Below are 207,766 nucleotides of genomic sequence, written 5' to 3'. Positions count from 1 at the left end.
CCTCAAACCTCAAACCTCAAACCTCAAACCTCAAACCTCAAACCTCAAACCTCAAACCTCAAACCTCAAACCTCAAAGAACAAAGAACAAAGAACAAAGAACAAAGAACAAAGAAGATAGAGCTGAGTATCAGGTATCAGGTATCAGGTTTTTAATATTGAGGTACTAAGTATCGAAAACCAAGTATTGAGCATCGAGCGTAAGGATTCAGGCGCAGATTTGATTATAAGTTCTTGCATGTAAAAACATAAAAATTAACTGCCTGCCTGCCTGCCTGAGTAAGTGAGCGAGTGAGCGAGTGAGTGAGCGAGTGAGTGAGCGTACAGCTCCAGTAAACGAGTAAATCGCATTACGCCATGGCTTATCTTATGCAGCTCAGAACTCTTCCCGCATTGATAAATGTACACCCTTGCAAGCTCCGAAGGATGGAAATATTAACGTTAAAAAAGCACTAGCGTGCATAGTAAATTGAACGGGTTGGGCGAACATACTGAGGAGCTGAGGAGCTGAGGAGCTGAGGAGCTGAGGAGCTGAGGAGCTGGAGGGATAAGTTTGCGATTGCAGGAGGTATTATGCCGAAGAAAGAAGATAAAAAAGAGAACCGGAAGTAGGTTAAACCAACCGGAACTGCCTCCTGCCTGAGAGGTTGTCGTGGCTAAGCAGGGGGCAATATCCGGCTGGCTTTTAAGGGTTGAGAGCGCACAGTTCGTTCCAGTAGCTAAAGCGAATATGGCGCTTCAGTTCCCGGCTGAGGTTAAACAGATTCACGAATCCTCCTCTGTTGACTAGCGTTTAGCACTATCGCGACGCGGTCTGACAACCACGTCTGCAATCTGAGTATCTTCGGAAGCGTCAACCACCAGACGAACCGCCGCTGCAACGGATTCCGGCGTGCTGTAAGCCAGGGGGTCGATAGCGGCAAAATCACCGGCACGCTCGCGGCTTTTGCGGTTCATTGGGGTATCGGTCGGGCCCGGTGACACTGTCGCAACGCGCACGCCGTTTTCGCTTTCTTCGGTACGCAGGGCATGGGCCAGGGCATTCAATGCAAATTTACTGGCCGAATAGACCGCGTGCCCGGCGAGTGCCAGCGTGCCGGAACCTGAATTGATAAACACCACCTGGCCCTGCTCTTTTCGCAGCAAAGGCAATGCCAGTCGGGTCAGTTCTGCAGGGGCAAAAAGGTTGATAGAAAACTGTTTCTGCCACTGCTCGGGAGTGGCCTGCTCCACGCTCAGCCTTTCCGAAATCGCCGCTGAATGAACCAGTACGGCAACAGATGACAGGCGATCGGTAAAGTTTTTCAGAGCCTGATTATCGAGAAGGTCCAGCTCTACGGCTTCGATATGCTGGATTTGCTGTAGCTCAGCCAGCGCTTCAGCCGAGCGCCCGATGGCGTAAACCTGATGGTCGGTTGCCAGATCGCGCGCGATGGCCAGGCCGATACCACTGGTAGCTCCGGTGACAATCGCCACCGGACGGGAAGATGCAGTCGTCATATTCACTCCTTGTCATAAATGACAGTGACGCTACCATTCACACCGGCTCAGAGCGAGAGACTTATTCTGCTTTGGATACCCGCCAGGCGGGAATGATATTGCCCGCTCAGCACGGGCTAAAACCGGCGACCAGCGTATCGATCGCCAGCCGTAGACGCTGTGGCATTGCGGCGGTTTTTAACCATACCGCAGAGATGGGTAGCCCTTGAGCCTGGCTCTGCGGAAGCAGCTCAATCAGTTCACCATCACGGATATGTTCACCGACCAGCCACTGCGGCAGCTGCGCAATCCCGTATCCGTCCAGTACCGCACGGTAAACTGCGCTCAGCGTGCTAAACCGCAGGCCCTCTTCGGGCTGCCACCAGAACGGTTTTCCGTCGCTGTCTTTTAGGATCCACGACTGGGTACGTCCCTGCTCCGGCAGCGTAATATGCCGATGTTTTGCCAGTTCGCTGAGCGAGGCCGGTATGCCAGAGGCCTGAAGATAGTCCGGTGAGGCACACAGCTGCATCTGCTGTACCCCAAGCTGGCGGGAAGTGAGATCGCTGTGATGACCGGGGCTGCCGATGCGCACAGCCAGATCGATTCCCGATTCTGCAAGGTCCACTCGCCGGGTGGAAAAGTGCATATCAAGCGTGAGTCCGGGCCAGCGACGCGTCAGCGGCAGCAGCAGCGGCATCACCTGCTTCTCGCCAAACAGCGGCGGAGCGGCGACCCGCAGGCAGCCGGTGGGGACGGAGGCGTGCGCGGTGAGTCGGTTTTCTGCGGCATCAAGATCGGCAAGGATACGCAGACAGTCCTGATAAAATCGCTGACCCTCGCTGGTTAACGACAGCGTGCGCGTGGTGCGTAAAAAGAGCTTAACCTGCAATCGCGCTTCGAGCCGGGCTATTGCCTTGCCTACCGTGGACCGCGACTGACCAAGCTGCTCTGCCGCCAGGCTGAATCCGCCCGCCTGTGCCGCCTGTACAAACGCCCTGATACCACTGAGTCTGTCTCCGGGGATCATGGTCACCTCTGGGTTATGGACGACATCAATTCGCCAGTATGACGAATTATCAGCGCAGATGGCGAAAAAAATACACGTTAACCTTGTGCTGACCGATTTCGCTTCACAGGAACGCACAATGACCGATCGAATAAACCATACGCCCCGACAACAGATTGGATTAATCACCGGGATCTGCATCGCCAGCTTCGCCGGCTGTCTTGACTTCACTATTGTTAATACCGCTCTGCCCGCCATCCAGCAGCATTTCCCTGCCGGGCTTGACGGTGTGCAGTGGGTGATGACGCTGTTCGTGATTGCGCTCTGCTGCTGTATGGTACTGGCCACCAGACTGGCCGATCGCTATGGGAAACGCGAAGTGCTGTACGGCGGCATGCTGTTGTTCACCCTGGCTTCACTGAGTGCCGGGCTGGCAGTCAGTCTGCCGATGCTGGTCGTCAGCCGGTTGATTCAGGGAGCCGGTTGCGCGGTGCTGTATACCGCAACGGCGGCGATACTGGTTGAGTCGATAGCAGAATCACAGCGCGGGCGGGCGCTGGGTCTGCTGTTTGCCGCCAACGGATTGGGTCTGACGCTAGGGCCGGTTGCGGGCGGCGGGCTGGTTGAGCTGCTGGGCTGGCGGGCGGTGTTTCTGATCAATGTTCCACTGATGGCGTTCAGTTATTTTTGCTGTTTAGGAAAGATAGCCGTGAAGCCGGGTTCGAAAACCCAGTCTGTCGATTATCCGGGCTGGATAATGCTGATCGGCGTACTGCTCCCGCTCCTGTTGCTGACGGTCTATATCAGTCACTGGGGGCTGTTCAGCCCTGCTTCGTTGCTGCTGCTGGCGATCTCACTTATATCGCTGTTGCTGTTTAACCGCTATGAGCGCCGGGCTACCAGTCCTCTCATTCAGCTGGGTGTTCTCAGGAATCGACTGTTCCGCCGCGCCTGCGGGCTTTCCATTCTGCTGGCAGTGTTCTACTGCTCTGCCTTCCTGCTGATGCCGTTTAAGCTGCTGGAACTGTATTCACTGAGCGCGGCGCAGCTGGGCGTGATGCTGCTGCCGGTGACGCTGGTGATGGCACTGGTCTCACCGCTGACGGGAAAGTTAAGCGACCGCTTCGGCCCGTGGCCGGTGCTGGCGGCGGGATTTGTTATGCTGGCATTGTCGGGGATTTTGCAAAGTCGATTATCCGCACCGCCGTCGCTCTCGATGACCGTTGTGGCCTTTGTGCTGATGGGCGCGGGCTGGGGCGCAATCCTCGGGCCATCCGTTGCTGCCGCACTGGCTGCGCTGCCTGAGGCGTTGCACGGTCAGGGAATAGGGATTTCATGGACGCTGCACAATCTTGGCGGGGCGCTGGGTTTAACGATCGCCACGCAGATCTATCAACGACTGGGAACGGAAACCGGTTACAGCTGGGTCATGGTTATTTTGGCGCTGTTGTCACTACTGGGGGCGGGGCTGGCATTTGTTTCATGGCGCAGCACCCGCCGGAAACTGGCTGATGCTGCTACCGGTGCTGAGTAGGAACTCAACCGGAGATAGTTTTCGCCGCAAAGCGCTTACGTAATTTTTGCAGCTTAGGCGGGATCACGGCCAGGCAGTAGCGGTTTTCCTGGCCTTCACCGGCCCAGTAGTCCTGATGATAATCCTCTGCCGGATACCATGGCGCGTCATCTTCAATCGTGGTGACGATGGGATCGCTGTGATCGGCCTGCGCACGGACAATTGCGGCGCGGGCTTCTTCTTCCTGAGCCGGGTTCGTCGGGAAGATAGCAGAACGATACTGCGTGCCGATATCGTTACCCTGGCGGTTCAGCTGGGTTGGATCGTGTGTGGCAAAGCTGATATCCAGCAAATCGCCATAGCTGATCTGCTGCGGGTCAAAGCCAATACGGATGGCTTCGGCATGGCCGGTGTCGCCATTGCACACCTGGCGATAGGTCGGATCGACCGTATGGCCGCCAATATAGCCGCTCTCGATGGACTTTACGCCAGCGATCTGTTTAAACACGGCTTCGGTACACCAGAAACAGCCGCCTGCGATAGTTGCGTATTCAGTTGCCATTATTTTACTCCTTCAGGGAAATCCCCGTTTATCAGCCTTTCTATATAAGAGCAGCCAGCGTCATTTACAAGTCAGCGGCCACGCTTTTTTCACTCAGCCTGGCCGACTGGGGAAAAATCTCCAGCTGCAGATGTAATGCATTGCAGGCTCGCAGCAGGGTATCAATATGACACACCCCGGTTTTTTCCAGGCGGGAAATAGCCGACTGCGTGGTGCCACAGATCTCGGCCAGATGCTGCTGGTTGATGCCCTGTGCACTGCGAACACTGCGGATAACGATGCCAAAGTCGGCGGGCGTTCTGATTTTCATTCGCGCTCATCCTGCTGTGGGTGAGTACACATTATAGCAGTGATGCGATAAAGCGAATTTATAGCAGTACCGCTATATAGAGTGAATAATCGTAAAAAGATAGCCATTACGGGCTTTCTGCTTAGTTCATTTAGGAATGGGTTATAACGGTTGGTTATTGGCTGTGGTGCGGTGAAGCAAAGAAAATGGAGCTAATTTATAACATATTGATTTATGTCAATACAGTGTTAAAAAAGGTGTATTTTGAATAACTCACTGACCGCACTGCTGGCCGAAACGCTTCTCTCCCACCATCCCGGAGACGCGGAGCGGCAAAACGCCCGTGAAGGCGCGAAGGATTATTTTGCCTGCCTGTTCCCGGTCCTTTACGGCAGCGTGGTCGACAGCGGACTGGAGCCGGTTATCCGGGTTTTCCCCGCGCTGCATTCAAAGGAAAACCTGGCGCTGCAGCTGGGCTACATCAGCCACGCGCTGGATTTCGACGACTATCATCCTGCCTTTCGCGGCCATCCGACCACGGTCGTGCTGTCAACGCTGCTGGCGCTGAGCAAGGCCTCCCCGACGGTGAGCATTGATGCCTTCCTCGATGCCTATGTGGTGGGCGTCGAGCTGGCGGGCAGACTGGGTAAAGCCATCGGCACCCGGCACTACAGCGCCGGTTTCCACAGCACCGGTACCCTCGGCACCATTGCCGCCGCCGGTGCGGCCTGTCGCCTGCTGAACCTGAGCGTCCGCACCACGCAGATTGCCCTCGGCCTGGCGGTTACTCAGGCTTCCGGTTTACGCAGCCAGTTTGGCTCTGCGGCAAAGCCGCTGCACGCCGGACTGTCGGCGCGCAGCGCGGTGAACAGCGTGCAGCTGGCTCAGGCTGGTTTTGGCGGTCAGCCGGATGGCGTGCTGGAAAGCTTCCTGCAGATCCTGGGTTTCGATGCCGCACAGCCGGAACAGCTGCTGGCGGAGTGGGGCAATCCGTGGCGCATTATCGCGCCGGGCCTGGAATTTAAACGCTATCCCACCTGCGGCGGCACGCACAGTGCGGCTGAAGCGGCGTTCGTTTTGCGTCAGCAGCTGGAGGAAAGAGGGCAGGGCGCTGTCGCTCAGATCATTGACCACATTGAGGTCAGCTTCCCTCCGGGGGCCGATACCGCGCCGAATATCATCGTACCGAAAAACGGCGTGGAAGCGCGCTTCAGCCTGGAGTATGTCATTGCCGATGCACTGATCAACGGATCGGTGGCGCTGGAAAACTACACCGAAGCGCCGGTAAAGGCCGATATCGCCGAACTGGCGGCGCGCGTCAGTCGCCACCCGGACCCGACGGCACCTGCCGATGAGCTGGACCCCGATCGCCGTTTCCATCGTGTGACGCTGTTTCTTAACGATGGCAGCCAGCTCAGCCACTGCGTCACCCGGCAGGAAACCGCTGCCGCCTATACCGACGTGGAGGCAAAACTCCGCAACAGTCTCAGCGCGCTGCCTGCGCTTCTGGCGCAGGGCGTGTTTAACGATGCACAGCTTGGCAGCGACGCCGCACTGCATCGTCTCATTTCATTGCTCAGCAAATAACGAATAAGGGTTTCTCATGTCCGTAGAAAAAACCGCATCACGCCAGCTGCGCCTCGGCCTGTTTGTCCAGGCGCTGGGCCACCATGTAGGTGGCTGGCGCGCAGAAGGCGCTAAAGGCTCGCCGACCGACGTGGACTGGTTCACCTGGATCGCCAAAAAAGGCGAAGAGGGCCGTTTTGATATGTTCTTCGTCGGCGATGCGCTGGCCACCAGCGTTCACCGCCTGCCGTCGACTATGTCGCGCCTGGAGCCGCTGACGCTGCTCTCCGCGCTGGCGGTGCAGACGAAACACATCGGCCTGGCGGCGACCGCCTCCACCACCTTCGATGAGCCGTTCCACCTTGCGCGCGCGCTGTCCTCCGTCGACCATATCAGCCGTGGACGCGGTGCGTGGAACGTGGTGACCTCGTTCTCTACCGATGCGGCACGCAACTTCAGCCGCACCGATCTGCCTTCACACGCAGAGCGTTACGACATTGCCCGCGAATTCCTCGATGTCACCTTCAAGCTGTGGAACGGCTGGGAAGAGGGCGCTATCGTGCGCGAGAAGGATACAGGCCGTTACTCTGACGAAGCCAAAATTCATGCCGCGAACCACAAAGGCAGATACTTCCAGGTGCAGGGCCCGCTGAACATCGCCCGTTCACCGCAGGGACGCCCGGTGATCATCGAAGCCGGTTCATCCCCTGCCGGGCAGAAACTGGCGGCAGAAACCGCCGAAGTGGTGTTTACCGCCGCGGCATCGCTGGAAGAGGGCCAGGCCTTCTACCGTAGCCAGAAACAGTTCGTGCGTGAAGCCGGTCGTCACCCGGACCATCTGCTGATCCTGCCGGGCGTGATGCCGATCGTCGGCCGCACCCGCGAAGAAGCGCAGGAAACCTGGAACCAGCTGAACGAACTGGTGGATATCGATAATGGCATCGAACAGCTGTCGGCGCGTTTCGGCGTGGATATGACCGCTTATCCGCTGGATGGCCCGGTGCCGGAGATTGGCGGAACCGAAGGCGGCCAGAGCCGCGTTAAGCTGCTGACCGAACTCGCTGCGCGTGAAAATCTGACCCTGCGCCAGCTGGCCGCCGTAGCGGCCGGTTCGCGCGGTCACCGCGTGATTGTCGGCACCGCGTCTGATATCGCTGACGACTTCCAGCAGTGGCTGGAGCAGGAAGGGGCGGACGGCTTCAACATCATGCCTGCCGTGCTGCCAAACCAGCTGGAGCTGTTTGTGGAGCTGGTGGTGCCTGAACTTCAGCGCCGTGGCCTGTTCCGTACCGAATACCAGTTCACTACCCTGCGTGAAAACCTCGGCCTGCCGTCGCCGGAAGAAAATTTTGCTGCCGTGCCCGCACTGGCGACTGAGAAGGAATAAACCATGAAAAAAACATTACTGACCGCCGCCGTTCTGAGCCTGTTCCCGCTGACCTCTGCGCTGGCCGCCGACCAGGACGTGGCCTTTAGCAGCAGCGTCAAGCCAAAGGCGGATGCTGCCCTGCACGCCACGCTGCCCGCCGATATCCTGAAGAAAGGCTTTATCGTCGCGGGTACCAACCCGAACACGCCGCCGACCACCTTCTATCAGGCGGATAACAAAACCCTCGCCGGGCGCGAAATCGACATCGTCAGCGCGGTGGCCGATCGTCTGGGGATCGCGGTTCACTGGCGCGATACCGGCGGCTTTGACAACATTATTCCCGGCCTGAAGTCAGGGCGTTACGATCTGGCTGCGTCTAATATCGACGCCAATAAAAAGCGTTTGCAGCAGGTGGATTTCGTCGGCTATTACAACGCCTCCAAGCTGGCGCTGATCTCGCGTAAGGATGCTGAACTGGGGCCGTTTAACACCTTCCAGGAACTGTGCGGTAAAACCGTCGGTGCCGGTGCGGGCACCTCGCAGGTGACGCGCCTGCAGCAGGCGAGCGACGCCTGTAAAGCAGATGGTAAACCGGAAATCACCATCCCGATCTTCCCGGATCGCCCGGCGGGCGTGCAGGCGGTGATCAGCGGCCGCGTGCCGATGTTCTTCGGCCCGTATGAAGGCCTGCGCTATCAGGCCAGCCACGTGAAAGCACTGGCGCTGGCGGGCGAGATCACCATCGAAGACACCATCGTATCGATTGCCCTGCCGAAAGAATCGCCGCTGGAAAAACCGGTTCAGGCAGCACTGAACTCGCTGATCGCGGACGGTACTTATCAGCAGATCCTTGATAAGTGGGAAATCGGTTTTGGCGCGGTGAAAAGCGCCGGTCTGAATGAAGAGATCGCCAAATGAGTCTGCGGCCTGACGAAGACAGCGCAGGCCTGCGGATAGTCGGGCATCGTCACTACGGGCGCTGGTTCAGCGCCCTGATCGTACTGCTGCTGGTGGCGCTGATGGGATCGTCAGTGGTCAGCAATCCCCGTTTCGAATGGGACGTGGTGGCGGAAAATCTGACGGAAGCGTCGATTATCAGCGGCGTGCTGATGACCATCAAGCTGACGGTGATCTCGGTGCTGTTTGGTTTCGCGGGCGGAACGATTCTGGCGCTGATGCGCCTCTCTGCCAACCCGGTGCTGGCGTGGGTCAGCTGGGTCTATACCTGGTTTTTCCGCGCGGTGCCGATGCTGGTTCAGCTGTTCCTGTGGTACAACATCGCCGCGCTCTATCCGAAGCTGTCGCTCTCGCTGCCGTTTGTCGGCGAAGTGTGGACCGCCACCACTAATGAAATCATCAGCCCGTTCAGCGCGGCAGTGATTGCGCTGGTGATGCATCAGTCGGCCTATGCGGCGGAGATCATCCGCGCCGGTATCCAGAGCGTGAATCCGGGCCAGCTGGAAGCGGCGAAGGCACTGGGCTATCGTCCGGGGCAGATTTTCCGTCAGACGGTACTGCCGCAGGCGATGCGTACCATTCTGCCGCCTGCCGGTAATGAAGTGATCGGTCAGCTGAAAACCACCGCCGTGGTGTCGGTGATTGCCCTGCAGGACGTGCTCTACTCGGCGCAGATTATCTATCAGCGCACCTACGAGGTGATCCCGCTTCTGCTGGTGGCTACCGGCTGGTATTTACTGATGACTTCGGTGCTGTCCGTCGGCCAGTACTATGTTGAAGCCTGGTTCAGTCGCGGCAACGCGCCGGTGAAACGCAGCTGGTTCCGCCGCACGGCAAACGTAGAGGAGCACCAGTCATGAGTGAACCCATCCGACTGCGCGGCATCCGCAAACAGTTTTCCGGCAAAACGGTGCTGCACGATATCAATCTGGATATCGCCGCAGGATCGGTAACGGTGATCCTCGGGCCGTCCGGCTCGGGGAAATCGACGCTGCTGCGCTGCATTAACCATCTGGAAAAACTCGATGCCGGCACTATCCACGTCGGCGAAGCGCTGGTTGGCTATCGCCGCAAAGGCCAGCATCTGGTTGAGCTGGCGGAGCATCAGGTAGCCCTGCAACGGCAGAGCATCGGCATGGTGTTTCAGCAGTTCAACCTGTTCCCGCACCGTACCGTGCTGCAAAACGTGATGGACGCGCCGCTGCGTATCCGCAAGGAGAAACGCACGGTAGTGGAAGCGCGTGCGCTGAAGCTGCTCGATCAGGTCGGGCTGGCACATCGCGTCAGCGCCTGGCCGCGTGAGCTTTCCGGCGGTCAGCAGCAGCGTGTGGCGATTGCCCGTGCGCTGGCCATGGAACCGGGTGTGATGCTGTTTGATGAGCCGACCTCGGCGCTGGACCCGGAACTGGTGGGCGAAGTGCTACAGGTGATGAAACAGCTGGCGCACTCGGGCATCACCATGGTGGTGGTCACCCATGAGATCGGTTTTGCCCGCGAAGTGGCGGATAACATCGTGTTTATGGATAACGGTGCGATTGTCGAAAGCGGCGATGCGCGCACGCTGCTGGACAGTCCACAGCATCCGCGCCTGCGCGAGTTCCTCGCCAGCGTGCTGTAGTTTTTTTCCCGACAGGGCAGGGGAGGGGCGTAACCGTCGCAGCAAGCGTATGACGGTTACGCCGTTCGCAGATTTTACAGCAGTTCGTAATCGTTAAACTCCAGCGGCGTTTCACCGCCGTTGGTGAGTTCCACCTGGCCCGCCCCGGTGAGGAACGCATCACCACGATGAACCCAGATCTCCTTCACGCGATTCGGTTTACCCGGCTCCGCCAGCAGTAAACGCCCTTCGGTAAAGAACACTCTCACTCCCGGCCCGTGCTGCTCATACTGCGGTGCCACTTCACCCGGCTGTAGCCGAACCTTCCAGCCCTTCACCGTTTTTTCATCCAGCACCGGGTGGAACAGCGGGCTGTCCGGGCGCGTGGCGCCGCCAAAGTTCTGTGGGCCATTTTGTTTAATCTCAAACGACACCTGATGATTGAGGGTGTTGTCGGTATTGCTGACCTTGTCCTCATCCGATTTTCCCTGATGCTGGCCGAACTTCACGTCGCCGGTCTTCATCCAGTGATCTTTGGCCGGATGATCCGGGTACGAGATGTGCACCATGCTGCCGCTGACGTGGGTGTTCACGTAATCCAGGTGCTGCTCGTGAAACTCGGTGGATTGTCCCGGACGGATCATTACCCGCATCACGGTGACGTACTGGTTTTCCATAATCACGTGGTGCAGCGGTTCCAGATCGGTGGCGATGGCTTTTTCCGCCGCAGAGGCGGCCGGAATGGCACTCAGAACCAGCCCGCCAACAAACAGCGCCTCAATCAGCGTTTTCATTTTAAACGTCATCATAACTCCTTACAGGGGTAAATAAGACCGATGGCATCACTCAACCAGGGTGACCCAGTTAGCGCCTTTGCCGGTGGGATAGCGGCCAAGCAGCGTCAGTGCGCCGGTGGATGAATTGATGGCATACAGCGACAGCTGCTCCGATTTCTGCCCGGACTCAATCAGGAAGCGGCCGCTGTTATCGATGGCAAAGCCGCGCGGCTGTGCTTCGGTTTTAATGCTTTGCAGCCGGGTCAGATGACCATCACCGGCATCGACCGAGAACGACGTCAGCGTGCTGCTGGTGCGCTCGGTGGAGTAGAGAAAGCGACCGTCCGGCGTCAGATGAATATCCGCCTGCCAGATGCGCGGTTTGTGCGACGGCGGCAGGTCGTCATCGCCGGTCAGCGGGCGCGCTTCGCCGCGCTGCATATCCTCATCCGGCGAGATGGACGACACGTCTTCGTGCGCCGTCGCGCGGCCTGCATCGTCCAGGGTGACGCGGGTGATATTGCCCGCCATCTCGTTCAGGATGTACATATTGCGCTGTCCCTGCTTATCGCGCAGTGGGGCGATAACAAAGTGACGCGGCCCGGTTGCGGCCTCGTGCTGGATATTGATAAACGGCGGATCGAGCGGCGTGACTTTCCCGGTTGCGCCGTCAAAGCGGTACTGCAACAGCTGGTCAGTTCCAAGCTGGGTGACGTACAGATGGCGGTTTTCCGCATCCACCTGTACCGCATGGGCGCGCTTGCCGGTGTGGACCACCTGTACCGGCTTCTCCACCACGTTGCCTGCGCTGTCGATCGCGTTGATGCTGAACAGATCGCCGCCGAACGAGGCGCTGAGCAGGTAGTGCCCCTGTCTGTCGGTAGACAGATAAGCCATGCTCTCCGGCAGTGGGGTTTCGCTGGCTTTCAGCAGTGTGCCGTCGGGCTGAATACGATAAGCCACGACGCGATACGGTTTGCTGCGTACCGAGACGTAGAGCATTTTCTTATCCGGCGACACGACGGACGACATCGCTTTTTCCCCGGCGGGGAAGGTGCCCGTTGATTCGAGCGCCGGTTTGGTTTTATCCAGCTTATAGCCGGTTACCGTGCCGCTCGCGGCGTTAGACACATACACCAGGCTCTGCGCCTGGGCGCTGGCTGCGGCGCAGGAGAAGGCCAACAGCATGGCTGCATACAAAGGTTTGTTCATTGGGGGTTCCTTGCCTGTTTTTGTAGGGTACAGCTCAGGAGTTACCAGCGGGTGCTGAACACCTCACACAGCTCCGCGACCGCCGCCTGGCTCAGCGGTTCCGGTTTATCGGCAGAAAGCAGCCACAGGCGGGCAGTTTCTTCCAGCTCCTCCAGCGCGGCGGTGGCGGTGGCCACGCTTTTGCCCCAGATAACCGGTCCGAGGCGCTCCAGCATCACGCCACGCACTTCCAGCGCCAGGCGAGCCACCTGCTCGGCGACGTCCGCTGCGCCGGGGCGCTGGTAGCGGATCAACGGGATGCGGCCCACTTTCATCACCTGATACGGCGTGATGGGGGGCAAAATGCTTTCCTGCTGCCAGACGCTCGCCAGCGTCAGGCCCACCAGATGGGTAGAGTGGGTATGAACCACCGCTCCCGCCTCCGCGTTACGATCATAAACCTGGCGATGCAGCTGCAGGGTTTTCGACGGTTTATCCCCGGACACCCACTCACCGCTGGTGCTGACCTTGGCAATCTTTGCCGGGTCAAGGCGGCCCAGGCAGGCATCCGTTGGTGTAATCAGCCAGCCGTCTTCCAGGCGGGCGCTGATGTTGCCGGCGGTGCCGACGGTGTAGCCGCGCTGAAACAGGTTGGCACCGGCCCAGCAGATCTCTTCGCGAAGTTGGTTTTCATTACTCATAATCATTCCCTGCAAAATGGATTAACGGTCGGTCGTCAGCGGTTTACCCAGCTGGCCGTCGGTTTTCAGATCCAGCGGTTCCACTTTCCCCATGATGAACAGGAAGTTGAATGCGCCGAACAGACAGATACCCCCGGCAACCAGCAGCGGTATCACAAAGGAGCCGTGGCTCAGCGTCAGCATCAGACCGGTGAACGATGCGGTGACGATGCCTGCCAGGTTTCCGGCGAAGTTCTGGATGCCGCCCAGCGTGCCCACGTAGCCGGAAGACGGTGCCACATCGGCCGGTAACGTCCAGATATTGGCAGCGGTAAAGGCCAGACCGGCATAGGTCAGCGAGAACAGCACCAGAATCACCGTAATGCTGTTGGTGAAGGCGGCGAAGGCGATAACCGAGGAGAGCAGCATCCCGGCAATCAGACAGGTTTTACGTGCGGTGGTCAGCGAGAAGCCCTTGCGGTACAGCCAGTCAGAACAGACGCCGCCGAGCAGACTACCCGGGATACCCATCAGTGCCGGGATCGCGCCCAGCGTACCCAGCTCTTTCAGCGAAAAGCCGTGCGCGATGGTCAGATAAGTCGGGAACCAGGTGACGAAGAAGTAGGTGGCAAAGTTCATGCAGAAGAAGCCAATCATCATGCCCCACACGGTGCGGTAGCGGAACAGCGCTTTGATGCTGACTTTCTCGCTCTTGTCCACCACGTGTACGCTGCGATCTTCCAGCAGGTTCTGGCGCTCCTGCTCGTTCAGCCCCTTCATATCTTCCGGTTCGCGGTAAAAGGCCAGCCAGATAACCATCCAGATCAGGCCAATCGCGCCGGTGACGATAAACGACGTTTCCCAGTTCCAGGTGCTGATCAGCCAGGCGACCAGCGGCAGAGCGATGGCGCTACCGGCACGCGGGCCCGCATCGAAGATACCGCTGGCGGTGGCGCGTTCTTTCTTGGCAAACCAGGAATACACCACTTTGGCACAGCCCGGATAGCCGCCGGATTCCCCGATGCCCAGCAGCAGACGTGCGCCAAACAGCGAGGCAAAACCGCGACCGAAGGCGGTAAAGACGGTAAACATCGACCACCAGCCGACGGCGATAGCCAGACCGGCACGAGCCCCCAGGCGGTCAATCAGACGACCGGCCGGGATCTGCATCAGGGCATAGGTCCAGAAGAAAGCGCCGAGGATCAGGCCCATACTGGTATCATCCAGTCCGAGGTCGGCTTTGATGTGCGGCGCGGCGATGGCCAGGTTAATGCGGTCTATGTAGTTGATGGCGATAGCAAAAAAGCAAAATGTTATCATCAGCCAACGGATCTTTGGGTATCTACGCATGGTGAATTCCTTTATTATCTTGATGTTATTTGACCTGGCGTGCGCACGCGGGTAAGTCGTTTGTTACAGATTAATTGTTATCGCCTGGTGATAAAATACCGGTATCTGATAACATGTCGTTAAAAGTAAGCGATTACAAAATACAGTCAAGCCAAAAGTAAGCGCTTTCAAAATGAATCGTCAGTTGTCTGCAAATTTTGTGGACGAGGTCACTAATTTCAGTCTGGAGTTCTAACATGTCCGATAAGTCCCTTCTGCCTGGCCGCGTGTCGCTGGAAGATGTCGCAAAGCGATCCGGCGTATCGACCGCAACCGTCTCCCGCGTGCTGAACGGCAGCACCACGGTCAAAGCGGCACGGCGCGAGGCGGTAGAACGCGCCTGTGAGGAACTGGGATATGTGATCAATCGGGCGGCGCGCACTCTGGCCTCGCGCCGCAGCATGACCATCGGTGCCGTGGTGCCGACGCTGGCGACGGAAACCTTCTCGCGCCCGCTGGCTACCTTTCAGCAGAAAATTCACCAGTCCGGCTACACGCTGCTGCTGGCCAACTCTGATTTTGACCCGGATACCGAGCTGAAAGAGGTGAACAAGCTGGTGGAGTACGGTATCGATGCGCTGATGCTGGTGGGTAACTCACACCATCCCCGCCTGTGGGAGCGCATTGAGCAGCAGAATATCCCCTGTATCCAGACTTTTTCGGTGGACCAGCGCTATCCCAGCGTCGGCTATGACAACGAACAGGCGGCGGAAGAGCTGACCACGCACCTGCTGGGGCTGGGGCATCAGCGTTTTGCGGTGATTGTTGGTACGCCACCGTCGAACGATCGCGTTTCCGATCGTATCAGCGGCACCCGGCAGGCGCTGGCTAAGGCCGGGCTGGCGCTGGCGGAGGAGAATCTGGTGAACAGCGCGTTCACCATGAACGATGCGCGGCAGGCGATGTTCCGTCTGCTGGACGGCCCGACGCCGCCGACGGCGGTGATCTGCGGGAATGACCTGCTGGCGTTTGGCGCGATGCGCGGGGCGGCGGAGCGCTATCTGCGCATCCCGAACGATATTTCCATCACCGGCTTTAACGACTATGAGTATTCAGAGCATCTGGAGCACCCGCTGACCACCATGCGGGTGGAGCTGGACCGCATCGGCGAGCATGCGGCCGACTATCTGCTGGCCGCGCTGAATGGCGAAGAGGCCCCGCGCCAGACGCTGCTGAAGCCGGAGCTGATCGTGCGCAGCAGCACTGGATCGGCCCCGCGCCAGCCGCGCTGAGCGGCTTTCGTTACAGGGCCGCAGAGCACCCGGAACAGGTGTGTCCGTGAGTTACTTTCCGCGCTGAGCTACTCCCGCCAGCTTAACCCCGAGGCCTCGAAGATACGGCGGGCCTCGGCGGAGCGCAGAAATGCCAGCAGCAGCGCGGCATCTTCAGGCTGCTCAGCCTCCCTGAATACCCCGGCGGAGAACGATAGAGTTTTCTCTGCCCCCGGCGGCAGCGGGCCGATAATCTCAATCCCCTCCACGGTCAGCAGCTCGCTGATCTGCTGCACGGCGATATCCGCCTGACCCTCCACCAGCAACCGGGCGGTAAAGCCCTCGGGGATGGTGGTGGCCCGCCGGTTAACCTCGTCGGCGATGCCCAGATTTTCCAGCAGCTGCCGGAAGTAGATGCCGCTGGCCCCGGCCAGTGAATAGCCGACGGAGCGCGCGTTCAGCAGCGCCTCTTTTAGCGCCGCCACGCTGCTGATATCCGGATGCGGCGTGCCGGGCAGGGTAGCGAGGCCAATCTGCGAATCCACCAGCTCAATCCGGCTTGCCGCACGCACCTCGCCTGCGGCTATCAGCCGGTCCAGCGCATCGACGGTGACAATTACCGCATCGGCACGCTGCCCGGCGGCGATGTTTTTTTCAATCACCACCGTTGGCCCCCACGCGATATCCAGCGTAATGTCGGGATACTGCTGCTGCCACAGCGGCAGCAGCCGGTCAACAGCGGCGCGGATGGCCAGCACGCTAAATACGCGCAGCGTTGTTTTCTCGGTCATGGTCTGACTCCTGGTTTTCACAGTTTGCGCAGATAGCTGTCATCCAGCTCGCCCGGTGTGCGAACGCCCAGCAGCGCCAGATCGCGGTCGATTTCATCACGCAGAATGCCCATGGCGTGCTCCACACCTGCCTGCCCGGCAACCACCGTCGCGTAAAGGAAAGGGCGACCGAGGAATACGAAGTCTGCCCCCAGCGCCATTGCCTTCATCACGTCGGTGCCGCGCCGGATGCCGCTGTCGATAATCACCTTCATATCGCCTTTTGCCGCCGCAATTTCCGCCAGCGTATACAGGGGCGGGATGGTGTGGTCGAGCTGACGCCCGCCGTGATTCGATAGGATGACCGCATCCGCGCCGAGATCGCGGGCGATAAACGCATCCTGCGGCGACATCAGTCCCTTAATCACCAGGTTACCGCGCCATTTTTTGCGAATGGCCTCGACGTTTTTCCAGCACAGCTTGTCGCGGGCGTTGGTGTTGCGCACCTTACTGGACATCATCGGCGGGCCGCGTTCGGCATCGGTGTTTTCAAAATGCGGCGCGCCGTGGCGCAGGAAGGTTTGCGCCACCGTACCCAGCAGCCAGCGCGGGTTCATCGCGCTTTCAAACGCCACCTTTGGGGTGATTTTGATCGGCATACTGAAGCCGCTACGGGTGTTGTGCTCGCGGTTGCCGAGCATCGGCGTATCGCCGGTCACCACCAGCGTCTGATACCCGGCAGCCTCCACGCGGTCCACCAGCCGGTCGATGCGCGGCTGATCCCCGGCCAGATAGGCCTGGAACCAGGCGTCCGGGTTGGCGGCGTGCACGTCTTCCAGCTTCACCAGCGACGAGGCGCTGAGGATCATCGGCACGTTCATGCTGCGGGCGGCGCGGGCGAGGGCGATATCGGCCTGATATGCCACGAAGGACGCACCGCCCAGCGGGGCCACGCCGAACGGGTGCTGATAGCGGTGGCCAAACAGATTCACCGACTGGTCGCGGCCGGAAACGTCGCGGAACATGCGCGGGATAAATTTAAAACGCTGATAGGCATCAAAATTTCCGGCAATGCCCTGGCCGGTTTCCACCCCGCCCGCCACGTACTGATAAATCATATTCGGCAGGCGGCGGCGCGCGTGGCGCTCAAAGTCATCCAGCGCCAGCAGATCGCGAAACTGGCGCGGCAGCTTTTTTGCCACGGACGGGCTGACCGCCGCGCTGTGCGGAACGGCAGCGGTCGGGAGAGATGATGAGTTTGCAGGCGTTGTCATAGGGCGTTCTCACTGTCCATTTTTAGCGTTGTTGCCGGGCCAGGTGGCAGAGCAACCTGTTGCGTGGGGTATTAATTTTTGTAAGCGCTTTCAATTTTGCTGCCTTGCACATAAAATTTCAACACCGTACGAGCGATGCCAACCTGTTTTTATGTGATCGGTATCACTTTACAGAAACAATTGTAAGCCCTTACATTAAGACTGTACCCCGACAGACTGGAGTTGAAATGACATCGCGAATTGTTTTACTGCATGCCACCCCGGTGGCCATGGAGCCGATCCACACCGCCTTCGCCGAAATCTGGCCGCAGGCGGAAACCATCAATCTGCTGGATGACGGCCTGTCGATTGACCGCGCCCGCAGCCAGGAGCTCACCGAAGCGATGATCGATCGTTTTGTGCGCCTGGGTGAATACGCAGCGGATATGCAGGCCGACGGCATTCTGATCACCTGCTCGGCGTTTGGCCCGGCGATTGACCGGCTGGCGGAAAAACTGACCATTCCGGTACTGCGTCCGAACGAGGCGATGTTCCGCCAGGCCATCGCGCAGGGCAGCGATATCGGCATGCTGGCCACCTTTGGCCCGGCGGTGGAAACCATGACCGCAGAATTTGACGAGTACGTGGCGCGCACCGGTTCGACCGCGCGGCTGACCACCGTGCTGGTGCCGGAGGCCATCGATCTGCTGAAAAAAGGCGATGCGCAGAGCCATAACCGGCTGGTGGCCGCACGTGCCGCTGAGCTGGCGCACTGCGACGTGATTATGCTGGCGCACTTTTCCACCTCGCGTGCCGCCGCCGCCGTCCGCGAGCAGGTCAGCATTCCGGTGCTGACCGCGCCGCACGCCGCTGCCAGCCTGATGAAGGCCAGCGTAACCGACACCGGGGAGGAGTAAATCATGCTGATTGGAGTGATTGCCGACGATTTTACCGGTGCCAGCGATATTGCCGTGACGCTGTCCAAGGGTCTGGAAGGGGAAGGCGGGCTGCGCACCACGCAGTATCTTGGCGTGCCGTCGGTGCAAGCCGATGCCTCGGTCGAGGCGGGCGTTATCGCGCTGAAAAGCCGCTCGCTGCCGGTGGAAGAGGCGGTGGCGCAGTCGCTGGCCGCCTGCCGCTGGCTGCAGGAACAGGGCTGCGAGCAGATAATCTTTAAATACTGCTCCACCTTCGATTCCACCGACGAGGGGAATATCGGGCCGGTGACCGACGCGCTGGCGGCGCACCTGGAAGCGCAGAGTGTGGTGATGTGCCCGGCGTTTCCGGCGATGGGCCGTACGCTGTATCAGGGGCATCTGTTTGTGCACGACAAGCCGCTGAACGAATCCGGCATGCAACACCATCCGCTGACGCCGATGACCGATGCCGATCTGCGCCGGGTGCTGGCGCGGCAGTCGCAAAACCGCGTCGGGCATATTGGCTGGCAAACGGTCAGCGCGGGCAGCGAGGCAGTACAGGCCGCGCTGGTCGCTCAGGCAGAAGAGGGCAGGGTACTGGTCATTGTCGATGCCATCAGCAATGACGATCTCACCATTATCGGCAGCGCCTGCCGGGGAGCCGTGCTGGTGACCGGCGGGTCGGGGATTGCCCGGGCGCTGCCGCATAACTTTATTGCTGACGGGCGGGCGAAGGGGCAGCGCGCGGGCGTGCCGCAGGTGAGCGGCGCGGAAGCGATCCTCGTCGGCAGCTGTTCCGGTGCCACGCGCGGGCAGATCGCCGAGCATGAAAAGCAGCATCCTGTGCTGATGATTGACGTGAAAGAGGTGTTGAGCGGCGCAACGGGTCCGCAGCAGCTGGTGGACTTTATTCAGGCGCATCAGGGCCAGGCTCCGCTGGTCTATTCTTCCGGCGATCCGGAAACGGTACGCCAGCTACAGCAGGAATACGGCCGCGAAAAGATTGCCGAAGCGCTGGATACGCTGTTTGGCCTGACGGCACGGCAGCTGGTAGCCGAAGGCGTACGGCGGCTGGTGGTGGGCGGTGGCGAAACCTCAGGGGCGGTGGTCAGCGCGCTGGATCTTGATGCCTTGACCATTGGTCAGGAGATCGATACCGGCGTTCCGGCGATGGTGTCCGGCGGCGAGCGGCCGATTGCCCTGGCGCTGAAATCAGGCAACTTCGGCGGCAGAGACTTTTTCGCCCGGGCGCTGAAAACGCTGTAACGCCACAGAAACGGAGTAGTCAGCTCTCTGCTCCGTTTCTGCTATATGTATTTTTGTTATTAAATATTAATTTTAATTATTTTTAGGAATTAAAACTGCCTGATAGCGTAAATTTTCTACTAATAACATAATGAAAAGTGGGAAAATTTATGGCGTTCAAAATCAGTCGCGTGGCTGCTGTATTACTTGCCCTGGGAACTCTCACCAATGTGGCAGCAGCAGAGCAGGCGCTCTCTCTGCAAGGCAAAACCATCGGTATCGCCGTGGTCGGCACCCAGCACTTCTGGGATCGTGAGGCCTATAAAGGCGCCACGGAAGAGGTGGAAAAACTGGGTGGTAAGGTAGTGGGTGTTGACGGCGGCCGCGATAACCAGGTGCATGCGGATAACCACGACATCCTGCGCGCGCGTAAGGTGGATGCGGTGATCAGCATCCTCGGCGACAGCTCGGTTGAGCCAAAATTCAAAGCGCTGCGTGATGCCAACATCCCGGTATTTACCGTCGATCACGTCTCGCCGTATTCGGTAAACAACACCACTTCAGATAACTACAGCCTCGGTAGTACCATTGGCCGCTATACGGCGGATGCGCTGGGTGGCAAAGGCACCGTGGCGGTATTCAACGCCTTCTCGAACTCGCTGCGCATCTGCGGCATCCGCTACGATCAGTGGAAATATGTGCTGCAGGACTATCCGGGTATTAAGATCCTCCAGCCGGAGCTGGCCGAGCAGTTCGCCAATTCCCCGGAAGATGCACGTAAGAAAACCCTCGAACTGCTGAGCCAGCATCCGAAAGGCTCGCTGGATGCCATCCACGTTGCCTGCTGGGATCAGCCGGCCATCGGTATCGTGCAGGCGCTGGAAGAAACCGGCCGCGACAAAGACGTGAAAGTCACCGCGATTGATGCCGGTCCGGACACGCTGGAAATCATGGCCGAGAAAGACAGCCCGTTCGTGGCCAACGTCGCACAGCAGCCACGCCTGATCGGCACCACCTCCGCCGATAATGTCGCCCGCTACTTCGGCGGCGCGAAGCTGCTGCCGCAGACATTCGTACCGGTGCTGCCGGTACAGGGACCGGAAGAGGCAAAGGCGGTCTACAAACAGCTGGGCTACGGCGATCTGAAGGAGTAATCGCGGCGTGACTCAGTCTCTGCACAAGGCCGCCCCGGGCGGCCTGTTTATGCAGCACATCCGCAAAACCTTTGCCGGTGTGACTGCCCTCGACGGGGTTGAACTTCACGTTCACCCCGGTGAAATTCATGGCCTGATCGGTGAGAACGGCGCGGGGAAATCCACGCTGATTAAGATCCTGGCGGGGGTGTATGCCCCGGACAGCGGCGATATCAGCGTCGGGGGCCGACGGCTGGCCAGCGTGACCCCGGCGGCGGTGCAGCAGGAAGGCATCCGCTTTATCCACCAGGAGCTGCATCTGATCCCCCACTTCACTGTGGCGGAGTCGGTGTTTATCGGTCAGGAGCGCTGTCATCGCCTGGGGCGGCTCGATCGCCGGGCGATGCGTGCGGACAGCGAAAAATTCTTTCGTGAGGTGCTGAATATCCGGCTGGACGGCAACCGCCTGATCCGCGACCTGTCGCAGGCCGAGCTGAAGCTGGTGCAGATTGCCCGCGCGCTGATCGACGGTGAAGCCCGGCTGGTGGTGTTCGACGAACCTACCGCGCCGCTGGAAGCGAGGGAAGCGGCACTGCTGTTTGCGGCTATCAGGGCGCTGAAAGCGCGCGGTATTGCAATTATCTACGTCTCCCACTACCTGAATGAGATCACCCAGATTTGTGACCGCGTGACGGTGCTGCGCAATGGTAAACAGGTTGCCACGCTGGACGAGGTCAACGCCGATGACATCGATCGCCTGATTGAGCTGATGGTGGGCCGCGAACTGACCACGCTGTTTGCGCCACCGGCGGAAAAACCGCCGTCAACCACGCCGTGGCTGTCGCTGGAAAACCTCGGCAGCGATGCGTTTCGCCACATCAATTTCCAGCTGGCACCGGGCGAAATTGTCGGCATTGCCGGGCTATCCGGCTCAGGGCGCGAGCAGCTGATCGATGCGCTGTACGGCCTGTATCCGCTGCGCCAGGGCACGCTGCGTATTGCCGGTAAGGCCGTGCGGTTGCGCTCCCCGGTGCAGGCGATTGCCGAGGGGATTGCGCTGGTGCCTCGCGATCGCCGCCATCACGGGCTGATCCAGCCGCTGTCGGTGGCCGACAACATCAATATTGCCTCGCCGGGCAGCCTGTCGCGTTTCGGCTGGGAGCTGAAAGAAAAGGCGCGGCAGAACGCACTGGCGCTGGCGGAAAAGCTGGATATTCGCCCGCGCAACGTGCGCCAGGCGGTACGCTTCCTCAGCGGCGGCAACCAGCAGAAGGTGATTCTGGCCCGCTGGCTGAACAGCCACAGCCAGCTGTTTATCCTTGATGAGCCGACGCTGGGCGTTGACGTTGGTGCGCGCGCCGAAATCTACCATCTGACCCGGCAGCTGGCCGATAAAGGGCGCTGCGTGCTGGTCTCCTCCAGCGATGCCAGCGAGCTGATTGGCCTTTGCGATCGCCTGCTGGTGATGCGCCGTGGCGAAATCGTGGCCGAAGTGCCTACCCATAATCTGACCCAGGACGGGCTGCTGGCGCTGACCAGCGGCGGCAGTGAACAGGAAACCCCGTAATGAGCGATCTCTCTCAGCCAGGCCTGCGGCGCAGGCTGGCCTTTCCCATCGATAAAATTCCGTTGCTGCTGTTTGCCGCGCTGCTGGTGTTCTTCTGCTTCCAGGCACCGTGGTTCCTCAGCTGGCAGAACGCCAGCGTGATCCTGAAACAGACCGCGCCGCTGGCCATTCTCTGCTTTGGCCTGGCCTGCGTGATTATCGGCGGCGGTGATGATGTGGTTTCCGGCGGCATCGATCTGTCGCTGCCGGCCATTTCGGTGCTGGCGGTGGCGATAATCAGTATCGGCGTACAGATCGAAGCGAATATCTTTCTGCTGGCGCTGCTTGCGGTCGCCGCCGCGCTGCTGGCCGGGCTGGTGAATGCACTGATGGTGGTAAGGGTGGGCCTGCCGCCGCTGCTGGCAACGCTGGCCAGTTCGGTGGCGATCGTCGGCCTGACCAACTATCTGACCCGCCAGCGCCGTATCAGCATTGACGCGCCGTGGCTGGTGGCCTTCCGCGACGGAACGCTGCTGGGTCTGCCGTGGGCGGTGTGGTTTATGCTGGCGGTGTTTGTACTGTACCAGTTTGTGGTGCATCACAGCCGCTGGGGGCAGCATCTGCAGGCCAGCGGCGGCAGCCGGGAAGCCGCCGAGCTGGCCGGGCTGCCGGTGAACGCATTAATACTGCGTTCCTATCTGCTGGCGGCGGCTGCCGCCGCGCTGGCCGCGCTGACGCTGCTGGCACGGGGTTCCGGCAGTTCGCCCGGTGCCGAAGAGCCGCTGCTGCTGGAAATGGTGCTGGCGACCTTTATCGGCACCGCGTTTTCCCGCCGCCGGGTGGTTACCGTGTGGGGCGCGCTGCTGGGGGCGCTGCTGGTCAATGCGCTCTCCAACGGGCTGGCGCTGATGCGGGTGGATATTTTCTGGGTGGGGACGGTGAAGGGCGTGCTGATCCTGATGGTCCTGGCCGCCGCGGCCGTGCAGCGTCGGGGGCAGCCATGAGCAAATCAACACAGGTATTAACCGCGCGCACCGCCTCTCAGGGCGGCAGCCTGCTTTCACTGCTGGCCCGCTACGGATTCCAGCTGATCCTGCTGCTGTTTATCCTGTTTTTCGCCCTCAACAGCCCGGTATTTTTAACCGCGGATAACCTGGCCAACATCCTGCAGGGGAACGCCATTCTGCTGATCGTCGCGCTGGCGATGACGCTGGTGGTGATTTCGGGCGGCATCGATCTGTCGGTGGGCGTGGCGCTGGACTTCGGTGCGGCGTTTGCGCTGGTGGCGCTGAAAACCTGGGGCTGGCCGTGGCAGGGGGCGGTGCTGGCCGCACTGGCCGGAGGGGCGCTGGTCGGTCTGGTGAATGCCATTCTGATCCTCGGTTTCCGGGTGAAGCCGTTTCTGGCTACGCTGGGCACCTGGTTTATCGGCAGCAGCCTTGAGCGGGTGCTGACCGACGGCGGCGGGCCGATTGCCTATCGCCGCATGGCCGCCGAATACCATGAGATCGCGGTCGGTTCGCTGTGGGGCATCGCCATTCCGGTAGTGATTGCCGTGGCGCTGATGCTGATCTGCTATCTGCTGCTGGAGCGCACGCTGTTCGGCAAGCACATCCACGCCGTGGGCCTCAACCCGGTCGCCTCACTGAATGCCGGGGTGAACGTTAAGCGCAACCTGCTGTGGGTGCTGATCGCCAGTTCTGTGCTGTGCGCCATCGGCGGGATTATTCTGTCCGCGAACCTGCGGCAGTTCAGCCCGCTGGCCGGGCAGTCCTATCTGCTGGACGCCATCGCGGCGGTGTTTATCGGCACCGCATTCCATGCGCAGGGCAGGCCGAACGTGCCCGGAACGCTGGTGGGCGTGCTGTTCCTCGGCCTGGTGGCCAACGGTCTGAACCTGATGGGGCTGGATTTTATTCTGAAAGACGCACTGAACGGTCTGGTGCTGCTGGTGGCGCTGGTGCTCTCCTTCTGGCAGGGCAGGCTGCGACAGTCGCAACAGTGGCGAAAAAAGGAGGCGGCATGAGCCAGTTTGACGCGGTATTTGTCGGGTTAACCACGCTGGATATCGCCGGACGGCCCATTCGCGGCATTCCGTCCGGCGGCGGTGTGGAGTTTATTGAACAGATCCGCCTGAGCCCGGCGGGCACCGCCTGCGGGGCGGTAATGAACGCTGCCAAGCTGGGCATTCACACCGCCGTTGCGGCCTGCCTCGGCGACGATGAGAAAGGGGATTTTATCGCCGGGGTCTGGCGGCGGCTGGGCATTGACGGCTCGCTTATCCAGCGCACCCAGGCCAGCGAAACCTCGGCGACGATTCTGGCGATCCGCCCCAACGGCGAACGCCCGGCGCTGCACTGTCGCGGCGCGTCGGACCATCTGTTTATCGACGAGGCGGATTTCCCCCGGGTGTGCAATGCGCGTTTTCTGCACCTCGGCGGCAGCGGCCTGCTGGCGGCGATGGATAACGGCCAGAGCGCGAAACTGCTGGCCTGGGCGCATCAGCACGGCGTGACGACCAGCTTCGATCTGATTGCGCCAAATGAACAGACGCTGGATCTGCTGACGCCGATGCTGCCGTATATTGACTACTTTATGCCGTCGATGGAGGAGGCCGCGCAGATTTCCGGGCAGCAGGAGCCTGAGGACATCGCCCGCTTCTTCCTCGATCGCGGCGTAGGTACCTGTATCTTTAAGGACGGCGCGCGGGGATCGTGGGTGTTTGGCCGTGGCGGCCAGCTGCGCATTCCGGCCTGGCAGGTCAGGGTGGTGGATACCACCGGCTGCGGCGACAGCTACTGCGGCGGCTTTATTGCCGGGCTGGCGAAGGGGCTGGATGTTGAACAGGCCTGTCGGGTCGGCAGCGCGGTGGCCTCGCTGGTCGCCAGCGGCCTGGGTTCGGATGCGGGCGTGGTGGACTGGGAAACCACCCGGGCCTTTATGGCCACCACGCCCACCCTGCCATTATCAGGCTGACGGCCAGCGATAGTGCAGGGGTTCGCCGCTGAGGAAGCGTTGTAAATCAGCGGCGATCATCGCGGTGTGCTTCACCAGCGTTTCCCCGGTCGCTCCGGCGATATGCGGGGTGATCACCACGTTATCAAACTCGGTAATAAACGGATGATCGCGCCAGATCGGTTCGCTGGCGAACACGTCCAGCGCCGCTCCGGCAATGCGTTTTTCACGCAGTGCGACAATCAGATCCTCTTCGACGACCACCGCCGCGCGTGAGGTGTTAATCAGCCGCGCTTCCGGCTTCATCAGCCCCAGCAGGCGCTGGTCAATCAGTCCGGTGGTCTGCGGCGTTACCGTCAGATGCAGGCTGACGTAGTCGGACCCGGCAAACAGCTCCTCCAGCGTGGCTTTGCGCACACCCGGTTCGTCAATATCCTCTGCCGCCACGCGCGGATCGGCCACCAGCAGCGACATGCCGAACGCCCGCGCCAGGCGACCGACACGCTGGCCGATGCTGCCGTAGCCCACCAGACCCAGCGTTTTATTGCGCAGTTCGCCGCCCTTGAACACCTCGTACGGGCTGGATTTATCCACGTCCCACACCACGTCCTGGCGCAGCCCCTGCTGAGTGGCGTTGCTGCCCTGGATGGCGCGGGTAAATTCGCCGCGCTTCAGCGCGCCGTGCGCCTGCGGGATATGCCGCGCCAGGCTGAGCATCAGTCCCAGCGTCAGCTCGGCTGCGGCATCGGCATTGCGCCCCGGGGTGTAAAGTACCGGAATATTGCGTGCCGCCGCCGCCTTCAGATCGACGTTAACCGGATTGGCGCGGGTGCAGGCAATCAGCTTCAGCTGCGGGCAGGCGTCAATCACCCGGGCGGTAATGTCGTCGTAGCTGACAATCAGCACATCGGCGTCCTGGCCGCGGGCAATCAGGGCGTCTTCGCTCAGTTTGCTGTCGCCCGACGCCCAGCCGGTCACCACCAGATCGCCGTACTGGCGGAAGGCATCAAGGGAACCGGCATACTCGGCGGTAAAGAGAATTTTCATAAATCGGCTGAATCCTGTGCAAGTTGAGTTAAGGCGTCATCCCGCGCCTGCCAGACCGGCAGCAGCTGTTCGCGCAGCTGGCGGAAGACCGGGAACAGGCGCTGATACTGAATATGCGATCGCGCATCCGGGTGCCAGATCTGGCGATCCCCCGGCTGTAGCGACTCGGCGCTGACCGGCTGACCGAGCGCCATGGCCGCCAGGATCGCCGCACCGCGCGCGCCGGGTTCACTCTGCGGGCTGACGATCACCCGGCGGCCGGTGCAGTCGGCGATAATCTGTAGCCAGAACGGCGACGCCGTACCGCCTCCGGCCAGATAAAGATCGCCGCCCGGCGGGTAGTCGCTGAGCACGTCGGTAATCGCCCACGCCAGCCCCTCAAAGACCGCACGCAGCAGGTGCGCGTTGGTGGTGTCCTGGCTGATGCCGAAGAAACCGGCGCGGGCAACCGGGCTGTAAAACGGTGCGCGCTCGCCGTTGAGGTACGGCTGATAAAACACGCCGCCGCTGCCGGGGGAGAGGGCGCTGATTTCTGCGCCCAGCTCGCTGAAGCTGCGGTTGGCGGCCAGATGGCTGATGGCCCAGTCGAGGTTCGGCGTGCCCGACTGCATGGCGAACAGATTCAGGAACTGACCCTGCCAGGCGTGGCTGACAAAGCGGGTTTTGCGGCTGACCTGAGTCAGATCGTGACAGACGATGCCGGTACAGCAGGTGGTGCCCAGCAGGGTGAAGACGTCGCCGTCGTGCACCGCACCAATGCCGAGCGCGCAGGCGGAAACGTCCAGCGCCCCTGCAGCGACCGGCGTACCGGCGGGCAGCCCGGTGGCGGCTGCGGCGGCGGTACTCAGCTCCCCGGCCAGATCGTGCGGGGCCAGCAGCGGCGGGAACAGCGGGCGCAGGTTTTCAATGCCCAGCTCGCTCAGGACCGCATCGGAATGCGTACCCTGATGCAGATCCAGCAACGAGGTGCCGGCATCGGTCCGTTCCAGGTTGGCGCGGCCGGTCAGGCGAAAACGGATCCAGTCCTTGGCGAAGAAAAACCACTGTGCGTCATTAAGCCGCTCCGGCTGATGCTGCTGCAGCCAGCGCAGCTGCAGGCTGCTGTTGCAGGGCAGCAGGCGACTGCCGCACAGCTCAAACAGCTTGTCTTCCAGCCCGTCACGCGCGGAGAGTTCGCGAATGGAGGACGCGGCGCGAGTATCGCTCCAGAGCAGCGCATCGCGCAGCGGCTGGCCCTGTTTATCAATCAGCCATGCCCCTTCGCCCTGGCCGGACAGCCCGATAGCGCGCAGCGTCCCTTTTGTCAGCAGCGGCGATGCGGAGAGCGTTTTCAGCGTGCTGACCACGTTCTGCCACAGCGCCTCCATCTGCTGCTCCTGGTGACCGGGGGCGGGGGTCAGCGTACGGTTGCTGACGGAGGCGACTTCCAGCTGGTTAAAGCGGGCATCAAACAGCACCGACTTGGTTTTAGAGGTGCCAACATCAATGCCGATAAAGTAATCCATAATGCAGCCTTTTTACGGTAAGCCATTCAGCCTGCGGGCAAAAAGCAGTGCCGATCGCGACGCTTCGCAGAAATTTTCTCCATTATTGCCACAGGTTTTCAGAACTCGAAAGACGCAATCAGGCTCCAAATATTCCCTTTGGTTATAAGCCATATCTTTTCAGTCGTTTCCAATAGTTTCCCTGCTGCTTAATATCACCAGGCAATTAGTGCTATCGATAATTCACAAATAAGAATCAGTTTAATTAATCAGCATATTTCGCTGATACGACGGCAGAAAACAGGCAACAGATGATCGTTTTACGCAACGTTTCTAAAATATTTAACGCCCGATCGGGTCCGGTGACCGCCGTTGACAACGTCAATCTGCAGGTAGAGCAGGGCCAGATTTACGGCATTATTGGCTACAGCGGCGCGGGAAAAAGTACGCTGATCCGCCTGCTGAACGGCCTGGAAAAACCGACCTCCGGCAGCGTCGTTGTTGCCGGGCAGGATATCGCCCAGGCCAGCGGTGAAGCGCTGCGCCAGGCGCGGCTGAAAATCAGCATGGTGTTTCAGCATTTCAATCTGCTGTGGTCGCGCACCGTCAGCGAGAATATTGCTTTCTCGCTGCAAATTGCCGGAGCGCCGAAAGCGGCGATCCAGCGCCGGGTGCAGGAACTGATTGAGCTGGTCGGGCTGAACGGTAAAGAGCAGGCCTATCCCTCGCAGCTGAGCGGCGGGCAAAAGCAGCGCGTGGGGATTGCCCGCGCGCTGGCCAACAGCCCGGACGTGCTGCTGTGCGACGAAGCCACCTCGGCACTCGACCCGCAAACCACCGACGCGATCCTCGATCTGCTGCTGGATATTAACCGCCAGCTGAAGCTGACCATCGTGCTGATCACCCATGAGATGCACGTGGTGCGTAAGATCTGCCACCGCGTGGCGGTAATGGAGGCCGGGCGCATCGTGGAAGAGGGCGAAGTGCTGTCGGTGTTTACCCACCCGCAGCAGCCGATTACCCGCCAGTTTGTGAAGCAGACCACCGAATACAGCAGCGCCGATACGCCGTTTAACGCCGATCTGGTGGATGCGGCGGCGGGTGCGGTACTGAAGCTGACCTTTGTCGGCCAGAGCACCCGCCAGCCGATTGTCGGTGAACTGACGCTGAAATACGCGCTGCCGTTCAATATTCTGCACGGAAAAATGACCCAGACCGCCAACGGCACCTTTGGTGAGCTGTGGCTACAGGTTCCGGCCAGCGGCAGCCAGCTGGAGAATATTCTGGCCGACCTGCACGCCCACGCAATTTCAACCGAGGTGGTGAAAAATGTTTGAGTCCCTGTTTCCGCACCTGAAGGTTGACCAGCTGTGGGCCGCCACCGGCGAAACCCTGTATATGACCGCGCTGTCCGGCCTGGCGACCTTTGTGCTGGGTATTGTACTTGGCCTGGCGCTGTTCCTGACCGCGCGCGGCGGGCTGTTCCAGAACCGTGCGGTGTACGGCGCGATTTCCATTCTGGTGAATGTGTTCCGCTCCATTCCGTTCATTATTTTGATTGTGCTGCTGATCCCGTTCACTAAAACGCTGATCGGCACCATCCTTGGTGCTAACGCCGCGCTGCCCGCGCTGATCGTTGGTGCCGCCCCGTTCTACGCCCGCCTGGTGGAGATCGGCCTGCGTGAAGTGGACAAAGGGGTGATTGAGGCTTCCCGCTCGATGGGCGCGAAGCTGAGTACGCTGATTTTCCGCGTGCTGCTGCCGGAGTCCTCACCGGCGCTGGTGTCCGGTATTACCGTGACGCTGATTGCGCTGGTCAGCTACAGCGCGATGGCCGGGGTGATCGGTGCCGGTGGCCTCGGTAACCTGGCGTATCTGGAAGGTTTTCAACGTAACCACGGCGATGTGACGCTGGTGGCGACGGTAATGATTCTGGTGATTGTTTTTATCATCCAGTTTTTAGGTGATGTGCTCACGACACGGCTCGACAAACGTTAACTTTTAGGAAAATCCAAAATGAAAAAAACACTGACGCTGCTGGCTGCAGCAACCCTGGGTGCCCTGAGCCTGAGCGCATGGGCAGACACGCTGACCGTTGGGGCGTCTAACGTGCCGCACGCGGAAATTCTGGAGCAGGCGAAGCCGATTCTGGCGAAGCAGGGTATCGATCTGGAAATCAAACCGTTCCAGGACTACATCCTGCCGAACACCGCGCTGGCCAGCCGCGATATCGATGCCAACTATTTCCAGCACATTCCGTATCTGAACAGCGTGCTGAAAGATCACGCCGGTGATAAGACCTATGATTTCGTCAGCGCCGGTGCGATCCACATCGAGCCTATCGGAATCTACTCGAAGAAGTTCAAATCGCTGAAAGAGCTGCCGGAGAACGGCAAAGTGATCATGCGTGATGCGGTGGCGGAAGAGGGCCGTATCCTGTCCATCTTCGAGAAAGAGGGCGTGATTAAGCTGAAGCCGGGCGTGAACAAGGTGAATGCGCGCATCAGCGACATCGTGGAAAACCCGAAACACCTGAAGTTCCTGCCGAACGTTGAAGGCGCGCTGCTGCCGCAGATGTACAACAACGACGAAGGCGACGCGGTGGTGATCAACGCTAACTACGCGATTGACGCCGGTCTGGACCCGGTGAAAGACCCGATTGCGGTGGAAAGCGGCCAGAACAACCCGTATGCCAACATCATTACCGTGCATCGCGGTGACGAGAACAAGCCGGATATCAAAGCGCTGGTCACCGTGCTGCACTCTAAACAGATCCAGGACTGGATCCGTACCAAATACAAAGGCGCGGTGATCCCGGTTAATAACTGATTTATCACAGCGTAAAGGCCCGGAACAGGGGGGATAATGCTCCTTTGTTTCGGGCTTTTTTATGGGGAAACCACTGTGGCGAGAATCACCGAACAATGTCATCGAATAGGTATGAACATGAGAGGTAGTACTTCGCGTAAGGATTATGAGGAAGCACTAATGCTGGTTGAGTATTTGCTTGAAACGCAACCCGACAACCCGCTGGTTGAGATGCTGACGGCGAAAATAACCGCTTATGAGGACCACGCGCCCGAATTCGCCGCGTTTAACGCCCGCATCTCAGCCGGAAAAAATGGCGTGTCGCTTCTGCGGGTTCTCATGGATCAGCATTGTCTTGTTCAGTCTGATTTTGAAAACGAGATTGGAAAAAAATCGTTGGTGAGTCGGATTTTGAGCGGTGAACGTTCGCTGACACTGGATCATATGAGAGCGCTGGCTAATCGATTTGGCATCCCCGTATCAGTGTTTGTTGATTGATCGGAATGAGAACATTAGATGAAGTCATTGCGGCTCGATCGCCGGAAAGTCAGAAACGCATTACCGAACTGGCTGATGAACTGATACTGGAAACTGGTCTGCAAACGATCCGTGAAGAATGCCAGTCATCACAAAAAAATGTCGATAAGACCATCGGCGATCGTTAAGTTCGGCCGCTGAGTTTCTATCTGCTGAACGTGTTTCAGAAAATGAATACGTGTGCGCCTTGTATCGTTAAACACTAAAGGCACAATCTTTTTGTGTATATAGTCTACCCTTAATCGCTGGACTCCATAACAAAGTCGGAGAGACAGTGATGAGCAATGATAAACGCAAACCTACCACCAACGATGCCGGTAATCCGGTTGCCAGCGATGAACACTCCCTCTCAGTCGGCCCCGACGGCCCGCTGCTGCTGCACGACCATTATCTGATTGAGCAGATGGCCAACTTTAACCGGGAGCGCATCCCCGAGCGCCAGCCGCATGCCAAAGGAAGCGGAGCGTTTGGACGTTTTGAAGTGACGGAGGATATCAGCCGCTATACCAAAGCCGCGCTGTTTCAGCCTGGGGTGAAAACCGAGGTGGTGATGCGCTTTTCCACGGTAGCCGGGGAGCGGGGCAGCCCGGATACCTGGCGCGATCCGCGCGGCTTCGCCATCAAGTTCTACACCAGTGAAGGCAACTACGACATGGTGGGGAACAATACCCCGGTGTTCTTTATCCGCGACCCGCTGAAGTTCCAGCATTTTATCCGCTCGCAGAAGCGACGCGCCGATAACAATTTGCGCGATCACGATATGCAGTGGGATTTCTGGACACTGTCGCCTGAATCGGCGCACCAGGTCACCTGGCTGATGGGCGATCGCGGTATCCCGAAAAGCTGGCGGCATATGGACGGCTTTTCCAGCCACACTTATATGTGGGTGAACGCGCAGGGCGAGAAGTTTTGGGTGAAATACCACTTCAAAACCGACCAGGGCGTGGAGTGTCTGCACCAGCAGGAGGCCGATCTGCTGGCCGGGCAGGACGGTGATTATCATACCCGCGATCTGTATGACGCGATCAAACGCAGGGAGTATCCGAGCTGGACGCTGTATATGCAGATTATGCCGTTCGCCGAGGCGGATAATTATCGCTTTAACCCCTTCGATCTGACCAAAGTGTGGCCGCATGCGGATTACCCGCTGATTAAGGTCGGCACGCTCACGCTCGACAGAAATCCGACCGATAACCACGCGCAGATTGAACAGGCGGCCTTCGAGCCGAACAATCTGGTGCCGGGCATCGGCATCAGCCCGGACAAGATGCTGATTGGCCGCATGTTTGCCTATGCGGATGCGCACCGTGCGCGGCTGGGGGTGAACTACAAGCAGATCCCGGTTAACGCGCCGCATTCGCCGGTGAACAGCTACAGCAAAGACGGGGCGATGCGCATGAATCCGGTGTCCGACCCGGTTTATGCACCGAACTCCAAAGGCGGCCCGGCGGCCGACGGCAAGCGTTACCCGACGGATTCCACCTGGCATGCGAGCGGCGATATGGTCCATGCACCATACAGCCTGCATCGTGACGATGACGATTACGGCCAGGCTAACACGCTGATTAATCAGGTGATGGACGATGCCGCCCGCCAGCGGCTGGTGGATAACGTCAGCGGCCATCTTCTCAACGGCGTGGAGGAGCCGGTGCTGTCCCGCGCCTTTGAATACTGGCGCAATATCGACCGTACCATTGGCGATCGCATTGCGCAGCAGGTCACCGCCGAACGCGCTAAACGCCGTTAATCCTCACGGCCTCCTTCGGGAGGCCATTTTTCTGCTGTTTTCTTCAGCGAATAATAACTAACCTTATAATTTTTAAGCATTCGTCTGCAATTTTTTGCAACGTTACACTGCCCCAAAGTGATTTTTTAGCGGGGCGGTCATGATTAAAGTCAGCGGGTTAAATAAGAAGTTTAAGAATTATCAGGCGCTTAACGATATCAGTTTCAGCGTCCGACGTGGCGAAGTGGTGTCGATTATCGGGCCGTCCGGCTCGGGAAAATCCACGCTGCTGCGCAGCCTGAATCTGCTGGTGAAACCCGATAGCGGCCAGCTCACCATCGGTGATGAAACGGTCGATGCCGCTTCCCTGACCCACCGCAATACTACTCGTTTTCGTCGCCAGAGCGCGATGGTCTTTCAGCACTACAACCTGTTTAAGAACAAAACCGCGCTGGAAAATATCTCCGAAGTGCTGATCTACGGCCGTGGCTATCGCCGGGATGAGGCCCGCGATCGGGGGATGGAACTGCTGACCAGCGTCGGGCTGGCGCATAAAGCCTCGGCTTATCCCATTACGCTGTCCGGCGGTCAGCAGCAGCGCGTCGGCATCGCCCGTGCGCTGAGCCTGGAGCCGGAAGCGCTGCTGCTGGATGAACCCACTTCATCGCTCGACCCGGAGCTGCGGCGCGACATTCTCAACCTGATCGCCAGTCTGGCCGAGCGCTCGCTGACCATGCTGATCGTCACCCATGAAATGAAGTTCGCCCGTGATATTTCGCAGCGGATATTTTTTATGGAGCAGGGGCGCATCCTTGAGCAGGGCGCGCCGGATGTGCTGTTTGACCCCGTTACGGAAAACCGCGCACACCGTTTCCTCCACGAATTTGCCTGATACCACGATAAGGACATCCCGCCATGAATTTTGACGTTGGCTATATGCTGGGGATTATTCCCCAGATCCTGACTTACCTGCCGATCACCCTGTTTATTTCGCTGGCTTCCATTGTGCTGGCTACCGTACTGGGAGCCGGACTGGCCGTGCTGCTGCGCGGCATCCGTCCGCTGGCGCTGTTCGCCCGTCTGTATATCTCCTTTTTCCGCGGTACGCCGGTGCTGGTACAGCTGCTGATTATCTACTTCGGCCTGCCGCAGCTGTTCCCGGTGCTTAACAGCCTGAGCGCCACGCACGCGGTGATCATCGGTCTGAGCCTGAACAGTGCCGCCTATCTGGCCGAAGTGTTTCGCGCGGCCATCGACTCGGTGGATCGCGGGCAGTGGGAGGCGTCGCTGGCGTCAGGCCTCAGCCACGTCAACGCGGCGAGGCGCATTCTGCTGCCGCAGGCGTGCCGCAACGCCATTCCCGCTGCCGGAAATATCTGGATTGGCCTGATTAAGAACTCGTCGCTGGCCTTTACCCTCGGGGTGAGTGAACTGCTGGCGGGCGGCAAGCTGATCGCCACCGAATCACTGAAATTCTTTGAAGCCTATTTTGCCGTCGGGCTGGTGTACTGGGCGCTGACCATTGTGCTCAGCGCGCTACAGCGGCAGCTGGAACGCTATATCGGCAAGCCATACGTCCTCTGACTAACCGGGAAATAACATCATGAAAGGGTATAAATTTGTACTGATTGCCGGTGCGCTGGCACTGCTGAGCGGCTGTGATAATGCCGCCGATAAATCTGCGGAACAGCCGGTGCTGAGGGTAGGTGCCACGCCGGAGGGCTATCCGCACTATTTTAAACAGGGTAACGAAATTAAAGGCTTCAGCGCTGAGATCCTGCAGGCGGTGGCGGAGAAAATTCACTACAAAATCGAGTGGGTGACCTCCGACTGGGTCGGGGTGCTGGGCTCGCTGGAAACCGGCAAGGTGGATACGGTGGGCAATTTCGCCGACACCCCGGAGCGCCGCAAGAAATATGATTACAGCGTGCCGTATTACTACTCTGCGGCGGCGCTGGCGGTCAGTGTGAATAACAACAGCATCCACGGGCTGAGCGACATGGCCGGGAAAACCGTGGCCGCCGAACTGGGGTCGAACTATGCCAAAGTGCTGAAAGAGTTTGACCCGGAAAACAAAATCAAGCTGGTGACTTTCGAAGGGTCCGATGTGGTGTTTAACAGCGTGGCGCAGGGCAAGGTGGATGCTTTTGTCTCCGGTCAGGTGATCCTGCTGGGGCAGATCAAACATAAGAATCTGCCGCTGAAAGTGGTCGGTGAAACCTTTGGCGAGAAGCAGGTGGCGCTGCCGTTCCGCAAGGACGCCAGGGGAGAAGAACTGAAGGCGAAGGTGGATAAAGCGCTGACCGAACTGCGCGCCGACGGCACGCTGAAGAAGATCTCCGAGAAATGGTTTGATACCGATCTCACCGTCAGCACCCAACCGGCTAAGGGGTAAATTATGTCACTGCATCTGGCGCTGTTTCTGGAAACCACCGGCTGTCACTATGCGGGCTGGCGGATGCCCGGCGCGGCAAAACCGAATCCCACCGACTGGCCGCTGATTAAATCTCTGGCGCAAAAGGCCGAGGCGGCTAAGTTCGATCTGATTTTTATGGCCGACAAGCTGTCAATTGATGATGTGTATGGCGACAGCGTGACCGAAGCGGTGCGCCATCGCGTGACCGAGCGGCCGGAACCGTTCACCGTGCTCTCCGCGCTGGGCGCGGTCACCGATAAAATCGGCCTGGCGGGGACCATCTCCAGCTCGGTGATCCAGCCCTTTGCCGCTGCGCGCACCCTGGCGACGCTGGACCATCTGACCGGCGGGCGCGCCGGTTGGAACGTGGTGACCTCGACCAGCGATGCCGAAGCGGCCAATTTTGGTCAGACGCTGCTGAGCCACGAGCAGCGATACGAAAAGGCAGAAGCATTTATCAAAGCGGTCCGCACGCTGTGGGACAGCTGGGCGGATGATGCGATTATCGGCGATCGTGAAAACGGCATTTATGCCGACGGCAGCCGCATTCGCTATGCCGGTATTGATAACGACTGGTTCAGCAGCCGCGGACCGCTGAATATTTCACGCCCGCCGCAGGGCCATCCGGTGACGTTTCAGGCCGGTGGTTCAGGGCCGTTTATGGAGCTGGCGGCACGCACGGCGGATGCGGTGTTTGCTGCCGAAAAACCCGATCTGGCCTCGGCACAGGCCTGGTACGCGGCGGTCAAAGCGCGGGTGGTGGCCCACGGTCGAACGCCAGACAGCCTGAAGATCCTGCCTGGCCTACAGCCGGTGATTGGCCGTACTCAGAAGGAGGCTGACGATCTGCTGAATGAGCTTAAGCAGCTGCATCATCCGCTGGCCACGCTGACCCATCTTTCAAACACTATGAACTACGACTGGGCGCAGCACGATCTTGACGGTCCGGTGCCGGATATTGTCGGCCAGCTGGCGAGAAAAGAGCGCTTTGCGCCGATGCTGAACCATGCGAGAGAGCAGGGGATGACCGTGCGGCAGTTTACCAAATGGGTCGCCGGGTCCGGATTTATCGTGGCGGGAACCGCGCAGTCGCTGGCGGCACGTATCGCTGAGTGGTATCAGCAGCGTGCGGTGGATGGTTTTGTGGTGATGCCGCCGTGGGTGCCGGAAGCCTCGGATGCCTTTTTCAACGACGTGGTGCCGCTGCTGCAGGAAAGGGGCGTGTTCCGCACAGAGTATCAGGCCGATACGCTGCGCGGTCATTTAGGACTGGAACGCCCGGCGCGTTAATCCACGCCCAGCCTGCTGAGTACTGGCCACTGCAGCATCAGTGTATCCACCAGCGCATTCAGTTCCGCTTCCGTCGCGCCTTCGCGGGCGCGTACGGACATCCCCTGCAGCAGGCAGCCCAGCCAGGCGGAAATGCCTTTCAGGTCCGCCCGCGGGTCCAGCTCACCGGCCGTCTGACGGTCCTGCAGAAACTCCAGCAGATTCTGTTCCTGGTTGTCGTGCCGCCTGCGCAGCATTTTCGCCACGTCTTCAGAGCTGGCGGAAAGACCGGTTGAGGTGCAGATAAAGAAACAGCCGCCCGGCTTTTCGCTGTCGGTAAAACAGGCCGCCGTTGAGCGGAAGTAGTTTTCCACGCCGCTGGCCACGCAGCTGTCCGGGCAGGAGAGCGCTGCGGCACTTTTACTGGCGAACTTCTCGGTATAGCGATCCACCGCCGCGCGGAACATTCCCTCTTTATTGGTAAATTCAGCATACAGCGTTGGCGCTTTTGCGCCCGTCGCCGCCACCAGATCGGCCAGCGACGTAGCTTCATAGCCATGACGCCAGAACAGCTCCAGCGCGATATCCAGCGCCGCTTCCCGATCGAAGGTTTTCGGCCGTCCCCGGCCTTTACGTGTTGCTGCGTCCTGCTCAGTCGTTGTCATCATTCCTCGCTTAGCATTACCGCACAAATGATTAAATTATCAATCAGTATAAAAACATTGTTAGCCGCTGTCGAGCGGTACGTAATGGCTGATTTCGCCTGGCGTTATGCAAAAAAGTGCTCACTATAAAAATAGTAAATTCAATGAATTAGTTATTAAATTATCGATCGTTAATAAAATGGTGTTGACGATACGCACGACGGAGGATAACATTTAATTATCGATCGTTAATTAATAACGACGCCAACTAACCGAACAGCACAAAATCGAGAGTAAATATTATGAAAACCATTAAAATGACCATCGCTGCAATCGCTCTGGCTTCCGTTTCTTTCACCGGCTTCGCGGCCGATCTGGTTAACAGTGCACCTCAGCAGCAGCAACAGATTGGGGTTATTTCTGCAGGCGGCGCGTCAAATCTTTCTTCACTGGAAGCGAAACTGGCAGTGAAAGCTGAACAGGCAGGCGCGAAATCTTTCCGAATCACCTCGACTTCTGGCGATAACAAACTGCACGGTACAGCGGTTATCTATCAGTAATTCATCTATCGCAGGAAAAGGCATCAAGGGGACATCATGAACATTCGTAAAACGGCCCTTGTTGCAGTCATCCTGAGCACGGTTTCCGGTGCCAGCCTGGCAGCACAAACAGAGGGTTATCTGACCACGGTGCAACAGCCTTCAACCACCAGTTTTGTCACCGGCAGCACTACGCTGGTTGCACTGACGACCCAGCTGTCGGGCAAGGCCACCGCCGTGCCTGCCAGAGCGATTCGCACCGCAGCGTATACGGAACCGAATAGCCTGGTGGGTACCACCATCAGCTATCATTGATATGCACTTCTTATCGGGCGCCGCTTCTTAACAGCGGCGCCTTTCTGTTTTAGCAATTTACGTACTATCCTCGACCCCACTCTATAAGGAATCGATAATGCGTATATTTGGCTATATCAGCGAAAAAGAAAGTCGATATTCAGACAGCAAAACGCCGTTTTTACCGGGGTATAATTTCCACGAGCGTCATCAGTCCGGGCCTATTCGTGCCAGTGCAGAGGCTATCCTTGATGCCGTTGCCGCGTACGATATGCGTGGCGATCCTCTTTCAAATGCTTTTATGATTTTGCGTGAGTTGCCCGGTAAGCTTTTCTCCAGGAATAAACCGCGTAAGCCACAGGCTGCCTTTGGTCTGCATACCTTCACCCCGCTGGATCGGCAGCCGGACAGTCTGACTTACGGCCTGACCGGGCGGTTCTGGCGACCTGATATGGGCATTATTCCGCTGCGGGATGTGCACAAATTCTTTGCGTTCAACGAGCCCGGCGTGGCCCGCCTGGTGTTACATTTTCAACTATTGCCAGCAGGAGACGACTGGCGGCTACAAACCGAAACGTTTATCAACTGTCCGGACAATGCCACCCGGCTCAAGTTGCTGCCTTACTGGCTGTTAATCCGCACAGCCAGCGGTATTATTCGCAAACGCACGCTTTCTGCTATTCAGCGCCAGCTTTCCCTGCCTTAACGTACTTTCAACGATTCATCATTACCGCATCATTGTCTGATGTGAAAGCACGCAAGCTCAAACAGAAGACCCCACAGATAACGCAGATTGATAGCGTGGTAAATCCAGTGGTCACGGGGCTTTCGCCCCCTGACAAGAATGGATTCTCTCTCTCAAACAGGGGCTTTGTATGACTCAGGTAAAACAGCTGGCGGCGGTGAGCGCATTTTTACAACGCGATCACGGCCATTTTATTAATGGATTGAGCCAGCCGGGGGGAGGTGCTCTGCGCCCGGTTATCGACCCTGCGACAGGGAATGAGGTGGCACGCGTTCACGACGGCTGCGCGGAAGATGTTGCAGCGGCCATGGCGGCGGCTCAGCAGGCATTTCTTGGCAGCTGGTCGGAGATGTCCACGCTGGCGCGGGGGAACCTGATGCTGAAACTGGCCGATGCCATGGAACAGCACCGGGAAGAGCTGGCGCAGATAGAAACGCTGTGTTCCGGGAAAACTATCGCGCTGTCTCGCGGCCTGGAAGTGGATCAGGCTGTCGCATTTTTACGTTACTTTGCCGGATGGGCAGGGAAAATTTACGGCGAAACGACCGAAATTTCCCTGCCGTCATTCAACGGAGAAAAGTATCGCGGATTTACCCAGCGTGAACCGCTGGGGGTCGTGGTCGGCATTATTCCCTGGAACTTCTCGATCATGATTGCCATCTGGAAGATGGCGGCGGCACTGGTTTGTGGCTGTACCGTGGTGCTGAAACCGAGTGAATTTACCCCGCTGACCATGCTGCGGGTGGCGCAGCTGGCCGCCGACGTTGGCTTCCCTCCGGGCACGATCAACGTTCTCAACGGCAACGGCGGATTGCTGGGCCCCTTACTGATCGAACACCCGTTCTGTGCCAAAGTGACCTTTACCGGTTCGGTGCCGACCGGCCGTGCGGTGGGTAATGCCGCCAGCGCGCTGGCAAAACCGGCGACTCTGGAACTGGGCGGTAAAAACGCCGCACTGTTTCTGGCGGATATGTCGGTCAGTGAGATTGTCGACGGTATCATGGAGGCAGGCTATGTGAATCAGGGGCAAATCTGCGCGTCGGCGGAGCGTTTCTACCTGCCCGCAGAGAAAATGGACGAGGTGCTGAGCGCGCTGATCCAGCGGCTTTCTCAGCTGAAAGTGGCTTCGCCGTTTGAGGAAGACTGTCAGGTTGGGCCGCTGGCCAATAAGGCCCATCTGGAGAAAATTCTGAAGATGGTTGCCAGGGCGAAAGAGGATGGCGATGAGATCCTTTATGGTGGATATTCACCGGACCGTCCCGGCTACTACTTCCTGCCAACGGTGGTGAAAGTCCGCAGTGAAGACTCTACGCTGATGCGTGAGGAAACCTTCGGCCCGGTTGGATCGTTCCTCGCCTATGACGATGAGGAAAAGGTACTCCAGCAGATCAATAACTCGCCGTTCGGCCTTGCCGCCAGCGTCTGGACGCATAATTTCAATAAGGCAATTCGCTATAGCGAGCGCATCCAGGCCGGTATTGTCTGGATAAACATGCATACCTTCCTCGATCCGGCGCTGCCATTTGGTGGAATAAAAAGTTCCGGTAACGGGCGTGAGTTTGGTAGCGCATTTATCAACGACTACACGCGTCTGAAATCGGTCATGATGCGCTATTAATCTTCTCTCCGGGCGATGAACGCATCGCCCGCCTGACTTCAGATAATCTCGGTTGCAAGTCACGCAGTGGTCAGATCGTTGCATTTTGTAGCAGGTAACTGTCATCCAGCAGAGAAAAGCTGAACTGACGCTGTGAAGAACAGATCACCCGGCGGTCGCGGGTGACAAAAATCGCTTCAATCTGCGGTGTATCTGCCAGATACGTCAGGCTGTTTTCCACGCCCATGCCGTACAGCAGCGTGGTCCAGATATCACCATCAATCGACTCTCGCGATATCACGGTCACGCTGAGCAGTTCGTTATCCAGCGGATAGCCGCTGCGCGGGTCGAGAATATGATGGTAGCGCCGTCCGTCGAGTTCGAAATAGCGCTCATAGACGCCAGAGGTGACTACCGATCGGTTCATCACCTTAATCACGCCAATCAGCGCACCGTCTTCAGCAAAGGGCTGCTTCAGGCCGATGCCCCAGCACCGCTCCGTTTGGTGGCCGAGCGTCTGAATATTGCCACCGAGGTTAATCAGCCCGTAATCCACCTGCTGCTGGCGCAGATAGTCGCGTACTTCATCGGCGATCCAGCCTTTCGCAATCGCCCCGAGGTCAATTTCCATACCGACCTGATGCAGAAACACGCTGTGGCTATCATCGTCGAGGGTTATCCCGTCGGGCCGGGTCAGCGTCAGTAACGCCCTGATTTCATCCTCCGGCGGCACGCTGTTGCCCTGAAAACCAATTTTCCAGCGCTTAACCAGCGGGCCAATGGCAAAATTAAATGCGCTACCGGGCAGCAGGCTGACCCGGTGAGCGCGTTTGATCAGGTGATACACCGGCAGGCTGACGGCCACCGGATGGCGGCCCGCCGCATGATTAATCGCCATCACCTCCGAGTGGGGGCGATTCACGGTCAGCCGGTTTTCCTGCTGTTTAATCAGCCGGAATACCCCGCGAGCCAGCGCTTCATCGTGCTCAAACAGCTTCAGCAGGATCGGGGAACCCATCATCACAGCGGAAAAAGCATATACCCCGTCCACCGGATGTCAGCGCCGCGCCCAGGCGGCGGCGTTACGGCCTGCCAGCGTGCCGAAAATGATGATATCGGCAATCGCGTTACCGCCAATCCGGTTGGCACCGTGGATGCCGCCGACCACTTCACCCGCCGCCCATGCGCCGCCAATCGGCTGCTGCTGAGTATCCAGCACCGCCGTTTCGGTATTGATGGTGATGCCGCCCATGGTGTGATGCACACCGGGGGCAATGCGAATGGCGTAGTACGGTGCCTGATTCAGCGGATGGCGCAGCGCGGTGGTGCGGCCAAAATCTTCATCATTCTGCTGGTCGACGAACTGGTTGTAGCGCCCCAGCGTAGTTTGCAGGGTCTCCTGGTCCATATTCAGCTTCACCGCCAGCTCGTGCGGGGTAGGGGCGCTAACAACAAAGCCTTTGGCGATGTACTCATCGGCGGCTTTGTTGTTGCTGCGCACCTGATTGTCGAAGATTATCCAGGCGCTTTTCTCCGGCAGGGCGATAATCGCCGCCGAGACCTTGTCGCGGGTTTCCATCTCGTTATAGAAACGATGGCCCGCCTGGCTGACCAGAATCGCCCCGCCGCCGCGAATGGCTTCGGAAATCAGGTAGGAGGTGGTTTGCTCCACGGTCGGGTGGATCTGAATTTCGCCCATATCCACCGTGCCCGCACCAATGTGTTGCAGAATGGCAATGCCGCTGCCGGTGGCACCTTTGTGGTTGGTGGTGACAAAGCCATCCAGCTCAGGGCGATATTTCACCACCATTTCCCGGTTGGCGCTGAAGCCGCCGGTGGCCACAATCACGCTTTTGGCATTCAGAACACGGGTGTCGTTGTATTCGTCGACCACCTTCACACCGCTGACCACGCCGTTTTCCAGCAGGATCTCTTCCACGGCGGTTTCCAGCAGTACCTCGATATTGCGCTGGTTAATGCCTTTCACCAGGCCGCTAATCAGGAAGCCGCCCACCGCAGAACGATCGGCAGGACGGTGGGTGCGCTCAACGCTCATACCGCCGGTGATGGTGATGTCACTGAGTTCGATGTTATTGTCCTTCAGCCATTCAATCGCCCCCGGTGCCCGCTCAACGAATTCTTTCAGCAGCACCGGGTTGTTTTTGAATTTGCCGCCTTTCAGCGTCTCGTCATAGAACAGCGTTTTGCTGTCCTCAATACCTTTCAGCTGCTGATAGTGGGTTTCCGCCGCGTTCATCCCCACCGAAGCTTTAATGGTGTTGCCGCCGATGGTCGGCATCTTCTCAATAATCACCACGTGTGCACCGGCGTCGCTGGCCTGGATCGCCGCCGCCAGCCCGGCACCGCCGCTGCCGATCACCACCACATCGTAGCTCTGCGGTGCCTGCGGGTTGCCGCCTTCTTCGATCACGTGCTCTTTACTGGAGGTGGTCATCGCGCGTGAGACGGCTTTTTTCAGCGCCTCACTCTGGGTGGTCGCTCCGGTGATGGCATCCACGTAGGGGCTGTTGGCCACCAGCATACGGGTACGCAGCTTCTCAAAGGTGGTGGTGAAGTCCACATCGAGCGAGTCATCCGCCACCATCGCGATGTCGGTTATACGGTCGGTATCCAGCGTAACGTTGATTTTCAGCTTCAGCGCTTCGGCTTCCACTTTCTCCTGGTACACGCCGGCTTTGTACTTCCGGCCGCCGGAGCTGACATCGCGGATCATCGCATCCACCAGTGAGAATCGCCACAGCGGTTCAGGAATGTTCAGCGCTTCCCGCTGGGTGCTGTTGATAAACAGCTCCAGCTGCTCGTTTTTAATGATGCGATCGGCCCAGTCCGGGTAGGCGATGCAGGCTTTACCTACCGCCACCAGATCGAAGCCTTTTTCCAGCGCCAGTTCGGCGTCGGCTTTATTCAGCACGCCGCCCACGCCGATAACCGGCACCTTTGCCAGGGTCGCCGTACGGGCGGCAAGATATTTGGTGATCAGCGGAGTAGGATCGTCGCGGTCAACAATCGACGGGCGCAACAGCTGGCCGACGGAGAAATGCACATAGTCAATGCCGCGCTCCGCCAGCTTCTCCAGCAGGTACATCGTATCGTCGAAGCGGATACCGGGCACTTCCAGCTCTTCCGGCGAGAAGCGATAGCCGATGATAAAGGTGGAGTCGGCAAAGCGCCGCACCATCTTATGGGTGATCTCCAGCACCTCCAGCGGGAAGCGGGTGCGATTATCGCGGCTGCCGCCCCATTTATCATCGCGCTGGTTGGAGTTCGGTGAATAGAACTGCTGGATCAGATAGGTATTCGCACCGTGCAGCTCCACGCCGTCAAACCCGGCTTTGATTGCCCGGTTTACCGCATCGCCGAACTTAGTGATCATCACGTCGACTTCTTCTGCGGTCAGCGCCTGTGGGGTCGTTGCGCCTTCACGGGGAGCGGCGATAGCGCTTGGCGCTACCGGCGTTTTTCCGCCGATCAGCTCCGGCTCCACCATGCGGCCACCGTGATAAATCTGCAAAATGGCCTTGGAGCCTTTGGTCTTGATAGCGTGGGCAATTTTTGCCAGACCCGAGATTTTGTTATCGCTGTCGATGCCGATAGCGCCGGGAAAAGCCGGTCCTTTGGGGTCGATAAAGCAGGACTCAACGATCACCGTACCAATGCTGCCCGCGCGATCGCGGTAGTATTCGACCAGTTCACTGGTGACCGTGCCGTCGTAAAAGCCGGTACAGGTGGTCATGGGGGCCATTAATAGACGGTTTTTCAGCACGGCGCCGTTCGGCAGCGTCAGCGGATTAAGAACAGGGCTTAACGTATTCATCAGGTGGGCTCCAAATAAAAATTCTTATAATTCTGTTGCAGGCGACGATTTAAAAAATAGCGATTTAACGGCATCCTGTGGCGAATATAAAATTACTCGGGTGGATAGTTTTTTATTCTAAATTCAACCACCAACAATGAACAGATATTACTGTGCCAAAATAAAATAATTTATTAATTGTTAACCAACAAGAACAAAAAATCAACTTTCAATATACATAAAAATAACTTCAACAAAAACAATATCCTATAAGTTGTTTTTGTTGTTTTAACTGTATTGTCTATAAAGTAAACGACAGGTTGTCGCTGTTGAGATAAACCTTATTATTGATATTAATATTTCCATTTAATTTCGCGGCAATAGCAAAAGTAAACGAAATATAACAATGCATGATTTTATCTGATGGCGGATGGCTCCCTTGATACCCGGGTTACCCGCATAAAAAAATTAAAAAATAAACAGAATATCGGCTATAAAGTATGTGGATACTTCACTCAAACTCATCAACCTGCAGATAAAAACTATGAAACAGACATCGTCGGTTAGTGAAACCGCTGCTGCCCCTCCGGCCGCAACGGGAAATAAAAAACGCCTGATTATGATGTTCCTGCCCGTTCTCGTGGCGGTACTGCTGCTATTGATGCCGGTGCCTGAGGGGCTGGAGCCTTATGCATGGCACTTCTTCGCGATTTTTGTTGGTGTGATTGTCGGTCTGATTTTCGAGCCGCTGCCCGGGGCGGTGATCGGGCTGACCGGGGTGGTGGCCATCGCTTTGTTCAGTCCGTGGGTGCTGTTCAGCCCGGCGGAACTGGCCGATCCGAATTTCAAAACCGCCACCCAGGCGTTTAAGTGGGCGGTTAGCGGCTTCGGCAACTCAACCGTATGGCTGATTTTTGGCGCGTTTATGTTTGCCGCAGGCTATGACAAAACGCAGTTTGGCCGTCGTCTGGCGCTGATCCTGGTGAAATACCTGGGCCGTCGCAGCCTGACGCTGGGTTACGCCATCACCTTCGCCGACCTGCTGCTGGCCCCGTTTACGCCGTCCAACACCGCGCGTAGCGGCGGGACTATCTATCCGATTATCGCCAACCTGCCGCCGCTGTACGGCTCCAAACCCAACGACCCCAGCGCGCGTAAGATCGGTTCCTATCTGATGTGGGTGGCGATCACCGCAGCCTGTATCACTAGTTCGATGTTCCTCTCCGCGCTGGCACCGAACCTGCTGGCGCTGGCGCTGGTGAAAAGCGTTATCGGCTTTGATATCTCCTGGGGCATGTGGTTTATCGCCTTCCTGCCGCTGGGCGTACTGCTGCTGCTGACCATGCCGCTAATGGCCTACTGGCTCTATCCGCCGGAGGTAAAATTTAACGATGAGGTGCCGCGCTGGGCCACCAGCGAACTGGAAAAACTCGGCAAACTGTCGCGCAACGAAATCCTGCTGCTGGTGTTTGTGGTGTCCGCGCTGCTGATGTGGATCTTCGCCACGGCGTGGATTGAACCGGCGATGGCCGCGCTGCTGGTCGTGGTGCTGATGCTGTGGACCGGGGTGCTGAACTGGAATGATATCACCAGCAACAAACCGGCGTGGAACACCTTCGCCTGGTTCGCCACACTGGTGGCGCTGGCCGACGGTCTGGCGCGCGTAGGCTTTATCGCCTGGCTGGGTAAGCAGGGCGGTCTGCTGCTCCACGGCTACGATCCGCAGGTGTCGGCGGTGGTACTGATGATCGCCTTCTATCTGCTGCACTATCTGTTTGCCAGCACCACCGCGCACACCACCGCGCTGCTGCCCGCTATGCTGACCATTGCCGCCTCCATTCCGGGGATCAATATGCCGGTATTCTGCCTGATGATGTGTACCTCACTGGGCGTAATGGGGATTATCACGCCGTACGGCACCGGACCCAGCCCGATTTATTACGGTAGCGGCTATCTGCCCACCAAAGACTACTGGCGAATGGGGACGATTTTCGGACTGTTCTTCCTTTGCGCACTGATGCTGATCGGCTATCCGTGGATGGTGATGATGTTCTGATCTGGCACAGAAGTCATGGTTATTATCCGCAACTCCCTATAACATTCTCACTAAACCTGCCGGCCCCGCATCTCCCCGGGCCGGCCAGATAATAAAACCATAATGAAATATCGCCAGTGACGTTGCCGGTAGTTCAGCGATGTTGCGCGGCTACTTATCATTAAGTGAGAGCAAAATGTCGAAAAAACCGTTCCACTATCAGACCCCGTTCCCTCTTGCCAAAGAGGATACCGAATACTATCTGCTTACCCGCGATCACGTTTCCGTCAGTGAATTCGACGGTCAGTCTATTTTAAAAGTGGAACCGCAGGCCCTGACGCTGCTGGCGCAGCATGCCTTCCACGACGCCTCCTTTATGCTGCGCCCGGCGCACCAGCGCCAGGTGGCCGCGATGCTGGCCGATCCGGAAGCCAGCCAGAATGACCGCTACGTGGCGCTGCAGTTTTTGCGCAACTCCGAAATTGCCGCCAAGGGTATTCTGCCGACCTGTCAGGACACCGGTACGGCGATTATTATGGGCAAAAAAGGGCAGCGCGTGTGGACCGGCGGCGGCGATGAGGCCGCACTGGCGCAGGGGGTGTACAACACCTACACCGAAGACAACCTGCGCTATTCGCAGAATGCCGCGCTGGATATGTACCGCGAGGTGAACACCGGCACCAACCTGCCCGCGCAGATCGACCTCTACAGCGTTGATGGCGATGAATATAAGTTCCTGTGCATGGCTAAAGGCGGCGGTTCGGCCAATAAAACCTACCTCTATCAGGAAACCAAAGCCCTGCTGACGCCCGGGAAACTGAAAAACTTCCTTACCGAGAAAATGCGCAGCCTGGGTACGGCGGCCTGCCCGCCGTACCATATTGCCTTTGTGATTGGCGGCACGTCGGCCGACAGCACGCTGAAAACCGTGAAGCTGGCCTCGACCCACTATTACGACCAGCTGCCCACCGAAGGCAACGAGCACGGCCAGGCGTTCCGCGACGTGGCGCTGGAGCAGGAGCTGCTGCTGGCGGCGCAGCAGCTGGGGCTGGGTGCGCAGTTTGGCGGTAAATACTTCGCCCACGATATCCGCGTGATCCGACTGCCGCGCCACGGTGCATCCTGCCCGGTGGCGATGGCGGTATCCTGCTCCGCCGACCGTAATATCAAGGCGAAAATCAATCGCGACGGTATCTGGATTGAGAAGATGGAGCAGAATCCGGGCCAGTATATACCGGAAGAGCTGCGCCAGCAGGGCGAGGGCGATGTGGTGCAGGTGGATCTGAACCGCCCGATGAAGGAGATCCTCGCCCAACTGTCTGAGTATCCGGTATCGACCCGCCTGTCACTCAGCGGCACCATTATCGTCGGGCGCGATATCGCCCACGCCAAGCTGAAAGAGCGAATTGATAACGGCGAAGGGCTGCCGCAGTACATTAAGGATCACCCGGTGTACTACGCGGGTCCGGCCAAAACGCCGGAAGGCTATGCCTCCGGTTCGCTGGGGCCGACCACCGCCGGGCGCATGGACTCCTACGTTGACCTGCTACAGGCCAACGGCGGCAGTATGATCATGCTGGCGAAGGGCAACCGCAGTCAGCAGGTAACGGATGCCTGTCAGAAACACGGCGGCTTCTACCTCGGCAGTATCGGCGGCCCGGCTGCGGTGCTGGCGCAGCAGAGTATTAAAAGTCTGGAGTGCGTCGAATACCCTGAGCTGGGTATGGAGGCGATCTGGAAAATTGAAGTCGAAAACTTCCCGGCCTTTATCCTGGTCGATGATAAAGGCAACGACTTCTTCCAGCAGATCCACAATCAGTGTGACACCTGCGTGAAGTAATCGCGTAAAAAAAGTCACCCCCTCGCTTGAAGGGGGTGACGCATCGCCTGATCTCAGAAGCAATGACGTAACACCCGTGCTTAACAGGGCGCAGCTTCAGCGTTAACCTCTGTCCCGTTACCTTTACGTCTATTTCAACTCGTCAATCCGTGGTGGTACTGTGTCATCAGCAGCGCCGCGGCCGCCAGCAGGCGGCGATCCTTCCCGGCCGCAAACTGGAACTCCATCCCCACCGGAATGCCGTCCGGCGTCTGCGCCAGCGGCAGGCTGATGCAGGGCAGTCCAACGACCGTAGCCGGTTCGCAGTTGGCGATCAGCTGGCGGAACAGCGCATTGGCCTGCACGACCGGCGGCGGCAGCAAAGGCACCGTTGGGAATACCAGACCGTCTAAGCGATGCTGCTGAAAAACGGTCTGATAGCGGGCAATCAACAGCGGCTTCCAGTGGTTAAGTGCTTCCTGATAGCGTTCGGGGCCGATGGTTTCGGCATCTGCCACCAGCGCCTGCACGTCGGGGCTGGCGATGGCGCTTTTCAGCTGGTCAAAACTGTAGCGGCTGCCGCGCTGTTGCAGATAGCGCGGCAGGTCGCGCAGCATCTCAAACGAAGCCATCGGGTATCCCGCCTGTACCGCCAGCTCCCCGGCCTGTTCAATGTTCACCTCAACCAGCGTGACGCCGAGATCGCGTAACCGGTGCAGCACCGTCTCCGCCGCCGCCGCAACGGCCGGTTCGCAGCCGAGCCAGAAGTGCGCGCGGGGTACGCCCAGCCGCAGATCGGCCAGTATCACGGCGGGCAGGGCGGATTCACCGCTGATAACGGCATCCAGCGCCAGCACGTCGTCCATACGCTGAGCGATAATGCCGGCGGTGTCCCGGCTGGGGGATATGGGGGCGATCCCCTGCTGCGGATAGCGCGCGAGCGAAGGGCGAAAGCCAATCAGCCCGCAGAACGAGGCCGGAAGCCGCACCGATGCGCCGGTATCGGTGCCGATGCTGGCCGTAACAATCCCGGCCGCCACGGCGGCAGCGCTGCCGCTGGAAGAACCGCCCACCACGCGGCCCGGCAGGAAGGGATGCAGCACATCGCCCCGGGCTGCATTCAGCCCGCTGGTGCCGGAGGCCAGCTCGTGCATGCTGGCCTTACCGATGATAATCGCCCCGGCACGCTGTAAGCGCGTCACCAGCTCCGCGCTGCGGTTGACCGGCTCCTCCGCCAGCAGCGCGGTGCCGATGCTGGTCGGCATTCCGGCAACATCGATATTGTCTTTCACCACCAGTGGGAAACCGGCGAGCGGGGCGCTCGCGTCGTTGCTGCCTGCCGCCGCCGCTGCCAGCGCCGGTTCCGCAGCCAGCCAGCTCAGGCTGTTCAGGTGGCGCTGCTTAAAGGCCTGTAGCAGCGCCTGATGCAGTCGTTCGCCGGAAGCTGCCATGGCTTACACCAGCGCCTGCGGGCGTTCGCTGCCCTTCACCGTCGCGCGATGCATCACGCGGCGATAGGCCACATCGTCATACGGCGTGGCCTGGTGCATGGTACAGCGGTTGTCCCAGATCAGCAGATCGTGCGCCTGCCACTTGTGGCGATAGACAAACTGCTCGCTAACGGCGTGGGCATTCAGCCGGGCCAGCAGCGCGTCGCTCTCTTCCGGCGACAGGCCGACGATCTCTTTCACGATATCCTGGCCGACAAACAGCGACGGGCGGCCGGTTTCCTGATGGCGACGCACCAGCGGGTGGATCACGTCCGGCGTGGCGGCTTTCTGCACCTCGGTCAGCGGTTCACGATCGGCGAAGGCTTTGGCGTAGTAGGTGGAATAGGAGTGCACCGCGCTCAGCGGCTGGATCAGACGTTTCGTCTCCTCGTCCAGCGCGTCATAGGCGGCAAACATGGAGGAAAACAGCGTATCCGCACCGACCGGCGGTACTTCCACCGCGTGCAGCACCGAGCCGAAGCAGGGCACATCGTAATAGGACCAGTCAGAGTGCCAGTTCCAGCCCTCTTTATGGTTGCCAATTGCCTTACCGTCCTGCTTAACGTTGGACAGCACATACAGTTCGGGATACGGCGTGGTCAGATACTGGCTCAGCACGTGAACCTGTAGCTCGCCGAACTCGCGGGCAAAGGCCACGTGCTGCGACTCGCTGACCGGCTGCTGGCGCAGGAGCAGCACCGAGTGGGTGTTCAGCGCATCGCGCAGGGCGGCAAAGGTCTCAGCATCGATCGGCTGGGTGGCATCAACGTTCAGCACTTCCATGCCGATATGTTCGGTTAACGGACGAAGTTCTAACATGACTAATCTCCTCAAGCGTTACTGACGATAGCTGGGGTCAAGGTTGTCCAGCAGACGGATAAAGGCGGGCCACTCGCGTTCACCACGCAGGCGGATATCCCCTTCACATTGATTAAACTGGCGTGCGGCTTTCTCCGAAACGGCTTCCGGCGGCAGCAGCAGCTGGCTACCGCTGCCCTGCGCCATCAGCTGAATGCGCGCGGCGCGTTCGAAGTAGTAAGCGAGCATAAAGGCTTCGGGAATGGTGCGACCGGCGGCGAGAATGCCGTGGTTGCGCAGCACCATTACCTGATGCGGGCCGAGGTCGCGCACCAGCCGCTCGCGCTCATCGGTATCCAGCGCCACGCCCTCATAGGCGTGATAGCCAAGGCGATTCCAGAAGTGCATGGCAAACTGGCTGACCGGCTGTAAACCCTCTTCGAGCGCCGAGACGGCGGTGGCCGCATCGGAATGGGTATGCAGTACGCAGATGGCATCTTCCCGCGCCGCGTGGATCGCGCTGTGGATGACGAACCCGGCGCGGTTTACCTCATAGTCACTCGGTTCCAGCGCGTTGCCTTCCAGATCGATCTTAATCAGGCTGGAGGCGGTCACCTCAGAGAAAAACAGTCCGTAGGGGTTGATCAGAAAATGGTGTTCCGGCCCCGGCAGGCGTACGGAAATATGGTTGTAAATCAGATCGTCCATCTTGAAATGCGCGATCAGCCGGTAGCAGGCGGCAAGCTGTACGCGAAGTTGCTGTTCGGATTGAGTCATGATTATTTCCACCAGATGAAGGTCGTGTCGATCCAGGCCAACAGGCCGTAGAGTGCGATACTGACCAGAGAAGAAACGACGACGGCAGCCCATACGGTCAGCAGATCCACCTGCTGCGTGGACTGGAAGATGGTCCAGCCGATGCCCTGATACGCGCCGAGCATTTCGGCGACAATCGCCACGATAATGCTGCGCACCAGCCCCACGCGCAGGCCGCTGACGATGCTGGGCAGCGCGGCGGGCAGCTGCAGTTTGCGCATAATGGTCAGGCGGCTGGCACCGAAGCTGCGCATCAGATTGATCATCTGCGGGTCGGCCTGTTTCAGGCCGTGCAGGCTGTTGACCAGGATGACAAAGCTGACGGCGAGCACCACCAGCACGATTTTGGACAGCGCCCCCATACCAAACCAGATCAGCGCCAGCGGTATCCAGGCCACGGTCGGCACCGAGTTAATCGCCACCGCCAGCGGCATCAGAATCGCCTCCAGCGGGCGAAAAATCGTCATCAGCATGGCCAGCAGCAGACCGGCCAGCAGGCCAAGCGCAAAGCCGCTCAACGCCTCCACCAGCGTCCAGCCCATAGACACCCACAGGCTGTTGCCGCTGCTAAAAATGGCCAGCACGATACTGTGCAGCGAAGGCAGCACAAACGGCTGAATATGAAACAGCCAGATGCTGCCTTCCCACAGCAGGATCAGGCTGAGTACGCCGAAGAACGGCGGCAGAAGTTTGCGTATCACGGTTATTTCCCCCACCAGGCCAGTTTGTTCTCCAGCCGTTCCACCACGCCATACAGCAGCGCACCGGTCAGCCCGCAGATCACGATCAGCGTCCACATCCTCACCACGTCTTCGTTGTACATCGACTGGATCAGCAGCACGCCCAGACCCGTGGTGTCACCGAACCACTCGCCGACAATTGCGCCGACCAGGCTGAGGGAAATGCCCAGTTTCAGCGCCACAAAAATCGACGGAGCGGCGGCGGGGAAGTGCAGCACCAGAAAACGCTTCAGGCCGCTGGCACCGAAACTGCGCAGCAGGCTGATATGCAGCGGGTCCACCATTTGCAGGCCGCGCTTGGTGTTCAGTGTGACGGGTAAAAACGTCAGGTAAAAAGCGATCATCACCTTGGCGAACAGCGTGTTGCCGAACCAGATCACCACCAGCGCGCCAAAGGCAATCACCGGCACGGTCTGCGAGATAACAAACAGCGGAAACCAGGCGCGATCGATCCAGCTGACGTAGAAAAACAGGATGCCGCAGGCCACGCCAAACGCGGTGCCCAGCGCAAAGCCCAGCAGCGTTTCCAGCCCGGTGCGCCCGGTGCTGGCCAGCAGCAGATCGGCGTTCGCGCGGATATCTGCCACCACCATCGGCACCGACGGCAGATAGCGTGGGCTGATGGCAAACAGCGTGACGCTTCCCTGCCAGAACAGCAGCACCAGCAACACCGCGACCACCAGAGGATGGGTCAGAAGGCGTTTGATCATGACTGTTCCTCATGCTCGGTGAAGCGAAATGACTTCATGCTCTCCTCCTCAATCGCCTCCAGCAGCCGTTTCTTGATGGCGATAAATTCGGCAGAGGTAAGCATGTCGGGGGTACGCGGGCGGGGCAGATCGATCTGCTCAACGCATTTGATGGTGCCGGGGCGCGCGCTCATCACCACCACTTTGCTACCGAGGAAGATCGCCTCATCGATGTCGTGGGTGATAAACAGCACGGTGCGGCGATGCTGCTCCCACAGCTTCAGCAGCCAGCGCTGCATCAGCGTGCGGGTCAGTGCATCCAGCGCGCCGAACGGCTCATCCAGCAGCATTAAATCGCGCTCAAACAGGAAGGTGCGCATCAGCGCCACGCGCTGGCGCATTCCACCCGAGAGCTGATGTGGATAGCTCTGCTCAAAGCCGCTGAGACCAAAGCTGGGGAACAGCGCCTCGGCGCGTTTGCGTGCTTCTTTGCGCGGCACGCCTTCACACTCCAGCGCCAGAATGGCGTTATCCATAATGGTGCGCCACGGCAGCAGCAGGTCCCGCTGCGGCATAAACGACACTTTGCCGAGCAGCTCGCCATCCCGCTGAGACTGGCCTTTAAACAGGATCGCCCCGTCGCTGTCCGGGTCGAGCAGTCCGGCGATCATATTGAACAGGGTTGACTTGCCGCAGCCGGAAGGGCCAACCAGCGTGACAAACTCCCCCTCATTGACGGTCAGGTTGACGCCGGAGACGGCGATGACCTGTTGCTGCCCATCGCCAAAGCGTTTCCATAAATTATCCAGCTGCAGCAGGGGCAGATGTTTTTTTGGTGCAACGGTCATCAGGCTTCTCCGTGCGGTGATCAGTTAAGGGTTTTGTACTGCGCCGGGACGTTATTCCAGAAGCTGAGGTCGAAGGTCTGGTTAACGTCAACCGGCTGTTTCAGCGCGCCGTACTCCACCAGCAGCTTCATCATCTTCTCGGCTTTCGGCATATCGACGTTGCCCAGCCCCGGCGATCCCTGCGGGTACATCAGCGAGGCGACGGAGTCGAGCATCGCCACCTGATGCTTACGATCGAGGCTCGGGTTGGTTTTCATCAGAATATCAATGGTTTCGTCGCGGTGGGTGAGAGCGTATTTCCAGCCTTCCAGCGTGGCGTTAACAAAGGCCTGGACCTGCTGCGGCTTTTTTTCCACCATCGATTTTGAGGTAATCAGCGCATCCTGCTGGGTGGTCACCCCGACGTCATCGGGTGAAATCAGTTTGAGGTTGGTGACGCCTTTCTCTTTCAGCGTGTTGTATTCGTTATAGAGGGTGACGGTGGCGACATCGACCTGCTTATCGATAAACGGGTTGAGCGACACCGACTGCGGCAGCAGGGTGATATCCTCTTTTTTCAGCCCTGCTGCACCCAGCGAGGCCAGCAGCGGATACTGCACGCCGGTAAACCACACCGAGACTTTTTTGCCTTTAAAATCTTTAAAGCTGTTGATGCCGGAATCCGCATAGGTGACAAAAGCGAACGGCGTGCGCTGCTGGGACATCGCCAGCGCGACAATCGGCAGACCTTTTTCCCGCGCGGCCAGCACGCTCTCCATACCGCCCGCCAGGCCGAAGGTATCCGCGCCCGACGCCACTAAGGTTTCTACGTTGATGTTCGGACCGCCCGGATTGATGGTGACGTCCAGCCCCTGCTGCGCATAAAAGCCTTTTTCTTTGGCAACGTAAAAGCCGGCAAACTGCGCCTGCGCCAGCCATTTCAGGCGCACGGAAACTTTCTCCTGCGCGGCCTGCGCGGCGCTGGCCATCAGCGCGGTACAGAGCAATCCAGTCAGACAACGACGGGCGAACTGCGAGGTAAGTCCTGACATGAGCGTATCCTCTGGTTTCGGGTTTAACATTCAGTGGGTAATGAAAAATCGTGTTATGTATACATGTAAGCGCTTTTTTAAAGTCTTAACTGCCCTTCAGGACTTGCAGGATGTGTGCCAGTTTCAATAAAGGCCATTGACCCGCGCCAGAAATCAGCGACAATACGCAATATAAAGCGGTGAAAGAGATGTATACCTTTTCATTTAACAGGTATGCAAATGGATCGTAACAGTGCAACCTGACGAGCAAACAGCACCATGAGTGAGCAAAAAAACCTCCCCCGCCTGACGGGAACCTCGCTGGCGGACGGCCTGAAGCAGACGCTGGAAAAAGAGATCGCCAGCGGTGCGCTGGAGCCGGGTAAACGACTGGACGAAAAGGAAATTGGTGCGCGCTTTGGCGTGTCCCGCACCCCGGTACGCGAGGCCTTTCGCCTGCTGGCGGCCGACGGGCTGGTGGATCTCAACGGCCGTCAGGGCGTGATGGTGCGCGCCCTGAGCATGAATACGCTGCTGGAAATGTTTCAGGTGATGGCCGAGCTGGAAGGGCTGTGCGCGCGGCTGGCGGCGCGGCGCATTTCGCCGGATCAGCTGGCTGCGCTGCGTCAGATCCAGCAGCAGATGGCGGATCGCGGCCCGTCAATCTCGCCGGAAGCCTTCTATGAAATGAATCTCAGCTTCCACGAAGGGATCTACGCCTTTGCGCGCAACGCTTTTTTAGCCGAGGAGACGCGCGCTCTGCGTAACCGCGTGGGCGTTTATCGCCGCCGGGTGACCTTCCATCCGGGGCGGGTCAATAAAACTCTCGAGGAGCATGGCGCGATCCTTGAGGCGATCGCCCGTAACGACGCCGATGCCGCGCACGACGCGATGCGCAAGCACCTGACCCTGCTGGGCGATGACCTGGTCGATTTTATCGCGGGCTTCACCAAATAAACATTTTTGCCTTCCTGGTATGCAAATTGCTTTGCTATGTATACCTAAACTGGAGGGCACCAAATGAATCTCAATCTGAACGGCAAGATCGCGCTGATTACCGGCGCATCAAAAGGCATCGGCGAAGCGACGGCACGCGTACTGGCCGCCGAAGGCTGTACGCTACACCTGGCGGCGCGTAACGGCGCGGCGATGCGCGATCTGCAACAGGCGCTGATTGCCGAATATGGCGTCAGCGTTTCGGTGTATGAAAAAGACCTCAGCTCAACGGCGGCGATGGAGTCCCTGGCGGCCGAAGTCGGCGCGATTGATATTCTTGTCAATAACGCGGGCGATATCCCTGCCGGATCGCTCGAGGTGGTCGGCGACCGCGAGTGGCGTGCCGGGTTCGATCTGAAGGTCTTCGGCTATATCTCCCTCTGCCGTCTTTACTACCCGCAAATGAAAGCGGCCAAAAGCGGCGTGATCGTCAACGTCATCGGCAACTCCGGGGAAAACTGGGATGCCAGCTATATCGCCGGCAGCACCGGCAACGCCGCGCTGATGTCGTTCACCAAAGCGCTGGGCGGCCGCAGCCTGGATGACGGCATCCGGGTCATCGGCATCAACCCCGGCCCGGTCGCCACCGACCGCATGCTGAAAATCATGAAGCGCAAAGCGATCGACATGCTGGGCGACGAGTCGCGCTGGGAGGAGCTGTTCGCGCTCTATCCGGGCCAGCGCCCGGCTACCTCTGAAGAGGTGGCGGACCTGGTGGCCTTTATGTCTTCAGGGCGCGCGGGTTACATCAGCGGCACCAACATCACTATCGACGGCGGCATTGCTGCGCGTGGATCGGTCATTTAACCGGGAGCGCAGCATGTCAGATATCTATACGCGTAATGCCTGGTTCGATCGGCTGTTTGCCACCGAAGGGCTGATCTGGATGGGGCAGAACACCAACCATCTGCCGCCGCATCCCGAGGTGCTGGCCGCGCTGCATAATTCGGTGGCCGCCACCGAATTCAGTGCCTATGCGCCGCCGCTGGGGTTTGAGTCACTACGTAGCGCTATTGTCGCCGACATTGGGGTTGCCGGTGTGACGGCGATGGTCACCGACGGCGGGGTGAATGCCCTGGCGACGCTGTGCCGCGCCCGCTGCCGCCCCGGCACCACCTTTGTTACCACCGATCCCAGCTGGAAATGGCCCTGCCAGTTCGCTGAGCAGATGGGATCTGAAGTTATTCAAATTCCGATCTGGAACCCCGACTGCCACTATCGCCTGACCCCGGACGCGCTGGCGGCGGCGGTAGACGACAGCACCGCGCTGATCTATCTCGTCGACCCGAACAATCCGCTGGGCATTCACTACAGCCGGGAAGAGCTACAGGCGTTTATCGACATCGCCCGCCGCCATAATGCGCTGCTGATCCACGACTGTACCTACCGCGACTTTGCCCCGGAGCACGTGGCCGCGCTGGGGCTGGACAGTGAACAGGTGGTGATGTCGGTGAGCTTTTCAAAATGGCTTGGGCTGGCGGGCCTGCGGGTCGGCGCGCTGGTTGCCGCTCCGGCGCTGCTGGCCGAGCTGGCACCGTACAACGGCGGCGTGCTGGGGGCCAGTGTTCCGGCGCAGCGCGCGGCGGAAGCGGGTTTAAAAGTGAAAGCGGAATGGATGACCACGCTGCTGGCGGCGGACAAACGCAATAAAGCGCGGATTGCCGAGGCGGTCAGCACCGTACCTGGGCTGTCGCTGCCGGTCTATCCCTCCGGCGGCAACTTCCTGGTGATCGATGTCACCGGTGCCGATATCCGGCCCGAAGCGCTGGTGGAGTGCTATCTGCAACAGGGCATTCAGATCCGCCATGGCGGTTATCACACCGCTACCTTTGGCGATCGCTTTATCAAAGTCAGCACCACCGTTCCGGTTGAATGGGCGGAGAAATTCGCCGCTCTGCTGCCGGAAATGGTGGCCCAGGCCGCGCAGCTGCAGCAGTTCCGCCAACCATTCTGAGGAGCGAACCATGTTTATTACCACTAACGATCGGGTTGAGCTGTGGGTTGAAACCAGCGGGGAAGGCATCCCGATCCTGTTTATTCATGAATTTGGCGGCAGTTTTGACAGCTGGCAGCCGCAGATCCACGCCTTCAGCCGCCGCTATCAGTGCATCACCTATGCGGCACGCGGCTATCCGCCGTCCTCGGTTCCGCAGGATCTGGAGGCGTACTCCCAGCAGCGGGCGGTGGATGATGCGCTGGCCGTGCTGGACGGGCTGGGCATCGAAAAGGCGCATATTGTCGGGCTTTCGATGGGGGGATTTGCCACGCTGCATTTTGGCCTCAATGCGCCCGAACGTGCGCTGTCGCTGACCGTCGCCGGGGCAGGCTACGGCTGCGAGCCGGAAACCGAAGCGTATTTCCGCCAGGTCTCGTTACAGGTGGGGGAAAACTTTGCCCGCCAGGGGGCAAAACAGTTTGCGCCGACCTATGCGCTGGGGGCCAGCCGCGTGCAGTTCCAGAACAAAGATCCGCGCGGCTGGCAGCGCTTTGCCGACCGGCTGGCGGAACACGACTCGCTGGGGGCCTCGCTGACCATGCGCGGCGTACAGGCGCGTCGCCCGGCGTTCTACCAGCTGGAAGCGCAGATTCAGGCGCTGATGCTGCCGGTGCTGATTATGGTCGGTGATGAGGACGATCACTGTCTGCAACCCGGCCTGTACCTGAAAAAACACCTGCCTGCCGCTGGTCTGGCGATCCTGCCGAAAACCGGGCACACCCTGAATCTGGAGGAGCCGCAGCTGTTTAACCAGCTGCTGGCGGAGTTTTTCGCGCAGGTTGAGGCGGGTAAATGGGGCGTGCGCGACCCGCGTGCCAATCCGGCGCAGATTATGCGCACCGACTGAGGGTTACGTCATGATTATTAACGCTGAACGGCTCTGGCAGCGGCTGATGCGGATGGCGCAGATAGGCACCATTGCCGGTGACGGGGTGAATCGTCAGGCGCTCAGCGCGGAAGAAGCGGCAAGCTGGCGGCTGATGATTGACTGGGCGCAGGCCAGCGATCTGGAGGTTCGCCGCGATGCGGCGGGTAACCTGTTTGTTATTCTGCCCGGCACGGATCGCCGGGCAGCGCCGCTGCTGTTGGGCAGCCACCTTGACAGCCAGCCGACCGGCGGCCGCTTTGACGGGGTTTACGGCGTACTGGCCGCGCTGGAAGTGCTGACGGTGTTTCGTGAACGGGGCCTCCAACCCGCCTGCGACGTGGTGGCGGTGTCGTGGATGAATGAAGAAGGATCGCGTTTCGCACCGGGCATGATGGGATCGTCGCTGTTCGCCGGTGCACGCGCGCTGTCGGCGGTGCGTGCCGTGACCGACGAGGCAGGCTGCTCCGTCGGCCAGGCGCTGGATGCGCTGCACCGGGCCGTGCCGCTGGCTCTTTATGCCTGCCCCCATCCCCCGGCGGCGTATCTGGAGGTGCATATCGAACAGGCGACGCAGCTGGAACGGGCGGGTGCCACCATCGGGGTGGTCAGCGGGATTCAGGGTAAAGTGACCTGGCAGGTGACGCTGCGCGGTGAACGCGGCCATGCGGGCACCGTGCCGATGGCGCAGCGGCGCGATGTCCTGCGCAGCTTCACCGGCATCGCACAGCGGCTTTACGAGGAGGTGGGCGAGGCCGATCTGGCGGTGATGCTGACGATAGGGCGGATTGAGATGCAGCCTAACGCGCCGTCGGTGATCCCCGATGGCCTGACCTTCCGCATCGATTTGCGCCACCCCGACGCCGGGCAGTTAACGGCGCTGACGGCGACAGCCGAACGGCTGATGAACGAAATGGCATCACCCTGTGACATTGAATTCACCCGCCTGAGCGAAGCGGCACCCAACGCCTTTTCCCCTGAGCTCCAGCAGGCCATTGCGACATCCGCCGGTGAGCGCGGCTATCCGGCGCTCTCAGTGCTTTCTGCTGCCGGTCACGATGCGCGCTATCTTGCGGCGATCTGCCCCTCGGCGATGATTTTTATTCCCTGCCGCGCGGGCATCAGCCATGCGCCGGAAGAATGGGCAGAGCCGGAGGCGGTCAGCGCCGGAGCACAGGTGCTGCTGGACGTTGCCCGCCGCTGGTCAGGGTTGCAGCATTTCGGTCATCGCTTTTAAATTGGCTGAGTGTGTGCCTTTGCGCCACACCAGCCAGATTTCAATATTGCCCATCCCTCCACCCAGCGGCCAGGCCTGCACGCTGTCGCGCCCCGGCATACTCTCCAGCATACTGGCCGGGATCAGCGCCAGCCCCGCGCCTGCGCTGACGCAGGCCAGAATGCCGTGATACGACTCCATTTCGAAAATCTTGCCCGGTACGGCGTTTTCCCGCGCGAACCAGTTTTCAAACAGCCGCCGATAGGAGCAGTTGGCACGGAAGGCGTAAATCGTTGAGCCGGAAATGCTGGCGGCGTCCGGCACCGGCGGATGATTCAGCGCGCCGATCAGTACCAGCTCTTCGCTAAAGGCCGGTACGCCCTCCAGCTGCGGATGCTTCGGCGGCCCGTCGACGAACGCCGCGCTGTAGCGGCCAGAGAAAATCCCGTCAATCATATCGCCGGAAGGTCCGGTGGAGAGATCCAGCTCCACCTGTGGCCACTGCTGATGGTAGCGGGCAATCAGCGGCGGCAGGCGCACCGCGGCAGTGCTTTCAATCGCACCCAGGGTAAAGACGCCGCTGGGATGCTGGCCGGAAACGCTCAGCTTCGCCTCATCGGCCAGCGCCAGAATGCGCCGTGCGTAGTCCAGCAGCGTGCGGCCGCTGTCGGTGATGTGCAGCCGCAGTTTTTCCCGCCGGAACAGTTCGCAGCCCAGCTCTTCTTCCAGCTGGCGCAGGCGGGTAGAGATATTTGACGGCACACGGTGCAGCCTGTCGGCGGCGGCGGTAATGCTGCCCTCTTCGGCAATCGCGCGGAAGACATCCAACTGGGTCAGATCCATATCATTCTCGATTTGAGTAAGTAACTTTCATTATTATTCATTTTTAAAGAAAGAGTGACAAGCTTATCCTTGACCCCATGCCGCATTTCAGCCTGAGCCGCTGGGTGCTATGTCGAACCGAATGACCGAGAAGGTGCACAACATGACTGACGTAAATTCTGCCGTTTCCCGCAACCCCGCCACGGGTGACGTGGTGGCCCGCTATCCTTTCGCCAGCCGGGCCGACGTGGATGCCGCACTGGCACAAAGCGACAGCGCTTTCCAGCACTGGCGCACCAGCCCGCTGAGTGCACGCGTGCAGCTGCTGTTGTCTGTTGCCGCCGGGCTGCGCGAACAGAGCCGTGCGCTGGCGGAGATGATGACGACTGAAATGGGTAAGCCCATCGACCAGGGCCTGGCCGAAGTGGAGAAAAGCGCGAAGCTGTGTGAATGGTACGCGCAGCACGGTCCAGACTTCCTGAAACGTGAACCGACCACCGTCGAAGGTAACAAAGCCTTTGTTGACTATCTGCCGCTGGGTGCCGTGCTGTCGGTGATGCCGTGGAACTTCCCGATCTGGCAGGTGCTGCGCGGCGCGGTACCGATTCTGCTGGCGGGCAACAGCTATCTGCTGAAACCGGCCCCGAACGTGATCGGCTGCGCACTGCTGCTACAGCAGGTGTTGAGCAATGCCGGGGTGGCGGAAGGGCTGTTTGCGGTGGTTAATGCCGATAACGACGGCGTGGCGCAGGCGATTAACGATCGCCGTATTAAAGCCGTAACCGTTACTGGCAGCGTGCGCGCCGGATCGGCAATTGCCGCGCTGGCCGGAGCCGCCATCAAGAAATGCGTGCTGGAGCTGGGCGGCTCCGATGCTTTTATCGTGCTGGCGGATGCCGATATCGATGCGGCAGTGAAAGGGGCGATTGCCGGTCGCTTTATGAATAACGGCCAGCTGTGCATCTCGGCGAAACGCATCATCGTGGAGAAAGCGGTGTTTGACACCTTCCGCGACAAATTCCTCGCTGCGGTGAAGGCGATGAAAATTGGCGACCCACGTGAAGCCGGGGTGTGGATTGGTCCGATGGCGCGCTACGATCTGCGCGATGAGCTGGATTCGCAGGTGCAGGCCACGCTGAAAGAGGGTGCCACTCTGCTGGTGGGCGGCCACGTGCTGCCGGGCGACGGTAACTACTATGCGCCGACGGTTCTGAGCGACGTCACGCCCGCAATGACCAGCTTTAAGCAGGAACTGTTTGGCCCAGTGGCCTCGCTGATTGTGGCGGATGATGCCGAACATGCGGTGGCGCTGGCCAATGATTCAGAGTTTGGTCTGGGGGGCAGCCTGTGGAGTCGCGATCTGGAGGCCGCACAACGCCTGGCGTCGCGCATTGAAACCGGCGGGATGTTTATCAACACGCCAAGCTTCTCTGACCCGCGCGTGCCGATCGGCGGCGTGAAGAAAAGCGGTTTCGGTCGCGAGCTGTCGCACTTTGGCCTGCGCGAGTTTACCAACCCGCAGACCGTATGGATTGAACAGCCCTGACGTTACACCGCCATATGGCTGAACCAGTGTTCCAGCTTGTCCGGCGGTAGGGGATGGGAATAATAGAAACCCTGGATTTCGTCGCAGCCGAGATGCTGCAACGAGGCCAGGGTTTGCAGATCTTCCACGCCTTCGGCCAGCACCACGTAGTTCAGCTCTTTCAGCATGGTGATCATATGGCGGGCAATCACTTCGCAGGCCGGATCGCAGTTCAGCTGCTGGATCAGCGAACGGTCCAGTTTAATCACATCGATAGGTATGCGGCGCAGGGTATTAATGTTGTTGTAGCCGGAACCAAAATCGTCCAGCGCAATGCGAAAACCGCGCTGCTTGAGCATATCCAGCCCCCGGCAGGCGTCGGTGCTTTCCAGCACTTGCTGAGTTTCCAGGCATTCAAGGGTCAGATCGCCGGGTTGTAAACCCGCGCGCCGGGTTTTCTCTGCCAGATCGCAGGCAAACTCCGGGCGGGAGAAGTCGCTGACGCTGAGATTAACCGATACCGGCAGATTTAGCCCTTTTTCGCGCCAGACCCGCAGCTGCATCAGGGCGTGGTCAATCACCCAGTCGGTCAGTTCATCCATCAGGCTGGTGTGTTCCGCCAGCGGGATAAACTCGGCGGGGGAGATATTGCCGGCAACCGGATGCTGCCAGCGCAGCAGCGCCTCCAGCCCGACCGGCTTACCGGTGTGCAGGCAGAGCTGCGGCTGATACACGAGGTACAAACCCTGGCTGCCGCGCAGCGCCAGCGCCAGATCGTTTAACAGCTGAAAATTGAGATTGCGGCGGTTATCGCTGTCGGCGTTATAGGCCATCGCCGTCTGCTTCTGGCTGATAGCCTCATGCAGGGCGCTGACCGCCTGGCGCAGCACCTCTGTGACCTGAGAGGTGGCAGGCACAAAACTCACCTCACCGACGTAGATTTTCACATCAATGGTGATATCGCCCAGCACCTGAGCACGAATATGTTCCAGCCGATCGCTGAGCGCCCTGGCGTTAACCGCGCTGTTTTTCCGGCTGAGCAGAGCAAAACGACCGGTAGCGACGGTGTACAGCACGTCCTCTTCGCTCAGATGCAGCCGGGAACGTACCGTTGCGGTCAGGGCTTTCAGCAGTGTTTCTACGGCATCCATCCCCATCGAGCGGGCGATTTCATAGGCGCGCGGCATATCAATGCAGTCAATCAGCGTCAGGGTCAGCGGATCGAAGCTGGAGGCACGCTGCAGCAGGCCAATATCCTTCAGCAGCCGCTGGCGATTGGGCAACTGGGTGACCACATCTTTGTAACCCGCAGTGTACCAGGCATCAAGATAGCCGCTGACCAGGCCCGACAGCAGCTCCAGCATCGTTGACTGATGTTCATCGATGGTGTGCGGCCGGGTGTCGGTAATACACAGGGTTCCCACCGAAATGCCTTCCCGCGTGTAGAGGGGTATACCCGCGTAGAATCGAATGAAAGGCGCGCCCAGCGTGAAGGGACTTTGGCTGAAACGCGGGTCGAGCAACGTGTCGCTACAGATCAGCAGCGAATCCCTGAGCACCACCTGGCGGCAGAAGGCGTCATGCAGCGAACTTTGCGGCACATCCAGGCAGCAGGCGGCCTTAATATACTGATTTTCATTATCCAGAACCGAGACAAAGCAGCCCGGGAACGCCAGCAGATCGCTGGCGAGCAGGGTGAATTTTTGCAAAATATCATCGCGGATAGCATCTTCAGATTTGAGCATCTCAAGGGCAGCCAGGCGTCTGACATCATCGTTACTGAAGGTCCCACTCATGGTTTGGATTCGCATTAAAGAGTTGATGGCTGCTGACCCCGTCAGACTATCACGATTCCTCTCTCTGACTGGTCGATCTTCACTGCTGTCATCATGAAAATAATTTTTAATGATAGTGAAGAGATTGCATCATTCCAATGCGGTCCCGGGTTTTGCTGGCACTACATGCGTAATTGTGATGGAAATCATGGCTCAGAGAGCCATGTCGATGTTTTCCTCACGGTTTACACGGCGGCGCCAGCCCAGCTCGGGGGCAATCAGCGTGGCGAAGTCGCTGATAATCTGGCGATACTGGTCTGCGGTGAACTCATAGGGCAATTCCAGTCTCAGTTCATCCACTTCGCGCAGGATCGGATCGTTAAACAGACGTTCCAGGATCTGTTCCGCATCGCCCACGATATCCTGTGAAAACAGCGTACGGCGCGGCCCCTGCGGTGTCAGCGTGCGTTCATAGCGGCTGGCGGCAAATTCCGCGTAGCGGCGGCGGGTTGGGGTGTCCGCACTGTCGATGGGAACAATGACCCGGCCTGCGGCGATACGCGGCCGACGCGGGGCATCTTCGGGCCAGTTTTTACGATAGGTGGCAATCTGCGCCAGCTGCGCCTCATAGTAATTATTCGTCTCTTCACCTGAGGTCAAATTGCCGATCAGCATGTTAAAACCGTTCGCCGCCGCCCAGGCCGCCGATTTCAGCGAGCCGCCGCCGTACCACAGGCGATTAACCAGCCCCGGCGAGTCGGGATGCAGGCGCGGGCGCTGCTGGTTGCCCGGCGAGGCAATCAGGGTATTTTCATCCGCCAGCCAGCGGCCGCTGAGGTTATCCCGCAGGCGTCGAACCCGATCGTAGGAGAAATCTTCCTGCCGCCAGTCGCCGGAGAACAGCGCCGGGCCGATCAGTTCCAGGTGGTTCGGCTGCCCGGCACTGAGGCCCACGTTGAGCCGTCCACGGGACAGCACGTCCACCGTCAGTAAATCTTCCGCCAGCCGAAACGGGCTTTCATAGCCCATCTGGATCACCGCGGTGCCCAGCTCAATATGCCGGGTGCGCTGCGTGGCGGCGGCCAGAAAGGTACTCGCCGAGGAGACGCCGTGCTCCAGATGGCGCTGGCGAATCCAGGCACCGTTGTAGCCCAGCGATTCACCCAGCTCGAACAGTTGCAGGGTCTCTTCCAGCCCCTGTAGCGGGGCGTGGTCCGGGTAGTTCCCGGGAGTAAGGAAAGCGATATGCGATATGGCCGGTTTCGTCATGGTGTCCATCCGTTCAGACCTGATGTGGGAAAGGCGCACTGAAAAATCCTTCAGCATCGGGCAATTGTGTTGCCTGCCCCGCACTTTGCAAAATGCTGAATCCGGCACTCTATTTTCATCTGGCGAAAACGGTCGTCGAAATAAATCCACCTAAACGCTTGCGGTTGCGCTCAGGATGCAATAAAAAAGTCTCTGTCAGGGGAGTCTCGCCGAAGAGACTGAGAGGCTGATTGCGATTTATCGCGGCTCAGCGACCCTTAGAACCTGACCCAGTTGATACTGGCGTAGGAAGACCTGTCGTGCCGCTTCACCGCACGCCTTATCGGGCAGATCGCAGCCGCCGAACGCCGATACTCTCCCTTCTCATTATCGCGGGTCTTCTTAGTTATCTGAGAGGCCGGTATGACGTTTGTAACAACTCTCCCTGAATATTCCGCCGAGGCGACATCGTGAGCCACTGGTCGATCCTGGGTTCCGGCGTGACCGGGCTGTGCGTGGCTACTGCGCTGGCCGACGCCGGAGAAAAGCTGGAAATCATCACCTCTGAGGAATACTGCCCCGCGTCGCACTATGCGGGCGGTATGCTCGCGCCGTTCTGCGAGGGTGAAGGCGCACCGGAAGAGGTGGTCAGGCTGGGGCAGGGCTCCGCCGACTGGTGGCAGGCGCACGTCAGCGGCGTGGAGCGCCAGGGTACGCTGGTGATCGCACCGCCGCGCGACAGCATGGAGCTGAACCGCTTTGCCAAAATGACCCAGGGCCATGAGTGGGTGGACCCGGGCAGCGTGGAGGATCGTCTGGCCGGGCGATTCGCACGCGGGCTGTTTTTCCCCAGCGAAGGGCACCTTGACCCGCGCAAGGCGATGCAGGAGCTGAGGCAGAAGCTGCTGGCCGCGGGGGTGGCGATGCACCACGGCAAACCAACGGGCAAAATTATCGACTGCCGGGGCATTCACGCCGCGCCGCTGCTGCCGGAACTGCGCGCCGTGCGCGGTGAGATGCTGATCCTGCAAAGCGATGAGGTGCAGTTTTCACGCCCGGTTCGCCTGCTGCATCCACGCTTTCCCTGCTACCTGGTGCCGCGCAGCGAAGGGCGCTTTATGCTCGGTGCCACCATGGTGGAAAGCAACGACGCCAGCCCGATCAGCGCCCGCGCGCTGATGGAACTGCTGAGCGCGGCGTACACCATCGACCCGGCGCTGGCCGAAGCGCGGGTGATTGAAACCGGCAGCGGCCTGCGCCCCTCTTACCCGAACAACCTGCCGGATATTCGCTATCGCGACGGCACCTTCCACGTCAACGGCATGTACCGGCACGGCTTTTTGCTGGCACCGATCGTGGCGCAAAATCTTATCCAACAGCTGTCGCAGGAGACGCGTTGATGCACATTTTACTGAACGGTCAGGCGACCGAAACCCAGGCCGCGACCCTGACGGCGCTGCTTAACGAGCAGCAGATCGATCGCAGCTGCGTGGCCTGCGCGCTGAACGGCGATTTTGTCCCGCGCGGGCTGTATGACGCCACGCCAATTAACGAAGGCAGCAAGATTGAAGTGCTGTCACCGATGCAGGGGGGCTGAGATGAACTTTTACGATTACGCACCTGAATCACGCTTTCTGTTGGGCACGGCGGGCTACCCGTCGCCGGAGATTTTAGGCCAGGCGATTGAAGCCTCCGGCACCGAGATTATTACCGTCAGCCTGCGTCGTGAAGGCGGTGCGGGTGGGGCGTTCCGCGATCTGCTGACCCGGCTGAACAAACGCGTGCTGCCGAATACGGCAGGCTGCCATACGGTGAAAGAGGCGGTCACCACGGCACATATGGCGCGTGAGCTGTTCAACACCCGCTGGATCAAGCTGGAGGTGATCGGCCATGCCGACACGCTCCAGCCGGACCCGTTCGGACTGGTTGAAGCGGCGCGTATCCTCTGCGAAGAGGGGTTCCAGGTGTTTCCCTACACCACTGAAGATCTGGTATTGGGCGAGAAGCTGCTGGAGGCGGGCTGCCAGGTACTGATGCCGTGGGGTGCGCCGATCGGTTCCGGCCAGGGGCTGCGCAATATTGAAGGGCTGCGCACCATGCGCGCATGGTTTAAGGACGTGCCGCTGGTGGTGGATGCCGGGATCGGTACGCCGAGCCAGGCCGCGCAGGCGATGGAGATGGGCTTTGACGCGATCCTGCTGAATACCGCCGTAGCGAAAGCGCAGGACCCGGTGCGCATGGCCAGCGCCTTCCGCGATGCGATCCACGCCGGGCAGCAGGCGCTGCTGGCCGGGCCGATGGAGCGCCGCGATATGGCGGCGGCCTCAACCCCGGTCTTCGGCCTGGCGGAGTTTAACTGATGGATCGCTACCAGCGGCAGACCATGCTGCCGGAAATCGGCCCGCAGGGACAGCAGAAGCTGGCGCAGGCGCGGGTGCTGGTGGTCGGCGCGGGCGGCCTGGGTGCCACGCTGCTGCCGCAGCTGGCCGGGGCGGGAGTCGGCTTTCTGCGCGTCTGCGACGACGACCGCGTGGAGGTGCATAACCTGCACCGGCAGACGCTGTTCACCATGCAGGATGTCGGCCAGCCGAAAGCCATGGCGGCGCGCCGGGCGCTGAATGGGCTGAACCCGGAGTGCGAGGTGGAAGCCGTTGACATCAGGCTGTCCGGCAGCAGCCTGGACCACGCGCTGCGCGATATTGATGTCGTGGTGGATGCGGCGGATAACTTCGCCATCACCTGGCTGCTTTCTGACGCCTGCTTCAGCCGTGGCCTGCCGCTGATTTCCGCCTCGGTTCTGGGGCGGCAGGGCTATGTTGGCGGCTTCTGCGCCGGTGCGCCGAGCTATCGCGCGCTGTTTCCGCAGTTGCCGTCCTCGGCGGCCAACTGCAGTACGGCGGGGGTGATGGGGCCTGCGGTGGCCACGCTGGGCGCGCTACAGGCGCAGATGTCCCTCAGCGTGCTGCTCGGCCTGACGCCATCACCGCTGGGCTGCATGGTGAACTGTGATTTCGTGAACTGGCGCTTCGGCCAGTTCCGCTTTGACGGCGCGCCGGAACCGACGGAAGCGATCATCCCGTTCCTCGACGCGCAGATGCTGACGGCGGAAGACTGCATTGTGGAGCTGCGTAGCCTGGAAGAAGCCCCGGTGAGCGTGGCCGCGCAGGCTCAGCGCATCCTGCCCGCCGAGCTGGCCGCCTGGCAGCCACCAGCGTCGGGGCGTATCGTGCTGGTTTGCGCCAGCGGCATTCGTGCGGGCCGCGCGGCGCAGCAGCTGAAAGAGCGGGGATACCGCGATCTGGCGCTGGTGGCGGCGGACTATATTCCGGGGGAGTGACGATGAATTGCGCGTCAGGGGAGGATGAGCTCTTACCCGCTGACGCGTTTAATTATTTGTCTGAGGTATGAAATGCCCGTACAACGCGCATTTCATTTTCATCCCATAGCCACGGGGTTTCTTTTTCAGACAGAGTGGACGTTTCTGATTCGGAGGTATTCTGTGAAGCTTTTTGACTGCCCGAGATGACGTTACGGCCTTTGTCTGTTATTCGTATTTCAACATTATGGTAAGCATAGAAATCATCATGGATGTTTTGTTCGACAATTTCTTTTAGATTAGAATCATTTGGTCGGTTGCCGTATTCGATCAATTCCTTTATTTCTAACTCATCAAGAAATGCCGGAATTTCCATCCAGTTAATAAAATCATCGTTAAATTTTGCATGATGCAATCCACAAAGATCGGTGAAACGTAAACCGCTGGCATCATTCACGATTGTCAGCAATTCCCGCTCGCTGCGTGTGAGATGACTTTGCCGTTCAGGTAATTCTTCAAGGAAGCGTTTTAATAGCTGACCGGTCCATTCGTCCGCTCGTTCCTGGCTAAATATCTCAGTGGCAAGTTCAGGAGTATTGCTGGTTAATGCATGCCAGATAGCATTGTTTTTCTCAACCAGATGCGGTGTGACTTCCGTTGCCTTCACCAGTGCGGGCTGCCAGGTTTCGGTTGATTGCTCGCCAATGGGGTGAGGGTAAGCGTATAAATTGACTCTTCCGGCCAGACTGGGGTTGATATCGGTGATAGCTTTGATCAAAAAGACAGTGTTGATTCTTGAAATGGTTTTCACATCCAGCCAGATATCGATAGGGTAATTTTTCTCACTATAATCGAGTATTTCCTGCAGTTTTTCCGCTTCATAAGCATCGGTGTTCAGGTTGTTCAACGAGTGGAAGATGCCAGGACGGATTTTTCTCTGCTCATCACGCTTAACAAAAATGCCAGTGGCTATTTTTGTATTATAAACAGGGTCAGTCGTAAAGTTGGGGTTGAATGAGAGTATCACGCTGTTGTTTTTGGTATAAATCTCTGTGGGTTTTATTTTATTGCCATTGTGTACCATGAATTTAAAGTGCCCCGCCGATGAGTCATTGGGGAGAATAACGAGCTTTTTCAAAATTTCCTCTCCAGTTCGAAATGCCACATTAGTAATGAAGGTAAGATAACCGAACACTCTCCGGTAAGGGTGACAGAAGTTGGATAATCTGCTGGCTAAGTGGAACCTTTTTAGTAACGAGCATTAAAATAATAATTAATTGTTTGATACAGAAATGCTATTAATACTGTTGTCTGATGGTGTCGTTGTCAATAATAGAAAAATATATATTATGGCTTGCGGTATTTGTATTCCTCAAACGTTTTTGTTCAGCAGGGCATTACCTTTGCCTGCCTCCGCGCGGCGGGAAAGCCACCGTATCCCGCGTGCTGAACAACGAAGAAAACGTCTGGCCTGAAGCCTGTGAACGGGGTCAGTTATCCCTGGCAACGTAAGGAGCATGGCATCATTATTGATAGTCCGGATGGTCGTTTTTATCGGCAGTGAGTGATATACCATTCACTAACGCATTGCGCATGCTGGTCAATTTATGTAATTCTGAAGCGATCGCGAGATGTGCAAAATGCTTTTTTCTGATTTTGAAAATGTTTTACCTAAAATGGAATGAGTGGAGTTATAAAATGGGATCGTATAAAACCCCAATTGACGATTTAGTCAGCCCCAAAGTAATTCGTGCAATGGATACTGATACATTCAGAGGGGTAGCAGAGTCAGACCCGGCTAAAATCAAAATTGAGTGTGATAAACTCCGTCAAAAAAACCTGGCTTTGCAGGCTGAAAACAACGGGCTTTACAGGGATAATGAATACGTCAGTAAAGGCATTTCCGGGTTTGTATTGAAGTTGGCTGGAGTGAAACTACGTGCACAGCCGACTGGTGAAAAAGTTAAAAAAACACTGTGGAGAAAACCCTTAACCTACGTCAGGTTATTAATTCTCACTTTGATTTTCTTTATTATGGCAGGTATTTTCGGTGCAAGGCTGGACCTCACCAGCGTGGCATTAGTGAGCTCAATTACTTTACTGCTTTCATTGTTCGCTAACGCACTTTTTCCACATAGCCGCAGTGACCTGATGAGAGTTCTGCGTGTTACTGGAGACATCGGTGCAGTATCACTCGTTTATGCTACGTTGAAAGGTATCGATGTTCTCGGCCTGGGGCAGGGTATTTATCTGCAGGTGTTTCTTGGGGTTACCTATGTTTTGGCCGCAATCAAACTGATACGTGACTTATAAATAATCATGCTTACGGAAAATCCCTTTGCTTCGCGAAACCACATTGCTTTGGATCATGGTTCAAAAGGTGATTACCATCGTCATATCGCGCCTGGATTCCTCGTCGGAAAATCAGTCGGCGCGCTGGTCAGTCAGATTGGTTGCCTGCGGGAAGTCAGACAGGTAGAACACGATCTTTTATTACCGTTTTCATCACTAACGTTGAGGTCAGCCGCTGAACTCCCGCCAGGCTGGAGAGTTTTTCATCGTACAGCTGCTGAAAATCAGGTAGATCCCGGGTGATAACGTGAAGCAGATAATCCGGATCGCCAAACAGGCGCTGTGCCTGAATAATTTGCGGGATCTCTTTTACTGCATTCTCGAAGTTGCTGACCGCCTGCCGGTCTCCTTCGCGCAGGGTCACGAAGACAATAGCTGAAAAGTTCAGACCGAATCTTGCCGGGTCAAGATTCGCCCGGTAGCCGCTGATAACGCCATCCTGTTCCAGAGATCTGACCCGTCGCTGGCAGGATGACAGGCTAATCCCCACCCGTTTTGCCAGATCGGTCAGCGAAATTCGGCCATCTTTTTGAAGTTCAGCAAGAATATTGCAGTCTGCCTTGTCCAATCCTTAAAATCTCCCAGATTACGTTTATTTTACCCTGTTAATGAAAGCACATTTCGCACATATAGCGATATTCTTTCTTAACTTTAAAACGTATCAGTCAGATAAAGGGTTCAGTACATGCAGGTTTCAGGCGCTGATAAAGAGCCGATCATCAACAGGCTCTGTGAGGAAAACGTCTCATGTCTCTGAGTATGTTTGCTGTGTTCTGGGTTGTTTCCGTCCTTTTTGTTATCACCCCTGGAGCCGACTGGGCTTACGCTATTTCAGCCGGTATCCGCGGACGCCGGGTTTTGCCCGCAGTGGCTGGCATGCTGAGCGGCCATCTTGTCGCAACGCTCATCGTGGCAGCGGGCATCGGTTCGGTCATTGCGGGCGCGCCGGGCGTACTGACCGCCCTGACCGTGGCCGGGGCGGGTTATCTGCTCTGGCTCGGCATCGGCATGTTCCGCCAACCCCCAGAGCCGATAGCGGATCGGATAGAGGATGCCGGATCGCCACAAAAATGGGCGCTTAGGGGATTCTGTATTAGCGGGCTTAATCCAAAGGTATTTCTGCTGTTTTTAGCCCTGTTACCCCAGTTCACCGACGCCCACGCCACCTGGCCACTTCCACTGCAGATGACCGCGCTGGGACTGCTTCATGTGGTGACCTGCGGCGTGGTGTACCTGCTCGTTGGCTACGGCTCAAGCACGCTCCTCCGCACGCGCACGCGTGCGGCGCAGAATATCAGCCGAATCTCCGGCGGCTTGATGATCATCATTGCGCTCCTGTTGCTGGCAGAACAGTTTTACTGACCCCGGCTGTGTGAGCACTATCCCAGCGCCGCATCGTTACAGGCCACCGCCCGGAAACATTCATTACTGGCGCGGAAACGCTGGATTTGTCGGCGCTGATGAAATGAAACACAGGTTTAAGCAGAGACGGGCCTGAGTATGATCAGACCCATATCATCCTTCATTAACATGACGATTTAGCTGAGAAGACCATGCCACCAATCACTCTTACATACCTGAAAAACCTCAAGCAGCGTGGCGAGAAGATCACCATGCTCACCTGCTATGACGCCACGTTCGCGCATGAGCTGAGTTCTGCAGGGGTAGAAATGCTTCTTATCGGTGATACGCTGGGTATGATCCTGCAGGGCCATGACAGCACTCTGCCGGTCAGGCTGGAAGATATGGTTTATCACACTGCCTGCGTAAAGCGTGGTAATAACGGCGGCTTCATCATCGCCGACCTTTCCTTCATGACTTGCTCCTCGCCCGAACAGGCACTGCACAGCTCCTCGAAGTTGATGCAGGCCGGTGCACAGATGGTCAAGATCGAAGGTGGAGAATGGCTCTGTGACACCGTACGGCAGTTGACACGCAACGGTATACCCGTCTGTGCACATATCGGACTCACCCCACAATCGGTTAACGTCTTTGGTGGTTTTAAGGTGCAGGGGCGGGACAGCCAGCAGGCAGCCGCCCTGATTAACACCGCGAAAATGCTTGAAGAAGCCGGTGCGGCAATGGTGCTGGTTGAAGCCGTCCCTGCCTCACTGGGTAAAGCGTTGAGTGAGGCGGTATCCGTACCGGTGATCGGCATAGGAGCCGGCCCGGATACAGATGGTCAGGTATTGGTGCTGCATGACATGCTTGGACTGAGTATTACCGGCAGAGCACCAAAATTCGTCAAAAACTTTATGAAGGGGCATGACGACATTCAGGAGGCGGTAAAAAGCTACATTGTTGCCGTTAAAGAGGGCAGTTTTCCGTCGGCGGAGCACTGCTATTCAGAATAAGTGACAGATGCAGCCGCTTTTTTTAAGCGGCTTTGAGGCTGTCAGTTAATCATTGCATGCTGAAACATTTAACAACGGATGCTATTTTCCAAAGATGAATGCTACTGCCACGGCTTCAGCCGCGGCAGTAGCACTTACTCTTCTGTCCGATGATGTATCACGCCTACATCATCAGCCACAACGTCATCTAGTTTTAGCGGGCAGGGTGGGGCAGCGGATAATCAAAATCCACCCTGATTGGCTCCGCGTAGGGGCTGTTCCACAGCTGGCTGTAAAGCGCGTCCAGGCGCTCGGCCATCGGCACACTGTTCAGGACCAGCTCAAGGTTGCGTGAGTTATCAAAATAGCCCCCGCTCCAGTTGCTGGTTCCCACCCAGGCCGTCGTGCCGTCGATCGTCATCAGCTTGCTGTGAACCACGCGCGCAAAGGGAATAAAGCCCCGGCTTGCGGGTGGAATAGTCACCACCTTGAGCTGAACGTTAGGCACCAGCGACAGGCTTTTTAACCAGAACACCTCGGGTTTCTTCAGATTCCAGCTGGCTACCATCAGTTCAACCTGCACGCCGCGCGCGGCCGCGCTGCGCAGGGCGTTATCAATCGTGGCGTAATAGGGGCGCTTTCCCTTTTCTCCCCACGACAGCGGGGCGTAGTCCATTACCTGCACTCGTATCCGCGACTTTGCGCTGTCCAGCAGACGCGGCAGCTCAACCTGCGAGTCAATCACCCCGCTCGGGTTATAGTCGCGCGGGCTGGCAACCAGATAATTGCCCTGCGGAACCGACGCCGGTGCCTGCCACGTCAGTTTCGGCACCGGTTTATTGCCGGCGAGCAGTGCCTGCGCCTGCCAGTCCTGATCGAAGATAGCCTGAATTTGCCGCACCGCTTGTGCATCATCAATTCGCAGCCCGGTTTCCTGAATCTGCTCCAGCGCGCGCCAGTCAAAGTTCTGGCTGCCGACAAAGGCCTCTTTACCATCCACCAGCAGATACTTGGCATGGACGATACCGCCGGTCAGCCGGTGGAACGGAATAATCCGCAGTTCGAGGTTGGGAATGGTCTTCAGCGCCGCCAGCGTTTCCGGCGTCGACAGGCCAACGCCTTTCTCCTCCATCAGAAAACGAATCTTCACGCCGCGTTCCCCGGCGGCGCGCAGATGGGTCAGCACGCCGTCCAGCAGAGAACCTTGTTCATTTGCCACATAAAACTGCGCCAGATCGATATGCTCGCGTGCCGAATCAAACATCTGCTGCCAGACGTCGGCAGCATTGCGCAAATCATTGTTCTGTAGCGTGGTTTCCTGGGGCGCGTTATACACCAGCTCATAGCCCGGTATTGAGAACGCCGCGTGTGCGGGCAGGCTTAACAGCATCCAGCCGCCCGCAACCAGGCTAATCAGGCGGCCTCCCGGCCACCCGTATTGACGATAATCAGGCATAGCGCTGCGCCTCGCGCCCTTCCCAGTGCCGATCGCTCTGTTCCGGACGACTGGCCGGGCTGCCGGCACGGATCAGCAGAACTTTCAGCAGTTCGTTAATACGCTCCATGCGGCTTTGCAGGTAGTTATTCCCCACCAGGCACAGCAGCGCTATCGCAATCCCCAGGCCGGTGGCGTAGAGCGCGGTGCCCATCCCGGCGGAAACCATACTGGCGTCAGAAACGCCAGAGGCGGAAAGCGCCTTAAAGGTGTCCATAATGCCCAGTATCGTCCCCAGCAGGCCCAGCAACGGCGCGGCGGTCACCACGGTTTCAAGCATCCACAGCCCGCGCGACATCTGCGGTTTGCTCAGCAGATACTGCGCATCAATTAAATCACTCATCGCTTCGCGGTCTTCCGCCATCTGTTTTTTCTCCAGCACCGGCAGAATAATGGTCAGTGGCAGGCTGTTGCGCCCGGTCAGCGACTCCGGCAGGTCCGACGCGCGGCGGACGTCCGGCGTCAGCGCCTGTTCAAAGCGCAGGGCCTGGCGCTGCGCCCAGGAAAAATAGAGCCCGCGTTCAATCAATATCACCACGGCGATCGCCAGTGCGGCATACATAATGTAGAAAATAATGTCGTGAATCAGGTTGGCATCCATCAGCGTGCCCTCCGGTTAATTAAAAGGTGGCTTCCAGCGAAACGCTAAAGGTGCGCTCTTCGCCGACGTTGTAATACGGGGTGCTGGCCCTCACGCCATCGTAAGGTGCTGCGTTAAAGGTCGTTGAGCGTACGGAGGTCAGGTACTGTTTATCGAACAGGTTATCGATGCCGAAGCGCAGGGTGGCGCTTTTAACAATCTTTTTGTCCACCGGCAGATGAACGCCAGCGGCAACATCAAAGATCGTGCGCCCGCTGATTTTCTCGTCGTTGGTTAAATCGCCATAGAACGCGCTGACGTATTTACCGCCGAAGCTGCCGTAGTAGAGGCCATCGTCATAACCCAGCGACATGTTAAGCATGTTTTTCGGCACGTTCGGCACCGTTTTACCCGCCGTTGGCAGTGGATTGCCGCCGTTGCTGACAATGTCATCTTTCTGCTCGGAATCCGTATAGGTGTATGAGGTGTAGTAGTTGAAGTTGTACGGCAGCTTACCGCTCCACTCCAGCTCCAGACCTTTACTTTCCACGCTGCCGATATTCATCATTTCGTAGTCGCCGTCAGCATTGGTGGTGGAAATCTGACGGTCGGAATAGCGCATATAGAAAACGGTCGCACTCAGCAGCATGTCGTCACGCTGGAAGCGCCAGCCCAGCTCGTGATTCCAGCTCAGTTCCGGTGCGGTGTTGATAGAGTCGCCCACGTTATAGAGCACGTAGTTTGGCGGCGTGCGCATGTTGCGCGTCAGGTTATAGAACAGTTGGTTTTCCAGATCCGGCTTATAGCTGAGGCTGAAGTTCGGCAGGAATTCATGGTAGGTGGCTTTACGTTTTTCCGGCGCGTTGTACAGGCTGCCCTTGTTATCACCAATGCGTTCGACGTACTGATACGCCAGCCCGCCCACTACCGTCCATTCTGGCGACACGAACCAGGTATCCTGCAGCCAGACTTTCTGCGCCGGGGTAACGGTGTACTGGTTGCGGCCCTGTACCGTGTTGCCGTTGGCGTCTTTCACCTGGTCGGATCCGCCGGGCTTACCGGAAACGTTCGCCGGGTTGCCATCATCCTGAATACTGATAAACGGCTGGGTCTGCGACTGGCGCGCACGCTCATACCAGTAACCGATATCCAGGCTGTGTTCGTCGTTAATATCCCACTTCAGTTTCGTCGTAACGCCCGGTCGCCATGTCTGGGTCCATGAAGGTCGGTAGTAGGTATTGGACGATAAATTGCTCAGGTCGTACTGCCCGGCTTTATCGGAAGTGCTGGACAGCACTGAGGCCGTTTGTCCGGTAAAGCTGCCGCCGTTACCCCAGAAGTAATAGGGCTGCACGGTCAATGCGAGGTTGTCGCGAAGCTGCAGTCGTTGTGAGAAAGTGAGGTTGAAGTTTTCAAACGGGTTGCGGTTCAGCTTGTAATATTTGCTCAGCTGACCTCGGCTGTTATAGACCGGCGATGTCGAGTAATCCTGGGTCGGATCTTCGTCAAACTGCGCTTTGCTCAGGGTGTTGTAGTTGGTGTTGTCCTGCTTGTTATATTTCACGATCAGGTTACTGCTGTTGCCGTTACCATCCTCGTAAAGCGAGTTCATCTCGAACTTATTGGAGTAGTTGCGTCCTTCTCCGCGCCACTTTTTGGCTTCGGTGTGCGAGTATGAGAGCCAGTTGCTGAAACCGTTGTACTCACCGGTTTCCAGGCGGGCGAAAGTTTTGCTGAGGCTGTTGCTGCCCAGGGTTTGCTTGACAAAGCCGCCGAACTCTTTAGACGGGCGCTTGGTGACAAGACCAATGTTGCCGCCGCTGGATCCGATATGCGGGCCGTCGACTTCGGAAGATCCCTGAGTCACAAAGATCTGCTCAAGGTTTTCCGCATCCCCCAGCAGGTTCGGATACACCGCGTAGTTGCCCGAGTCGTTAATCGGAATGCCGTCCATCGACAGGCCGATTTGATCGGCGTTCATCCCGCGCATGGTGTAGTCGATACCGCTCAGGCCGCTGGCGTCATTACTGTTGACGTTCATACCCGGCGTATATTTCAACATGTCGATCGCGTTACTGGCGCCGGGCGCTTTGTCCATGGCTTCTTTCGTCAGCGTGGAACGCGCTTTACTGCTGTCTTCCTGTACCATCAGACCGCCGCCCAGCGACTGCCCTTTGACATTAATCTCCCCCACATCGCTGCTGTCTGCCGCCAGCGATGAACCTGATAACAATGCCGTCACTACGGCTAACGCAATCCCAGAATAATTAAAGTTCTTCATTTTTTTTCCTGTGAAAAAACAGATAATTAAGTTTTATGGAGCCTGATAATTAAACGTTGCGGTAAATCTTTTGCTTCTTTGCCCGGCGAAAGCCTCTTCAGGGAAGGGCTTCAACTGGCTGATACTTTGTAAGGAACTTAGCGCTGCGCGATTGAGCAACATGCTCGTAGCCTTGCTGGCAATACCGGAAGCGAGCACCCTGCCGCTGCGGTCAACCTCCAGCCAGACCTCAACGTTGCCCTGTGGACGTTCCAGTGATGCCTGACGGCCGCTCGGGTAGCGTTTGCGCTGTTCCAGCTCGCGGCGCAGCGCCTGCAGGTAGCCGTTTTCCACCGCCTGCGCGTTGGCTTTCGGTGCCGGAGGAGCAGGCGGAGCTGGCGGCGCGGTAGGCTGGCTCACCGGCCTGCTGACGGCAGACGGTTTTTGTGCCACGCGCTCCTGCGGCTTCGGCGCTTTTTCAGGAACCGGTTTTGGCTTAGTTTCTGGTTTCGGCTTTGGTTTTGGCTTAACAATCGGTTGCTGCTGGATAACCGGTTCCGGAGCAGGAACGACGGGTTCGGCAATCGGCTCTGGCTCAGGCTGCGGTTCGGGTTGTGGTTCCGGCGGCGGTTCTGGCTGTGGTTCCGGGATGGGTTCCGGCTGCGGTGGCTCAGGTTCAGGTTCGGCCAGCGACAGCTCCATTACCGTATCGTCATAGTGGGGTTTCACCTGCAGCACGGCATGCTGGCTGATAAACAGTAAGCATCCACCGATAACCAGCGCGGGTAGCCAGCTGACAACGTGGCGTGAACGATAAAGCAGATACATATCACTGCTTCCGTGTGGCGATAGAAATGGAGAAGAAACCGCCCTGGCGTAGGGTATCCATCACGGTAACCAGGCGCTCGACCGCCACGTCTTTATCGCTGTTGACGATAATCGTGGTGGTCTGGTTTTCCTGCTGCTGTTGCTTCAGGGTATTCACCAGCGCATCGATGGCCAACGGCTGGCCGTCCAGCTGTAGCTGTTCGCCACTACCGAGGGTGATGATGGCTTTTTTCTGCGGTTTAAGCTGTAGGGCGCTACTGGCCGACGGCAGCTGGGTTTTCAAGCCCAGAGCCGGGATCACATTCAGGCTAATCAGAACAAAGAAAACCAGTAAAAACATCATCACATCGATCATCGGGATCAGTTCGATATGGGCTTTATTTTTTTTAGGCTCACTCCAGTTACGCATGGCACTCCCTCCCAAAAATTGAAGGGGCCAATATAGAAGTGCTTTGTTTATTTTTTGTTGCACATTTATTATTTTATTATCACAACACTTACACTTTTGTGAAATAAAAGCGCGATAAGGTTCAATGAATGGCGCGATATTTGGCAGCAGTCAGGGATAAATCATGTTTTCAGCATATGGGCATGCAGGGGTTAACAGGAATCAATTTTACTATCATTCCTGACGATTCATATCGACTAAAGATGGAGACATATTTCTGTTGATTTTATGGTGCTATGTGAATATAAATATTCATTTAGAATCATATTGTTATTTGTCTGTTGGGTGTGAGTTTTCACAGATCAAAAAATTGATGTTGTTGCCGTGAAAAACGGGTGTCGTCAGCGTTAAGCAATCGTTTTCGTTCAGGCGATTGGTTCAGGAAAGATCGTTCAGAAATAGTTATTGCCAGTACTTCATCAGTAATATAATTGCGTGATATCTACAAGAGTGATTATTTCTGAATTCGCCGATTCTCCGTGTCGAATTAAGGTCGTGGATTTGTCATATTCGGAAATACAGTTCCCTGATGCTCTGGCGGAATTAAGCGCTGCAGTGGCCCAGGGCCGTGACCGCATTACGCAGGTCAGATTATTACCGCCAATCTGAGCCGTCGCGTCCGTTCGTTTCCCCTGTCAGGCCATATCTGCGCACCATCCTATCCTGTATTTTTAGCCGGGAAAGGCGGTAAACTGCCCGCCATAGCCAGCTGAACAGAACACACCATGCAAAATCGCCTGACGATCAAGGACATTGCCCGCCTCAGCGGGGTGGGGAAATCCACCGTTTCCCGCGTGCTGAACAACGAAGAAAACGTTCGGCCGGAAACCCGCGAGCGCGTGCTGCAGGTGATTGAAGAGCATAACTTCAGCCCGTCCAAGTCGGCGCGGGCGATGCGTGGCTTCAGCGACAAGGTCATCGCCATTGTCGTGTCGCGCCTGGATTCACCCTCTGAAAATCAGGCGGTGCGCGCCATGCTGCCGCTTTTCTATCAGCAGGGCTATGACGCCATCGTGCTGGAAAGTCAGTTCAGCGTGGAGCGGGTCAAAGAGCATTTGCAGGTGCTGAAGCAGCGTAATATCGACGGGGTGATCCTGTTTGGTTTTACCGGCCTGACGGCAAAAATGCTGCTGCCGTGGCGCGATAAACTGGTGATGATGGCCCGCGAGATGCCCGGCCTCTCTTCGGTGTGTTATGACGACGCCGGGGCGGTGCAACTGCTGATGAAGACGCTGCTGGACAGACAGATTAACGAGATCGGTTTTATCGGTGTTTCCCCCCGCGACACCACCACCGGCCTGAAGCGTACGCGCGCCTACGAAGAGTGCTGTGAGTATCACGGGCTGGCAGCGCATATCGCACTGGGCGAGCTGACCTGGCAGAGCGGCTACGATCTGCTGCCGCAGCTGCTGAAACACGATATCCGCGCGGTGGTGTGTGCCTCCGACACTATTGCCCTAGGCGCGCAAAAATACCTTCAGCAACAGCAGATTAGCGGCGTGCTGGTGTGCAGTATCGGTAACCTACCGCTGCTGCATTTCCTGTTCCCGGAATCCTTCTCCGTGGAGCTGGGATACGGTGCTGCCGGCGATGCCGCTGCCCGGCAGCTGCTGGCGCAGCTTGAGGGTTCAACCGATCTGCAGCAGACGATTATTCGCGGAAAACTGGCGCTTTAACGCCGCCTTTCGGCCCGATTAAACCCTTACGATCCTGAAAATTTGTGATCGTTTCTGCAAAACTGGGAACGTTCCCATGACAGGGCGTAGCGGATCTGGATATTCTTGCGTCGATTTCAGACAGCCCCTGACCCGGCATTGGACACTTCCAGAGATAAGGCCACTTCTTATGAGTAAAGTTAAGCAACAGGATGTTGATCGGCTGATCGACCTTGTCGGCGGCAAAGACAACATCGCCACCGTAACCCACTGTATAACCCGTCTGCGTTTTGTCCTGAGCGATCCGAAGAAGGCCTCGCCGCAGGGGCTGGAAGAGCTGCCGATGGTCAAAGGCTGCTTCACTAACGCCGGGCAGTTCCAGGTGGTGATCGGGCCGGAAGTCGGCGACTACTACAAAGTGCTGATTGCCACGATCGGCCAGGCTGAAGTCGGCAAAGAGCAGGCAAAAATTGCCGCCCGGCAGAATATGAGCCTGTTTGAGCGCAGCATTTCGCACTTCGCGGAGATCTTCTTCCCGCTGCTGCCCGCGCTGATCAGCGGCGGTCTGATCCTCGGCTTCCGCAACGTTATCGGTGATATTCCCTTCAGCAACGGCCAGACGCTGGCGCAGATGCATCCAATGTGGCAGTCGGTTTACGACTTCCTGTGGCTGCTGGGCGAAGCGGTGTTTATGTTCCTGCCGGTGGCGGTGTGCTGGTCAACGGTGAGAAAAATGGGCGGCACCGAGATCCTCGGCATCGTGCTGGGCATCACTCTGGTGTCTCCGCAGCTGATGAACTCCTATAACCTCGGGCAGCAGCTGCCGGAAGTGTGGAACTTCGGCTGGTTCACCATCGAAAAAGTCGGCTATCAGGCGCAGGTGATCCCGTCCGTGCTGGCCGGTATGGCGCTGGCGCTGGTGGAAAATGCGCTGAAGCGCATCGTACCCGCCTACCTGTATCTGGTTATCGTGCCGGTGACCTCGCTGCTGATTGCGGTGTTCCTTGCCCACACGCTGATCGGGCCGTTCGGCCGCATGATCGGTGACGGCGTGGCGTTCGCGGTGAAAAGCGTGATGACCGGCAGTTTTGCGCCGATTGGTGCGACGCTGTTCGGCTTCCTCTACGCGCCGCTGGTGATTACCGGCGTGCATCAGACCACGCTGGCGATCGATATGCAGATGGTGCAGAGCACCGGCGGCACGCCGGTCTGGCCGCTGATTGCCCTGTCGAATATTGCCCAGGGTGCGGCGGTAGTGGGCGTGATTATCGTCAGTAAAAAACATAACGAACGTGAAATCTCGGTTCCGGCGGCGATCTCCGCGTTCCTCGGTGTGACCGAACCGGCCATGTACGGCATCAATCTGAAATACCGTTTCCCGATGCTGTGCGCGATGATCGGCTCCGCCGTGGCGGCGCTGATCTGCGGACTGGCAGGCGTGACGGCGAACGGTATTGGCGTCGGCGGCCTGCCGGGCATCCTCTCTATCAAGCCGCAGTTCTGGAGCGTTTACGCGCTGGCGATGCTGGCAGCAACTGTTATCCCGATTATTTTGACCGTGCTGGTTTACCAGCGTAAGGCGCGCCGCGACGCGCTGGCCGCGGTGTAGTGGTATTTAATAAGGAACAGGCAATGAGTAACGAAGTGCAGTGGTGGAAGAACGGAACCATCTACCAGATTTACCCAAAAAGTTTTCAGGACACCACTGGCAGCGGCACGGGCGATATCAGCGGCATTATCAACCGGCTGGATTATCTGCAAACGCTGGGCGTGGACGCGCTGTGGCTGACGCCGATTTACCTGTCGCCGCAGGTGGATAACGGCTACGACGTGGCCGATTACTGCGCCATCGACCCGGCCTACGGCACCATGGAACAGTTCGAGCAGCTGACGGCGGAAGCGCATCGGCGCGGTATTCGCATCGTGATGGATATGGTGTTTAACCACACCTCAACGCATCACGAGTGGTTCCTCAAGTCGCAGGATCGCGACAGCGAGTTCCGCCCGTTCTACATCTGGCGGGATGCGGCCGAAAACGGCGGGCCGCCGAACAACTGGCGATCCAAGTTTGGCGGCGGGGCCTGGCAGTGGCACGAAGCGAGCGGGCAGTACTATCTGCACCTGTTTGCTACCGAACAGGCAGACCTGAACTGGGAGCATCCGCCGGTGCGCGAAGCGCTGAAGCAGGTTTGCCGCTTCTGGGCACAGAAGGGCGTTGACGGCCTGCGGCTGGACGTGGTGAATCTGGTCTCGAAGCAGCAGGATTATCTGCCGGATGACGTGGGCGACGGCCGCCGTTTTTACACCGACGGGCCGCGTATTCACGATTTTCTGCACGAGTTCAGCACCGATGTGTTTCAGCCGCTGGGCCTGATGACCGTGGGCGAGATGTCATCTACCCGGCTGGAGGACTGCCGCCGCTACGCCGCCAATGACGGCAGCGAGCTGTCGATGACCTTTAATTTCCACCATCTGAAAGTGGACTATCCCAACGGCAATAAGTGGACCGACGCCGCGCCGGATTACGTGCTGCTGAAGCAGATATTCCGCGAGTGGCAGCAGGGGATGCACGGCCACGCCTGGAACGCGCTGTTCTGGTGTAACCACGATCAGCCGCGCATCGTTTCGCGCTTTGGCGATGAGGGTGAGCTGCGTGTCACCTCGGCGAAGATGCTGGCGATGGTGCTGCACGGGATGCAGGGCACGCCGTATATTTATCAGGGCGAAGAGATCGGCATGACCAATCCGGGCTTCACCCGCCTTGAACAGTATCGCGATGTGGAAAGCCTGAATATGTACGCCGAGCTGAAGAGTACCGGGCACAGCGATGAGGAGCTGCTGCGCATTCTGGCGCGTAAATCCCGCGATAACAGCCGCACGCCGATGCAGTGGAGCGCCGATGCGCAGGCCGGATTCAGCGCCGGTACGCCGTGGATCCCGGTGGCGCATAACGCCAGCCAGATCAACGTGGAGCAGGCGCTGGCCGATCACGACTCGGTGTTTTATCACTATCAGCGGCTGATTCAGCTGCGTAAAAACGAGCCGCTGCTGACCGAGGGCGATTACCAGGATCTGCTGCCCGATCATCCGTTTATCTGGTGCTATACCCGTTCCGCCGGGGGGAAAACCCTGCGCGTGCTGGCGAATCTGAGCGGTGAAGAGCAGGCGGTGACGCTGCCTGCGCTAAGCGGTGAAGTGCTGCTGCATAACTACGAGGATGCTGCGACGAAGGGCCGCCTGCGTCCTTACGAGTGTATCTGGCAACTGGCGGACTGACGGCTTAATGCGGCGCTTCCGGCTGACCGGAACGCCGCATCAACGATTAATCGGCCTGCTGGAATTCGCTGGCCATCAGCTGCTGGCAGGCATCGGTAGATTTTGCCTGCTGGCGCTGTTCCGGCGACAGCGACTGCCAGCTGTTAACCACTTCTTCGGCAATCTCCTGATCGAACTCGTCTTTATTCAGCGCCGACGGTGATTCGCCGCGCATGCTCATCTCTTTAATTTTTTGCAGGTAATAGTCCGCTGACGCTTCCGGCTGTTTGACCACTACGCTGCACAGATGGTTGATATAGCTGGCCTGGGTTTGCTGCTCGTCCGCCGCGCTGGCAGAGGCCGCGGTGAAAAGTAAGAGGATGGGGAGTAGAAATTTCATAACATCTCCTGCGGTGGCCCGTCTCCGGGGAGTTTACAAGGCTGGTCAGCTTCAGCTGTGACAGCAGTCAGTATGGGGCAACACGGGTGAAAATGCTGCTGCATTACCACCCGCTACGTCAAAATCAGTGTCAGTGCCAGCGTCGAACTTAATCCTGTTCAGGAGTTTTCTTTGTCTCTTCCGTTTTATCTTCTGCTTTTTCCGGCTCTTCCGGTGCCGCGTGGTTATGCGTTGGTTTCAGCAGCTGGATATCGAGGATCACATAGGTCATGGTACTGATAAACAGCGAGATCACGCTGCCCATCACGCCGCTGGTGGTGAAGGTCAGATAGTTATAAATCACCAGCCATGTCAGACCGATAAACAGCGCCAGCGCGGTGGCAATCGCCGGGCTGGAATAGTCGCTGGCCCCTGAACTGCGGGCGTTCACGGCGGTAAACAGGCTGCCGGAGCTCTGAGACTCCAGCGCGTGGATGGCCCGGTCCCAGCTTTCCGTACGGCGGGCGCTGGTTTTACAGTGGAACAGGTACAGAATGGCAATAAAGTAGCCGGAAAAAGCGATCAGCACCGGAATGGCTTCCAGCGCATATTCAATGCTTTTATGGCCGTGGCTGGCATTCCCGGCGGAGAGATCCAGCGTCAGCGATGCGCCCAGCGCGGCATAGAGAAAAACAAACAGCGCCAGGAAAGTGATGGCGTGCTGCCAGAACAGCGTCGACTCGCGGTTTTTCTGCCCGACGGCGGTGGTCAGGGCCTGTTGAATTTTCACCGTTCGCCGCTCGTCGTGTTCGCCTTCGGCCTCGTTTTCAAAAAATGCCTGCATAAACTCTGCATCAGCCTGCTCTGTAACCACTTTCATCCCTTGCCTCAATAACAGTTAATTAACGTTCATAGGGTAGCAACGGAACAGGCGTTGTGGAACCCGTAACGATCTCAGTTCATTTCCCCTGAATTAATGTGATTACCCTCTAAGAAAACGATTCTGCCTGGCGGGTGATAACGGCATTTTAGTAATTAACAAAACATTAACATGATGAATTTAAAACGCTTAACGCACGTTTCATCCGTGAAATGCGCTCAATTTTCGTGCATTGCAATTTTTATTGCTCCGATCTTATTATTGGAAAAAATGGTGCGAAGTCCTGCTGACAGGCAGGGCCATTTTTAAATAACGGCAGTTGATAATAAACCTTCGTAGTCGGTTAACGCCGATTAACCCATTAATGTGGAAGGCAATAATGAAAAAATCACTCTTACTCTGTCTGACCCTTCTCACGCTCAGCCCGGCCGCTTTTGCCGTTCAGGTGGGCGTCAGCATCGCACAAATGGATGATGTCTTCCTGTCCCGCCTGCGGGGATACGTGCTGGACCAAAGCAAAACCTACCCCGATATGAAAGTGCAGTTTGAAGATGCGCAGGGCGCGGTCGATAAGCAGCTGAGCCAGGTACAGAATTTTATCAACGGTAAGGTTGATGTGATTATCGTCAACCCGGTGGATACCCAGGGCACTAAAAACATGAGCGAGGCCGCCAGAAAGGCCAAAATTCCGCTGATTTATCTCAACCGTATGCCGTCGGACTCGAAAATGGGGGACGGCGTCAGCTATATCGGCAGCGATGAGGTGGAAGCGGGCAGGCTGCAAATGGAGTATCTGGCCGAGATGGTGAAGGATCGTAAAAGCGTCAACGTGGCGATCATGAAAGGGCTGCTGAGCAACGATGCGACCCGCTTCAGAACCCAGGGCGCGAAAGAGGTCATCGCCAAACACCCGAATATGCACGTGACGCTGGAAGATACCGCCAAATGGATGCGTGAAGACGGTATGAACCTGATGAACAACTGGCTCCTCGCCGGGGACAAAATCGACATTCTGTCCGCGAACGCCGATGAAATGGCGATTGGAGCGGCGATGGCGATTAAGAGTAACGGTCTGAAGCCCGGTAAAGACATTCTGGTCGGCGGCACCGACGGCGGTCCGAACGGGTTGCAGGCGATTAAAACCGGCCTGCTGACCGTCACCGTGTTCCAGGATGCGAAATCACAGGCCTACGGCGCGGTAGATATGGCCGAGACAGCCGCGAAAGGCGGCAAAGTTGAGGACATTAAATTCATTCCATTCCAGCAGGTTACGCCGCAGAACTATCAGCAGTTTATGACGAAGTAATGATTTTTAGTGGGGTTATTTGCACCTGCGTTTCCCGCAGGTGCCTTTTTCTACAGGAGCCACAATGAAGACAATTAAAGGTCCTGGTGTATTCCTGGCGCAGTTTGCCGGAGACAGCGCACCTTACAATACGCTGGCCGGTATGGCGGCATGGGCGGCGGAGAAAGGATTTAAGGGCGTGGAGATCCCCACCTGGGATACGCGGCTGATCGATCTGGCGCGCGCGGCGGAAAGCCAGACCTACGTCGATGACATTCTCGGCATCCTCGCCGAACACGATCTGACACTCACCGATTTAGCCAGCCATTTGCAGGGGCAGCTGGTGGCGCTGCATCCGGCATTTAATCTGCCTGCCGACAGCTTTGCGCCGCAAGCCGTGCGCAACAACCCGCAGGAACGCCAGCGCTGGGCGACCGAACAGCTGCATCTGGCGGCGAAGGCCTCCCGCCGTTTCGGTTTAAGCAAACACGTAACGTTTTCCGGCACGCTGCTATGGCCCTATCTCTACCCCTATCCGCAGTGGCCGGAAGGGCTAATTGAGGAGGGTTTTGATGAACTGACGCGCCGCTGGCTGCCGATCCTCAACGCTTTTGACGAGCAGGGAGTGGACGTCTGCTACGAGATCCACGCTACCGAGGATCTGCACGACGGCCTGACCTTCGAGCGCTTTCTGGCGAAAACCGGCAACCATCCCCGCTGCAATATGATGTATGACCCCAGCCATCTGGTGCTACAGGGCATGGATTATCTGGCGTTTATCGATCACTACCATGAACGGATTAAAGCCTTTCACGTGAAGGATGCCGAGTTCCGCCCCAACGGTAAAAGCGGAGCCTGGGGCGGCTATCAGCCCTGGAGCAGCCGTGCCGGGCGCTTCCGTTCGCCGGGAGACGGGCAAATCGACTTTTCCGCAATCTTCTCCAAACTGACGGGCTACGGTTTTGACGGCTGGGCGGTGCTGGAGTGGGAGTGCTGCTTTAAAAATCCCGAAGACGGCGCGCGCGAGGGGGCGAAATTTATCCGCGACCATATCATCCGCGTGACCGATAAATCCTTTGATGATTTCTGTAAATCCTGGGCCGATCCGGCGCTTAACCGTAAAATTTTGGGGCTTTGACCATCATGAAAAAAACACCACTGAAGGGGCGGCGCATTCGCCTGGGGATGGTCGGCGGCGGCGAGGGAGCCTACATCGGCGGCATCCACCGCTTTGCTGCCCGGCTGGATAATCAGTATGAGCTGGTTGCCGGGGCATTCGATATCAATGCTGCCCGAGGGCATGCTTTTGCGGCAGAAAACTTTATTGCCGCCGACCGTTCCTATGACGATTTTACGGCGATGATCGCCGCCGAATCCGCGCGTGAAGACGCCGTGGATGTGATTGCTATCTGCACGCCCAATTTCACCCACTATCCCGTGGCGCGCGCCTGCCTGGAGGCGGGGATCGATGTGATTTGCGAAAAGCCGCTGACCAGCACGCTGGAGGATGCGGAGCTGCTGGCCGAAGTGGTTCAGCGTACCGGCGGCTTCCTCGGCGTCACCTATACCTATGCGGGCTATCCGCTGATTGCCGAGGCGCGGCAGCGTATTGCCGCCGGGCTGATCGGCCAGGTGCGTACGGTGCAGGTGGAGTATCCGCTGGAGTGGATGGCGACCGGCGTGGAGCTGAAAAATAATCAGCAGGCCGCCTGGCGCGTCGATCCGAAGAAAAACGGACGGGGTGGCTCGGTGGGCGATATCGGTACTCATGCCTACCATCTGGCGGGCTATGTGACCGGGCTGAAGGCCGAAAGCGTGATGGCCGATCTGGCGACGTTTGTTGCGGGGCGTGCGCTGGACGATAACGCCCATGTCCTGATCCGCTATGAGGGCGGCGCCCGGGGGATGTTGTGGTCGTCGCAGGTGGCGATTGGCTGCTCCAACTCGCTGCGGTTGCGCGTTTTTGGCGAAACCGGCAGCCTGATGTGGGCGCAGGAGCAGCCGAATGAACTGCTCTTTACGCCGCTGGAGGGCAACAGCCAGGTCATTAAACGCGGGCGCGACGACCTGGCAGCGTTAACCCGTTCCCGCACCCGCACGCCGCCGGGCCATCCCGAAGGCTACATCGAGGCATTTTCGAACCTCTACAGTGGATTCGCCGATGCGTTGCGGGCGCGTGATGCGGGGCAGGAACCGGGCCTGGCAGGCGCGGCGGTGCCGCAGATTTACGACGGGCTGAAAGGCGTGGCGTTTGTCGATGCGGTGGTAGACAGCCACGAGCAGGGCACGGTGTGGATGAAACCGAAGTACTGCTGATGCTCTGGGATCACTGACCGCGAAGGCCGCGGTCAGTGATTCGGCCAGTGCCGTTCCCCTCAAAGAGGCCTGAGCTTGGCCAGGTGCGTTAACGGCGGATGACCACCAGCAGCCCGCCTATCACCAGTACCGTTCCCACCATCTGTTCCAGCGAGATCGGTTCCTTTAACAGCCACCAGCTAAAGAAAATGGTCAGTACCGGGCCAAGCAGGCCAATCATCACTGCCCTGGCGGCACCGATGCGGAACACGGCGGCGGACTGCCAGAAAATCGGCAGCACCGTGGAGAACAGCGCCATCGCCAGGCACCAGCCGTAAACCGGCAGGGGAAGATTCAGCGCCGTCAGTCGATGGGTGAACAGGAAGTGAACCAGCGTGGCGAGGGTAGACACCAGCAGCGCCAGCACGGAGAACTTCATCGCGCCAAGACGGGCAATGGCCGCTTCCGACCCGGCACTGTAACCGGCATACAGCACCGCGCAGCCGAATACCAGCAGACCGCCGGTGATCACCGTGCCAATTTCGCTGGAGACACTGACGTCGTGCATAAAGGCGAAGATAATCCCCGCGTAGGCGAGCGCCATCGCCAGCAGCACCTTTCTTTCAAACTTTTTCCCCAAAAAAGCGACCCCGAGCAGGATGGTCAGCATCGGGTAGGTGAACAGGATCAGCCGCTCCAGCCCGGCGGAGATATACTGCAGGCCCATAAAGTCCAGCATGCTGGAACCGTAGTAGCCCACCACGCCGAGCAGGAACAGCCATCCATAATCTTTACGCGTCAGCGCCGGGCCCTGGCGCAGGATGGGGATCGCCATCAGCAGGATAAACGGCAGCGACATACTCATTCGTAGCGCCAGCAGGGTAACGGCATCCACGGGTGCGGACTGATAGGCAAGCTTGACGAAAATCGCCTTAAACGAAAAGCCAAAGGCGGCGAGTACGGCGAACGTAATCCCGGCTGCGCGGGATGGGGCGGATAGCGTCATTTGAACCATTTTATATCTGAAGAGTGAAATGCTGTCGGCGGTTCGATTCACGCCGAATAGCGGTTAAATCAATGCTGTGGTCAGGTGCCTGTCCGGCCGGATAATTTGTTGTTCTGCGTGTTCCTTGGGGTTTAGCGGGGCGTGTGTTTTGCGATAAGAGAGATAATCGCTGACGGTTTCTGATATGTGAAATCGTAATCATGTATGTGTCTGATATGCATTTTATATGATTCAAGGGCGGGGGCTTCGCGTTGAGAGCCGGGAGGATGGTCCGGCCTCAGCTGCTGCTGACGTGATAGCAGCAGTGGCGGTAAGCAAAGAGAGGGGGGCTCGGCCTCGGCGACTTCCGGACGGTCCTCGCGCCGCTTTGCGGTCCCTTCGGTTACTGCATTGTGCCGTGCGGATCGGCCAGGATTGAACATCCCTGTTCAAGCCCGACCTGAGCGCAGCCTCCATGCTGCGCTCTCCTGGCCCAATGCCTCCACCTCAGCGCTGCGGATTATCCGGCAGCCGCCGAGGCCGAGCCCCTGTTACAGTTGGCATCGCTGTTTGAAGATCGCGTGTTCGTTAATTTTAAGAGCCAGAGCCAGACTCTTTTTTCAAACAGGCAACGCAACAGTAAAAAGCAGACTGGCCGGGGTGCCGAACGGGCAATCCGCAGCGCTGAACGTAGCGAGGAAGCCAGGATTCGGCCACACGGACGTGGCCGAAAGTCACAGCCGCGCAGGACGCGCGTCTGTGGCGGTCCGACCGGCTGACGAGCGAAGTGAGGGCACCGCAAAGCGGCGCGAGGACCCGCCCGAGCGGTGCCCCGACCAGTCTAAGCCGTCACCCTATTCGCAGACGTCACGCCCTCATAAAACCCTCTGGCAAAATGTTGAATATCTCACCCCACCAGCGCTAAAGTTCGATATACAAAACCGCCATCCAGCAGGGCTCTCATATCCACAGCCTATCGAGAGAAAATGATTAACTTCCGTATCATCCGCCATATGTGGCTGTTCCTTGCCGTGGCCGAAGAGAAACACTTTGGCCGTGCAGCCAGGAAATTAGGCATGACGCAGCCTCCCTTAACCCAGCAAATCCAGGTGCTGGAACAATCGCTAAAAGTTAAGCTCTTCGACCGCTCAAAAAGAAACGTGCAGCTGACGCCGGTCGGCCTGGCGATCCTTCCTGCGGTGAAGAAGTTTGCGGAGCAGGTGGAACGGCTCGAAGTGGCAATCAACGAAGCCGTTGCCGGACACAGCGGCGTGCTGACGATCGGTGCCATCAGCGCCGCGATGCTGGACGTACTTCCCGGCTACATCCGGCGGATGAAGGCACTGAACCCGGATATCGTGATTTCCATTAAGGAGATCGACAGCGCCGAGGCGATTCCGGCGCTACAGAATGGCGAAATTGACCTGGCCTTCGCCCGCCTGACCGGTGAACAGGGGGAAGGCATCGAATCGCTGCCGATCTCCAGTGCGGAACTGGTGGTGACGCTACCGCACGATCACCGTCTGGCCGGGCAGAGCCGAATCAGCCTGCGATCGCTGATGAATGAAGAGTGGGTGATGTTTTATCGTTACCTCAATCCGGGCTATTTCGACAGCATCATCTCCGCCTGCCACAGTGAGGGCTTTTCGCCACGCATTCTCCATGAGGTCCGCTCCGTAGCACTACAGATTGCTTTCGTCGGCTGCGGGCAGGGCATTGCGCTGGTCCCGGCATCGCTGAAACATCTGTCGCTCACCAGCGTGGTGACGTTACCGCTGGAAGAGCGGATTGAAGTGGTCACCACGGCAGTCGCCTGGTCTTCTGCCCGCCCGAATCCGCTAGTGGAGCGGTTTGTTGAACTGGTGAAAGGGGAGGTGTAGCGGCCTGGCGTGCGGCCACCATCACGGACGCTCCCGCGTATCCAGTTTCAGCTGCATAAAGGTCAGATCCAGCCAGCGGCCAAACTTCATACCCACTTCATGAAGCTGGCCGCTCTGCTCAAATCCCAGCTTTTCATGCAGCGCAATCGACGCCTGATTGCCGGATTCAATCCCTGCTACCATCACGTGTTTGCCGTGTTTGCGCGCGTGTTCAATGAGGGCTGACATCAGCGCCAGCCCCGCGCCGTGGCCGCGTGCGTCTTTATGAACATAGACGGAATGTTCAACCGTATGACGATAGCCATCCCAGGGGCGCCAGTCGCCGTAGGAGGCATAGCCAATGGTCTCCCCCGCCTCGCTCACCGCCACCAGCACCGGAAACCCGGCCGCCTGGCGGTCGCGAATCCACTGAATACGGTTGCCGATATCCACCGTTTTCTCATTCCAGATTGCCGTGGTGTTCTGCACCGCATCGTTATAGATCTCGGTTATTACCGCTGCATCATTCTCAACTGCCGTTCCGATCTTGACCATAGACACCTCCGGTTTCATCTAATAAAGTGGACATATTGTTTACTATTTTATTTATCCACTATGTTAGATAACTTGTCCAGTAAAGAAGATGATATTAATCGCCGCATCGGCCAGCGCATTAAGCTGGAGCGGGAACTGCGAGGCTGGTCGCTGACCGACCTGGCACAGCAGTCCGGCGTTTCCCGGGCGATGATCCATAAAATTGAACGCGGCGAGAGCAGCCCGACGGCGACGTTACTGGCCAGGCTGGCGGGATCGTTTGATATGAGTATGTCCCAGCTGATTGCGCAGAGTGAGATGCAGTCGGGCACGCTGCTGACGCTGGCTCAGCAGCCGGTGTGGCAGGATCCGGAAACGGGATATATTCGGCGGCACGTTTCCCCGCAGCAGATCCCGGCGGATCTGGTCAGTGTTGAGCTGCCAGCGGGCGTATCGGTGCCGATGCCGTCCATCTCCTATTTGTCCCGCCGCCAGTTAATCTGGGTAATCAGTGGCGAACTGGTGTTCCAGGAGGGGGAAAAAACCTTTGAGCTGGAAGAAGGGGACTGCCTCGCGTTGGGCGATCCTGCCGACTGTGTGTTTATCAACCGCAGCAAGCGGGCGTGCCGCTACGCGGTACTGGTGCTGAAACCGCTTTAGGTTGCACCTTCCGGTATAAATTGCCCGGCGGCCTGTTTCAAACGTACAGTGCTCAGGGCAAACTCTGGATGCCAGATGCCAGATGCCAGATGCCAGATGCCAGATGTTGGATAGTTGCCAGCATCCAGCTTCGATTAGCCCGGCATCAGTGTAAAGCGGGTAACAATCTCAATCGGCACAAAGGTATGCGCTGACACCGGTTTCTGCTGATTCAGCGCAATCAATCTGTCTACCGTTTCGAGCAGCAGCTGCGGGATATTTTGCGACAGGATATAGTCAATTTTCTCCGCCAGGATCAGGCGTTCGGTAACCTCATTGACTTCATGGGTGATCACCACCGGTTTTATCGTGCCCTGGTATTCTTCCAGCGCGGCGACAAGCCCTTCGTTCCCTCCGGCAACGTTGTAAACCGCGCGGATATCCGGATCGTTTTTCAGCAGCTGTATCGCCGCATCGTAGGTTTGTTGCGTATCGTCATTGCCTGAAACCACTTCCAGTACGTTGACCGAAGGCAGGGTTTTTCTGATCTGCGCGCGGAAACCAATTTCGCGGTCGTCATGGCAACTGTAGGAGAGCGTGCCAACAATCACCGCCACGCTGGACTGAGGGCAGTGCTGTAGATGTCGGCCCAGAATAAAGCCAGCCGCCTGGCCCGCCGCACGATTGTTGATGCCGATATAGGCATCGCGGGCGTCAGGATCAAGATCGCTGACCAGCGCAATGATACGCTTTCCCTGTTGCTTCAGTTTAAGTACCGCTGCATTTATTACCGGCGTGTTTTTCGCCACGATAGCGATGGCATCGGCGCTCTCAGCCTGCTGTGTGATTAAACGCACCACCTCGTCGTCATCGGTGACCGGGCAATCGGCGATATCCAGCGTGACTCCCCGTGTCTTGAGCTGGCTTGCGATCTTCTCGCCTGCCTGTTTTACCGATGCGTTGTACTCCGCGCCGCCCTGAACCACCAGCGCAAAATGGGCGTTCTGTTTCACTACGGCAGGCTTCATATCGCCCGCGGCCTCCACCAGCAACGAGGCATAGGCGTGCTGAACGGCTTCAACGGTTCTGGGATTGACCCCCGGACGATTGTTGAGGACGCGATCGATGGTTGCGCGGCTAAACTGCGTAGCAGCAACCAGTTCTTTCATGGTGGGTTTACGGTTCATAAACAATAGCCTGCCTTCACGGTTCCATGTTCCTCATGTTACTCCATCTGTAGCCGCTAAGTCTTCGTAATACCTGATGATTCATAAAGGATCTGTATTTGTGTGACTCAGCTTAACGGTTGAAATAAGGCGAACCACCGTAGAAGCGCTCGTACTGCACCGCTTCCGTTTCGCCGCCGCCGGTATTGCCATATTTTTCCCTGTGATGCGTACAGCAAGAGCCGCAGAAAGCACAGATATACCGCCCTTCGTCGCATTTCTCCGTCAGATCCCTGTCATCAATAATTTCACTGCATTTATAGCCAATGCAGTGGTTGATATAGTGGCTGATGTCAAACTGTTCGCAGCCGTGGCTGGCGCATTTAAACACCGTCAGGCGATAGGCTGCCTGGAAAGGTTTACGGATAAACCCGTTGCTTGCTGCATCCCACACGGTAACCTCGACGCGGGAATATTTCATATTGGGAACCATCAGCAGACTGCAGCTGCGGCAGTTGAGGCGGGCAAACAGCTCTCTGATACGGTTAAACCAGGCGGCCAGTTTAATCGGTAAATCACGCTTCGACGGCTCACCCACGACCATATATTGCATACCGTAGTGTGCCAGCCAGTCATAGATCGAGAAATCCACAAACGCTTTACTGAGATCGGGCAGGACGCGTGGTTCCTCGCAGACTTTCGACCGGCAGAGGAAGCGGTTTTCTGTCGAGCCGTCGGCCTGTTTTGCCCGCCAGTGGAACGCTTCGCATGACAACCTGATATGCCTGAAGCGTTTTTGCAGCGATGTACACTGCGGAAACAGTCTGAAGATGGCAGGATGACCAACGGTGAATCTGCCCGAGAGCAGTGCCTGCCAGATCTCATGCAGGATCACGCTCTGTATTGCTGCTTCGTCGTTGCGGCCGATGAGCGGCAGCAGTTTAGCGAGAATAAAAAATTCCGGATCGGCGGATAGTTCCGGGCTGGACTCGATATCACTGACGAAGCTGAAATCCTTTCTGAACATCTTCTGCTTCAGCAGGCAGGGGGTGATAAAGTCACGGAATACCGGATGTTGGTACCAGTCGGCTTTTGAGGCAAACGCACGCGGATAAGCATCACGAATATAAGGTTCAACCGCCATTTTATCCTGGCCGAAGCTTCGTCGGATAAACTCGTCAATATCGCTGCCGCGATGCTTAAGAAGCGTTTCACCCGGCAGGCAGTTGAAAAACGCCAGATAGAGCGTGGCGCTAAGCGAAATTTTTTTCAGCAGCGTTTCTATTAGCGCAGACTGCGTGGGCGAAGGCGCAGGATGGTTTCCGGCCCATTTTTTCATCCATGCGGCGAACTGCTCAACATGTCTATCGATAAACTCGCGTGGCAGGGTGTCAGGGCTAATGTCTAGTGCGATCAGATCGTTAAAATCTTTGTGGCTGGCGATAGCTTCAAACAGCTCTGGATAATATCGACGCTGTTGAAACAGCGCTAACAGGTGGTAGGGGGCGATGCCGCTGGCAATCAGCCTGCTGACGACATCATCTCCCCAGGCCCGGACGAAGCAGGTAATGACTTTTTCTCGCTGCGGCCAGCCGTTGAACTGAATTTCGCCCTGGCCGAAGGCACTGAAGTAATCCACCAGTTTATCGGCCGTTGCGGCCACATCAAGCAGATGGACCTCATACGCAGTGGGCTTAGCATGTTTGCCCACACCTTCACGAAAAAGCACCGGCGAGTTTTCATCGGGCAGTTGGCTGCCGACAATCTCGCTTTTATGAAAGAATAGCTCGGCCCGGCTTTCCGATTTCAGGAAGCCAAACTGGTTCTCTTTGCCGGTCTTATTGTTCAGGCCGCCATACCAGAGCACGCTGCCCAGATACCACCTGGCACGACCTTTAGCGTTTTCAGCCATATTGCTGATTCCTTCTTTGGTATCGAACGACCGTTATGCTCTGCGTTTTTCCAGGCGGATATCACCTTCGTCTGCGGCGGTTTCGTTGCCCCATCCGCTATGACGATAGAATCCGGCTGCGCGCGTAATTTTACCCGTTTCCAGCCAGATAACGTCGTGCTGCCGGAACAGCTGATCTTCAGCAACCTGAACCAGTCGTTTGCCAATTCCTCTGTTTTCATATTCAGGAAGAACAAAGGCGGCAAACAGGCAGGCATCTTCCGGGATAATCATGGAAAATCCGACGATTTGCTGGTCTTCAGCCGCCACCCAGGCACAGGATGAATTCTGGATCATGGCGGTCACGGCGGCCCTGGTGATCCCCATTTCTTCAAGCTCTTCACAGGTCAGCGTATTTTCGCGGACCGAAGTGCGCACGTGAAACAGACCGTCGATATCATCGGGCGTTGCTGCGCGGATGGTTATTGTCATGGCGGTAAATCCTTTTTTAGCTGAAAACGACCGTCAGTCTGCCTGGTGTTAGCGGCGCTGTGCGACAATATCCAGCTGATATTTCTGCTTAATCAGCGTGTTACGGATGTCAGGCGACAATCCATCATCGGTAATAATCTGGCTAAAGGTATGCTCAATCGAGATCGGGTAGGGGTGGACGCTGCCGAATTTGGACGAATCCGTCAGCGCGATGGTCCAGGTGCCCCTGGCCATCACCGCGTTCACTACGTCGCAGCGCATCATATTGCGGCCGGTAAAGCCGGTGTCCGCATGCCAGCCGTCCACGCCGATAAAGGCTTTATGGAAGTTAAGCTGCTGGATGCAGTAGCGTGTTAACGGCCCGACCACGGATTCGCTGCTTTTCTGATACTGGCCGCCAAGGATAACCACTTCGCACTGCGAGTCGCGCAGCAGATGGGCGATAAAATGGCTGACGGTAATAATCGTCAGATCGCTGCGTGAGGCGAGTGCGCGAGCCAGCAGGGCATTGGTGCTGCCGCCTTCAATAAAGATGGCTTCACCGTCGCCGATCTGTGAAGCGGCAAATTCCGCCAGCCCCTGCTTGATTTTGTAGCGGGTCTGCATACGGGAATTCACGTCGTCACTGTCGGGTGCAACGGCGGAGCCGTGAACGCGCTTTAAAAAATTGTCGCGTTCCAGCGCGTTGAGATCCTGGCGGATGGTGACTTCAGAAACGCCGGTCAGCTGTGCCAGTTCGCTGACGCTAACGCTGCCTCTTTCGTTCACCAGCTGGATGATATGTTCGTGTCTGCTGTTCATTCAGGCTTTGATAAGGCTGGAATAATTCGGTTCAGTCTAACAGATATTCTTTGCGGCACACTACGCCTGTACCAGGCAGCGAGTATTGTGGCTGGCCCAAAACTTCAGGCCAGCCGTTTTGTCACTTATTCCAGCCCGAGGCTGCGCTTGCCGATGTTGTTCAAATCCGCAGTAGTAAAGCGCTGCTGCCAGTCGCGTTCGTAGTCCTCCCGTGGGAAATCGCCCGGCGACGTTCCCCGATCCAGCGCCTGTGCCACTTTGTGTGCGTAGGCCAGATTCTTCTCGCAGAGCGGTGCCGCAGGGATATACATCACGTTGCCCCAGCCCTGCTGATCGGTCACCGGTGCCACCGAGTGGATCACATCACAGTGCCACCACACCGAATCGCCCGCCTGCAGTGACGGGATGGAACTCAGCCCCTCAATCAAGTCAGGATGCCACTGTGGCGAGATCGGCAGCACTTTGCCCGGTGCCACGCCGCACAGTTCATCTTCCGGAACGTCGTCCAGCAGCGGCCTCAGCAGGACATAGGCCATCGCTTCCGGCACCGGCACCACGTGCAGCAACCCCTGGCCCTGCTGCATATCCGACAGTGCGGTCCAGCCCTGGAAGGTGCGGAAGGCAGAACATTTGGTCGTATTTTCAACATCATATTCATGAACCTCGGTACGATGCGCCGCATCCCACGGGTCGTATGCGTCGAATCGATTGTTGAATATTTTGCTGAAAACCTGCTGATAGGCGGGCAGCAGCCAGCGTTCGAGCGCGCCGGAGTCGGTATGTGCACCCAGCCCTTTTGAGGTGGTTCCCGGCAGGCGGCGGCGAATCCGGTCCGGATAGATGATGCTGACGTCCGGGTTAAACCACTTCACGCCTTCCGATTCGAATTTCCACAGGCGATTGAGGAACGACTGCGTTTCGGCCATCGCCTCGCTTTGCCGGGCTTCCATCTGCGCGGTGGACCAGTAGATTGGATAAATCTCCGGTCGTGATGCCTCCAGGCTGCCAAAGAACGTATCCCCCGGCCCGCGGTATTGCGCATCGAAATCATTGCGGTCCAGGTAATCGAGCATCGAGGTGTCCCACGCCAGGGTTTTATCACGCGGGAAGGTTTGCTTCACCACCACGCAGCCGCGCCTTTTGATCGCCGCGATCTGTTCAGCAGTAATGCGTTTTTCAGCGATATCCGCCCAGTTAATCACCGGCCAGGCGGTGCCGTGCTCGGCTTCTTCTGCTCTGGCATGGGCGATTTCAGTCGTGATTTTTTGCTTAACCTGATTAAAAAGCCCTTCAACATCACCGATCTGCTGGCGAAGCTGCTTTTTCATCAGCCGGATCAGGGCTTTATGGTCTTCAGGTAGGGTGTTAGAGGTGAAATCGCTCATCGTGACAGCTCCGCTTCAGGTGTGTTAGGCTTCGAATGAAGGCTTTATTATCTTCGTTCGTAATTATGGCGACGAAGCTAACAAAAATGCAACAAGTCTTGCGTGAGTCGGATCACGAATCGTTCACGTTCCGGGAACGGGACGATCCGCTTTGTTCAGGCCGATAGCGAAACGTGGGAGAGATGAAATGAGTATGTTGAGAGACAGTGCGCACTTTTTCCGCGACTACTTCAGGCTGTCCGCAGCCGACAGTGGCCGTATCTGGCAGGGTTTCAGCCCGGAGGCACGTTACGGCTATTTAGCGGCATTACTACAGTGGCAGATGGATGAAACCGATGACAACGGGCAGAGCTGTGAGGAGCGAAGCGGGCAGCGGCATGAAAATAATGGCGTCGGGAGGCGCATGAAAATCCGTATGAAGAACAGATAACCGGCCATGAAAAAACCGGGCTATTGATGGCCCGGTTTCGTGGTTTAAAGCCGAGAATGCTTGCTTAATATGAGTGTTTAGCCCAGTTTTTTCAGCAGCGCCTTCGCCACATCTTCCGAGCTGGCCGGGTTCTGGCCGGTGATCAGATTGCCATCCTCCACCACGAACGGGGCCCAGTCGGCACCTTTCTGATAGTGTGCGCCTGCGGCAATAAACTCATCCTCAATCAGGAAAGGCACCACGTCGGTCAGCTGCACCGCCGCTTCTTCACTGTTGCTGAAGCCGGTCACCTTTTTGCCCTGAACGCGCGGTGCGCCGCCGGTGGATTTCACGTGGCGCAGCACGCCTGGCGCGTGGCAGACAAAGCTGATGGGCTTAGCGGCGCGATCAAAGGCTTCAATCAGCGCAATGGAGTCGGCGGATTCGGCCAGATCCCACAGCGGGCCGTGGCCGCCGGGATAAAATACCGCATCAAAGTCCTGCTGATTGACCGTCTGCAGCTTCACGGTGCTGGCCAGTGCCTGCTGCGCCGCGCTGTCGGCCTTAAAGCGGTCGGTCATTGCCGTCTGAAAATCCGGCAGATCGCTTTTCGGGTCCAGCGGCGGCTGGCCACCGGCAGGCGAGGCCAGCACCACCTCTGCGCCCGCGTCTTTAAAGACGTAGTAGGGCGCAGCAAATTCTTCCAGCCAGAAGCCGGTTTTCTCACCGGTGTTACCCAGCTCGGCGTGTGAAGTCAGTACCATCAAAATTTTCATTACGGGTTCTCCGGTGATGAGGTAAAGAGTGATTATTGATTAAGCATAGCCGTGACGGCGGCAGTTTTATCCTGATACGGGGCGCGCAGACGTAAATTGGTGGTGCCCGCTTCATCCTGGACCACGACCGGCTTGGCGTGGCTGAAGCGGCGGAAACCGTGAATGCCGTGATAGGCACCGATCCCCGATGCGCCAACGCCGCCAAACGGCAGACTGTCGATCGCCGCGTGGGTCATCACGTCATTGATCACCAGCGCGCCGGAAGTGGTCCGCTGCGCCATCTGCTGCTGGCGCAGCGGATCGTTGCCAAAGTAGTAGGCGGCCAGCGGACGCGGGTGAGCATTGATGTAGGCCATCGCCTCACTGACATCGCCCGCATAGGTTTTCACCGGCAGCAGCGGACCAAATATCTCCTCCTGCATCACTTTCATCTCTTCGCTGACGTCGAGGATCAGATGCGGGGCGATTTTACGGCTCTGCGGATCGAAATCGGCTTCACCCTCCGGCGCCAGGCTGATAATGCGCGCACCTTTGGCGGCGGCATCGGCCAGCAGATCGGTCAGCCGCTGATAGTGGCGATCGCTGATGATGGCGGTGTAGTCCGGGTTATCCTGCACGGCGGGGAAAGATCGGCGGATAAAGGCGCGTGCGGCGTCGGTAAACGCCTCTTCCGCCGCCTGCGGCAGCAGCAGATAGTCGGGGGAAATACAGATCTGCCCGGCGTTAAAGGTTTTGATGGTCAGGGTTCTTTCGGCGGCCAGCTGCGGGTCGGCATCGACATCCAGCACCACCGGCGATTTTCCGCCCAGTTCCAGCGTCACCGGCACCAGGTTCTCGGCAGCGGCGCGCATCACGTGTTTGCCTACCGAGGTGCTGCCGGTAAACACCAAATGGTCGAACGGCAGGGCGCTGAACGCCTGGCCCGTGGCGGCATCACCCAGTACGACGGCCAGCTCATTCGGGGCGAAATAGCGTGCCACCAGTTCGGCCAGCAGCGCAGAGGTTTCAGGCGTCAGCTCCGACGGCTTGAGCATTGCGGTATTGCCTGCGGCGAACACGCCCGCCAGCGGCCCGAATGCCAGGTTGATCGGAAAATTCCACGGGCTGATCACGCCCACCACGCCCAGCGGCTGGGGTTCAATCCACGCCTGCATCCCTGCGACCGGCACTTCAGCGGCCTCCGGTTTCATCCATTCGTCCACGTGATCTGCCGCGTGTTGCAGCATCCCGATCGTGGTCAGCAGGTCGGCGGTCATCGTCTGATACGCGCTGCGGTGGCCGAAATCGGCGTTGATGGCGGCGGCAATCGCCGCATGATTATCGCGGATCAGCGCGGCGCTGCGCAGCAGGCGGTCGCGCCGCAGTGCCAGCGGGGCCGGACCCGCCTGTAAATGTGCCTGCTTCATGGTCTGAAGAATGTGCTGTAAGTCCTGCTCAAGTGTGCTGTGAGTCATGTTATTCATTGCCTTTCGCTGATTCGTAAGATGCAGCAAGCTTACCCGCCGTGGATTTTCGCCGCTAACAAGGCTATTTTTGCAGGGGTATAAATATTTTTATGGGGTCAGCATGTCACTGGTTCGCTTACGCACCTTCATTGAAGTTTACCGCCAGGGTTCCATTTCCGGCGCGGCCAGAGCGCTGAATCTGACGCAGCCTGCGGTTTCGCAGCATATCAGCGGGCTGGAGGTCGCCGTGGGCCGCGCGCTGTTTCAGCGTCAGCCGCAGGGCGTGGTGCCGACCGCCGCCGCGGACGACTTAGCGGCCGATATCGGCAATACCCTGGATACCGCCGAGTCGGCGCTGGCTTCTGCCCGTGCGCGATCGATGGACGTCAGCGGCACGCTGCAAATCATCGGCCACGCGGATTTTATGGCGGAGAAGCTGGCCGGGGAGCTGCTGCCGCTGCTGGAAAACGATATTCGCGTACATATGCACACCGGCGACGGTGAGATGGTGGTGCAGATGGTGGTGGAAGGGCACTGTGATTTGGGCATTACCGCACATCCGGTGAGCGATCCGCGGCTCAAAGGTGAAGTGATCTTCACCGATCGCGTGCTGGCGGTGGCCGCGCCCTCGGTGGCACATCGGCTACGGCAGCAGCCGGATTTCGCTCTGGCGTTACTTCAGGAACCGCTGCTGGCCTACAACCTTGAGCTGTCGCTGATCGACCGCTGGCTGGATAAAAACCTGATTAAGTATGACGCACTGTTGCCTGCGATGGTCGGCCAGGATCTGCGCGGCCAGCGCAGCCTGCTGTGTAAGGGCTTCGGCTGGACGGTGATGCCGGAATTCCTTTGTCGTACGCAGTTAGACAGCGGTGAGCTGGTGGCACTCGGTGCGCCGGTCGGTGACACGGAAATCCGTTACAGCCTGGTGTGGCTGCCGAGCGCGCTGCGCCAGCCGAGAATCGCTCATGCCCGGCAGACGCTGGTCTGGCGGCTGGCGAACCGGGAGGAGTGATCGGCGCAGCGGGCGACGGGCATGCGCCCCTGCGCCGGTCGGGTTAAGCCAGCGCGTGGTGCACCAGCAGATTAATCGCGCCACCGCCGACGATCAGCCAGATAAACAGGAACAGTCCCAGGGCAAACGGGCGGGTTCCGGCCTTCATCAGCTGGCTGATACGCGTGCTCAGCCCCAGTGCCGCCATTGCCATCGCCAGCATGACATTATCCAGGCTGTTGATGGCGGCCACCACAGGCAGCGGCAACAGGTGGAACGAGTTGAACATGGCCACCACAATAAACATCAGCGCGAACCACGGGAAGACGATGCGCTGTGCCGTTGTGCCGCTCTCCGCTGTGCCACGGCTGATAAAGATGCTCAGCACCAGCAGGAACGGGGCCAGCATCATCACGCGCAGCATTTTGGCAATCACCGCTGCGTTTTCGGTTTCAGGGCTGACGGCGTGGCCCGCGGCTACCACCTGGGCAACTTCATGCATGGTTGACCCGGTATACACCCCAAACTGGGTTGCCGAAATGCCCGGGATCAGTGAGGCAACGTGATGCCAGATCCACGGATAGAGGAAGATCCCGGCGGTCCCGAAGATCACCACGGTGGCGACCGCGACGGCAACCTTTGACGATTCCGCTTTCACCACCGGGGCCGTAGCCAGTACCGCCGCCGCGCCGCAGATACTGCTGCCCGCACCGATCAGCCATGCGGTCTGGCGATCGATACCAAGCAGTCGCGACCCCATATAGCTGGCAATCAGAAAGGTGCTGCTGAGCATCACCACATCGACCACCACACCACTCAGTCCAACATCCATCACCTGCTGAAAGGTCAGCCGGAAGCCGTAGAGGATAATGCCCAGCCGCAGCAGCTTCTGCTTGGCGAACTGTACGCCCTCATCGCACTGCGGGTGCAGCAGGGGATAAACCGTGTTGCCGAGCACGATGCCCACGATAATCGCCAGGGTCAGCGCCCCGAGTCCGAGTCCTGACATTACCGGCTGGTTACCCAGCCACGCGGTGCCGAGGGCAATGGCCAGCGTGAGCAGAATGCCGGGGATAAAGCGTTTAGCCGTGTGTGAATACTGTACCAGCGGAATATCGGTCATGATTCTCTCCTCATCTATAGGACTGAGGATGCGACTAATCGGTTTGAAAAAACAATTTATTATATCGTTATAACCAATCTGAATATCAGGTAAACGTACAGTTTTCAGGGTAATTGACGGTGGATCCGACAGAGTAATGCGTATTTAAGATGAGGCTGTTAAATGGATTATTTTTATAAAATACAGTTTGTTAGTTAAGTTTTTCGCCTTTTTTGGTCATGGGTAATGCCACGACTAATGGAGGCGGATTTGCCAAAAATAATCAACCCGAGCAATAATCGACCGGGTTCACAATTCCAGTGAAATCTTCGTTTTTGCCCGATATTTGAACGCGGAAAGATGCCTGCCACTCCTGTATATGTCATAGTATGACTGTCAATATTATTCAGCGCCTGTAGGTCGGAGGAAGACAGTATGAATCAGGATATTTCATCATCCGCTGAAGTGAAATCGGCGATTTTCCAGCCGCTTTACCTGCAAATCAGCCAGCTGCTGCTGGAAAGAATTGCCTCCGGCGAGTGGCCTGCGGGCACCTATATTCCCAGTGAAGCCAGCCTGGCCGACGCCTATAACGTCAGTATCGGCACGCTGCGCAAAGCGCTGAACGAGCTGGTGAGTAATAACGTGGTGATCCGTTATCAGGGCAAAGGTACGGTGGTGGCCGCCCATGATTCGGACAGCGCGTTATTCCGCTTCTTTAACGTGCTGCGTGAAAACGGCGAGCGCTCGCTGCCGCTGTCCCGGGTGCTGGCACGGCATCTACGCTCCGCCTCTGCAGAAGAAGCGGCGGCGCTGGATATTGCACCGGGCAGCAAGGTGATTCATATCTGGCGGGTACGCGATCTCGACGGGGCACCGGCGATACTGGAGCACGTCTACGTGGATGCGGCGCGTTTCCCCGGTATGGACCGTGAACCGGAGATCCTGCCGAATACGCTCTATCAGCTGTATCAGCAAAAGTACGCCTGCACGGTGGCTAACGCCCATGAACAGATCAAAGCGGTGAATGCCGGGCCGGACGAGGTGCTGCATCTGGAGGCCGCCGAAGGGGAAGCGCTGCTGCGCATCTGGCGTACGGCAAGGGATTTTCAGGATAAACCGGTTGAGTACCGCGTTTCCACCGTACTCACCCGGCATCACGCCTACGTCAACCAGCTCTGAGGCGCAGCTGCTCCAGCAGCGTGGCGGGCAGATCCAGCGTCTCGCCGTGCTGCCTGGCCAGAGCCTGGCGTCGTTCACCGGGCAGCCTTACGCCCGGCTGCTCCAGCATCGCGCGAAACAGCAACTCGCTGTGCTGCAAATAACCCGCTGAGAAGAAGGCCGGATTGAGCAGCAGCAGCAGTTGCGCGATGTGCGGTGGTTCACCCTCGGCGCTGAAGAATGAGCTGGCCTGGAAGCCAAAGTGGCTACCGGTCAGCCCCGCCGTCAGCAGCTCCACCATCAGCGCCAGCGCGGCACCCTTGGCCCCTCCGGCCGGTGCCATGCTGCCCGCCAGCGCGGCGTCCGCGTCCTGAGTCGGGTTGCCCTGGCGATCGATAGCCCAGCCCAGCGGGATCGCTTCCTTTTTCTGGCTGGCCAGCATGATTTTGCCGCGCGCCACTTCCGACAATGACAGGTCGATCACCAGCGGTTCTCCCTGCTCGCGCGGTGAGGCAAACGCCACCGGGTTGGTGCCGTACAGCGGCGCGTTGCCGCCCCACGGGGCCATCGCCGCCGGGCCGTTGCTGAATGCCAGGCAAAGTAATCCCTGCCGCGCGGCCTGTTCGGTGTAGTAGCCCGCCATGCCAAAGTGATGCGAATGACTGACCGCCACGCTGACGATGCCGAACTCCTGCGCCAGTGCGATGCCGCGATCAAGGCCGCGCTGAACGGCCGGGAAGGCCAGACCGGAATCAGCATCGACGTTCACCACCGCACCGCGCTGGCTGACGGATGGCCTCGCGTGGGCGTTCAGTTTGCCGCTAACCAGCTGGTCCAGGTAGTAGGGCAGCCGCGCAAAGCCGTGGGAGGGAATGCCTGCCCGCTCGGCGGCCATCAGCGCCGCGCAGGTTTCGGCGGCGGCCTGAACCTCCACCCCCAGCTTCACCAGCGCGCGTTGCCCCAGGCTGGCGAGGTCGTGCAGGGCGATTGTTTCGTGGCTCATCGTGTTGTGCTTCCTTCTTCTTCGGTATCGGGGAGTGGCGTATCCGGCAGGACAATTTTACCGGGACCGGCCCTGAGCTGTTCCTGCGCCTGTGCCAGATCCAGCTTGTTCTCCCAGCGGGCGATCACCAGCGTGGCCACCACGTTGCCGATCATATTGGTTACCGCACGCATTTCGTTCAGTATCCGGTCAATGCCCAGTACCAGGGTGATCCCGGCGAGGGGAATAATATTATGCGTGGCCAGGGTCGCGGTCAGCGCAATCAGCGCCGCCCCGGCCACGCCCGCCCCGCCTTTGGACGTCAGCAGCAGGATCAGCAGCAGGCCCATCTGCTGCCACAGGGTAAGGTCCGTATTGGTGGCCTGGGCGATAAACAGCGATGTCATGGTGAGATAGATCGCTGCGCCGTCCAGATTAAAGGAATATCCGGTGGGAAGCACCAGGCCAACGATGGCCCGGTCGCAGCCCAGCTTTTCCATCTTCACCATCAGGCGCGGCAACACCGATTCGGTGGTCGAGGTGCCCAGCACAATCAGCAGCTCCTCGCGGAAGTAAACAATCAGCCGCCACATGCTGACGCCGACCAGCTTGCAGATCAGACCCAGCACGCCGCCGATAAACAGGAAGCTGGTGATATACAGGCAGACGATCAGCATGCCGAGATGCTGTAGCGAGGTCAGGCCGTATTTACCGACGGTAAAGGCAATTGCGCCAAACGCGCCGAGCGGGGCCAGCCGCATAATCAGTTCGACGATGCGCATCAGCACCTCGCCGCACTGTTCAATGGTTTTGGTCAGGAAGGCACTGCGGTTGGAGGCCAGCGACAGCGCCACGCCAAACAGTACGGAAAACAGCAGCACCTGTAGCAGATTACCCTGCGCAAAGGCACCGATTACCGAATCGGGGATGATCTGCTCAAGGAAGCCTTTACTGTGTTCGCTGACGTTAACGTAGTGGCTCATCGCACTGTCGTCCAGCTTCGTGGCATCCACGTTCATTCCCTTGCCGGGCTGCATCACGTTGGCCACCACCATGCCGATAATCAGAGCCAGCGTGGTGATCAGCTCAAAGTAGAGCAGGGTTTTGCCACCCACTTTGCCGACCTGTTTCAGGCTCTCCATGCGGGCAATACCAATGGCTACGGTACAGAAAATCACTAAGGTGACTACCATCTTGATCAGACGGATAAAGGTGTCGCCAAGGGGTTTCATCTGAACGGCTAAATCAGGAAACGCGTACCCCACAGCAACTCCGGCGACCAAGCCAATGAGAACCTGGACGTACAGGTGCTTGAGAAATCGCATGCGGTTGTCCTCGCAGTGCCTGACGGCGGCGAACCGGTGAGGATCAGCGCCGCAGGCGATCGGGAAAGCAAAGCCCGCCGGGATCGGCGGGCGGGAGATTACGCACTTTCAAAGATACGGGTCAGAACGAACTCTCTGTGGCCCAGCGCCTCGGCGGCGGTCAGGCGGCCGTTGGCGGTGCGCATCAGGCACTCCAGCAGCGCATCGCCCGCGCCGTCCATGGTCATTTCGCGGCGCAGCAGGGCGGACACGTCAACATCGACATGTTCCGACATCGTCCGCACCGTGCGCGGGTTCGCGCAGATCTTAATCACTGGCAGGATCGGGTTGCCGATCACGTTCCCCTGTCCGGTGGGGAAGAAGTGCGCCACATAGCCCGCTGCGGCACAGAGCGTGACCATTTCGGCGGCGGCTGAGGAGGAATCCATAAACCACAGCCCCGGCCCGGTCGGCGTTTCGGCCTTATCCAGCACGCCGTCCACGGAGCATTTTTTGCCGATTTTCTGGATATTGCCCAGCGCTTTCTCTTCAATGGTGGTCAGCCCGCCTTCGATGTTGCCCTTGGTCGGCTGCGATTCGGAGAGATCGCTGGTCTTCCAGCGGTCAATCATTGCGCTGTAGCGATCGAACATAAACTGGAACTTCGTCCGCACGTCGTCGTTGATGCAGCGCGCGGCCACCAGATGTTCACCGCCGGTCAGCTCGGAGGTTTCCCCGAACAGCAGCGTATTGCCGTTGGCGTGCAGACGATCGAACAGGTTACCGACCGACGGGTTCGCGCCGCAGCCGGAGGTGGTATCCGACTCGCCGCACTTGGTCGATACCCACAGCTCGCTGATATCGCAGGTTTCACGCTGCAGTTCTGAAGCGTACTGCGAGAATTCCCGCGCCTTACGCGATGCGGCGCAGATGGTGTTGTGATCGCCGTTCTGCTCAATCCAGAACCCCGCAACCGGTTTTCCCGTGGCCTTAATGCCGTCGACCACTCGCTGGGTCCAGCCCGGCTCGATGCCGATGACGATCACCGCCGCCACGTTCGGGTTGCAGCCGGTGCCGATCAGCGTACGGAAGTGCAGTTCCAGATCTTCACCAAACTGCAGGCGGCCGTACGGATGCGGCAGCGCAATCGTACCTTTAATGTTGTTGGCCACCGCCTCCGCCGCCGCGTTAGAGATATCATCCACTGGCAGCACTATCACATGGTTGCGAATACCCACACGGCCGTTTTCGCGACGATAGCCTGCAAACTTGCTTCCCTGGATTTCCATAGTTACCACCTTTTGGTTTTAACGTTGTGAACGTGAAGATGCTCGCCCTGTTTAATAGCCGCCACCACGCGGCCAATGTCTTCGCCGTATTTGATCACCGTGTCATCCACGGCCAGATCGCGAATGGCTAACTTATGGCCAATCGGAATGGCATCCTTCACCGCAAATTCGATCGTTTTGTTTTGATCCATGATCCAGCCCGTCAGCTTCTGGCCTGCTTCCACGCCTTCCACCACTACGACCCCGACAGAATCGCCATCATCGTGTACGACAAAATCGATACTCATAACCGCCTCCGTTGTTTGAACAATAATGCAACTCATGTATATGACATATATTACATGACTTGATTAAAGCAAAATTTTTTCCGCGCAGGCTTAATTTTTTGCGAGGGACTTCACGAATAAAGGCCGATTGGGGCAGGGACAAGCGATGGCAAAGACTTAACAAAGGTAAATCGATTAAATCGATGATTGATATCACTTTATTAATTAGGTGATAACAAAATCGGCTTAAAATGTGATCGCGCATAAACTTCTGAAGCATGAAGCCGATCGCGATCACTTTTTGTTCGATTGTTTTTTGCGCTTCGGGGAAATGCTCATTATAGATATAGCCAAGTCATGTATATGACACAGGAGTATCGACGCAATGAACAGCCGTCGGGCACACTTAAACCTCGGAGATACGTATGTCAGTAACCTGGTTAAAAAAAGCAACGAAGACGCCGGAGTCCAATACTTCAGAAGCCCGTCGGGTGGTTGAAGAGATGCTCACGAAGATTAAGGCCGAAGGGGAAGAGGCGGTGCGCCGCTATGCCCACTCGCTGGATAAATGGAGCGGTGAGATCGTTCTGACCCCGGAACAGATTGCGGCGCAGATACGCGAAGTCCCCGCCGATGTTCGGCGCGATATCGACTACGCCATCGAGCAGGTTTACACCTTCGCCTGCGCGCAGCGTGAGTCGGTGAAAGATATTGAAGTGACGCTGCCTTCCGGGCTGATCGCCGGGCAGAAGGTGCTGCCGGTGAATACCGTCGGCTGCTACGCCCCGGCGGGCCGCTATGCCCACATCGCCTCGGCCTATATGGGTGTGGCGACGGCCAGAGCTGCGGGGGTGAAAAATATTATCGCCTGCTCCGGGCCGTATCTCGGCCAGTCGATCCATCCCTGCGTGCTTTACGCCTTTCACCGCGCGGGAGCCAGCACCATTATGACCCTTGGCGGCGTGCAGGCGATTTCCAGCATGGCGTGGGGGCTGTTTACCGGTACGCCTGCCGATGTGGTGGTAGGGCCGGGCAATAAATTTGTTGCCGAGGCCAAGCGCACGTTGTTCGGTCAGGTGGGGATCGATGTGTTTGCCGGGCCGTCGGAAGTGGCGGTGATTGCCGACGACAGCGCCGATCCCCGTGTGGTGGCCTGCGATCTGGTCGGCCAGGCGGAGCACGGGCATGAATCGCCCGCCTGGCTGTTCACCACCTCCCGCCCGCTGGCCGAGGCGGTGATGCAGGAAGTCCCCCGCCTGATTGACCTGCTGCCGCCGGTGGCGCGCGATGCGGCGAGCTGCGCGTGGCGCGACTACGGTGAAGTGATCCTCTGCGACAGCCGTGAAGAGGTGGTGGCGATCTCTGACCGCTATGCCTCCGAGCATCTGGAAGTGCATACCCGCGATCTGAACTGGTGGCTGGAATCGCTGAGCTGTTACGGCTCGCTGTTCCTCGGGGAAGAAACCACCGTCGCCTTCGGCGATAAGTGCAGCGGGCCTAACCACGTGTTGCCGACCAAAGGCGCTGCGCGTTACTCAGGCGGGCTGTCGGTGCATAAATTCCTCAAAACGCTGACCTGGCAGCGGATGCCGCGTGAAGCCGTCCCGCAAATCGGCGAGGCCACCGCGCGTATATCGCGTCTGGAAGGGATGGAAGCCCACGCCCGCACCGCCGAAATTCGCCTGGAAAAATATTTTCCCGGCGTCGCCTTCCAGCTCGGTACGCCGGTGACGCGCTAAGGAGAACCCATGCATATTGCATCCTTATTTGATTTACAGGGCAAAACGGCACTGGTCACCGGCGGCGGCAGTGGCATCGGCGCGGCGATGGCGGAGGCGTTAGCCCGGGCCGGTGCCTCGGTGATCCTCGCCGCCCGCCGCGAAGGGCAGCTGGCGGAAACGGCGCAGCGGCTGAATCAGCTGGGTCCAACGGCGCGCTACTACTGTGCCGACGTCAGCAGCGTTAGTGAAATCAATTCCCTGGCGGCGCAGTGCGGCGCGGTGGATATCCTGGTCAATGCGGCAGGGATTAATCTGCGGCAGCCGTTTGAAGAGGTCAGCGAAGCCGCCTGGGACCAGCAGCTGGCGCTGCATCTGAAAGCGCCGTTTTTCCTGACCCAGGCGCTGGCTCCGGGCATGGCGCAGCGCGGCTGGGGGCGGATTATCAATATCGCCTCGCTGCAATCCCTGCGCGCCTTTGACAACAGCGCACCCTACGGCGCGGGCAAAGGCGGCATTGTGCAGCTGACGCGAGCCATCGCCCAGCGCTGGGGGCGTGACGGCGTGACCTGTAACGCCATCGGTCCCGGCTTTTTCCCCACGGCGCTGACCGGGCCGGTGTTTGCCAGTGATGAACTGCGCGAGCGCCATGCGGCCCATACCTGTCTGGGGCGAAACGGCGAGATGGCCGACCTGCACGGCGTCACGCTGTTTCTTGCCAGCCAGGCCAGCGCCTATATCACCGGGCAAACACTGATGGTCGACGGCGGCTACAGCGCCGTCTGATACTAACTTACCAGCGCAGAGGAACACACTATGCAACAGCCAGCCAGCGGTAACCTGCGGCGCGTCACGGTGTCGAGCCTGTTCGGATCGACGATCGAGTGGTACGACTTTTTCCTGTACGGCACCGTCGCCGGGATGGTGTTTAACAAACTCTATTTCCCGGAGGGCGATCCCTTTATCACCACGCTGCTTTCCTACGGCGTGTTTGCCATCGGTTTCTTAACCCGTCCGCTGGGGGCCATTGTTTTTGGTCACTTCGGCGATACGCTGGGCCGCAAAAAAATGCTGATCCTGACGCTGGTGATTATGGGCGGGGCGACGGTGTTTATCGGTCTGATACCCAGCTATCATCAGATCGGGCTGTGGGCACCGTGCCTGCTGGTGCTGTGTCGCCTGATTCAGGGGATTGGCCTTGGCGGAGAGTGGGGCGGCGCGGTGCTGATGACCTATGAATCCGCACCGGAAAAACACCGGGCCTTCTTTGCCAGTATCCCGCAGGTCGGCATGTCGCTCGGGCTGCTGCTGGCCTCGGGGGCGATCGGTCTGGCGTCGTTCCTGCTGACGGATGAGGCGTTTATGTCCTGGGGCTGGCGCGTGCCGTTTCTGCTCAGCGGCGTGTTTGTGATTATCGGCACCTACATCCGCAATAACGTGGCGGAAACGGAAGATTTCCTCAGGGCGAAAGAGGCGCAGAAGGATAAGCCGAAGCGCATTCCGCTGGTGGAGCTGTTCCGCAAGCATACCGGACTGGTGTTTACCTGCATGGGAATGCGGCTGATCGACGGCGTGTTCTTCAATATCTTCGGCGTGTTCTCGCTGACGTGGCTGACCCAGACGCTGGATATTCCCCGTGGGCAGGCCATCGTGGCGATCCTCGCCAGCGCCTTTGTGATGAGCTTCTTTATTCCGTTCTGGGGCTATATGGCCGACCGCTACGGCCGCGCCAGAATATTCGCCATGGGCGCCACGCTCTCCGGGCTGTCTGCCTTCCCGGCGTTTGCGCTGATGCACGACCATGCGGATAACATCTGGATCGTCTGGGCATCGATTGTTATCCCGTTCGGCATTTTTCATGCGGCGGTCTTCGGCACGCTGTCCTCGGTGTACTCGGACTGCTTCGACGCCTCGGTGCGCTATACGGGTATTTCGTTTGCCTATCAGATTTCCGGCGTCTTTGCCGGTGGCCTGACGCCGGTGCTGGCGACCATTTTCTCCGAGATGCTGGGCGGCAAACCGTGGCTGATCTGCGCCTATGTGCTGATTATCGGCCTGATCAGCGCGGCCTGCGCGCTCTATTTATGGCGTCGCACCCACGGTGCCGGTCGTCTGGCGATGGGCCAGACCTTAACGATGAAGTGAGGAACGATGAAAGCATTAGTTTATACCCAGCCTTACCGGGTCAGCGTTGAGGAACGCCCTTATCCCCAGCTGGAGGACGGCAGCGAGCTGGTGCTGATCCGCATCGGGGCCGCCGGAATATGCGGTTCGGATATGCACGCCTTTCACGGCAGCGATCCGCGCCGCCAGCCGGGGCTGGTCCTCGGCCACGAGCTGGCGGGCGAGGTGGTGGAAAGTCAGTCTCCACGTTTCCGCATTGGTGACCGGGTCACGGCTAATCCGCTGATCGTCTGCGGACAGTGCGAATTCTGCCGCCAGGGGCGCGATAATCTGTGCAGCGACCGCCATATGGTCGGCATGGACTGGGCGGGGGCGTTTGCCGAGTTTATGAAGATCCCCGCCCGTTCGGTGGTGAAACTGCCCGATGGGCTGTCAGTGCAGCACGCGGCGCTGACTGAACCCGCCGCCACGGTGGTCCACGCGCTGAAGCTGACCCAGCGCGCGCTGCACCTGCCGCTGGCGGAAACGCGGGCGCTGGTGATTGGCGGCGGGGCTATCGGCCTGCTGACGGTACTGGTGCTGCGCGCCTGGGGCTGCCGGGATATTACCCTGGCCGAAACCAACGGCCTGCGGCGGGAGGCTGCGGTGCGACATACCGGCTGCGTGGGCATCAATCCGCTGGAAACCCCGGTTGAAGAAGCGCAGATGCAGCTGGTGGTCGATGCGGTCGGTGCGGCTCCAACGCGGCAGATGGCGCTACAGGCGGTGAAACCGGGTGGGGTGGTGATGCATATTGGCCTCCAGGCGTGGGCCAGCGAAATCGATATGCGCAAGCTGACGCTGGCGGAAATCACCCTGCTGGGCACTTACACCTATACGATGGATGATTTCTGCGTCACGCTGAAAATGCTGGGTGAAGGGGCGCTCGGGCCGCTGGACTGGGTGGAAACACGCCCGCTGACGGAGGGCCAGCAGGCGTTTGACGATCTGGAATCGCAGCGGGTTTCGGCGGCGAAAATCCTGTTGATCCCCTGAGCCAGGGGATCGTACTTTCAGGCAATCAGAATCACGCGAATGTCGTTAACGTTGGTCAGCGTCGGGCCGGTGATCAGCAGATCGCCGGTGGCGTGGAAGTAGCTGTAGCTGTTGTGGGCATCCAGATAGTCAGCGGCATTCAGCCCGCACGCCCGGCCCCGCGCCAGCGTGTCGGGGCTGATGATTGCCCCGGCGGCGTCTTCGGTGCCGTCAATGCCGTCGGTGTCCCCGGCGATGGCCCAGATGCCGCTTTCCCCCTTCAACGCGCAGGCCAGGCTGAGCAGAAACTCGGTGTTGCGCCCGCCTTTGCCTGCCCGTCCACTGGTCACCGTCACCGTGGTTTCGCCACCGGAGAGCAGTACCGCCGGGCCGGAAACCGGCTGCCCGTACTGCTTCACCGATTTGGCGATCCCGGCCATCACAATAGCGGCTTCGCGGCTTTCCCCTTCAATGGCGTCACCGAGGATCAGCGGGGTTAAGCCCAGCTGCCGGGCGGCATCAGCGGCGGCGTTGAGCGCCATGGCCGGTGTGGCAACCAGCCTGACCTCGCATATTGTCGGCGAATTATCGCGCAGCCTTGCTTCACCCCTCCTGTCGTCTACCTGAGAATAGCTCCGAGTGGCTTCAATGCTGCTGCTCTCTGGCGATCCGGGAAAAGTGGCCTCCGACAGAGGCAGGCTATGGCGTTCGCTGTCAGCCCGATCCCCGGCCTGCAGCACCTGACGCACCGCCTCAGGCACCGTAATACCGTAGCGCTCAAGTACCCTGAGCGCATCCGCAGGTTGGCTGCCGTCGGCCACCGTCGGACCCGAGGCGACGTCCGCCGGATTGTCGCCGGGAACGTCGCTGATAATCAGTGACACCACCCGGGCGGGGTGGGCCATCGCCGCCAGCCTGCCGCCCTTCACGGCGGAGAGATGACGACGCACCAGGTTCATCTCACTGATGCTTGCTCCGCTGTGCAGCAGTGCCCGGGCGATCGCCTGCTTATCGCCGAGTGTCAGTCCCGGCAGCGGTAGCGCCATTAAGGCGGAACCGCCGCCGGAGATCAGCGCCAGCACCAGGTCGTCGGAGGTCAGCCCGTGCAGGGATTCAACGATCTGCAACGCCGCTGTTTCGCTCATCGCGTCGGCCACCGGATGCGCCGCTTCGAGGATGCGAATGCGTCCTGCGGGAACGGCGTGGCCGTAACGGGTGACCACTACGCCGCTGAGGTCGACATCGTGCCAGGCCGCATCGACCGCCGCTGCCATGGCCGCCGATGCCTTACCGGCACCGATCACCACGCAGCGCCCGCGCGGCTTATCCGGCAGTGCGGGCGGGATTACCGGTCCGGGGCGGGCGCTGTCAACGGCCCGCATAAAGATCTGCCGCAGCGTCTCTGCGGCCTGTGGGTTATTCATCGTTATGCGCTCTCGGCGATGGGCGCTTTGGCGGTAATAAAGCCGACCAGCGCCCGGGTAACATCGGCGGTGGTGGCGCTGCCGCCGACGTCCGGGGTCAGAATGCCTTTGGAACAGACGTATTCGATGCCCTCCATCACCATCGCGGCGGCCTCACGTTCGCCCAGGTGTTCCAGCATCTGCACGGCGGTCCAGAAGCTGGCAACCGGGTTGGCGATGCCCTTGCCGGTGATATCGAATGCCGAGCCGTGAATCGGTTCAAACATCGACGGGAAGCGGCGCTGCGGATCGATATTGGCAGTAGGTGCCACGCCCAGACTGCCCGCCAGCGCCCCGGCTAGATCGGACAGAATATCGGCGTGCAGGTTGGTGGCGACGATGGTATCCAGGCTCTGCGGGTGCAGCGTCATGCGGTGGGTCATGGCATCCACCAGCATCTTGTCCCAGCTGACGTCCGGGAATTCCTGCGCCACTTCGGCGGCGATTTCGCCCCACATCACCATTCCGTGCCGCTGGGCGTTAGATTTGGTCACCACCGTCAGCAGCTTGCGCGGGCGGGACTGCGCCAGGGTAAAGGCGTAGCGCATAATGCGGGTTACGCCGACGCGGGTGAAGATCGCCACTTCGGTGCCGACTTCTTCCGGCAGGCCGCGGTGCGCGCGGCCGCCGTTGCCGGAGTATTCCCCTTCGGAGTTTTCACGCACGATCACCCAGTCCAGATCGCCCGGTCCGCAGTTGCGCAGCGGCGGCGTAATACCCGGCAGGATTTTGGTCGGGCGGACGTTTGCGTACTGGTCAAAGCCCTGGCAGATCGGCAGCCGCAGCCCCCACAGGGTGATATGGTCCGGCACATCCGGCGCGCCGACCGCGCCAAAATAGATGGCGTCGAATTTCTTCAGCGTTTGCAGCCCGTCCTCCGGCATCATCACCCCGTGTTTTTTATAGTAATCTGAACCCCAGTCGAAGGTTTCAATAGCGAACCTGAGCTGCGGGTTTTGCTGTTCCAGCGCGCGAAGCACTTCAACACCGGCGGAAATCACTTCAGGGCCGATACCGTCGGCGGGAATGGCGGCAATAGAGTAGTTACGCATGTTGTTTCTCCAGTTTGATATCAGTGAGTACGGGGATGGGGGGCATCAGCTGCCTGCGCCTGCGGTTTTTTTGCCGACAGGATCAATACGGTGATGGCTGAGATAGCCAGCAGTCCGGCGACAAAATAGAGTCCCCAGGTGTAGCTGCCGGTCTGCTGGCGGATCACGCCAATCATCATCGGGCCGACGAAGCCGCCGAGATTACCGATGGAGTTGATGGTGGCGATGCCTGCGGCTGCGGCCGGTCCGCTGAGGAACAGGGTGGGCATGCTCCACAGCGGCGGTTTGGACGCGCTGATGCCGACGGTGACCAGCGTCAGGGCGAGGATCACCGCCAGCAGCGAGCTGACGTTACCGGCATAAATCAATCCGGCGGCGGCCAGCAGACAGGCGGCGATCACGTGCCAGCTGCGTTCGTTGGTGCGGTCGGAGTGGCGAGCCCAGAGGATCATGCCGATAACGCCGACCACCGCCGGTATAGCGTTGAGGAAGCCAAGCTCCAGCGACGACGCGCCAAAACTGTGAATAATCTGCGGTGACCAGATGCCCAGCGTGTAAAGCCCCGCCGAGGTGCCGAAATAGACCAGCGCCAGGGCCAGCACGCGGCGATCGGTCAGGCCACGCCAGGCGCTGCTGTGGCTCTGTTTCGCCGCCCGCGCCTGCTCTTCCTGCTGCATGGTGTTTTGCAGCCACTCGCGTTCTTCATCGGTCAGCCATTTCGCCTTCGCCGGGCGATCGGTCAGCCAGAACAGCACCACCACGCCAAGCACCACGGCGGGAATCGCTTCCAGCACAAACATCCACTGCCACCCGGCGTAGCCGAACAGCCCGTGCATCTCCAGCAGTGCGGCGGAAATCGGTGAGCCGAGCGCGGTGGAGAGCGGCGCGGCGGCCATAAAAATGGCGGTCACCTGGGCGCGTTTCGCCGCCGGGAACCAGTAGCTGAGATAGAGAATGATGCCGGGGAAGAATCCGGCTTCGGCGACGCCAAGGAGGAAACGCAGCGTGTAGAAGCTGGTGGTGCCCTGCACGAAGGCCATGCAGCCCGATACCAGCCCCCAGGTGATCATCACGCGGGCTATCCAGATACGGGCACCGACTTTATGCAGGATCAAATTGGACGGCACTTCGAAAAGGAAATAACCGAGAAAGAATATCCCGGCGCCAAGGCCAAATACCGTTGGCGAAAAACCTAAGTCCTGATTCATCGTTAATGCGGCAAAACCGATATTCACCCGGTCGAGAAAAGCGATGAAGTAGAGCAGGATGATAAAGGGCACAATGCGCAACGTCACTTTACGCATAACCCTTTTTTCGAGGGACGTGTTCATAGATAAGTGCTCCGGATTGTGTAGGGGGTGTTATTATTTTGTAATCAAGTTCAGTATGCTGATTTGCCCGGGCAGATCATCAGGGCCGGATTATATAAAGTATTTGAATAATCTTTTGGCGAGGTAAAAGTGGATATAAATCAACTGCGTTGCTTTGTTGCCGTCGGCAAAGAACTGCACTTTGGCCGGGCGGCCCAAAGAATGGAAATGATGCCTGCGTCACTTTCTCGCTTTATCAAACTGCTGGAAGAGGACCTCGGGGTTCGGTTGCTGAATCGCTCAACGCGCAATGTTTCATTCACCGCCGAGGGAGCGATATTCTTTGACGAAGCGAATAATATTATTGAGCGGTTTGATGCGCTGGCGAGGCGATTTAAAGTTGGAATAAAAGACGATCGCCGAACGTTAAGGATTGGTGCAATGGATACCGCCGCCCGGGGATTAGTTCCGGCGCTGCTGAACTTATTTCTGGCGCAGCATCCTGATACCGATATTCATATTATTGAAGATAAAACTATTAACCTGCTGCCTAAATTAAAATCCGGCTGGCTGGATATGATCTTTATTCGTGCGCCGCAGACGTTGGATGCCTCTTTGGCGGTGCGCTTTATCACCCGCGAGCACTGTGTGCTGGCGGTGCCGGTCAGCCACCCTCTGGCGGCAAAAAGCAGCGTCTCGGTAGCGGATTTCAGCGAGGCAGCGATGATCGTCGCCGATCGTCGGACCCGCCCGCACAGCCACGATCTCACCATGAGCCTGTTTAAGCATGCCGGTCTGACGCCGCATATTGCGCAGTATGCCGAAGAGAAGCAGACCATTCTCAGCCTGGTCGCTGCCGGTCTGGGCCTGGCCGTGGTCCCGGCGTCCTATAGCAATATGAACGGTGACAAGGTGGCCTATATTCCGCTGGTTCTGGACGAACAGAGCAAGGGGCTGCCGCTCAGCGTGACGTGGCAGAAGGGGAACGAGGATGAATATTTGCGGGATATGCTGCGGCTATTGAACGAGCATAAAGGGGCGTTGACCGAGGGGCTGTAACAGGTCTGCGGAGAAAGCGTGTTTGTGGTCGGCCTTACCTGCCGGATTACAGATGGCTGATGTGATTCATCTGCTGGTGCAGGATGCGTACGATCAATATGTCTGAATCCCGGATGGCATAAAAGATGCTGTGTTGCTGAAATTCAATGCGCTTGATGTTCAGCACCGCCGGGTAATCACGGCCCATTTCAGGCATGCTGGCCAGAGTATGAAAGAATGCTTCCAGCGTTTCGGTGTAGCAGTCTGCCTGAGACTCGCCGAAATTTAACCACGTATAATCATAGATATCGGTGAAATCTTCAGCCGCACGTTGGGTGAGTTTATACACGATGCTTTAACTTCCTTTGTGCTGCAATTTCCGTGAGCGTCAGTTCGCTTTCGCCGCTTTCCAGCCCGGCAACAACGGCCTGGCGGAGCAGTTCATCGCTCGCTTCTTGTTTTTCAAGCAGCCTTAATGCTGAACGCATCACTTCACTGGTGGAACCGTATCGACCACTCTCAATCAGGCGGTTGATAAATAATTCCAGCTGTTCGTCGATTGTTACGCTGGTTGTTCTGGCCATAATGCCCCCTGTGTGAATTATTAACACAATAATAGAAATGCGTCGGGAGTACGTCAACCGTGGATTATCTCAGCCCTCTGCACTGCGTTTAACAGTGCGGTTCTGAGTGTGACCCTTATCACGTAAAAGCAATTTTTAACCATTATGGATATGAGTATAATTATCTAAGTCATTTATTTCATGGCCTTAGAGTAATAGTTGCCACAACTTCCCGCCTTGCAACTTCTGCATATTCAGAGAGAATAACCTGACCCTGCCAGCGTTACCCGCTGTGAAAATAATAATGTGAGGCTGTTATGCTGACCCACTGCCAGGATGACGTCACCGTCTATCCCGATTACGCCGCGCACACCGCGCCTAAACTGCTGTTTGTCTGTAAAACCCAGGGCGAAGAGTCCGCCATCCCGCGCGTTATGCATAAGCATGATGACCGGCTTGAAATCATGTTTGTGGCCAGAGGCAGCGGCCAGTACCTGATCGGCGGCCGCCAGTACCTCGCGCAGCAGGGCGATATCCTGATTTTTAACCAGGGCGTGGTTCACGATGAACGTCCCCACGTCAGCGAGGATTCGCTGATTTACAGCTGCGGCATCAGCCAGCTGCATATCGACGGGCTGCCTGAAAATCATCTGATTGGCCGCGATAAAAGCGCGGCGATCGCCGCAGGGGAACAAAGCCAGGCGCTGTGCGGCCTGTTTGATGCGCTCTGTGCGCAATTATTTAATAATGAGCGCCACCACGGGGTGGTCACGCATCACCTGCTAAATGCGATTGTGGTGATCTGTCGCAATATCTGCCTGGCGCGGCATGAACAGCTGGAAAAAACCGACGCCTCACAGGGGCTTTTGATCAAGCAGTTTATCGATGAGCACTACAAAGAGCCGATTAACCTGGAGTCGATTATGGCGGCGTCCGGGATCTCCCGTTTCTATCTGATCCACCTGTTCAAGAAGTTTTCTGGCTACACCCCCAAGCAGTACCTGATCCGGCGTCGGGTGGGTGAAGCGCAGTCGCTGCTGGTGAATACCGATATGGATGTCACCACCATTGCTGGCGAGGTCGGCTATGAGAGCGTTAACAATTTCCATCGGGTATTTAAAATGGTGGTCGGCATTCCGCCAACGCAGTACAAAAAGCTGTGGATGGAGGGGATTCAGGTAAAGGCGGGATAACGAGAAAGCCCGCCGTTCGGCGGGCTTGAATCTCGTTGCTGTCTGTGGATCAGATAGCCGGTAACACGTAGTCGGATTTCTCAATGGTTGCCGTGCGCTTCAGCAGATTCACCGATTTGATCACGCCTTCCATCCGCGACAGATTCATATCTTCATGCTCGATGCTCAGGGTCAGATCCGGGCTGGCAAAATGCGCCAGATGGTAGCAGAAGGCATTCCACCACGGTTCCGTCTGGCCGTAGCCCAGCGTCACGTAGGACCAGCTGCGTTCGCGGCTCTGCGTCATCGGGCGGTTATCCAGCGCCGTGGCGGTGGCGCGGTTAACCGTGTCGATAAAGGTATCCTTGGCGTGAACGTGATAGATCATGCTGCCCGCCTGGCGAATAAACGCCAGCGGATCGCCGCCCATCCACATAATGTGGCTCGGATCGAAGTTCAGACCCACCACGTCCCCGGTAATCTCGCGCAGCTGCAGGAAGGTAGGCAGGTTGTACGCCAGCTGCTGTCCGTGCAGTTCAATGCAGATTTTCACGCCGTAGGTGCGCGCCGCCTCGGCGGTTTTGCGCCAGTAGCCTTCGGCCACTTCCCACTGATGTTTCAGGATGGTCTGCGTTTCCGGTGGCCACGAGGTGACAATCCAGTTGGGATAGCTGTCGCCCGGCGCGCCCGGCAGGCCGGACATGGTGATGACGTTTTCCACGCCCAGCAGGTTAGCCAGCTCCAGGGTTTTATACAGGCAGTCGGAGTGGATCTTGCCGGTTTCACCCGGATGCATCGGGTTGCCGTTAGCGTTCAGCGCGGAGAGCGTCAGCCCGTTATCGTCCAGCTTGCTCTTCAGTTCCGCCCGGGCGTAGGTGCTGGAAAGCAGTTTTTCCAGGTTGAGGTGCGGGGCCGTTGACCAGTTGCCGGTGGCGAACTCGATGCAGTCAAGCTTCAACTCCGCCGCGGTTTTGATCACCTCATCCACCGGGAGATGGGCGAGGCTGTCAGACACTAATCCGATTTTCATCTTTTATCCCTCCAGGTTAACGCTAACGACTTTCTGCGTTTTAAACGATTCGATCGCCGCTTCGGCCAGCAGCAGCGCGCGCAGTCCGTCGTCCGCGTTGGTGGGTACCGGGCGGTTGTCCTTCAGCGCGGCAACGAAGGCTTTCCACTGCTCGCTGAACGCTTCCTGATAGCGCTCAAGGAAGAAGTGCAGCGGCTTCTGTGCCTGTGCGCCGAACTCTTCAGTCACCTTCACCAGCGTGGTGGTCGGTACGTTGTGAACGTACAGGCAGCCTTTCTGGCCGTGCGCCTCAATGCGCTGATCGTAGCCATAGCCTGAACGGCGGCTGTTGTTGATCACCGCAATCTTGCCGGAGGCGGTTTGCAGGGTGATCACCGCCGTATCGACATCCCCGGCCGCTTTGACCGTCGGGCTGACCAGCGTAGAGGCGATAGCCGATACCGATACCGGATCTTCGCCAAGCTGGAAGCGCGCCATATCGAAATCGTGAATGGTCATATCGCGGAACATCCCGCCGGAAACCAGCAGGTAGTCGTCCGGCAGCGGCGACGGATCGCGCGAGCAGATTTGCAGATGTTCCAGTTCACCAATCTCGCCGCCGCGAAGAGCGCGGTTAAGGTGGGCGTGGTTTGGATCGAAGCGGCGGTTAAAGCCAATCATAAACGGCACGCCGAGCGCTTTGATTTCAGCCACGCAGGACTTCACGCGCTCAATATTCAGGTCGATCGGCTTCTCGCAGAAGATCGCCTTGCCAGCGCGGGCGGCTTGCAGGGAAAAACCGGCATGAGTATCGGTGGAGGTGGCAACCAGCACCACGTCAACCTGCGGGTCGGCAATCGCTTCATCTGCTGAGAGTACGCGAGCGGCATACTTTTCGGCGAGGGTTGACGCCGCCTCGGCGTAAATATCCGATACGGAATAAAGCGTGGTATCCGGATGGTCATGAATATGGCGAGCGTGAACCTGAGCAATGCGCCCGGCACCTAATAAAGCAACTTTTAGCATGTTAAACCTCAACAGAATGGAATTAAGTGCAAAAACGTTTGCCCGTAGAGCAACTTTTAATAGTGAGAGAAAGAACGGCAGCCAATGGCATTTATTCTTCCCTCATGCGCAGGGCCAAGAATATATCTGCGGATTTTACGTTTCAATATATTTTATCGTGGAATTTTTATTTTGTTATGGCGGTAACATTTTTCGTCGGGTGCGAAAAATTGCTATGAGATAACCTGTTGTAGAATATATATAAAACTATCCTGTCGTCGTAAATTTGCCCTAAATCCATGGCGAAACTAGTGTTAAATTGGCGTTTCAATGAGGCAGTCACTGTGAGGTAAATGTTTATTTTTAGATCTTGAAATCAATGCGTTTATCTATAAACCGGATTAAAATCATCATCTTGTGTCTTTAATGATTTTGGTGGTTTTTTGTGCGCAATGCCGATCTTTGTGAAAGACTTCACAGCTCTTCACTGCTTTCAGCCGCAGAGCAATTTCTATCATTGGAATATAAATTTCATTCGTGATTAATAATAGAACAAACGGCGTGGGGTGTGCGTCGTTTAAAAAATGACTGATTAACGTTGGTATTTGTACCTGAAAACAGGCGGCCATTAATAAACTCAAGACGCTGCCTGACATTATCTGACTACCAGGATGAGATAATCACGATAGAAGAAAAACTGGCTCGACAGAATATAGCCACGCACGATCAATCCTCCGGGAAAAATATAAAACGCATTACGCTGGTGTCGACGATCGGCGGTTTGTGTTTTGGCTACGATACCGGAGTGATCTCCGGCGCATTACTGTTTATGAACCGCGATCTGGGGCTGAGCCCGGCAGCGGAAGGGTTTATTACTTCTTCGCTGCTGTTCGGTGCGGCGTTTGGCTCGCTGTTCGGCGGTATGCTGTCGGACCGCCAGGGACGCAGGAAAAATCTGCTGTGGGTGGCGATTATCTTTATCTTCGGCGCGCTGGCAACGGCGGTAGCCTGGGACGTTCCCTCCATGCTGGCGGCGCGCTTTATCCTCGGCCTGGCCGTAGGCTGCGCCTCGGTGACCGTGCCGGTCTATATTGCTGAACTGGCCCCGGCCAACCAGCGAGAACGGCTGGTGACGGTGAACGAGCTGATGATCGTCACCGGCCAGTTTCTGGCCTACTCGGTTAACGCCGGGATCGTCAACGCGTATCCGGAACTGAGCCACAACTGGCGCATTATGCTGGCTATCCCGGCGATCCCCGGCGTGCTGCTGTGGTTCGGCATGATGATGATGCCGGAGTCGCCGCGATTCTTCCTTCAGCGCGGCAAAGAGAAAGAGGCGCGCAGGGTACTGTCGATGGTGCGCCAGCCGGAAGAGGTGGAGAAAGAGATTGCCGATATTCGTCAGATTATCGCGCTGGATGCCAGCGGTCCGAGCATTCGGGAGGAGCTGAGCAAGAAATGGGTGATTAAGCTGATCCTGATTGGCCTGATGATTGTACTGGCAACCCGCGTTACCGGGGTGAATACCATCATGTACTATGCGCCGAGCGTGCTGAAATCTACCGGCTTAGGCGATGCCGCCGCCGTTACCGCTGCTGTCGCCAATGGACTAATCTCGATCATCGCCACCGTGCTCGGCATGGCGATTATCGGCAAAATACCCCGGCGTAAAATGTTCCTCAGCGGCCAGATCGCCGTGACCCTGGTGCTGGTGATGATTGGCCTGGCCTTCAAGCTGTGCTTCCACTACGAAGATCATAATGGCGTGAGCGTTCTGCAGGGTAACTTTGCCGGGGCGAGCTATATCATTCTGGCACTGATGTCGCTGTTCCTGGTGTTTATGCAGGGCTGGATTGCCCCGGTATTCTGGCTGATGCTGTCTGAAATCTATCCGCTGCGCATTCGCGGGCTGGGGATGGGTATTGCGGTGTTTGGCCTGTTCGGCTTCGATTTTATTATCCAGTCGCTGTTCCCGATTATGCTTAACGCATGGGGCGGTGGCTCGACCTTCGGCGTGTTTGCCCTGTGTAATGTGGTGATGCTGGTGCTGCTGTTTAAATACCTGCCGGAAACGCGCGGCCTGTCTCTGGAAGAGATTGAGAAGAGGTTCAGGGAGTAGACGAATCTCCCACAATGTACGCCAATAAACCTGGCCCAGGCCGGGTTTTTCCGTATGACATCTTTTAGGCAGGGAAACATAATTATGTTACTGTATTGCATGATTTTTGCCACGGAGCCTCCATGAAAAACGCGACCCCGCCCATGCGAAAAGGTGAAAAGACCCGGGAACGATTGCTGGCGGTTTCCGCAACGCTGTTTGCAGAAAAACAGTTTCACGGCACCCGTATCAGCGACATCGTCAAAGCCGCTGGCGTCACGCAGCCCAGTTTTTACAGCTATTTCCAGAGCAAAGAAGAAATCTACAGTCTGCTGATCGATAAGTTCGATCGCGAGCTGGAAGAGCTGGTGGCTTCGATGCTGATCGATGCCTCGCTGCCGAAGGAAAACGTGCTGGAAAACGTGTCCGCCAGCTTCCTCCGCTATCTTGAATTTTTCCACCGTAACCGCGAGCTGACGATGATCAGCCTTTTCCAGCAGCCGCAGGATCGGGAAACGCGCGATAAGCTGAAGCGCTGGATCGCGCGCAATATGCAGATTGAACAGCAGCGGGGTTTTTTCAGCCCGGATATTCCGGTGGAGATTATGGCGGACTGCTATCTCGGTGTGCTGCTGCAAACCATGCTGATTGCCACTGATGCGAAAGCGCTGCAACAAATCAGTGAGGAAAGAGGCCGCTTTATCTATGGCGGCCTGACGTTTCGGCGTTAACGCGGATTGGGTTCGTCAGCTTCAGCCCGGCTGGAATCGGCAGCGGGCGATAGCATCCCGCCAGCCTGCGTAACTCTGCACCATCGCTTCAGCCTGTTCCGGCCTCGGCACGATCACCGCACCGCCCTGTAGCGCGGCCAGGTCACGGCCATGCTGCCACCAGCCCAGTACTTTCCCCGCCATTACTGCCGCCCCTAATGCAGAAACTTCAGGCGTCGGTGCGCAGCGCAGCGGGCGTTGCAGCACATCTGCCTGTAGCTGCATCAGCCAGCGATTGGCGGTGGCACTGCCGTCAACGTAAAGCTCAGGCAGGGTATGACCGCAGGCCTGCTCCATGGCGAAGAACACATCCGCTATCTGGAACACAATCGATTCCAGCGCGACCCGCGCCAGCGTTTCCGGCGTGGCCGCATCGGTCAGGCCGCAGATCAGTCCGCGAGCCTTCAGATCCCACCAGGGTGCACCCAGGCCGGACAGCGCGGGCACAAAGTAAATCCCCTGGTTCGATCCGGCCGTTTTCGCCATCTCGGTCAGGCGGGTTGGGCTGTCGATGCCCAGCATTTTTGAAACCCAGGCCGCCCCCGATCCCGTATGGGTGATGTTGCCTTCCAGCGCATAGCGCAGTGTACCGTCGTGCCAGGCCACCGTAGTGCTTAACCCGAACTCATTCTGTACCGGGCGTTCGGTGGACATCATCAGCGACGATCCGGTGCCGTAGGTGGCTTTGATGGTATCCGCACCCGGCCTGGCGCGCGCATACAGCGCGGCGTGAGAGTCACCAACGCGGGACAGCAACGGCACGCCCGCAGGCACCCCCGCAGCGGCATCGGCGACGGTTTCACCGCAGGATTGCGCCGACGCGACGGTTTCGGGCAGGGCGGCGCGTGGGATATGGAACAGTTCCAGCAGCTCGTCGTCCCAGTCTTTTTTCTCCAGGCTGTAGAGCTGAGTGCGGGCCGCGTTAGCATGGTCGGTGACGAACACCGCGCCGCCGCTCAGCCGCCAGCTCAGCCAGCTGTCGACGGTGCCGATGCACAGTTCACCGTTCTGCGCGCGGCGATAGCCGTCCGCGATGGATTGCAGCATGCCGGTCAGCTTGGCAGCGGGGAACATCGGGTCAACCGCCAGTCCGGTGAGGGCGGTAATTCTGGCGTTCTGGCCGCTTTCCTGTAGCTGCTGACAAAAAGCTTCAGAACGACGATCCTGCCAGCTGATCAGTGGCGTAACGGGTTCGCCGGTTTTCCGATCCCAGATCAGCACCGACTCACGCTGATTGCTGATGGCAATGCCCGCCACCGGTGCACCGCTCAGGCGGATACACTCTTCGATGGCATCCTTCACCGCCCGCCATATCTGCCAGGGGTCCTGCTCGGACCAGCCCGGCTGCGGGTGAGACAGCGAAAGAGGGCGGCTGCTGCGTGCCACCACCTCGCCTTCACCGTTGACCGCCAGGACTTTGGCGTTCGTCGTGCCTTCATCAATCGCCAGTATCACCGGTGAGGTCATACATTTTCTCCGCGAATAAGATGCTGTGCCGTGCGGGCGATGCCCTGCGCATCAATACCCAGCCGGTCACGCGTTGCGGCGCGGTCGCCGGCGATCGCGTACTGCCCGTCCGCCAGACCCAGCCGTTTCAGGCGGATGCCCAGACCGTGTTCCGCCAGCACTTCCGCCACAAGGCTGCCGACGCCGCCGTTAACGTTATGTTCTTCTGCTGATACTACATACGACACGTCTTTCAGCTGTTCAAACAGCGCCTGAGTATCGCACGGACGTACCGAAGACACGGAAATCACTTTGGCAGAAATACCCTGCTCGTTAAGGATCTCAGCCGCGCTAACCGCCTCATGTACCGTTGATCCCAGCGCCACCAGCGCCACGTCCGACCCCTCGCGAAGGGTATCGATTTTACCCGGTACAAAGGCGTAATCGTCGTCGTGCAGCACCGGCAGCGCTTTGCCATCCAGACGGATGTAAACCGGCCCGGTGTGGCGTAGGGCATAATCGATGATTTTACGGCATTCCACCGGGCAGGACGGCGCGTAGATTTCAATGTTGCCAAAGCCGCGCATGATGGCGATATCGTCGGTACTGTGATGGGTGCTGGCCAGCGGGCCGTAGCTGGCACCGGCATTCAGCCCGAACAGCTTGACGTTGGTATTGTTATAGCAGACATCGACCTTAACCTGCTCGTTGGCGCGGGAAATCAGGAAGGGCGCGGCGTTACAGGTCACGGCGACTTTACCGCCCAGCGCCAGGCCCGCGGCGGTGCCGACCAGGGTCTGTTCGGCGATACCGACGTTAACCAGCCTGCCGGGGAACGCTTTAACAAACGGGCTAATTTTTGCCGTAGAGGTGGAATCGGCCACCACCGGAACCAGATCGATTCCCTCATTCACGGCGTCGATAAAGGCGTCAACCATCACGCTAGCCAGGTGTTCTGCATTACTCATCGTTCAGTTCCTCCAGCGCCAGCGCGATCTCTTCGCCTTTTGGCACGCGGTGATGCCATTCCGGCTGCCCCTGGATAAACGAGATCCCGAAGCCTTTTTCCGTATTGGCGATAATAACCTGTGGTTTTCCGGCGGGCTTTAAGCCTTCCAGCGTATCCACAACGTCCTGCATATCGTTGCCCCGGCACTCGGTAACATCCAGTCCAAAGGCACGCCATTTTTCCGCCAGCGGGTCGGTATTCAGGATGTCGCGTGTGGCACCGGCCAGCTGCAATTTATTTTTGTCGTTAATAATAATCAGGTTATCCAGCCCGTAATGGGCGGCAACCAGCGCGGCTTCCCAGTTACTGCCTTCGGCCAGTTCGCCGTCCCCGGTGACCACAAAGATGCGGCGCGCGTGATTGCTCTTTTTCGCTGCCAGCGCCAGACCAACCGCAACCGGCAGGCCGTGGCCGAGCGCGCCGGTGTTCAGCTCGATCCCCGGGGTTTTTTGCCGTACCGGATGGCCCGGCAGGCGCGAGTCCGCGTGCTGATAGGTTGGCAGCCACTCGGTCGGGAAGTAACCCGCCTCGGCGAGCACACAATAATAGCCGCCTACCGCATGCCCTTTGGACTGGATATAGATATCCCGATCCTCTGAGTCCGTGCGGTCCGGGGCGCAGTTCAGCACGCGGAAATAGAGCGCCGTCAGGATTTCAACCTGCGACAGGTCCGCACCGGTGTGCCCACCCGCCGGGCTGTTGGCGTTCAGTTCAATGATACGGCGACGGACGGCGCGAGCCTTCTTCTGCAGTTCCGGTACATCATATCTGAAGGGATTCATCTGCTACTCCTGAATACTAATTCATGCATGAATAAATATTCATGCGGGGTAAAAATAAAGACCGTCGTGAGCGGTCGTTCAGTCTTGAAACCGTATTAACTGCAGTTCGCAGGTTTTTGCTTTACTGGCTTGAATATATATTCACTATTGATTTAATATTTATTATTATGACATCAGTTACGCAGTCGAACTATCGGTTCAGCGAACAATTGAGATCGCGATCACAATTTAACCGCAGAAATTATCCGGTGTCACGGTGCTGACTTTAGCTTACGCTCTGCGCAGTAGGGATTGTTTAAATACGAGGCTTTATGATCAGGCAAAACGAAATCAGATTGATGGTAAAAATCGCCAACCTTTATTACAACGAAGGTTCCAAACAGGCTGAGATTGCCGCCGCGCTGAATCTTTCGCAGTCTTTTGTCTCCCGCATGCTGAATCGCAGCGTTCGCGAGGGGATTGTTAAAATCAGTGTGGTCCAGCCTGATAACGTCTTTCCGCAGCTTGAGCGCGGTATTGAGCAGCGCTACAGCATTCAGCAGGCGATCGTCGTTGACGTCGCCGAGGATGACGATGCGGCGCAGGTGCGCAAGGCCATCGGTGCCGCCGCCGCGCACTATCTGGAAACGCGGCTGCGCAACGGCGAGCTGGTCGGGATTTCGTCCTGGAGCAGTACCATCAGAGCGATGGTCAGTGAAATGCATCCGCAGACGGTCAAAGTTGATGGCGTGATCCAGCTGCTCGGCGGGGTAGGCGTGAACGGCAACGTGCAGGCCACTATTCTGACCCAGGACCTGGCAAACCGGCTCAGCTGCCGCGCGTGGCTGCTTCCGGCACAGTCGATTGAAGGTTCGGTGACCAGCCGCGATCTGCTGGCGGCCAGTAAGGACGTGAGCGAGGTGCTGCATAAGTTTAATGAAGTCACCACCGCCGTGGTCGGCATCGGCGATATGGAACCGTCGCAGCTGCTGCGCCATTCGGGAAACTACTACGATAAAACCATGCTGCTGTCGCTGACGGAAAAAGGCGCGGTCGGTGATATCTGCCTGCATTATTTCAACGCAGCGGGCCAGCCGGTGCTGAACGAAGATGAAGATCCGGCGATTGGCATGACGCTGGCACAGCTGAAAGCCTGCCCGCACGCCATTGCGCTGGCGGGCGGACAGGAGAAGGTGACGGCGATTAAAGCGGCGCTGAGCGGCGGGTATCTTAACGTGCTGATTACCGACTACCCCACGGCGCGCGCGTTGATGGAAGATTAAACGGCGGTCATACGCAGGGCGATACCGGGGCGGCCTGGCAGCGGCAGCCTGTCGCCGCTGCGCCATGTCCCAGTTACGCGCTCCACGGTCATGGCCCAGGCGTCGATAATCTCGACCGCGAATTCTTTCCCTTCCGGCAGCATGGTCAGCAGCTTAAAGCCCGGCTGGCTGTCGCCGAACCACAGCAGCCAGTAGTCGTCACCCATGTGACCAATGGTGACATCCCACTGCGAGTGGCTGCGGCCCTTCCACGGCGACAGGCGTTTTGCTTCGCCTTCCTCCAGGATGTTGCGCAGGAACGCAATACGTTCGGGGCTTTCTCCCTTGAGCTTGCCGCCGTGCGACCACCAGATAATTTCATCATCGCTCAGATAACTTTCGCCGTGGGTGACGTAGCCACCGGCACAGACCCCTTCCCAGGTCAGGTTCAGCATCTTGCGGCCGCTGATATTGCCCCAGCCGCAGTCAACGTCCCCTTCATAGCGGCATTCATCAATGACGATCGGCTTGCTGAACTGCTCGCGCCAGCCGGGAACAAACCACAGATCGTGGTGCTGGATGCTGGCGTGGGTAATCAGCGGGTCAGTCTGATCGTACCAGTGGTCGTTACTGGTGTAATGAATCGGCGGGTTATGCCAGTTATGGATGGAGATAAGATGACCGTAGGGATCGTCCGCTGTAATCTGCTTAAACACGCCGTCCCAGAACGACAGGGGCTTTTTACGCAGTAAGTCGAACTCGTTGGCCAGCGACCACCAGACGTTGCTGAAGCTGGAAAGACGCGCCACCAGATATTCCACGTAGCGGCGATCCGTTTCAGCATCCATCTCCGCAAAGCCCCAGCGGTCGTAGGGATGGAAGATAATCAGGTCGGCTTCAATCCCGCGATCCTTCAGCGCGTCGATCTGGTTCTCCAACTGGTGGAAGAAGGCACAGTCGAAGCGTGAAAAATCAAACCCGTCGGTGATATTGCCCGGGAACGGGAACCGCTGCGGTTCTTTAAAGTTATAGGTGTAGTGTTTGGGGAACACGCACATTCTGATTTTATTGAACGGTGAAGCCGCCAGCGAGGCCAGCGTTTGCTCCTGCACCGCGTCCGACTGATAGTTCCAGACGTAGGCGGTGGTGCCGAACGGATACCAGGCTTTGCCGCTGGCGGTGCGGAAATGGAAAGTCTCATCCGTTTCAATCGGGCCAGTAGCCTCAGCCCCGGCTGGCGTACAGTTTACGCTGCCGGTAATGCCGCTGAGGCTGGCGATATTGCTCTCGGTTCGAAACGTCCAGATGCCTTCGCTCTGTGGCATAAAGCGCAGCAGGAAACGGCCGCCATCATCGTAAAACCCGCGCACTACCTTCTGGTCATCGCCGTTGCTGAAGGTGGCTGTTACCCATGACTGGGTAAAATGCGCCGGATCGCTTTCTGCTTTAAACACGAATTCGGCACGTGACCATTTCGCGATATTAAGTGTGGAAGGGGAAACTAACATCTCAGGGTTCCTCTGCTTAGTGAATGCCGGGCTGGTGTGGCTGTGATACAGGGGCCTGCGCCGCCTGACTGTCATCCAGATTAAAGAACATCAACAGCACCACGCTGATGCCGTGGAAAATGGCGGGTACGCCGGCGATCAGGAAGATAATGCCTTTTAAAATCTCCGGGGTGATGGCAACGCCGGCATGATAGCCGCTCATGCTTAAAATAAAGCCCACCAGGCCACCGGCGATGGCCAGGCCGATTTTCATCGTGAACAGGGTGCCTGCGGCGATAAAGCCGGACATCTTCAGGCCGCTTTTACGTTCGCAGTAGTCCGCGCATTCCGACGGCAGCGCCCAGGCGGTGATAGCACCGATTTCAGCGAGCAGGACAGAGACTACCAGTAAGGCCACCGCCAGCCAGATGTTATCCGGGCTGACAAAGAACAGTGCCAGCGCGGCGATGCATCCTCCGGCCTGGGCCAGCTTCAGCGTGCCCAGCGCGCTGACTTTCTTACGTTTAATCAGCTGCAGGGCGATCATCGGCGCAATAATACCGGCGATAGCGGTGGCCGAAAGCAGCCCGGAAACGAAGCCGTCGCTGCGGCCAAGGAAGTACTTCACAAAGTAAATCGTTGCGCTGCCCTTAATCACGAAGGCGATTGAGCTGGTGATTTTGAAGATGTAAAAAATCACTACCGGGCGGGCAGACAGCGAGATGCGTAACTGCTGCTTAAATGAAACGTTTGACGCCAGTGATGCCGGTTTCACTCGTTCTTTGGTGCCGAAGAAACAGCTCAACATCATGGCGGTAGCCAGCACGGCAATCATGCTCATCGCTACCATGTAGGCCTGCGCTTCATTATCCTTGCCGTACCAGGCTACAAACATCGGCACCGTCACCGAACAGATCAGGAAAGACATCTTCGCCAGCGGGAAGCGCCAGGCATTGGCAGCCAGTCGTTCCTGCGGATCGCTGGTCAGCGCCGACAGTAGAGCAACATAAGGCACCACGGTGGAGGCATACATCAGGATCAGGAACAGGTAGGTGGCATAGGCATACACCAGTTTCCCGGTTGGGGAAAAATCGGGTGCCAGGAACACCAGCAGGCAGGAGAGGCCATAGGGCACGGCCAGCCACAGCAGCCACGGCCGATAATGCCCGTGCCGGGTTTGCAGCCGATCCGCCACGTTACCGATAAAGGGATCGTAAAACGCATCCACCAGGCGCGCGATAACAAACAGCAGGCCCATCGCCGCTGCCGAAATGCCTAAGACATCGGTGTAAAAATAGGGTAGAAACATCATCGTCATGCCGAGGAAGATATTGGCTGACGAATCTCCCAGACCAAAACAGATTTTTTCCCGCACGGACAGCTTGTGAACCGGTTCCATTTTTACTCCTGAATATATATTCAATAAGGATTATATATTCTATTCTGCGGGATACCGGTAACAGACTGCCAGAGGACAAAGTGGATTCTGGAAGAAGGGTCACATTATTTTTTAGTCAGTCAGATAACTTTGACAATGAAGTTGTCATTATCATGATGATATTTAATGATTTATTTTACTAAAATAAATGTTATTGGTAAGTAGTATTTTTGGTGAGGATGCTGCCTGATAACAAGGTGGCGCTAATTAAAAATGAAGTGACGTGAGAATGAAGTGTTACTATGTAGATACAGCGTAACGACGAGGTGCATAATGACACAGGCAACCCTGAATTTAAGAATTGATGCAGAACTAAAGGCCGCCTTTCTTGAAGCCGCTAAAGCGATGGACCGTAATGGATCGCAGCTGATACGAGATTTCATGCGAGAAACGGTGCAGCGGCAGCATGATGAATGGTTTCGTCAACAGGTTCAGGCGGGAATTGAACAGGCCGATCGCGGTGACGTTTTCTCCGCGGAATTTGTTGAGGCAGCAGCAGCTGAATGGCGTAAGCAGGCAACAAAGAAACTGGGCTGACAAACAATGGAAACTTTGATTTATCGCCTCAGGGAAAGTCAGAAAAAGATTGAGATACTTCGCGTGTTACATACCGCGCAACAATGGCCTTGATGCCAACAGTTCCTTCGAGAGCATCATCAGGCAGGCGGCCGCAAATCCGGCCGCCTGAGGGTTGTAAAGTTGGTCAGGCAGAAACCGCCAGACCGTCAGTTAATGGCTGGGGAACGCAAACTGGGAAGCTTCCTGCGCTTTCTGTTTTGGCCAGCGCTGGGTGATGGTTTTGCGGCGGGTATAGAAGCGCACGCCGTCCGGGCCGTAGGCGTGCAGATCGCCAAACAGCGAGCGCTTCCAGCCGCCGAAACTGTGGAATGCCACCGGAACCGGCAGCGGTACGTTGACGCCGACCATCCCGACTTCAATCTCATTGCCGAAGTGTCGGGCGGCTTCACCGTCGCGGGTAAAGATGCAGGTGCCATTACCGTACTCGTGCGCGTTGATCAGTTCGATTGCCTGTTCCAGTGAATCGACCCGCACTACGCACAGCACCGGGCCAAAAATCTCTTCTTTATAGATGCGCATATCCGGCGTGACGTGGTCAAACAGGCAGCCGCCGATAAAGTAGCCCTCTTCGTGACCTGCTACCCTCAGCGAGCGGCCATCCACCACCAGCTTCGCGCCGGATGCTACGCCGTCATCAACATAGCCGGTGACTTTGTCTTTGTGCGCGGCGGTGACCAGCGGCCCCATATCCAGCCCGCATTCGGTTCCCGCCCCGATTTTCAGCGCGTTGATTTCCGGGGTCATTCGGGCAATCAGCGCGTCGGCCACCGCATCGCCCACGCAGACCGCCACCGAAATCGCCATGCAGCGCTCGCCGCAGGAGCCGTAAGCCGCGCCCATCAGCGCGCTGACCGTATTATCCAGATCCGCATCCGGCATCACCACCGCATGGTTTTTTGCGCCCCCCAGCGCCTGCACGCGCTTGCCGCGCTTCGTCCCTTCGCTGTAGATGTACTCGGCAATCGGCGTGGAACCGACAAAGCTGATCGCCTTCACGTCCGGGCTTTCAATCAGCGCATCCACCGCTTCTTTGTCGCCGTTGACCACGTTCAGCACGCCCGCAGGCAGGCCAGCCTGCTGAAACAGCGAGGCGATCAGCAGCGTGGAGCTGGGATCGCGCTCGGAAGGTTTCAGCACAAAGGTATTGCCGCAGGCGATAGCCAGCGGATACATCCACAGCGGCACCATCGCCGGGAAGTTAAACGGCGTGATGCCCGCCACCACCCCTACGGCATGAAAGTCGCTCCAGGAGTCGATCCCCGGCCCGGCATTGCGGCTGTATTCTCCCTTCAGTAGTTCAGGGGCAGCGCTGGCATATTCTACGTTTTCGATACCGCGCTTCAGTTCGCCTGCCGCATCCTCCCGGGTTTTACCGTGCTCCTCGCCAATCAGCTGGACGATCTCCTCCTGATGTTCCTCAAGCAGCTGCTTAAAACGGAACAGTACCTGAGCGCGCTTCGCCGGAGGCAGATTGCGCCACGCGGGAAGAGCGGCTTTGGCGGCGGCAATCGCTTCCTGGACCGTGGCGGCGCTCGCCAGCTCAACCTGGCGGATGGCCTGGCCGGTTGCCGGATTGAATACCGGGGTGGTGCGGCCATCGGGCTGGCGACGCTCACCGTTGATCAGATGGGTGATTACAGTCATGGCATTTCCCTCAGTTAATGTGGTGCAGGGCTTCGCCCACGGCATCAAAAAGACGATCCAGCTCGGCAGGCTCGGTGTTAAACATCGGGCCAAACTGCAGCGTATCGCCACCAAAACGCACGTAAAAACCGGCTTTCCACAGCGCCATACCCGCATCAAACGGCCTGATGGCTGCGTCGCCGTCGCGCGGTGCCAGCTGAATCGCCCCTACCAGGCCGCAGTTACGGATATCAATCACGTTAGGCGCAGTGCGAAGCGCGTGTAGCGTGCGTTCAAAATGCGGTGCCAGCTCTGCCGACCGGGCGATCAGCTGCTCGTTTTCCAGCAGATCCAGGGTGGCCAGCCCGGCGGCGCAGGCCACCGGATGCGCGGAATAGGTGTAGCCGTGGGCGAACTCCACCGCATGCTCAGGGAGCGGCTGCGACATAAAGGTGTGATAGATCTCGCTGCTGGCCACCACGCCCCCCAGCGGGATCGCGCCGTTGGTCACCTGCTTGGCGAAGTTGAGTATATCCGGGGTGACGCCAAAGTATTCGGCACCGCTCCAGCGCCCCATGCGGCCAAAGCCGGTGATCACTTCATCAAAGATCAGCAGGATATTATGCTGGGTACAGATCTCACGCAGGCGCTGCAGATAGCCGCGAGGCGGAATAATCGCCCCGGCGGAACCGGAAAGCGGCTCAACGATCAGCGCGGCGATATTGGACGCATCGTGCAGCTCAATCAGCTTCAGCATCTCATTGGCCAGCTCCACGCCGCCGGTTTCCGCTATACCCGCCGTGAAGGGCAGGTCGGTTTGCAGCGTATGCGGGATATGGTCAACATCCATAAACTGGCCGAACATTTTACGGTTGCCGCCAATGCCGCCCAGGCTGGTGCCGGCAATATTCACGCCGTGATAGCCACGCGCGCGGCCAATCAGTTTGGTTTTCGAAGGTTGGCCTTTGGCGCGCCAGTAGGCCCGGGCAATTTTCACGGCGGTATCGGCAGATTCAGAACCCGAACCGGTAAAGAACACGTGATTCAGATCGCCGGGCATACGCTGGGCGATTTTATCTGCCAGCTGGAACGACAGCGGATGGCCGTACTGGAAGCCCGGCGAGTAGTCCAGGGTGCCAAGCTGTTTGCTGACCGCGCTCTGGATCTCGCTGCGGGTATGGCCCGCGCCACAGGTCCACAGCCCGGACAGGCTGTCAAAAATCTGGCGGCCTTTATCATCCGTCAGCCAGCGCCACTCTGCCGAAACGATAAAGCGCGGATCGCGATGGAAGTTACGGTTGGCGCTGAACGGCATCCAATGCGCCTGCAGGTTAAGTGATGCGGTATTAACGGCTTCAGACATGATTTTTCCTCCTGACGGGTGTAGGAAGAGTTTGCATTTAAGTATCAGTTAAGTTAAATGCCTATTAATGCATCTTTAGTTATGGAATAACTCACCTATATGAAAAGCAAATCTCTCGCCCAGGTCACTGACTTTGACCTCAAGCTACTGCGAATATTCAAAACTGTCTGCGAATGCGGCAGCTTTTCTGCCGCTGAAAGTCTGCTGGGTATTACGCGCTCGGCGATCAGCCTGCATATGAGCGATCTGGAAAAGCGCCTGGGCATGCGTTTGTGCCAGCGCGGGCGCGCCGGGTTTGCCCTGACCGATGAGGGGCGCGAAATTCTGCGCCACAGCGACAGCATGATGGCGGCCATTGAGGGATTTCGTCAGCAGGTGAACCAGATGCACAAGCAGCTGCGCGGTGAATTTAACATCGGCATTATCAATAACCTGGTGACCCAGCCGAAGATGAAAATCACCCATGCGCTGGATTCCCTGCGGGAGATCGGGCCGGATATTCGTCTGAATATCAGCATGAGTACTGCCGCTGAAATAGAGCGCGGGCTGATGGACGGTCGTCTGCATATCGGTGCTTTGCCGCTGACCTCTCCCGTTTCCGGGCTGGATTATGCTCATCTTTACGATGAAAAATCAGAGCTTTACTGTAGCAGTACGCATCCGCTTTTCAGCGGGGACAGCGATCCGGGGGACGATATTCTGGCGCAGTATGATGCGATTGCGCCGAGCTTTCGCATGACGGCTGAAACCATCGGTCTGCACCAGATGCTGAACTGCACGGCCACCGCTTCAGACCGTGAAGGCATTGCGTTTCTGATCCTCACCGGACGCTTTATTGGCTACCTGCCCGATCACTTTGCCGCGCAGTGGGTGGAGAAAAAGTTAATGCGTGCCGTTGCGCCATCGCGGCTGAACTTCAGCAGTAAAATTGCCATCGTCACCCGAAAAGGGCGTCGGCCTAATGCCATTCTTGAACGATTTCTCCAGGCGCTCGATCTGTAACCCGCACGTCATCCCCGCTTTTATGAAGCCGATCACACGCGAGTGGCGATCGGCGTCAAACTTTGATCATAAGTAAACCGTATTAGTTGACTTTGTTAATTTCGTGCTTCTATTCTCTCATTCAGTGATGCATACAAAATTGCATACATGAATGAAGAAATAAGCACCACCTAACTGTTCCTGTTCGCAACATCAACGTTTGGACGAGGTCTTTATGGTCAGTGTTCGTTTATCACATCTCAAAAAGTTTTCCTGTTGTCTGGCGCTGGGCAGTGCTCTGCTGGCGTCCTCTCTTCCCGCTTCGGCAGCCGTCGGTTTCTGGCAGAGCATTCAGCAAAAGGGCGTCCTGCGCTGCGGTGCGGCAACGGCAGCACCCTATGTGATGCGTGATGCCAAATCGGGCGAATACAGCGGCTATTTTGCTGAACTCTGCCGCGATTTTGGTGAAAATGTCTTAAAAGTGAAGGTGCAGTTTGTCGATGCCAACTGGGATACGCTGGTAGCCGGTCTGCAAAGCGACAAGTGGGATATGGCGCTGGGCTTAAATCAGACCCCGGAGCGCGCGCTGGCGGTTGCGTTCTCGGCACCGGCGCAGGACTATCAGGTCTCTTTCCTGATTAATAAGCAGAACCCCAAAATGGAAGGGGTGACCAACAAATTAGCGGATCTCGACAAACCCGGCGTGACCTTTGCGGTGATGTCCGGCACCTCACAGGATAAAGCGGTCACCGCCGTGATTAAGAAAGGCACGATTATGCGCCTGCCCGGCAATGATGAAACCCGCCTGGCGCTGATGGCCCGCCGCGCCGACGTACTGGTGGACGCCAGTGATACCAACCACCTGTTCGCGCTGGCTAACCCGGACTGGGCGAAAGAGATCCTGCCGGTTCCGGCGCTGGCGAAGCAGGGTGTTTCCTTCGGGCTGCCGCGATCCATCACCGAAGCCGACCGGGACGTGATTGATATCTATCTGACCCAGCGCCGTGCCACCGGCGAGATCGACCAGCTGGTCAACAAAGCCTCAATGGAAGCCAACGCCGCAAAATAAGGCGTGATGAATCTCTGACACTTAATTAACCGTGTGCATTCCGCACGCAGCGGAGGAATGATTATGAATGCCTCAAGTAATTTGGCGGCCGCACCCACGTGCCTGCAAGATAACCGACCTGTATTTCTCAATGAATTTAATAAAGGCGAATTTATTCAGCTGGAGAAAGTGAATAAAGCCTATGGAGAATTAGTGGTGATGGATAATTTTGACCTCACCATGAGAAGCGACGATCGTCTGGTTATTATCGGGCCGAGTGGTAGTGGTAAAAGTTCTCTGCTGCGTGTGTTAATGGGGCTGGAAGGTATTCAGGGCGGGACGATCAATTTCCACAGACAGCACTATATTGTCGGCGATAAGGCCAAAAAAGCAAAAATCGTTGATGCGAATATTCAGAAAAAGATCGGCATGGTTTTCCAGCACTACACGCTGTTTCCGCATCTGTCCATTTTGAGCAATCTGATCCTGGCACCGATGAAAGTCCACGGGCTGGAGAAAAAAGTGGCGGTGGAAAAAGCGCGGGCGCTGCTGGCCCGCTTTGGGCTGGAAAGCAAGATCGGCGCTTATCCCAGCCAGCTGTCCGGCGGCCAGAAGCAGCGCGTAGCCATTGCCCGTGCGCTGATGCTGGAGCCGGAGCTGATGCTGTTTGATGAAGTGACCTCGGCACTCGACCCGGAAATGGTCACCGAAGTACAAAGTGTGATGATGCAGCTGGCCGATCAAAAAATGGCGATGATTATTGTCACCCACGATATGCATTTTGCGCGGAATATCGCTTCCCGGGTGGTGTTCTGCGCTAACGGGAAAATTGTTGAGCAGGGACACCCTGATTCGCTATTTACCTGCCCGAAAGAAAAACGCACTCGTGAGTTTCTGGAAAAAGTCCTGCATCTGGATTAATGAGGTTAATTATGAACTATCAGTTTGACTTTCATTTCCTGCAGGGAAATCTGGGGGCGCTGTGGGACGGATTAAAAGTAACACTCGAACTGGCGCTGGTGGCAAATATATTCGGCCTTGTTTTGGGTTTTATTTTATGCCTGATGGCGATGAGCCCGCTGGCGATATTACGCTGGCCGACGAAGTTATTTATTGAGTTTTTTCGCTGCACGCCGGTATTGCTGCAAATCGTCTGGTTTTATTACTGCGTGCCGATCATGTTCAACCTGTTTATTGACCCGATCTATATGGGTTATCTGGCGCTGGGGCTGAATCTGGCGGCGTTTAATGCCGAAGCCTATCGTGCCGGGGTACAGGCAGTGCCGCACGAGCATCACGATGCGGGGATTGCCCTCGGCCTGAATCGCTTCCAGCAGACGGTTTACGTGGTGCTGCCGCAGGCGATACGCAATGCGCTGCCGGTGCTGATGACCAATGGCATCTCGATTTTGCAGCAGAGCGCGCTGGTGGCGATTGTTGCCATCTCCGATCTGATGTACGTCGGCCGAAATATCGCCACCGAAAGCTACCGTCCGCTGGAAACCTACTCGTTGATTGCGCTGATTTACTTCGTGCTATCGCTGCCGATTTCCCAGCTGGTTGCCTGGGTTGAACGCCGCCAGGATGCGGCCACAGAACGCTGAGGCTCAGATGATGACACTCGATTTCACCCAGGTCTTTTCCTACTGGCAGGTGCTACTACAGGGCCTGGGCCTGACGCTGGCCTTTACGCTGAGCTGCGCGGTAATCGGCAGCCTGGCGGGCTTTATTGTCAGCCTGCTGCGCCTGTCGCCGTTCCGGCCGCTGCGCTGGCTGGTGACGCTGTACGTGGAGTTCTTTCGCGGCACGCCGCTGCTGATCCAGCTGTTCTGGGTGTTTTTCTGCTTCCCGGTGGTGTTCCAGCTCAATATCGCCCCGTGGCTGTGCGTCACCCTGTCGCTGGTGCTGTATATGGCAGCGATCACCAGCGAAACCTTCCGCGGCTCGCTGAAATCCATCGCCGGGGAACAGCATGATGCCTGCGTGGCGCTGAGCCTGACGCCAATGGCCAAAATTCTCTACGTCATTTTCCCCCAGGCGCTGCTGCGCGCCGTGCCCACGCTGCTGTCGAACGTGGTTGCGCTGTTCAAGGAGAGCGCGCTGATCTCGTCGGTCGGCGTAGCGGATCTGATGTTCGTGGGGCAAAGCATTTCCAACAGTACCGCGCGCCCGGTGGAATTTCTCTCGGCCGTGGCGGTGATCTATTTCGTTGTGGCATTCCCCTTAACGCGCCTGGTGGGCGTGGTCGAGTCGCGTTTGTTACGGCGTTACGCCCTTTAACTGTCCACAGGAGAAGTAACGATGAAACTACAAGGTATTTTACCGGCCCTGGTCACCCCTTTTGATGCCGCAGGCACGGTCGATCACCAGCAGCTGGCCGATATTCTGGAGTATCAGCTGAAGGCGGGCGTGAACGGCTTTGTGCCGCTCGGCTCCACCGGCGAATATTATGCCCTGACCAACGAGGAGCGCCGTCAGGTGCTGAAAACGGTGAAAACGGTGGTGGGGGATCGCGGCACGCTAATCGCCGGAGCGAACGGTTCCTGTACCCGCGAAGTGCTGGAGCAGGTGCGGCAGACCGTTGACGCGGGCTATCACAACCTGCTGATTGCTCCGCCGTATTACGCGCTGCCTTCCCAGGAGGAGCTGATCGGCCACTATCAGGCGATTCTTGATGAATTCAGTGACATCAATGTGGTTCTGTATAACTATCCGGTGCGCACCAACGTGGAGGTCGGCTTCAGCGTGCTGGAAGCGTTTAAAGATCATCCACGCGTGGTCGGAATTAAAGAAAGCAGCGGCAGCGTGCTGCGCGCGGTCGAAATTGGTCACCGCTATAAAGAGCAGTATCAGCTCTCCTGCGGCTCCGACGATGTGGCATTTGATTTCTTTATGTGGGGCGCCAGCAGCTGGATTTGTGGACCGGCCAACTGCTTCCCGGATCAGATCGTCGACTTCTATCGTAAATTCAGCAGCGGCGATTTACGCGGTGCGCAGGATGTTATGCGTACGCTGTTCCCGGTGATGGCCAGCATGGAAGAGGGCAAGTTTATCCAGAAGGTGAAATACGGCTGCGAGCTGGCTGGGTTTAAGGCGGGTAATGCCAGAATGCCGCTACAGCCGCTAACTCCGGAAGAGAAGGCGGCATTCCGCCAGGTATTCGAAGCATCCCAGCGCTAATCACAATTGAGGTTTCGGCTGGCGGGCCAGAGCGTGCGCGCCAGCCGGTTAACGAGTGGCAACTATGTCAAAACAGCAGATTACACAAAAGTCGGTGGTGATTGGTGGCGGTATTGTGGGCGTCTGTTGTGCGCTCTGGCTGCAAAAAGAAGGGCATCAGGTCTGGTTGATCGACCCGGCTGCACCCGGCGACAGCACCGCGAAATGGAGCTGCGGACAGATGGCGGTGAGTGAAGTGATCCCGCTTTCCAAACCGGGTATTTTAAAACGTATTCCTGGCTGGCTGCTGGATCAGACCGGGCCGCTGGCGCTGCGCCCGGCGGCGCTACCGGCCATGCTGCCGTGGTTTCTGCGCTTTGTTGCCAACGCGCGCCACAGCCGCATCGACGCCATTGCCCATGCGATGGCTACGCTGACCCATCAGGTTTACCCAGATTTTGCCACGCTGCTGGCGATGTGCCCGGACAAAACGCTGCTGGGGCAGCGCCCGGTGATTGAAGTGTTTGATTCACCGCGCGGCCTGGCGGCGGAAGCTGAGCACCTGCGCCTGCGCGAGCAGCTTGGCTTTAAGGCCGAGACGCTGGATGCCGCGGCGATTGCCGATCTGGAACCTGCGCTGGCGGGGAAATTCTCGCACGGCGTGCTGTTCCCGGACTGGTGCGCCGTCAGCGATACCAAAGGCTTTATTGCCGCGCTGACCGACGCGTTTGTGCGCCAGGGCGGCGTGCGTGTAGACACCGAAGCGCAGTCAATCAACGAAGCGAACGGTCTGGCCTGCGGCGTGACGCTGAACGATGGCCGCCAGCTGCCCGCCGATCACGTGGTGGTGGCTGCCGGTACCGGCTCGCGGCGCTTCTTCGACCAGCTGGGCGTGCGCGTGCCGCTGACCGGCATTTCCGGCTATCAGGCGCTGCTGCCGCAGCCCGAGGTCGAGTTTAACCATTCGGTAATTTATGCCGACGGCGGCTTCTGCTTCACACCGATGACCCGCGGTTTGCAGATCGGCGGCACCATTGAATTTGCCGGTGCCGATGCGAAACCGAACTTCCAGCGTGCCGAGATTATCCTGCAGAAGGCCCGAAGGCTGCTGCCGCAGCTCAACGTGGCCGATAAAGAATTCGGCGTCGGGCACCGTCCCTTCCTGCCGGACACCAAACCGATAATTGACCGTTCGCGCCGTCTGACCAACGTGCTGATGGCCTTTGGCCACGGCCAGCTCGGGCTGACGCTGGGCGCAACAACCGGACGGCTGATTGCCGATCTGGCTGCCCTTCGCGTACCCGCTCAGGATCTTACCCCTTTCAGTGCCTATCGCTTTATGTCAGGAGACCGTTCATGACCTTTACCAACCAGCTTTTTATTAACGGCCAGTGGGTTGCCCCGGTGCGCGGCGGCAGCTTTGATACGATTGACCCGGCGAATGAAACCGCCATTGCGCAGGTCGCCGCTGCGACGGCTGAAGATGTGGACCGGGCGGTGCAGGCCGCGCGTAACGCCTTCGACCACGGCGGCTGGCCGGAACTGAGCGGCAAAGTACGCGCCGGGTATCTGCGCCGCATCGCCAGCCTGATCCGCGACCGGCAGCAGACGCTGGCCGAACTGGAAGTGCGCGACAACGGCAAACCGCTGCCTGAAGCACTGTGGGATATTGGCGATACCGCTTACTGTTTTGATTTTTATGCCGATCTGGCCGAGCAGCTGGATGCGCAGCAGGAAAAGGCGGTGGCGCTTTCTGACGAGCGCTTCAGCTCCGTGGCGCGCAAAGAGCCGGTGGGCGTCTGTGGGGCGATTATCCCCTGGAACTTCCCGATGCTGATGGCGGCGTGGAAAGTGGCCCCGGCGCTGGCCGCGGGCTGCACGGTAGTGCTGAAGCCCTCCGAGGTCACGCCGCTGACCGCACTCCAGCTGGCGGACATCGCCCGTGAGGCCGAGCTGCCGCCGGGCGTGCTCAATGTGATCACCGGACTCGGGGCTGATGCCGGCTCGCCGTTAACCGAACATCCCGATGTCGATAAGCTGGCCTTCACCGGCAGCGTCCCGACCGGGCGCAAAATCATGCAGGCCGCCGCCGCAGAGATTAAAAACGTCAGCCTGGAGCTGGGGGGAAAGTCGGCGTTTATCATCTTTGATGACAGCGATATTGAAAAAGCGGTGGAGTGGATACTGTTCGGCATCTTCTGGAATAAAGGGGAAGTCTGCTCGGCCACGTCGCGGGTGCTGGTGCAGCGCAACCTGTATGATGCGCTGCTGGCCCGGCTGGTGGAGGAAGCGGAGCGCATCCGCATCGGCAACGGAATGGCCGACGGCGTACTGCTCGGGCCGCTGGTCAATGCTGCGCAGTATGAGAAAGTGCAGACGGCGATCGCCCGGGGAATAGAACAGGGGGCAACGCTGCTCAGCGGCGGGAAGAGACCGAACGGCCACGACAAAGGCTACTTCCTGCAGCCGACGATTTTCACCGACGTGTCGGAAGAGAGTGACATCTGGCGCGAGGAAATTTTCGGCCCGGTGGTCTGCGTGCGCGCCTTCGATGATGAAGCCGAAGCCGTGGCTTCCGCTAACCGTTCGCGCTTTGGTCTGGCCGCGGCGGTGATGTCGCCGGACCTGGCGCGTGCCGAACGCGTAGCCCGCAGACTGCGCGCCGGGATTGTGTGGATTAACTGTTCGCAGCCCACTTTCACCGAAGCGCCGTGGGGCGGCTATAAGCAGAGCGGCATCGGCCGCGAGCTGGGCGAGTGGGGCCTGAACAACTATCTGGAAACCAAGCAGATCACCCGTTACGACAGCGACGAGCCGTGGGGCTGGTACATTAAATAAGAGATAACGCCATGCGCTGGAAAAAAACATTACAGCTGATTGATGTGCACTGTGAAGGGGAGATCGGCAAGGTGATCACCTCGGGAGTGATTGATATTCCCGGTACCACCATGCTTGATAAAATGAACTACATCAACGAGGTGGACGATAGTCTGCGTCGCCTGGTTATGCTGGAACCGCGCGGCTGCCTGCAAATGTCGGTGAACCTGCTGCTGCCGCCGACGGTGCCGGGCGCGCATGCGGGGTTCATCGTCTTGCAGGCCGATAAGGCGCATCCAATGTCCGGCAGCAACTGCATCTGCGTGGTTACCGCGCTGCTGGAAACCGGGATGATTGCCATGCAGGAGCCGGAAACCACCGTGGTGCTGGATACCCCCGCCGGGCTGGTGACGGCGATAGCGGCCTGTTCCGACGGGCGCTGCGTGAGCGTGTCGCTGGATATGGTGCCTGCCTTTGTTGAACATCTGGACCGCGAGTTTGATATCCCCGGCTTTGGTAAGATCGCCGCCGATATTGCCTTTGGCGGCGTCTATTATGCGCTGATTGACGTTGAGCAGATCGGCCTGACGATTTCACCGGACAATGCCCGCGAGCTGGCAACCCACGGCGTGGCGTTTTGCCAGGCAATCAACCAGCAGATCCAGGTTCGCCATCCGCTGCTGCCGTTAATTAACGACGTGGCCTATGTGATGTTCCGCCAGCGTGAGGAAAGCAAAATCTGGCGTACCTGCACCACGCTGCCGCCGGGGCGGGTGGATCGTTCGCCCTGCGGCACGGGCAGTTCTGCTAACCTGTCTGTACTGGATGCGCGCGGTGAAGTGGAAGTGGGCGATCGCCTGACCTCGCGTTCAACGATTAACGGTGAGTTTCGCGTAGAGCTGCGCGGGCGTACTCAGGTCGGCGATAAACTGGCGGTACTGCCGCGCGTCACCGGGCGGGCCTGGGTGTACGGCATTCAGCAATTAGGCGTTGATCCTGACGACCCGCTCGCGGCGGGCTTTATGCTCAGCGATACCTGGGGACCGGCATTATCCTGAGGCCGTTTTTGTATTAATTGACTCTCAGTCAGGGAAAGAGCGATGAAACCTAGCGATAAAGAAGAAGGCACCGGCCGCCGACACGGCGGGCGCTATATTTATGAAGAGCTGCGTCGGCAGATCCTGACGCTACAGTTGAAGCACGGCGAACAGCTGGACGAGATTTCGCTGGCGAACACGTTTGGTCTGTCCCGCTCCCCGGTGCGCGATGCAATGGCGCGTCTGGTGAGTGAAGGACTGGTGACGATTCTGCCGAACCGTACCGCCATCGTGACACCGTTTGAAATTGAGGAGTTTCCGAACTACATCACCGCGCTGGATCTGATCCAGCGGGCGGTGACGCGGCTGGCGGCGAAGCACCGCAGCGAAGCCGATCTGCTTAAAATCGAAGCGGCGAACGCCGAGTATATGGAAAAGGTTTATCAGGGCGACTTCAGCGCGATGACGGAGAAGAACAAAGCTTTTCATCTTGCCATCGCCGCCGCTGGTCGCAATAACTACCTGGCGACCTACTACGATAAGCTGCTTTCCGAAGGCCAGCGCATCCAGCACCTGCAGTTTGATTTTATGACCAGTCAGGATGCACCGCAGAAGCTGGGCCGCGATCACGATGAACTGATCGCGGTGATCCGTGCCGGAGATGCCGACGCGGCCGATAAAGCCGCTCATGAACATACCATGCTATTCCAGAACCGTTTTCTGACCTTTATGCAGCGCAATCTGCTGAAGGATATGGACATTAACGCCTGATCCCCCGGTTTTAAACCCACCGCCGCGTGTAAAAAACGCGGCGGGCGGGGAGCGTTTGGCTTTTTTCCGGCAAAGGGCAGTGCACAACAGCGACACGAGGAGAGAAAAATGCAGCGTTTTAGCAATAAGAACGTCATCGTCACCGGCGGCGCAGGCGGCATCGGCGAGGCTATCTGCCGCCGCTTTGCTGCGGAAGGGGCGCAGGTGTGGATCGTCGACAGCAACGCGAAACTGGCCACGGCACTGGCGGAGAGTATTCGTCAGGAAGGCGGAAGGGCGCAGTGGCGGGCCGTGGATCTGGCCAGCGCGGCAGAAATCACGGCGTTTGTCGCCGACGTGAAATCACAGGAATCCCGCATTGATGTGCTGATCAATAACGCCGGGATCAACCGCCGTGGTCCGCTGCTGGAACTGAGCGAAGAGGACTGGCACAGCACCTTTACGGTAAATCTGGATGCGCTGTTTCATATGTGCCGCGCGGTGCTGCCGCAGATGATCGCGCAGGGCGGCGGGGCGATTGTCAACACTGCCTCGCAGTGGGGGCTGCATCCCGCGCCGGGACATATTGCCTACAACACCTCCAAGGCCGCCGTGGCCGCCTTTACCCTCAATCTGGCACGTGATTACGCCGCCGATAAGGTGCGGGTCAACGCGGTGTGCCCCGGCGAAGTGCGAACCCCGATGCTGGAAAGCAATCTGGCGCGCAGCGGCCGCACGCTGGAGGATTTAAACGCGCTGGTGCCGTTTGGCCGCATCGGCGAACCGGAAGAAATTGCCGCCACGATGGCGTTTCTGGCCTCTGATGAAGCACCGTATCTTTGCGGTGCACTGATTGAAATCACCGGCGCGCAGGCCGTGGCATAACTCCTGGAGGAACGATGACTTCACTTAGCGGCAAAACGGTACTGGTTACGGGCGCAACTAAAGGGATTGGTCGCGAAATTGCTAAATCGCTGCACGCTGAGGGGGCTTCGGTGATCGGCCACTATGGTCACGATGAACGCAGTGCGGTGGCGCTGCTTGCGGAGTATCCCCGACGACTGCAACTCGTTCAGCAGGATTTGTCACAGCCGCAGGCTGCGGCGTCGCTCTGGCAAAAGGCGCTCCGCTGCGCTGACAGAATAGACGTGCTGGTGAACAACGCCGGTATTTATGTTGCGTCGCCGCTTGAGGATGCCGAAGCGTGGCAGGCGGGATGGCAGGTCAATTTACAGGTGAACCTGCAGGCCCCCGCCGATCTGTGTCGGCTGGCAATCGGCCACTTTAGCCCGTTGGGCGGCGGGATAGTGATTAATATGGCCAGCCGATCCTCGCATCGTGGCGACGGGCCGGAACATCTGGCCTACGGCGCGGCAAAAGGCGGACTGCTGGCGCTGACCAAAGGGATCGCCCGCGGCTACGGCCATCAGAACGTGCTGGCCTATGCGCTGGCTCCGGGCTGGGTGCGTACGGCGATGGCGGAGGATCATATCGCCAGCGTCGGCGAAGCCGTGGTCACGGCGGACCTTCCGCTGCGTGAAGTCACGCCGCCTTCCGACGTGGCGGCGATGATCGCCTTCCTCGCCAGTGGTCGCTGCCGCCACGCCACCGGATCAACCATCGATATCACCGGCGCGGATTACGTTCGCTAATCTGCCATCGCTGTAATTTTCATCTCTCATGACAAACCTGCATCCCGCTGACGGGATGCAGGCTGTGATCTGCATCGCAAATAATACCTTAGTGTCGCGAATTTAAATTTATGTAAAGCAGCTTGATTGACTTTGTTAATCACGAGGTTCTATGCTTTGCGTCACATTGTGTGCAAGTTTGTACACAATAAAATTTCCAGCCTGACAATCAGCAATCCCGTGAGTGGATGAAACGATTATCCCTTTTAACACAGTGTGTTAAGAGACGGGCTGGTATTGCCTGAAGCAAAGTGAGTTATCCAACTATTCATTCTTTGGAACTAAATTTATGGATGTAAACAACCCGGGGAAACTCGGCAAACTATGGCTGAAGCTGGTGGCGGCGGTGACCGCGCTGGCCGGTATTTACTTTCTGGCGGGCGGGGCCTGGCTGGCCGGGATCGGTGGAAGCTGGTACTTCCTGATCGCCGGTATCCTGCTGCTGGGCAGCGGGGTGCTGATGTTCCGCCGTCGGCTGGCCGGTGCGGTACTGTTTGGCATTACCCTGGTTTACACGGCGGTCTGGGCGCTGTGGGACGTGGGCCTGCAGTTCTGGCCGCTGTTCTCACGCGTTTTTGCCCCGGCGGCGGGTGCGGTGCTGATCGCCTTTACCGTGCCGTTGCTCACTCGCCGTGTCGGTATCCGGCGCGGGGCATTTGTTTCCGGTTGCGTGCTGCTGGTGGCGGTCATTGCCGCCTTTATCAGCTCGTTCCAGCCGAAAGGGATTATTCGCAACACCGATGAAGCGGTGGTCAGTAAAGCACTCCCGGAAACGGACCCGCACGCCTCGCAGGCCGACTGGCCCGCTTGGTCCGGTGACAACAAAGGTTCGCGCTTCTCTTCGCTGAGCGATATCACTCCGGCAAACGTCAAAGACCTGAAAGTGGCCTGGACGGCACACACCGGCGAAGCGGTGATCCCCGATAAGGGCGATGCGGAAGACCAGAACACCCCGCTGCAGATTGGCGACAGTCTGTACGTCTGTACGGCATATACCTCGCTGATTTCCTACGATATCGACAGCGGTAAGGAAAAATGGCGCTACAAGGCCGGACTGGGGAACTCCACCTATCAGCGCTGCCGCGGTATCGGCTACTTTGATGCCACGACAGCGAAAAACGTCGCCGAGCCGGGGAGCGCGATCGATGCTTCCGTCAGCCCGCAGCGGCTGTTCTTCCCCACGGGGGATGGCCGTCTGGTCGCTATTGACGCGCACACCGGTAAACCGGCAGCCAACTTTGGTAACAACGGCGTTGTCGATCTGAAAATCGGCATGGGCGAGGTGAAACCGGGTTACTACCAGCAGTCTTCTTCTCCGCTGGTGGCCGGGAATCTGGTGATCGTCGGCGGCCGCGTGGTCGATAACTTCGAAACCAACGAGCCGCCTGGCGTGGTTCGCGCCTATAACGCCGTGACCGGCGATCTGGTGTGGGCCTGGGACCCGGGCAATCCGAACGTCACCCGCGAGCCGCTGTCGCCGGAAGGCTATACGCGCGGTACGCCGAACGTCTGGGTTGGCATGTCGTACGACGCCGATCTGGGGCTGGTGTATCTGCCAACCGGTAACGCCACGCCGGACTTTTATGCCGGAGAGCGTACCGAGGCCGATGACAAATACGGTTCTTCAATTGTGGCGGTGAAGGTGTCCACCGGGCGTCCGGCCTGGTCGTTCCAGACCGTGCATCACGACGTATGGGACTTCGACGTGACCGGTACCCCGGTGCTGTACGATGTGAAAAACGATGACGGCACGGTGACACCGGTGCTGGCGGAAACGTCAAAGACCGGGATGATCTACCTGCTGGATCGCCGTAACGGTAAGCCTGTCGCACCGATCGAAGAAAAGCCGGTGCCGCAGGGCAACGTGCCGGGCGAACGCTATTCGCCGACGCAGCCGTATTCCACCGGCATGCCGGGAATTGGTAATGAAACGCTGACCGAATCGGACATGTGGGGTGCCACGCCGTTTGACCAGTTGATGTGCCGTATCCGCTTCAAGTCCAGCCGCTACGACGGCATCTTCACCCCGCCGGGGCTGGATACCGCCTTACAGTATCCGGGATCGCTGGGTGGCCTGAACTGGGGTGGCGCGTCCGTTGACCCGACGACTGACCTGCTTTACGTCAACGATCTGCGTCTGGGGCTGTACCACTACCTGGTTCCGGCGAAGGATATTCCAGCCGGGCTGGGCAGCAGTGAAGGGATGGGGATCGTCGTGCAGAAGGGGCTGCCTTACGGCTCCATGCGTCAGCGCCTGATGTCACCGCTCGGCGTGCCGTGCCAGGCACCGCCGTTCGGTACGCTGTCGGCGATTAACCTGAAAACCCACAAGCTGGTGTGGCAGGTTCCGGTGGGCACCGTGCAGGATACCGGGCCGTTAGGTATTCCGGTGGGTCTGCAAATGCCGCTGGGGATGCCGACGCTCGGTCCGACGCTGACCACGCGTTCCGGTCTGCTGTTCTTTGCCGGTACTCAGGACTTTTACCTGCGGGCGTTTAACAGCCACAACGGTGAGGAAATCTGGAAGTCGCGCCTGCCGGTGGGCAGCCAGAGCGGCCCGATTACCTACCGTTCAGCGAAAACCGGCAAGCAGTACGTGGTGATCTTTGCCGGAGGTTCGCCACACTCCAGCGAGCGTGGTGATGACATTATCGCTTACAGCCTGCCTTAACGGCTAAAGCGGCGGCAGACGTTTGCCGCTTTCTGGGGCCACGGGATGACCGTGGCCCCTTTTAATCTGAATCATTGCTTGCCCTACGCTAACTCTGCTTACTCTGCTTACTCTGCTTACTCTGCTTTCTCGGCTAAGCATTTTTTCTGCTAAAGATTTGCGGAGTTATTTTTTTCGTTCAAAACTCCATCATCCGTCACCTTTTTAACTTGTTTCCAATCTTTAACATCTGCTAAAAAGGGTCTGCCAGGACGGCATCTTATTAATGGCAAACTCAATTCCCCTGCGTTAGAACAATAACGTATTAAAACTATTTAACTGGTATAAAAATGAATAATACTGCGGCCGTTGCGCGGCCAAAAACCTGGATGAGCGTGCTGCTTGTTCTGGGATTAACGCATTTACTTAACGATCTTATTCAGTCCCTGATACCTGCCGTATACCCGATTCTGAGAGAAAAATATCAGCTCGACTTTGTGCAGATCGGTATTATCACCCTGACTTTCCAGATTGCCGGATCGCTCCTGCAGCCGGTTGTCGGAGCAATTACCGACCGTCGCCCTTATCCTTATTCCACCGTGCTCGGCATGATGTTCACCCTGGCGGGGCTGGTCGGACTGGCGTATGCGCCAAGCTATCATCTCATTCTGCTCTCTGCTGCCAGCATCGGTATTGGTTCATCTATTTTCCACCCTGAAGCCACACGCATGGCGCGCTATGCGTCCGGCGGCAGGCAGGGGCTGGCGCAGGGGATCTTCCAGGTCGGCGGCCAGGCCGGTGGTGCAATGGGGCCACTGTTTGCGGCGCTGATTATCGTGCAGCGCGGGCAGGAAAGCCTGGCGTGGTTTGCGGTACTGGCGCTGTTCGCCGTGGCGCTGATGATCTGGACCGCAGGGCGTCATGACGCCATGAAGCACAGCTTTATCCAGTCGGTCAAAGCCAAAGCAAAAAGCGGGCACAAATCCCAAACCTATCCGCCTGCGGTAGTGGCAACCGGGCTGATCGTGCTGACCCTGCTGATGTTTTCCAAGAACGCCTATAACGAAAGCTTCCGCTCGTTTTACACCTTCTACCTGATGGACCATTTTGGTGCCTCGATCACCACATCGCAGTTTATGCTGTTTCTGTTCCTGGCTGCTTCGGCGGTAGGTGCGTTGCTGGGTGGGATTTTAGGCGACCGCATTGGCCGCTATAAAATCATCTGGATCTCCATCCTTGGCCCGCTGCCGTTGACGCTGATGCTGCCGTACGCGGATTTCCACTGGACGGTGGTGCTTACGATTCTGATCAACCTGATTATGGCCAGTGCCTTTGCCGCCATTCTGATTTACGCCATGGAACTGGCACCGAATCGTATCGGCCTGGTCGGTGGCTTGTTCTACGGGCTGAACTTCGGCCTGGGCGGTATTGCCGCTGCCGTGCTGGGTGCGCTGGCGGATAAAACCGGCATTGAAAATGTCTACTGGCTGTGTTCATTCCTGCCGCTGGCGGGGCTGCTGGCGTGGTTCCTGCCGAAGATTGAAAACGCGTAAATCGCATTTAGCGGGTGCGAAAATGATATCGGGCAGCCTTTGCGTTATGCAGGCTGCCCGTATTTTTAGCGCCAGTTGGGATTGGTTATCACGGAGTATTTACCGCTGCCGAGGAACAGTAAGATAACCGACAGCATCACGTAGAAGACCAGGTCTTCTATTGCCCACGCACCGGTTTCACTCAGCGCCAGCGTATTATCAACGTCTACCAGCCACCAAGCGACGATCATCGTACCAATGATGGTCAGCGCCGAGGGGCGGCAGAGGATACCGAGAATAATCAATATCGGCGCAACCACTTCACCCAGATAAACGCCGTAGCCAACAAAGGCAGGAACGCCATGTTCGGCGAGGGTATTTAAAATAAAGCTGATACCGCTGTGGACCTTGTGCCAGCCGTGAAACAATAATAATCCCCCTAAGGTGATCCTTAACAGCAGGGCGGCCAGATCTTTATTGTTCAGGCGGTTGTTAATGTTGGCGAGGATATGTTCAATCATGATTCAGCTCCGGTTTTTATAATTCAACTATAACGGCTAATGCTGTTGTCAATGAGATATCCACCCTGAAAGCGGTTAATGGCATCCACTCCATTAATACCTGGCGACAGAGTTATTAAGGTAAAAGAGAATCGTTTCTGGTAATTAAATTAGTTTAAATTTTTACTCTGTACAATGAGATTTTAAATTCTTTTTTAAAATAGAAAAAATAAACCAACTAATAACAATTGAATTACACATGGTTTATTTGTAATTACCCTTTGTGCATCTTTTTATTCTCATTGCGTCATGATTGACGGGACCGAATGCCGAAATCGATCTTATACTGATGGCTACCGTTTTTATGGACCCGTTCCGCAACGCTGTGCAGGATGACCGAATGAATAATCTGCTCTGTAAACGTCTCAACCTCCGTTTTCCACTGATTCAGGCCCCGATGGCCGGCGTCTCTACACCCGAACTGGCCGCCGCCGTCAGCAATGCGGGCGCGCTGGGATCGATCGGCGTAGGGGCGTCAACGCCGCAGCAGGCGGAGGCGATGATACGGCAGTCGCTGTCCCTGACCAGCGGCCCGCTTAACGTGAATGTCTTTTGCCATGCTCCGGCGCAGCGCGACCCGCAGCAGGAAAGTGCGTGGATTGCGCGTTTTGGTGAGCGCTTCAGCGGGTTTGATGCGGTTCCTCCGGCAGAACTGTCAGAGATCTATCAGACCTTCTGCGGCAATGACGCAATGCTGGAAGTGCTGCTCAACACCCGCCCGGCCGCCGTCAGCTTCCACTTCGGCCTGCCTTCAGAGGACGTTATCCGGCGGCTTAAATCGCAGGACATCGTGACCCTGGCGACGGCGACCAGCCCGGCAGAAGCGCGGGTGATTGAAGAGGCGGGCGTCGATTTTATCGTCGCGCAGGGCATTGAGGCCGGGGGCCACCGGGGAATCTTTGATCCGCAGGCGGAAGATCGTCAGCTCAGTACCCTGACGCTGGTACAGGCGATACGTCGTGTATCGCGGCTGCCGGTGATTGCCGCTGGCGGCATTATGGACGGTGCGGGGATCGCAGCGATGATGAAGCTGGGTGTGGCGGGCGTGCAGCTGGGCACTGCCTTTGTGCTCTGCCCGGAATCGGCGGCGAATGCGGCTTACCGCCAACTAATGAAGAGCGAACAGGGCGCCAGCACGGTGATGACGGCGGCGATTTCCGGGCGGCCTGCACGCTGCATTACCAATGACTTTTGCCGCATGACGCAGGATATTCCCGCGCAGGCTATCCCGGCCTATCCGCTGACTTATGCCCTCGGCAAAGCGCTCGCTGCGGCGGCCAGCGCAAAAGGCGATCACGGCTACGGTGCGCAGTGGGCGGGACAGGGTGCGTCGCTTGCCCGCGAACTGCCCGCCACAGAACTGGTCAAGGTGCTGATCGCTGAGTGGCAGGCCGCCGATGATTTGACGGCAGAGTGATGTCAGTGAGAGCGAAGGGGAGATGTGGCGGATTTAACGGGGTGAGAAACAGAGGCCCGTCAGGGCCTCTCAGATAAAATTATTTTTTCACGGCGGCAAAGGTCGTCAGCATCACGCCTGAGAATATTAGCAGCAGCCCGGCGATATACAGCGATGACAGCGTATTGTGCAGGAACACCACGGCGGCCACGGCCCCGATCAGCGGCACGCCGAGGGTGACATTGGACATCGTAAACACGCTGACCCGACGGCCATGCTCGGATGAAATCACAAAGCACAGTGACGTGGCTACCGGACCAATAAACAACAGCAGCCACAGCAGGTTGGCACTGAATTCAATCGTTGCCGGTGAGCCTTCCACGTTCCAGGCGATCATTGCCAACGGCACTGCAGCCAGCAGCATCTGCCATGGGGCCAGCGACAGCGGCGATGAGGCCCAGCGGTGATGGCGCACGTGCACAATTACCAGCGACCAGGATATTGCGCCGATAATCAGCAGCGCGGCACCCATCAGTACTTCAGGGTTATCCCACTGCATTTCCCACGGCGAACAGATCAATCCGATGCCTGCCATCCCGGTCAGCAGCGCAACGAGCTGGAGTTTAGACGGTGCCTGCTTCAGTAACAGCCACGATGTGAGTATCCCCCACAGCGGCGTGGTATATGCCAGCAGCACCGCGTGGCTGGTGTCGGTGTGGCGCATGGCGATCATTCCCAGCCCGGTGAACACCATCATCTGCATAATTCCCACCGAGGCAACGATAGGCAGATCCTGCCGCGAGGGGAGTCTGAGCTGGCCGCGCAGCGCCACGAAGGCAAACAGGCAGATACCCGCCGATCCGAAACGGATCGCAGCCAGCCACAGCGGCGGCGTCACGTTCAGTGCCAGCTTGGTTGCGGGCCAGCTCAGGCCCCACAGCACCACCATCAGCAGCAGCCATAGCAGGGTAGATCGCCCGGCGTAGCGGGCTGCGTTTTGTTTAAGGGATTCTGACGTGATAACGCTCATTGGGGTTCCTGATAAATCAGCATGATTTCGATAATGCTATGCCGCTTTATCAGGTAAATCCGTGCTATTTTGTTCTTGCTTTGCTGCTTAAAAGAAAAAATCTACGTTTAAATTCACGATTACAGGAAAACTATGCCGCAACAGAAGCCGCAGCTGGATGAAGTCAGCCTGAAAATCCTCGATATCCTGCAAAAACAGGCCGATATCAGTAATGCCGAACTGGCCGATCGGGTCGGGCTTTCGGTGTCTCCCTGCTGGCGGCGGGTGACGGAAATGCGTGAAAAGGGGGTGATCCGTGGATCGGTGATGCTGGTAGATCCGGAAAGTCTCGGGCTTGAGGTGAATGTTTTTGTTCACGTAACCCTGAAGCAGCAGGACAAACAGTCGCTGGAGGAGTTCACCGACACCGTCAGCAACCGCCCTGAAGTGATGGAGTGCTATCTGATGACCGGGGAAGCGGACTATCTGCTGCGGGTCGTGGTGGAAAATCTGAAGAAGTATCAGGTGTTTATTCAGGAGTGTCTGACGCAAATTCGCAGCGTGGCAAGCATTCGCTCCAGCTTTGCCCTGAGCCAGGTGAAATACACCACGGCGCTGCCGACTCAGCATCTGCTGCGGTAATGATGGGGCAGATGCGAGCGGTTTATGCCGGCCGTATTTCCGACCTGGGGATACCCGGCGAATCTGAACGGCACTCACGCACGGCCATCCACCGCGTCGCCTATGTCTATACCGGCAAATGATTCAGGCAGAGCCACCGAGTAAATCACAAACGGTGTGTCCGGGCTGCTGGCGTCCGGGATCGGCTGTTTTACCGGAATATACAGTTTACGATCGGCGCTGATAAAGGTGCCATCTGGCCGAATAAGTGAAGGGCTGGAGGCGATAACCGCCGTTTTCCCCTCGGGAGACAGCAGGGTAATATTGCCGGTGACGGTTTCCGAAAAATAGATATTGCCGCGTGAGTCCATGCAGCAGCCACCGGCGAAATTATTGGCATACACCTGTTCAACGTACTGCTCCAGCAGTGGGTCGGTGAGAGACCGATCCTTCAGCCAGCGCGTTTCGATGCGGTAAAGCGGCCCGGTCGGCGCTGCCCAGTACAGCCATTTGCCGTCTGCGGTGATTTCCAGCAGGTCGCTGTTGGGCGGATGGAAAGTTTTCCCTCCCTTTACGTGCGCCAGAATTGACGGGATTTTCGCCGCCGAAGCTTTCACCACGCTGGCCCCGGACAGACGGCGCAGAGTCCGGCCGCTTTGCATATCGTGAACAATGATCCCACCCAGTCCGGAGTCGGAGAGATACAGCGTTGAACCATGGAAACGCATGTCGTTCATCTGTGCGCCCGCAGGCAGGATCGTCTCGTCAAAACGCAGGATGCGCAGGATTTCCCCGGAACGGGCATCCAGCTGTACCAGCTTTTGTGCGCCCGGTTGTGGAACGGCATCGGCCGCAGAAAACACTCCTGCGCTCAATGACCCCTGATCGACACACCACACCGTATCATCGGCGAAGATATGCACCGAGTTGAGATATACAAAGGCATTCGTGCCATCCTTTCCCGGCTGCCATTCATTCCAGGCGTTACCCGGGAAGGGCTGAAACTTGCCGCTGGCGTCGCGCCGGGCAAGCGACGGTGTGGATTTATCTTTGGCGTAGCGCGGCAGGCCAAGAAACATGACGTTGTCACGTGTCAGTGCCACCTGGTTGGCCATCCACGGCGATCTTGCCGCGACATTGAGCGGTAGCGGTGTGGGTGCCGCTGCCGCAGAGAACCGGGGAAATGCGCTGCTTAGACTCGCCGCTGCCAGATTAATCAGCAGCGAACGACGGGAAAGTGCGATCATCTTTACCTCATCAGGCGTAGGCACCGGCGGAATAGGTCAGCTCGTAGCTGTGGCTGTAAATCTCAATAATATTGCCGAACGGATCTTCCATATAGACCATGCGATACGGCTTTTCACCGGGGAAGTATTCGCGTACCGGCATGCGCTGTTTTCCTCCGGCAGCCACGATTTTCTCCGCCAGTCCTTCCACATCCGGGTCCTGAATGCAGAAGTGGAAAACGCCGGACTTGCGGAAGTCGAAGTTGTTTTCCGGCTTCACCGCATCCCTGAACTGGAAGATCTCTACACCCACGCGATCGCCGGTGGACAGGTGCGCAATGCGGAAGGAATGCCAGCCCGCGCCGAATACGTCGCTGCACATCACGCCAATTGCGGAGTCGTCTTCGGTAATTTCCGTCGGCGGCATAATCAGATACCAGCCCATCACCTCGGTATAAAATTTAACGGCGGCGTCCAGGTCGGTGACGGACAGGCCGATATGCGAAAAACTGCGTGGGTAAGGGATCATGATATGCCTCGTTAATACGGGAAAAGGGCATAGTAAGTGGACAAGTGTATAATGAAAATATCGCCAGACTTATGGTTTTTATAAAATATCATTATGGTCAATCCGCAATGGCTCCGATCGTTTGCCCTGCTTTGCCAGCAGGAGAGCTTTACCCGCACCGCCGACAGCCTGGGGATCACCCAGGCGGCCGTCAGTCAGCATCTGCGCTATCTGGAGAATCACTATGGCCAGTTGATCGTTCGCAGCCGACGGCGGTTCGATTTGACGCCAGCAGGGATTGCGCTGCTGGAGTTTTGCCGGGAAATGGAAAAAGCCAGCCAGCGGCTGGAGATGCGGCTACAGGAAAATGACGGGGATTGTGGCGATATCAGCCTGATCACCCCCGGCAGTATTGGACTACGCTGCTACCCGCTGCTGCTGAGTTTGCAGCAGTCGCTGCCCGGTCTGGCTATCCGCCACCGCTTTGCGCCCGATGATGAAGTTCTGTCAGCGGTGCTGGAAAATCGCTACGAGCTGGGTCTGATGACCCGTCAGCCCGACGATTCTCGACTGGTCGCTGAACCCTTTGCCAGAGAACCGCTGGAGCTGGTTTTTCCGGCGGGGAAAAAAGTGCAGAGCTGGCAGGATCTGGCCGCGCTGGGGTTTATCGACCACCCTGACGGCCAGGCAATGGCGACACGTCTGTTGAGCCGGGTATTCCCCGGGAACCCCGGCGTGCGCTCGCTGCCGTGCCAAGGCTTCAGCAATCAGATTGCCCTGATCCTCAGCCCGGTTGCCCGCGGTCTGGGTTTTACCGTGCTGCCCCGGTTCGCGCGGCTGGCCTTTTCCGGGCAGCACGAAATTGAAGTGATGCCCTGTACCGTGCCGGTGGTGGATACTATCTGGCTGATCCATCGCGCGGAGTGGCCGCTTTCGGGGCGGGCGCAGAAGGCGCTGGTGTGGCTGAAAGATCATCTGGAAGGCTGAAGGATAAGAACGACGTGCCGCGATATCCCATGCGTAAGAGTGCCATCCTCATCCGATTGTTTACCCTCCGCGATAGCCGCTTTGCCGCGACAGCGCCATTGCGGCATGGCGGATTTTCTCTCCGAGGCGAGTGGTCATATCCGATCTTGCCTCGCTGCTGAGAAAACTGGTGGCGATCCCCGCCACCACTTTGCCGGTATGATCGTATATTGCCGACCCCACGCAGGTCATTGCTTCGTGGATTTGCCCGTTATCGATTGAGAACCCGCGATCCCGAATGCCGTGGAACTCCGCCCGCAGTTCAGCGAGGTTGCTGACGCTGGATGCAGTCAGCGGCGCGGGAAAGCGATCGGCAAATATCCGTTCGAGTTCGTCATAATCCAGCTCGCTCAGCAGTACTTTCCCGGTGGCGGTGAAGGGCGCGGGCAGGCGCTTACCGATGCGGAAGCTGTGCCCCAGTGGCTGATCGGTGTTGCGGCAGCTGACGTACACTACCTCATCGCGATCGAGCACGGTCAGGGTGATGGTGTAGCCGTCGAGCTCGCTATCCGCCGCGAAGTAGTCGCGAAACAGCGAAACAAAATCCATCTGTGACAGAAAACCGTCTGCCCAGTGCATCAGATGCGGCCCCAGACGATAAGTGCCTTCCGCCGTTCTCACCAGTAACCCCAGTTCGGTCAGAACGTTAATCTGGCCGTGCGCGGTACTTTTGGGCAGTGCCAGCTGTCGGGTAATGTCCGCCGCTGAGAGCGAACCGCTGGCCGCCGCGACCAGATCCAGGATGGTGACAGCTCTCCGCAGAGCGGGTACCGAATCGACGCTTTTGAGCGGTTGATCGCTTTTTGCACCGGAATTCCCTGACATACTGCACCTCGCATAAAGTTCATAATACAGACTGTAGTTCAATATATTGAACCAATTCGAAAGGAGAAGCTATGATCAAGCTCAAGAATTCAGCACTGCTGCGTGACCGCTGCCTGATTAATGGAGAATGGATTCCCGCCAGCGATGGTCGCGAGATTGAGGTGGATAATCCCGCCAGTGGCAAAATTATTGCCCGGGTGCCCTCGCTGACCGGCAGCGAAGCGGAAAGCGCTATTGCCGCTGCGAAGGCGGCACTACCCGGCTGGAGCCGTCTGGCTGCAAAGGACAGAACCGCCATCCTGCGCCGCTGGTTTACGCTGATTGTTGAGAACGCAGACGATCTGGCCGCGCTGATGACCGCCGAGCAGGGTAAACCGCTGGCGGAAGCAAAGGGCGAAGCGCTGTATGCCGCCTCCTTCGTTGAATGGTTTGCGGAAGAAGCCAAACGTGTTTACGGCGAAACGGTTCCGGCACCCGGCACCGATAAACGCATCATCGTGATGAAGCAGCCGATCGGCGTCTGCGCAGCGATCACCCCGTGGAACTTCCCGGCGGCGATGATTACCCGCAAAGCCGCTCCCGCTCTGGCTGCAGGCTGCACGATGATCGTAAAACCTGCCGAACAGACGCCGCTCACCGCGCTGGCGCTGGGTGTACTGGCCGAGCAGGCAGGTATCCCAGCGGGCGTATTTCAGGTGATCACCGGTGATGCCAAAGAAATTGGCGGAGTACTTACGGCCAGCGACACGGTCAGAAAACTCTCCTTTACCGGCTCGACGGAAGTCGGACGGATTCTGATGGCGCAGTCGGCGCCAACCATTAAAAAACTGTCGCTGGAGCTGGGCGGTAACGCGCCGTTTATCGTCTTTGATGATGCCGATCTGAATGCGGCCGTTGAGGGCGCGCTGGCATCGAAATACCGCAATGCGGGCCAGACCTGCGTCTGCTCCAACCGTATTTACGTTCAGTCCGGTGTCTATGATGCCTTCGCCGAGAAGCTGGTGGCGCGCGTTGCGGCACTGGAAGTCGGGGAAGGTCATCAGCCGGGCGTCACTATCGGACCGTTGATTGACGCCAGCGCCGTTGAAAAAGTGGAAGATCATATCGCTGATGCGCTGGCTAAAGGGGCAAAACTGCTGATTGGCGGGCAACGCCACGCGCTGGGGGCCACTTTTTATCAGCCGACGGTGCTGGCCGAGGCGACCCAGCAGATGAAAATTGCCCGCGAGGAAACCTTTGGGCCGGTTGCGCCGCTCTTCCGTTTTGAAACGGAAGAAGAGGTGATTGCTATGGCCAACGATACCGAATTTGGCCTGGCGGCCTACTTCTATACCGAAAACGTACGCCGCACCTGGCGGGTGGCAGAAGCCCTGGAGTACGGCATGGTGGGCCACAACAGTGGACTGATCTCCAATGAGGTTGCGCCGTTTGGCGGCGTGAAGCAGTCCGGGCTGGGGCGCGAAGGTTCGCACCACGGCATTGATGAGTATCTGGAAATTAAATATCTGTGCTCGGTCATCGCCTGAGCATGCCCGTTACCTGAAAGGAGGAATAATGACTATCAATCCATTTGAGTTCCGCACCGTGCCCTCCATTGAGGTGAAATGGGGAGGTGCACAGGAGCTGGGTACGATCGTTGCGGCACGGTTCAAGGCGCGAAACGCCCTGCTGGTGACCGATGCCGGGCTGATTAAGGCCGGGCTGATTGCGCCGATCGCGGCCTCGCTGAAGGGGGCGGGATTTACTGTGACCCTGTTTGACCAGGTGGTCGCCGATCCGCCTGAGCATATCGTTCACGCCTGTGCCGACGCGGCGCGCAGCGCGAATGCCGATATTGTCATTGGTCTGGGCGGCGGATCATCGCTGGATATTGCCAAGCTGGCGGCGATTCTGGTGGAGAGCGAACAGCCGCTGTCGGAAATGTACGGTATCGGTAAAGTGAGCGGTTCGCGCCTGCCGCTGGTGCTGATCCCCACCACCGCCGGGACCGGGTCGGAGGTGACCAATATTTCGATTATCACTACCGGTGAAACCACCAAGATGGGGGTGGTGTCGCCGCAGCTGTACGCTGATTTCGTCCTTTTAGACGCCGAACTGACCGTGGGACTGCCGCAGATCCATACCGCCGCAACGGGTATTGATGCGATGGTGCATGCGATCGAGGCGTATACCAGTAAACACAAAAAGAATCCGCTGTCCGATGCGCTGGCGCGCGAAGCGCTGCGTCTGCTCGGTGCGAATCTGATTGCCGCCTGCCGCGACGGTAAAAATCGTGCGGCGCGCGAGGGGATGCTGCTGGGCGCAACGCTGGCCGGTCAGGCTTTTGCCAACTCGCCTGTTGCCGCCGTTCACGCGCTGGCCTATCCCTTAGGCGGCCACTATCACATTGCGCACGGTCTTTCGAACGCGCTGATGCTTGGCCCGGTGCTGCGCTATAACGCCAGCGCCGCCGCGCCGCTGTATGCCGAACTGGCAGACGTGCTGGGCATTGAGGGCAGCGGCAACGCGGACCAGCGTTCCGCCGCCTTCGTTGAGCATATGCTGACGCTGATGGAAGAGAGCGGAGCACCGCGCCGTCTTCGTGACGTGGGCGTAACCGAAGAGAGCCTTACGCGCCTGGCGGCCGATGCCATGCTGCAAACGCGCCTGCTGACCAACAACCCGGTCGATGTGCAGGAACAAGACGCACTGAATCTGTATCAACAAGCATTCTGACGACCTGACTCAAACGTATCACTGTACCCACTATAAAAAAGAGGCAAGCCCAGTATGAACGATATCCGACTCTATATGCTTCAGTCCGGCACCCTGAAATGCAAAGTGCACAACATTAAAATGAACCAGGGCAGCGGTGCGGATTATGAAATTCCGGTGCCGTTTTTCCTGATCACCCACCCCGATGGTCATACCATTATTGATGGCGGCAACGCCATTGAAGTCGCCACCGATCCTCGCGGCCACTGGGGCGGCATTTGCGACGTGTACTGGCCGGTACTGGCGGAAGATCAGGGCTGTGTCGATCAGATTAAGGCGCTGGGCATCGATCCGGCGGATGTGAAATACGTGGTGCAGTCGCATCTGCATCTTGACCATACCGGCGCAATTGGCCGCTTCCCGAATGCCAAACATATCGTGCAGCGCGTGGAGTATGAGTATGCCTTTACGCCGGACTGGTTTGCCGCCGGTGGCTATATTCGTAAAGACTTCGACAAGCCGGGGCTGAACTGGCAGTTCCTCAATGGAACCGAGGATGATTTTTACGATGTTTACGGCGATGGCACGTTAACCACGATCTTCTCTCCCGGACATGCGCCCGGACACCAGTCATTCCTGGTACGGCTGCCAAACAGCAAGCCTCTGCTGCTGACCATCGATGCCGCCTATACGGTGGATCACTGGGAAGAGAAGGCGCTGCCGGGATTCCTGGCCTCGGCGGTGGATTCCGTTCGCTCTGTGCAGAAGCTGCGTAACGTTGCCGAGCGTAACGATGCCATCGTGGTCACCGGGCACGATCCGGATGCCTGGGCGGGCTTTAAGAAAGCTCCTGAGTATTATTCCTGACAGGCGTTTAGAAAACTCGATAAGTACGGGGTTATCAGCGTTTACTGATAACCCCGAAATATTAAAATGGTAATACAGAGTATTAACACGATAGTGATTATGGGTGGTATTTTCATCGCTCTTGCTCCTTGCATTGCTGCGGGTAAGAGGCTACTCTGATGTTGTTTAGGCATAGAGTGGGCCTCGTTGGTGATTAATATTACCATCGGGGCTTTCTTCTTTTTATCCCTAACAACCTTTTCCTGCCAGTTACCTGAGATAAAAAGCCTCAAGCACCGGGCAGGATTATACTTTAGTGCATGAGTTATTAAATTTCTTTCTGTTCGCTATGCGTGAAATTGCGTACGGTATCGCAAGATCCATGTAATTAATTTGTTGTGTTCATTTGTTGGGTTGATATCGTTTTCGGGTTTGTAGTTAAACTTGTTATGCATCCTGTTTATTTGAGGTGGTCATTAATTTAATTCGGCGTTTTCATGGGTGATAATTCAATTAACGCAGGGGTGTTATTATCACCCTTAACCTGTTCACGTTATTATTTCCGATTAGAAACCCAGAAATTAGCAAACCGTTATGCTGTTTTATCCGTCTTAGCCACCAGCTCAATCTGCGATCCCCACGGCGTCAGGAAGTAAAACCACTGAGTACCATCGGCATTGGTGACGGGTTCATTAAGCGTCTTCAGCCCGGCCTTTTTTAGCGCTTCATAACTCGCTTGAATATCCTGAGTGCGAAGGGCGATATGCGTTGCCGCAGCGTCATCCTCGTGTGGCTGAGCATGATTGATCTCTGCACCGCTGTATTGAAACAGTTCAATGCCGGTGCCGTCCGGCAGTCTGACCATCACAAAGCGTTTTAAGTCACTGGAAGAACGCCAGTTAAACGCTGTTTTCCACGCGTCAGGAATAGTACCCGGCGTGATATCTGATTCGAGTTTGCCACCGAAGGTTTTTGAGAAAAACGCCACGGCAGCATTGATATCGGGGACGTTGATCCCGGCATGATCGATACCGCTAATATGGACGACCGGCTGCGGCTCAGTACCGAGTGCCGTTGCGGAAAGCGATGCCGCACCCAGTAGCAGTGCCGAGGCGAAGGCGGTTGAGTTAACGCTAAATTTTTTCATCGGTTTGCTCCCGTTTGTTTGTCTAATCGCCTCATCGGGCGGGAAGTTCTGCGACGGTCTGTCGCGACGAAAGAAGCATATCGACGCGCCGACATTTTCAAAATAGAATGATTTGAAACCCATCATTGCAAAAATGAAATGAGTAAACTTCCCGATTTTGAAGGGCTGGCGATGTTTGCCAAAGTGGCTGAGGAGGGTTCCTTCGCAGCGGCGGCCAGAGTTATGGGCGTTTCCGTTCCCACCGTTTCCCGTGCGGTAGCGCGTCTTGAAGAGCGGCTGGGCGGACGGCTGTTCAACCGTACATCCCGCCAGCTGGCGCTGACGGAGTTTGGGCAGAGTATGGCGGCGAAAGCGGCAGAAATTTATCGCCAGGCGGAGGAAGTGGAGAGTGAAGCCCACGAACTCTCGGTTCAGCCGCGTGGGCAGGTCAGGTTGGCGATCCCGATGTCATTTGGGCTGCGCTGGGTGGCTCCGCTGATGCCTGAACTTATTCGTCAGTTCCCCGAACTGAATGTCGATCTGCATTTGTCCGATGCCTCAGTGGATTTAATTGCCGAAGGTTTTGACGCCGCACTGCGTATTGCCGCGCTGCCGGATTCTTCACTGGTGGCCCGCCGCTTGTGCCCGGTGACTCAGTATCTGGTTGCCTCACCGGCTTATCTGGCGCAGCACGGCACACCTCTGCATCCACGTGAACTGAGCAGCAGACAGTGTTTCAGTTACGCCTACCGCGCCCGCAGCCAGGTCTGGCGTTTCAGCCACAGCTCAGGTTCGCAGGAGGATATTGTGCCGAACGGACCGCTGCGGGTGACGAACTCGGATGCGCTGCTACCGCCGTTGCTGGAAGGGTTAGGTATTGCAGAACTGCCGGAGTTCATTGCCGCAGAGTATCTGCGCGACGGGCGGCTTGTCCATTTGCTGGATGAATGGTCGATGACTCAGGGCGGCTTGTATTTTGTGACCCCCACCGCGCGCAGTCGTCCGCTTAAAGTCAGGGTGCTGTCGGACTTTTTTGCGCGCCACCTTGCCGATCCCGCCTGGCGCTGGCCCTGAAAGGCGAGGCATTTGATTGACCGCAATCGTGCCTGTGCTTTCAATTTTGAAACGATAGCTTTCATTCATTGCTGTTTTCAGCGCTTCTGAAGTTTTTTATTGTTACCCCACGCCACCGAAAACGGGGCATTCACTTAATACTTCAGGAGCAACATGATGAAAACCGCTATTCAGTTACTGCAAAACTATCTCGATGTTATTCAGAATCCGCAGGCTGCCGCCGCACTGTTTGCCGAAGATGGCGTTCTTGAGCTGCCTTACCTGCAGACGCTGGGTTTACCGCACCGCGTGCAGGGCCGCGAACAGATCCAGGCCTTTATCGCCGGGTTGTTGAAAAAGGTGCCGGATTTCCGCTTCCGCAACATCCGGTTCCTGATCGATACGCCTGCTCAGGCGTTTGCCGAATACAGCGTTGAAGCTGAGGTTCCCGCTACCGGCCAGATCTATAAACAAACCTATGCCGGGCGTCTGGTGGCAGAAAAGGGGCAGATTACTCTGCTGAGAGAGTCAATGGATACGCTGGCCGCGCAGCGGGCCTTTACTGACGGACGTATTTCCACCGCCGGCGATCACGATAAAACCCAGCCAACGGCGATCGTTGTCAGCGCTTATTACCGCGTGCATCCTGAAGACCGCCAGACGTTTATCGACGCGGTAAAACCGGAAATGCAGGCCGCGCAGCAGCTTCCCGGCTGTGTGTTCTATGCTTTCTCACAGGACCTGGTCAATCCCGATGCCTTCCATCTTTCTGAAGGCTGGGCAGATATTGACGCTTATGAACGTCATGAACATTCCGCGACCTTTTTACAGGCGTTATCTACCGTGGTGAAAGAAGTCCGTATCCTGCATCGTGAAGGCGTTCGTTATGATGTGGCAAAACAACATATTGACGATCCGCGCGGAAAAGTGACGGACTGAACCGAAATCGAACTCTAACAGACCGGTAAAGATGATAAACGGCCGGCCGGGAAAGCTCCCGGCAGGCTGTCCGGCAATATGATTGCATCATCCCTGGTCATCAGTTCAGGACATTCGCTGAAGATATGCCGCTGACAAATCGTCTACGGCAGGGCAGCCAATCTGTGCCAGGTTACAGTCCACTTCACTCTTCAGCAGCGCAATAACCTCATCAACGCCCCGCAGCCCCCGCGCTGCCAGCCCGTAAAGGGTTGCCCTGCCCAGTAACACCATATCTGCACCCAGACACAGCGCTTTAACGATATCCGAACCCCGTCGGAATCCACTGTCTGCCAGTACCGGGCTGTCGATGCGCGCGGCCACTTCGGCCAGCGTTTCTAGTGGGGAAAGATTGCCGTCCAGCTGGCGTCCACCGTGGTTAGACAGGATCACCCCGTCGGCACCGCAGGCCACGCACAGCTCAGCATCTTCCGGCCGGATAATGCCTTTGACCAGCAGCTTGTGTGGCCACATTTCGCGAATGCGTTTCAGGCTGTTCGGGTTAAAACCGGCGTCCATCTGGCGGCTCATCACCGCTGCCTGCGCTTCCAGGCTACCGCTTTCGGCGCTGACAAAATTCGCCAACTGCGGCATGCCGTTTTGCACGAAACGCATTGACCATGCAGGGTGAAGGCAGCCTGACATCAGCAGCGAAGGCGTAATCTTCAGCGGCAGGCTGAACTGATTGCGCCTGTCGCGCTCGCGGTTACCGTTAACGCCAACATCCACCGTGACAATCAGCGTGGTATAGCCCGCGTTCAACGCGCGCATCACCAGCTGCTCCGCCAGTTGCTGTTGAACAACATAGAGCTGGAACCATTTTTCACCCTCGGCGCAGCGGGCGACGTCTTCAATCGACGCATTGGAGGCGGTTGAAAGAATAAACGGAATATTGGCGCTTGCGGCAGCCTTAGCCAGTTTTATATCGCCACCGGGCCAGAGTGCGCCGTTAAATCCCGTGGGCGCAATAGCAAAAGGCGCACTCCAGTTTTTCCCGAACAGGTGCGTGGAAATATTACGTTCGCTGACATCCACCAGTCGGTGGGGCGTAAAGCGCCACTGGTCAAACACGTCGCGATTGTGCACCAGACCTTTTTCATCCTCGGCACCCCCTTCAAGGAAATCAAAAATGATTCGCGGCAGCGTTTTGGCTGCCAGCCGCCGGTAATCTTCAACGTTGACCAGCTTGCCCTTCATTGCTTCTCTCCCTGTTCTGTCCAGCAGGTTTCTACCTCAATTAATGCCGGTTTACCCGAGGCGCGAGCCCTGCTGACGGCATCGCTGATTTGTTCCGGCGTGTTGGCCCGGAAGGCCTGCACACCATAGCCTTCTGCCAGCTGTGAAAAATGGATATCCGGCAGGTTCAGGCCGGGAATATCGGTGGCATTCAGCACGTCGGCGAACCATCTCAACGCGCCGTAAGTGCCATTTTTCATCACGATAAAGATCACCGGGATGGCATAGTGCGCGGCGGTCCATAGCGCCTGAATGCTGTAGTTCGCCGAACCATCACCCACCACCACAAACACCTGTCGATCGGGGCTTGCCAGCTGGATACCAACACCGGCAGGCATGGCAAATCCCAGCCCGCCGGCCGCTGCGAGGTAGTAGCTGCCCTGAGTGGCGATATTGATACGCTGCCAGAGCGCGGGAATGGTTGAGGTCGATTCATTGACGAAGATGGAATTTGCCGGGGCGACGCTGTTTAATATATCGAAGACGGACTCTGCTTTGAGCGGACGGGAGGCCGCGACGGGTAACGGTGCAGGCAGTGCATCGGGCATGGCTTTAGCGCGGTCGGCAACGTGACCGGCAAGCTGGCTTAGAATGGGATGGATATCGCTAATCCAGGCATCGCCCACCGGCGCGCGAGCGGCTTCCTGCTGGTCGCAGGAGATCAGGATCAGTTCAGATCCCTCAGGCAGAAAAGGCCCTGCCTCAAACTGGTGATAGCGAAACACCGGCGCGCCGATAACGAGAATTAAATCGTGACCGGACAGCAAACGGCCGATGGAGGCAATTCCGGCAGGCAACATTCCTCTGAAACAGGCGTGGCGCGTTGGAAACGCGCAGCGCGGCGAAGAGGGTGCGGCCCAAACCGGGCACTTCAGCTTTTCTGCCAGTTCGACAGCGTGATTGTTCGCCCGCGCGGCATCGACATCGGCTCCCAGCACCAGCACCGGATTTGTTGCCGTATTGATGCGTTGAACCAGTTCCGCCAGTTCGTCACTGCTTAAAGAACGTGCGTTTTTGACCCGTCGGTTCAGCAGGCTGGCGGATGATTCATCGGCGCGCTTATCCCAGTCGTCATACGGGATGGAAAGATACACCGGTCCGGGTGCTTCAGAGGTGGCGGTATGAATAGCGCGGCTGAAGGCATGAGGTACTTCCTGCGCGGATGCCGGTTCGCGGCTCCATTTGACCAGCGGTTTTGGTAGCGTTGTCGCATCGGTATTGGTCAGCAGCGGCTCCAGTGCGACCATGGCGCGGTTTTGCTGACCGGCGGTAATAATCAGCGGTGAGTGACCGTTGCAGGCGTTGGCCAGTGCCCCCATCGCGTTCCCGGTACCTGCTGCAGAATGGAGGTTGACCAGCGCGGGTTTACCGGATGCCTGGGCAAAGCCATCTGCCATGCCCAGGGCAACGCCTTCGTGCAGGGCCAGTACGTATTCAAAATCTTTGGGGAAATTTTTCAGGAAGGGCAGCTCGTTGGAACCCGGATTGCCGAACACTTTATTGATGCCGTTGCGGCGCAGTAATTCGTAAGTCACATTACGTACAGTCTTCATCGTAGCGTCTCCCTTAACGATGGTGATCCGTCATGATCCTCAACGTCAGTCTTTAACCCTGCGTTGAGTGCGGATCCAGCGTATACCAGGAGGCCATCGGCCTTTTTGTGAAAACGCGACAAATGCCTGTAACTGAAACACTTTGTTAATATTTGGTTTTGCTTTGTGGGGAGGCGGCGCTATCGCATGAGCCTGCTTCAACCGTTTTCAAAGAACCCGTTCAGACTCTTCTTTCAAGATGATGATTTACGCTCAGCAGAGCGAGCCACGGCATCCAGAACGATTTTCCCGGCTGACAGGATATGCTCAATGGTCATTTCACGCGCTTTCTCCGCATCGCCGCTCCGGCAGGCGTCAAGAATAGCGGCGTGTTCATCTTGAAACATCGGTGTATCGGCAAGCAGCTTCCGCTGCAGGTGTTCATAGCGCTCTATCTGGTTGCGCAGTTCAGCAATCAGCAGCAGCTGGCGTGGATTACCGCAGGCAGCATAGAGAATGTTATGGAACTCCAGATTCAGCGCCCCTTGCTTTTCTGTATCGTTTGCACCACCCAAAAGATGGTGGACAAGCTCGGCTCGCGCCAGGGATTCGGCATCGAAATCAGGTACGCTGTAGAAAATTGCATCGCCTTCCAGTAGCGCTCGCAGGTGGTAAATATGGCGAATATCATCGGCTGAAAGCGTTCTGACTACCGCCCCGCGATTAAGATAGAGATCCACGAGCCCTTCCTGTTCCAGCAGCCGGATGGCTTCCCGCATCGGAACGCGGCTGACTGAAAACTGGCTGGCGAGGTCGCGTTCCACCAGTCTGGTGCCTTCTGTCAGCGTACCGTTGTTAATCATCGCCCTTAGACGATCGGCCAGAAGACTGGCCGTGGATTGCGTTTTAAGTGTCATAAACATCCCCTGTTGATTTTGGTTTAATGGTATACCATTATGATATTCTCAACCAGAGCGGGGTAAGCAGCACGCTGTCTCTGGGGCAATAAACAACGGGAAATTCCAGACAGGAGAAATCATCATGGCGCAGCGCGAGCATCACTATCGTGTAAATATCGAATGGGTGGGTAACAAAGGGCAGGGTACGGAATCCTATAAAGCGTACAGCCGTGACTTTACGATTTCAGCATTAAATAAAGCTGAGATAAGCGGTTCGTCCGACCCGGCTTTTCTCGGTGACAAATCGCGCTGGAATCCGGAAGACCTGCTGCTTGCATCGGCATCGGCCTGCCATAAGCTGTGGTATTTGCATCTTTGCGCAGAAGCGGGGATCAGCGTGTGTGCCTATCTGGATCGTGCAGAAGGCTCGATGATTGATGGCGATCGCGGGCATTTTACCCGCATCACATTACGCCCTGAAATTGTGATTCGCGAAGGTGATGACATCCAGTTGGCGACAGACCTTCATCATCAGGCTCATGAACAGTGCTTTATCGCTAACTCTCTTAATTTCCCCATCGAGTGTCAGCCTGTAATTTCAACTTCATCAGAGGGATAATCGATTTTACTCAATCGTCGGCGTACCGTTGGCTGTTGGTCCTGGGAATATTGTTCTACTCGTTCACGTAATCTTGCTAAGTTATCGACATCAGAATGTACTGATGTCGATAACATGAAAAGGGAAGCACCATGACGCAGGATTTAGCAGGAGTTGATGTTCTCTTCGTTGCCGGTTTTGGCCCGGTCACGCGCAGCACCGAAGCCAGCGCTGCATTTTATCGCGACGCTGTCGGTTTACCGCTAAAGGCGATGGAAGGAAATGAAGATTATCTGCTGAGCGAGCACGATGCGCTGGGTGGGGTAAAACATTTCGCCCTGTGGCCGCTGGCGCAGGCCGCATTGTCCTGCTTCGGCAGCGAGCGGTGGCCATCTGACCTGCCTGAACCACAGGGATGGATCGAATTCGAAGTGCGTGATATCCAGGCGGCGACCCGCACGCTGGAGGCAGCAGGCTATCGTTTGCTGGTGGCACAGCGCGAAGAGCCATGGGGCCAGACGGTGACGCGCCTGCTCAGCCCGGAGGGCCTGCTGACGGGCGTGACCTTTACACCCTGGCTACGCGACGCGTAATTACCGGCAGGAAAGCAGGCAGAGAGGTCAATGATGAATATCAGAAAGGCATTACCTTCTGAAGCTGAAGTGTGCTGGGATGTCCGCAATCAGGCGATACGCCACGGATGCCGGGAATGTTACGACGCGGAGGTTATCCATGCCTGGACACCGGAAGCGATGCCGGAGGGATATCGTCGGGCGATTACCCATCATCCCTTCTTCGTGGCAACAGACGCGGATAATCAACCGGTTGCGACCGGATTTCTCGATCTGTCCTCCGGCAGCGTTGAAGCTATTTTCACCCTGCCGTCCTTTACCGGCAGGGGGCTGGCTGGGAGCATCCTGGAGGTTATCAAACAGGAAGCACGGCAGCGCGGCTACAATTCGCTGACGCTTTCTGCCACGCCGAATGCCCGGTCGTTTTATGAAAAGCACGGATTTATCTTTATCTCTGAGAATCTGTATCCTTCTGAGCTTGCCGGTGCGTCGCTTCGCTGTAGTGATATGCGGATTGATCTATAACCTTTCCCACATTGATATTTCAAATTGATATAATAATAAGTCATCCTTTCACGGCTGGCTTATTATTTGTTTAATTGATAGATGTAATAAATAAAAGCGGTTGATAAATCAGGGTAAACTGTTATAGCTCGCTAAATTATTTCTGTGCATTGTTACAGTCAGTATTCAGTGATTAACTTTCTGCTCATTATGATAAAGAGTGGTAAGTCTATTATGAGCGATGAAAAACTTTCTGATAACGAACGATTAAAAGGCGATAGCGCATTACTTCGCGGCACCATCACCAGCGATCTGGATGATAATATTACCGGTGGCTTTAGCGGCGATAATTTTCAGCTGATTCGATTTCACGGGATGTATCAACAGGACGATCGCGATATCCGCCAGGATCGTATTGCGCAAAAGCTTGAGCCGCTGCATACCGTGATGCTCAGGATAAGACTGCCGGGCGGAATAATTAGCCCGCAGCAGTGGCTGGGTATCGATGAGTTTGCGCGCGATAATACATTATATGGCAGCATTCGTATTACCAACCGGCAGACGGTACAGTTTCACGGCGTATTAAAACATAATATTAAACCGGTTCATCAGCTACTTCACCGGCTGGGGCTGGATTCCAGGGCCACCGCCGGTGACGTCAACCGCAATGTGTTATGCACGGCCAATCCTGTTGAGTCGAATTTACATATTGAAGCTTACGAATGGGCGAAAAAGATTTCCGAACATCTGTTACCCCGCACCAATGCCTACGCCGAAGTCTGGCTGGATAAAGAAAAGGTGTCGCTGAATGAAGAAAAGGAACCTATTCTCGGCACCACCTATCTGCCGCGAAAATTTAAAACCGCGGTGGTTATCCCGCCACAGAATGATGTGGATCTTCACGCCAACGATCTGAACTTTATTGCCATCGGTGAGAATGGAAAGCTGACCGGTTTCAATGTGCTGGTCGGTGGCGGTCTTGCCATGACCCAGGGCGATGTTTCCACCTGGCCACGCCTTGCATCGGAATTTGGTTTTATCCCGCTGGCAGAAACGTTGCAAATTGCCGAAGCGGTGGTTGCGGTGCAGCGTGACTGGGGCAACCGAAGCAACCGGCGCAATGCCAAAACCAAATACACCCTGGAGCGTGTGGGCGTTGAAGTGTTTAAAACCGAGGTGGAAAAGCGAGCGGGGGTCAGCTTCCTGCCGGTCAAACCCTATCAGCTTACCGGGCGCGGGGATCGCATCGGCTGGGTAGAGGGTGTGGACGGGCAGTGGCATTTAACGCTGTTTATTCCCAGCGGGCGGCTGATTGATAAACCCGGCTATCCGTTTAAAAGCGGCGTTGCGGAAATCGCGAAAATTCATCAGGGTGACTTCCGCCTGACGGCGAATCAAAACCTCATCGTGGCGGGCGTCAGTGAGGAGAATAAGCAGCAGATTGATGCCATTGCCCGCCAGCACGGCCTGATCGACGATACGGTCACCAGCCTGGAAAAAAATTCCATGGCCTGCGTATCGTTCCCCACCTGTCCGCTGGCGATGGCCGAGGCCGAACGCGTACTGCCTGATTTTGTGAAAAGCCTCGAACAGTCACTGGATCGCCATGGGCTTAGTGACGAATCGATTGTGTTCCGCATCACCGGCTGCCCGAACGGCTGCGGCCGCGCCATGCTGGCGGAAATGGGGCTGGTGGGCAGAGCGCCCGATCGCTACAGCCTGTATATTGGCGGCAACCGGCAGGGCACGCGCATACCACGGCTTTATCGCGACAATTTCAGCAGCGCTGAATTGATAGAGATGATGGATGAGCTGATCGCCCGCTGGTCTGAAGGACGGGAGGAGAATGAAGGTTTCGGTGACTTTGTTATCCGCAGCCAAATCGTTGCCCCGGTGATGGATTCCGCCAGAGATTTCCATGCCGTCAGCTAAGGGTGGAACATCATACATCGGTTACAATACTCAAGATTATATGCAATCGGTTTATATTGCCGCAGTTTTATTCCTTATTAAGGGATAAGAAAAAAGCTATGCAGAGGGATTTTTAATTTTCCACATAAAGCGTAATAAACGTCATAATTGTAGTGGTAATCATTATTATAAATAGAGGTGGTTATTAACAATAACAGTCAGTGAAATAAAAACTATAACAGTTTTATTTATATATTTAACTTTACCTGGTCTGATGTGGGGTGTAGTATTTATTTCGACAAGGGAGGTGTTGTTGTTTAAGTGTGTGATCCTCCTATTCATACGCCCGCCCCGTTTTGGGGTCGGGCTTTTTTTGTTATTTCAATGCGGGTTGAATTAAGCGGAGTCAGTTATGGAATTAAAGAGGGTGAATAAAAAAGAACGCGGTAAAGGTGGATGTTTAATGCTGATGCTGGCGGCCTGCATTTTTATCGCGGCGGTATATGGTGTGATGATCCTCTGCATGACTATGCAGGATAAATCATCCGCAAAGGAAAATTCGTTAAAGCAGATTGATGCCTGCAATCAGACAGAGCGAGAAGGTAAAGATAAAATAAGAGATTACTTCGATAACGAATCCTGCGCCGAACTGATTAAACAGCACGCGGCGAAATTTAAAAATGAACACTGAAAAATGGCCTGTTGAATAGAAACAACAGGCCATTTTTATTATCGGTTAATCATCATGTGGTAATGCATACTCCAGATGATCCAGATTGACAGCCCGATAATGATTAACAGAATCAGCAGGGTGAAAACAAAGCTTGCCAGATTCCAGCCGTCCTCGGTCTTACGATTTAAATGCAGGAAATAAACCAGCTGTACTAGCAGCTGCGCCACCGCCGTGACCACAAAAAGGGTGATGGTGACCCAGCGCGGGCCAACCGGATACATCACCAGCATAAAAGGGATCAGCGTGAGCACTACGCAGAGCACAAAGCCGGTGATATAGCTTTTATAGCTGCCGCTATCGTGGCTGTCGGAATGTAAAACCGCCTTGCTCATTTAATAGACCCCCAGCAGATAAACAACGGTGAACACGCAGATCCAGACCAGGTCGAGGAAGTGCCAGAACAGGCTCAGGCACTCCAGCCGCAGGGTGGTTTTGCCACCCAGCCCCCGGGTCATAATCTGATGGATCATAATACCCATCCAGATCAGACCAATGCTGACGTGCAGGCCGTGGGTGGCCACCAGAGTAAAGAACGCCGACAGCCAGGCACTGCGATCGGGACCGGCATTGTTCTCAATCAGATGGTGGAACTCGTTGATCTCCATTCCGACAAAGGCGAGGCCGAACAGAAAGGTCACTGCCAGCCAGAACAGCACCTGATTCTTTTTCCCCTGGCGCAGCGCGAGCATCACGAAGCCACAGGTGATGCTCGACAGCAGCAGCATAAAGGTTTCGGTGAGCACGTAGGGGATCTCAAAGATGTCCTTCGGCGTTGGCCCACCGGCAAAGGCATCGCTTAACACCGCGTAGGTGGCGAAAAAGCTGCCGAACAGAATGCAGTCGGACATCAGATAAATCCACAGACCCAGCTTGGTGCCGTGATCGTGATGCTCGTGGTCATGCTCTGCCTGATGATGCAGAGCCGGAGTGAGTGTGTGACTACTCATAGTTAAGCCTTTTCCGTAACTGAATGAATGCGCTGGTTTTCGATCTTTTCAATCTCTTCCGCCGTGACGGTGTACTCAATGTCCTGGTCGTAGACGCGCAAAAAGACGCCGGCGGCCATACCAAATACGCAGAAGATCGCCAGCCACCAGATATGCCAGATCAGCGCGAAGCCAAGCAGCGTGCCGATCATCGACACCACAAACGGCGAAGCGGAATTGCGCGGCATCTGGAATGCATCGTATTTAGCCGGTTTTGGCGGCAGTCCTTTTTTCTTCGCTTCGTGCCAGTAGTCGAGGCTGTCGACATGGGGAACGACGGCAAAGTTATAGAACGCCGGTGGTGATGCGGTGGCCCACTCCAGCGTGCGGCCGTCCCACGGATCTTCCGCGCAGGGTTGCTGCCGCTGTTTATAGTGGTCGCGGACGCTGACGTAGATCTGCGCAAGGAAGAAAAGAATGCCGAACAGGATAAAGAAGGCACCGACTTCCGCGATCTTCAGATAGGGTCCCCAGTCCGGGTTAGTGTAGTGGTTCAGGCGGCGGGTCATCCCCATAAAGCCGAGGATATACATCGGGATAAAGGCCAGATAGAAGCCGATAATCCAGCACCAGAACGAGTAGCGACCCAGTTTTTCATTCAGCTGAATGCCGAAGACTTTCGGGAACCAGAAGCCGAAGCCTGCGAAGTAGCCGAACAGCGCGCCGCCAATAATCACGTTATGGAAGTGAGCCACGAGGAACAGACTGTTGTGCAGCAGGAAGTCCGCGCCGGGGATGGCTAACAGCACGCCGGTCATGCCGCCGACGGTAAAGGTGACCAGTGAACCCAGTATCCACAGCATCGGCGTGGTAAAGACCAGATTGCCGCGATACATGGTAAACAGCCAGGTGAAGATCTTCACCCCGGTCGGGATGGCGATAATCATGGTCATAATGCCGAAGAAGGCGTTAACGCTGGCACCGGAGCCCATGGTGAAGAAATGGTGCAGCCAGACGATAAACGACAGAATGCCGATCGCCACCGTGGCGCTGACCATAGAGGTGTAGCCGAACAGTTTTTTGCGCGCAAAAGTAGGAGTGACTTCCGAGAACACGCCAAAGGCGGGCAGCACCAGAATGTACACTTCCGGATGGCCCCAGGCCCAGATCAGGTTCACGTACATCATCGCATTCCCACCCAGTTCATTGGTGAAGAAATGCATATCCAGATAGCGGTCCAGCGTCAGCATCGCCAGCGCCGCCGTCAGGATCGGGAACGCGGCAACGATAATCGCGCAGGTCACCAGGGTGGTCCAGGTGAATACCGGCATGGTCATCAGCTTCATGCCCGGCGCACGCATTTTCAGGATGGTGACAAACAGATTCACCCCGGTCAGCAGCGTACCCAGCCCCGAGAGTTGCAGGCTCCAGATATAGTAATCGACCCCCACCCCGGGGCTGAACTTGATCCCCGATAGCGGCGGATAGGCCACCCAACCGGTCTGGGCGAATTCGCCGACGCCGAGTGACAGGTTGACCAGAATCACCCCGCCGACAAACAGCCAGAAGCTGAGCGCGTTAAGCCAGGGGAACGACACATCGCGCGCGCCAATCTGCAGCGGCATGATGATGTTCATCAGCCCGGTAATAAACGGCGTGGCGACGAAGAAGATCATAATCACCCCGTGAGCGGTGAAGATCTGATCGTAGTGATGGGGCGGCAGGAAACCTTCGCTGCCGCCACCGGCCACTGCCAGCTGAGTACGCATCATAATCGCATCCGCAAAACCACGGATCAGCATAATCAGCGCCACGAAAATATACATAATGCCGATGCGTTTATGGTCAACGGTGGTCAGCCAGTCGTTCCACAGCACGGTCCATTTTTTTAACCAGGTAATCCCGGCCACCACCGCCAGGCCGCCCAGAATAATGGCGGCCACCGTCACCATGACGATGGGCTCGTGATAGGGGATTGCATCAAGTGTTAATTTGCCAAACATCGCTTGCTCCATCGTTCTTATTCGCCTGCGTGGTTCACAGGCATTTCGGCTGAACCCATATTCATCCCGGCGTGCGCGTCATCTGCGTGCCGGTCCATGCCGGAATCCATGTACTGATCGATAATCCGCTGGAACAGCTCCGGCTCAACGCTTGAGAAGTGTTCAACCGGATGTTTTTCGGAAGGCAGGGCCAGCGTTTTAAAGCCACTGAAGCTCAGCGGATGGTTCTGCGCTTTAATCCCGCTGACCCAGCGCTGGAAATCACCGTCCGAGGTCGAGTGGGTGATGAACTTCATGTCTGAGAATCCCGGGCCGCTGAAATTGCCGGAGATACCGTCAAACTGCCCGGTTTCATCGGCAATAAGGTTCAGCTGGGTACGCATTCCGGCCATGGCATAAATCTGGCCGCCCAGCTGCGGAATGAAGAAGGTATTCATCGTTGAGTCAGAGGTGATCTGGAAGGAAACCGGGCGGTCGACCGGAATATAAAGCTCGTTAACCGTGGCAATGTTCTCTTCCGGGTAGATAAACACCCACTTCCAGTCGGTGGCGACCACTTCAACGGTCAGCGGCGGTTTTGCAGATTCCAGCGGCTTGTAGGGATCGAGGCGGTGGGTGCTTATCCATACAATAATTGCCAGCGCGATGATAATGATCAGCGGTATCCCCCAGACAACCACTTCGACTTTGGTGGAATGCGCCCATTCCGGAGTGTATTTCGCCTTTTTGTTCCCTGCGCGATAGCGCCATGCAAAGGCAAAGGTCATCAGAATCGCCGGAATCACCACGATCAGCATCAGCAGAATCGCGGTGATAATCAGGTTTCCCTGTTCCTTACCTACCTGTCCTTTGGAGTTAAACAGCGTCCAGCTACAGCCGGTCATTAAGGGAATAATTGCCAGAACAATCATTGCCTTAACTGATTTTATTGTGTTCTTCAACATCCTGAATACCCTATAATTTCTTCGCATTTATGCAGAGTTCCGCAGGCGAAATGTTGTATCCTTCTGGCAATACGCGGTGCTCAGATAGCGCTTTTACGTTTATCTGTTCCACACCATTCTTAGTCGACCCTGTTATCAATTTGTTATCCTCTTTTTGGTTTTGTGTTTATATGCCAACAAAATCCATACAAGATAGCGATTAAATGCATTTTATTTGCAACAACAGGCGCTTTTTATACTCTTTTGTATGGGTATTTTAAAGGGTGATCTATGTCATTTGCCGAAAAAAAGAAGACAACATCGATAAAAACGCACTGGATCTATCCAATAAAGCCGGGCAATGGGGCAAGATATAAGCAGATCGTGAATATGGTCACCGCCGCGATCGACGCCGGAGAGCTGTTGCCCGGTGACCGGATGCCAACCCAGCGCGAACTGGCGGAGATGCTGAAGGTGGATTTGACCACGGTCACCCGCGCCTACAATGAGCTGCGTGAAAGAAATCTGACGCAGGCGGCGAGCGGCCGGGGATCGTTTATCTCCTATCAGCCGGATACGCTGTCGCATATCGACCTGAGCATGAACACCCCGCCGGGATCGGCAAAAATACTGCCGCTGATAAGCCGCTCCTTAGAACGTTTGCAGTCCTCGATTGATGCGGAATCGCTGATGACCTATCACGTGGGGGCAGGTTCAGCAGTAGAGCGCAATGCGGCGGTGAAGTGGCTGAAACCGCTGCTCGGCGAGTTCGACAGCCAGCGGGTGGTCGCCTGCCCGGGTGCGCAGACGGCCATCAGCGCGCTGCTCTCACTGCTGACCAAGCCCGGTGATGTGGTGGTGACGGATGAACTGACCTATCCGGGATTTATCTCCGCCGCCCGCCAGCATAATTTGCAGATTGTCACCGTAGCAGCGGATGAGCAGGGGATGGACCCCGACGGACTGATCCACGCCTGCAAGACCTACGGTGCGAAGGTGGTGTATCTGAATCCGACGATCCACAATCCTACGGCCCTGACGATTTCCGCCGGGCGACGTAAAGCCATAGCAGAAGCGCTGACAGCGCATAACCTGACGCTGATCGAGGATGACCCTTACGGCCTGCTGCCCGATGAGCCGCCTGCGCCGATTGCCACGCTGGCACCGCACAATACCTGGTATGTCTCCACGCTGTCGAAGTGCCTGACCCCTGGCGTGCGGGTGGCGTGGGTGATTTGCCCCGAATCCACATCCTGGGAGCCGCTGGCGGGTGTTATCCGCGCCAACGTATTGATTGCTAACCCGCTGATGCTGGCGGTGACGGCGGACTGGATTAACTCCGGGGCGGCGATGGAACTGTTGCAGGAACTGCGGCAGGAAAACGCTCAGCGCGTGGCTTTAGCCAACAGCATTCTGCCCGGAAAAATCATTTCCAGTCCGTTTGGCCTGCACGTCTGGCTGGCCGGAGAGGCGGGGTTCGATCCCCATTCGCTGGTGCATTCGGCGGCGAAAGTCGGCCTTGGAATTACGCCCTCGTACGTGTTCTCACCCGTTGGCGGCGTACTGTCCGGCATTCGAATTTCCCTCGGCGGCGCGCGTGATCTCTCCCAGCTTACTAACGCATTGCAGCGGCTGAATAACGTGCTGAAGAACGCCAGCCAGCCGCTGACGGGCGGGGGATATGTTTAAAAACAGATAACAAAGGGAAATGGAGGCTTAACCTTTTCGTTTAGCCTCCTGATCCACAGGTTCAGCACGGTGCGGGGGATTGCTCTGGCATCTTTATTTTGAGTTTATGTTAAGCTTCGTTTTAAACACGTTACAGGAATTGACCGATGAATAATCATTCAGACGAAAAAATGACAGAGCATATTATTGGTGAAGCGGTCACTGAGTTGCTCAACGACAATGCCCCCATCACGTGGCATTCGCTACTGGCCAAACTTCATGCGATCGTTGCCAACGAACTGGATGAAGAACGCGTGAATGCGGCAGTGCGTGCAATAAAAGAAATCCGGTCGGAAAGGCTGAACAGCTCTGGGGAAAAAGAGAGTTCATCCGCTGATGTACCTTCACAACAACGGCTCCACTGATGCCGCTCCCGCAGTCGATAAACCCTGCCGGAAGTGCTTCTGCCAGCACAATAAGCTGGATTGTGCTATAATAATAACTCGTCCACCTGTCTAGAGAGGTTTTGTGATAGATGACACTACCACTGAAGATATCTATGTCGTTATAGGAACTGTCGTAACACGACTGCTAAAGCCGGACCAGCAGCTGACAGTTCATGAGATAATTAATGAACTCCACAGGATGGCGCAAGATGCTGAAAAACCAGATTTTGTTAACGCCTGTCGGGAAGCGATAAAATTTCTGGCCCGCCTGTTGCACTGATACCTTCAGGATTTCAATTTATAAACCCTTAAATCCTTAATCTTCACGACAACTGAGTTTGGGTCTCCCCAACCTTTACTTCAGCACGCCTTGCGAGACCCATTTCTCCGGTCACTCAGACATCGAAAACCTTCATCGTGCGGCGTGCTGCTAACAATAATCTTCAGTCTGTTCCTCAGCACGGTTAGCCTGCAGGATCGGAACTGCTATCCAGCTCCGCACTAAGGTGGAGGATAATGTCTTTTTTGGCTACTTTCCCCCCAATTTCAATCTCTACTGTACTTGAACACGGGCATCAGTTATTTTGCGATATTACCCACTTTTTTTTCAGCCAGGACTTCCTATGCATCAAGATGGCTTGCTTCCGGAAAAACCCGGTGGGATAAGCAGTTATTTTTGCCGGGTGACTCACCCGTATCAAATTGAGCTATTGGGAAAAATTACCGTAGAAATACTTCGCCAGGGGAAAAATCTTAGCTGTACTTCCGTCTGTCTTAAGCTAATCGTTCGACTTGACGCCACAACGGATGAAACTGAGCTGATGCATCTGCGAGATCTTCTTGGCAAACTTTTTGGCCGTTAATGACGGCGGCCTGCCCTTTATTTCCTGCTGAAACAGGATGTTTCCCTTTCTGATTATCACCGCCTTGCTTAATTCCTATTATCTTGATTCTTATTTTATTAAATTCATTCACAGACTAAATGTTAATTAAATATGTCGTGATGAGTTCTGTTATGCGACACTTTCAGATATAAATATGCCGATTTTACAAGGCTCTGAAATTTATAAAGGTATGACAGGTTAAAGAGGATTGCTTGCTATTTTTAAGAGGGTGTGAATTTAACGATTAACATTCTGAGTGAGAGTTTTATTGTGAAAGTGAATATCTGTGCCAGGCTTAAACCTCACTGAAAAAATGAAGGAGAATACATGCCTACTCACAAGAACCTTAATCCTGTTGACTACCCTGTACCTCCCTTCGTCGAACAGCCTCAGCCGATGCCGGGGCTGGCCAGTAAAATGATCCCGGTGCCGGATCACGGCGAAAAAAGCTATAAAGGCAGTGGTCGCCTTGCCGGGCGCAAAGCGCTAATTACCGGTGGCGACTCCGGTATTGGCCGTGCGGTGGCGATTGCCTACGCCCGCGAAGGTGCCGATGTGGCAATCGGTTATCTGCCGGAAGAGGAGCCGGACGCGGCGGAGGTCATCCGACTCATCGAGGCGGAAGGGCGGAAAGCCGTTGCGCTGCCTGGTGATATCCGCAGTGAGGAATTTTGTCAGAAGCTGGTAAAAGAGGCGGCTGAAAAACTGGGCGGACTGGATATTCTGGTCAACAACGCAGGCCGTCAGCAATATAACGAATCGATTCGAACGTTAAGTACGGAAGATTTTGACGCGACATTTAAAACCAATGTCTATGCCATGTTCTGGATAACTAAAGCCGCGCTGGAATATCTTCCTCGCGGGGCGTCGATTATTAATACCAGCTCGGTTCAGGCCTATAAGCCCAGTGAAATTCTGCTGGATTATGCACAAACCAAAGCGAGTATCGTCGCCTTTACCAAATCGCTGGCAAAACAGCTGGGTAAAGAGGGGATTCGCGTCAATGCCGTGGCACCTGGACCCTACTGGACCGTACTACAGTCCAGCGGCGGCCAGCCGCAGGAGAAAGTGAAAGAGTTTGGCGCTTCGGCACCGCTCGGCAGACCCGGCCAGCCGGCGGAGATCGCCCCGCTCTACGTCACCATGGCATCGGTAGAAAGCAGCTACACATCCGGCCAGGTGTGGTGCTCGGATGGCGGGACCGGCACATTGTAAAGGTGGATTCAGGCGTTGCCGAATGGCAGCGTTCGACGCGAGTCTGATTATGGTGCGCGCCATGGCTATCGGCGGTAAAAGTGATTTGCGCAGCATTGTTCATATTCTCTACGCCCTTGATCGAAGAATGACGTCTGCACTGCGCAGCTTCCTGGATTTTTGCATGGCGCGGTTTGGTTAGCGCAAAGGGCTTAACGGTGTGATGTGAACCCTGATACGTTTTACCCCTCAGGGCATGATGCCTGAGGTAAAGTGAGAACGGTTCCGTTCATATCCATCGTCGACCAAATCAATTACTGAAGGAGAGCAAAGATCATGTCATTGACCACCGGCGTGCATCACATTGGCCTGGCCGTATCCAAACTTGAAGAAAGTGCTGAGTTTTTCACCAAATTACTGGGCTGGGAGGAAGTTAAACGACGTGAAGATTATCCCGCCATCTTCGTGAAAGATGAGTCGATAATGATTACGCTCTGGAAAACGCAGACCGAAGAACCCGTTAATTTTGATCGCAAACTGAATGTCGGGCTGCATCACTTAGCCCTGCGGGTTAACAGCAAAGAGAAGCTGTTCCAGCTCCATGATCTACTGCAGGCCAATGGTATTGAAATCGAATTTGGGCCAACACTCCTCAGAGGCGGGCCGTCAATGCACATGATGTGCTACGAGCCGAGTGGTATAAGAATCGAATTTCATTATTCTGAGTAAGTGATTGACCCCATTCCCCTCGGGCCACAACAGCGTATTGGTTTTACAGTCTTTTCGTTAAGGGTGATCGCGCTTGTGGTCACCTTATCAGGTGTCAGATCCGCCATCTCCACCGTTGACCCCCGTCTCTTCACCCGTTCTGCTGCTACCGCTTAATCTGCCCTGAACACGCCTGCATCCTCGATCCTTTCGCTTCAGGCCAGAAACTGACGCATTCATTTTTATTATAAAAATCAGCGCTCTATATTTTATTTTTTATCGTGCCTCTTCATCCCAGGATCTTTTTTATAAAAATACGTTGACGAGGTAGAACGATCGTTCTACCTTTAGGGCATGAAAACGAAAACGAGCAATACCCGAGAAAAGATCCTGCAGACCGCTGAGCAGCTCATCTATCAGAACGGTATCCATGCAACAGGCATGGACCTTCTGGTTAAGACCTCAGGAGTCGCGAGGAAAAGTATTTACCGCCATTTTGCGAACAAGGAGGACGTGGCCGCTGCGGCGTTAAACGAGCGCGACGAGCGGTGGATGCACTGGTTTCGAAACGAGTCTGATAAGGGCGAAACGCCGCAGGATCGCATTCTGAATATGTTCACCGTGCTGAAAAGCTGGTTTGAGTCCGACGGTTTCCGGGGCTGTGCGTTTATCAACACGGCCGGGGAAGTAGGGGACCCTGACGATCCTGTCCGCCAGATAGCCAGGATGCATAAACAGAAGCTGCTGGATTACGCCCTTGAAGTGGCCGGGCAGCTGAACGTAGAACACCCGGCGGTTTTGGCCAGGCAGCTGCTGATTCTGATGGAGGGGGCGATCACCACGGCATACGTAATGGGTGACGCGAGTGCAGCCGACAACGCCAGGGACGTGGCGAAGCTTTTACTGGAACAGGTCTCTTCCTGAGGCCTGTATTTCGAAAAGATTGATGACATTAAACCAAAATCTACAGGAGATTCACCATGACAGATTCACAAGTTCGCCCACCGCTTCCGCCTTTCACTCTGGAAACGGCCATTGAGAAAGTCCGACTGGCTGAAGATGGCTGGAACACCCGCGATGCGGCAAAAGTGGCGCTGGCTTACTCGCTGGATACTCAATGGCGCAACCGTGCCGAGTTCGCCAATAACCGTGAAGAGGCGCAGGGCTTCCTTGACCGTAAGTGGAAGAAAGAACATGAATACCGTCTGATTAAAGAGCTGTGGGCATTCGGCGGCAACCGTATTGCGGTCCGCTACGCTTATGAATGGCACGATGACTCCGGTAACTGGTTCCGCTCTTACGGCAACGAAAACTGGGAGTTTGAGGCAGATGGCCTGATGAAACGTCGCTTCGCCTGTATCAACGACATGCCGATCAAAGAGAGCGAGCGCAAATACTTCTGGCCGCTGGGCCGCCGCCCGGACGATCATCCGAGCCTGTCAGACCTGGGACTGTAAGTCCGTATGTTATTCCGCATAAAGCCCACGGCGACTGTCCTCGCCGGGGCTTTTCTTACCGAACCGAATACACCCCCGCACCCCAATAGCCTTTCCCCGGCTGGCTTTCCTCCTGCCAGCACAGCGACTTCAGCTCGCGGGCGATGAGGCGGTTGATAATCCCGTGCCCCATCAGCAGTACGGGGCGCTGACTTTCCCTGGCCAGTTCGACCAGCATCACTGCGGCCCTGGCCGCACGCGCTTTCGCCATTTTCAGCGATTCAACCTGACGAGAAAGTCCGCAAAGCCACAGCAGGCGATAAACCACCGCCCAGTGAAACGGGGAAAGCCGAACGCCGGGAACGAGGTACAGCGGCAGTTCTGCCTCTTTGAATACTTCATCGACCAGCACCGGCTCGCAGCCCAGGGTCTGAAGCGAGGAGATCGCGCGGGGCAGTGGACTGCTGATGGCAACCGGTTCTTTTTCTATCAACGCGATGGCTGATTGCGGCGGTATGTCGCCGCCCGTATCTGAAATATCGTACTGCTTAACCCAGTCGGCCATCTCCCGGGACGTGACTTTTGCCGCACCCACAAACGTCGGTTTGCCGTGGCGCATCAGAATAATTTTCATCGGTATCCCTGGCTGGTGATTCATTTTTACCGCTGCCGCATCATTTCACCGGATCGGCCAGCGCCTTTTTGAGCTCGTCCAGATCTTCCTCAATCGCCGTTTTCATACCGCGGCGCTCAAGCCACTGTCGGCCCCACAGACTCAGATCCAGCACCAGCTTGTTCAGCTCCCGGCCTTCATCGCTGAGTGAGTACTCGACTTTCGGCGGCACAACAGGATACACCTGCCGCAGGATCAGTCCATCCTCTTCCAGCTCGCGCAGCTGTTTGGTCAGCAGACGCTGGTTGATGCTGGGCATTGAGCGCTGCAGTTCGCTGAACCGCTGCGTACCGTCCTTGAACAGGTGATAGAGGATCACACCCTTCCATTTTCCACCCATTATATGCAGTGCGGCTTCCATCGAACAGCCCGGTGCAGAGTCGTAGTTACGTAGTTTTTTCATAGCAATCCTACAGTTACCTTTTGGTAAGTATATGAATTTTTTTAGTGTATAAGCGAAAATTAACCCTATGGTACTTTCAGTGCTCTGAAGATCAATCGCTTTTTGGAGTTGCTATGTCTGCTTTACTTTTTGAACCCATCACCATCAACGGCGTGCAGTTTCGTAACCGCATCGCCATGTCGCCGATGTGTATGCACTCGGCATCTGATGACGGGGAAACCAACGATTTTCACGTGATTCACTACGGCGCACGGGCGTTAGGCGGCGCGGGTCTGGTGATGCTGGAAACCGCCGCGGTGCTGCCGAATGGTCCTATTGGACCCGGTGATATCGGCATCTGGGACGATCGCCATATTGAAGGGCTGTCCCGGGTGACGGCGGCCATTCAACGCTTTGGCGCGAAAGCGGGTGCGCAGATTGGCCATGCCGGTCGCCAGCTGGGGATCGACCTGCCGTCCATTGCGCCATCGGCCATTCCCTTTACCGCAGAATCCCGCGTGCCGCAGGCGATGAGCGTGGAACAGATTAAAGAGGTCATTCGCGCGTTCGGTGAAGGTGCCCGCCGCGCCCGCGAGGCCGGTTTCGACGTGATTGAAATCCACTGCGCCCACGGCTATCTGCTGAACCAGTTCCTCTCTCCGCTGGCGAACACGCGGACCGACGAATACGGCGGCAGCCAGGAAAACCGCTACCGCATTGTGCGCGAGGTAATCGATGCCGTGCGCCGCGAGTGGAGCGGCCCGTTGTTCCTGCGGGTCTCATTGACGGACTATGCCGAAGGCGGCAACCGCCCGGAAGATTTTCTGCTGTGGGGCAAGTGGATGAAAGAGCAGGGGATCGATCTGATTGACTGCTCCAGCGGCGGCATTGCGATGGTGCAGGTGAACACCTATCCGAACTATCAGGTTCCGGCCGCCGAACTGCTGCGCCGCGAACTGGATATCAAAACCGGCGCGGTTGGCCTGATTGAAACCGGCCGCCAGGCGGAAGAAATTTTGCAGAACGGCCGCGCCGATATAGTGCTGGTGGGGCGTGAAATGCTGAAAGATCCATTCTGGGCACGCACTGCCGCTGACGATCTCAACGCGGTGATGCCGGTTCCGCCGCAGTACACCCGCTACGGCTCCGGCTGGCAGCGTTCGCAGCCGCGCCTGCCGGCGGCAGAGTTAGCCAGCACGGTTGAGCGTTAATCCCGATATTTAAGAGAGCCTGTTCTCGATTGTGGGATAAGGCTCTCATTCCGATCCCTGCTGTTGTTTTCTGTCTTCTCCTCTGCCATTTATCCCTCAACCTTCGCCCTCACAGCATGAAACTGTGAGGTGCTTTACAACTTTTATAAATTCTTATCCGGGCATGGTTTGACGGGTTGAAATGCTTAGATGAATAATCAACTATAAAGATGACTAGACATCTTACGGTTTCGATAAGTCACTTCCAGCGGATTCTGCACAGGGTGGAGTCCGCATTTTCTCATCAGGATAGCAACTCGTTTAAAAGACTTGGCTCAGGATTAACCCTATGAAAAACATATCTATAAGAGCAAGAATGCAGAGCTTTGGTGGATTCCTCACCGCCATGGTAATCCCCAATATTGGGGCATTTATGGCGTGGGGATTTATTACCGCACTGTTTATCCCAGCCGGATGGTTCCCGAATAAGGAGTTCGGATCGCTGGTTGAACCGATGATTCGCTACATGCTGCCGATGCTGGTGGGATACACCGGTGGACAGATGGTGGGCGGCAAGCGCGGCGCGGTCATTGGTACGGTGGGAACGATGGGGGTGATTGTCGGGACCAACGTGCCGATGCTGCTCGGTGCGATGGCGATGGGGCCGCTGGGTGGCCTGGTCAGTAAGCAGATCGATCGCCTGCTCGAAGACCGTATTCCGGCGGGCCTGGAAAATGTGGTGCAGAACTTTGCCCTCGGTATTGCCGGTATGGTGCTGGCACTGCTGGGCTATGAGTTTATCGGACCGTTTATGCTGGGCATCACCAACGGTATTGCCTTTGCGATTGATGGCCTGCTGAAAACGGGCTACCTGCCAACGCTGGCGCTGCTGATTGAACCGACCCGTGTGCTGTTCCTTAACAACGCCATCGATCAGGCGATTTTCTATCAGCTGGGCATGAAGGATGCGGCGGTTAACGGCAGCTCAATCTTCTTTATGGTCTTCGCCAGCCCTGGACCGGGTTTAGGCCTGCTGCTGGCGTTCTGCATATTTGGTAAAGGCATGGCAAAGAAATCCGCACCGGCCGCGACCATCATCCATATTTTCGGCGGCATCCACGAGATGTACTTCCCGTATGTCTATATGAAGCCGCTGATGATCCTGCCGTTGATGCTCGGTTCTGCGGTGGGCATTGAAGTATTCTCACTGATGCATGCCGGACTGGTGGCGGGTGCCACGCCGGGCTCTATCTTTGCCTTTATGGCGCTGACGCCGCCGGGTAAATTCCTCGCCACCCTTAGCGGCATTGGTGCTGCGGCCATCGTGACCTTTATCGGTGCCAGCATCGTGCTGAAGTTCGATCGCTCAACGGAAGAGAACGACAGTTTTGTATCCTCACAGGATCAGATGAAATCCACTAAAGAAGCCGGTATGAGCGAAGCCTATGCCGCGGCGAAACGTGAATCTCAGGGTACTACTGCTGCTACTGGCTCAGTGCCTGCGGTTAACGTCGGCACTCTGCGGTTTATCGCCTTTGCCTGTGATGCCGGTGCTGGTTCCAGCGCCATGGGGGCGACAACCTTCCGTAAAAAGCTGCAAAAAGCGGGGCTGGATGAGGGCATTACCGTGCGTCACTTTGCTATTGAAAGCATCCCGGACCATGCCGATCTGGTGGTAGTACACCAGAACCTGGCCGATCGCGTGAGAATGAGCAAGAACGTGCCGGTGATTGAAATCAAAAACTATCTCGGCGATCCCAAACTGGAAACGCTGTTAGAGGAACTGCGCGAGCAGAAAGCATCCGGGGCGACACCCCAACTTTCCGATGTGTAACTGAAAGCCCTTCAGCTACTGGAGAAAATAATGAAATTTGTAGAAATTACGGCAGTGAACGAAATTAACGTGGGTGACGTTGCCGCGCCAACGCTGGCGGCGAACCAGGTCATGGTCGACATTAAATACAGCGGAATATGCGGATCGGACATGCATTTCTTTCTGGGGCATCATCCGTCGCTGAAGCCGCCAACGGGTTTTATTCAGGGCCATGAGGCGGTCGGCGTGGTCAGCGCGGTCGGTGAACAGGCTCAGGGTTTTGCGGTGGGCGATCGGGTAGCGATTAATCCACTTGTTGGCTGCGGTGAATGCTTTAACTGCCTGGATAATCTGCCGAATATCTGTCGGGTCAGCCGTAAGGTGATGGGTTTTCGCCTTAACGGTACGATGTGCGAGCAGATGGCGGTGGAACCCGCGCAGCTGATTAAACTGCATCCGCAGGCCGACCTGCGTGTGGCGGCGATGATTGAACCGTTCGCCGTCGGCCATCACGCGGTGTCCCTGGTGAAGTGGCGTGATCTGACCGCTCTGCCGGTGATTGTCACCGGCGGCGGCACCATCGGGGTGGTCACTGCGCTGGTGCTCAAGTACCTGTACAGCGCCGATCCGTTGATCGTTGAAAAAGACCCGCAGCGTATCGCGCAGCTCGAAGGGATGGGTTTTCGCGTATACGGCTCGGTGGCTGAGGTTGATGTACTTCAGCTGCGCCAGCGACCGGTGGTCTTTGAATGCACCGGCTATTATCCGGTGCTGGAGGCGCTGATTGCCGCCCAGCGTAAGCCCGAGCAGATTGTGATTATTGGTCAATACCAGCCGGGATCCACCGTCGGGCTACACGAGATTATGTCGTCCGAAATTACCATCACCTCAAGCCATATGTATAACAGCGATGACCTGCAGGCCAGCGCCGATGCCGTCAGGCAGCCGGAGATTGAGCAGGCACTGCGCGGTATTGTTTATCAGCAGGTCTTCTCACTGGAAGAGGCGGCCAGCGCCTTTGCGAAAGCTACGTCCGGCCAGCTGGATGGCAAACTGAAGGTGCTGATCGGTCAGCCCTGAAGGGATGAACAGGCTGAAGATGAAAAACGCCGGGTGAATGCCCGGCGCTTTTGTATCGGCCAACAAACGTGGAGCCTCAGGCTCGCGGTTACTCGCCGCGGTCGGCTATCTGGCGCAGATGCAGGATATTGGTATTCACGATGGCAACGTTAACCTCAAACGGCGTGCCGTCATCCAGATAAACCACCTCATGCAGCTCCATCAGCGCATCGCCTTCGGCCACATTCAGTAAGCGGATCTGATCCTCATCCATGACGTTAAACGCCCGCACGTTCTGCGCCCTGCGCTGCACGCCCTTACCGGTCAGTTTTTCAATGTAGGAATACTTAGATATTTCCAGCTGGCTGAATTCCAGCGTGCTGAACAGGCTGACGGGGAAATGGATGTACTCCAGCGAAACGGGAATGTCATCGAACGACATCAGACGCAGGATCTTGTACACCTGATCATTGGTTTTGATCCGCAGCTCCTGCGCCATCGCCGCGCTGGGAACTTTGATAATGCTGGCGGAAATCACCTTCCTTACACCCTGATGTCCGCTCTTTTGTGCCTGATAGTCAAAGGGGGAGAGCGCATGAAATTTTCCAGAATGATTGCTGTAGCCGGTGGAGCCGACAAAGATGCCCGACCCCTTCACACGGTAGATCTTTTCCTGCTCGATCAGAATGCGCGTGGCTTCCCGCACCGTCGCCCGGGTGATCCCCAGCGTTTTGGCAATGGCGATTTCCGTATCCAGCTTATCTCCGGACGTCAGCCCATCCTCATTGATTTTGTTGAGGATGAATTCAATCACCTCTTTTTGTTTTTCAGTGATGTTTTCTGACATTTTCTCTCTTATTTCAAGTCATTAGCTTCCTGAACAACAGCAAACAGGAGAATCATCCCGTCTGCAACCGGAAAAAGTGTGATCGATATAACAGCCTTAAAATAAAGACCGCCCTGTCTGGTCATCTTTTCAGTTTACCCCTTGTGTACTTCTTAGTCGAGGTGCATTCTAAAGATGACTAGACAACTTTAACCTGTATGTACTTACTCGATTCCGACGGGATAACAGGTTTTTTGAACATCATCAGGAGTGAAATGTGGACAACAGACAGCTGGCCAATGCCGTACGATTCCTCAGCATCGATGCCGTACAACAGGCGAATTCAGGGCATCCGGGTGCGCCAATGGGCATGGCGGAAATGGCAACGGTACTCTGGCGCGATTTCCTGCGCCATAACCCGAAAGATCCGAACTGGCTGGACCGCGACCGCTTCGTGCTGTCTAACGGCCACAGCTCAATGCTGCTGTACGCCGTGCTGCACCTGACGGGCTACGACCTGAGCATTGAGGACATTAAACAGTTCCGTAAACTGCACTCGAAAACCCCGGGTCACCCGGAATACGGTTATACCCCAGGGGTTGAAACCACCTCCGGTCCGCTGGGGCAGGGCATCGCCAATGCGGTCGGCATGGCGCTGGCAGAAAGAACGCTGGCCGCGGAATTTAACCGTGAAGAGTTCAACGTGGTGGATCACTTCACCTACGCGTTCCTGGGCGACGGCTGCCTGATGGAAGGTGTTTCCCATGAAGCCTGTTCGCTGGCCGGAACGCTGGGACTGGGTAAGCTGATTGCCCTGTGGGATGACAACAATATCTCCATCGACGGGCACGTTGACGGCTGGTTCGCTGAGGATACGGCGGCAAGATACCGCGCCTACGGCTGGCAGGTTATCGAAAGCATTGACGGTCACAACCCGCAGCAGGTTAAAGCGGCGCTGAATGAAGCGCGCAGGGATCTGACGCGTCCTACCCTGATCTGCTGTAAAACCACCATTGGTTACGGCTCGCCGAACAAGGCCGACAGCCACGACTGCCACGGTTCCCCGCTGGGCGCGGAAGAAGTCGCCCGCGTACGTGAGTCTCTCGGCTGGGAATATGCCGCGTTTGAGATCCCGCAGGATATCTACGGGCTGTGGAACGCCGAAGAGAAAGGGCAGAAGCTACAGGCGGAATGGGACGATCTGTTTGCCCGCTATCGGCAGGCATGGCCGGAGCTGGCGCAGGAGCTGCTGCGTCGTGGCAACAAAGCGCTGCCTGCCGGGTGGGCTGAGAAATCTCAGCAGTACGTGCAGTCGCTGCAGGACAACCCGCAGAACCTGGCTACGCGCCAGGCCAGCCAGAAGGCGCTGAATCAGTTTATTGACTGGCTTCCCGAGCTGCTGGGCGGTTCCGCCGACCTGTCTCCGTCAAACCTGACGCGCCACGCGAAGGCACAGGACATTACTCACGATAACGCTGCCGGTAACTATCTGCCGTACGGCGTGCGCGAGTTCGGCATGTCCGCGATCATGAACGGTATCGCGCTGCACGGTGGCTTTATCCCTTACGGCGGCACCTTCCTGATGTTTATGGAATACGCCCGCAACGCGGTACGCATGGCCGCGCTGATGAAACAGCGCAGCATCTTTGTCTACACCCACGACACCATTGGTCTGGGTGAAGACGGGCCGACGCACCAGCCGGTTGAACAGCTTGCCGCGCTGCGCCTGACGCCAAACATGGAAACCTGGCGCGGATGCGACCAGGTTGAAGCCACGGTGGGCTGGCAGCAGGCCATTGAGCGCAAAGATGGTCCAAGCGCGCTGATCTTCACCCGTCAGCCGCTAAAACAGCAGCCGCGAACCGCCGCCCAGCTTGAAGCCATCAAGCGCGGCGGCTACGTGGTGAAAGCCTGCGAAGGGCAGCCCGACCTGCTGCTGATTTCCAGCGGTTCCGAGCTGGAGCTGGCCACCGAGGCCGCAGAAGTTCTGGAGCAGGAAGGTGTTCGCGTGCAGGTGGTTTCCATGCCGTGTACCGAACGCTTTGAAAAACAGGACGCCGCCTGGAAAGAGTCGGTGCTGCCCGGTGCCGTGCGTAAACGCCTGGTGGTTGAGGCCAGCATCGCCGGATTCTGGAAAGGCTATGCGGGGCTGGATGGTGATGTGATCGGCATGAACAGTTTCGGCGAATCCGCCCCGGCCGCCGTGCTGTTCGAGCACTTTGGCTTCAGTACGCAAAACGTGATCGAACGGGCAAAAGCCCTGTTAGCCCGAAATTAATACCCGGGTGGCGGTATCGCCGCCACCTTTAACAAATTCATATCCAAGGAAAAACGATGAGCATCGCTTCATGGTTAAACCCTGCACGTGTGCAGTTCGTAGAAACGCTGGCTGACTGGAAAGAATCTATCCACGCAGTCGGCGCGCCGTTATTAGCCGAGGGGACGATTACGCCCCGTTATATCGACGCGATTATCGCCACGAAAGAATCAACCGGTCCGTATTTTGTTCTGGCACCGCAAATTGCCTTACCGCATGCCCGCCCGGAAGAGGGTGCGGTAGCACTGGGCCTGTCGGTGCTGATGATAAATCAGGGCGTTATTTTTAATGCTGAGGAAAACGACCCCGTTCGCATTCTGTTTATGTTTTCCGCGCCGGACAGTAACAGCCACGTTGAAATGATCACCGAGCTGGCAGAAGTATTGTCCGACGACGAAATGATGCAAAAAATACTGAATTCTTCTAACCACGAAGAATTAACCAAACTGCTTATTAATTAAAAATAAAGAGGAATATCCAATGAAAATTATGGCCGTGTGTGGAGCAGGTTTAGGCAGCAGCTTTATGATGGAAATGAACATCAAAAAGGTTCTGAAGAAAATTGACGTTCAGGCGGATGTCGATCATTCCGATTTAGGTTCAGTCACCAAAGAAGCCGCCGATGTTTTCGTGATGGGCCGTGATATTGCTTACAGCGCTAACCTTCCAGCGGAAAAAGTGATCGTGATTAATAACATCATTGATCTGAATGAAGTGGAAGAAAAAATCAAAGCCTGGTTCCAGTCTTGATTGCATGATCGAATCGTGTTTCTAAGGTAAACAAGATGATTAAAGACATTTTATCTCTCGTCGTTGATATTCTTAAAGTGCCAGCCATTCTTGTTGGACTGGTGGCGCTGCTGGGACTGGTCGCGCAGAAAAAAAGCTTCCCCGATGTGGTTAAGGGAACAATTAAAACGATTTTAGGATTTCTGGTCCTCGCGGGCGGTGCCACGGTTTTAGTCGGTTCATTATCCCCGCTGGGAGATATATTCAAACACGCCTTTAACGTTCAGGGGATTATTCCTAACAATGAAGCGATTGTTTCCATTGGGCTGGGTGAATACGGTGCGTCCACCACGCTGATTATGGCGTTTGGCATGGTGGCAAATATTGTGATTGCCCGCTTCACCAGCCTGAAATATATCTTCCTGTCCGGCCATATTACTTTCTATATGGCCTGTATGGTCGCGATTATTCTTTCCGTGGCCGGATTCACCGGCATCCAATTAATCTACACCGGTGCGCTGACGCTGGGCTTTATCATGGCGTTCTTCCCGGCGCTGGCTCAGCCTTACATGCGAAAAATTACCAACAATGACCAGATCGCCTTCGGTCATTTCGGTACGGTGGGCTACGTCCTGTCGGGCTGGATTGGTTCAGTGGTTGGTAAAGGCTCACGCTCAACGGAAGAGATGAACCTGCCGAAGAACCTCAGCTTCCTGCGCGACAGCACCATCTCTATTTCGCTGACGATGATGATTATCTATCTGATCCTCTGCATTTCAGCGGGCAAAGAGTATGTTGAAAGCACCTTCAGTCACGGTCAGAACTATCTGGTCTTCTCGATTGTTCAGGCGATTACCTTTGCGGCGGGTGTGTTCATTATCCTGCAGGGCGTGCGCCTGATTCTGGCGGAAATTGTCCCGGCCTTTACCGGATTTTCAGAAAAGCTGGTGCCGAATGCCCGCCCGGCACTCGACTGCCCGGTAATCTATCCCTATGCGCCTAATGCCGTGCTGATTGGCTTTATCTCCAGCTTCGTCGGCGGACTGGTGGGGCTGTTTGTGCTGGGGCATCTGGACCTGGTACTGATCCTGCCGGGTGTGGTGCCACACTTCTTCTGCGGCGCAACCTCCGGGGTGTTCGGTAATGCCACGGGCGGCCGTCGCGGTGCCGTGATCGGTGCGTTTGCACACGGGTTGCTGATTACCTTCCTGCCCGTGGCTTTGCTGCCGGTCCTCGGCTCGCTGGGACTGGCCAACACCACCTTCTCGGATGCAGATTTCGGCGTGGTGGGGATTCTGATGGGCAATCTGGTGCATGTTCTCGATAAGAATATGATCACCGCGCTGCTAACCGGCATCTTCGGCGTCCTTGCCGTGATAAATCTGCTGAAATCGAAAAAGCAGGCCGTCGGTAACGAGTAAGTTTTTACGGACGAATAAACGGAAGCCATGCCCCGGCACGGCTTCCTTTCTTGACAACCCACACGCCTGCTAACGATATTCCCCCTCCCAACCTGCTGTTTTGCGTCGCACTTCCTATTATGAACCCACTGGTTTTGTTATCATTCACACTGGTTTTAGGAGGAAACAATGCGAACGCTGACCGATGAAAAACGAAATGCCATTCTTGCCGCCGCCTCGGCGGTGTTTCAGGAATTTGGCTATGAACGGGCATCGATGAATGAAGTGGCTAAGCGCGCCGGGGGATCTAAGGCGACGCTGTATAACTATTTCCCGTCCAAAGAAGCGCTGTTTGAAAGCGTGGTCAGAACCTACAGCACCCACTATCTGACCCAGGCCGCCAGCGGATTAGCGGGGAAAGAGGCTGCAGGCCTGAGCCTGGAAGAAAAGCTCACCGTGTTCGGCAGGCGCATGCTCAGCGTGTTAACCACCGACAGCCAGGCGATGCAGCTTTATCGCGTCGTGGTGGGTGAGGCGGGGCATTCGGATATTGGCGAACTGTTTCGTGAATCCGGCGTACGGGAAAGCATGACCGCACTAACCGTGCTGATGCAGGCGTCTATGGCGGAGGGGGCATTGGCTGTCAGCTCACCGGAACTGCGGGCAAAGCAGTTTACGTCACTGGTCAAAGCGGAAGTGGATGAGCTGCTGCTGAAAAGAGAAGTGGAAACCCTCAGCGAAGCGCGAATTCAGGAAATGGTATCTGCGGCCGTGACGCTGTTTATCAAAGGTGCCTGCTAAACCGGGCATGTTGATGTTAAAAAAATCCTGCAGCCAGCATCGCTGCAGGATTGCCCTGGTGGTGGCAGACTTAAAGGAAGCGGTCACTGAACCCGACCGGTAACGGCATTACTTTCGTGGGCGTATCCCGTTCACTGTAATTTTTCCAGCAGCTGATCGGCACCTTTATCAATGCCGGTTTCGGCCGCGCTGAGTGCGCCAAAGGTCGCGCCCACGTTCATCGCATTAGGATACTGCTCGGCGATATAGGCCAGTAGCAGCTCGTTGGTTGCCGCATCATGGATCTCCACCGCATAGTTCACATAGCCGCTCATCAGCCCGCGCCCGCCTCTGACGGACTGAACGATATTGTAGGGTCCGCCCGCCAGATCGAATTTGGTGAACGTGCCGATCACCTGCGGTGTGGTATCCGCACCGGTCAGCGTCAGTTTTAAATTCAACGTGCCGGGTGCCGGGGATGAGACAACCTTGAATTTTTTACCCAGCACCTCGCTGAACTTTTTCTGCATATAGTCCGCCAGCTGCTGGCGGTCGGAGCGTTCAACGTCGTTGAACTGGCCATCACTGCCCTGATAAATCGTCACGGGCGCAATATTGATGCTGTCGTATTTCTTCCAGTTAACCGGGGACGCGTACTTGAACGGGATGCGGTCGCTGTCCTCCGACGGATTGGCCGTCAGCCGTGAGGAAGAGTCCAGCCCTGCATACTTATTCGGTGCAGATCCCGCACACCCGGCCAGCAGGGCGACGGAGGCTAACAGGGCCAGAGAGGGTATTTTTCGTGCGATTAACGCCATGGTGCTCACTCCTTAAAATAACTGGAAATATAATAACTAAACTGTACGGTACAGTTATGATATTTTATTATCGCAGTGTCAAGGGGGAACCATTGCGTAGGGTGATTAAATTTTCCTCACGCGCGGCGTACGAAACACCAGCACGATACCCAGCAGAATCGCCGCCATCCCGGCGATGCCGGACCACGGCAGGCGGTTGCCGAGCAGCAGATAATCCAGTACGGCGGTAATCACCGGCACCAGATAAAACAGACTGGTGACATTCACGATGCTGCCGGCGCTGAGCAGACGATAAAACAGCAGCTGCGCGACGACGGAAATCAGCACGCCGAGGAACAGCGCCGAGGCGATCAAGTCAGCATTAATACGAAGGTGGAAAGCTTCGGTCGGCAGCAGCAGTAGGCACAACAGCAGGCTGATGGCGTACTGCATCGGCAGGATCTCCGCCGGTGCCTGGCGGTTCTTCTTCTGCATGAGGGTGCCGCAGGTCATAAAGCCGAGTGCGGCCAGCGCGCAGGCCACGCCGGAGAGGGGCAGGCGTGAGGCGATCAGGCTCTGCCAGACCATCAGCACCAGCCCGCCCAGCGCAATTAGCAGGCCACAGAGCCGCAGCCCCTGCAAACGGCGCTCGGTCAGGCACAGCGTCAGAATCGGCTGAATGCCCATAATCGTGGCGATGGCTCCCGGCGTCACGCCGTCCGACATCGCCCGGAAGTAACACACCGAATAGCCGCCAATCAGCATCAGCCCGGTCAGCGCTACCCGCAGGCGCGTTCCTTTGGCGGGCAGCGCGATTTTGCGCAGGCCGCCGATAATCAGCAGGGCGGTAAGGGCTATGCTAAAACGCACGATCAGCAGGGCCAGCGGCGAGGCGTTATCCAGCCCCAGGCGGGTGAAAATCGCCGCCGATCCCCACAGCAGCACAAACCCGGAAGTCGCGCCCTGCGCGGCCAGGGTGGTTTTACAGATACGCATCGATGTCGTTGTTCCTTATGTCTTTGGTTCAGGCCGGGCAGATGCCGCTTCAGATAACGGGCAATCTACCATCGGCTTTGAAATGATAAAAACGAATGTTTATCATGGGCTGCATGACAAAATCAGATGGGTAAATCGCCGGATGGACATCAATATTCAGAAATACAAAGCCTTTATCAAAGTGGTGGAGCTGGGCAGCTTTACCCGTGCGGCTGAGAAACTGTTTTATTCCCAGTCGGCGATTAGCCGGATGATTAACGATCTGGAAAAAGAGTGGCAGGTATCGCTGTTTGAGCGTCACCGCAGCGGCGTGCGGCTGACCTCCGACGGCATCACGCTGCTGCCCTTTGCGAAAAGCGTCTGTGAGGAATACCTGAAGCTGCAGGCGGAGGTGGATGCGCTTAACGGGCTGCAGTCAGGCATGATCCGTATCGGCACTTTTTCCAGCGTCGCCACCCACTGGCTGCCCGGGATACTTAGCGCCTTTCAGCGCGATTACCCGAATATAGATTTCGAACTGCTGCTGGGGGACTACAGCGAAATCGAGTCGTGGATTGCCGAGGGCCGCGTCGACTGCGGCTTTACCCGCCTGCCATCACAGCCGGGGCTGGAAACGATATTCCTGGAAAAAGATAATTATCTGGCGGTACTGCCGCAGGATCATCCGCTGGCGGAAAATGACCTCGTTCCCCTTGCCGCACTTTGCGATCGGCCTTTTATCCTGCTGGAAAAGTGCAGCAGTCACGAAATATCCGAGATATTCAGCGCGGCGTCGCTGAGCCCGCGCGTCAAGTTCACCCTGTGGGATGACTACGCGGTGATGGCGATGGTCGCACAGGGGCTGGGCGTCAGCATCTTGCCCCGTCTGATCCTGAGAAGCGTGCCGCATCAGATTGTCACCCGGCCGATAGACGGTGCCCCGTATCGTGATATCGGGCTGGCGTTACGCAGCAGCAAAACCTGCTCCCGCGCCGTTCAGCAATTTATCTCTTACCTGAGTTACCGAAATCTCTGATCCATCGGAGAAAATAGCCTCATTCACTTTTTTTGACGTTAGACGACAAAGCTTTTCGCTGTTTGTTCTTCGTTATGGGGATTATGCTTTTTAACAGCTGCGCAATACCCGGCTGATTAAGCGGGTGGCGTAATCAACTACTGAACAGAATGGTGGAGAGCCCCATGAAAAAGATTGGCATCAATGGTTTCGGACGTATCGGCCGCCTCGTGCTTCGTCGTATTCTTGAGCAAAACGAGCCGGTGGAAATCGTGGCAATTAACGACCTCACCTCGCCGGAAATGCTCGCCTATCTGCTGAAGTATGATTCCAACTACGGCGCATTCCCGGCCTCCGTCAGCGCCGGTGAAAAATCGCTGGTCGTGGGCGGCAAAACGATCACCGTCTTCGCTGAAAAAGACGCGCGCAACATTCCGTGGGGCGATCTGGGCGTTGACGTGGTGATTGAGTGTACCGGTTTCTATACCTCAACCGAAAAAGCGCAGGCGCACATTGATGCGGGCGCGGCACGCGTACTGATCTCTGCCCCGGCCGGTGAGATGAAAACCATCGTTTATAACGTCAACGATGACCAGATGACGGCGGACGATACCATTATCTCCGTAGCGTCCTGCACCACCAACTGCCTTGCACCGATGGCGAAAGCGCTGAACGACAGCTTCGGCATCCGCGTGGGCACCATGACCACGGTTCACGCTTACACCGGCACCCAGGCACTGGTTGACGGGCCGCGCGGCAAGGACTTCCGCGCCTCCCGTGCGGCGGCAGAAAATATTATTCCGCACACCACCGGCGCGGCGAAAGCCATTGGTCTGGTGATCCCGGCGCTGTCGGGCAAGCTGAAAGGTCATGCGCAACGCGTACCGACTAAAACCGGTTCCGTAACCGAGCTGGTCAGCGTGCTGGAGAAAAAAGTGACGGTGGCCGAGATTAACGCCGCGTTGAAAGCCGCCTGCGAGAATAATGAATCGTTTAAATACAACGACGACGAGATCGTTTCCTCGGACGTGATCGGCCTGCCGTTTGGTTCGATCTTCGATGCAACCCAGACGGAAATCAGCGAAGTGGGCGATTTGCAGCTGGTGAAAACCGTCTCCTGGTACGATAACGAGTACGGATTTGTGACACAGCTGGTGCGCGTACTGCACAAGTACATCAGCCTGTAAGCTGAAACGCTGATAAGTAGTTACGGGCCGCTGTTTCTCTAATACTGAGAAGCGGTGGCCCGTTTGCGTTTCAGTGGCCCAGCTCGGCCAGTAAAAAGTCGATCAGCACGCGGATGGTTTCACTCTGCTGACGATGCTGCGGATACACCGCGCTCAGCGTCAGTGACGACGGATGGCACGCATCCAGTACCGTGACTAAATCCCCACGCTTCAGCGCCTCACCGACGATAAACTCCGGCAGCAGCACCAGACCCAGCCCGGCCACCGCCGCATCGCGCAGCACCTCGCCGTTATTGCTCTGCATCGGACCGCACACGGCGAAAACCTTCGTTTTACCCTCAACGTTCAGCTCCCAGCCGTACTGTCCTTCGCGCCCGAAGCGCAGGCAGGCGTGATGCTGCAAATCCTCCGCCACCTGCGGGATGCCTGCCCGCTGAAGATAGGCCGGGCTGGCGCAGATCACCCGCTTCAGCTCGCCCAGACGGCGGGCCATCAGTGTGGAATCCGCCAGCGTGCCGATGCGAATCGCCATATCAAACCCTTCGCCAATCACGTCCACGTAGCGGTCCGCCAGTTCGCTGTGCAGCTGCACGGCGGGGTGGCGGGCCAGAAAGGCGGCCAGCAGCGGCGACAGATGGCTCATGCCGAAGGACATCGGCATGCTCAGTCGAAAGGTGCCGTGCAGCTCGCGGCGGTGCTCCGAAACCGACTGCTCCGCCTCCTGAATGCTGTCGAGGATCTTCAGTGCGTGCTGGGCAAAGGTCTGCCCGGCGTCGGTCACCGACAGCTTACGGGTGTTGCGGACCAGCAGACGTGCGCCGAGCGACGCCTCCAGCGCGGCCATGCGGCGGCTGACGTACTGCTTGGACAGCAGCAGCTGTTCGGCTGCGGCGGTGAAGCTGCCGGCGTTAATTACGGCGACGTAAATTCTGAGGTCTTCTATCTGCATATTGTCCACTAAAATGTGACAGTGATTGCCGGTTCAGGCCATTGTTGGGCATATGAGTTTACTTATATTCTGTCTCTATCGGAAGGGCAAACGCTCGCCACCCAACAAAAACTAAGGAACACATCATGATCGAGCAAAGACTTTCAGCACAGCGCGGCCTGGGCGATCACGGCTGGTTGCATTCACGCCACACCTTCTCATTCGCTAACTACTGGGACCCAAAACAGGTCGGTTTCTCAGACCTGCTGGTGATTAACGATGACCAGGTGGCTAAATCCCGCGGCTTTGGCGCACACCCGCACAGCAACATGGAGATCATCTCCTACGTGCTGGAAGGCGCACTGGCGCATAAAGATTCCATGGGAACCGGTTCGGTGATTGTCCCCGGTGACGTGCAGTTGATGAGCGCGGGCAGCGGCGTGACCCACAGCGAGTTCAACCATTCGCAGACGGAAGGCGTCCACTTCCTGCAAATCTGGATTGTGCCAGCGGAAAAAAATACCGCGCCGGGCTATCAGCAGGTTTCCGTGCCGGATAGCGAAAAGCGCGGCCAGATGCGGCTGATTGTCTCGCCGCAGGGGACCGACGGGTCGCTGAAGGTGCGTCAGGACATGCGGATTTACGCCGGTCTGTTTAACGGTGACGAAAGCCAGACGGTGACGCTGCCGGACGATCGTTACGCCTACATTCACGTTGCCCGTGGCAGCATCACCGTCAACGGCATTGAGTTTAAGGAGGGCGACGGGGCGCGGGTGCGCAACGAGCAGACGCTGACCTTTACCCAGGGTGAAGATGCGGAAGTCCTGCTGTTCGATCTGCGCCCGGTGGAAGTGAACCAGCCAACCCGCTAAGCGGTAGGTAACATTAAGCGCTGACCCCGGTCAGCGCTTTTTTTATGCGTTAACGTTCAGCGAGCCGTTTAAACCGGGGCCACCAGATAACGAACGTCCGGCACGTTATCTTTCTGATGGAATGCCCACGCCCGGTTCTGAATTTTCTGATCGTTCATGGTGTAGCGATCCTGCTGGCGCAGGTGCTCCATCCAGGAACCCACGATGAAGGTTTCGACAAAAATACCCGGCTGCAGGATATCCTCATACACCGACCAGTTAATGGCCCCGCCGCGCCGCCTGACGCGCCGCATATCCTGCATACAGAGGATAAAGTCATGCGCATCTTCCTGGCGGATCAGATATTCATAGCTCACCATCACCGGTCCGCGATCGTGATGAATATCCAGTGCCGGAACGGCGCTGTCGACATTGCTGAGGTCAAGATCCAGGTCCGGGTCCTGATTTAGCCGCCAGCGCAGTACCGTCGTGCTGGCCAGTATCATGCCGACCGTGGCCACGCACAGAGACACCGGAATACCGTAATGCGAGGCCAGCTGCCCCCATACTGCGCTGCCGACGGTCATGGAGCCGAAGAACACGGTAAGGTATATCGCCAGCGCGCGGGCCTTCACCCATTTCGCCGCGCTGCGCTGCGCCCCCAGATTCAGCGTGGAGAGGACCGCAATCCACGAGAAGCCGGTGAAGAACTCGAAGGCGTTCAGCAGCCAGAAATTTCGCACAAAGGCCAGCGCCAGCAGGGTAACCGCGAACATCAGGCTGGACAGCACCATCAGCCGATCCGGGTTAAAGCGCTGGCGCAGGCGCGGCAGCAGCACGGCACCGAAAATCGCCCCGACGCCGATAAACGCCAGCATAATCCCGTAGCCGCCGGGGCCAAGATTTAACTCGCGGCGGGCGACCAGCGGCAACAGCGCCCAGCCCGCGCTACCGAAGACAAAGAAGGCAACCGTACGGACCAGCACGTTTCTCAAAACCGGTGCGGCATGCACGTAGCGTAAACCCGCGCGCACCGCAGAGAAAAAGTGCTCCGGCGGCAGGCGCTGCACCGCCGGTTCCGCTTTCCAACGATAAAGCACCCACGCCACGCCGAGAACGGACAGCGCGTTGAGCAGGAACACCATCCACGGACCGGTAAAGGAGAGGATCAGGCCGCCCAGCGCCGGGCCAATGGCACGGCTGATATTAATGCCCAGCGAGTTAAGCGCAATGGCCGGGCCAAGTTCCTCCTTGCGCACCAGATCCGGCACGATTGCCTGGAACGGTGGTGAACTCATCGCCGCCCCGGCGCTGAGCAGAAACGCAGCGATCAGCAGGATCAACGGCGTCACGTGGCCGGTAAAGGAGAGCACGGTTAGCCCGGCGGCGGCGATAAACACCCACAGCTGGGAAAACAGCAAATACTTTCGCCTGTCGACAATGTCGGCCATCACTCCGGAAGGCAGGGCAAACAGAAACATCGGCAGGCTGGCGGCCGCCTGTACCAGTGCCACGCTGAGCGGATCGGCGCTGAGCGTCAGCATGGTCCAGTTGATGCCGACATCGTTCATCCAGGAACCGATGTTAGAAACGACGGTGGCAATCCACAGCAGGCGAAAGACCGGCTGGCTCAGCGGCTGCCACGGTGATGACCCGGCCTGAGGTGATTCGGCAACCTCCGGCGTGGCGCTGTGAATATCGTTAGTTTGCGCCATAAGCGCACCTCCTGTTACCAACCCGGCCTGAAAGGCATCCGCAATCGCGATCTTTCATTCGGAGTCAGTCGGTGACTAAAGTGAAGCGCCTCAGGAAAGCCGGCACGACGGCACGTCCCGCTGGAATTCAGGCGCAGAAAAACCGCCCCGTAGTGATACGGAGCGGCAGAATTAATCGTGTTTCAGGGGATCAGAATGCGAAGCAGCTGCAGCCCAGCGCGCCCCAGAAGGCGTTGTCTTCGGCCACCGGCACGCTGGAACCGCGTGCGATATCATGGTGATGGCTGTGCACGCCGCACGGGCCGCTGCACTGGTGAGGCTGCGAAGCAAAGGCCGCACGACCGTTTGCCTGCGGCGGGGCGCTGCGGTAGTGGCCAGGGAATTTGATCACCGGTGACCATTCCGGCAGTACCGGAATCGACGGTGGCGCCTCGGAGGTAAACGATCCCGCCGCATACACCACGTTGCCGTCGACCACGGTCAGCACCGACTCAATGCCTTTGATCTCTTCTTCCGGCACCGCAAAGTAGTCTTTGCTCAGCACGGCCAGGTCCGCCAGCTGACCGGCTTTGATCTGGCCTTTTTTACCCTGCTCGCTGGAGAACCAGGCGCTGCCCTGGGTCCACAGCATCAGTGCGGTATCGCGATCCAGGCGGGCGTTGACGTCATACATCTGCATGCCGCCGACGGTGCGGCCGGAAACCAGCCAGTACAGCGCGGTCCACGGGTTATAGCTGGCCACGCGGGTGGCATCCGTTCCCAGCCCGACCGGCACGCCGGTTTCCAGCATCCGCGCAACCGGCGGCGTGTGTTTGGTGGCTTCAATACCGTAGCGTTCGGCGAAATATTCCCCCTGGAACGCCATGCGGTGCTGCACCGCGATGCCGCCGCCCAGCTCTTTGATGCGATCGATATTCTTCTGGGTGACGGTTTCCGCATGGTCGAAGAACCAGTGCAGGCCGTTGAACGGAATATCACGGTTCACCTTCTCGAACACATCCAGCATGCGGCTGATGGATTCGTTATAGGTGGCGTGCAGGCGGAACGGCCAGCGGTGTTCCACCAGGTGGCGCACCACGCGCTCCAGCTCATCTTCCATCCCCGGAGCCAGGTCCGGGCGCGGCTCAAGGAAATCCTCGAAGTCGGCGGCGGAGAACACCAGCATCTCGCCCGCGCCGTTGTGGCGGAAGTAGTCTGTCCCCTGGCCCGGGGTCAGCATATCGGTCCACTTTTCGAAGTCTTCCAGCTCGTGGCCCGGGCGCTGCGTGAACAGGTTATAGGCGATACGCAGCGTCATCTGCTTTTTCTCGTGCAGTTCGGTGATCACTTCGTAATCTTCCGGGTAGTTCTGGAAGCCGCCGCCCGCATCGATGGCGCTGGTCAGGCCCAGACGGTTCAGCTCGCGCATAAACTGGCGGGTGGAGTTGACCTGCTGTTCCAGCGGCAGCTTCGGACCTTTGGCCAGCGTGGAGTACAGGATCATCGCATTCGGACGGGCAATCAGCATGCCGGTCGGGTTGCCGTTGCTGTCGCGCTGGATCTCGCCGCCCGGAGGGTTTGGCGTATCGCGGGTGTAGCCCACCACTTTTAACGCCGCGCGGTTCAGCAGGGCGCGATCGTACAGGTGCAGCACAAAGACCGGGGTATCCGGTGCGGCTTCGTTGATCTCTTCCAGCGTTGGCATGCGGCGCTCGGCAAACTGGAACTCATTCCAGCCGCCGACCACGCGCACCCACTGCGGGTTTGGCGTGCGCAGGGCCTGTTCCCTCAGCATACGCATGGCGTCGGCAATCGACGGCACGCCTTCCCAGCGCAGCTCCAGGTTGTAGTTCAGCCCGCCGCGGATCAGGTGCAGGTGTGAATCGTTCAGCCCCGGTACTGCCGTGTGCCCCTTCAGATCGATGATCTTCGTGCCTTCACAACTGTGCTGCATCACCTCGGCAAGGGTGCCGACTTCCAGAAACTTGCCGTCGCGGATCGCCACAGCGTCGGCAATCGGATTTTCGCGATCGACGGTATGAAAACGGCCGTTGGTTAAAATCAGGTCTGCTTTACCCAGCGTTACCATAGAACCTCCTGAACTGAGATGTCCGAATCAGGCCGACGGCCACGGACAAAGAAAATCGCTGCCGCAAAGGGCAGGACGTATAGGTAGATGGCGGGATTATGGTCAGCAGGGTGGACGAGCGTCTAGTTATACAAACGGATAGGTATCCCTCCGTATAGGTATACACAGAGATAATAGTGCGGCGAAAAAAAGCTTCGTAGACTGCGCTCCATGGTCAACCCGGGACGCTCCACAGAGCCGTGACCCGGGTGATGCAGAGTCATTAACGTCGTCATTTTTTATTAATCCAGCAACATTAACCTCAATGGGTATTACTATGACTAACTCGAAGCTTGAAGTCCTGACGCCACATAACAGCCAGATCATCTTCATCGACCAGCAGCCGCAGATGGCCTTTGGCGTGCAGTCAATCGACCGTCAGGTGCTGAAAAACAACACCGTTGCGCTGGCAAAGGCGGCGAAGGTCTTCAATATCCCAACCATTATCACCACCGTGGAAACCGAAAGCTTCTCGGGCAACACCTATCCGGAGCTGCTGGACGTGTTCCCGGGCCAGGACATCCTGGAGCGTACGTCAATGAACTCCTGGGATGACCAGAAAGTGCGTGATGCGCTGGCGGCGAACGGCAAGAAGAAAGTGGTGGTGTCCGGCCTGTGGACCGAAGTGTGTAACAACAGCTTCGCCCTGTGCGCCATGCTGGAAGGCGGCTACGAAATCTATATGGTGGCTGACGCATCTGGCGGTACGACCAAAGAAGCGCATGACTACGCGATGCAGCGCATGATCCAGGCCGGTGTGATCCCGGTGACCTGGCAGCAGGTGATGCTGGAATGGCAGCGCGACTGGGCACACCGCGATACCTACAACGCCGTGATGGACATTGCGAAAGAGCATTCTGGTGCTTACGGTATCGGCGTGGATTACGCCTACACCATGGTGCACAAAGCGCCTTCACGTCAGAAGAGCGAACACCGTACCCTGGCTCCGGTCCCGGCACGTTAATTGTTCTTTGCCGGCCGGTGCCCCGTGCGCCGGCTGGCTTTGACTTATGACGGGGGAAAACCATGAGTCCATTACTCGTTTCGCTGGGCGCAGGTGTGTTGATCGGGCTGGTTTACGCGCTGCTGAACGTGCGCTCACCGGCACCGCCCGCCATTGCGCTGATTGGCCTGCTGGGCATGGTTATCGGTGGTCAGCTTGCCGCGCAGTTCCTGTCGCGTTGATTTCTGCTAACAGGATGGGGTGAAGATGTTAAAGTCTTACGCTATTTCACTGCTGGTCGGCATGCTGGCCGGTGTGATTTATTCACTGATCGCCGTTGATTCACCGGCTCCACCGATTTTCGCGCTGGTGGGACTGTTTGGCATGCTGGTGGGGGAACAGATTATCCCGCTGGTTAAACGGTTGATTAAACGAGAGCCGGTGACGCTCACCTGGTTTAAACAGGAGTGCGTACCGAAAATCAGCGGCACGCCGCCGCCAGACGAAAAGTCTGGTTAAGGACGCTCTCACGTTCCTGAGCATTTCAAAGGATAACAGCATGCAGCTGTCGCAGCGCATTGTCGTCGTTGATGACGAACGTTCCGTTCGCAGTGGGTTGAGTAACCTGCTCCAGTCGGAGGGATACTCAACCCGGATTTATGAGTCGGCGGAAACGCTGCTGGATGATGCCGATGCGCTGGCAGAGGCTGCGCTGTTTATCATTGATGTCAGGCTCAAAGGGATCAGCGGTTTTGAGCTGTTTATCGAACTTACCCGGCGTATTGAAAATCCGCCGGGTATTATTATTTCCGGCAACGGTGATGACAACACGCTGCGCTATGCCATCAGCCTCGGGGCCATCGCGTTTTTACCGAAGCCCATTGATATCGATACGCTACTTGATAGCGTGCGTCTGGCGCTGGCGACGGACAGGAGGTGCAGATGAGTACACTGCCGGAAGCGCATCCTCCCTTTGAACCCAGCGCATTTTCCCTGTCCCACGAGCTTATCATCACCGCCCTGGCGCAGGAGGGAAACAGCGAATGGTTTTTATGCCGCCATCCCTCATCAGGCGAAAAGTGTGTTCTCACCACCGCCGCCAGCGAAGCCGCTCAGTTTCAGGTTTCACAACTGCTTAAAAATGAGTACCTGCTGCGCGACAATCTCTCAACGCAGTGGGCGCTGAAGCCCTCTGCCCATACGCTGTACCACGGTCGCTATGCGCTGATTTACCCGTATTTCGCCTATCAGACGCTGGCCAATATGATGCGTGAGCAGCGGCCATCGCTGGAGAGCTTCCTGCACAGTGCCGCCATGCTGGCCGGTACGCTGGGGATGATGCACCAGCAGGGACTGATCCACGGGGATATCAAACCGGCCCATTTTTTCGTTAGCGGGGAGGGCGGTTTCAGGCTCGGTGGTTTCGGCCTGTCCTGTCCTGCTTCGGAGGTGCTGCTACAAACCCAGCTGCCCGCATCGGGCGGTACACTGGCCTATATGTCCCCGGAGCACACCACGCGCACCACCCAGCGGGTCAGCAGCCTGAGCGATCTCTACAGCCTCGGCATCGTGTTGTATGAGCTGCTAACCGGCAAACTGCCGTTTGGCACGCCGGGAGCCGGGCATTCTGAGTGGGTGCATCACCATATTGCCTCCGAGCCGCTGCCCCCTGAACGGGTGCGTCACGATGTACCTGCCGTGGTCTCGGCAATCGTTCTGCGTTTACTGTGTAAATCGCCGGAGCAGCGCTATCAAAGCGCCGAGGGGCTACAAGCCGATCTGCGCCGCTGTCTGTCGCTTATCACCCCCGACGGCCAGATTGAAGGCTTTGACCTCGGTTCACAGGATCTGCCACAGACCGGACCGTCTTCGGATGTGATGTACTACGATCACCCGCAGGCACAGGAGGTGCTGGACGCATTTGAGCGGTTCAGCCACAGCGGCAAGCACAAGCTGGTGATGATTGGCGGTGCACTCGGTTCGGGGAAGACGTCGCTTATTGCTTCCGCCGCGAAAAAACTACAGCAGAAGAAACTGCTGCTGACGGTGGTGAAAGCCGATCGGCATTCGCCGATTCTGCCGCACGGTATCCTGATCTCCGCTATCCGCACGCGGACCCTGCAACTGATGGGACTGCCTGCCATGGATATCGCCCGCTGGCGCGCGCATTTTACCCGCCTGCTGGGTGACTACAGTGAACTGGCGATCCACTTTTTTCCCGAACTGGGCGTATTGCTCAATCAGAAAGGCCACTTCGCGGTCGATATCCACTCGCTGGATGCCCGCGACCGTTTCAACACCATGGCCTGTAGCATGATCAAAGCGTTTGCCACCCCCGGCAGGCCGCTGGTGATGATGATTGATGATATTCACTGGGCCGATCGCGCCAGCCTGGCCCTGCTGCAAAACCTGCTCAGCCAGAGTGAAGATATCCCGCTGATGGTGGTCGTGAGCCACAAGGATTTCGCTACTTTGCCCTGCCAGACCATGCGCGGGCTGCTGACCACGCTGCGGGCATCGGCTGTGCGGGTCACCGACATTACGCCGCAGAGCCTGAGCATCAAACAGATTGCCCGTCGGCTGGCGGGCATGTTTCACGTGCGGGCGTCCGCCACCTGCGAACTGGCGCGGGTAGTGCATGAAAAAACGGGCGGCAATCCGCTGTTTACTCAGGAGTTTATCCGCCAGGCCGTGCAGCACGGCTTAATCAGTCACCGTAAATTCCCGCAGACCTGGCACTACGATCTCGATGCGATCAAGGCCTGCCAGTACAGTGAAAATGTTGCCAGTCTGGTCTTACAGCGCATGGAGATTGTGCCGGACATCACCCGGCAGGTGCTGAGTAGCCTGGCGTGCCTGGGCGGCTCCGGCGGGCTGACTCTGCCCGGCAAAGTGTTGAATCTGACGCAGGAAGAGATCCGCATGCACCTGCTGCCGGCGGCGGTGGCGCAGCTGATTACCCTGCATCAGGATGACTATGCTTTTACTCACGATCGTGTGCATGAAGCGGCAATCAACCTGATCGGTACGGATGAGAAAGATCGTCTTCACCTGCGTGCCGCCAGCCTGCTGGCAGAGCGGGCCAATGAGGATCTCAGCAACGATGCGCTGTTTCGAGTCGTTCATCATGTGGCCGCGATTAAAAACGCCGGGCTGCTTCGTCAGAGCGCGAGCCGATATCGTCAGCTGATCCTGCTGGCAACCCGGCGGGCAA

The 207,766-nt window shown here is 57.3% G+C and carries 197 protein-coding genes, 2 pseudogenes and 1 riboswitch (1 of these 200 only partly in view); of the genes and pseudogenes, 116 read left to right on the top strand and 83 right to left on the bottom strand.

Going from position 1 to position 207,766, the window contains the following annotated elements; translation table 11 throughout:
• Positions 1-785: 785 nt before the first annotated feature.
• Positions 786-1,499: an SDR family oxidoreductase gene (locus tag OMR58_RS01965; protein ID WP_264545018.1), complete on the bottom strand. Its 714-nt coding sequence runs from the start codon at positions 1,497-1,499 to the stop codon at positions 786-788.
• A 106-nt stretch (positions 1,500-1,605) separates the two neighbouring features.
• Complete coding sequence (locus tag OMR58_RS01960; protein WP_200559258.1) at positions 1,606-2,508, bottom strand: LysR family transcriptional regulator; 903 nt, start codon at positions 2,506-2,508, stop codon at positions 1,606-1,608.
• 118 nt (positions 2,509-2,626) lie between these two features.
• Here OMR58_RS01960 and OMR58_RS01955 point away from each other — a divergent pair, with 118 nt between their 5' ends.
• Positions 2,627-4,021 carry an MFS transporter gene (locus tag OMR58_RS01955; protein ID WP_264545017.1) on the top strand — a complete coding sequence of 465 codons (1,395 nt, stop codon included), beginning with the start codon at positions 2,627-2,629 and terminating at the stop codon, positions 4,019-4,021.
• Positions 4,022-4,025: 4 nt separating this feature from the next.
• On the opposite strand, the gene msrA is transcribed toward OMR58_RS01955, so the two are convergent.
• A complete protein-coding gene (gene msrA, locus OMR58_RS01950) occupies positions 4,026-4,562 on the bottom strand; it encodes a peptide-methionine (S)-S-oxide reductase MsrA (protein WP_264545016.1) in 537 nt (178 codons plus the stop codon).
• 64 nt (positions 4,563-4,626) lie between these two features.
• A complete protein-coding gene (locus OMR58_RS01945; RefSeq protein ID WP_105591675.1) occupies positions 4,627-4,872 on the bottom strand; it encodes a helix-turn-helix domain-containing protein in 246 nt (81 codons plus the stop codon).
• A gap of 243 nt (positions 4,873-5,115) precedes the next feature.
• Here OMR58_RS01945 and OMR58_RS01940 point away from each other — a divergent pair, with 243 nt between their 5' ends.
• From OMR58_RS01940 to OMR58_RS01920, 5 genes are read left to right on the top strand one after another with little or no spacing between them, the layout of a single operon-like run.
• Positions 5,116-6,438, top strand: a complete 1,323-nt coding sequence (locus OMR58_RS01940) for an MmgE/PrpD family protein (protein ID WP_444861283.1) — start codon at positions 5,116-5,118, stop codon at positions 6,436-6,438.
• A 16-nt stretch (positions 6,439-6,454) separates the two neighbouring features.
• Positions 6,455-7,804 carry an LLM class flavin-dependent oxidoreductase gene (locus tag OMR58_RS01935; RefSeq protein WP_264545015.1) on the top strand — a complete coding sequence of 450 codons (1,350 nt, stop codon included), beginning with the start codon at positions 6,455-6,457 and terminating at the stop codon, positions 7,802-7,804.
• A 3-nt stretch (positions 7,805-7,807) separates the two neighbouring features.
• The gene (locus tag OMR58_RS01930; RefSeq protein ID WP_105591672.1) at positions 7,808-8,704 is read left to right on the top strand and encodes an ABC transporter substrate-binding protein; all 897 of its coding nucleotides are present in this window, start codon (positions 7,808-7,810) and stop codon (positions 8,702-8,704) included.
• Positions 8,701-9,603, top strand: a complete 903-nt coding sequence (locus OMR58_RS01925; protein WP_200559254.1) for an amino acid ABC transporter permease — start codon at positions 8,701-8,703, stop codon at positions 9,601-9,603. The genes OMR58_RS01930 and OMR58_RS01925 overlap by 4 nt, the downstream gene beginning before the upstream one ends.
• Entirely contained in the window at positions 9,600-10,361 is a 762-nt protein-coding gene (locus OMR58_RS01920) for an amino acid ABC transporter ATP-binding protein (protein WP_200559253.1), read from the top strand. The genes OMR58_RS01925 and OMR58_RS01920 overlap by 4 nt, the downstream gene beginning before the upstream one ends.
• Before the next feature lie 74 nt (positions 10,362-10,435).
• Here the strand turns inward: OMR58_RS01920 and OMR58_RS01915 are convergent, their stop codons facing one another.
• Genes OMR58_RS01915 through OMR58_RS01900 form a run of 4 tightly spaced genes read right to left on the bottom strand, consistent with a single transcriptional unit; the run spans position 10,436 to position 14,337 of the window.
• A complete protein-coding gene (locus OMR58_RS01915; protein WP_234471685.1) occupies positions 10,436-11,149 on the bottom strand; it encodes a hypothetical protein in 714 nt (237 codons plus the stop codon).
• A 33-nt stretch (positions 11,150-11,182) separates the two neighbouring features.
• Positions 11,183-12,328 (bottom strand): lactonase family protein, encoded by a 1,146-nt coding sequence (locus OMR58_RS01910; protein ID WP_264545014.1) that lies wholly within the window; start codon positions 12,326-12,328, stop codon positions 11,183-11,185.
• Positions 12,329-12,369: 41 nt separating this feature from the next.
• Positions 12,370-13,008 (bottom strand): 3-oxo-tetronate 4-phosphate decarboxylase, encoded by a 639-nt coding sequence (gene otnC / locus OMR58_RS01905; RefSeq protein WP_264545013.1) that lies wholly within the window; start codon positions 13,006-13,008, stop codon positions 12,370-12,372.
• Between the two features lie 21 nt (positions 13,009-13,029).
• The gene (locus OMR58_RS01900) at positions 13,030-14,337 is read right to left on the bottom strand and encodes an MFS transporter (RefSeq protein WP_105591667.1); all 1,308 of its coding nucleotides are present in this window, start codon (positions 14,335-14,337) and stop codon (positions 13,030-13,032) included.
• Between the two features lie 236 nt (positions 14,338-14,573).
• Between OMR58_RS01900 and OMR58_RS01895 the strand changes: the two genes are divergently transcribed.
• Positions 14,574-15,608 carry a LacI family DNA-binding transcriptional regulator gene (locus OMR58_RS01895; protein ID WP_264545012.1) on the top strand — a complete coding sequence of 345 codons (1,035 nt, stop codon included), beginning with the start codon at positions 14,574-14,576 and terminating at the stop codon, positions 15,606-15,608.
• A 68-nt stretch (positions 15,609-15,676) separates the two neighbouring features.
• On the opposite strand, the gene OMR58_RS01890 is transcribed toward OMR58_RS01895, so the two are convergent.
• Positions 15,677-16,378: a molybdate ABC transporter substrate-binding protein gene (locus tag OMR58_RS01890; RefSeq protein WP_200559249.1), complete on the bottom strand. Its 702-nt coding sequence runs from the start codon at positions 16,376-16,378 to the stop codon at positions 15,677-15,679.
• Between the two features lie 17 nt (positions 16,379-16,395).
• Positions 16,396-17,631 (bottom strand): alpha-hydroxy acid oxidase, encoded by a 1,236-nt coding sequence (locus OMR58_RS01885; RefSeq protein WP_200545021.1) that lies wholly within the window; start codon positions 17,629-17,631, stop codon positions 16,396-16,398.
• A 227-nt stretch (positions 17,632-17,858) separates the two neighbouring features.
• On the opposite strand from OMR58_RS01885, the gene OMR58_RS01880 reads away from it, so the two are divergent.
• The 7 genes from OMR58_RS01880 (at position 17,859) to OMR58_RS01850 (ending at position 25,427) form a co-directional block, all read left to right on the top strand.
• Positions 17,859-18,527, top strand: coding sequence for an aspartate/glutamate racemase family protein (locus OMR58_RS01880; protein WP_264545011.1), 669 nt, complete (start codon positions 17,859-17,861; stop codon positions 18,525-18,527).
• 3 nt (positions 18,528-18,530) lie between these two features.
• A complete protein-coding gene (gene otnK / locus OMR58_RS01875) occupies positions 18,531-19,793 on the top strand; it encodes a 3-oxo-tetronate kinase (protein WP_264545010.1) in 1,263 nt (420 codons plus the stop codon).
• 149 nt (positions 19,794-19,942) lie between these two features.
• Entirely contained in the window at positions 19,943-20,926 is a 984-nt protein-coding gene (locus tag OMR58_RS01870; RefSeq protein WP_264545009.1) for a sugar ABC transporter substrate-binding protein, read from the top strand.
• Positions 20,927-20,975: 49 nt separating this feature from the next.
• Positions 20,976-22,472: a sugar ABC transporter ATP-binding protein gene (locus tag OMR58_RS01865; protein WP_264545146.1), complete on the top strand. Its 1,497-nt coding sequence runs from the start codon at positions 20,976-20,978 to the stop codon at positions 22,470-22,472.
• On the top strand, positions 22,472-23,455 hold the full coding sequence (locus OMR58_RS01860) for an ABC transporter permease (protein WP_200559245.1): 984 nt from the start codon (positions 22,472-22,474) through the stop codon (positions 23,453-23,455). Before OMR58_RS01865 ends, OMR58_RS01860 begins: the two co-directional genes overlap by 1 nt.
• Positions 23,452-24,477, top strand: a complete 1,026-nt coding sequence (locus OMR58_RS01855) for an ABC transporter permease (protein ID WP_200559244.1) — start codon at positions 23,452-23,454, stop codon at positions 24,475-24,477. Before OMR58_RS01860 ends, OMR58_RS01855 begins: the two co-directional genes overlap by 4 nt.
• On the top strand, positions 24,474-25,427 hold the full coding sequence (locus tag OMR58_RS01850; RefSeq protein WP_264545008.1) for a carbohydrate kinase family protein: 954 nt from the start codon (positions 24,474-24,476) through the stop codon (positions 25,425-25,427). The genes OMR58_RS01855 and OMR58_RS01850 overlap by 4 nt, the downstream gene beginning before the upstream one ends.
• Here the strand turns inward: OMR58_RS01850 and OMR58_RS01845 are convergent.
• Both OMR58_RS01845 and OMR58_RS01840 read right to left on the bottom strand, forming a co-directional pair.
• A complete protein-coding gene (locus OMR58_RS01845) occupies positions 25,419-26,453 on the bottom strand; it encodes a 2-hydroxyacid dehydrogenase (RefSeq protein WP_264545007.1) in 1,035 nt (344 codons plus the stop codon). The two genes, OMR58_RS01850 and OMR58_RS01845, sit on opposite strands and share 9 nt — an antisense overlap.
• Positions 26,450-27,958, bottom strand: a complete 1,509-nt coding sequence (locus OMR58_RS01840; RefSeq protein WP_264545006.1) for an FGGY-family carbohydrate kinase — start codon at positions 27,956-27,958, stop codon at positions 26,450-26,452. The genes OMR58_RS01845 and OMR58_RS01840 overlap by 4 nt, the downstream gene beginning before the upstream one ends.
• A gap of 290 nt (positions 27,959-28,248) precedes the next feature.
• On the opposite strand from OMR58_RS01840, the gene OMR58_RS01835 reads away from it, so the two are divergent.
• The 10 genes and pseudogenes from OMR58_RS01835 to OMR58_RS01790 all read left to right on the top strand — a co-directional run bounded on the left by OMR58_RS01835 (position 28,249) and on the right by OMR58_RS01790 (position 36,714).
• A complete protein-coding gene (locus tag OMR58_RS01835) occupies positions 28,249-29,274 on the top strand; it encodes a methionine ABC transporter ATP-binding protein (RefSeq protein ID WP_105591655.1) in 1,026 nt (341 codons plus the stop codon).
• On the top strand, positions 29,267-29,935 hold the full coding sequence (locus OMR58_RS01830; RefSeq protein ID WP_105591654.1) for a methionine ABC transporter permease: 669 nt from the start codon (positions 29,267-29,269) through the stop codon (positions 29,933-29,935). Before OMR58_RS01835 ends, OMR58_RS01830 begins: the two co-directional genes overlap by 8 nt.
• Before the next feature lie 18 nt (positions 29,936-29,953).
• Positions 29,954-30,766 carry a MetQ/NlpA family ABC transporter substrate-binding protein gene (locus OMR58_RS01825; protein ID WP_264545005.1) on the top strand — a complete coding sequence of 271 codons (813 nt, stop codon included), beginning with the start codon at positions 29,954-29,956 and terminating at the stop codon, positions 30,764-30,766.
• A gap of 111 nt (positions 30,767-30,877) precedes the next feature.
• Entirely contained in the window at positions 30,878-31,243 is a 366-nt protein-coding gene (locus tag OMR58_RS01820) for a helix-turn-helix domain-containing protein (protein ID WP_264545145.1), read from the top strand.
• Between the two features lie 5 nt (positions 31,244-31,248).
• A pseudogene (locus tag OMR58_RS01815) lies at positions 31,249-31,401 on the top strand (transcriptional regulator); the annotation flags it as partial.
• A 158-nt stretch (positions 31,402-31,559) separates the two neighbouring features.
• Complete coding sequence (locus tag OMR58_RS01810) at positions 31,560-33,029, top strand: catalase (RefSeq protein WP_264545004.1); 1,470 nt, start codon at positions 31,560-31,562, stop codon at positions 33,027-33,029.
• A 139-nt stretch (positions 33,030-33,168) separates the two neighbouring features.
• On the top strand, positions 33,169-33,900 hold the full coding sequence (locus OMR58_RS01805; RefSeq protein WP_264545003.1) for an amino acid ABC transporter ATP-binding protein: 732 nt from the start codon (positions 33,169-33,171) through the stop codon (positions 33,898-33,900).
• Between the two features lie 23 nt (positions 33,901-33,923).
• Positions 33,924-34,592, top strand: a complete 669-nt coding sequence (locus OMR58_RS01800; RefSeq protein WP_105591649.1) for an amino acid ABC transporter permease — start codon at positions 33,924-33,926, stop codon at positions 34,590-34,592.
• Positions 34,593-34,611: 19 nt separating this feature from the next.
• The gene (locus tag OMR58_RS01795) at positions 34,612-35,403 is read left to right on the top strand and encodes an amino acid ABC transporter substrate-binding protein (RefSeq protein WP_264545002.1); all 792 of its coding nucleotides are present in this window, start codon (positions 34,612-34,614) and stop codon (positions 35,401-35,403) included.
• Positions 35,404-35,406: 3 nt separating this feature from the next.
• Complete coding sequence (locus OMR58_RS01790) at positions 35,407-36,714, top strand: NtaA/DmoA family FMN-dependent monooxygenase (RefSeq protein WP_347710558.1); 1,308 nt, start codon at positions 35,407-35,409, stop codon at positions 36,712-36,714.
• On the opposite strand, the gene OMR58_RS01785 is transcribed toward OMR58_RS01790, so the two are convergent.
• Positions 36,711-37,361: a TetR/AcrR family transcriptional regulator gene (locus tag OMR58_RS01785; protein ID WP_275584437.1), complete on the bottom strand. Its 651-nt coding sequence runs from the start codon at positions 37,359-37,361 to the stop codon at positions 36,711-36,713. The genes OMR58_RS01790 and OMR58_RS01785 overlap by 4 nt on opposite strands.
• A gap of 278 nt (positions 37,362-37,639) precedes the next feature.
• On the opposite strand from OMR58_RS01785, the gene bhsA reads away from it, so the two are divergent.
• The 4 genes from bhsA to OMR58_RS01765 all read left to right on the top strand — a co-directional run bounded on the left by bhsA (position 37,640) and on the right by OMR58_RS01765 (position 40,533).
• The gene (bhsA, locus tag OMR58_RS01780; RefSeq protein ID WP_264545001.1) at positions 37,640-37,897 is read left to right on the top strand and encodes a multiple stress resistance protein BhsA; all 258 of its coding nucleotides are present in this window, start codon (positions 37,640-37,642) and stop codon (positions 37,895-37,897) included.
• A 36-nt stretch (positions 37,898-37,933) separates the two neighbouring features.
• Positions 37,934-38,191: a hypothetical protein gene (locus tag OMR58_RS01775; protein ID WP_105591644.1), complete on the top strand. Its 258-nt coding sequence runs from the start codon at positions 37,934-37,936 to the stop codon at positions 38,189-38,191.
• A gap of 97 nt (positions 38,192-38,288) precedes the next feature.
• Positions 38,289-38,876 (top strand): hypothetical protein, encoded by a 588-nt coding sequence (locus OMR58_RS01770; protein WP_264545000.1) that lies wholly within the window; start codon positions 38,289-38,291, stop codon positions 38,874-38,876.
• A gap of 169 nt (positions 38,877-39,045) precedes the next feature.
• Positions 39,046-40,533 carry an aldehyde dehydrogenase family protein gene (locus OMR58_RS01765; protein ID WP_264544999.1) on the top strand — a complete coding sequence of 496 codons (1,488 nt, stop codon included), beginning with the start codon at positions 39,046-39,048 and terminating at the stop codon, positions 40,531-40,533.
• 70 nt (positions 40,534-40,603) lie between these two features.
• Here the strand turns inward: OMR58_RS01765 and OMR58_RS01760 are convergent, their stop codons facing one another.
• Both OMR58_RS01760 and OMR58_RS01755 read right to left on the bottom strand, forming a co-directional pair.
• Positions 40,604-41,533 (bottom strand): FAD:protein FMN transferase, encoded by a 930-nt coding sequence (locus tag OMR58_RS01760; protein ID WP_264545143.1) that lies wholly within the window; start codon positions 41,531-41,533, stop codon positions 40,604-40,606.
• 36 nt (positions 41,534-41,569) lie between these two features.
• Positions 41,570-44,347: a flavocytochrome c gene (locus OMR58_RS01755; protein ID WP_200559232.1), complete on the bottom strand. Its 2,778-nt coding sequence runs from the start codon at positions 44,345-44,347 to the stop codon at positions 41,570-41,572.
• 523 nt (positions 44,348-44,870) lie between these two features.
• Between OMR58_RS01755 and OMR58_RS01750 the strand changes: the two genes are divergently transcribed.
• Together OMR58_RS01750 and fumA are read left to right on the top strand one after the other, a co-directional pair.
• Entirely contained in the window at positions 44,871-46,382 is a 1,512-nt protein-coding gene (locus OMR58_RS01750; protein WP_105592001.1) for an anion permease, read from the top strand.
• A 175-nt stretch (positions 46,383-46,557) separates the two neighbouring features.
• Positions 46,558-48,201, top strand: coding sequence for a class I fumarate hydratase FumA (gene fumA, locus OMR58_RS01745; protein WP_200545044.1), 1,644 nt, complete (start codon positions 46,558-46,560; stop codon positions 48,199-48,201).
• A 134-nt stretch (positions 48,202-48,335) separates the two neighbouring features.
• On the opposite strand, the gene OMR58_RS01740 is transcribed toward fumA, so the two are convergent.
• The 7 genes from OMR58_RS01740 to OMR58_RS01710 are packed head-to-tail and all read right to left on the bottom strand — an operon-like array spanning position 48,336 to position 54,592.
• Positions 48,336-49,631 (bottom strand): amidase family protein, encoded by a 1,296-nt coding sequence (locus tag OMR58_RS01740; protein ID WP_264544998.1) that lies wholly within the window; start codon positions 49,629-49,631, stop codon positions 48,336-48,338.
• Positions 49,632-49,634: 3 nt separating this feature from the next.
• Positions 49,635-50,489: a TauD/TfdA dioxygenase family protein gene (locus OMR58_RS01735; RefSeq protein WP_105591999.1), complete on the bottom strand. Its 855-nt coding sequence runs from the start codon at positions 50,487-50,489 to the stop codon at positions 49,635-49,637.
• Positions 50,490-50,507: 18 nt separating this feature from the next.
• On the bottom strand, positions 50,508-51,245 hold the full coding sequence (locus OMR58_RS01730) for a class II aldolase/adducin family protein (RefSeq protein ID WP_200559229.1): 738 nt from the start codon (positions 51,243-51,245) through the stop codon (positions 50,508-50,510).
• Between the two features lie 2 nt (positions 51,246-51,247).
• The gene (locus tag OMR58_RS01725) at positions 51,248-51,985 is read right to left on the bottom strand and encodes an ABC transporter permease (RefSeq protein WP_244913696.1); all 738 of its coding nucleotides are present in this window, start codon (positions 51,983-51,985) and stop codon (positions 51,248-51,250) included.
• Between the two features lie 2 nt (positions 51,986-51,987).
• Positions 51,988-52,734: an ABC transporter permease gene (locus OMR58_RS01720; RefSeq protein WP_200559228.1), complete on the bottom strand. Its 747-nt coding sequence runs from the start codon at positions 52,732-52,734 to the stop codon at positions 51,988-51,990.
• Positions 52,731-53,561, bottom strand: coding sequence for an ABC transporter ATP-binding protein (locus OMR58_RS01715; RefSeq protein WP_200559227.1), 831 nt, complete (start codon positions 53,559-53,561; stop codon positions 52,731-52,733). Before OMR58_RS01715 ends, OMR58_RS01720 begins: the two co-directional genes overlap by 4 nt.
• Before the next feature lie 20 nt (positions 53,562-53,581).
• A complete protein-coding gene (locus OMR58_RS01710; protein ID WP_264544997.1) occupies positions 53,582-54,592 on the bottom strand; it encodes an ABC transporter substrate-binding protein in 1,011 nt (336 codons plus the stop codon).
• A gap of 258 nt (positions 54,593-54,850) precedes the next feature.
• Here OMR58_RS01710 and OMR58_RS01705 point away from each other — a divergent pair, with 258 nt between their 5' ends.
• The 5 genes from OMR58_RS01705 to OMR58_RS01685 all read left to right on the top strand — a co-directional run bounded on the left by OMR58_RS01705 (position 54,851) and on the right by OMR58_RS01685 (position 59,665).
• A complete protein-coding gene (locus tag OMR58_RS01705) occupies positions 54,851-55,528 on the top strand; it encodes a GntR family transcriptional regulator (RefSeq protein ID WP_264544996.1) in 678 nt (225 codons plus the stop codon).
• Positions 55,529-55,591: 63 nt separating this feature from the next.
• Entirely contained in the window at positions 55,592-56,374 is a 783-nt protein-coding gene (locus OMR58_RS01700; protein WP_264544995.1) for an SDR family oxidoreductase, read from the top strand.
• A 13-nt stretch (positions 56,375-56,387) separates the two neighbouring features.
• Positions 56,388-57,521: a pyridoxal phosphate-dependent aminotransferase gene (locus tag OMR58_RS01695; protein WP_264544994.1), complete on the top strand. Its 1,134-nt coding sequence runs from the start codon at positions 56,388-56,390 to the stop codon at positions 57,519-57,521.
• A gap of 10 nt (positions 57,522-57,531) precedes the next feature.
• Positions 57,532-58,410: an alpha/beta fold hydrolase gene (locus OMR58_RS01690; protein WP_264544993.1), complete on the top strand. Its 879-nt coding sequence runs from the start codon at positions 57,532-57,534 to the stop codon at positions 58,408-58,410.
• 10 nt (positions 58,411-58,420) lie between these two features.
• Positions 58,421-59,665, top strand: a complete 1,245-nt coding sequence (locus tag OMR58_RS01685; RefSeq protein ID WP_264544992.1) for a M20 family metallo-hydrolase — start codon at positions 58,421-58,423, stop codon at positions 59,663-59,665.
• Here the strand turns inward: OMR58_RS01685 and ptrR are convergent.
• Entirely contained in the window at positions 59,633-60,487 is an 855-nt protein-coding gene (ptrR, locus tag OMR58_RS01680) for a putrescine utilization regulator PtrR (RefSeq protein ID WP_264544991.1), read from the bottom strand. The genes OMR58_RS01685 and ptrR overlap by 33 nt on opposite strands.
• Before the next feature lie 142 nt (positions 60,488-60,629).
• Between ptrR and OMR58_RS01675 the strand changes: the two genes are divergently transcribed.
• The gene (locus tag OMR58_RS01675) at positions 60,630-62,012 is read left to right on the top strand and encodes an NAD-dependent succinate-semialdehyde dehydrogenase (RefSeq protein WP_347710557.1); all 1,383 of its coding nucleotides are present in this window, start codon (positions 60,630-60,632) and stop codon (positions 62,010-62,012) included.
• Positions 62,013-62,014: 2 nt separating this feature from the next.
• On the opposite strand, the gene OMR58_RS01670 is transcribed toward OMR58_RS01675, so the two are convergent.
• Together OMR58_RS01670 and OMR58_RS01665 are read right to left on the bottom strand one after the other, a co-directional pair.
• A complete protein-coding gene (locus tag OMR58_RS01670; protein ID WP_264544989.1) occupies positions 62,015-63,787 on the bottom strand; it encodes a sensor domain-containing diguanylate cyclase in 1,773 nt (590 codons plus the stop codon).
• A 192-nt stretch (positions 63,788-63,979) separates the two neighbouring features.
• A complete protein-coding gene (locus OMR58_RS01665) occupies positions 63,980-65,035 on the bottom strand; it encodes an LLM class flavin-dependent oxidoreductase (RefSeq protein ID WP_264544988.1) in 1,056 nt (351 codons plus the stop codon).
• Positions 65,036-65,222: 187 nt separating this feature from the next.
• Positions 65,223-65,343, top strand: a riboswitch (TPP riboswitch).
• 141 nt (positions 65,344-65,484) lie between these two features.
• Between OMR58_RS01665 and OMR58_RS01660 the strand changes: the two genes are divergently transcribed.
• Genes OMR58_RS01660 through OMR58_RS01645 form a run of 4 tightly spaced genes read left to right on the top strand, consistent with a single transcriptional unit; the run spans position 65,485 to position 68,351 of the window.
• Positions 65,485-66,414 carry an FAD-dependent oxidoreductase gene (locus tag OMR58_RS01660; protein WP_264544987.1) on the top strand — a complete coding sequence of 310 codons (930 nt, stop codon included), beginning with the start codon at positions 65,485-65,487 and terminating at the stop codon, positions 66,412-66,414.
• The gene (gene thiS / locus OMR58_RS01655) at positions 66,414-66,611 is read left to right on the top strand and encodes a sulfur carrier protein ThiS (protein ID WP_105591974.1); all 198 of its coding nucleotides are present in this window, start codon (positions 66,414-66,416) and stop codon (positions 66,609-66,611) included. The genes OMR58_RS01660 and thiS overlap by 1 nt, the downstream gene beginning before the upstream one ends.
• A 1-nt stretch (position 66,612) precedes the next feature.
• Complete coding sequence (locus tag OMR58_RS01650; RefSeq protein WP_123333865.1) at positions 66,613-67,374, top strand: thiazole synthase; 762 nt, start codon at positions 66,613-66,615, stop codon at positions 67,372-67,374.
• The gene (locus OMR58_RS01645; protein WP_264544986.1) at positions 67,374-68,351 is read left to right on the top strand and encodes a HesA/MoeB/ThiF family protein; all 978 of its coding nucleotides are present in this window, start codon (positions 67,374-67,376) and stop codon (positions 68,349-68,351) included. The genes OMR58_RS01650 and OMR58_RS01645 overlap by 1 nt, the downstream gene beginning before the upstream one ends.
• Positions 68,352-68,403: 52 nt before the next feature.
• Here OMR58_RS01645 and OMR58_RS01640 read toward each other — a convergent pair whose 3' ends face one another.
• Entirely contained in the window at positions 68,404-69,468 is a 1,065-nt protein-coding gene (locus OMR58_RS01640) for a hypothetical protein (RefSeq protein ID WP_264544985.1), read from the bottom strand.
• Positions 69,469-70,028: 560 nt separating this feature from the next.
• Here OMR58_RS01640 and OMR58_RS01635 point away from each other — a divergent pair.
• Positions 70,029-70,643 carry a hypothetical protein gene (locus OMR58_RS01635; protein WP_264544984.1) on the top strand — a complete coding sequence of 205 codons (615 nt, stop codon included), beginning with the start codon at positions 70,029-70,031 and terminating at the stop codon, positions 70,641-70,643.
• 154 nt (positions 70,644-70,797) lie between these two features.
• On the opposite strand, the gene OMR58_RS01630 is transcribed toward OMR58_RS01635, so the two are convergent.
• The gene (locus OMR58_RS01630) at positions 70,798-71,250 is read right to left on the bottom strand and encodes an Lrp/AsnC family transcriptional regulator (protein ID WP_264544983.1); all 453 of its coding nucleotides are present in this window, start codon (positions 71,248-71,250) and stop codon (positions 70,798-70,800) included.
• 179 nt (positions 71,251-71,429) lie between these two features.
• On the opposite strand from OMR58_RS01630, the gene OMR58_RS01625 reads away from it, so the two are divergent.
• Together OMR58_RS01625 and panB are read left to right on the top strand one after the other, a co-directional pair.
• The gene (locus OMR58_RS01625) at positions 71,430-72,044 is read left to right on the top strand and encodes a LysE family translocator (protein WP_264544982.1); all 615 of its coding nucleotides are present in this window, start codon (positions 71,430-71,432) and stop codon (positions 72,042-72,044) included.
• A gap of 191 nt (positions 72,045-72,235) precedes the next feature.
• On the top strand, positions 72,236-73,036 hold the full coding sequence (panB, locus tag OMR58_RS01620; RefSeq protein ID WP_264544981.1) for a 3-methyl-2-oxobutanoate hydroxymethyltransferase: 801 nt from the start codon (positions 72,236-72,238) through the stop codon (positions 73,034-73,036).
• Positions 73,037-73,229: 193 nt separating this feature from the next.
• On the opposite strand, the gene OMR58_RS01615 is transcribed toward panB, so the two are convergent.
• The 5 genes from OMR58_RS01615 to OMR58_RS01595 are packed head-to-tail and all read right to left on the bottom strand — an operon-like array spanning position 73,230 to position 78,587.
• Positions 73,230-74,471 carry a phospholipase D-like domain-containing protein gene (locus OMR58_RS01615; RefSeq protein WP_264544980.1) on the bottom strand — a complete coding sequence of 414 codons (1,242 nt, stop codon included), beginning with the start codon at positions 74,469-74,471 and terminating at the stop codon, positions 73,230-73,232.
• A complete protein-coding gene (locus tag OMR58_RS01610; protein ID WP_264544979.1) occupies positions 74,464-75,111 on the bottom strand; it encodes a MotA/TolQ/ExbB proton channel family protein in 648 nt (215 codons plus the stop codon). The genes OMR58_RS01615 and OMR58_RS01610 overlap by 8 nt, the downstream gene beginning before the upstream one ends.
• A 19-nt stretch (positions 75,112-75,130) precedes the next feature.
• Positions 75,131-77,371: a TonB-dependent receptor family protein gene (locus tag OMR58_RS01605; RefSeq protein ID WP_264544978.1), complete on the bottom strand. Its 2,241-nt coding sequence runs from the start codon at positions 77,369-77,371 to the stop codon at positions 75,131-75,133.
• Positions 77,372-77,404: 33 nt separating this feature from the next.
• Positions 77,405-78,178 carry an energy transducer TonB gene (locus OMR58_RS01600; RefSeq protein ID WP_200559207.1) on the bottom strand — a complete coding sequence of 258 codons (774 nt, stop codon included), beginning with the start codon at positions 78,176-78,178 and terminating at the stop codon, positions 77,405-77,407.
• Between the two features lies 1 nt (position 78,179).
• On the bottom strand, positions 78,180-78,587 hold the full coding sequence (locus OMR58_RS01595; RefSeq protein ID WP_264544977.1) for an ExbD/TolR family protein: 408 nt from the start codon (positions 78,585-78,587) through the stop codon (positions 78,180-78,182).
• A 764-nt stretch (positions 78,588-79,351) separates the two neighbouring features.
• Here OMR58_RS01595 and treR point away from each other — a divergent pair.
• The 3 genes from treR (at position 79,352) to treC (ending at position 83,557) form a co-directional block, all read left to right on the top strand.
• Positions 79,352-80,302, top strand: coding sequence for a trehalose operon repressor TreR (treR, locus tag OMR58_RS01590; RefSeq protein WP_264544976.1), 951 nt, complete (start codon positions 79,352-79,354; stop codon positions 80,300-80,302).
• 169 nt (positions 80,303-80,471) lie between these two features.
• Positions 80,472-81,890, top strand: a complete 1,419-nt coding sequence (gene treB, locus OMR58_RS01585; RefSeq protein ID WP_200559205.1) for a PTS trehalose transporter subunit IIBC — start codon at positions 80,472-80,474, stop codon at positions 81,888-81,890.
• A gap of 23 nt (positions 81,891-81,913) precedes the next feature.
• Complete coding sequence (gene treC, locus OMR58_RS01580) at positions 81,914-83,557, top strand: alpha,alpha-phosphotrehalase (protein ID WP_264544975.1); 1,644 nt, start codon at positions 81,914-81,916, stop codon at positions 83,555-83,557.
• Positions 83,558-83,603: 46 nt separating this feature from the next.
• On the opposite strand, the gene OMR58_RS01575 is transcribed toward treC, so the two are convergent.
• Positions 83,604-83,936 carry a hypothetical protein gene (locus OMR58_RS01575; RefSeq protein ID WP_200559203.1) on the bottom strand — a complete coding sequence of 111 codons (333 nt, stop codon included), beginning with the start codon at positions 83,934-83,936 and terminating at the stop codon, positions 83,604-83,606.
• Positions 83,937-84,084: 148 nt separating this feature from the next.
• Complete coding sequence (locus tag OMR58_RS01570; RefSeq protein WP_444861282.1) at positions 84,085-84,795, bottom strand: RipA family octameric membrane protein; 711 nt, start codon at positions 84,793-84,795, stop codon at positions 84,085-84,087.
• A gap of 379 nt (positions 84,796-85,174) precedes the next feature.
• On the opposite strand from OMR58_RS01570, the gene OMR58_RS01565 reads away from it, so the two are divergent.
• The 3 genes from OMR58_RS01565 to OMR58_RS01555 all read left to right on the top strand — a co-directional run bounded on the left by OMR58_RS01565 (position 85,175) and on the right by OMR58_RS01555 (position 88,396).
• Positions 85,175-86,101, top strand: a complete 927-nt coding sequence (locus tag OMR58_RS01565; RefSeq protein ID WP_200547250.1) for a substrate-binding domain-containing protein — start codon at positions 85,175-85,177, stop codon at positions 86,099-86,101.
• Positions 86,102-86,165: 64 nt separating this feature from the next.
• Positions 86,166-87,218: a sugar phosphate isomerase/epimerase family protein gene (locus tag OMR58_RS01560; RefSeq protein ID WP_264544974.1), complete on the top strand. Its 1,053-nt coding sequence runs from the start codon at positions 86,166-86,168 to the stop codon at positions 87,216-87,218.
• A 5-nt stretch (positions 87,219-87,223) separates the two neighbouring features.
• Positions 87,224-88,396 carry a Gfo/Idh/MocA family protein gene (locus OMR58_RS01555; protein ID WP_264544973.1) on the top strand — a complete coding sequence of 391 codons (1,173 nt, stop codon included), beginning with the start codon at positions 87,224-87,226 and terminating at the stop codon, positions 88,394-88,396.
• A gap of 88 nt (positions 88,397-88,484) precedes the next feature.
• On the opposite strand, the gene OMR58_RS01550 is transcribed toward OMR58_RS01555, so the two are convergent.
• The gene (locus OMR58_RS01550; protein ID WP_264544972.1) at positions 88,485-89,381 is read right to left on the bottom strand and encodes a DMT family transporter; all 897 of its coding nucleotides are present in this window, start codon (positions 89,379-89,381) and stop codon (positions 88,485-88,487) included.
• Between the two features lie 965 nt (positions 89,382-90,346).
• Between OMR58_RS01550 and OMR58_RS01545 the strand changes: the two genes are divergently transcribed.
• Positions 90,347-91,240 carry a LysR family transcriptional regulator gene (locus OMR58_RS01545; RefSeq protein ID WP_264544971.1) on the top strand — a complete coding sequence of 298 codons (894 nt, stop codon included), beginning with the start codon at positions 90,347-90,349 and terminating at the stop codon, positions 91,238-91,240.
• Between the two features lie 21 nt (positions 91,241-91,261).
• Here the strand turns inward: OMR58_RS01545 and OMR58_RS01540 are convergent, their stop codons facing one another.
• The gene (locus tag OMR58_RS01540; protein WP_264544970.1) at positions 91,262-91,774 is read right to left on the bottom strand and encodes a GNAT family N-acetyltransferase; all 513 of its coding nucleotides are present in this window, start codon (positions 91,772-91,774) and stop codon (positions 91,262-91,264) included.
• A gap of 60 nt (positions 91,775-91,834) precedes the next feature.
• Here OMR58_RS01540 and OMR58_RS01535 point away from each other — a divergent pair, with 60 nt between their 5' ends.
• Entirely contained in the window at positions 91,835-92,413 is a 579-nt protein-coding gene (locus OMR58_RS01535) for a helix-turn-helix domain-containing protein (RefSeq protein ID WP_264544969.1), read from the top strand.
• 134 nt (positions 92,414-92,547) lie between these two features.
• Here the strand turns inward: OMR58_RS01535 and OMR58_RS01530 are convergent, their stop codons facing one another.
• The 5 genes from OMR58_RS01530 to OMR58_RS01510 form a co-directional block, all read right to left on the bottom strand.
• Positions 92,548-93,579: a substrate-binding domain-containing protein gene (locus tag OMR58_RS01530; RefSeq protein ID WP_105591946.1), complete on the bottom strand. Its 1,032-nt coding sequence runs from the start codon at positions 93,577-93,579 to the stop codon at positions 92,548-92,550.
• A gap of 112 nt (positions 93,580-93,691) precedes the next feature.
• Positions 93,692-95,470, bottom strand: a complete 1,779-nt coding sequence (locus OMR58_RS01525; protein WP_264544968.1) for a cold-shock protein — start codon at positions 95,468-95,470, stop codon at positions 93,692-93,694.
• A 33-nt stretch (positions 95,471-95,503) separates the two neighbouring features.
• Positions 95,504-95,941, bottom strand: coding sequence for a GNAT family N-acetyltransferase (locus OMR58_RS01520; RefSeq protein WP_264544967.1), 438 nt, complete (start codon positions 95,939-95,941; stop codon positions 95,504-95,506).
• 48 nt (positions 95,942-95,989) lie between these two features.
• Positions 95,990-96,742, bottom strand: a complete 753-nt coding sequence (locus OMR58_RS01515; RefSeq protein ID WP_200559192.1) for a DeoR/GlpR family DNA-binding transcription regulator — start codon at positions 96,740-96,742, stop codon at positions 95,990-95,992.
• Between the two features lie 125 nt (positions 96,743-96,867).
• Complete coding sequence (locus OMR58_RS01510) at positions 96,868-98,127, bottom strand: DUF1479 domain-containing protein (protein WP_264544966.1); 1,260 nt, start codon at positions 98,125-98,127, stop codon at positions 96,868-96,870.
• 187 nt (positions 98,128-98,314) lie between these two features.
• Between OMR58_RS01510 and OMR58_RS01505 the strand changes: the two genes are divergently transcribed.
• Positions 98,315-98,557, top strand: a complete 243-nt coding sequence (locus tag OMR58_RS01505) for a hypothetical protein (RefSeq protein ID WP_264544965.1) — start codon at positions 98,315-98,317, stop codon at positions 98,555-98,557.
• A 77-nt stretch (positions 98,558-98,634) separates the two neighbouring features.
• Here OMR58_RS01505 and OMR58_RS01500 read toward each other — a convergent pair whose 3' ends face one another.
• Positions 98,635-99,312: a type 1 glutamine amidotransferase domain-containing protein gene (locus OMR58_RS01500; protein WP_264544964.1), complete on the bottom strand. Its 678-nt coding sequence runs from the start codon at positions 99,310-99,312 to the stop codon at positions 98,635-98,637.
• Between the two features lie 32 nt (positions 99,313-99,344).
• Complete coding sequence (locus tag OMR58_RS01495; RefSeq protein ID WP_264544963.1) at positions 99,345-100,766, bottom strand: coniferyl aldehyde dehydrogenase; 1,422 nt, start codon at positions 100,764-100,766, stop codon at positions 99,345-99,347.
• Positions 100,767-100,878: 112 nt separating this feature from the next.
• Between OMR58_RS01495 and OMR58_RS01490 the strand changes: the two genes are divergently transcribed.
• Positions 100,879-101,772 carry a LysR family transcriptional regulator gene (locus OMR58_RS01490; RefSeq protein WP_264544962.1) on the top strand — a complete coding sequence of 298 codons (894 nt, stop codon included), beginning with the start codon at positions 100,879-100,881 and terminating at the stop codon, positions 101,770-101,772.
• Positions 101,773-101,815: 43 nt separating this feature from the next.
• On the opposite strand, the gene OMR58_RS01485 is transcribed toward OMR58_RS01490, so the two are convergent.
• Positions 101,816-102,874, bottom strand: a complete 1,059-nt coding sequence (locus tag OMR58_RS01485; RefSeq protein ID WP_264544961.1) for a YeiH family protein — start codon at positions 102,872-102,874, stop codon at positions 101,816-101,818.
• Positions 102,875-103,288: 414 nt separating this feature from the next.
• On the opposite strand from OMR58_RS01485, the gene OMR58_RS01480 reads away from it, so the two are divergent.
• A complete protein-coding gene (locus OMR58_RS01480; protein WP_200547267.1) occupies positions 103,289-104,035 on the top strand; it encodes a GntR family transcriptional regulator in 747 nt (248 codons plus the stop codon).
• On the opposite strand, the gene OMR58_RS01475 is transcribed toward OMR58_RS01480, so the two are convergent.
• The 4 genes from OMR58_RS01475 to OMR58_RS01460 all read right to left on the bottom strand — a co-directional run bounded on the left by OMR58_RS01475 (position 104,022) and on the right by OMR58_RS01460 (position 107,876).
• Positions 104,022-105,017 (bottom strand): Ldh family oxidoreductase, encoded by a 996-nt coding sequence (locus OMR58_RS01475; protein WP_264544960.1) that lies wholly within the window; start codon positions 105,015-105,017, stop codon positions 104,022-104,024. The two genes, OMR58_RS01480 and OMR58_RS01475, sit on opposite strands and share 14 nt — an antisense overlap.
• Positions 105,014-106,321, bottom strand: coding sequence for a C4-dicarboxylate transporter DctA (gene dctA, locus OMR58_RS01470; protein WP_200559183.1), 1,308 nt, complete (start codon positions 106,319-106,321; stop codon positions 105,014-105,016). The genes OMR58_RS01475 and dctA overlap by 4 nt, the downstream gene beginning before the upstream one ends.
• Positions 106,322-106,419: 98 nt before the next feature.
• On the bottom strand, positions 106,420-107,589 hold the full coding sequence (locus tag OMR58_RS01465) for a UxaA family hydrolase (protein ID WP_264544959.1): 1,170 nt from the start codon (positions 107,587-107,589) through the stop codon (positions 106,420-106,422).
• A gap of 2 nt (positions 107,590-107,591) precedes the next feature.
• Positions 107,592-107,876 carry a UxaA family hydrolase gene (locus tag OMR58_RS01460; protein ID WP_105591934.1) on the bottom strand — a complete coding sequence of 95 codons (285 nt, stop codon included), beginning with the start codon at positions 107,874-107,876 and terminating at the stop codon, positions 107,592-107,594.
• Positions 107,877-108,280: 404 nt separating this feature from the next.
• On the opposite strand from OMR58_RS01460, the gene hisD reads away from it, so the two are divergent.
• From hisD to OMR58_RS01440, 4 genes are read left to right on the top strand one after another with little or no spacing between them, the layout of a single operon-like run.
• On the top strand, positions 108,281-109,594 hold the full coding sequence (gene hisD / locus OMR58_RS01455; protein ID WP_264544958.1) for a histidinol dehydrogenase: 1,314 nt from the start codon (positions 108,281-108,283) through the stop codon (positions 109,592-109,594).
• A 9-nt stretch (positions 109,595-109,603) separates the two neighbouring features.
• Entirely contained in the window at positions 109,604-110,359 is a 756-nt protein-coding gene (locus OMR58_RS01450; RefSeq protein WP_264544957.1) for an SDR family NAD(P)-dependent oxidoreductase, read from the top strand.
• A 30-nt stretch (positions 110,360-110,389) separates the two neighbouring features.
• Positions 110,390-111,718, top strand: coding sequence for an MFS transporter (locus tag OMR58_RS01445; protein WP_264544956.1), 1,329 nt, complete (start codon positions 110,390-110,392; stop codon positions 111,716-111,718).
• 6 nt (positions 111,719-111,724) lie between these two features.
• A complete protein-coding gene (locus OMR58_RS01440) occupies positions 111,725-112,732 on the top strand; it encodes an alcohol dehydrogenase catalytic domain-containing protein (RefSeq protein ID WP_200559180.1) in 1,008 nt (335 codons plus the stop codon).
• A 17-nt stretch (positions 112,733-112,749) separates the two neighbouring features.
• On the opposite strand, the gene OMR58_RS01435 is transcribed toward OMR58_RS01440, so the two are convergent.
• Genes OMR58_RS01435 through OMR58_RS01425 form a run of 3 tightly spaced genes read right to left on the bottom strand, consistent with a single transcriptional unit; the run spans position 112,750 to position 116,557 of the window.
• The gene (locus tag OMR58_RS01435; RefSeq protein ID WP_264544955.1) at positions 112,750-114,135 is read right to left on the bottom strand and encodes a glycerate kinase type-2 family protein; all 1,386 of its coding nucleotides are present in this window, start codon (positions 114,133-114,135) and stop codon (positions 112,750-112,752) included.
• A 2-nt stretch (positions 114,136-114,137) separates the two neighbouring features.
• A complete protein-coding gene (locus OMR58_RS01430; protein WP_264544954.1) occupies positions 114,138-115,226 on the bottom strand; it encodes a tartrate dehydrogenase in 1,089 nt (362 codons plus the stop codon).
• A gap of 20 nt (positions 115,227-115,246) precedes the next feature.
• Positions 115,247-116,557 (bottom strand): MFS transporter, encoded by a 1,311-nt coding sequence (locus OMR58_RS01425; RefSeq protein ID WP_200559177.1) that lies wholly within the window; start codon positions 116,555-116,557, stop codon positions 115,247-115,249.
• A gap of 129 nt (positions 116,558-116,686) precedes the next feature.
• On the opposite strand from OMR58_RS01425, the gene OMR58_RS01420 reads away from it, so the two are divergent.
• The gene (locus OMR58_RS01420; RefSeq protein ID WP_264544953.1) at positions 116,687-117,595 is read left to right on the top strand and encodes a LysR family transcriptional regulator; all 909 of its coding nucleotides are present in this window, start codon (positions 116,687-116,689) and stop codon (positions 117,593-117,595) included.
• Between the two features lie 46 nt (positions 117,596-117,641).
• On the opposite strand, the gene OMR58_RS01415 is transcribed toward OMR58_RS01420, so the two are convergent.
• On the bottom strand, positions 117,642-117,923 hold the full coding sequence (locus tag OMR58_RS01415) for a type II toxin-antitoxin system RelE/ParE family toxin (protein ID WP_200559175.1): 282 nt from the start codon (positions 117,921-117,923) through the stop codon (positions 117,642-117,644).
• Positions 117,916-118,158 (bottom strand): type II toxin-antitoxin system ParD family antitoxin, encoded by a 243-nt coding sequence (locus tag OMR58_RS01410; RefSeq protein ID WP_264544952.1) that lies wholly within the window; start codon positions 118,156-118,158, stop codon positions 117,916-117,918. The genes OMR58_RS01415 and OMR58_RS01410 overlap by 8 nt, the downstream gene beginning before the upstream one ends.
• 296 nt (positions 118,159-118,454) lie before the next feature.
• Between OMR58_RS01410 and OMR58_RS01405 the strand changes: the two genes are divergently transcribed.
• Complete coding sequence (locus OMR58_RS01405) at positions 118,455-119,330, top strand: helix-turn-helix domain-containing protein (RefSeq protein ID WP_264544951.1); 876 nt, start codon at positions 118,455-118,457, stop codon at positions 119,328-119,330.
• Positions 119,331-119,379: 49 nt separating this feature from the next.
• Here OMR58_RS01405 and OMR58_RS01400 read toward each other — a convergent pair whose 3' ends face one another.
• Both OMR58_RS01400 and iolG read right to left on the bottom strand, forming a co-directional pair.
• The gene (locus OMR58_RS01400) at positions 119,380-120,339 is read right to left on the bottom strand and encodes a sugar phosphate isomerase/epimerase family protein (protein WP_200547288.1); all 960 of its coding nucleotides are present in this window, start codon (positions 120,337-120,339) and stop codon (positions 119,380-119,382) included.
• Between the two features lie 3 nt (positions 120,340-120,342).
• Positions 120,343-121,344 (bottom strand): inositol 2-dehydrogenase, encoded by a 1,002-nt coding sequence (gene iolG / locus OMR58_RS01395; protein WP_264544950.1) that lies wholly within the window; start codon positions 121,342-121,344, stop codon positions 120,343-120,345.
• Positions 121,345-122,035: 691 nt separating this feature from the next.
• Here iolG and OMR58_RS01390 point away from each other — a divergent pair.
• Together OMR58_RS01390 and OMR58_RS01385 are read left to right on the top strand one after the other, a co-directional pair.
• Positions 122,036-123,442 carry a sugar porter family MFS transporter gene (locus tag OMR58_RS01390; RefSeq protein WP_444861291.1) on the top strand — a complete coding sequence of 469 codons (1,407 nt, stop codon included), beginning with the start codon at positions 122,036-122,038 and terminating at the stop codon, positions 123,440-123,442.
• A 122-nt stretch (positions 123,443-123,564) separates the two neighbouring features.
• Entirely contained in the window at positions 123,565-124,152 is a 588-nt protein-coding gene (locus OMR58_RS01385; RefSeq protein ID WP_105591922.1) for a TetR/AcrR family transcriptional regulator, read from the top strand.
• Between the two features lie 21 nt (positions 124,153-124,173).
• Here OMR58_RS01385 and OMR58_RS01380 read toward each other — a convergent pair whose 3' ends face one another.
• Genes OMR58_RS01380 through OMR58_RS01370 form a run of 3 tightly spaced genes read right to left on the bottom strand, consistent with a single transcriptional unit; the run spans position 124,174 to position 127,428 of the window.
• A complete protein-coding gene (locus OMR58_RS01380) occupies positions 124,174-125,658 on the bottom strand; it encodes an FGGY family carbohydrate kinase (RefSeq protein ID WP_264544948.1) in 1,485 nt (494 codons plus the stop codon).
• Entirely contained in the window at positions 125,655-126,605 is a 951-nt protein-coding gene (locus tag OMR58_RS01375; RefSeq protein WP_105591920.1) for a transketolase family protein, read from the bottom strand. Before OMR58_RS01375 ends, OMR58_RS01380 begins: the two co-directional genes overlap by 4 nt.
• Positions 126,598-127,428, bottom strand: coding sequence for a transketolase (locus OMR58_RS01370; protein ID WP_105591919.1), 831 nt, complete (start codon positions 127,426-127,428; stop codon positions 126,598-126,600). The genes OMR58_RS01375 and OMR58_RS01370 overlap by 8 nt, the downstream gene beginning before the upstream one ends.
• Before the next feature lie 311 nt (positions 127,429-127,739).
• Between OMR58_RS01370 and OMR58_RS01365 the strand changes: the two genes are divergently transcribed.
• On the top strand, positions 127,740-128,690 hold the full coding sequence (locus tag OMR58_RS01365; RefSeq protein ID WP_264544947.1) for a sugar-binding transcriptional regulator: 951 nt from the start codon (positions 127,740-127,742) through the stop codon (positions 128,688-128,690).
• On the opposite strand, the gene OMR58_RS01360 is transcribed toward OMR58_RS01365, so the two are convergent.
• Together OMR58_RS01360 and OMR58_RS01355 are read right to left on the bottom strand one after the other, a co-directional pair.
• Positions 128,687-130,177: a DUF5605 domain-containing protein gene (locus OMR58_RS01360; RefSeq protein WP_264544946.1), complete on the bottom strand. Its 1,491-nt coding sequence runs from the start codon at positions 130,175-130,177 to the stop codon at positions 128,687-128,689. The genes OMR58_RS01365 and OMR58_RS01360 overlap by 4 nt on opposite strands.
• Positions 130,178-130,193: 16 nt before the next feature.
• Positions 130,194-131,555: a glycoside-pentoside-hexuronide (GPH):cation symporter gene (locus OMR58_RS01355; protein WP_200547296.1), complete on the bottom strand. Its 1,362-nt coding sequence runs from the start codon at positions 131,553-131,555 to the stop codon at positions 130,194-130,196.
• Positions 131,556-131,867: 312 nt separating this feature from the next.
• Here OMR58_RS01355 and OMR58_RS01350 point away from each other — a divergent pair, with 312 nt between their 5' ends.
• The gene (locus OMR58_RS01350) at positions 131,868-132,131 is read left to right on the top strand and encodes a CopG family ribbon-helix-helix protein (RefSeq protein WP_264544945.1); all 264 of its coding nucleotides are present in this window, start codon (positions 131,868-131,870) and stop codon (positions 132,129-132,131) included.
• A gap of 192 nt (positions 132,132-132,323) precedes the next feature.
• Here the strand turns inward: OMR58_RS01350 and OMR58_RS01345 are convergent, their stop codons facing one another.
• Both OMR58_RS01345 and OMR58_RS01340 read right to left on the bottom strand, forming a co-directional pair.
• On the bottom strand, positions 132,324-133,817 hold the full coding sequence (locus OMR58_RS01345; protein WP_264544944.1) for a CoA-acylating methylmalonate-semialdehyde dehydrogenase: 1,494 nt from the start codon (positions 133,815-133,817) through the stop codon (positions 132,324-132,326).
• Positions 133,818-133,827: 10 nt separating this feature from the next.
• Positions 133,828-135,159, bottom strand: coding sequence for an aspartate aminotransferase family protein (locus tag OMR58_RS01340; RefSeq protein WP_264544943.1), 1,332 nt, complete (start codon positions 135,157-135,159; stop codon positions 133,828-133,830).
• A gap of 99 nt (positions 135,160-135,258) precedes the next feature.
• Here OMR58_RS01340 and OMR58_RS01335 point away from each other — a divergent pair, with 99 nt between their 5' ends.
• The 14 genes from OMR58_RS01335 (at position 135,259) to OMR58_RS01270 (ending at position 150,845) form a co-directional block, all read left to right on the top strand.
• On the top strand, positions 135,259-136,161 hold the full coding sequence (locus OMR58_RS01335) for a LysR family transcriptional regulator (protein ID WP_264544942.1): 903 nt from the start codon (positions 135,259-135,261) through the stop codon (positions 136,159-136,161).
• A gap of 214 nt (positions 136,162-136,375) precedes the next feature.
• Positions 136,376-137,209 (top strand): substrate-binding periplasmic protein, encoded by an 834-nt coding sequence (locus tag OMR58_RS01330; protein ID WP_200559161.1) that lies wholly within the window; start codon positions 136,376-136,378, stop codon positions 137,207-137,209.
• 63 nt (positions 137,210-137,272) lie between these two features.
• Positions 137,273-138,109, top strand: coding sequence for an amino acid ABC transporter ATP-binding protein (locus OMR58_RS01325; RefSeq protein ID WP_105591909.1), 837 nt, complete (start codon positions 137,273-137,275; stop codon positions 138,107-138,109).
• An 11-nt stretch (positions 138,110-138,120) separates the two neighbouring features.
• Complete coding sequence (locus tag OMR58_RS01320) at positions 138,121-138,792, top strand: amino acid ABC transporter permease (RefSeq protein ID WP_200559160.1); 672 nt, start codon at positions 138,121-138,123, stop codon at positions 138,790-138,792.
• 10 nt (positions 138,793-138,802) lie between these two features.
• Positions 138,803-139,468, top strand: a complete 666-nt coding sequence (locus tag OMR58_RS01315; protein WP_200559378.1) for an amino acid ABC transporter permease — start codon at positions 138,803-138,805, stop codon at positions 139,466-139,468.
• 21 nt (positions 139,469-139,489) lie between these two features.
• Positions 139,490-140,368, top strand: coding sequence for a 4-hydroxy-tetrahydrodipicolinate synthase (gene dapA, locus OMR58_RS01310; RefSeq protein ID WP_200559159.1), 879 nt, complete (start codon positions 139,490-139,492; stop codon positions 140,366-140,368).
• A gap of 64 nt (positions 140,369-140,432) precedes the next feature.
• Positions 140,433-141,707 (top strand): NAD(P)/FAD-dependent oxidoreductase, encoded by a 1,275-nt coding sequence (locus OMR58_RS01305; protein WP_200559158.1) that lies wholly within the window; start codon positions 140,433-140,435, stop codon positions 141,705-141,707.
• On the top strand, positions 141,704-143,185 hold the full coding sequence (locus OMR58_RS01300; RefSeq protein WP_264544941.1) for an aldehyde dehydrogenase family protein: 1,482 nt from the start codon (positions 141,704-141,706) through the stop codon (positions 143,183-143,185). Before OMR58_RS01305 ends, OMR58_RS01300 begins: the two co-directional genes overlap by 4 nt.
• An 11-nt stretch (positions 143,186-143,196) precedes the next feature.
• Entirely contained in the window at positions 143,197-144,222 is a 1,026-nt protein-coding gene (locus OMR58_RS01295) for a proline racemase family protein (protein ID WP_200559156.1), read from the top strand.
• Between the two features lie 42 nt (positions 144,223-144,264).
• The gene (locus tag OMR58_RS01290; protein WP_105591903.1) at positions 144,265-144,972 is read left to right on the top strand and encodes a GntR family transcriptional regulator; all 708 of its coding nucleotides are present in this window, start codon (positions 144,265-144,267) and stop codon (positions 144,970-144,972) included.
• Positions 144,973-145,080: 108 nt separating this feature from the next.
• Complete coding sequence (locus tag OMR58_RS01285) at positions 145,081-145,836, top strand: SDR family NAD(P)-dependent oxidoreductase (RefSeq protein WP_200559155.1); 756 nt, start codon at positions 145,081-145,083, stop codon at positions 145,834-145,836.
• Positions 145,837-145,850: 14 nt separating this feature from the next.
• Positions 145,851-146,603 (top strand): SDR family NAD(P)-dependent oxidoreductase, encoded by a 753-nt coding sequence (locus OMR58_RS01280; RefSeq protein WP_200559154.1) that lies wholly within the window; start codon positions 145,851-145,853, stop codon positions 146,601-146,603.
• Between the two features lie 328 nt (positions 146,604-146,931).
• On the top strand, positions 146,932-149,313 hold the full coding sequence (locus OMR58_RS01275) for a membrane-bound PQQ-dependent dehydrogenase, glucose/quinate/shikimate family (protein WP_200547311.1): 2,382 nt from the start codon (positions 146,932-146,934) through the stop codon (positions 149,311-149,313).
• 329 nt (positions 149,314-149,642) lie between these two features.
• A complete protein-coding gene (locus OMR58_RS01270; RefSeq protein ID WP_105591899.1) occupies positions 149,643-150,845 on the top strand; it encodes an MFS transporter in 1,203 nt (400 codons plus the stop codon).
• A 65-nt stretch (positions 150,846-150,910) separates the two neighbouring features.
• Here OMR58_RS01270 and OMR58_RS01265 read toward each other — a convergent pair whose 3' ends face one another.
• The gene (locus tag OMR58_RS01265) at positions 150,911-151,345 is read right to left on the bottom strand and encodes a DoxX family protein (RefSeq protein WP_200559152.1); all 435 of its coding nucleotides are present in this window, start codon (positions 151,343-151,345) and stop codon (positions 150,911-150,913) included.
• A gap of 379 nt (positions 151,346-151,724) precedes the next feature.
• Between OMR58_RS01265 and OMR58_RS01260 the strand changes: the two genes are divergently transcribed.
• Complete coding sequence (locus OMR58_RS01260) at positions 151,725-152,801, top strand: NAD(P)H-dependent flavin oxidoreductase (protein WP_264544940.1); 1,077 nt, start codon at positions 151,725-151,727, stop codon at positions 152,799-152,801.
• Positions 152,802-152,880: 79 nt separating this feature from the next.
• Here the strand turns inward: OMR58_RS01260 and OMR58_RS01255 are convergent, their stop codons facing one another.
• Positions 152,881-153,810: a DMT family transporter gene (locus tag OMR58_RS01255; RefSeq protein WP_200559150.1), complete on the bottom strand. Its 930-nt coding sequence runs from the start codon at positions 153,808-153,810 to the stop codon at positions 152,881-152,883.
• Between the two features lie 132 nt (positions 153,811-153,942).
• Between OMR58_RS01255 and OMR58_RS01250 the strand changes: the two genes are divergently transcribed.
• Complete coding sequence (locus OMR58_RS01250; protein WP_105591896.1) at positions 153,943-154,431, top strand: Lrp/AsnC family transcriptional regulator; 489 nt, start codon at positions 153,943-153,945, stop codon at positions 154,429-154,431.
• Positions 154,432-154,505: 74 nt separating this feature from the next.
• Here the strand turns inward: OMR58_RS01250 and OMR58_RS01245 are convergent, their stop codons facing one another.
• Both OMR58_RS01245 and OMR58_RS01240 read right to left on the bottom strand, forming a co-directional pair.
• On the bottom strand, positions 154,506-155,657 hold the full coding sequence (locus tag OMR58_RS01245; RefSeq protein WP_264544939.1) for an L-dopachrome tautomerase-related protein: 1,152 nt from the start codon (positions 155,655-155,657) through the stop codon (positions 154,506-154,508).
• A gap of 10 nt (positions 155,658-155,667) precedes the next feature.
• The gene (locus OMR58_RS01240; protein ID WP_264544938.1) at positions 155,668-156,165 is read right to left on the bottom strand and encodes a lactoylglutathione lyase family protein; all 498 of its coding nucleotides are present in this window, start codon (positions 156,163-156,165) and stop codon (positions 155,668-155,670) included.
• A 93-nt stretch (positions 156,166-156,258) separates the two neighbouring features.
• Between OMR58_RS01240 and OMR58_RS01235 the strand changes: the two genes are divergently transcribed.
• Positions 156,259-157,131 carry a LysR family transcriptional regulator gene (locus OMR58_RS01235; protein ID WP_264544937.1) on the top strand — a complete coding sequence of 291 codons (873 nt, stop codon included), beginning with the start codon at positions 156,259-156,261 and terminating at the stop codon, positions 157,129-157,131.
• A 60-nt stretch (positions 157,132-157,191) separates the two neighbouring features.
• Here OMR58_RS01235 and OMR58_RS01230 read toward each other — a convergent pair whose 3' ends face one another.
• A complete protein-coding gene (locus tag OMR58_RS01230) occupies positions 157,192-157,995 on the bottom strand; it encodes an IclR family transcriptional regulator (RefSeq protein ID WP_264544936.1) in 804 nt (267 codons plus the stop codon).
• Positions 157,996-158,066: 71 nt separating this feature from the next.
• Between OMR58_RS01230 and OMR58_RS01225 the strand changes: the two genes are divergently transcribed.
• The 3 genes from OMR58_RS01225 to attM are packed head-to-tail and all read left to right on the top strand — an operon-like array spanning position 158,067 to position 161,556.
• On the top strand, positions 158,067-159,521 hold the full coding sequence (locus tag OMR58_RS01225) for an NAD-dependent succinate-semialdehyde dehydrogenase (RefSeq protein WP_264544935.1): 1,455 nt from the start codon (positions 158,067-158,069) through the stop codon (positions 159,519-159,521).
• A 28-nt stretch (positions 159,522-159,549) separates the two neighbouring features.
• The gene (locus OMR58_RS01220) at positions 159,550-160,710 is read left to right on the top strand and encodes an iron-containing alcohol dehydrogenase (protein WP_264544934.1); all 1,161 of its coding nucleotides are present in this window, start codon (positions 159,550-159,552) and stop codon (positions 160,708-160,710) included.
• A 54-nt stretch (positions 160,711-160,764) separates the two neighbouring features.
• On the top strand, positions 160,765-161,556 hold the full coding sequence (gene attM / locus OMR58_RS01215; RefSeq protein ID WP_172606559.1) for an AttM family quorum-quenching N-acyl homoserine lactonase: 792 nt from the start codon (positions 160,765-160,767) through the stop codon (positions 161,554-161,556).
• Between the two features lie 571 nt (positions 161,557-162,127).
• Here attM and OMR58_RS01210 read toward each other — a convergent pair.
• Complete coding sequence (locus OMR58_RS01210) at positions 162,128-162,682, bottom strand: VOC family protein (RefSeq protein ID WP_264544933.1); 555 nt, start codon at positions 162,680-162,682, stop codon at positions 162,128-162,130.
• A gap of 138 nt (positions 162,683-162,820) precedes the next feature.
• Between OMR58_RS01210 and OMR58_RS01205 the strand changes: the two genes are divergently transcribed.
• From OMR58_RS01205 to OMR58_RS01195, 3 genes and pseudogenes are all read left to right on the top strand, one after another.
• Positions 162,821-163,735, top strand: coding sequence for a LysR family transcriptional regulator (locus tag OMR58_RS01205; protein WP_264544932.1), 915 nt, complete (start codon positions 162,821-162,823; stop codon positions 163,733-163,735).
• A gap of 156 nt (positions 163,736-163,891) precedes the next feature.
• A pseudogene (locus tag OMR58_RS01200) lies at positions 163,892-164,275 on the top strand (nuclear transport factor 2 family protein); the annotation flags it as partial.
• Positions 164,255-164,653 (top strand): putative quinol monooxygenase, encoded by a 399-nt coding sequence (locus OMR58_RS01195; RefSeq protein WP_444861290.1) that lies wholly within the window; start codon positions 164,255-164,257, stop codon positions 164,651-164,653. The pseudogene OMR58_RS01200 and the gene OMR58_RS01195, both read left to right, overlap by 21 nt.
• A gap of 105 nt (positions 164,654-164,758) precedes the next feature.
• On the opposite strand, the gene OMR58_RS01190 is transcribed toward OMR58_RS01195, so the two are convergent.
• From OMR58_RS01190 to OMR58_RS01180, 3 genes are all read right to left on the bottom strand, one after another.
• The gene (locus OMR58_RS01190) at positions 164,759-165,889 is read right to left on the bottom strand and encodes an alpha-hydroxy-acid oxidizing protein (RefSeq protein WP_264544931.1); all 1,131 of its coding nucleotides are present in this window, start codon (positions 165,887-165,889) and stop codon (positions 164,759-164,761) included.
• Positions 165,886-167,481 (bottom strand): benzoylformate decarboxylase, encoded by a 1,596-nt coding sequence (gene mdlC / locus OMR58_RS01185; protein ID WP_264544930.1) that lies wholly within the window; start codon positions 167,479-167,481, stop codon positions 165,886-165,888. The genes OMR58_RS01190 and mdlC overlap by 4 nt, the downstream gene beginning before the upstream one ends.
• Before the next feature lie 233 nt (positions 167,482-167,714).
• Positions 167,715-168,377, bottom strand: a complete 663-nt coding sequence (locus OMR58_RS01180) for a GntR family transcriptional regulator (RefSeq protein ID WP_200559141.1) — start codon at positions 168,375-168,377, stop codon at positions 167,715-167,717.
• Positions 168,378-168,501: 124 nt separating this feature from the next.
• On the opposite strand from OMR58_RS01180, the gene OMR58_RS01175 reads away from it, so the two are divergent.
• From OMR58_RS01175 to OMR58_RS01155, 5 genes are all read left to right on the top strand, one after another.
• Entirely contained in the window at positions 168,502-168,978 is a 477-nt protein-coding gene (locus OMR58_RS01175; RefSeq protein ID WP_264544929.1) for an OsmC family protein, read from the top strand.
• 131 nt (positions 168,979-169,109) lie between these two features.
• Entirely contained in the window at positions 169,110-169,550 is a 441-nt protein-coding gene (locus OMR58_RS01170) for a VOC family protein (protein WP_264544928.1), read from the top strand.
• A gap of 33 nt (positions 169,551-169,583) precedes the next feature.
• Positions 169,584-170,054 (top strand): GNAT family N-acetyltransferase, encoded by a 471-nt coding sequence (locus OMR58_RS01165; RefSeq protein WP_264545153.1) that lies wholly within the window; start codon positions 169,584-169,586, stop codon positions 170,052-170,054.
• A 213-nt stretch (positions 170,055-170,267) separates the two neighbouring features.
• The gene (gene cysI / locus OMR58_RS01160) at positions 170,268-171,965 is read left to right on the top strand and encodes an assimilatory sulfite reductase (NADPH) hemoprotein subunit (RefSeq protein WP_264544927.1); all 1,698 of its coding nucleotides are present in this window, start codon (positions 170,268-170,270) and stop codon (positions 171,963-171,965) included.
• 391 nt (positions 171,966-172,356) lie between these two features.
• Positions 172,357-172,635 carry a hypothetical protein gene (locus OMR58_RS01155; protein WP_264544926.1) on the top strand — a complete coding sequence of 93 codons (279 nt, stop codon included), beginning with the start codon at positions 172,357-172,359 and terminating at the stop codon, positions 172,633-172,635.
• Between the two features lie 38 nt (positions 172,636-172,673).
• On the opposite strand, the gene cyoD is transcribed toward OMR58_RS01155, so the two are convergent.
• The 4 genes from cyoD to cyoA are packed head-to-tail and all read right to left on the bottom strand — an operon-like array spanning position 172,674 to position 176,550.
• The gene (gene cyoD / locus OMR58_RS01150) at positions 172,674-173,009 is read right to left on the bottom strand and encodes a cytochrome o ubiquinol oxidase subunit IV (protein WP_200559136.1); all 336 of its coding nucleotides are present in this window, start codon (positions 173,007-173,009) and stop codon (positions 172,674-172,676) included.
• Positions 173,010-173,624, bottom strand: a complete 615-nt coding sequence (cyoC, locus tag OMR58_RS01145; protein WP_200559135.1) for a cytochrome o ubiquinol oxidase subunit III — start codon at positions 173,622-173,624, stop codon at positions 173,010-173,012.
• 2 nt (positions 173,625-173,626) lie between these two features.
• Positions 173,627-175,606: a cytochrome o ubiquinol oxidase subunit I gene (gene cyoB / locus OMR58_RS01140; RefSeq protein ID WP_264544925.1), complete on the bottom strand. Its 1,980-nt coding sequence runs from the start codon at positions 175,604-175,606 to the stop codon at positions 173,627-173,629.
• A gap of 17 nt (positions 175,607-175,623) precedes the next feature.
• Entirely contained in the window at positions 175,624-176,550 is a 927-nt protein-coding gene (cyoA, locus tag OMR58_RS01135) for a ubiquinol oxidase subunit II (protein WP_200559133.1), read from the bottom strand.
• 270 nt (positions 176,551-176,820) lie between these two features.
• Here cyoA and OMR58_RS01130 point away from each other — a divergent pair, with 270 nt between their 5' ends.
• The 8 genes from OMR58_RS01130 to OMR58_RS01095 all read left to right on the top strand — a co-directional run bounded on the left by OMR58_RS01130 (position 176,821) and on the right by OMR58_RS01095 (position 182,886).
• Positions 176,821-178,218 carry an aminotransferase-like domain-containing protein gene (locus tag OMR58_RS01130; protein WP_264544924.1) on the top strand — a complete coding sequence of 466 codons (1,398 nt, stop codon included), beginning with the start codon at positions 176,821-176,823 and terminating at the stop codon, positions 178,216-178,218.
• Positions 178,219-178,364: 146 nt separating this feature from the next.
• A complete protein-coding gene (locus OMR58_RS01125) occupies positions 178,365-178,622 on the top strand; it encodes a hypothetical protein (RefSeq protein WP_264544923.1) in 258 nt (85 codons plus the stop codon).
• Positions 178,623-179,266: 644 nt separating this feature from the next.
• The gene (locus OMR58_RS01120) at positions 179,267-179,506 is read left to right on the top strand and encodes a biofilm development regulator YmgB/AriR family protein (protein ID WP_200544844.1); all 240 of its coding nucleotides are present in this window, start codon (positions 179,267-179,269) and stop codon (positions 179,504-179,506) included.
• A gap of 348 nt (positions 179,507-179,854) precedes the next feature.
• A complete protein-coding gene (locus OMR58_RS01115) occupies positions 179,855-180,742 on the top strand; it encodes an SDR family oxidoreductase (RefSeq protein WP_200544845.1) in 888 nt (295 codons plus the stop codon).
• A 22-nt stretch (positions 180,743-180,764) separates the two neighbouring features.
• Positions 180,765-180,923, top strand: coding sequence for a hypothetical protein (locus OMR58_RS01110; protein WP_264544922.1), 159 nt, complete (start codon positions 180,765-180,767; stop codon positions 180,921-180,923).
• Positions 180,924-181,057: 134 nt separating this feature from the next.
• A complete protein-coding gene (locus OMR58_RS01105) occupies positions 181,058-181,450 on the top strand; it encodes a VOC family protein (RefSeq protein WP_200559131.1) in 393 nt (130 codons plus the stop codon).
• Positions 181,451-181,783: 333 nt separating this feature from the next.
• Entirely contained in the window at positions 181,784-182,353 is a 570-nt protein-coding gene (locus OMR58_RS01100) for a TetR/AcrR family transcriptional regulator (RefSeq protein ID WP_264544921.1), read from the top strand.
• 56 nt (positions 182,354-182,409) lie between these two features.
• Positions 182,410-182,886: a nuclear transport factor 2 family protein gene (locus OMR58_RS01095; RefSeq protein WP_105591868.1), complete on the top strand. Its 477-nt coding sequence runs from the start codon at positions 182,410-182,412 to the stop codon at positions 182,884-182,886.
• 55 nt (positions 182,887-182,941) lie between these two features.
• Here the strand turns inward: OMR58_RS01095 and OMR58_RS01090 are convergent, their stop codons facing one another.
• Both OMR58_RS01090 and OMR58_RS01085 read right to left on the bottom strand, forming a co-directional pair.
• Positions 182,942-183,499, bottom strand: a complete 558-nt coding sequence (locus tag OMR58_RS01090) for a histidine phosphatase family protein (protein WP_234471675.1) — start codon at positions 183,497-183,499, stop codon at positions 182,942-182,944.
• 40 nt (positions 183,500-183,539) lie between these two features.
• Complete coding sequence (locus OMR58_RS01085) at positions 183,540-183,941, bottom strand: winged helix-turn-helix transcriptional regulator (RefSeq protein WP_200559130.1); 402 nt, start codon at positions 183,939-183,941, stop codon at positions 183,540-183,542.
• Between the two features lie 113 nt (positions 183,942-184,054).
• On the opposite strand from OMR58_RS01085, the gene namA reads away from it, so the two are divergent.
• The 3 genes from namA to OMR58_RS01070 all read left to right on the top strand — a co-directional run bounded on the left by namA (position 184,055) and on the right by OMR58_RS01070 (position 188,003).
• A complete protein-coding gene (namA, locus tag OMR58_RS01080) occupies positions 184,055-185,131 on the top strand; it encodes an NADPH dehydrogenase NamA (protein ID WP_264544920.1) in 1,077 nt (358 codons plus the stop codon).
• Positions 185,132-185,459: 328 nt separating this feature from the next.
• Positions 185,460-186,944: a PTS mannitol transporter subunit IICB gene (locus tag OMR58_RS01075; protein ID WP_264544919.1), complete on the top strand. Its 1,485-nt coding sequence runs from the start codon at positions 185,460-185,462 to the stop codon at positions 186,942-186,944.
• Between the two features lie 30 nt (positions 186,945-186,974).
• Positions 186,975-188,003 (top strand): zinc-dependent alcohol dehydrogenase, encoded by a 1,029-nt coding sequence (locus OMR58_RS01070; protein WP_264544918.1) that lies wholly within the window; start codon positions 186,975-186,977, stop codon positions 188,001-188,003.
• Positions 188,004-188,091: 88 nt separating this feature from the next.
• On the opposite strand, the gene OMR58_RS01065 is transcribed toward OMR58_RS01070, so the two are convergent.
• Entirely contained in the window at positions 188,092-188,829 is a 738-nt protein-coding gene (locus OMR58_RS01065; RefSeq protein WP_264544917.1) for a GntR family transcriptional regulator, read from the bottom strand.
• Between the two features lie 256 nt (positions 188,830-189,085).
• On the opposite strand from OMR58_RS01065, the gene tkt reads away from it, so the two are divergent.
• The 5 genes from tkt (at position 189,086) to OMR58_RS01040 (ending at position 194,055) form a co-directional block, all read left to right on the top strand.
• Positions 189,086-191,086: a transketolase gene (gene tkt / locus OMR58_RS01060; protein ID WP_264544916.1), complete on the top strand. Its 2,001-nt coding sequence runs from the start codon at positions 189,086-189,088 to the stop codon at positions 191,084-191,086.
• Between the two features lie 56 nt (positions 191,087-191,142).
• Entirely contained in the window at positions 191,143-191,586 is a 444-nt protein-coding gene (locus tag OMR58_RS01055) for a PTS sugar transporter subunit IIA (protein ID WP_264544915.1), read from the top strand.
• Positions 191,587-191,605: 19 nt separating this feature from the next.
• The gene (locus OMR58_RS01050) at positions 191,606-191,875 is read left to right on the top strand and encodes a PTS sugar transporter subunit IIB (RefSeq protein ID WP_264544914.1); all 270 of its coding nucleotides are present in this window, start codon (positions 191,606-191,608) and stop codon (positions 191,873-191,875) included.
• 35 nt (positions 191,876-191,910) lie between these two features.
• Positions 191,911-193,275 (top strand): PTS ascorbate transporter subunit IIC, encoded by a 1,365-nt coding sequence (locus OMR58_RS01045; protein WP_264544913.1) that lies wholly within the window; start codon positions 191,911-191,913, stop codon positions 193,273-193,275.
• A gap of 168 nt (positions 193,276-193,443) precedes the next feature.
• Positions 193,444-194,055 (top strand): TetR/AcrR family transcriptional regulator, encoded by a 612-nt coding sequence (locus tag OMR58_RS01040; protein WP_264544912.1) that lies wholly within the window; start codon positions 193,444-193,446, stop codon positions 194,053-194,055.
• 131 nt (positions 194,056-194,186) lie between these two features.
• Here OMR58_RS01040 and OMR58_RS01035 read toward each other — a convergent pair whose 3' ends face one another.
• Entirely contained in the window at positions 194,187-194,852 is a 666-nt protein-coding gene (locus OMR58_RS01035; RefSeq protein ID WP_200544852.1) for a DUF3313 domain-containing protein, read from the bottom strand.
• A 105-nt stretch (positions 194,853-194,957) separates the two neighbouring features.
• Positions 194,958-195,827 carry a DMT family transporter gene (locus OMR58_RS01030; protein ID WP_264544911.1) on the bottom strand — a complete coding sequence of 290 codons (870 nt, stop codon included), beginning with the start codon at positions 195,825-195,827 and terminating at the stop codon, positions 194,958-194,960.
• A gap of 142 nt (positions 195,828-195,969) precedes the next feature.
• Here OMR58_RS01030 and OMR58_RS01025 point away from each other — a divergent pair, with 142 nt between their 5' ends.
• Positions 195,970-196,842, top strand: coding sequence for a LysR family transcriptional regulator (locus OMR58_RS01025; protein WP_264544910.1), 873 nt, complete (start codon positions 195,970-195,972; stop codon positions 196,840-196,842).
• A 164-nt stretch (positions 196,843-197,006) separates the two neighbouring features.
• Positions 197,007-198,008, top strand: a complete 1,002-nt coding sequence (gap, locus tag OMR58_RS01020) for a type I glyceraldehyde-3-phosphate dehydrogenase (protein ID WP_200544855.1) — start codon at positions 197,007-197,009, stop codon at positions 198,006-198,008.
• A 70-nt stretch (positions 198,009-198,078) separates the two neighbouring features.
• Here gap and OMR58_RS01015 read toward each other — a convergent pair whose 3' ends face one another.
• Positions 198,079-198,957: a LysR family transcriptional regulator gene (locus OMR58_RS01015; protein WP_264544909.1), complete on the bottom strand. Its 879-nt coding sequence runs from the start codon at positions 198,955-198,957 to the stop codon at positions 198,079-198,081.
• Between the two features lie 125 nt (positions 198,958-199,082).
• Between OMR58_RS01015 and OMR58_RS01010 the strand changes: the two genes are divergently transcribed.
• On the top strand, positions 199,083-199,808 hold the full coding sequence (locus tag OMR58_RS01010; RefSeq protein ID WP_105591859.1) for a pirin family protein: 726 nt from the start codon (positions 199,083-199,085) through the stop codon (positions 199,806-199,808).
• A 68-nt stretch (positions 199,809-199,876) separates the two neighbouring features.
• Here OMR58_RS01010 and OMR58_RS01005 read toward each other — a convergent pair whose 3' ends face one another.
• Entirely contained in the window at positions 199,877-201,502 is a 1,626-nt protein-coding gene (locus tag OMR58_RS01005; RefSeq protein WP_264544908.1) for an MFS transporter, read from the bottom strand.
• Between the two features lie 190 nt (positions 201,503-201,692).
• On the bottom strand, positions 201,693-203,570 hold the full coding sequence (locus OMR58_RS01000; protein WP_200559121.1) for an amidohydrolase: 1,878 nt from the start codon (positions 203,568-203,570) through the stop codon (positions 201,693-201,695).
• 316 nt (positions 203,571-203,886) lie between these two features.
• Between OMR58_RS01000 and OMR58_RS00995 the strand changes: the two genes are divergently transcribed.
• The 5 genes from OMR58_RS00995 to OMR58_RS00975 form a co-directional block, all read left to right on the top strand.
• Positions 203,887-204,573 carry a hydrolase gene (locus OMR58_RS00995; protein WP_105592021.1) on the top strand — a complete coding sequence of 229 codons (687 nt, stop codon included), beginning with the start codon at positions 203,887-203,889 and terminating at the stop codon, positions 204,571-204,573.
• A 62-nt stretch (positions 204,574-204,635) separates the two neighbouring features.
• Positions 204,636-204,794: a DUF1427 family protein gene (locus OMR58_RS00990; RefSeq protein WP_105591856.1), complete on the top strand. Its 159-nt coding sequence runs from the start codon at positions 204,636-204,638 to the stop codon at positions 204,792-204,794.
• A gap of 25 nt (positions 204,795-204,819) precedes the next feature.
• The gene (locus tag OMR58_RS00985; protein WP_105591855.1) at positions 204,820-205,071 is read left to right on the top strand and encodes a XapX domain-containing protein; all 252 of its coding nucleotides are present in this window, start codon (positions 204,820-204,822) and stop codon (positions 205,069-205,071) included.
• 40 nt (positions 205,072-205,111) lie between these two features.
• On the top strand, positions 205,112-205,498 hold the full coding sequence (locus tag OMR58_RS00980) for a response regulator transcription factor (RefSeq protein ID WP_105591854.1): 387 nt from the start codon (positions 205,112-205,114) through the stop codon (positions 205,496-205,498).
• On the top strand, positions 205,495-207,766 hold the beginning of the coding sequence (locus OMR58_RS00975; protein ID WP_264544907.1) for an AAA family ATPase. The gene runs 3,311 nt beyond the window's last position; only the first 2,272 of its 5,583 coding nucleotides appear in the window; the start codon lies at positions 205,495-205,497; its stop codon lies off the right edge, out of view. The genes OMR58_RS00980 and OMR58_RS00975 overlap by 4 nt, the downstream gene beginning before the upstream one ends.

Source organism: Erwinia sp. INIA01, assembly GCF_025947915.1.
Taxonomy (GTDB): domain Bacteria; phylum Pseudomonadota; class Gammaproteobacteria; order Enterobacterales; family Enterobacteriaceae; genus Erwinia; species Erwinia coffeiphila.
Note: the sequence above shows the minus strand (reverse complement) of the source record. Positions and strands in the feature narration are given on the sequence as shown.

What these genes read in the sequence shown, in the direction of transcription:
- OMR58_RS01075 (WP_264544919.1), top strand. Translation starts at nt 185,460, where the DNA reads ATGAAAAACATATCTATAAGAGCAAGAATGCAGAGCTTTGGTGGATTC.
- OMR58_RS01540 (WP_264544970.1), bottom strand. Translation starts at nt 91,774, where the DNA reads ATGGTCAAGATCGGAACGGCAGTTGAGAATGATGCAGCGGTAATAACC.
- OMR58_RS01670 (WP_264544989.1), bottom strand. Translation starts at nt 63,787, where the DNA reads ATGAGTGGGACCTTCAGTAACGATGATGTCAGACGCCTGGCTGCCCTT.
- OMR58_RS01400 (WP_200547288.1), bottom strand. Translation starts at nt 120,339, where the DNA reads ATGAAAATCGGATTAGTGTCTGACAGCCTCGCCCATCTCCCGGTGGAT.
- OMR58_RS01740 (WP_264544998.1), bottom strand. Translation starts at nt 49,631, where the DNA reads ATGGCAGCTTCCGGCGAACGACTGCATCAGGCGCTGCTACAGGCCTTT.
- OMR58_RS01090 (WP_234471675.1), bottom strand. Translation starts at nt 183,499, where the DNA reads ATGAAAATTATTCTGATGCGCCACGGCAAACCGACGTTTGTGGGTGCG.
- OMR58_RS01895 (WP_264545012.1), top strand. Translation starts at nt 14,574, where the DNA reads ATGTCCGATAAGTCCCTTCTGCCTGGCCGCGTGTCGCTGGAAGATGTC.
- namA (WP_264544920.1), top strand. Translation starts at nt 184,055, where the DNA reads ATGTCTGCTTTACTTTTTGAACCCATCACCATCAACGGCGTGCAGTTT.
- OMR58_RS01770 (WP_264545000.1), top strand. Translation starts at nt 38,289, where the DNA reads ATGCGTATATTTGGCTATATCAGCGAAAAAGAAAGTCGATATTCAGAC.
- OMR58_RS01055 (WP_264544915.1), top strand. Translation starts at nt 191,143, where the DNA reads ATGAGCATCGCTTCATGGTTAAACCCTGCACGTGTGCAGTTCGTAGAA.
- OMR58_RS01930 (WP_105591672.1), top strand. Translation starts at nt 7,808, where the DNA reads ATGAAAAAAACATTACTGACCGCCGCCGTTCTGAGCCTGTTCCCGCTG.
- OMR58_RS01025 (WP_264544910.1), top strand. Translation starts at nt 195,970, where the DNA reads ATGGACATCAATATTCAGAAATACAAAGCCTTTATCAAAGTGGTGGAG.
- panB (WP_264544981.1), top strand. Translation starts at nt 72,236, where the DNA reads ATGCCACCAATCACTCTTACATACCTGAAAAACCTCAAGCAGCGTGGC.
- OMR58_RS01695 (WP_264544994.1), top strand. Translation starts at nt 56,388, where the DNA reads ATGTCAGATATCTATACGCGTAATGCCTGGTTCGATCGGCTGTTTGCC.
- OMR58_RS01560 (WP_264544974.1), top strand. Translation starts at nt 86,166, where the DNA reads ATGAAGACAATTAAAGGTCCTGGTGTATTCCTGGCGCAGTTTGCCGGA.
- OMR58_RS01790 (WP_347710558.1), top strand. Translation starts at nt 35,407, where the DNA reads ATGTCACTGCATCTGGCGCTGTTTCTGGAAACCACCGGCTGTCACTAT.
- OMR58_RS01165 (WP_264545153.1), top strand. Translation starts at nt 169,584, where the DNA reads ATGAATATCAGAAAGGCATTACCTTCTGAAGCTGAAGTGTGCTGGGAT.
- OMR58_RS01175 (WP_264544929.1), top strand. Translation starts at nt 168,502, where the DNA reads ATGGCGCAGCGCGAGCATCACTATCGTGTAAATATCGAATGGGTGGGT.
- OMR58_RS01290 (WP_105591903.1), top strand. Translation starts at nt 144,265, where the DNA reads ATGAAACCTAGCGATAAAGAAGAAGGCACCGGCCGCCGACACGGCGGG.
- OMR58_RS01615 (WP_264544980.1), bottom strand. Translation starts at nt 74,471, where the DNA reads ATGCCTGATTATCGTCAATACGGGTGGCCGGGAGGCCGCCTGATTAGC.
- OMR58_RS01305 (WP_200559158.1), top strand. Translation starts at nt 140,433, where the DNA reads ATGTCAAAACAGCAGATTACACAAAAGTCGGTGGTGATTGGTGGCGGT.
- OMR58_RS01450 (WP_264544957.1), top strand. Translation starts at nt 109,604, where the DNA reads ATGCATATTGCATCCTTATTTGATTTACAGGGCAAAACGGCACTGGTC.
- OMR58_RS01010 (WP_105591859.1), top strand. Translation starts at nt 199,083, where the DNA reads ATGATCGAGCAAAGACTTTCAGCACAGCGCGGCCTGGGCGATCACGGC.
- OMR58_RS01805 (WP_264545003.1), top strand. Translation starts at nt 33,169, where the DNA reads ATGATTAAAGTCAGCGGGTTAAATAAGAAGTTTAAGAATTATCAGGCG.
- ptrR (WP_264544991.1), bottom strand. Translation starts at nt 60,487, where the DNA reads ATGGATCTGACCCAGTTGGATGTCTTCCGCGCGATTGCCGAAGAGGGC.
- OMR58_RS01575 (WP_200559203.1), bottom strand. Translation starts at nt 83,936, where the DNA reads ATGAAATTTCTACTCCCCATCCTCTTACTTTTCACCGCGGCCTCTGCC.
- OMR58_RS01125 (WP_264544923.1), top strand. Translation starts at nt 178,365, where the DNA reads ATGAATAATCATTCAGACGAAAAAATGACAGAGCATATTATTGGTGAA.
- OMR58_RS01050 (WP_264544914.1), top strand. Translation starts at nt 191,606, where the DNA reads ATGAAAATTATGGCCGTGTGTGGAGCAGGTTTAGGCAGCAGCTTTATG.
- treR (WP_264544976.1), top strand. Translation starts at nt 79,352, where the DNA reads ATGCAAAATCGCCTGACGATCAAGGACATTGCCCGCCTCAGCGGGGTG.
- OMR58_RS01295 (WP_200559156.1), top strand. Translation starts at nt 143,197, where the DNA reads ATGCGCTGGAAAAAAACATTACAGCTGATTGATGTGCACTGTGAAGGG.
- OMR58_RS00995 (WP_105592021.1), top strand. Translation starts at nt 203,887, where the DNA reads ATGACTAACTCGAAGCTTGAAGTCCTGACGCCACATAACAGCCAGATC.
- iolG (WP_264544950.1), bottom strand. Translation starts at nt 121,344, where the DNA reads ATGCTAAAAGTTGCTTTATTAGGTGCCGGGCGCATTGCTCAGGTTCAC.
- OMR58_RS01705 (WP_264544996.1), top strand. Translation starts at nt 54,851, where the DNA reads ATGAGTGAGCAAAAAAACCTCCCCCGCCTGACGGGAACCTCGCTGGCG.
- OMR58_RS01045 (WP_264544913.1), top strand. Translation starts at nt 191,911, where the DNA reads ATGATTAAAGACATTTTATCTCTCGTCGTTGATATTCTTAAAGTGCCA.
- msrA (WP_264545016.1), bottom strand. Translation starts at nt 4,562, where the DNA reads ATGGCAACTGAATACGCAACTATCGCAGGCGGCTGTTTCTGGTGTACC.
- OMR58_RS01115 (WP_200544845.1), top strand. Translation starts at nt 179,855, where the DNA reads ATGCCTACTCACAAGAACCTTAATCCTGTTGACTACCCTGTACCTCCC.
- OMR58_RS01510 (WP_264544966.1), bottom strand. Translation starts at nt 98,127, where the DNA reads ATGAGCGATTTCACCTCTAACACCCTACCTGAAGACCATAAAGCCCTG.
- OMR58_RS01040 (WP_264544912.1), top strand. Translation starts at nt 193,444, where the DNA reads ATGCGAACGCTGACCGATGAAAAACGAAATGCCATTCTTGCCGCCGCC.
- OMR58_RS01925 (WP_200559254.1), top strand. Translation starts at nt 8,701, where the DNA reads ATGAGTCTGCGGCCTGACGAAGACAGCGCAGGCCTGCGGATAGTCGGG.
- OMR58_RS01230 (WP_264544936.1), bottom strand. Translation starts at nt 157,995, where the DNA reads ATGTCAGGGAATTCCGGTGCAAAAAGCGATCAACCGCTCAAAAGCGTC.
- OMR58_RS01915 (WP_234471685.1), bottom strand. Translation starts at nt 11,149, where the DNA reads ATGATGACGTTTAAAATGAAAACGCTGATTGAGGCGCTGTTTGTTGGC.
- OMR58_RS01000 (WP_200559121.1), bottom strand. Translation starts at nt 203,570, where the DNA reads ATGGTAACGCTGGGTAAAGCAGACCTGATTTTAACCAACGGCCGTTTT.
- OMR58_RS01445 (WP_264544956.1), top strand. Translation starts at nt 110,390, where the DNA reads ATGCAACAGCCAGCCAGCGGTAACCTGCGGCGCGTCACGGTGTCGAGC.
- OMR58_RS01765 (WP_264544999.1), top strand. Translation starts at nt 39,046, where the DNA reads ATGACTCAGGTAAAACAGCTGGCGGCGGTGAGCGCATTTTTACAACGC.
- OMR58_RS01755 (WP_200559232.1), bottom strand. Translation starts at nt 44,347, where the DNA reads ATGAATACGTTAAGCCCTGTTCTTAATCCGCTGACGCTGCCGAACGGC.
- OMR58_RS01865 (WP_264545146.1), top strand. Translation starts at nt 20,976, where the DNA reads ATGCAGCACATCCGCAAAACCTTTGCCGGTGTGACTGCCCTCGACGGG.
- OMR58_RS01530 (WP_105591946.1), bottom strand. Translation starts at nt 93,579, where the DNA reads ATGAACCGTAAACCCACCATGAAAGAACTGGTTGCTGCTACGCAGTTT.
- OMR58_RS01345 (WP_264544944.1), bottom strand. Translation starts at nt 133,817, where the DNA reads ATGACTGTAATCACCCATCTGATCAACGGTGAGCGTCGCCAGCCCGAT.
- OMR58_RS01515 (WP_200559192.1), bottom strand. Translation starts at nt 96,742, where the DNA reads ATGAACAGCAGACACGAACATATCATCCAGCTGGTGAACGAAAGAGGC.
- OMR58_RS01340 (WP_264544943.1), bottom strand. Translation starts at nt 135,159, where the DNA reads ATGTCTGAAGCCGTTAATACCGCATCACTTAACCTGCAGGCGCATTGG.
- OMR58_RS01380 (WP_264544948.1), bottom strand. Translation starts at nt 125,658, where the DNA reads ATGACCTCACCGGTGATACTGGCGATTGATGAAGGCACGACGAACGCC.
- OMR58_RS01440 (WP_200559180.1), top strand. Translation starts at nt 111,725, where the DNA reads ATGAAAGCATTAGTTTATACCCAGCCTTACCGGGTCAGCGTTGAGGAA.
- OMR58_RS01650 (WP_123333865.1), top strand. Translation starts at nt 66,613, where the DNA reads ATGAACTTTTACGATTACGCACCTGAATCACGCTTTCTGTTGGGCACG.
- OMR58_RS01545 (WP_264544971.1), top strand. Translation starts at nt 90,347, where the DNA reads ATGATTAACTTCCGTATCATCCGCCATATGTGGCTGTTCCTTGCCGTG.
- OMR58_RS01210 (WP_264544933.1), bottom strand. Translation starts at nt 162,682, where the DNA reads ATGAAAAAATTTAGCGTTAACTCAACCGCCTTCGCCTCGGCACTGCTA.
- treB (WP_200559205.1), top strand. Translation starts at nt 80,472, where the DNA reads ATGAGTAAAGTTAAGCAACAGGATGTTGATCGGCTGATCGACCTTGTC.
- OMR58_RS01555 (WP_264544973.1), top strand. Translation starts at nt 87,224, where the DNA reads ATGAAAAAAACACCACTGAAGGGGCGGCGCATTCGCCTGGGGATGGTC.
- OMR58_RS01205 (WP_264544932.1), top strand. Translation starts at nt 162,821, where the DNA reads ATGAGTAAACTTCCCGATTTTGAAGGGCTGGCGATGTTTGCCAAAGTG.
- OMR58_RS01035 (WP_200544852.1), bottom strand. Translation starts at nt 194,852, where the DNA reads ATGGCGTTAATCGCACGAAAAATACCCTCTCTGGCCCTGTTAGCCTCC.
- OMR58_RS01910 (WP_264545014.1), bottom strand. Translation starts at nt 12,328, where the DNA reads ATGAACAAACCTTTGTATGCAGCCATGCTGTTGGCCTTCTCCTGCGCC.
- OMR58_RS01240 (WP_264544938.1), bottom strand. Translation starts at nt 156,165, where the DNA reads ATGATCCCTTACCCACGCAGTTTTTCGCATATCGGCCTGTCCGTCACC.
- fumA (WP_200545044.1), top strand. Translation starts at nt 46,558, where the DNA reads ATGTCGAAAAAACCGTTCCACTATCAGACCCCGTTCCCTCTTGCCAAA.
- OMR58_RS01525 (WP_264544968.1), bottom strand. Translation starts at nt 95,470, where the DNA reads ATGGCTGAAAACGCTAAAGGTCGTGCCAGGTGGTATCTGGGCAGCGTG.
- OMR58_RS01095 (WP_105591868.1), top strand. Translation starts at nt 182,410, where the DNA reads ATGACAGATTCACAAGTTCGCCCACCGCTTCCGCCTTTCACTCTGGAA.
- OMR58_RS01495 (WP_264544963.1), bottom strand. Translation starts at nt 100,766, where the DNA reads ATGACTCACAGCACACTTGAGCAGGACTTACAGCACATTCTTCAGACC.
- hisD (WP_264544958.1), top strand. Translation starts at nt 108,281, where the DNA reads ATGTCAGTAACCTGGTTAAAAAAAGCAACGAAGACGCCGGAGTCCAAT.
- OMR58_RS01720 (WP_200559228.1), bottom strand. Translation starts at nt 52,734, where the DNA reads ATGATCAAACGCCTTCTGACCCATCCTCTGGTGGTCGCGGTGTTGCTG.
- OMR58_RS01170 (WP_264544928.1), top strand. Translation starts at nt 169,110, where the DNA reads ATGACGCAGGATTTAGCAGGAGTTGATGTTCTCTTCGTTGCCGGTTTT.
- OMR58_RS01255 (WP_200559150.1), bottom strand. Translation starts at nt 153,810, where the DNA reads ATGAGCGTTATCACGTCAGAATCCCTTAAACAAAACGCAGCCCGCTAC.
- OMR58_RS01860 (WP_200559245.1), top strand. Translation starts at nt 22,472, where the DNA reads ATGAGCGATCTCTCTCAGCCAGGCCTGCGGCGCAGGCTGGCCTTTCCC.
- OMR58_RS01285 (WP_200559155.1), top strand. Translation starts at nt 145,081, where the DNA reads ATGCAGCGTTTTAGCAATAAGAACGTCATCGTCACCGGCGGCGCAGGC.
- OMR58_RS01275 (WP_200547311.1), top strand. Translation starts at nt 146,932, where the DNA reads ATGGATGTAAACAACCCGGGGAAACTCGGCAAACTATGGCTGAAGCTG.
- OMR58_RS01465 (WP_264544959.1), bottom strand. Translation starts at nt 107,589, where the DNA reads ATGGAAATCCAGGGAAGCAAGTTTGCAGGCTATCGTCGCGAAAACGGC.
- OMR58_RS01710 (WP_264544997.1), bottom strand. Translation starts at nt 54,592, where the DNA reads ATGTCAGGACTTACCTCGCAGTTCGCCCGTCGTTGTCTGACTGGATTG.
- OMR58_RS00985 (WP_105591855.1), top strand. Translation starts at nt 204,820, where the DNA reads ATGTTAAAGTCTTACGCTATTTCACTGCTGGTCGGCATGCTGGCCGGT.
- cyoB (WP_264544925.1), bottom strand. Translation starts at nt 175,606, where the DNA reads ATGTTTGGCAAATTAACACTTGATGCAATCCCCTATCACGAGCCCATC.
- OMR58_RS01085 (WP_200559130.1), bottom strand. Translation starts at nt 183,941, where the DNA reads ATGAAAAAACTACGTAACTACGACTCTGCACCGGGCTGTTCGATGGAA.
- OMR58_RS01775 (WP_105591644.1), top strand. Translation starts at nt 37,934, where the DNA reads ATGAACATTCGTAAAACGGCCCTTGTTGCAGTCATCCTGAGCACGGTT.
- OMR58_RS01005 (WP_264544908.1), bottom strand. Translation starts at nt 201,502, where the DNA reads ATGGCGCAAACTAACGATATTCACAGCGCCACGCCGGAGGTTGCCGAA.
- cyoC (WP_200559135.1), bottom strand. Translation starts at nt 173,624, where the DNA reads ATGAGTAGTCACACACTCACTCCGGCTCTGCATCATCAGGCAGAGCAT.
- OMR58_RS01610 (WP_264544979.1), bottom strand. Translation starts at nt 75,111, where the DNA reads ATGGATGCCAACCTGATTCACGACATTATTTTCTACATTATGTATGCC.
- OMR58_RS01430 (WP_264544954.1), bottom strand. Translation starts at nt 115,226, where the DNA reads ATGCGTAACTACTCTATTGCCGCCATTCCCGCCGACGGTATCGGCCCT.
- OMR58_RS01665 (WP_264544988.1), bottom strand. Translation starts at nt 65,035, where the DNA reads ATGACGAAACCGGCCATATCGCATATCGCTTTCCTTACTCCCGGGAAC.
- OMR58_RS01835 (WP_105591655.1), top strand. Translation starts at nt 28,249, where the DNA reads ATGATCGTTTTACGCAACGTTTCTAAAATATTTAACGCCCGATCGGGT.
- OMR58_RS01600 (WP_200559207.1), bottom strand. Translation starts at nt 78,178, where the DNA reads ATGTATCTGCTTTATCGTTCACGCCACGTTGTCAGCTGGCTACCCGCG.
- OMR58_RS01265 (WP_200559152.1), bottom strand. Translation starts at nt 151,345, where the DNA reads ATGATTGAACATATCCTCGCCAACATTAACAACCGCCTGAACAATAAA.
- OMR58_RS01700 (WP_264544995.1), top strand. Translation starts at nt 55,592, where the DNA reads ATGAATCTCAATCTGAACGGCAAGATCGCGCTGATTACCGGCGCATCA.
- cysI (WP_264544927.1), top strand. Translation starts at nt 170,268, where the DNA reads ATGAGCGATGAAAAACTTTCTGATAACGAACGATTAAAAGGCGATAGC.
- OMR58_RS01015 (WP_264544909.1), bottom strand. Translation starts at nt 198,957, where the DNA reads ATGCAGATAGAAGACCTCAGAATTTACGTCGCCGTAATTAACGCCGGC.
- OMR58_RS01460 (WP_105591934.1), bottom strand. Translation starts at nt 107,876, where the DNA reads ATGAGTATCGATTTTGTCGTACACGATGATGGCGATTCTGTCGGGGTC.
- OMR58_RS01410 (WP_264544952.1), bottom strand. Translation starts at nt 118,158, where the DNA reads ATGGCCAGAACAACCAGCGTAACAATCGACGAACAGCTGGAATTATTT.
- OMR58_RS01300 (WP_264544941.1), top strand. Translation starts at nt 141,704, where the DNA reads ATGACCTTTACCAACCAGCTTTTTATTAACGGCCAGTGGGTTGCCCCG.
- OMR58_RS01070 (WP_264544918.1), top strand. Translation starts at nt 186,975, where the DNA reads ATGAAATTTGTAGAAATTACGGCAGTGAACGAAATTAACGTGGGTGAC.
- OMR58_RS01595 (WP_264544977.1), bottom strand. Translation starts at nt 78,587, where the DNA reads ATGCGTAACTGGAGTGAGCCTAAAAAAAATAAAGCCCATATCGAACTG.
- OMR58_RS01855 (WP_200559244.1), top strand. Translation starts at nt 23,452, where the DNA reads ATGAGCAAATCAACACAGGTATTAACCGCGCGCACCGCCTCTCAGGGC.
- OMR58_RS01480 (WP_200547267.1), top strand. Translation starts at nt 103,289, where the DNA reads ATGAATCAGGATATTTCATCATCCGCTGAAGTGAAATCGGCGATTTTC.
- OMR58_RS01830 (WP_105591654.1), top strand. Translation starts at nt 29,267, where the DNA reads ATGTTTGAGTCCCTGTTTCCGCACCTGAAGGTTGACCAGCTGTGGGCC.
- OMR58_RS01100 (WP_264544921.1), top strand. Translation starts at nt 181,784, where the DNA reads ATGAAAACGAAAACGAGCAATACCCGAGAAAAGATCCTGCAGACCGCT.
- OMR58_RS01130 (WP_264544924.1), top strand. Translation starts at nt 176,821, where the DNA reads ATGTCATTTGCCGAAAAAAAGAAGACAACATCGATAAAAACGCACTGG.
- OMR58_RS01250 (WP_105591896.1), top strand. Translation starts at nt 153,943, where the DNA reads ATGCCGCAACAGAAGCCGCAGCTGGATGAAGTCAGCCTGAAAATCCTC.
- OMR58_RS01945 (WP_105591675.1), bottom strand. Translation starts at nt 4,872, where the DNA reads ATGAAAATCAGAACGCCCGCCGACTTTGGCATCGTTATCCGCAGTGTT.
- cyoA (WP_200559133.1), bottom strand. Translation starts at nt 176,550, where the DNA reads ATGTTGAAGAACACAATAAAATCAGTTAAGGCAATGATTGTTCTGGCA.
- OMR58_RS01565 (WP_200547250.1), top strand. Translation starts at nt 85,175, where the DNA reads ATGAAAAAATCACTCTTACTCTGTCTGACCCTTCTCACGCTCAGCCCG.
- OMR58_RS01315 (WP_200559378.1), top strand. Translation starts at nt 138,803, where the DNA reads ATGACACTCGATTTCACCCAGGTCTTTTCCTACTGGCAGGTGCTACTA.
- OMR58_RS00990 (WP_105591856.1), top strand. Translation starts at nt 204,636, where the DNA reads ATGAGTCCATTACTCGTTTCGCTGGGCGCAGGTGTGTTGATCGGGCTG.
- OMR58_RS01120 (WP_200544844.1), top strand. Translation starts at nt 179,267, where the DNA reads ATGCATCAAGATGGCTTGCTTCCGGAAAAACCCGGTGGGATAAGCAGT.
- OMR58_RS01795 (WP_264545002.1), top strand. Translation starts at nt 34,612, where the DNA reads ATGAAAGGGTATAAATTTGTACTGATTGCCGGTGCGCTGGCACTGCTG.
- OMR58_RS01690 (WP_264544993.1), top strand. Translation starts at nt 57,532, where the DNA reads ATGTTTATTACCACTAACGATCGGGTTGAGCTGTGGGTTGAAACCAGC.
- OMR58_RS01935 (WP_264545015.1), top strand. Translation starts at nt 6,455, where the DNA reads ATGTCCGTAGAAAAAACCGCATCACGCCAGCTGCGCCTCGGCCTGTTT.
- OMR58_RS01370 (WP_105591919.1), bottom strand. Translation starts at nt 127,428, where the DNA reads ATGAATCCCTTCAGATATGATGTACCGGAACTGCAGAAGAAGGCTCGC.
- OMR58_RS01405 (WP_264544951.1), top strand. Translation starts at nt 118,455, where the DNA reads ATGCTGACCCACTGCCAGGATGACGTCACCGTCTATCCCGATTACGCC.
- OMR58_RS01840 (WP_264545006.1), bottom strand. Translation starts at nt 27,958, where the DNA reads ATGGATTACTTTATCGGCATTGATGTTGGCACCTCTAAAACCAAGTCG.
- OMR58_RS01570 (WP_444861282.1), bottom strand. Translation starts at nt 84,795, where the DNA reads ATGAAAGTGGTTACAGAGCAGGCTGATGCAGAGTTTATGCAGGCATTT.
- OMR58_RS01920 (WP_200559253.1), top strand. Translation starts at nt 9,600, where the DNA reads ATGAGTGAACCCATCCGACTGCGCGGCATCCGCAAACAGTTTTCCGGC.
- OMR58_RS01245 (WP_264544939.1), bottom strand. Translation starts at nt 155,657, where the DNA reads ATGATCGCACTTTCCCGTCGTTCGCTGCTGATTAATCTGGCAGCGGCG.
- OMR58_RS01730 (WP_200559229.1), bottom strand. Translation starts at nt 51,245, where the DNA reads ATGACTCAATCCGAACAGCAACTTCGCGTACAGCTTGCCGCCTGCTAC.
- OMR58_RS01505 (WP_264544965.1), top strand. Translation starts at nt 98,315, where the DNA reads ATGAGTATGTTGAGAGACAGTGCGCACTTTTTCCGCGACTACTTCAGG.
- OMR58_RS01475 (WP_264544960.1), bottom strand. Translation starts at nt 105,017, where the DNA reads ATGAGCCACGAAACAATCGCCCTGCACGACCTCGCCAGCCTGGGGCAA.
- OMR58_RS01320 (WP_200559160.1), top strand. Translation starts at nt 138,121, where the DNA reads ATGAACTATCAGTTTGACTTTCATTTCCTGCAGGGAAATCTGGGGGCG.
- OMR58_RS01335 (WP_264544942.1), top strand. Translation starts at nt 135,259, where the DNA reads ATGAAAAGCAAATCTCTCGCCCAGGTCACTGACTTTGACCTCAAGCTA.
- OMR58_RS01760 (WP_264545143.1), bottom strand. Translation starts at nt 41,533, where the DNA reads ATGATGGGTTCCCCGATCCTGCTGAAGCTGTTTGAGCACGATGAAGCG.
- OMR58_RS01220 (WP_264544934.1), top strand. Translation starts at nt 159,550, where the DNA reads ATGACTATCAATCCATTTGAGTTCCGCACCGTGCCCTCCATTGAGGTG.
- OMR58_RS01270 (WP_105591899.1), top strand. Translation starts at nt 149,643, where the DNA reads ATGAATAATACTGCGGCCGTTGCGCGGCCAAAAACCTGGATGAGCGTG.
- OMR58_RS01820 (WP_264545145.1), top strand. Translation starts at nt 30,878, where the DNA reads ATGAACATGAGAGGTAGTACTTCGCGTAAGGATTATGAGGAAGCACTA.
- OMR58_RS01825 (WP_264545005.1), top strand. Translation starts at nt 29,954, where the DNA reads ATGAAAAAAACACTGACGCTGCTGGCTGCAGCAACCCTGGGTGCCCTG.
- OMR58_RS01360 (WP_264544946.1), bottom strand. Translation starts at nt 130,177, where the DNA reads ATGTTAGTTTCCCCTTCCACACTTAATATCGCGAAATGGTCACGTGCC.
- OMR58_RS01605 (WP_264544978.1), bottom strand. Translation starts at nt 77,371, where the DNA reads ATGAAGAACTTTAATTATTCTGGGATTGCGTTAGCCGTAGTGACGGCA.
- OMR58_RS01280 (WP_200559154.1), top strand. Translation starts at nt 145,851, where the DNA reads ATGACTTCACTTAGCGGCAAAACGGTACTGGTTACGGGCGCAACTAAA.
- otnK (WP_264545010.1), top strand. Translation starts at nt 18,531, where the DNA reads ATGCTGATTGGAGTGATTGCCGACGATTTTACCGGTGCCAGCGATATT.
- cyoD (WP_200559136.1), bottom strand. Translation starts at nt 173,009, where the DNA reads ATGAGCAAGGCGGTTTTACATTCCGACAGCCACGATAGCGGCAGCTAT.
- OMR58_RS01750 (WP_105592001.1), top strand. Translation starts at nt 44,871, where the DNA reads ATGAAACAGACATCGTCGGTTAGTGAAACCGCTGCTGCCCCTCCGGCC.
- OMR58_RS01435 (WP_264544955.1), bottom strand. Translation starts at nt 114,135, where the DNA reads ATGAATAACCCACAGGCCGCAGAGACGCTGCGGCAGATCTTTATGCGG.
- OMR58_RS01890 (WP_200559249.1), bottom strand. Translation starts at nt 16,378, where the DNA reads ATGACCGAGAAAACAACGCTGCGCGTATTTAGCGTGCTGGCCATCCGC.
- OMR58_RS01960 (WP_200559258.1), bottom strand. Translation starts at nt 2,508, where the DNA reads ATGATCCCCGGAGACAGACTCAGTGGTATCAGGGCGTTTGTACAGGCG.
- OMR58_RS01850 (WP_264545008.1), top strand. Translation starts at nt 24,474, where the DNA reads ATGAGCCAGTTTGACGCGGTATTTGTCGGGTTAACCACGCTGGATATC.
- OMR58_RS01520 (WP_264544967.1), bottom strand. Translation starts at nt 95,941, where the DNA reads ATGACAATAACCATCCGCGCAGCAACGCCCGATGATATCGACGGTCTG.
- dctA (WP_200559183.1), bottom strand. Translation starts at nt 106,321, where the DNA reads ATGCGATTTCTCAAGCACCTGTACGTCCAGGTTCTCATTGGCTTGGTC.
- OMR58_RS01325 (WP_105591909.1), top strand. Translation starts at nt 137,273, where the DNA reads ATGAATGCCTCAAGTAATTTGGCGGCCGCACCCACGTGCCTGCAAGAT.
- OMR58_RS01110 (WP_264544922.1), top strand. Translation starts at nt 180,765, where the DNA reads ATGGCAGCGTTCGACGCGAGTCTGATTATGGTGCGCGCCATGGCTATC.
- OMR58_RS01490 (WP_264544962.1), top strand. Translation starts at nt 100,879, where the DNA reads ATGTCACTGGTTCGCTTACGCACCTTCATTGAAGTTTACCGCCAGGGT.
- otnC (WP_264545013.1), bottom strand. Translation starts at nt 13,008, where the DNA reads ATGAGTAATGAAAACCAACTTCGCGAAGAGATCTGCTGGGCCGGTGCC.
- OMR58_RS01810 (WP_264545004.1), top strand. Translation starts at nt 31,560, where the DNA reads ATGAGCAATGATAAACGCAAACCTACCACCAACGATGCCGGTAATCCG.
- OMR58_RS01500 (WP_264544964.1), bottom strand. Translation starts at nt 99,312, where the DNA reads ATGAAAATTTTGATGGTACTGACTTCACACGCCGAGCTGGGTAACACC.
- treC (WP_264544975.1), top strand. Translation starts at nt 81,914, where the DNA reads ATGAGTAACGAAGTGCAGTGGTGGAAGAACGGAACCATCTACCAGATT.
- OMR58_RS00980 (WP_105591854.1), top strand. Translation starts at nt 205,112, where the DNA reads ATGCAGCTGTCGCAGCGCATTGTCGTCGTTGATGACGAACGTTCCGTT.
- OMR58_RS01535 (WP_264544969.1), top strand. Translation starts at nt 91,835, where the DNA reads ATGTTAGATAACTTGTCCAGTAAAGAAGATGATATTAATCGCCGCATC.
- OMR58_RS01965 (WP_264545018.1), bottom strand. Translation starts at nt 1,499, where the DNA reads ATGACGACTGCATCTTCCCGTCCGGTGGCGATTGTCACCGGAGCTACC.
- OMR58_RS01735 (WP_105591999.1), bottom strand. Translation starts at nt 50,489, where the DNA reads ATGTTAGAACTTCGTCCGTTAACCGAACATATCGGCATGGAAGTGCTG.
- OMR58_RS01190 (WP_264544931.1), bottom strand. Translation starts at nt 165,889, where the DNA reads ATGAAGGGCAAGCTGGTCAACGTTGAAGATTACCGGCGGCTGGCAGCC.
- OMR58_RS01375 (WP_105591920.1), bottom strand. Translation starts at nt 126,605, where the DNA reads ATGAGTAATGCAGAACACCTGGCTAGCGTGATGGTTGACGCCTTTATC.
- bhsA (WP_264545001.1), top strand. Translation starts at nt 37,640, where the DNA reads ATGAAAACCATTAAAATGACCATCGCTGCAATCGCTCTGGCTTCCGTT.
- OMR58_RS01715 (WP_200559227.1), bottom strand. Translation starts at nt 53,561, where the DNA reads ATGACCGTTGCACCAAAAAAACATCTGCCCCTGCTGCAGCTGGATAAT.
- gap (WP_200544855.1), top strand. Translation starts at nt 197,007, where the DNA reads ATGAAAAAGATTGGCATCAATGGTTTCGGACGTATCGGCCGCCTCGTG.
- OMR58_RS01330 (WP_200559161.1), top strand. Translation starts at nt 136,376, where the DNA reads ATGGTCAGTGTTCGTTTATCACATCTCAAAAAGTTTTCCTGTTGTCTG.
- OMR58_RS01355 (WP_200547296.1), bottom strand. Translation starts at nt 131,555, where the DNA reads ATGGAACCGGTTCACAAGCTGTCCGTGCGGGAAAAAATCTGTTTTGGT.
- OMR58_RS01225 (WP_264544935.1), top strand. Translation starts at nt 158,067, where the DNA reads ATGATCAAGCTCAAGAATTCAGCACTGCTGCGTGACCGCTGCCTGATT.
- OMR58_RS01880 (WP_264545011.1), top strand. Translation starts at nt 17,859, where the DNA reads ATGACATCGCGAATTGTTTTACTGCATGCCACCCCGGTGGCCATGGAG.
- OMR58_RS01645 (WP_264544986.1), top strand. Translation starts at nt 67,374, where the DNA reads ATGGATCGCTACCAGCGGCAGACCATGCTGCCGGAAATCGGCCCGCAG.
- OMR58_RS01365 (WP_264544947.1), top strand. Translation starts at nt 127,740, where the DNA reads ATGATCAGGCAAAACGAAATCAGATTGATGGTAAAAATCGCCAACCTT.
- dapA (WP_200559159.1), top strand. Translation starts at nt 139,490, where the DNA reads ATGAAACTACAAGGTATTTTACCGGCCCTGGTCACCCCTTTTGATGCC.
- OMR58_RS01955 (WP_264545017.1), top strand. Translation starts at nt 2,627, where the DNA reads ATGACCGATCGAATAAACCATACGCCCCGACAACAGATTGGATTAATC.
- OMR58_RS01180 (WP_200559141.1), bottom strand. Translation starts at nt 168,377, where the DNA reads ATGACACTTAAAACGCAATCCACGGCCAGTCTTCTGGCCGATCGTCTA.
- OMR58_RS01675 (WP_347710557.1), top strand. Translation starts at nt 60,630, where the DNA reads ATGACTGACGTAAATTCTGCCGTTTCCCGCAACCCCGCCACGGGTGAC.
- OMR58_RS01885 (WP_200545021.1), bottom strand. Translation starts at nt 17,631, where the DNA reads ATGACAACGCCTGCAAACTCATCATCTCTCCCGACCGCTGCCGTTCCG.
- OMR58_RS01385 (WP_105591922.1), top strand. Translation starts at nt 123,565, where the DNA reads ATGAAAAACGCGACCCCGCCCATGCGAAAAGGTGAAAAGACCCGGGAA.
- OMR58_RS01105 (WP_200559131.1), top strand. Translation starts at nt 181,058, where the DNA reads ATGTCATTGACCACCGGCGTGCATCACATTGGCCTGGCCGTATCCAAA.
- OMR58_RS01900 (WP_105591667.1), bottom strand. Translation starts at nt 14,337, where the DNA reads ATGCGTAGATACCCAAAGATCCGTTGGCTGATGATAACATTTTGCTTT.
- OMR58_RS01065 (WP_264544917.1), bottom strand. Translation starts at nt 188,829, where the DNA reads ATGTCAGAAAACATCACTGAAAAACAAAAAGAGGTGATTGAATTCATC.
- OMR58_RS01635 (WP_264544984.1), top strand. Translation starts at nt 70,029, where the DNA reads ATGGGATCGTATAAAACCCCAATTGACGATTTAGTCAGCCCCAAAGTA.
- OMR58_RS01785 (WP_275584437.1), bottom strand. Translation starts at nt 37,361, where the DNA reads ATGATGACAACGACTGAGCAGGACGCAGCAACACGTAAAGGCCGGGGA.
- thiS (WP_105591974.1), top strand. Translation starts at nt 66,414, where the DNA reads ATGCACATTTTACTGAACGGTCAGGCGACCGAAACCCAGGCCGCGACC.
- OMR58_RS01800 (WP_105591649.1), top strand. Translation starts at nt 33,924, where the DNA reads ATGAATTTTGACGTTGGCTATATGCTGGGGATTATTCCCCAGATCCTG.
- OMR58_RS01425 (WP_200559177.1), bottom strand. Translation starts at nt 116,557, where the DNA reads ATGAACACGTCCCTCGAAAAAAGGGTTATGCGTAAAGTGACGTTGCGC.
- OMR58_RS01625 (WP_264544982.1), top strand. Translation starts at nt 71,430, where the DNA reads ATGTCTCTGAGTATGTTTGCTGTGTTCTGGGTTGTTTCCGTCCTTTTT.
- OMR58_RS01030 (WP_264544911.1), bottom strand. Translation starts at nt 195,827, where the DNA reads ATGCGTATCTGTAAAACCACCCTGGCCGCGCAGGGCGCGACTTCCGGG.
- OMR58_RS01550 (WP_264544972.1), bottom strand. Translation starts at nt 89,381, where the DNA reads ATGACGCTATCCGCCCCATCCCGCGCAGCCGGGATTACGTTCGCCGTA.
- OMR58_RS01685 (WP_264544992.1), top strand. Translation starts at nt 58,421, where the DNA reads ATGATTATTAACGCTGAACGGCTCTGGCAGCGGCTGATGCGGATGGCG.
- attM (WP_172606559.1), top strand. Translation starts at nt 160,765, where the DNA reads ATGAACGATATCCGACTCTATATGCTTCAGTCCGGCACCCTGAAATGC.
- OMR58_RS01235 (WP_264544937.1), top strand. Translation starts at nt 156,259, where the DNA reads ATGGTCAATCCGCAATGGCTCCGATCGTTTGCCCTGCTTTGCCAGCAG.
- OMR58_RS01485 (WP_264544961.1), bottom strand. Translation starts at nt 102,874, where the DNA reads ATGACCGATATTCCGCTGGTACAGTATTCACACACGGCTAAACGCTTT.
- OMR58_RS01260 (WP_264544940.1), top strand. Translation starts at nt 151,725, where the DNA reads ATGAATAATCTGCTCTGTAAACGTCTCAACCTCCGTTTTCCACTGATT.
- OMR58_RS01870 (WP_264545009.1), top strand. Translation starts at nt 19,943, where the DNA reads ATGGCGTTCAAAATCAGTCGCGTGGCTGCTGTATTACTTGCCCTGGGA.
- OMR58_RS01845 (WP_264545007.1), bottom strand. Translation starts at nt 26,453, where the DNA reads ATGAAAATTCTCTTTACCGCCGAGTATGCCGGTTCCCTTGATGCCTTC.
- OMR58_RS01350 (WP_264544945.1), top strand. Translation starts at nt 131,868, where the DNA reads ATGACACAGGCAACCCTGAATTTAAGAATTGATGCAGAACTAAAGGCC.
- mdlC (WP_264544930.1), bottom strand. Translation starts at nt 167,481, where the DNA reads ATGAAGACTGTACGTAATGTGACTTACGAATTACTGCGCCGCAACGGC.
- OMR58_RS01155 (WP_264544926.1), top strand. Translation starts at nt 172,357, where the DNA reads ATGGAATTAAAGAGGGTGAATAAAAAAGAACGCGGTAAAGGTGGATGT.